Origin of the sequence: Mycobacterium riyadhense, from assembly GCF_963853645.1 — a bacterium.
Classification (GTDB): Bacteria; Actinomycetota; Actinomycetes; order Mycobacteriales; family Mycobacteriaceae; genus Mycobacterium; species Mycobacterium riyadhense.
Map to the genome: position 1 here is coordinate 344,586 of NZ_OY970456.1, position 230,686 is coordinate 575,271.

Below are 230,686 nucleotides of genomic sequence, written 5' to 3' on the forward strand. Positions count from 1 at the left end.
ACCCCCGCCGATTTCCATGGCACGCCGTGTGCGCCCCGTTCTACGGCGCCAAAACTCGGCCAACACACCGAAGAAGTTCTCGCCGAACTCGAGGTGCAGCGCAAGCCCTGAGCCGCCCGGACCTTTACAAATTCCCATGAAAATGTCACGCTGTCCAAATGGTCGGTGTTCAGACATGCCTGGTAAGCGCTGCGCGAGCGGCCCGCGTAGACGGGGAGTGTCTGCGCTATCGACTTGACGTTGTTGCAGGCAGCGCCGCCGACGTCGTGCGTACCGCCGGGGGGTGGCTCTGCGACCGGGCGATGGCGGGCTGGGAAGTGACGGTGTTGCTCCCGCACGGCTGCGATGCGCGCCCACTGCGCATCCTCGGAGCGGGTACCGAGGATCTGGAGTCGAGGATGAACGCGACGAGCCATGCGCTGGCCGTCAGCGCCGAGGCGTTCACCGCGGACGATCGTGTGCGCGACAGGGTGCTCAAGGCCCTGGGCGACCCGTTGACCGAAGTAGCCCTGTGGGGCGACGGTTGGCCCCTGGGGGTGAACCGCGGCATGGCCAAAGCGCAGCACGTGCTCAGCGACGCGGCGCGGGCATTCAAGGGCCAGGCGCTAGCTGCTGCTGGAATCCCTTGCTGCTCAATCAATCCCACCGAAATGATGATGACCGACTCGGCCTGGCTGCACTAGCCGGTGCTAGATGATCGTGTTGGCGTGAGGGCGCGGAGCTGATGTGGGGCCATTACCTGGCGGGACAAGATGGAACACCCGAAGGTATTCCCAGTAGACGCGGCCAATTGCACGGTCTGCCACCGGCTTTGATCACTTGCAACGAGGTCGATCCCTTTGCGACGAAGCGGTGGACTACGCGCAACGCTTACTTCGCGCCGGGGTATCCACCGAGTTGCACGTATCTCCGCGTGTCTGTCCTGGCTTCGGTTCGCTGCTGGTGGACTGGACGGTGAGCCAACGGCTTTCACGCTGCAGGGTGATGCTCTGTTGCGGGCTTTCAGAAGGTGATTAGCTGACGCACCGCGGTGCCGTCCGCCAGGTGATCCATCGCCGCGTTGATGTCGTCCAACCGAATTGTCGACGACACCAACGATTCCACCGGCAGCCTGCCCGACTGCCACAATCTCACGAACCGAGGTATGTCGCGGCTGGGCACCGCGGAGCCAAGGTAGCTGCCGATCAGCGAACGGCCTTCGGCGACAAAATCCAACGGCGACAAGGTGATCCGGGCATCCGGAGGTGGCAACCCGACGGTGATGGTTCGACCTCCCGGGGCGGTCAGTGCGATCGCGGTCTGTAACGCCGCGGGATGGCCGACGGCCTCGATGACCGCGGCGGCCTTGATGCCAGCGTCGACCGCCTGCTGTGGCGTACAGGTTTCGTGGGCGCCCAGGCGACGGGCAGCGGACAGCTTTTCGGGCAACTGGTCGACGCCGACAACGCGGACATCGTCATAGGTCAGGGCGGTGATCACCGCGGCCATGCCGACACCGCCAAGGCCGACGACGGCAACCGACTGCCCCGGTCTGGGATCGCCCACGTTGAGCACCGCGCCGCCACCGGTCAGCACTGCGCACCCGAGCAGCGCGGCGACGGGGGCGGGTACGTCATGCGGCACCGGAACCACGCTGGCCCGGTTGACTACGGCGTGCGTCGCAAAGCCGGATACGCCGAGGTGGTGGTGCACGGGGTGACCGTTGCGGCCGAGCCGGATTCCGCCGCCTAGCAATGTCCCGGCACTGTTGGCCGCGCTACCCGGTTCACACGGTGTCAAACCCTCGGTTGCGCATGCCGCGCAGTGACCGCAACGCGGCAAGAACACCAGCACGACCCGTTGGCCGACGGCTAAGTCAGTGACCCCGTTGCCGAGCTGTTCGACGATTCCCGCGGCTTCATGACCCAGCAACATTGGAATTGGGCGCACCCTGCTACCGTCCACGACCGACAGATCGGAGTGGCAGACGCCGGCCGCCTCGGTGCGGATCAGGACCTCATCGCTGCCGGGTGGAGCAAGGTCGACGTCGACGACGCTGATCGGCTTCGTCGACGCAAACGGCCGGGGCAGACCGATGTGCTCGAGCACCGCGCCCCGGATGTGAATCATGTTGGAATACAACCATGACGTCAGCACTAGAACCGGAGCAGCTCACCAGCAGTGACTTTCCGGTGCTGTGGCCGGTGCTCACCCGTTGGGCCGACAACGATATGTTCGGCCACCTCAACAACGCCGTCTATTACCAGCTTTTCGACACCGCCATCAACGCCTGGATCAACACAAGTGCTGGTGTCGACCCGCTCGACACGCCCGCGCTGGGCATCGTCGCCGAATCGGGCTGTCGCTACTTCTCGGAACTGCACTTCCCGCAAAGCCTCGTGGTGGGCCTGGCGGTGACGCGACTGGGACGCAGCAGTGTCACCTATCGGCTCGGCGTATTCAGGGTCGACCAAGAAAGCGACGTGCAACCGATCACCGCGTTAGGGCACTGGGTCCATGTCTATGTCGATCGGGTCACCCGCAAGCCGGTCCCCATTCCCGATGCCATCCGATCACTGCTGGCAACCGCCTGTGTGAACGACTGAGTTTGGCACCAGTATGCTTCGCCAATGCCAGTTTTGAGCAAGACCGTCGAGGTGGGCGCGGATGCCGCTTCGATCATGGCCATCGTCGCCGACATCGAGCGGTACCCGGAATGGAACGAAGGGGTAAAGGGCGCTTGGGTGCTCGCTCGCTACGACGACGGGCGTCCCAGCCAGGTGCGGCTCGACACCGCCGTCCAAGGCATTGAAGGCGTCTATATCCACGCCGTGTACTACCCGGGTGAGAACCAAATTCAAACCGTGATGCAGCAAGGTGATCTATTCGCCAAGCAGGAGCAGCTGTTCAGTGTGGTGGAAAGTGGCGCCAACAGTTTGCTGACCGTAGATATCGATGTCGAGCCCAGCATGCCGGTTCCCGCGCCAATGGTGAAGATGCTCCTCAACAATGTGCTCGAGCAACTCGCGGAAAACGTCAAGCAGCGCGCGGAGCAACTAACTGGCTAGCTAGCTTCGTGGCGATCGCAAGCGCGGCGTAGCCGGGTGCAGCGGGTCGCCACCATTCAGCTCAGCTAAAGATTCCCGTCGTATCCAGGGTCTTGGTCAGCCGCTGGGCGGCGTCGGTGAACTGCCAGACGGTGTGCTCAACCACCGCTGCTACGTCGCGCCGGCGTAGTGCGGCGATCAACAATCGGTGATTGTCAACCGCGGCCACACCCCACTGTGGATCGGCGGCGTATATCTGAGCCGGCATGTAGCGCGCGGCGTTGAGCAAGAACCAGGCCAACTTGATCCGCCCGCTCGCCTGATTGAAGACGCGATGAAACGAGAACTCGCACGCCGCGATCGTCTCGGCGTCACCGGATTCGACGGCCCGAGCCAGCGCATCCGTGATGCGGTCCAGTTCCGCGATCTCGATGTCGGTGATTCGATCCGCGGCCGTTACGGCAAGTTCTTTGGCGATTGTGGCCTGCAACCAGAAGATGTCGGCGATGTCCTGCTGGGTCAATGGCAGCACAACGTGGCCGCGGTGCGGCTCCAGCTGCACCATGCCTTCACCGCGCAGCTTTAGCAGGGCTTCCCGAACCGGCGTGACGCTAACCCCGAGCTCTGCCGCGGTCTCGTCGAGGCGGATGAACGTTCCCGGACGCAACTTCCCCGACATGATCGACGCCCGCAGGTGTCCCGCTACTTCGTCGGACAGCTGTGCCCGGCGCAGCGGTCTTCGGCTACGCGGCTGCGCGGAGAGGGGAGCGTTCACGTGGCCTGCCAGGGCTTTCCGGGGCTTGGCGGGTGTTTAGCGGTCTAGTTTGGGGCTCTTGTCTTTGGGCCGTCGAGGCCATAATGTGACCCAGACAACACCATGTTTTATCAAATATCAACCTGGCGCAAGCGGTGCGCAAGTGAAGGGAAGGCATAGTTGACCGCGCAACTGGCCAGTCACCTGACACGGGTAGCCGAGCAGCCTTACCTTGCTCGGCGGCAGAACTGGGTGAACCAGCTCGAGCGGCACGCGATGATGCAGCCAGACGCGCCGGCGTTGAGGTTTGTGGGCCACACCGTGACATGGGCTGCGCTGCGGCGCCGGGTTGCCGCACTGGCCGGCGCACTGAGCCGCCGCGGGGTCGGCTTCGGCGATCGGGTCATGATCCTGATGCTCAATCGCACCGAGTTCGTCGAATCGGTCCTGGCCGCCAACATGTTGGGGGCTATCGCAGTCCCGTTGAACTTCCGGCTCACTCCAACTGAGATCGCATTCCTGGTCGAGGACTGCGGGGCGCGGGTGATGATCACCGAGGCGGTGCTGGCCCCGGTGGCCACCAATGTCCGCGACATTCAGCCAACGGTGAACGTGATCGCCGTAGCCGGTGGCTCAACCGACGACAGTGTGCTCGGCTATGACGACCTAACAACTGAGCCTGGTGATGCGCCCGAACCGGCGGACATCCCCAACGACTCGCCGGCCCTGATCATGTACACCTCGGGCACCACCGGCCATCCCAAGGGCGCCGTGCTCACCCACGCGAATCTGACCGGCCAAACGATGACCATGCTTTATACCAGCGGGGTCGACCTGAATAACGACGTCGGCTTCGTCGGCGTCCCGTTGTTCCACATCGCCGGAATCGGCAACATGCTCACCGGGATGCTGCTCGGCATCCCGACGGTGATCTATCCGCTTGGGGCATTTGATCCCGGCAAGCTGCTCGATGTGCTGGAGGCCGAGAAGGTCACCGGCATCTTCTTGGTTCCCGCTCAGTGGCAGGCCGTTTGCGCCGAGCAGCAAGCCAGACCACGTGACTTGAAGCTGCGCGTGATGTCGTGGGGGGCGGCGCCGGCGCCGGATACCTTGCTACGGCAGATGTCGGAAGTCTTTCCCGGAACCCAGATTCTGGCCGCGTTCGGCCAGACCGAGATGTCGCCGGTCACCTGCATGCTGCTCGGCGAGGACGCGATCGCCAAGCGCGGATCGGTCGGCAAAGTCATCCCGACCGTGGCCGCACGGGTGGTCGACGACAATATGCGTGACGTACCCGTCGGCGAGGTGGGTGAAATCGTCTACCGCGCACCGACATTGATGAGCGGCTACTGGAATAACCCGGAGAGCACGGCTGAAGCGTTCGCGGGCGGGTGGTTTCATTCCGGGGACCTCGTGCGGATGGACTCCGATGGCTACGTCTGGGTGGTCGACCGCAAAAAGGACATGATCATCTCCGGCGGCGAGAACATCTACTGCGCCGAGGTGGAAAACGTCCTTGCCGGTCATCCCCGCATCGTCGAGGTCGCGGTCATTGGACGGTCCGACGAGAAGTGGGGTGAGGTGCCGATCGCGGTCGCGGCTGTAACAGGCGGGCACCTTCGAATCGAAGAGCTAGATGAGTACCTGACCGAGCGGCTCGCGCGGTACAAGCACCCCAAGGCGCTCGAGATCGTGGATGCGCTGCCGCGCAACCCCGCCGGGAAAGTGCTCAAGACTGAACTGCGGATGCGCTATGGAAGCTCAAATGATTCTCGAAAACGTGCTGTTTCAACCGATTTACCGGAGGAAGAGGGGAGCTGACGAACTCGTAACGTTTGCTAGCTGTTGACGAAGGGTTAATTGTGAGGATGCGGTTCACACCTGACGGGCCATCAGGTACATTCCTGTGGTCTCCGTTACTACCTGCGGGTAGGGAGCCGACGGTCACACATATTGGATTGCGGCAAGGTGGGGGTACCCCCAGCCGCGGAGCGGCGAGGGGGCGAGGCGTGCGACATGCTCGGCCGCGACGCCGCACCGCGCGCGACACCCGTAATGACGGCGTGAGGGGGCAACGGTGACCACGTCGACGCGTCCGCACCTGATGGGTTACCTTCGCGACCAACTGGAGACACCGCTGACGATGGTCGGCGGGTTTTTCCGAATGTGCGTGCTGACCGGAAAGGCGCTATTCCGCCGACCGTTCCAATGGCGCGAACTCATCCTGCAGTGCTGGTTCATCATGAGGGTCGCATTGCTGCCGACCATCATGGTCTCGATCCCGCTGACAGTTCTCCTTATCTTCACGCTCAACGTTTTGCTGGCGCAGTTCGGCGCCGCCGACCTCTCGGGCGCGGGCGCGGCGATCGGTGCCGTCACCCAACTCGGTCCGTTGACCACCGTGCTGGTGGTAGCCGGTGCCGGTTCGACCGCCATATGTGCCGACTTGGGCGCCCGCACCATCCGCGAAGAGATCGACGCGATGGAAGTGCTCGGCATTGACCCCATCCACCGACTCGTGGTGCCTCGGGTCATCGCCGCGACCGTCGTCGCCACCCTGCTCAACGCCTTGGTGATCACCGTCGGCCTGGTCGGCGGATATCTCTTCGGTGTCTACCTGCAGAACGTGTCGGGCGGTGCCTACCTCGCGACGCTGACCACGATCACCGGCCTGCCCGAGGTGATCATCGCAATGGTCAAAGCTGCGACATTCGGCCTCATCGCCGGACTGGTCGGCTGCTACCGCGGTCTGACCGTCCGCGGCGGTTCCAAAGGTCTGGGCACCGCCGTCAACGAGACGGTGGTGCTGTGCGTGGTCGCCTTGTACGCGGTCAACGTCATCTTGACCACGATCGGTGTGCGATTCGGGACGGGGCACTGAAATGTCGACAGGCACAGTCGTTCGCGCCCGCTTTCCACGGGCAGTTGCCAATATCAACCGCTACGCCGGCAGTGTCACCCGAGGACTGGACGAGACGGGGCAGCTGGCCTGGTTCGTGCTGACGAGCATCGGGCAGATTCCGCACGCGCTGCATTACTACCGCAAGGAAACGTTGCGACTGATCGCCCAGATCGGCATGGGCACCGGTGCGATGGCCGTCGTCGGCGGCACCGCCGCAATCGTGGGTTTTGTGACGCTGTCCGGCAGCTCGCTGGTCGCCATCCAGGGTTTTGCGTCGCTGGGCAATATCGGTGTCGAGGCGTTCACGGGGTTCTTCTCGGCGCTGATCAACGTGCGTATTGCCGGCCCTGTCGTCACCGGCATCGCACTGGCGGCCACGGTCGGTGCCGGCGCCACCGCCGAGCTCGGAGCGATGCGGATCAGCGAGGAGATCGACGCCCTGGAGGTGATGGGCATCAAGTCGGTCTCCTACCTGACGTCCACCCGGGTCATCGCCGGGCTGGTGGTGATCATCCCGCTCTACGCCCTGGCGATGATCATGTCCTTCCTTTCCCCGCAGGTCGTCACGACAGTGCTGTACGGACAGTCGACCGGCACCTACGAGCACTACTTCCGTACGTTCCTGCGTCCCGACGACGTGTTCTGGTCGTTTCTGGAGGCCGTCATCATCGCGGCGATCGTGATGGTCACCCACTGTTACTACGGATACAACGCCGGCGGCGGGCCCGTCGGCGTAGGCGAGGCCGTCGGGCGATCGATGCGCTTCTCGCTGGTCTCGGTGCAGGTTGTCGTGTTGTGTGCCGCGTTGGCGCTGTACGGCGTCAACCCCAACTTCGCTCTAACGGTGTAGCGCCATGACGAGTCCAGGCAAGATCAACAAGGTTAGAAACCCGCCGTACAAGACGATGGGTGTGGTTTCGGGCGTTGCCTTCCTTCTGGTGCTTGCCCTGGTGTACATCCAGTTCCGCGGAGATTTCACGGAAAAGGTCAAGTTGACCATGCTGTCCGACCGGGCGGGCTTGGTGATGGATCCAGGGTCGAAGGTCACCTATAACGGCGTGCAGATCGGCCGGGTCGACAAGATTACCGAAATCACGCGTCCCGACGGTAAGCCCGCCGCCAAGTTCACACTGGACGTGTATCCGCAGTATCTGTCGATCATTCCGGAAAATGTGGACGCCCAGATCAAGGCGACGACGGTGTTCGGCGGCAAGTATGTGTCGCTGGTAACGCCGAGAGACGCCGAGGGGAACATCATCTCCAAGGGGCACCTCACACCCAGCAGCACCATCAACGCCGTCGGTGTGACGACGGAAATCAACACGCTGTTCCAGACCATCACCTCGATTTCGGAGAAGGTCGATCCGGTCAAGCTGAACCTCACCCTGAGCGCGGCCGCACAAGCGCTGGCCGGGTTGGGCGATAAATTCGGACAGTCGGTGGTCAATGGCAACGCGATCCTGGACGACCTCAACCCGCAGATGCCCCAGGCCCGTCGGGACATCCAACAGCTAGCCGCGCTAGGCGACGTATACGCCAATGCGGCGCCGGATTTGTTCGACTTCCTCAACAATTCGGTACCCACCGCCCGCACGATCAACCAGCAGCAACACCAATTGGACCAAGCGTTGTTGGCGGCGGTCGGGTTCGGCAACACCGGCGAGGACATCTTCGCCCGAGGCGGGCCGTATCTGGCGCGTGGAGCCGCCGACCTGGTGCCCACCGCTCAGCTACTGGACACCTATAGCCCAGAGCTGTACTGCACGCTGCGCAACTACCACGACATCGAGCCCAAGGCCTACCAGTTCCTCGGCGGCAACGGCTACTCGCTTAACAGCCATTCACAGGTGCTATCGGGCTTGGGACTGATGCTGAACCCGGTATCGCTGGTACCGCTGTTGCTCTCACAGGTCGGCGGGTTGGCCGCCGGTGTGGTCGGCGGTGGGCCGAATCCCTACATCTATCCGGAAAACCTGCCGCGGGTGAACGCCCACGGTGGGCCAGGGGGTGCACCGGGCTGCTGGCAGCAAATCACCCATGATTTCTGGCCGGCGCCCGAATTGGTCATGGACACCGGCAACAGCATTGCGCCGTACAACCACTTGGAAGTCGGCTCTCCGTATGTAATCGAGTACGTCTGGGGCCGTCAAGTAGGGGATAACACGATCAACCCATGAAAATCACCGGCACTCTAGTCAAACTCAGCATCTTCTCGGTGGTGCTGCTGCTCTTCAGCGTGATGATCATCATCGTGTTCGGTCAGCTCCGTTTCGACCGCACCAATGGCTATTCCGCCGAGTTCAGCAACATCAGCGGGCTGCGCAACGGCCAATTCGTCCGCGCCTCGGGTGTGGAGATCGGCAAGGTCAAAAAAGTAGAGCTGATCGACGGCGGCAAACGGGTGCGGGTGGATTTCGACGTCGACCGCTCGGTGCCCCTTTATCAGTCGACGACCGCCCAGATCCGCTATCTCGACCTGATCGGCAATCGCTACCTGGAGCTCAAGCGCGGCACCGGCGAAGGCGCTGACAAGATCTTGCCGCCCGGAGGATTCATCCCGCTGTCGCGTACGTCGCCGGCGCTGGACCTCGATGCGCTGATTGGTGGTTTCAAGCCGCTGTTCCGGGCCCTGGACCCGGACAAAGTCAACACCATTACCTCGGCATTGATCACTGTGTTCCAGGGTCAGGGCGGCACTATCAACAACATTCTCGACAACACCGCGCAGCTGACCTCGCAGATCGCCGAGCGTGACCAGGCGATCGGCGAGGTGGTCAAGAACCTGAACACCGTCCTGGACACCACGGTTCGGCACCGCAAGGACTTTGATCAGACGGTCAACAACCTCGAGATTCTGATCACCGGGCTGCGAAACCACGACGACTCGCTCGCCGGCGGGACCGCGCACGTCAGCAATGCCGCAGGAACGGTCGCCGATCTGCTGGCCGAGAACCGCTCTCTGCTACACCGGACCGTTAACTACCTGGACGCCGTTCAGCAGCCGCTGATCGATCAGCGGCAGGAGCTCAACGATTACTTCCACAAGCTGCCAACTGCGCTGAACATGATCGGCCGCGCCATCGGCTCCTACGGAGACTTCGTGAATTTCTACTCCTGCGACATCAGCCTCAAGATCAACGGGCTGCAGCCTGGTGGCCCGGTCCGCACGGTCCGGCTTTTCTCGCAGCCGACGGGTAGGTGCGCGCCGCAATGAGAACACTGGAACCCCCCAATCGGCTTCGAATCGGGCTCATGGGCATCGTGGTGACGCTGCTCGTCATCGGAGTGGGCCAAAGCTTTACCAGTGTGCCGATGCTGATGGCCAGGCCCAGTTACTACGGGCAGTTCACCGACTCCGGTCAGCTCAACAAAGGCGACAAGGTTCGAATCGCCGGTATGGATGTGGGCAAGGTCGAGGGGCTCACCATCGACGGTGACCACATCTTGATTAAGTTCTCGATCGGAACCCACACCATCGGCACCGAGAGCCGGCTGGCGATCCGCACCGACACCATCCTCGGTAAAAAGGTCCTTGAGATCGAGGCGCGCGGCAACCAGCCGCTGCGGCCGGGGGGCACCCTGCCGCTGGGTCAAAGCACCACTCCCTACCAGATCTACGACGCATTCTTCGACGTCACCAAAGCCGCTACCGGCTGGGACATCGACACCGTCAAGCGGTCGCTGCACGTGCTGTCGGAGACCATTGATCAGACCTATCCGCACCTAAGCGCGACGCTCGATGGCGTCGCCAAGTTCTCCGACACGATCGGTAAGCGTGACGAGGAGATCAAGCATCTGCTTGCCCAGGCCAACCAGGTCGCCAGCGTCCTAGGTGACCGCAGCGCACAGGTGGATCGGCTCCTGGTCAATGCCAAGACACTGCTGGCCGCCTTCGAAGAACGCGGGCGCGCCATCGACGCGTTGCTGGCGAACGTCGCTTCGTTCTCGGCCCAAGTACAGAATCTGATCAACGACAACCCGAACCTGAATCACGTGCTGGAACAGTTGCGCATAGTCAGCGACCTCCTGGTTGAGCGCAAGGACGACCTGGCTAAGGGTCTCGTCCAGGTGGGGGCATTCCTCCCGTCGCTGAATGAGTCCATCGCGTCCGGACCATTCTTCAAAGTGGTCATTCATAACCTGGTCCCGGGTCAGATTCTGCAGCCGTTCATCGATGCCGCGTTCAAGAAGCGTGGCATCGATCCCGAAGAGTTCTGGCGCAGCGCGGGGCTGCCGGCGTACCGGTTCCCCGACCCCAACGGCACCCGATTCCCCAACGGCGCACCGCCTCCGCCGCCGCTGGTGCTAGAGGGCACGCCGGAACACCCCGGCCCGGCTGTGCCGCCCGGATCGCCATGCTCCTACACACCGGCGGCGGGCGCGCTGCCCCGGCCGGAGGATCCGCTGCCCTGTGCGGGTGTGCTCCAAGGCCCGTTTGGTGGCCCCAATTTCCCGGCGCCGCTGGATGTCCAGGTGTCGCCACCGAATCCGAACGGCCTGCAGCCGGGCCCGGGTATTCCGATCGCCGGGCGGCCGGGCGACCCACCGCCGGACGTCGTCGGGACACCGGTGCCGCTGCCGCCGAACGCACCGCCGGGTGCCCGCACCGAGCCTCTGGGACCTGCTGGTCCGACGCCGCCGCCGTCGACGTTCGCCCCGGGGCTACCGCCGGCTCCGCCCGCACCGCCCGGGCCTGGGCCGCAGCTGCCCGCCCCGTACATCACGCCAGGCGGGACGGGCGGAAGCGGAGAGACGGGAGGTAGCCAGAATTGAGCACCATCTTTGACATCCGCAACATCCGCCTGCCCAAGATGTCGCGGGCAGCGGTCATCATCGGATCACTGGTGGTGGTACTGGGTCTGGTGGCCGTGTTCGTGGGCTGGCAGCTTTACCAGAAGCTGACGAACAACACCGTGGTTGCCTACTTCCCGGCTGCCAACGCCCTGTACCCGGGTGACAAGGTCCAGATCATGGGCTTGCAGGTGGGCAAGATCGATAGCATCGAGCCGGCCGGCGACAAGATGAAGGTGACCTTCCACTACCAGAACAAATACAAGGTGCCGGCAAATGCGCAGGCGGTGATCCTCAACCCCACCCTGGTGGCGTCGCGCACGCTCCAGCTGGAGCCGCCGTACCGAGGCGGCCCGGTGCTGGCCAATAACACGGTGATTCCGATCGAGCGCACCCGGGTGCCGGTGGAGTGGGACGAGCTCCGCAACAGCATCACCAACATCATCTCCAAACTCGGCCCGAGCGACCAACAGCCAAAGGGGCCGTTCGGCGAGGTCATTGAATCGTTCGCCAACGGGCTAGCCGGCAAAGGCAAACAGATCAACACCACCCTGGACAGCCTGTCGGCGGCGTTGACCGCGTTGAACGAGGGTCGCGGCGACTTCTTTGCGGTGGTGCGCAGCCTAGCGCTGTTCGTCAACGCGCTGCATCAGGATGACAAGCAGTTCGTTGCGCTGAACGAGAACCTGGCGGACTTCACCACTCGACTCACCCGTTCCGACCGCGACCTCGCCAATGCGCTACAGCAGTTCGACAGCCTGCTTACCACCATCCGCCCGTTCCTCGACAAGAACCGCGAAGTGCTGGCCCACGACGTCAACAACCTGGCTGACGTGACCAACACGCTACTTCAACCGGAGCCTCTCAACGGGGTGGAGACCGCCCTGCACGTCCTCCCGACTGCGGCGTCGAACGTCAACCAGATTTACCATCCGGCGCACGGTTCCGTCGTCGCCGTTCCGGAGATCACGAGCTTCGCGAACCCGATGCAGTTCATCTGCAGCTCGATTCAGGCCGGCAGCCGGCTTGGCTATCAAGAGTCCGCCGAACTGTGTGCGCAATACCTGGCGCCGGTCCTCGACGCGATCAAGTTCAACTACTTCCCGTTCGGCTTGAATGCGTTCAACACCGCCGAGGTGCTTCCCAAGCACGTCGCGTACTCCGAGCCGCGCCTGCAGCCGCCGAACGGGTATAAGGACACGACGGTGCCGGGCATCTGGGTGCCGGATACACCGTTGTCGCACCGCAACACCCAACAGGGCTGGATTGTCGCCCCGGGGATGCAAGGACAACAGGTAGGCCCAATCACCGCCGGCCTCATGACGCCCGAATCGTTGGCCGAACTGATGGGTGGCCCCGACATCGAGCCCGTTCAATCGACCTTGCAGACTCCGCCCGGACCGCCGAACGCGTACGACGAGTACCCGGTGCTGCCGCCGATCGGCTTGCAGGCTCAGGTGCCGATACCGCCGCCGCCGCCGGCCCCGGGCGTGGTCCCGGGTCCGGTCGCTCCCACGCCCGCCCCAGGGCCGGCGCCCGCGCCAGTCGGCGCACCGCTGCCCGCTGAGGCAGGAGGCCAGTGATGCGCGTACTGAGAACAATGCGGCACCGTGGCTGGCAGGGCCTGGTGTTGCTCGTGGTCGCGATGGTGCTGAGTTCGTGTGGGTGGCGCGGAATCTCCAACGTGTCTATTCCGGGTGGTCCGGGCAGCGGTGAAGGGGCCTACACCCTTTACGTGCAGGTGCCAGACACCCTGGCGATCAACGGCAACAGCAAGGTGATGGTTGCCGATGTGACGGTGGGCTCGATACACAAGATCGAGCTGAAGAACTGGGTGGCAACCCTGACGCTGGGAATCGACAAGGGCGTCCAGCTGAGGAAGGGCACCCTCGCCAAGATTGGACAGACCAGTCTGCTGGGTTCGCAGCATGTGGAGCTGCACTCGCCAGATAAAGGGGCACTGCTCAAGAACGGCGACACGATACCCCTGAAGAATTCGTCCGCGTTTCCCAATACCGAGCAGACGCTGGCCAGCCTGGCCCTGATCATTCGCGGCGGCGGCATCCCAAATCTCGAAGTGCTGCAGAACGAGGTGTACAACATCTTCCACGGGCGGGCCGACCAGATCAGGGCCTTCCTCACAAAGCTGGACACCTTTACCAGACAGCTCAATGAGCAACGCGACGACATCACCCACGCCATCGACTCCACCAACCGATTGCTGGTCTATGTCGGCCAACGGGCGGACGTCCTGGATCGGGTGCTGACTGACTTCCCGCCGCTGATCAAGCATTTCGCCGAGACCCAGAACCTGCTGATCAACGCCGTTGACGCGATTGGGGGACTCAGTCAGCAAGCCGGCCAGTACCTCGAGGAAGCGCGCAGCAACCTCCATACTGACCTGCAATCGCTGCAATGCCCGTTGCGAGAACTCGGCCGTGGGTCGCCGTATTTGCTCGGGGCGCTGAAGCTGATTCTCACCCAGCCGTTCGACATAGACGCCGTTCCGAAGATATTCCGCGGTGACTACCAAAACGTGTCGGCCGTTATCGACGTCACCTACAGTGCCATGGACAACGCACTCCTCACCGGTACCGGATTTTCCGGAGCCCTGCGCGCGCTCGAGCAGTCGTTTGGGCGCGACCCCGAGACGATGATCCCCGACGTCCGGTACACGCCTAACCCGAACGACGCTCCGGGCGGACCGCTGGTTGAGAGGGCGGAGCGAGGCCAATGCTGACTCCATTCATCAGACGCCAGCTGTACCTGTTCGGGACCTTGACCGTGGTCGCGCTGCTGGTGCTTGGCGTGTACTACCTGCAGATTCCCAGTCTTGTGGGGGTCGGTCGGTACACGCTTACGGCAGAGTTACCCGCGTCGGGCGGTCTGTATCCGACGGCCAACGTGACCTATCGCGGCATCACCATCGGCAAGGTCACCGACGTCGAGCCGACCCCAAAGGGTGCGCGGGCGACGATGAGCATTGACAGCCGGTACAAGGTCCCTCTCGATGCGACGGCCAACGTGCACTCGGTCTCGGCGGTTGGTGAGCAGTACCTGGACCTGGTATCGACCGGGAATCCGGGCAAGTATTACTCATCCGGACAGACCATCACCTGCGGCCCGGGGCCCGCGTGCAAGAACACGGTGCCAAGTGAAATCGGGCCGGCGCTGGACACCGCCAACCGCGGGCTTGAGGTGTTGCCCAAGGAAAAGATCGGGCAGTTGCTTGACGAGACAGCGCAAGCCGTCGGCGGTTTGGGACCCGGGCTGCAAAGGCTGACCGACGCCACTCAGGCGATCGTTGGCGATTTCCGCAATCAAATCACGGACATCAACGACATCATCCAGCACTCCGGACCGATCCTGGACAGTCAGGTCAACTCGGGCAGCGCCATCGAGCGCTGGGCGCACAACCTCAACGTGTTGGCAGCGCAGACGGCGGAACGGGACCAGAACCTGAAAAGCATTCTGACTCAGGCTGCGCCCACCGCTGACCAGGTGAACGAGGTCTTCACCGATGTGCGCGATTCGCTGCCACAGACGCTGGCGAATCTCGAGGTCGTGATCGAGATGCTCAAGCGATATCACACCGGACTTGAACAGGTGTTGGTGTTTCTGCCGCAGGGTGCTTCGATCGCGCAGACGGTCGCCGCGCCGTTCCCGAATATGGCTGCGCTCGACCTCGCGTTGGCAATCAACCAGCCACCGCCGTGTCTGACCGGCTTCATTCCGGCGTCGCAGTGGCGCTCTTTTGCGGACACCAGCCTGGTGCCGCTACCGACCGGCACTTACTGCAAGATTCCGATGGACACGCCGGCCAACAGCGTCCGCGGATCGCGAAACATTCCGTGTGTGGATGTCCCCGGTAAGCGTGCGGCCACGCCGCGGGAGTGCCGCGACCCCAAGCCGTACGAGCCGGCGGGGACCAATCCCTGGTATGGGGACCCGAACCAGCTCCTGACCTGCCCCGCGCCCGCGGCGCGCTGTGATCAGTCGGTGCGGCCAGGCATGGTGATCCCGGCGCCGTCGGTGAACAACGGATTGAACCCGGCACCGGCCGACAGGCTACCGCCGGGTGGGACGCCGCCTCCGATCAGCGATCCACTGCAGCGCCCCGGTTCCGGCACGGTGCAATGCAACGGACAGCAGCCCAATCCGTGTGTCTACACTCCGAACGGGCCTCCCACGGCGGTATACAGTCCCCAGAGCGGTGAACTGGTAGGGCCCGATGGAGTCAAGTACTCCGTCGAAAACTCGACCAAAACAGGAGACGACGGATGGAAGGAGATGCTGGCGCCAGCCGGCTGAACCCCATCGACGCGAATGATTCGTTGGGCCCCGAGGTGACGGCCGAGGATTCGAAAGAATCCGAGGCCGGAGCCGACCAGACGAGCACCGAGGTGACGGCCGAGGATTCGAAAGAATCCGACGAAGACGAGGCTGCCGACAGCGCGGAGACCAGTGTTGAGCGGGGGCCCTCGCGGTTGGGCCGTGGTTGGTTGGCCGGTATCAGCGTGGTGCTTCTCCTCATTGCCGGCGCCATCGGGGCGGGCGGCTACTTCGCGTGGCGTTCCCATCAAGAAAGCCAAGACATCGCGCGCTACGACGCTCAGGCGCTTCAGGCGGCCAAGGATTGCGTGGCCGCGACGCAGGCGCCGGACACCAACAGCATGGCGGCCAGCGAACAGAAGATCATCGACTGCGGCACGGATGCCTACCGCACTCAAGCCCTGTTGTATAGCAGCATGCTGGTACAGGCCTATCAAGCCTCAAACGTGCACGTTCAGGTGTCCGATATGCGAGCGGCCGTTGAACGCAACAACACCGACGGCTCGGTCGACGTGCTCGTGGCACTGCGCGTCAAGGTGAATAGCGATCAGGTGCAGGGGCAGGAGACCGGCTACCGGCTACGCGTGCGAATGACCCTTGCGGATGGCCAGTACAAGATCTCTAAACTCGACCAGGTGACGAAGTGACGGTGGTGGTCGAAAAGACCCAGACCACCACTGCGGCCATTCAAGACCTAGCCCAAAACGACTTGGCGCCATGGAATTTGCGCGCCTGCGCATTTGTCGTTGACGTGGCGCCCGGCATGGCCGTGGCGGCGACGATGGCAGTGGTCTCATTGACCCTCCCGCCGCGCAGCGCGTGGTGGTGGGTAGCCATGTCCGTCCTCGGGGCCGTCATCCTGCTGGTGTTAGTCAATCGGTTGCTGTTACCGACCATCACCGGATGGAGCTTGGGACGCGCCCTGTATGGGATCGCGGTGACAGGCGGCGATGGGGCAGCGCCCGGAGCATGGGCGTTGCTGCTGCGAGATCTAGCCCACCTGCTCGACACCGCACCGGTATTGGTGGGTTGGCTATGGCCGCTGTGGGATTCCCGGCACCGCACCTTCGCCGACATGCTGTTGCGCACCGAGGTGCGACGCGTCGAAGGTCACGAGCAGCCACTCAAGGTACGGCGGTGGACCGCGGCGGCCCTGCTGACAGCGGCGGTGCTATGTCTGGACGGTGCCAGCGTGAGCTACGCCTTGGTGTATGCGTCGGAACGGGCGACCGACCAAACTCGCGCAGAGATTTCCACACAAGGGCCGAAAATGGTCGCCGAGATGCTGACGTACGACCCAAAGACGTTGCGCGAGGACTTCGCCCGCGCTCAGTCGCTGACCACCAACAAATATCGCAGACAGCTGGTCGCGCAGCAGGAGTCCGTGGAGAAAGGCCACCCGGTCATCAACGAATATTGGGTGACCGGCAGTTCGGTACAGTCGGCGACTCCGGATCGCGCCACCATGCTGTTGTTCATGCAGGGCCGGCGGGGTGTACCGCCGGACCAGCGGTACATCAGCGCAACCGTCCGCGTGAGCTTTGCGAAAGACCGGCACGACCAGTGGCGCGTTGACGACCTCACCGTGCTGACCAAACCGAAACCGCCCGGGGATGGAAAATGAGTCCTCGACGCAAGTTTCGGCCCGGCGAGGGGCAACTGCTCATCGCGCACCCGCCACCGCCGCGGTATTCCGGGTTAGCGCTCGCGGCCACCATCGCCGCGCTGGTCATGGCCGCGGCGCTGACGGTATCCACCTTGATGTTGATCGGCCATGAATCGGATAGGCGAGCCGCGGCGAAAGACCGCGAGGTGGTCGACTACGTGGAATGGTTCATGGCGGGCTTTACGAGTATCGATCCATATCATGCCAACGACTATGTGGCCCGGGTATTGGCGCAGGCGACCGGCGACTTCGCTAAGCAGTACCAGGAGAAGGAGAACGAAATCCTGCTCCAGGTGGCTCGAGCCGAGCCGGCCACTGGCATGGTCCTCGACGCGGGCGTGGAACGGTGGAACGACGACGGCAGCGCCAATGTATTAGTGGCTACCCAAGTGACCTCCAAGTCGCCGGACGGAAAGCAGGTGTTCGAAAGCACGAATCGTTGGACGGCGACGGCTCGGCAGGAAGGGAATCAGTGGAAGATCAGCAACCTGCTACAGGTGATTTGACCGATGAGGCGCGGGGGGAGGAATCCTCCGAAGACGCCGCCACGGGGACCGACGACACCACGAAAGCGGATGTCGCAGAAGAAGAAACAGACGCCGAACCGGCTGACGCCGAAGCTGACCCGGCGGCCGAGGGCGGCGCTCCGAAGAAGAAATCGACCGGTAGGCGGCTCGCTTTGGTGATTGCGGTGATCGCCGCATTGTTCGTCGGTTCCGCGGCATTTGCGGGCGCAACCGTGCAGCCATACCTGGCCGATCGCGCCACCGTCGCAATCAAGCTCAACGTGGCACGGACCGCAGCCAACGCGATCACCACCTTGTGGACCTACACGCCAGAGAACATGGATAGCCTCGCCGACCGCGCGGCGACCTACCTCAGTGGCGACTTCGGCGCCCAGTACCGCAAGTTCGTCGACGCGATTGTGGCTCCCAACAAACAGGCCAAAATAACCAACAGTACCGAGGTCACCGGCGTCGCGGTCGAATCGCTGGACGGCCCTAATGCGGTCGCCATCGTCTACACGAATACCACCACCACTAGCCCGCTGACCAAGAACATTCCGGCAATGAAGTACCTGTCCTACCGGCTGATCATGAAGCGTGATCATGCTCGCTGGATGGTAACCAGGATGACGACCATCACCTCGCTGGATGTGACTCCCCGCCTATAGCGGCCCGGGCCCAGACCAAGCCATGGCCATCAGCTCGCCGGTATTCCACCGCCTGACGATTGCTGCGCTATTGCTGCTGACCTTCGCGACCGGATTGGCCGACGCGATCAGCGTCTTGGTGCTGGGGCATGTCTTCGTCGCCAACATGACGGGAAACGTGATCTTTCTCGGATTCTGGTTCGTGAAATCCAATATCGATCTGACCGCCGGGATCGTGGCCTTTGCCGGATTTGTCATCGGCGCGGTCATTGGTGGCCGCCTGTTGCGAATGCTCAGCCATAACCCGCGGCGGTGGATCACCACCGTGCTTGGCATCGAGGTTTGCAACCTATTGGTGCTGTCGATTCTGGCCGGCGCGGGGGTTCTGCACTACTACGACAACACCAAGCTTTTTCTGCTGGGTGGGCTCGCGGTGACCTTCGGTATGCAGAACGCCAGCGCGCGCGAATTCGGCATTCAGGAACTCAGCACCACGGTGTTGACGTCAACGATCGTCTCCCTCGGGGCGGACAGCCGACTTGCTGGCGGCGGTGGCCATCGAGAAGGCTTGCGCTACAGCGTCGTTGCGTCGATGTGCGGCGGCGCCATACTGGGCGCGACGCTTTCGAGGGTGACCGTGGCACCGGTTCTTACGCTGGCAGCCGCGGTGATCGCGGTGAGCATGGTGATCTTCCGGTTCGGACCGGCCGATCGCAAAACGCCTGAGGCATTTACTAGTTGAGGCTGCAACGCACCATAGGACAAAATGATCTTCTACACCGAAATATCGACCGGCGATACCGAATCTGGGGGAGGCAGACATGTCGTTTGTAGTGACAGTGCCGCAGGTGATGGAGGCGGCCGCAACGGATTTGGCTGGCATCGGCTCGGCGCTTGGCGCGGCGCACACGGCAGCGGCAACCCGGACTCGCACCCTGCTGCCCGCGGCTGCCGACGAGGTGTCGGCGGGCATCGCTCAGCTGTTCTCCCAGCACGCGGACGACTATCAGAAGCTGGCCGGGCAAGCGGCGGCGTTTCATGGGCAGTTCATGCAACAGTTGACGGCGAGTGCGAGCTCCTACGCCAGCGCGGATGCCGCCAACGCGTCGTTACTTCAGCCAAAGACCGCCACCGCGGCCGCGGCCGCCGGCGCCGGTATCACCTGGTTGGACCAGATGAGCACCGCAATAAATAGCTATATCGATTCTCTGCTCAACCGAATAGCTCTCTTGTTCCTTTGGCCCTTCTGGATTCCCATAGCCCTGTCATATTTGCCGCTTTACATATTATTGTCGGCGTTCTTCCCTGAGGCTTTCCCGTTGACGGATTTTTGGAAGATATTCTTCTTGCCTTTTTTCTAGGCCGTTGAAACTTAGTTGAATGCCAACCAGCTGGGCAGCGCTCGCTCATGCGAGTCGCACAAGACCTGTCGGGTGTCGCACGAACCCTTTGGCGAGCCCGCGCCGGCCCACATGCCGCCGGTGTCGCGGCGCAACACGATCGCCGACGACCCACCGCCGTCCAGCAGGACCGCGGTGTCGCTGCCCAGGCCGCGGAACAGGTCCTGAATGTTGTCCGGCGTGTAATTGCCGCCCTCGAAGATGTACATCTCGTCGCGCTGCTTCACGTAGGCCAGCGCGGTACGCGCCGCACTGGGACCACCGTCATGCAGCTGCCCGGTGTTGCCGGGCGACAGCAGCCCGATCCCGGCCACCGCGACGAACTTCGCGTTCTTGTTGAGCAGGTCCTGGATGACCGGAGTGGCGGCGTCGTAATCCTCTCTGCCCTTGGGCCGCAACACATATGGTGCACCACCGACGGGAATGATCATCGTGGTAAGCGAACTCCAGCTCTCGCCCCCGCCCGAAAGACCTTGCTTGCCGGGATAGGCGACGGTGCCGGTGACCGCCTGGTTGGCTCGGCCCTGGCCATGGGTGTTGTCCACGAACGCGCCGAGCGGTGAACTGCAGCCGGTCGTGCGCCAGCTGCCGCCTTTCTGCGGGCGCACGTCGAAGAAGTTCGCGTTGATCGCGATCGTCGGTTGTCCCATCCGCAGCCACGCCTGCAGCGGCGGGTAGATCTCCTGAGTTTGGACATTTGGCTTAGTACCCGGGTTTGAAGCCGAGGTCGGTGAGGATTTTGCGCTCGGCCTCGGGGATCGCTGGTGGGAAGGTCTGAGTGGCGCCGTTGATGGTGATGGTGGCGCTGCGTAGCGGGCGTAGTTGTTTGACGACTTTGGCGATGGATACCCCGGTGCGCGATTGGATGACGTGAGAGACGGCAAGGGCGGCAAAGACGAGGGTCAGGTGAGCTTCGATGGCATCGCGCATCCGGTTGAACATGGGCCGCGCTTCGAGGTCGCTCTTTGACATCCGAAAGGACTTCTCCACGTGCCACAGCTCGTGGTACTTCGCGATGACTTCGGTGGCTGGCATCACTGTGACCGGCACATTTGTCACATACCCTTTCAGACCTACGAGGGATTGAGCCCGGGCGAGGCTGGCCTCGTCGATGGTGCGGTCATCGCCGCGGACCGTCACAAATCGGGCGGCCTTGGCCTGCCTCGTGCCGTCGACGATGGCCCGGGCGCGGGCTTCCTGGGCGGCCAGGGTTTTCTGGTCGCGGCGGGCTCGCTTGGCCGAATACGCCCAGACTGCCCGCCAGGCGCCCGGATGAGCTTCGGGGTCCCAGACTGGTTCAGCGCGCTTGTTGCAGTCGTTGACAGTGTTGTTGCCGTGCCGTGGTGTGACGGTGTCGATGATCTGCCCGTCGGTGAAAACATCGCCGTTCCAATGGAAATAGGACTCCAGATCTCCAGGGGCTTTGGTCATCCGGGACCCGACGATGAACGACAACTCCAAATCGTCGAGGGCCTTGAGGTTTGTCGCAGAGAGCATCCCGGCGTCAGCAGCCACCACCATCGGAATGCCGGCCAGGCGGTGGCGTTCGACGAAGCTGCCGATGATCGGAACGATGGTGGTCGTCTCAGCGGTGTTGCCCTCGAAACAGCCGATCTCCAAAGGCATCCCCATGCGGTCCACCAGCAGTCCGACGACAATTTGCGGGTCGACGCGGCGGTCCTTGCTATATCCGACCCGTCGCAGCTCATCTTCGTGCTCGGCCTGAAAATGAAGCGTGGTCGTGTCATAGAGCAACAGCGACAGGCCACCGCAATCACGGGAGTGCTCAAAGCATTTCGCGGCGACCACATCCCGAGCGGGACCGGCATGGATGCTGCGGACGTGGCGGTCGATCGTCTTATATGACACCAGCGCTGCCCCGAGATCGGCCAGCACCCGCAACGCGTCGATCTTGCTGGTCGGCTCCACGATCCGGGCGATCACCAGATCCCGGAACACCACATCGCCGACTGCGTCGAAACCCAGCCAGTCATACACATGGGCGAGCACGTCATAAAGCAGCCGCGAGTTCGTGCCCAGCGTGCGACCTGGCGGCACCACGGGTGCGGGGGCTGTGGGCTTGGGCTGTTCTGCGATCAGCGACTGCGCCCGGAAGTCGGCCACATCGGCCACCGATTGGGCGCGGGCGGAGACTTCGAAATCCAGGGCGGCCTGGCCATCGAGGACCATCTGCTGGGCCGCATCGAGCAGAATGCCCAGCTCAGCATCGGTATGCGCTGAACCCAGATGCGCCAGGATCACTACCCGGCCAAGGTCCTTGTGCGCCACCTGCACCGCCACCGCACCCGAGGCAGTGCGCACCTTCCGCACGTACGCCACCGCACGAACCTACCCGGTTAGTACCCCGAAACACCCACCCTCGCGGCCAAAATGCCAGGTCAGGGAACTACGCAGCGTCAAAATCATCGGAGGTGTCCAAACTCAGGCCTGAGGCATTTACTAGTTGAGGCTGCAACGCACCATAGGACAAAATGATCTTCTACACCGAAATATCGACCGGCGATACCGAATCTGGGGGAGGCAGACATGTCGTTTGTAGTGACAGTGCCGCAGGTGATGGAGGCGGCCGCAACGGATTTGGCTGGCATCGGCTCGGCGCTTGGCGCGGCGCACACGGCAGCGGCAACCCGGACTCGCACCCTGCTGCCCGCGGCTGCCGACGAGGTGTCGGCGGGCATCGCTCAGCTGTTCTCCCAGCACGCGGACGACTATCAGAAGCTGGCCGGGCAAGCGGCGGCGTTTCATGGGCAGTTCATGCAACAGTTGACGGCGAGTGCGAGCTCCTACGCCAGCGCGGATGCCGCCAACGCGTCGTTACTTCAGCCAAAGACCGCCACCGCGGCCGCGGCCGCCGGCGCCGGTATCACCTGGTTGGACCAGATGAGCACCGCAATAAATAGCTATATCGATTCTCTGCTCAACCGAATAGCTCTCTTGTTCCTTTGGCCCTTCTGGATTCCCATAGCCCTGTCATATTTGCCGCTTTACATATTATTGTCGGCGTTCTTCCCTGAGGCTTTCCCGTTGACGGATTTTTGGAAGATATTCTTCTTGCCTTTTTTCTAGGCCGTTGAAACTTAGTTGAATGCCAACCAGCTGGGCAGCGCTCGCTCATGCGAGTCGCACAAGACCTGTCGGGTGTCGCACGAACCCTTTGGCGAGCCCGCGCCGGCCCACATGCCGCCGGTGTCGCGGCGCAACACGATCGCCGACGACCCACCGCCGTCCAGCAGGACCGCGGTGTCGCTGCCCAGGCCGCGGAACAGGTCCTGAATGTTGTCCGGCGTGTAATTGCCGCCCTCGAAGATGTACATCTCGTCGCGCTGCTTCACGTAGGCCAGCGCGGTACGCGCCGCACTGGGACCACCGTCATGCAGCTGCCCGGTGTTGCCGGGCGACAGCAGCCCGATCCCGGCCACCGCGACGAACTTCGCGTTCTTGTTGAGCAGGTCCTGGATGACCGGAGTGGCGGCGTCGTAATCCTCTCTGCCCTTGGGCCGCAACACATATGGTGCACCACCGACGGGAATGATCATCGTGGTAAGCGAACTCCAGCTCTCGCCCCCGCCCGAAAGACCTTGCTTGCCGGGATAGGCGACGGTGCCGGTGACCGCCTGGTTGGCTCGGCCCTGGCCATGGGTGTTGTCCACGAACGCGCCGAGCGGTGAACTGCAGCCGGTCGTGCGCCAGCTGCCGCCTTTCTGCGGGCGCACGTCGAAGAAGTTCGCGTTGATCGCGATCGTCGGTTGTCCCATCCGCAGCCACGCCTGCAGCGGCGGGTAGATCTCCGATGCCTGCCACAGCCCTTCGCCGGTGCGGGCCCCCGGGTTGTGTTCGCAGCGTGCTTGGTCACCTTGGTGGGTGTCGACCAGCAGGTGCGGTTGAAGTCGCTGCGAAGCATTCTTGATGACCATCAGGTGGCCGCCGTTGTTCATCTCATACCAGTGTCCGGCACCGTTGAGCAGCGGCGTGGGATGGCCGGGACCGAAGTTGTAGACGAGGTAGGAGCCCTTGGTGGTGGCGATTGCCTGCTCGAGCATCTCGCGGCCGTCGGCGGCACGTGCGACCGGTCGTCCCGTGGCGGTGGCCAGCGTGGCACAGACAGCCAGTGCTGCGCAGCCGGCCGTCAGCCGACCCGCCAGTTTGAGGACGCGTGACAGCACGGTTGCCCTTTCGGCCCGAATCCTGATGCAACCATCAAACCATTAGTCACACCAGTAGCACTGTCAACTTTAGTAACAGCCCCGTGACGGTTCGGCCGCGCTGGAATTACGTTTGCTCGCTTGAGGTTTCGGCCGCACTTTCGCGTGCTTTCTCGCGCGCTTGGTGCTGCGCTTGGTGTTCCATGGCGATCGCCATCTCGACCGCGCCCGGAATGCGGTGGAAGCCCTTGCGGTCGTACAGGTGTGTGATGACACCGCCCAGCAATAGCCCGATGACCAGGCCGATAGCGGTCATGGTCAACGCCTGCGATAGGCCGGCGTCAGCGTGGCCGTTGAGGTAGAGCAGTGACCGCGCGCCCACGAATACCTGGTGCATCGGCTCGAATTCGGCCAGCCAGCGGAAGAATGGCGGCACGGCCTCCAGCGGTACCGTCGCACCCGCGGACGGCAACCCGAGGATCACGAAGATCAACATGCTGGCCAACAGTCCCATCGATCCCAGCACCGCTATCAGCGAACTGGACGTGATACCGACGGCACTGATGGCGAACACCCCGTAGGCCCACAGTTCCCAGCCGAGTGGAATGGGCATGCCGAGCCCGTGCGCTATTGCCATGTAGACACCCGAGGTGAGCAGGGCGAGCACCACCATCACTCCCCACTTGACCAACAACGTGCGGAATCGCGAGATGTTGACCTGTTCGGCGAAGCGGTAGACGGGGCCGAATTCGGCTGGTACATAACCCAACAACGAATCCACTAAGGTGCTGACCACGATGCTGCCGGTAAAGCCGGCCAGTAGCAGCAAGAGCGCGTAGTAGAACGCGGACAGACCGTTGCCGGTGCCGTTGGGCAGCGGGTTGTACACGGTTGACTTGATATCGATGGGGTTGGCAAGCCCTACCGCCGACGCTCCGGCCAGTGGCGCGCCACCGGTCTGCGCCGCAACTTCTGCCGAAAGTCTTTCGCCCACTTTGGTATTGGCCACCGCTAACGCCTGGGTCAGGGTCTGGCCGGCGATGCTTGATCCCAGCGTTCCCGCGCGCGGGTTGGTGGAGACGGTGATCGTCGGCCGATCCGCGCGGGTCGCCGTCAACGCGCTCGCCCCGAACTCCCGCAGTGACGACGAAAAGGTCGGCGGTATCACCGCCTCGGCGTACACCTGGGCCCGGTCGAGCAGCCGCTTGGCCTCGTCACGCGACACGACTCGGACGTCGTACTTGTTCTTGTCCAACCCGGCGACCAGACCGTCAGCGATCTGCCTGCCCGCTGGTCCGGCGTCTTGATTCACCAGGGCGATGGGGAAGTGCCGCAGGTTGGTGGTGGGATTCAAGATGCCGCCCAGGTACAGCGCCGCCAGCGCCGACATCAGGGCCAATGTGATGCCGATCGGCGCCACCCAGAACCGTACGGTACGAAGCGCTTTTATGTTCCGCTTGGGGTTCGGAGCCGAGTGGCGCGGCCGCGATTGAGACATGCTGGCTCCTGTCTGTCGTGGCCACTCTATGTTGCCGAACCACCCAGCTTGCTGTGCATCTCCCAGATCAGCACTTCCGACGGCTCGTCTGCCGTCAGCAGCCGGGCGTCGGCGTCGGTGAACCGCACCGCATCTCCCTCATTGAGGGTGTCGGCGCCCTCTAAGGTGAGCCGGCCACGTGCGACGAAGATGTGCAGATATGGCGCTGAAGGCACGCTGACGGCGTCGCTCGGTTCTAGCCGGGCGCCGTGCAGGGCCGCGCTGTGGTTATGCAGGGTGATCGCTGCGTCGAGTCCGGGGATGCCCGACGCGATGGTCACCAGGCCCCCGCTCAGCAGCTTGTCGCCGATTTCATGTTGCTGGTAGCTCGGGGAGATGCCGGTGGTGTCGGGGATTACCCACATCTGTACGAAATGCACTGGCTCCGTGGCCGAGTTGTTGATCTCCGAATGCAGAATTCCGCTGCCGGCCGACATACGTTGGGCCAGCCCAGGATAGATCACTCCGTGATTGCCCGTGGAATCCTGGTGTGCCAGTGCACCACTGAGCACCCAGGTCACGATCTCCATGTCACGATGCGGGTGGGTATCAAAACCTGCCGCCGGTGCCACGACGTCGTCGTTGTTGACCAGAAGCAGCCCGTGGTGGGTGTTGGCCGGATCGTAGTGGTCGCCGAACGAGAACGAGTGTCGGGAGTTAAGCCAGGAAGTGGTTGTGACGGCGCGGTCGGCGGCGCGCCTGATCTCTACCGTAGCCGGCATGAGTTCAGGCTAGTCGTTGCCGAGTGTGGGGTTGAGGCACGTTTATCCACAGAAGGCGTGGCAGAAGCCCACATTCGGCAGCTGCTGTCGGTCGACGCTGAAAACCTGTGCGCCATGGCGCAGGATTGGCCGTTCGTCGGCACGGAGGCGCTGTCAGCGGGGCTGGTGACCAGACGGACGCTGCGCAGCCGCCATGAGATGGTCTATCGCAATGTCTACCTGCCCAAAGGTCAATCCCCCACGCCCGTGACCCGGGCAGTCGCCGCGTGGCTGTGGTCGGGCCGGAATGCCACCGTTGCCGGGTTGTCTGCTGCCGCCCTCCACGGTTCACGTTGGATCGACCCACGGCTGCCTGCGGAGCTGAATCGAGCTGAGGCGTGCAGCGGTTCAATCGTCATCCACCGCGAGCAGCTCTGCGACGACGAGATCGGCGTTGTCCGGGGCATTCCGGTGACGACCCCGGCGCGGACGGCCTTCGACCTGGGCCGGCGCAAGGGGCTCAACACCGCTGTCATTCGGCTCGACGCACTGGCGCATGCGACCCGTCTGAACCCGGTAGATATCGAAGCGGTCGCGGACCGGCATCGCGGATCGCGGGCCATTGTCCAGTTGCGGCAGGTGCTGGATCTGATGGACGGGGGTGCTGAATCGCCGCAGGAAACCCGGACCCGGCTGCTCCTGGTGCGCGCTGGCCTCCCTAAACCGCAGACGCAGATCGTGATCGGCGACAGGTTCGGTATTCCGTTCGCCCGGCTGGATATGGGCTACGAAGAATGCAAGGTAGGTGTGGAGTTCGACGGTGCCCAACACTGGACCGACCCCGCCCAACGCACGGCTGACATCGACCGCTCCGCGGAGCTGAGCACACTCGGTTGGCGGATCGTCCGGGTCAGCAGCGACCTGTTGCGATACCGGCCCGCTGTCGTAGTCGCGCGCACCTGTGCCGCGCTGCGTGCCGCGGGTTGTTCGTGGCTTGGCGAGTGTGGGATTGATGCACGCTTTCTGCGCGGAAACGTGGCATGAGCCCACGTTCGGCGGTCAAAGGCGTTCGGGCAGACCGAATTTCGGGAACAACGTGTCGTCAAGAAAGGCCACCACATGCGACACTCGGTCGGCGGTCATGTCCAACACGTGGAGCTGAAAGGGTAAGTGCGCATCTCCGGTGCGCATATACATCGCGGCGGCGGGCTGGCCGTTGGCGACCAACGGGATCATGCACATATCGCCGGAAGATTCGGCAGGGCACTGCTGGCGAATAAGGGTGACGATGTTCTGCGCGCCTTGATACCAGCCTGTGTACGGCGGCATTTCCCAGATCGCTTCGGCGGTGAATAGCTCTACCAGCCGGTCGATGTCATAGGTCTCGAACGCCGCTATGTAGCGGGCCAGCAGATCCTGCGCCTCGGGTGACTCCGGGGCCATCAGCCGATCCTCGGTGCTGGGCCGGACGGATTCCAGTTGGGATCGGGCCCGCTGTAGCAGGCTGTTGACGGCGACCGGGGTCGCACCGATCGCGTCGGCCACCTCGGCGGCCTTCCACTGCAGCACGTCGCGCAGCAACAGCACCGCCCGCTGCCGAGGTGACAGGTGCTGCAGCGCGGCCACGAATGCCAACCGCACCGATTCCCTGGAGCCGACGATCGTTGAGGGATCGGCGGCGTCGTCCGCTACGTCCGGCAGCGGCTCCAGCCATGGCACCTCGGTGCGTTCCATCAGCTCCCCGGTCGGGTCCGAGCTGGGCGCTCCCAGACCCGTCGGCAACGGGCGGCGCTGCCGACCCTCCAATGCACTCAAGCAGGTATTGGTGGCGATCCGGTGCAGCCACGTCCGTACCGAAGACTTTCCCTCGAACCGGTCGTAGGCCTTCCAGGCCCTCAGCAGGGTCTCCTGCACCAGGTCCTCTGCATCGTGCAGCGACCCGGTCATTCGGTAGCAGTGCGCGAGCAGTTCGCGCCGGTACGGCTCAGCATGGGCGGAGAAGTCGCCACCGAGCTCGTCTTGAGAATTCTGTGCGAGCACACTCACTCAAACGAGCCTACGCAGAGTCTCTGACAACACCGCGCGAGGAGCCATTACGCTGCCCATGATGACTACCACCCACACTGAACGAAATTTCGACGGTGTCGGCGGTGTCGACATCGTTTATGACGTCTGGACCCCGGACACCCCGTCGCGCGCGGTGGTCGTGCTGGCGCACGGTCTGGGCGAGCATGCCCGCCGCTACGACCATGTCGTGCAACGGTTCGGCGAGGCTGGGTTGGTCACGTACGCGCTCGACCACCGTGGCCACGGCCGGTCGGGCGGCAAGCGGGTCGTGGTGCGAGACATCACCGAGTTCACCGCCGACTTCGACACCCTCGTCGGCATCGCCACCCGGGAGCACCCCGGGTGCAAGCGCATTGTGCTTGGGCACAGCATGGGCGGGGGGATCGTGTTCGCCTACGGTGTCGAACGCCCGGATAACTACGACCTGATGGTGCTCTCGGCGCCGGCAGTGGCCGCACAGGACCTGGTGCATCCCGTCGTAGCGCTCGCAGCCAAAGTCCTCGGCGTGGTGGCGCCCGGCCTGCCGGTGCAGGAACTCGACATCGACGCGATATCCCGCGACCCCGAGGTGGTGGAGGCCTACATCACCGACCCGATGGTCTATCACGGGCGGGTGCCCGCCGGTCTTGGCCGGGCGCTGCTGCAGGTCGGTGAGACCATGCCGCGGCGGGCCGCGGCCTTGACGGCCCCACTGCTCGTGGTGCATGGCACCGCCGACCGGTTGATCCCCATCGACGGCAGCCGCCGGTTGGTCGAGTGTGTGGGATCCGCCGATGTCGAGCTGAAGGAATATCCCGGGCTGTACCACGAGGTCTTCAACGAGCCGGAGCGCAACCAGGTGCTCGACGATGTGGTCGCCTGGATCACCAAACGGCTGTAGCCCGGATGTCTTACCATTTGGGTACTTTGGCGCCATGACTGACGACAAGATGCTGTCCCGTATCGCCGCGCTACTGCGTCAGGCCGAAGGCACCGACAATCCGCACGAGGCTGACGCGTTCATGAGCGCCGCGCAGCGGTTGGCCACGGCGGCATCCATAGACTTGGCGGTGGCGCGGTCGCATGCGTCCAACCGGTCGCCGGCGCAGGCCCCGACGCAGCGCACCATTACCATCGGCACCGCGGGCACCCGCGGATTGCGCACGTACGTGCAACTTTTCGTGCTCATCGCGGCGGCCAACGACGTGCGCTGTGACATTGCGTCGAATTCGACGTTCGTCTACGCGTACGGGTTCAGCGAGGACATCGACGCCAGCCACGCGTTGTACGCCAGCCTGGTTGTGCAGATGGTGCGGGCATCGGACGCCTACCTCGCCTCGGGTGCGCACCGGCCGACGCCGACGATCACCGCCCGGCTCAACTTCCAGCTGGCGTTCGGGGTCCGGGTCGGGCAACGGCTCGCCGAGGCTCGAGAACAGGCCCGGCGCGAGGTCACCGAGGACCGTGGTCGTGCACCGGGAACCGCCCTCGCGTTGCGGGACAAGGAGATTGAGTTGCGCGACTACTACCGCAGCGCCTCGAAGGCGCGCGGTACTTGGCGGGCCAGCAGGGCCACGGCCGGGTATTCGTCGGCGGCGCGGCGAGCCGGTGACCGGGCGGGCAGGCGAGCGCGGCTGGGGAACAGTCCCGAGCTACCCCGGGCGCGGACAGCGCTGGACCGGTGACTGTGGCCGATGTGTCCCGACGAGACTCCCAGCGAGCCAGGGTATATGCGGCTGAGGTATTCGTCCGGACGTTGTTTGACCGTGCGGCCCAACACGGCTCACCCGCGGTGGAGTTCTTCGGTACCCAGTTGACGCTGCCGCCGGAAGGACGGTTCGGATCGGTGGCGACCGTTCAGCGCTATGTTGACGACGTGCTCGCGTTGCCGTCGGTGCGGCAGCACTGGCCGCAGGTGGCGCCGCTGGCGGTACGGGCACGGCGGGCGGCCACCGCCGCACATTACGAAAACCGTGACGGCGCAGGCGTTATCGCCGTTCCCGACCGCGATACCGCCGACTGGGCGATGCGTGAGCTGGTAGTGCTGCACGAAATCGCGCACCATTTGTGCCAGGTCCCGCCCCCGCATGGGCCGCAGTTCGTGGCAACGATCTGCACGTTGACCGAGTTGGTGATGGGACCCGAACTCGGCCACGTGCTGCGGGTCGTGTATGCGAAAGAGGGCGTGCGGTGGACTCCCTAGACCCTGACGGCCGGGCTCGCGAGGTCGAGATGCAGATGACCGACGACGAGCGATTCGCACTGCTGGTCGGGGTCATGGGGAAGAGTGAACTGTGGCCGCTGCGCGACGGGCGAATTCCGGAGGGCACCCCGATGAGTGCCGGCTATGTGCCGGGGGTGCTACGGCTCGGCGTGCCTGCCCTGTTGATGAGCGACGCCAGCCTGGGCGTCACCAACCCCGGATACCGCCCAGGTGACACCGCGACCGCGCTGCCGGCCAGCCTGGCGCTGGCCGCCAGCTTCAACCCGGCGCTGGCCCGCACCTCGGGCCAGGCGATCGCCCGGGAGGCACGCGGCCGCGGGTTTAACGTGCTGCTGGCGGGTGGGATCAACTTGACCCGCGATCCGCGCAATGGCCGCAACTTCGAATACCTTTCCGAGGACCCGCTTTTGAGTGGCATCATGGCCGCGGAGTCGATCATCGGCATACAGCAAGAACATGTCATCTCGACGACCAAGCACTTCTCGCTGAACTGCAACGAAACCAACCGGCACTGGCTGGACGCGGTCATCGATCCCGATGCACACCGCGAATCCGACCTGCTGGCCTTCGAGATCGCCATCGAGCGCGGGCACCCCGGTGCCGTGATGACCGCCTACAACAAGGTCAATGGCGTCTATGCCGCCGCTAACCAGGGCTTGATCACCGATGTGCTGAAAGGTGCCTGGGGATACCGCGGTTGGGTGATGTCCGATTGGGGTGGGACACCGAGCTGGGAGTGTGCGATTGCCGGCCTGGACCAAGAATGCGGGGCGCAGATCGATGCCCTGCTGTGGCAGTCGGAGGCTTTCAGCGACCGACTGCGGGCCGCCTACCGCGACGGAGAGTTGTCCGAGGAGCGGCTCTCGGACATGGTTCGGCGCATCCTACGCTCGATGTTCGCGGTCGGAATCGACCGGTGGGAACCCGCGTCGGCACCGGATATGGCCGCGCACAACGAGATTGCCTTGCAGATCGCCCGGCAGGGAATCGTGCTGCTGCAAAACCAGGGCGCGCTGCCGCTGAAACCCGGTGCGCGGATTGCTGTCATCGGCGGATATGCCCAGCGCGGCGTGCCGACCGGCTGCGGGTCCAGTGCCGTCGTCCCGCCCGGGGGCTACGCCGAGGTGATCCCCATCGGCGGGCCCGGCCTGGCGGGCGGCTTGCGCAACCTCTACCTGCTGCCGTCAAGCCCGCTTGACGAGCTGCGAAAGCGGTTTCCCAACGCGCAGATCGAGTTTGACCCAGGCATCAGCCCGGCCGAAGCGGCGCTGGCGGCGCGACGGGCAGACGTTGCGATTGTGTTCGCGATCCGCGTCGAGGGGGAGGGCGTCGACATCCCCGACCTGTCGCTGCCGTGGGGCCAGGATGCGGTGATCGCTGCGGTCGCCGCGGTCAACCCGAATACCGTCGTCGTCCTCGAGACCGGGAACCCAGTCGTCATGCCGTGGCGAGACTCGGTGAATGCCATAGTGCAGGCGTGGTATCCGGGTCAGGCCGGTGGTCAGGCCATCGCGGAAGTCCTGGCCGGACAGGTGAATCCGTCGGGCCGGCTGCCGATCACTTTCCCGGCCGATCTCGCGCAGACACCGCGTCCGGAGCTGCCACACCTCGGCGCCCCGTGGGGCACCCAGAGCACCATCCGCTATTCCGAAGGCGCCGAGGTGGGCTACCGCTGGTTCGCACGAACGAGCCAGAGCCCGCTGTTCGTGTTCGGTCACGGTTTGTCGTACACCCGATTCGACTACAGCGAGCTGGCGGTCACGGGCGGGGACACCGTGACCGCCAGTTTCACCATCATTAACACCGGCGACCGCGCCGGGGCGGACATCCCGCAGCTGTACCTGACCGCCGCTCCCATTGGACCGCGGTTGCGGCTGCTGGGATTCCAGCGGGTCGACCTTGCACCGGGTCAGGCCCATCGGGTAACCATCGCAGCCGATCCGCGATTGCTCGCACGCTATGACGCCGGGTGCTGGCGCATCGATCCAGGTGGTTACCGCGTGGCAGTGGGCGCTTCGGCGATCGACCTGAAACTGGCCGCCGAAGTCGAGTTGGCCGGTCGTGCATTCGGTCGGTGACGCACGACCGGCGTGCCCGAACTACTTGACTGGGACCAACTCGTCGCCGCAGGTGCAGCGGTAGGGCTCACCGGAGCCAGAGCAATGGCACTCGTTTTCAATTCGAACGCGACAGCCGCAGCCTTCATGGCCACAGGTCAGCACGGTTCCGGCCTCGTAATTCGCCATGTTTCTCACCCTCATCTCTCACGGGGGACCGAAGTCCCGCTGGTTGACTCGAGGCTCACTATACCCTATACGGGTATCTGGTAAACACCTGCGGCTAGCGTTTCGTTGGAATCGCGCAACGCGGGCTCAGGGGTTGCGGCAGAAAGCCCAGAGCCGGTGCGGTGCTCCCGGCGTCGCGCAGGTGCCTGACGAGCCGCTCAGACCCGCCAAACTTGCGTAGGGCAGCAACAGGTTTAGCGCAACGGCACGACCCGGCGCCTCGGCGCGAATCCGATCGATCGAGGCGGGTAGCTGGCGGGTTGTGGCCGGGCCGAGGAGGCCGAGGTCGCAGCCTTGGCGACTGCGACCGCCAGCGCTGCACCCGCAAGGCCGCCGCCCATTCCGGCCTGGCCGACCGGAACGTCGAGCCGGAGCCGGTCAAGGAGATCCATTCGAGGACGAGGCTAGAGGGTTTGGCCGTCAAGGCCGTCCGCGCCGAGGTCACCGGGGCCGCCGGTGACGCCGCCCGGTGGGGTGCCCTGGCCGCCGCCCCCTGGCTGACCGCCGTCGCCGCCTTTGCCGCCGGACGCGCCGTCGCCATCGCCGCCGTCGCCGCCGACGCCGCCGTCACCGCCTTGACCGCCGTCGCCACCGCTGCCGCTGCCGGACCCGCTGCCCCCGACGCCGCCGGTGCCGCCGTCGCCGGCCTTCCCACCGGCACCGCCGGCCTGGCCGCTGACGAGGCCGGAGGCGCCGGCACCACCGGCGCCGCCGGTACCGCCCTGACCGCCGGTGCCGCCGTCGCCGTCATCATCCCCGGTGCCGCCGACGCCGCCGGTGCCGCCTTGACCGCCGGTGCCGCCGTTGCCGACGCTGCCCGCAGCGCCCGCGCCGGAGCCGGCTTGTCCGCCCGCGCCGCCGGCGCCTCCGGTGCCGCCCTGGCCACCGGCCTCACCGGCGAAGGTGCTGCCGTTGACGCCGCCTTGACCGCCGGTGCCGCCCATGCCGCCTTGGCCGCCGGTGCCACCGCTGCCGTTGCTGGCACCGGCACCGGCCGCACCGCCGGCCCCACCGTCGCCGCCCGCGCCGCCCTTTCCGCCCTGGAAGCCCGTTTGGTCGGTGCCGCCGGTGCCACCGTCGCCGCCGTTGCCGCCCAGTCCGCCCGGGCCGCCATCGCCGGCGGCAGCACCGCCGGGGCCGGCGACGCCGCCGGTGCCACCTACGCCGCCGGCTCCGCCGGCGTAGCCAGCCGAGTTGTCTCCGGTGTCGCCGTCGCCGCCGGTGCCGCCGTAGCCGCCGCCACCGCCGTTGCCGCCGATGCCGCCCGGTGCGGCGGTACCGCCGGTGCCGCCGGTGCCACCAATTCCGCCTGCGTAGCCTGCCGAGCCGTCGCCATCGTCGCCGTAGCCGCCCGGGCCGCCGTAACCGCCCGTGCCGCCGTTGCCGCCGATGCCGCCGGCGCCAGGGGCGCCGCCGTGGCCGCCCGTGCCGCCGATTCCGCCGGCATAGCCTGCCCCGCCGTCGCCCGTGTCGCCCTGGCCGCCGCCGCCACCCTCGCCGCCGGTGCCGCCGTTGCCGCCGACGCCGTTGGTCGCGCCTGACCCTGGGGCTCCGCCGGTGCCGCCGGTGCCGCCCATTCCTCCGGGGAGGCCCGCCGATTGGCTGCCCGGGCCGCCATAACCGCCGCCGCCGCCGGTGCCGCCGGTGCCGCCGTTGCCGGCGACTCCATTGACCGAATCCCCGCCGGCGCCGCCGGTGCCGCCGACACCGCCGACGTAGCCGGGCTGACCGATGCCGCCGGCACCGCCGTAGCCGCCTCCGCCGCCGTCGCCGCCGTCGCCGCCGGCGCCAGAATCGGCCTGGACGCCGGAATCATTAAGGCCGCCTTCGCCGGCGGTGCCGCCCGCGCCGCCGTCGCCGCCGTTGGCGCCGGGGCTGTTCCAGCCGTTGCCGCCGTAGCCGCCGTAGCCGCCATCGCCGCCGTCGCCGCCGAAGCCGCCGGAATTGCCGGACCCAGCCTCGGCGTCGGCGCCGCTGCCACCGGCCCCGCCGGCGCCGCCCGCGCCACCGATGCCCGCGATGCCACTGGCCGGTTCGTCGCGTTGTCCCGGCCAGCCGCCGGTGCCACCGCCACCGCCGTCGCCGCCCATGCCGCCATTACCGCCACCGGAACCGACGTCGGGGGTGCCAGAGCCGCCCGCGCCGCCGGCGCCGCCGGCGCCGCCCGCGCCGCCATTGCCGTTGGTGCCACCGGGGACACCGGGTCCCCCGTCGCCGCCGTCGCCACCCAGGCCGCCGTCGCCACCCGGGTTGCCGGTGTGGGCATCGCCAGCGGCGCCGGCGCCGCCAGCGCCACCGGCGCCGCCAGTGCCGCCGGTGCCGTTGGTGCCGCCGCTCCCGCCGGTCCCGGCGACACCGCTGAAGCCGCCGAGGCCGCCCTTGCCGCCGTTGCCGCCGGCGCCGCCGCCGCTGCCGCTGTCCGGGGCGCCGGAACCGCCGTTGCCACCCGCACCGCCGGTACCGCCGTTGCCGCCGTCGCCGTTGGTGCCGCCGGCGCCGCTGTTACCTCCGGTGCCGCCCTCACCCCCGGAACCCGCGACGGTGCCATTGGCCCCGGTGCCGTCCGCGCCGCTGAGCCCGGCCCCGCCCGCGCCGCCGTCGCCGCCGCGTCCGCCGTTGCCGTAGCCGCCGGCCGATCCGCCCAACCCGCCGGTGCCCGCGGCCGCGCCGGCGCCGGCGGCGCCGCCGGCGCCGCCGTGGCCACCCATGCCGGCGCCCTTTCCGGGGCCGATTTCCAGCTGGGCGGCGCCGGTGCCGCCGGTCCCGCCCGCGCCACCGTCCCCGCCGCTACCACCACTGCCATTGACGCCGAAGGTGCCCGCGTTGCCGCCGGCGCCGGCGTCGCCACCGACGCCACCAGCGCCGCCGCGGCCGGCCGGACTGTTGAAGCCGCCGGTCAGGCCGTCACCGCCGGCCCCTCCAACGCCACCCGTGCCGCCGTCACCCCCCGCGCCGGCGCGGCCGAACATGCCGGCGGCCCCGCCGACTCCACCGTGTCCGCCGGCGCCACCGGCACCGCCCTCCTGGCCGGCCAAGCCCTGACCGCCGGCGCCGCCGGCACCGCCGAAGCCACCGGCTCCGGCGGTGCCGAACAGGCTGCCGCCGCCCCCGGCGCCGCCCGTGCCGCCCACGCCTCCGGCGCCTCCGGTCGCACCGGCGGCACCGGTTCCGCCGACGCCACCCGCTCCGCCGGTGCCGAACAGGAATCCGGCGTTGCCGCCGGCGCCGCCGGTCCCACCGGCTCCGCCTTGTCCGCCGATGCCGCCATTGCCGATGAGGCCAGCGGAGCCGCCGGCGCCGCCGGGTGCTCCCGGGTTGGTGCTGGCCCCACCGTTGCCGCCGTTGCCATACAAGATGCCGCCCGCCCCGCCAGCGGTCCCGACACCGTTGACGGTTGTTCCATTGGCGCCGTTACCGATCAGTGGGCGCCCCAGTAGCGTCTGGGTGGGCGCGTTGATTACCGCCATCAGCCCGTCCGCTGCGTTGGTGGCCTCGGCGGCGATATACGAATTTGCGCCCGCCAGCAGGTTGCTCGTGAACTGGTCATGAAAGGCCGCCGCCTGCCGGGCCAGCATCTGATAATCCGTCGCGTGGTGGGAAAACAGTGCCGCGATTGCTGTCGATACCTCGTCGGCCGCCGCGCTGGCCACGTTCGACGTCGTGCTGGCCGCCACCGCGTTGCCCTCGGCCAAAAGCGTGCCGATGCTCTTTATATCGGCGGCCATCGAGGCCATCATGTCCGGTGAGACCAGCACATACGTCATTAGGCACCTCGGTGTGTACTAACGGGCGGTTGCACGATGGTATCGCCGCCATGACGCCAGCACGTACCGTTTTGGAAATCGCTTGGCCCCAAGTCATCTGGCAAGCCGGATCGTTGCTGGCGTCGAGAAATCGAGCGTAATCTTGGAGCAGATGGATGGGTTGCAGAAGGCTTAAACCGCTTGCTGCATAACAGAAAGGTTGCAAAATGAGTACGGTCCATTCATCAATTGATCACCACCCCGACTTGTTGGCTCTGCGCGAGAGCTTCGAGCGCGCCGCCGAGTCGATGAGCGCGCAGATCACCTTCGGCCTGACGATGCTTGCAGGGCTGTATGTGGCTGCGTCCCCGTGGATCGTTGGTTTCAACGACACGAGACGGCTCGCCGGGTGCGACCTCATCGTCGGGATCGCGGTCGCATACCTGGCCTACGGGTTCGCTTCGGCGCTGGACCGCACGCACGGCATGACCTGGACGATGCCGGTGCTCGGTGTATGGCTCATCTTCTCGCCGTGGATTCTGCAAGGAATCACGCGGACGGCGGGCATGATGTGGTCGCACATCCTCGCCGGTGCGTTGGTGGCCTTCTTGGGCTTGACCGCCACCTACTTCGGCATGCGCACGCGCTCGACGGCTACCCACGCGTAGCCACGAAGTCGGCTCAACGAGAAGACAATTCGTTAACCCTGGCCGACCGATCCCGGCCAGGGTGGGGTTAGCCGCACACCGCCCCTGCCGCGGCCGAGCCGACGAGTTTGACGTACTTGGCCAGTACGCCCGATTTGTAGCGCGGCGGTGGCGGGGTGAAATCTTTTTGCCGGGCGGCAAACTCAGCCGGATCGGCCAGTACCTCGAGCGTGCGCCCGGCCACGTCGAGGCGAATCCGATCGCCGTTGCGCAGAAACGCGATTGGTCCACCGTCGACCGCCTCGGGTGCGATGTGACCCACGCACAGGCCGGTCGTCCCACCGGAGAACCGGCCGTCGGTCAGCAGCAGCACATCCTTACCGAGGCCCGCACCTTTGATCGCGCCGGTAATGGCAAGCATCTCCCGCATCCCAGGCCCACCTTTGGGGCCCTCGTAGCGGATCACCACGGCGTCCCCCTCGGTGATGGTGCCGTCTTCGAGTGCGTCCAGTGCGGCCCGCTCGCCGTCGAAAACCCTTGCGGTGCCTTCGAACACCTCGGAGTCGAAACCGGCGGACTTGACCACCGCGCCTTCCGGCGCCAGCGATCCGCGCAGGATGGTGATCCCCCCGGTCGGATGGATCGGATTGTCCAGCGCACGCAACACCTTGCCGTCCGGGTCCGGCGGGGCAATGGAGGCGAGATTCTCGGCCACCGTCTGACCGGTGACCGTCAGGCAGTCACCGTGCAGCAGACCGGCATCCAGCAACACCTTCATCACCACCGGGACACCGCCGATATGGTCGACGTCGATCATCACGTAGTTGCCAAACGGCTTGACGTTGGCCAAATGCGGCACTTTGGAACCGATTCGGCTGAAGTCGTCGAGGGACAGCGCGACGTCTGCTTCTTGGGCGATTGCCAGCAGGTGCAGCACCGCGTTGGTTGATCCGCCGAATGCCATCACTACCGCGATTGCGTTTTCGAACGCCTCCTTGGTCAGGATGTCGCGGGCGGTGATGCCGCGGCGCAGCAGTTCGATGACGGCCTGACCGCTGCGACGTGCGAACCCATCGCGACGGCGGTCGGTCGCCGGCGGTGCCGCACTGCCCGGCAACGACATGCCAAGTGCCTCTGCGGCGCTGGCCATGGTGTTGGCGGTGTACATGCCGCCGCAAGCCCCCTCGCCGGGACAGAAGACCCGCTCGATGGCGTCGACATCCGCTCGGCTCATCAATCCTCGAGAGCATGCTCCCACCGCCTCGAAGGCGTCGATGATCGTGACCTCGCGTTCGCTGCCGTCGGAAAGCTTGGCCCGCCCGGGCAATGTCGAGCCCGCGTAGAGGAACACCGCCGCCAAATCGAGACGCGCTGCGGCCATGAGCATTCCGGGCAGCGATTTGTCGCATCCGGCCAGCAGCACCGAGCCGTCGAGTCGCTCGGCCTGCATGACGGTTTCGACGCTGTCGGCGATCACCTCACGCGACACCAGGGAGAAGTGCATGCCCTCGTGTCCCATCGAGATGCCGTCGGACACCGAGATCGTCCCAAACTCAAGCGGATAGCCGCCCGCCGCGAACACCCCTTCCTTGACTGCCTTGGCCAGCCGGTCCAGTGAGAGATTGCACGGCGTGATCTCGTTCCACGACGACGCGACCCCGATCTGCGGCTTGGCGAAGTCTTCGTCGCCCATGCCTACCGCCCGCAACATGCCACGGGCGGCGGCCTTCTCCAGGCCGTCGGTGACGTCACGACTGCGGGGTTTGATATCGGCTTCGGGCATGGCCCAATTATGCGGTGCAGCGTCCTCCCAGAAAAACCCGCACAATCCAAGGTTAATACCCCATTGGGGTATTAGGGTAAGATGCGAGTATCACGCGCGCCCGGCCGGCATTTGGAGAGTGATGACAGCACCACACGGATACACGCAGCAGAAGGACAACTACGCCAAGCGGCTGCGTCGCATCGAAGGTCAAGTGCGCGGCATCGCGCGCATGATCGACGAGGACAAGTACTGTATTGACGTCCTCACCCAGATCAGCGCCGTCAACAGCGCCTTGCGGTCGGTGGCGCTGAACCTGCTGGACGAGCACCTGAGTCATTGCGTCACGCGTGCCGTGGCCGAGGAGGGGCTTGAGGCCCCGGAAAAGGGCCGAGCCAAGCTCGCCGAAGCCTCCGCGGCTATCGCGCGTCTGGTCCGTTCCTGACCGCCTCGGGCGTGTTGCGTAGCGGCCGTCGCCGGGGTGCGTACGGTTGACAACAGTCCCACGCTATGACCGCCGAACCCGCTGCCGCCGCAACTGCCACACGTCCGTGGACGCCACGGACCGCTGCGCAGCTGGCCGTGCTGGCCGCGGCGGCTTTCATCTATGTCACCGCCGAAATACTCCCGGTGGGCGCGCTGTCGGCGATCTCGCGCAACCTAAATGTCAGCCTGGTTTTGGTGGGGACGCTGTTGTCCTGGTATGCGCTGGTCGCGGCGCTGACGACGGTGCCGCTGGTGCGCTGGACCGCGCACTGGCCGCGGCGGCGGGCGTTGGTCATGAGCTTGGTGTGTCTGACCGTTTCTCAGCTCGTCTCGGCGCTGGCGCCTAATTTCGCGGTGCTGGCCGCCGGTCGGGTGCTCTGCGCGGTCACGCACGGCCTGCTGTGGTCGGTTATCGCCCCGATCGCCACCCGGCTGGTGCCGCCCAGTCACGCTGGGCGTGCGACGACGTCGATCTACATCGGAACCAGCCTGGCGCTGGTGGTGGGCAGCCCGCTCACCGCGGCCCTGAGCCTGATGTGGGGCTGGCGGCTGGCCGCGGTGTGTGTGACCGCCGCCGCGGCCGTCGTCACGGGCGCGGCGCGGCTGGTGCTACCGGAAATGGTGCTGAGCGCCGAGCAGCTGCAGCATGTGGGTCCGCGGGCCCGTCATCACCGCAATCGACAGCTGGTTGTTGTCAGCTTGATCACCATGGTCGCCGTCATCGGCCATTTCGTCTCCTACACCTACATCGTGGTGATCATCCGACAGGTCGTCGGCGTGCGCGGACCGAACCTGGCGTGGGTGCTCGCCGCCTATGGTTTCGCCGGCGTCATCGCGGTGGCCTTGGTGGCACGGCCGCTGGACCGCCGGCCCAAGGGCTCGATCGTCTTTTGTATGGCGGGTCTGACGGCCGCGTTGGCTCTGTTGGCCGCGCTGGCGTTCGGCGCGCCGGGGACCTCGGCAGCGGCGCTGGTCATCGGGACCGGTGCGATCGTGCTGTGGGGCGGCATGGCCACCGCCGTGTCGCCGATGCTGCAATCGGCGGCGATGCGCAGCGGCGCCGACGACCCCGACGGTGCCTCGGGCCTTTACGTGACGGCCTTCCAGGTGGGCATCATGGGCGGCTCACTGGTCGGCGGACTGTTGTATGAGCGCAGCGTGGCGATGATGCTGACCGCATCGGCGGTCTTGATGGGGGTTGCGTTGTTGGGAATGGCGGCCGTCCAGCAGCTGATCGAGGTTGGGGCCAAGACTGCCGGGGCAATTTCACAAGACAAGTAAAAGCCGCAGGTCAGCGAGGCGCGGTGGTGCGCCGTCACGAGGTTGCGCGGTCGCTGAACGGGTAACAAGACGCCGTGCTATGCCAGACTGGGTCCAAATGTGACTGGAGGGATGTCATATGTCACGTTGGACAAAAGGGCGCCTCGTTGCCGCTCTGAACGCGGCCGGTGTGGTTGCCGTGCTGGTGCTGGGCACCGGCCCCGCCCTGGCGGACCCGCAGGACGCGCCCGCCGACCCCGGGGCGCTCGCCCCGGCCGATCCACCCGCGCCGCCCGACCCGTTGGCGCTGCCGCCGCTGCCTGACCCGCTCGCGCCGCCGCCCTACCCGCTCGCGCCGCCGCCGGTCGATCCGCTGGCGGTACCGCCTGACCCGTTCACGCCGCCGCCGGCCGATCCGCTGTCGGTGCCCGTGGGCCCCGTTGCCGGGCAAGACCCGACGCCGTTCGTCGGTGACCCGCCGTTCCGGCCGCCGACGTTCAATCCACTCAACGGTTCGATGGTGGGTGTGGCCAAGCCGATCATCATCAACTTCCAGGTGCCGATCGCTGACCAGGCACTGGCGGAACGGGCCATCCACATCTCGTCGATCCCGCCGGTGCCGGGCAAGTTCTATTGGATGAGCCCGACGCAGGTGCGCTGGCGCCCGCTGCAATTCTGGCCCGCCAACACCGCGGTGAACATCGATGCGGCCGGCACCAAGTCGAGCTTCCGGACCGGTGATGCCCTGGTGGCCACGGCCGACGACGCGACACATCAGATGACGATCACCCGCAACGGCACCGTGGTGCAGACCTTCCCGATGTCGATGGGCATGTCGGCCGGCAACCACCAAACCCCGAACGGCACCTACTACGTGTTGGAGAAGATGCCCACGGTGGTGATGGATTCCTCGACGTACGGTGTCCCGGTCAACTCTGCCAACGGCTACAAGGTCACCGTTTCCGACGCCGTGCGGATCGACAACAGCGGCAACTTCGTGCATAGCGCGCCGTGGTCGGTGGCCGACCAGGGCAAGCGTGACGTCAGCCACGGCTGCATCAATCTCAGCCCCACCAACGCGAAGTGGTTCTTCGACAATTTCGGTAGCGGTGATCCCGTCGTGGTGAAGAACTCCGTGGGCACCTACAACAAGAACGACGGCGCCCAGGACTGGCAGGTGTAGTAGCGCGACCAGACGCAAAAGCGCCCTTTTTGTGGCCAAATAGGGCGCTTTTGCGTCTGCTCGGCGGGTGGGCGTGTTGTGTCAAACTATTGCGAGAACGCGTCGAAGGGATGCATATGTCGGGCTGGGCGAGGGTAAGGCTCTTCGGCGCTCTGAAGGCAGCCGGTGTGGCTTCGGTGTTGGGCTTGGCGATGGTGCTCGGTGCGGGCTCTGCGCTGGCAGATCCTGATCCCGCTCCCGGTGATCCAGGGGTTATCCCGCCGCCGGCCGACCCGCCGCCGGTGGGACAGCCGTTCGTGGGTCCCGCAGCCGGAGAGGACCCGACACCGTTCATCGGCACGGCGCCATTCGGGCCGCCGAGGTTCAACCCCGCCAATGGCTCGACGGTGGGTGTGGCCCAGCCGATCATCCTCGACTTCCCGGCGCGGGTCGATGACGCGGGTGTTGCAGAAAGCGCGGTTCACATTTCGTCGATTCCGCCGGTTGCGGGCAAGTTCTACTGGCAGACCCCAACCCAGCTGCGCTGGCGCCCGTTGAGCTTCTGGCCCGCCCACACCGAGGTGACCGTCGACGCGGGCGGCACCGTGTCGAGCTTCCGAACGGGAGATGAGCTGCTGGCGACCGCCGATGACGCCACGCACCAATTGACGGTTACCCGAAACGGCGTCGTCGAGAAGACGTTCCCGATGTCGATGGGTATGGCAGCCGGCGGCCATCAAACCGCAAACGGCACCTACTACGTTCAGGAGAAGATGGCGTCGGTGGTGATGGATTCCTCGACGTACGGGGTTCCCGTCAACTCGGCGAATGGCTACAAGATAACGGTGACGGACGGTGTCCGGTTCGACAACAGCGGCAACTTCGTGCATAGCGCGCCGTGGTCGGTCGACGACCAGGGCAGGCGCGACGTCAGCCACGGCTGTATCAACCTCAGTCCCACCAACGCCAAGTGGTTCTTCACCAACTTTGGTCCCGGGGATCCCATCGTGGTGAAGAACTCCGTCGGCACCTACACCCGGAACGACGGCTCCAACGACTGGCAGATTTAGCGGCTTAGTCCGCGAGCAGCTGCAAAATCACCCTTTTTGGCACCAAAAAGGGTGATTTTGCGTCTGCTCGCGGGAGCACTTACAGCGAGGTCAGCGACAGCATCAGGTAGTGCCGTAGCAGCCGACGTGCGCAGTCGTAGACCACAAGGTTGCGCCTGCCGTCGAGGCTGTAGGCGGTGTCCACCGACCAAAAGGCGAACAAGCTGGTCGACAGGTAGGCGGGCATGTCCTCGCAGCGCAGCAATGCCTCGGCCACGTCCTCTAGCAGGTGCTTCACCGAGCGCGCGGCGGCTGCCGGGCTCATACCAAGCATGTCGTCGTGCCAGTCGGCGGGCGGGGTCTGATTTCCGTCCAGCGGCAGCGTCTCGAGCACCTCGGAGATCAGGGCGTGGATCTGTAGTGGCCGTAGGCAGTCGGCGGGCCGGTGCTGGTCCATGTCGGCGCGCCAACCGAGCAGCCGCTCGTGCAGCCGATCTGCTGACATCTCACGAATCAGGTTGCGTGCCCACTTTCGTGGTTCCTCGCGGTTGTCGTGGTACAGGATCAGATCCAGCGGGCCGTGCTTGTCGAACCGCATCAGCCGCCAGATCAGATCGAAGAATTCCTCTCGCGACAGGACCTCACCGTAGCGGATTGGCTGTTCGCGGTTGCGGATCGCTTGTACGTCGGGGGCCTCGGTGGCCGCCGAAATCCATTCCTCGAACCGCGGCCCGTCGATCTGCTTCTCCTGCAGTGGCAGCGGTACCGGGCGCTGCGGGGTGTCCTTCCATTTAAGGAGCAGTTCGGCAATCTCGTCGGCGGCGGCGCACAGGGTGGTGATGAATCGCTGCTGGTAGGAGTCGTCGGGTACGCCGCTGGTCAGCAGTTCACTCAAGGAAGCATCCGGGGTGTCGGTGAGATCGCTCACCAGACGCCCGGGGTTGTCGGCGACCCGATGGAAGGCCATGATGACGCAGCTGCGCGCGTTGCCGGTGGCGGTGCGGAAGCGGTGATGCACCAGGGAGCCGGCGGCGAATACGGTGCTCAGCGGCCGTTCCGAATCGCTGACCTCGACCACGGTCGGGTTGTCCTGGCCGCGGAGTTGCATCTGCGCGTCGAATACCTTGCGGATCCTGTCGGTGGTGGTGAAGATCGACGCATTTTCACTGGACCACGGCACCCCCGCCTCGTTGACGAAGCAGGTGCGGGCGAGTTTGTGGGTGCCAGGCAGGAAGGTGAAGTTCTGTCCTGCCGGTCCCTGCGCGGTTCCGCGGCGCCAGGTGACGAGGATCTTGTACTCGTCGTTGAACGGGGTGTTGTCGATGTGCAGCATATTGTCCTGGGCCAGGACCGACAGCGGCTCGGCGTCCTTGGCGCGTGCGTCGACCATCCTGATCGGCCCACCGACGGCATAGGAGATCAATGCGATCATCAGCGGATGCAGAAGCGGTTTGTTAACCGCCGGATCGGTCAGCAGTCCGACGGTTCGCCGCAGGTCCACGAAGCGATGGATGAAACTGCCGCTGCCCTCGCGGGCCATGATTTCGTCATAGCGCGCAACCAATTCCAGAAAAGCTTCCGGGGCAACGATGTCGGCGAGGACGACTGCGCCCTGCTCGGCCATTTGACCCATCAGGTTGCGTAGCGCCGCGGAGGTGCCGGTGGCGGTCTCTGAATTCTGGGCTTCGAGCGCGTTGGTGAGCTCCTGCAGGAGCTTGGTCCGGTAGGACTCCTTTGCGTCCAGATCGTTGAATCGCTTGTAGGCCCAGGCGGCGGGCAGTTCGTCCTTGGATACCAATTCCGGACCGATGGGAGGCGCGAAATCCAGGGGCAGGATGTCGTCGGCGATGAACGGGGTCAGCTGGATTCCGTCGGAATTGCCCGAAAGGGACTGTGTGGTCGCAGTCCGAACTCGTGAGCTCATGCGATTCTCCTGGGAAAGGCGATTATCACCGCGGTCGTGCGTTACTCGAGAACTCGATACCTGACCTCGTCGAGCCCGGCTGCCAAACGTATATCCGGTGCGCGCGACATCGCCAGCGCGGGACGGGAGTATTGCCCGAAAGGGAAGATGTCATTCCCTTTCGGTTGTCGATGCCGCCGCGATATTCCGGGTGATTCGCGCCGTGACCGAGAATCGACGCAGCGGACTTTCGTTACCGACGCCACTGGCATATACCGTGTGATCCGCGCAGCAAACAAGAAGGGATACGCCGGATGCGGAGGACGTGGTGGTGCCGGTTGTCCGGATATGTCCTCCGGCATCGAGGTGATTTGCTGCTGGGACTCGGAGCGGCGCTGGCCGGCACAGTTATCGCCGTCCTGGTTCCGCTGGTAGTCAAGCGCGTCGTAGACGATGCGGTCGCGGCGGACCACCGGTCCCTGGCACCGTGGGCCGCGGTCCTGCTCACCGCCGCCGGTGCGGTCTACTTGCTGACATTCGTGCGCCGGTACTACGGCGGTCGCATCGCCCACCTGGTACAGCACGACCTACGCATGGATGCTTTTCGGTCCCTGATGAGGTGGGACGGCCGCCAGCTTGACCGGTGGAGCAGCGGTCAGCTCATCGTCCGCACCACCAATGACCTGCAGCTGGTGCAGGGGCTGCTGTTCGACCTGCCGAATGTGATCCGGCATGTGCTCACGCTGGTGCTCTGTGTCGCGGTCATGATCTGGTTGTCCCCGTTGCTGGCTTTGCCCGTGGTGCTGCTGGTACCGGTGATAGCCCTGATCGCGCACCGCAGCCGCCGCTTGCTGACGGTGGCCGCCGAACGTGCTCAGGAGCGCTATGCCACGGTCACCGGGGTTGTCGATGCGGCTGTCTCCGGCATCCAGGTCGTCAAGGCTTTCGGGCAGGAGGAGCAGGAGACGGGCAAGCTCGCAACGGCCGGCCGCGCGCTGTATGCGGCGCGGCTGCGGGTTTCCAGGCTCAACGCGCACTTCGGTCCGCTGCTGCAAAGCCTGCCCGCGCTGGGCCAGATGGCGGTCTTCGCGCTCGGGGGATGGATGGCGGCGCAGGGCAGCATCACGGTGGGTACCTTCGTCGCCTTCTGGTCCTGCCTGGCCCTAGTGGCACGGCCGGCATGCGATCTGGCAGGGATGCTGACCGTTGCGCAGCAGGCGCGAGCCGGGGCGGTACGGGTATTCGAAGTTATCGACAGCCGGCCAACACTGGTCGATGGTGCCAGGTGCTTGACCTCGGAGTCGCCGGCTTCGCTCGAGTTTGCGCACGCATCGTTCGGATATGTCGCCGACCGCCCGATCCTGCGTGACATAAGCCTGTCAGTCCGGCCCGGCGAAACCCTCGCCGTGGTCGGCGCACCGGGCAGCGGCAAATCGACGCTGGCGTTGCTGGCGATGCGTTGCTACGACGTCACCGCCGGCGCGGTGCGGATCGGTGGCCAGGATGTGCGCGACCTGACGCTCGGCTCGCTGCGGTCAGCGGTAGGTCTGGTACCCGAGGAGGCCGTCCTGTTCTCGGGCACGATCGGTGCGAACATCGCGTACGGCCGGCCGGATGCGACGGCGGACCAGATCGCCGAGGCGGCCCGGGCGGCACACGTCGATGAGTTCGTTGACACTTTGCCCGACGGCTATGCGACGGCCGTCGGCGCGCGCGGGCTGACGCTGTCCGGCGGGCAACGTCAGCGCATCGCACTGGCCCGGGCGCTGCTCGACCGGCCGCGGTTGCTGATTCTGGACGACCCGACGTCTGCTGTGGACGCCGTCATTGAATCTGGAATTCATGATGTGCTGCGCGAAGTCATCGCGGATCGTACCGCGATCATCCTCACCCGCCGGCGATCCATGCTCACATTGGCCGACCGGGTCGCGGTGCTGGATTCCGGGCGGCTTCTCGACATCGGCACCCCTGACGAGTTGTGGAAACGCTGTCCTCGATACCGCGAATTGCTGTCGCCCGCAACGGATCTCACCGGTGATCTGCTCGCCGAGGACCGCGCCCCGGCACCGGGAGCGACAACACCACCGGTGCCACCGGCCACCCACGACGCGAACAGACGCCCGGCCGAACCCCGCGACAACACTCCCGTGTTACGCCGCCTACTGCGCGACTTCCGGGGTCCGCTTGCGCTGAGCCTGCTCCTAGTAGCAGTCGAGAGCTGCGCAGGTTTGCTACCGCCCCTGCTCATCCGCCACGGTATCGACGTCGGGGTTCACCAGCACCTGCTTTCGGCGCTGTGGTGCGCGGCGCTCGTGGGCACGGGCGCCGTAGTCGTCCGGTTCGTGGCGCAGTGGGGGGGTGCCATGGTCGCCGGAGCCGCCGGTGAAAAGGTGCTGTTTCGATTGCGGTCCAGCGTGTTCTCCCATGCACAGCGACTTGGCCTGGACGCGTTTGAAGACGACGGGGATGCCCACATCGTGACCGCAGTTACCGCCGACGTCGAGGCCATCGTGGCGTTCTTGCGGACGGGCCTGGTCATCGCGGTGGTCAGTGCGGTGACTTTGGTGGGCATCCTGGTGACACTGTTGGCCATTCACGCCCGGCTGGTGCTGCTCATCATTGCCACCGTGCCGCTGCTGGCACTTGCGACTTGGCAATTCCAGCGCGCGTCGAACTGGATCTACCGGCAGGCACGCCAACGGCTGGGGACGATGACCGCTACCCTGCGCGAGTACGCGGCGGGGCTGCGGATCGCGCAGGCATTCCGCGCCGAATACGTAGGAGTGCAAAGCTATTTCGCGCACAGCGACGACTATCGCCGGACGCGGGTGCGCGGACAGCGGCTACTGGCTTTGTACTTTCCGTTCGTGGCGTTCCTGTGCAGCCTGGCGACGACCCTGGTGCTGCTCGACGGCGGACGCGAGGTCCAGGCGGGCGTGATATCGGTCGGTGCATTGGTGACCTACCTGCTGTACGTCGAACTGCTGTTCACGCCGATAGATCAGCTTTCGCAAATGTTCGACGGGTATCAGCAGGCGGCAGTGGCGGCCGCGCGGATCCGGTCCTTGCTGAGCACGCCGCCGCCGTCGTCACCGGTGTCGCGGCCGGTGGGCAGGCTGCACGGCGAGGTGGTGTTCGACGCCGTCGACTTCCGCTACCGCACCCGGGAAGCGCCGGCGTTGGCCGGTGTCGACCTGCGAATTCCTGCCGGTCAAACGGTTGTGTTCGTCGGCTCTACGGGGTCCGGCAAATCCACCCTGCTCAAGTTGGTGGCGCGGTTCTACGATCCGACCGCCGGGACAGTGCGGGTCGACGGACGCGACCTGAGGGAATTCGCTATCGACGGCTATCGCGGCCGCCTCGGGATCGTGCCACAGGAACTGTACCTATTCCCCGGGACGGTCCGCGATGCCATCGCATACGGACGGCCCGATGCCACCGATGCGCAGGTGGAGCGTGCGGCCCGAGAGGTCGGTGCTCATCCGATGATCACCGCACTCGACGGTGGGTACGCGCATTGGGTCGCTGCGGGCGGGCGCAATCTCTCTGCCGGCCAGCTGCAGTTGCTCGCATTGGCCAGGGCGCGTCTGGTCGATCCCGACATCCTGCTGCTGGACGAGGCCACCGTCGCCTTGGATCCCGCGACCGAGGCCGTGGTGCACAGGGCGATTCTCGGGCTGGCGGCCGGCAGGACGACATTGATTGTGGCCCACCAGCTCGCAATTGCCGAATACGCCGATCGCGTTGTGGTGCTCGAGCACGGCAGCGTTGTCGAGGACGGTACCCACAACGAACTTCTCGCTGGTGGGGGACACTATGCGCGGCTATGGGAAGCCCACACTCTAGTGGGCCGGCCACCACAATCCGAGGACAGGCGGTTGGCGAACAACTTGGTCACGGCCACCACGCCCTAAAGACGCAGTGCCGACGGGACCGTGCCGCCAATCGGGGGACGCAGCTGTCCGGCGTTCGGGGGACGTGTGATTCATCCCGGTGGCCCCCGGTCGGCCGACAGACATCGCCGGTTCGCCGCGGCAGGCTCGTGGTTTGGATCGGGCCGCAGCGCAAATCCAGTGATCAGCCGTGCGACGGAGGCAGTGGACGTGAACGCTTGGAACGACGGTCACACCGTCGGGAACCAGATGTTCTCGAACCATTCCATCGAGCTGCTGGTGCCCGGGCGCCGCACTACGGTGGAAACAGAGTTGGCGCAGCTGGCGCGGTGCCGGGGGGCGATGCCCGTCGCGGAGTTCGCGTTGCATCCGGACCGGATGCGAATGGCACCCAGGACGGTCACGTCGGTCGCACTATTGGCGAGCGACCCACTGACCGAAGAGGGCGCTTTGGCCCGATTCTCGAATTACCGAGAGCTCGACGTGCGCGGTTGGTCGGCCGGACGCGAGGTCGCCGTGCTACTGGTGCTGGCCACCACGATCACCGCAGCGCTGTTGTCCAAGATCGAAGACGTCCAGCGGGATGCTTCAGGCAATCCGCCGAAACTGGTCGTCGTCGCTGACGAATTCTCCGCCGAACAGGTCTTCCGGATGATCGACCTGGAGCTGACGGGGTTGTTGTATCGCGGGCAGAGCACGTTCGACAGCATCGTCGAGACAATCCTGTTGTCCGCGGAAGGCCGCCTCCGGCTTCCAGAACGTGTTCAGCGTCATCTGGTCGGCCGCGTCAGATCGATTGGGGTGGCCCAACCCGGCGCGGGGGATACCGCCTGCCTCGCCGAGCGTGCGGTCGAGGTCTTGCGGCTGCTTTCTGACGGCCTGAGCACGTGCGAAGTGGCGACGAGACTCAATTACTCCGAGCGCACGATCAAGAACATCGTTCACGACGTCGTGACGCGGCTGAAGCTGCGCAACCGCACGCACGCTATCGCCTATGCGGTGCGCGCCGGCATCATCTAAGTTCCAGTCCGCACCGCCACCCGCCACCCGCCGGCCGTTCGGTCGCATCTTCTCGCGCAGCGCCGAGATTATGTATAGCATCATACATATGCCGAGCCCACGTGAACGGATGGTGGTCTCTGCTGCGCTGTTGATCAGGGAGCGGGGTGCCCACGCCACCGCTATCTCGGACGTCCTGCAGCACAGCGGGGCGCCGCGTGGATCGGCCTACCACTATTTCCCGGGCGGGCGTACTCAGCTGCTCTGCGAGGCGGTCGACTACGCCGGCGAGCATGTCGCCGCGATCATCAACGACGCCCAGCGGGGGGTCGAGCTGTTGGACACGTTGGTCGACAAGTATCGCCGGCAATTGCTCGCCAGTGACTTCCGCGCGGGCTGCCCTATCGCCGCGGTCTCGGTGGAAGCGGGGGAGGCGGCCGATCGGGAGCGGATGGCTCCGGTGATCGAGCGCGCGGCGGCGGTGTTCGACCGTTGGTGCGATCTGATCGAGCAGCGCTTCATTGCCGACGGCATGGCGTCGGAGCGTGCCAAAGAACTGGCCGCGTTGGTCACCTCGGCGCTTGAGGGCGCGCTGCTGCTGGCCCGCGTGCGGCGCGACCTGACGCCGCTTGATCTCGTTCATCGCCAGCTGCACGACCTGCTGCTGGCCGAGCCGTCGGAAGGAACCCGCGATGACCACCACTGATTGGCAGCACACGGCCTGCATCCTGTGCGAATGCAATTGCGGCATCGTCGTGCAAGTCGAGGACCGGCGACTGGCGCGCATCCGTGGCGACAAGGAGCATCCGGGGTCGCGGGGTTACACCTGCAATAAGGCGTTGCGCCTGGACCACTACCAGAACAACCGTGCTCGCCTGACCTCGCCAATGCGCCGCCGTCCCGATGGAAGCTATGAGGAGATCGACTGGGACACCGCGATTGTCGAGATTGCCGAGGGATTCAAGCGCATTCGCGACGTCTACGGTGGCGACAAGATCTTCTACTACGGTGGCGGCGGGCAGGGCAACCATCTTGGCGGGGCTTACAGCGGCGCCTTCCTAAAGGCGCTTGGTTCACGCTACCGCTCAAATGCGTTGGCGCAGGAGAAAACTGGTGAAGCGTGGGTCGATGGTCAGCTGTACGGCGGTCACACCCGGGGCGAATTCGAGCACGCGGAAGTGTCGGTGTTCGTCGGAAAGAATCCGTGGATGTCGCAGAGCTTCCCGCGGGCTCGGGTGGTGCTCAATGACATCGCCAAAGACCCGGCCCGGTCGATGATCGTGATCGATCCCGTCGTCACCGACACCGCGAAGATGGCCGACTTCCACCTTCGGGTGCGACCCGGCACCGACGCCTGGTGCCTGGCGGCGCTAGCCGCCGTCCTGGTTCAGGAAAACCTATGCGACGAAGCATTTCTTGCCGACCACGTGCACGGGGCCGACACCGTGCGCGCTGTCTTGCGTGAGGTCCCGATAGCTGGATTCGCCGAACGTTGCGGGGTTGACGGGGAGCTGTTGCGGGCCGCCGCACGCCGCATCGGCACTGCCGCCAGCGTTGCGGTGTTCGAGGACCTCGGCATCCAGCAGGGACCCAACAGCACGCTGTGCTCGTATCTCAACAAGCTGTTGTGGATCCTCACCGGAAACTTTGCGAAAAGGGGTGGCCAGCACCTGCATTCGTCCTTCGCCCCGCTGTTCAGCAAGGTTTCGGGCCGCACCCCCGTCACCGGCGCGCCCATTATCGCCGGGCTGATTCCCGCCAATGCCGTTCCCGAAGAAATCCTGACCGACCATCCCGACAGGTTCCGCGCGATGATCGTCGAAAGCGGCAATCCGGCGCACTCGCTGGCGGATTCGACCGCGTGCCGCAAGGCGTTCCAGGCGCTGGAACTGATGGTGGTCATCGACGTCGCGATGACCGAGACCGCCAGGCTCGCGCACTATGTGCTACCTGCCGCCTCCCAGTTCGAGAAGCCGGAAGCCACGTTCTTCAATTTCGAGTTCCCGCACAACGGCTTTCAGCTGCGGCGGCCGCTGCTCGAACCATTGCCGGGCACGCTGCCCGAACCGGAAATCTGGGCTCGGTTGGTTCGGGCACTTGGCGTTGTGGACGACGCGGACCTGCGGCCGCTGCGCGAAGCGGCCCAGCGCGGACGTCAGGCCTACACCGAGGCGTTCCTGACCGCGGTGGCAACCAATCCGACTGTGGCGAAACTGCTTCCGTATGTGCTCTACGAAACACTGGGGCCGACGCTGCCGGACGGGCTGGCCGGAGCCGCCGCGCTGTGGGGGCTCGCCCAGAAGGTGGCGATGACCTATCCCGAGGCGGTCCGTCGCGCCGGTCACGCGGACGGTAACGCGCTGTTCGACGCGATTCTCGACAGCCCCTCGGGGGTCACTTTCACCGTGCACGACTACGCGGACGACTTCGCGCTGATCGGCCACGACGACCACCAGATCGCGCTGGAAATCCCCGAAATGCTGGACGAGATAAGGGCTTTGGCCCAGACGCCGGCGCAGCTGACCACGCCGGATATGCCGATGGTGCTTTCGGTGGGGGAACGCCGCGCCTACACCGCCAACGACATCTTCCGCGACCCAACCTGGCGCAAACGTGACGCTGACGGGGCGTTACGTGTCAGCGTCGACGACGCGCAAGCGCTTGGGCTTGTCGACGGAGGCCGGGTCCGGATCACCACCGCGGCCGGCAGTGCGGAGGCAACCGTCGAGATTAGCGAGGCGATGCAACCTGGACATGCCGCCCTGCCCAATGGCTTTGGGCTCGACTACGTCGACGGCGATGGACGCACCGTCGTTCCGGGCGTCGCACCCAACGCGCTCACCTCTACCGAGTGGCGCGACCCCTATGCCGGCACGCCCTGGCACAAGCACGTGCCGGCGCGCATCGAAGCATGCTGAGCAGACGCAAAAGCTCCCGTTTCAGGCCAAGATTGGGGGCTTTTGCGTCTGCTCGCGCTGCGGGAGGTGCCCCAGCTCGCGCTCAATTCCAGATGCGGACGCGGCGTTGGGGCTCGAGGAATAGCGCATCACCGTCGGCGACGTCGAAGGCATCGTAAAACGCGTCGACGTTGCGAATGACGCCGTTGCAGCGGAACTCCGGCGGGGAGTGCGGATCCACGGCGAGCCGCCGGATCGCCTCGGCGTCACGCGTTTTGGCCCGCCACACCTGTGCCCAGCCGAAGAACACGCGCTGCACGCCGGTGAGGCCGTCGATCACCGGGGCCGGCGCACCGCTGAGCGACAGTTGATAGGCCAGCAGCGCGATGGATAGCCCACCCAGGTCGCCGATGTTTTCGCCGACGGTGAACGCGCCGTTCACGTGGTGGCTCTTGTCGAGCGCCCGGGGCGTGTACGCCTCGTACTGTTCGATCAGCGCCTTGGTGCGGGCGGCGAACTCGGTGCGGTCGTCGTCGGTCCACCAGTCGACCAGGTTGCCGTCGCCGTCATACTTGGCGCCCTGGTCGTCGAAGCCGTGCCCGATCTCGTGTCCGATCACCGCACCGATCCCGCCGTAGTTGGCGGCGTCGTCGGCCTCGGCGTCGAAGAATGGAGGCTGCAAAATCGCCGCGGGAAAGACGATTTCGTTCATCCCCGGGTTGTAGTAGGCGTTGACGGTCTGTGGGGTCATGAACCACTCGTCCCGGTCCACCGGGCCGCCGAGCTTGCCGAGCTCGCGGTCGTGGTTCACCGCGTAGCCGCGCTGGTAGTTGCCGTAGAGGTCGTCGCGGTCGATCACGAGCTTCGAGTAGTCGCGCCACTTGGCTGGATAGCCAACCTTCGCGGTGAATTTGGCCAGCTTGGCCAGCGCACGTTCCCGGGTCTGCGGCGTCATCCAGTCCAGTTCGCTGATGCTGATCCGGTACGCCTCTTGCAGGTTGTCTACCAGGGCGTCGATGCGGGCCTTGGCCCCCGGCGGGAAATGCCGTTGCACATAAAGCTTTCCAACGGCGTCGCCCATCAGGCTCTCCACCAGCGCCACCGCCCGCTTCCAGCGGTCACGGATCTGCTCGGCGCCGGTCAACCTGCGGCCATAGAACTCGAAATCCGCCGCCACAAGTTCACGGGTCAGCCAGGGGGCGCGGACGCGGATCAACCGCCAACGCGCCCAGCGCTTCCAGTCGTCGAGGTCTTCACCGGCCCACAGCTGGGCGAAGGCGGTGAGGTAATCAGGCTGGCGCACAATCAGTTCGGAGACATCCTCCAAGGTGCTGCCCAATGCCGTCACCCAACCGGCCCAGTCGAAGCCCGCCCCTTCGGTTTGCAACTCCACAAAGGTGCGCAGGTTGTAGGTGAGTTCGGCGTCGCGGCGCTTGACCACATCCCAGTGCGCCGCAGCGAGTTTGGACTCCAGCGCAACGATGCGGGCGGCGGTGTCGGCGTGCTCGGCCGAATCGCCCCCGTACACGAGGCTGAACATCCGGGCGATGTGCCCAGGGTAGGCGGCCAGTATGTCGGCGTGCTGCTCGTCGCGGAAGTAGGACTCGTCGGGCAACCCGATCCCGGACTGCGAGAAGTGCACCAGGTAGCGCGTCGAGTCCTTGGCGTCGGTGTCGACGTATAGTGCGACGCCGCCGCCCATTCCGGTGCGTTGCAGGGCGCCGATGGCAACCGCCAGTGCATCGCGATCGGCGGCTTCATCGATCGTGGCCAGTTCGTCGAGCAGTGGTTGCACGCCGGCACGCTCGACGGCTTCCTCGTCGAGGAAGCTGGCGTAGAGATCGCCGATGCGCTGTTCGTCGGTGCCTAGCTCGGAGCCCGAGGCCTCGCTGGCCCGGCTGGCTTCAGCGATCAGCTCTCGCACCTGCTCCTCGGCGCGGTCGAACAGGGCGCGGAACGCGCCGTCGGTGGCGCGATCTGCGGGTATCTGGTATTCGCTGAGCCAGCGGCCGTTGACATGACCGTAGAGGTCGTCTTGGGGCCGGGCGCCGGCGTCGACATGGCTCAGGTCGATGCCCGAGTGAATGGCCGCATACGTCACCCCGCCATCCTTCCATCTCTTTTCGGGTGCAACGATCGGGCCATGTCAGACGACCCAGAGCCCGATGACCCAGCGCCCGATGCCGTGGACGCCGATGCCGTGGAGCCCGAGACGTCGAATGCCGCGATGTTCTCGCCCTACGGCATCGCCTCGACGGTCCTCGGTGTGGTGTCGGTGGCCGCGGTCGTGCTCGGCGTGCTGATCTGGCACGGGCATCGCGACGACGCGGGTGAGCGCGCCTATCTGACCCGGGTCATCCGGACCGCCGCCGAATGGACCGATGTGCTGATCAACATGAACGCCGGCAACGTGGACGCGAGCCTGCAGCGACTGCACGACGGAACAGTCGGTCAGCTCAACACCGACTTCGACGCCGCCGTACAGCCCTACCGCCAGGTGGTGGAGAAGCTGCAGACACACAGCACCGGCCGGATCGAGGCGGTGGCGGTCGAAACGGTGCACCACGACCTGGATACCCAGCCAGGTGCCGCCCGGCCCGTGGTGATTACGAAGCTGCCGCCGTTCGCCACCCGGACAGACTCGGTGCTGGTCGTCGCGACGTCGGTTGCCGAAAATGCCGGCGCCAAGCCACAGACGGTGCACTGGAGCCTGCGACTCGACGTCTCCAACGTGGACGGCAAGCTGATGATCTCCAAGCTGGAATCAATCCGATGAGAAACGCATGGCGGCTGGTGGCCTTCGACATCATGGCGCCGCTGGCCGCGATCGCGGCGCTGCTGGCAATCGGCGTTGTGCTCGGCTGGCCGCTGTGGTGGGTTTCGACGTGTTCGGTATTGGTGCTGCTGATCGTCGAAGGGGTGGCCGTCAATTTCTGGCTGTTTCGCCGCGATGCGGTGACCGTCGGCACCGACGACGACGAGCCCGGGCTGCGCTTGGCCGTTGCCGTGCTGTGCGCGGCCGCCCTGTCGGCCGCCGTGCTGACCGGCTACCTGCATTGGACGACGCCGGATCAGGACTTCAAGCGGGATTCCCGAACGGTGGTACAGATCGCCACCGGGATGGCGGAGGCGGTGGCGTCGTTCTCCCCGACCGCCCCGGCGGCCTCCGTCGACAAGGCCGCGGCGATGATGGTGCCGGAACGGGCCGGCGCGTTCAAGGAGCAATACGCCAAGTCCAGCGCGGATCTGGCGCAGCGCAAAGTCACGGCACAGGCGGCCACGCTGTCGGCCGGCGTCGAGGCCCTCGGACCGGCCGCGGCCAGCGTCGCGGTGATTCTCCGAGTCACCCAGAACGTGCCCGGCCAGCCGACCAGTCAGGCGGCGCCCGCGGTGCGGGTGACGCTGACCAAGCGGGGCGATGACTGGCTGGTGCTGGATGTGGCACCGATCAGCGCGCGCTAGCCGATCAGCTCACGTCAATTGGACTCGGCCGTGCCCGAGTTCTTGACCCGTACGAACCGGTCGGAGAGCCGGCGCATCCGGATCATCAGCGAAGCCGACGGGCTGACGCTGCCGTCGAGGTAGGCGGCCAGGTCCTGCAGGGTCACGCCGATGCGGGAGGCGAACTCCTGCTGCTCGAGGCCCGAACGATCCAGGAGCAGCTTCACGTGGCGGGCCACCTCGGCTCGCTCGTTGGCCTCCAGGTGCGTGCGGGCGCGGTCCAGCACCTCCCACAGCGCTTTGGAGATGCCGTATCGTGCGCCGTCGAGGACTTCCTCGACTTGGCGGGCCGTCCGCCCGTAGGGGTCGCGTTTCAGGGCGGCGGCAATGCTTTTCCAGGTGGCGATGTCGCCGCCCTCCAGCGCCGAACGAATGGCGGCAGTGGACCAGAACTCCACCGGTTGGTCCGGGTCGTGGGGGCTCGGGTTCGCCTGGGGTCTTTGCAAGGACCCCTGTGACGGCGATGCGGGCGCAGGTTTCCGCTGGTCGGCTGCCAACGTCACCTCGCCTCCTCCAACATCGCCACGGCCACCGACAGGCAGCGCTGTCTGACCTCCTCCCAGTTTGCCCTGGCATCCGGTTCGATCTCGTCATCATCGAGGTCAGACGGATGTGGATCCGCCAGTCGTCGAACCAATTGGGTGGCCATCCATTGCCGCCTTGCAGACTGGCCGAGCGGTTGACAACAGTAATACCTATCCATTCCGCCCAGCACCACTGCGGCGGTCTCGGGTTCCATCGTGTCGACCATGTCAGCAAATTCGGCAAAGTCGCGGCGGCTGTTACGGCACATGATCAAGTAGCCCTTGAGACGCAGCGTTTCCGCGCCGGTCGGAATCCGGAGTCTGTCGCCTGTGGGCAATTGCACGTTGGTGGTCTCGACCGGGCTGCGGCGCTCATAGGTGGTTCGAGCCGTCGCAGTGGTCTCGAGCGCATCGAGGGCGACCGATAGCCGACCCCGCCAGACGGTGACCGGGTGAACCGGGCGCTCTGCCCACGACATCGCTCGGGCGATGCCGTTACGGTAGGCCAGGCCGACCTTGCTGACCGCTGAAGCGAGTGCGGCACCTTCTTGCAGAACCTGCTCCGGCTCGTCCCCGTTACGTCCACAACCGGTCAAGGCGAGCGGATCCGGCACGCAAATGGCATCGGGCGCAAGGTGTTTGAGCTTCGCCGCCGATTTGATCACCATGCGCAAGTCCGCACTGGGCGCCATCGCCGCGGTGATGTCCTCGGGGATGACCACGACGTCGCCGAGGTCGACCTCGGGCAGCGGCCTGTCGAAGTCGACGGACGGCAAGACCCGGGCCAACCATCCTGGCAGCCACCAATTCCACTTGGCGAACATCGCCATCAGCGCCGGCACCAATATCAGGCGCACGATGGTGGCGTCGACGGCGATCGCGACCGCACACGCCACCCCGATTTCGGCGACCAGCGGCATGCCGGCGAACGCGAACCCACAGAACACCGCGATCATGATCAGCGCGGCGCTGGTGATCGTGCGCGCGCTGGTGCTCACGCCGTAGGCAACCGCATCGCGGGTGTGGCCGGTTTGTAGGAAGCGTTCCCGGATCCGGGTGAGCAGGAAGATCTCGTAGTCCATCGACAACCCGAACGTCATCGCCAGCACCAGTGGGGGCACCGTGCTATCGATCGAACTCAGGTGCGGGAAACCGAGTCGTTCCGCCCAGCCCCACTGGAAGACCATCACTAGGCTGCCGTAGGCGGCCGCAACCGACAGCAGGGTCATTAGAACGCCCTTGAGCGCCAACAAAACCGAGTGGACCGAGATCAACAGCATGAGAAACGCGATCAGTGCAACGAAGATCAGCACCAGCGGTTCGGTTGCCGACACTCGGTCGTCGAAGTCCTTGATCAGCGCTGTCGACCCGCCGACGTCGACGCGTGCGGAACCGCCGTCGGCGACCTTGGGCAGCTGGGTTCGCATCCAGTCCACCGTCTGCCGGGCACCCATGTCCTCGGGATCGACCGATAACACCGCGCTGAGCAGGGCGCTGCGGTTGTTGTCGGCGAATTCGGGCGGCGCCACCGACGCGACGTTGGGCGCCTGCGTCATGCGCTCGCGGATCGCGGCAATCGTCTGGGCATGTTCGGGTGCGGAGGCTTGGATATCAGGACTGTGCGGAAATCGGACCAGCACCTGAACCGGCCCCAGGGCGCCGGGGCCGAGCGCCTGGGATGCTGCTGCCACTCCGGCGCGGATCTCGTGTGACGAGTCGAACTGGCGCAGCAAGCTATTGCCCAGCACCATCGATGTCGCCGGGAGGGCCATGACGATCAAGACGGCCGATGCCGCCAACGCCGACATCCATGGCCGGCGCATAACCCATCCGACCCAGCGCGTCCAGAACCGAGACACCGTGGCTTCTGGACGGCGCGACCAGTGCAGCAACGCTGACCTTTTGGCCGCTGCCCTGCCGAACGTCGCCAGCACCGCCGGCGTCAGGGTGGCCGACGTCAGCATCGCGACAGCGACCGCCAGAATCGCTCCGGTGGCCATCGACTTCAGTGCCGGGGTGTTGATCAGGTAGATGCCGGTAAGGGAGGCGATGACGGTCAGGCCAGACAATACGACCGCGAGCCCCGACGTCGCCATCGCGGCGTCCACGGCATCGGCAGGCTGACGGCCGGAACGCAGCTCCTCACGAAAGCGCATCAAGATGAACAGCGAATAGTCGACGGCGAGCGCGATGCCGAACATGGACACCGTCGACGTCACGAACACCGACATGGTGGTGTGCATCGACAACAGGAAGACCAAGCCCATCGTGACGACGACCGTGCACACCCCGAGGGCAAGCGGGATCGCCGCGGCCGCCAGCGAACCGAACACCGCGAGCAAGACGATCAGGATGATCGGCAGGTTCCAGCGTTCGGCGGCGGCGATGTCGTGTTTGGTGTTTGCCGCCGCCGCGGCGGAGAGCGCGCCCTGCCCGATCACATAGAGCCGCACGTGGCCATTCGCGGTCTGTCCCGACTGATCGCCATGGACGCCGACTCGTTGGCGGAGCTTCTTGGCGACGTCGCTGGTGCCGGCATTGCGCGCATCCAGCCGCAGCGACACCACATAAGGCCGGTCGGGTCGCGGCGGCCGTTGGGTGGGGTTGGGCACCTCCGATACGCCGGGGAACTCGCTGGCGATCTGTCGCAGCTGGGCGACCGCGTCGTTGATGTCTTCGTAACTGGCGTCGGCGCGGGGCGCGGCCACCAGCGCCAACGAGGAGGCTCCCAGGTCGGGGTAGGCAGCGATGAGTTGGTCGTGGACAAAAATTGACTGCGACCCGGCTACCTCGAAACCGCCGCCGGTGAGATTGCCAGACTGCGCCCACGCCAAGTAGACCGCCGGCGCCAGCGCGAGCAACCAGCCGGCGAAGACGAACCAGCGGAACCTGCGCAGGTTGCGGCTCAGGCGCATCATGAACTGCTGGATGTCGGTCTCCCGTATGTCTCGCGCAACGCGTGACCGCGAGCCTACCGCAGAGCACTGTGGATTATGTCGGCTTCTCGGTTGCTGAGCTGCAACGATTCTGCCGCGTCCAAGCCCCGGACAGCCCCTATGGCAGGATGACCGATGGCCGTGTGGGGCCTTGTCTTTGGGGTCGGGGGGCCGCTATCGATGATCGTCGCACCAAGGAGCTATTCATGAAGCCGACCACTACAACGGTGCGCCTCGGGCTGTTGGCAGCGCTGATCGCCGCCGCGTTGCCGGGCGCGGGGATCGCCGTGCCGTCGGCCCGAAGCGCGTCGGATCCATGTGCTGCCAGCGAAGTGGCCAGGACGATCGGTTCGGTCGCCAAGCAGACGGGTGACTATCTGGATGCACATCCCGAGACCAACCAGGCGATGACCGCGGCATTGCAGCAGCCGGCGGGGCACGGATCGCTGGGATCGCTGGGATCGCTGAAAGGCTATTTCGAGGCCAATCCCAAGGCCGCCGGCGATCTGCAGTCGCTTTCGCAACCGTTGATCCATTTGTCGACGCAGTGCAAGCTGCCGGTCACGCTTCCGCAGGCGCTCGGCCTCGCGCAGGCGGCCCAAGGTCCGGGTGGCCTGCCGGGTCTGCCCGGCGGGCTTCCGGCCGGGCCGCTGCCGGGGCCGACGACGACGCGGTCAAATCACGCCGACTAAGCGCGGTCGTCGGCGTCGCGATCTCGGTCCGGCGGTAGCGGACCTTGCAGAGCGGTTTCGGCCGGGTCTTCGAAGGGCTGGAAGGGGTTGCGGTGGCTTTGGATGGGCAGCCGCAGGTCCGGGTCGGTTGGCGGGTCGTCGCCGGTGTCTGAGTCGGCGGTTTTCTCGGTGCGGAACATGAAGAAAAACACGACCCAGCCGATCGCGGCGATAAATAGCCAGCTGATCAGCCGATAGATCAGCATCGCCGAGATAGCGTTCGGCAAGGCCATGCCGCTGGATACCAGGCCAGGCACCAGCACTGCCTCGACCACCAGTAGACCGCCCGGCATCAGCGGGATGGTGCCGACCGCGCGGGCCGCCGCGTAGGCCACCGTCAATCCGGCGAGTGAGGCGTGGTCGCCCGCGGCATAGGCGGCGCAGGCGAGGCAGGCTACGTCGGCGATCCAGTTGAACAGTGACCAACTGAACGCCACCCCCATGTCGCGCCGGCTCAGGCTGACCGACTCGAGTTGCATGAGTATCTGCCGCCACTTGTCCAACCCGGTGTCGATTGGCCTGCCGCGGATCGAGTTGACCCACGACAACACCCGGCTGCCGATTCCTTCGATCAGCTCCGGCCGCGAAGCCACCGCCTGGGCCAGCAGCAACAATGCGACGAAGCCACCGAGGGTGAACAGCAGCGAGAACGGGTTGTTCCTGGCGCCCAGGAAGAAAGCGCCGCCCAGCCCCAGCAGTGCCAACCCCACGGCCTGCAGCAGCCCCGACATCACCAGTTGCCACGACGCCACGACCGACGAGGCACCCCAGATGCGTTGCTGGCGGAGCAGGAACGTCGCCGACAGCACCGGCCCGCCGGGCAGCGTGGTGCTCAGCGAGTTGGCGGCATAGAAGGCGGCTTCCGACCGCAACTGTTTGACGTGCACACCGGCCGATCGCAACAGCGTGCGCTGGATCTGGGCGAAGCTGTGCATCGACGCCGCCGCCGCCAGCATCGCGGCAACCAGCCACCACCAGTTGGCCTGGTACACGCTCATCCAGGCCTTGGCAAGCTGATCCCACACCAGTGCCACCTCGACGCCGAGGACGATCGCGACGATGGACAGCACCACCCATCGCAACCACCAGTATTTGCCGCGCGTAGCCTCCGGGCGCTGGGCGAGGAGCTTGCGGGCGGGCGCGTCGTGCGACACCTGATTAGGGTAACGGTGCAGGTGGCGCCGCAATCGCCGCACGTCGCCGACTGTGTCGGGCTCGTAACCGGATCGTGCCAGCTATGACGTGACCTCCGATGGCGTCTGATCGACACGGTCCCCAGATACGCTTGCCGGATGTCGGCAAGCCTCGACGATGTGTCGGTAACACCCCTGGTTCGCAAGACGGCGGCCTGGTCGTGGCGTTTGTTGGTCATCCTGGCCGCCGCGGTCGCGCTTTTGTGGGTCGTCAAGAAGCTTGAAATCATTGTCGTTCCGGTGTTGCTGGCAATGATGGTGAGTGCGTTGCTGGTGCCGGTGGTGGACTGGCTGGACAAGCGTGGGCTGCCGCGCGGTGCCGCGGTGTCACTGGTCATCTTGGGTGGTTTCGCGGTCCTGGGTGGCCTGCTGACGTTCGTCGTCACCCAGTTCATCGGTGGCTTGCCCGACCTGGTGAAGCAGGTCGAGCACAGCATCGACTCCAGCCGCAGATGGCTGATCGAGGGACCGACGCATCTGCGCGGCGAGCAGCTCGACAATGCGCATCACGCCGCGATCGAGGCGTTGCGCAACAATCAGGCGAAGCTGACCAGTGGCGCGCTGTCCACCGCGGCCACCATCACCGAATTGGTCACCGCGGCGGTATTGACGCTGTTCACGCTGATCTTCTTTTTGTACGGCGGCCGCAACATCTGGCGGTACGTCGCCAAGCTCGTCCCGGTCCACGTCCGGGACCGGGTCCTAGAGGCCGGGCGCGCCGGATACGGGTCGCTGATTGGATACGTGCGGGCCACGTTCCTGGTGGCGTTGACCGATGCGATCGGCGTCGGCACCGGGCTCGCGATCATGGGCATACCGCTGGCGCTACCGCTGTCCTCGATCGTGTTCCTCGGCGCCTTCATCCCGCTGATCGGTGCCCTAGTGTCTGGCCTGCTGGCGGTGGTGGTTGCATTGCTGGCGAAGGGGCTGGTCTACGCGCTGCTCACCCTTGGTTTGCTCATCGCGGTGAACCAACTCGAAGCCCATTTGCTGCAGCCGCTGGTGATGGGTCGCGCGGTCTCGATTCACCCGCTGGCGGTGGTGCTGGCCATCTCGACCGGCGGCGTGCTTGCCGGCATCGTCGGTGCCTTGCTGGCGGTCCCGACGGTTGCGTTCTTGAACAACGCCATGCAGGTGTTGCTAGCCGAGGATGCGGAAGACGAGGCCGAGGAACAAAGTGACGAGGAAAAGGCCATCGTGACGGCGGAACGGGATAAGCCCGACGAGGGCTAAGTGCTTTGACTGTGAATCCTGGGTTCTGAGGGTGAAACGTGGGCGGCGAAATTGCGGAAACTCGACCGTGAGCTCACGCTCGAAGCCGCCAGTTCACACTCGCGGCTAGATACGGCCCTCGCGGCGCAGCAGATCCTGCGCGCTGACCCCGCCGCCGCCGGCGCGACGGCGCCGCGTCTGATCGGTGCCGTTGTCGGTGCCATTGTCGTTCTGCCCGCGGGCATTCAGCTTCTCAGTGGCCGCCTCGGAGTCAGTTCCTCCCGATCGCTGGATCGGGAGCGCGGCGGTCTTGTCGGCCGGGTCGCCCTGGGCTTTGTCGGACCGGTTTCCGGGAATCGGCATGGCCCGGGTCTGGCCGGCGGACGGGGGCGACGGCGCCGTCGGCGGCGCCGGCGGCGATGTCGGCGCCGCCGGTGGCCGTTCTCGGTTGGGCCCGGGCTGCGTGCCCTGCTTGCCGGGTGCGGTCAGGCGGGTCGTCGGGGGCTCCGTGGCGGCCGCTTGACTCGAACGGGTTTGTATCTGCGTGGTTTTCGCGCCCGACGGCCCGTTCGGGCTGGGCTTGCTTTCCGGCAGGGCTGCCGGGACCGAGCGTGTCAGCCGCGGCGCCTCGGTCGCGGCAGGGTGAGTGGGGTCGTGCGGTGCGCGCGGGCCCCCAGCGGCACTTGCGGCGACCAACCCGGCCGTGACCGGAGGCCGCGCGGTTCGCCCGTTGCCGGCGGGACGTTTGCGCTCGTCGGGCAGGTGAATCTCACCCAGCCCGATGCGGGTCTGCACCCGTCGCATCCAGCGCGGAGCCCACCAGCAGTCGTCGCCGAGCAGCTTCATCACCGACGGCACCAGGAACATCCGCACCACGGTCGCGTCGAGCAGCAGCGCCGCCATCAAACCGAAGGCAAGGTACTTCATCATCACCAGATCGGAGAACACGAACGAACCGGCGACCACGGCTAGGACCAGCGCCGCCGCGGTGATCAAGCGACCGGTGGTCGCGGTGCCGATACGGATCGCCTCCTGGGTCGACATGCCATGTTCTCGCGCCTCGACCATGCGCGAGACCAGGAAGACCTCGTAGTCTGTGGCCAACCCGTACCCGACGGCGACAACCAGCGCGATTACCGGCGCGGTCAACGGCGTGGCCGTGAAATTCAGCCACTTCGAGAAGTGTCCGTCGACAAATATCCACGTCAGAATGCCCATGGTGGATCCAAGGGTCAACGCGCTCATCACCGCTGCCTTGATCGGCAGCACCACCGAACCGAAGGCCAGGAACATCAACAGCGTGGTGGCGGTGAGCAGGATGACCAACATCGCCGGCATGTTGTCGAACAGGCTATGGATGGAATCCTGTTCCAGTGCGGGGGTGCCGCCGACGAACACCTCGAGCCCCTTGGGGGCTGAGATCGCGCGTAGCTCTTCGAGTTTCTTCGACGCTTCACCCGGATTCTTCAACCCGTTCTGCAGGACCCGCACCGACGGATCCTTCGATGCACCGGGCGCGTAGCTGCGCTCCTGCCACATGTTGTCTGGGTTGTTGTCCGGTTCGATGAACCCGCTAATCGCCATCGCTTTGCTGCGGATGTCGGCGATCTGTTGATCGGTGACAGGCTGGTGGTTGGTGGTTTGGATCACCAGCGTCAGCGGATTGGTGCGGTAGCCGGGGAAGAGCTGGTCGAAGTGCTCCTGCGACAGCCGAACCGCGTTGTCGGGTGGCAGATATTTCTCGCTCATGCCGCCGAGTGACAGGTTGAACAACGGGATGACCAGCAGGATCATGCCGAAGACGATCGGGATGGCGAACACTAGCGGCCGCCGCATCACCCAGTTGACGAGCTTGCCCCAGAAGCCGGCCTCGACCTCTTCGCGGGTCTTGGTCTTCTGCAGCCGGTCGGCGAGCCAGTTCAGGTAGGCCCGCGAGACCTTCCAGTTCCGCAGGAACGGCACCCGGAACAGGGTCCGCACTCCGAGCGCGTCGACGTGGCGGCCGAGGACGCCCAGGCAGGCCGGAAGCAGGGTGATGGACAGCAGGGCGGCCAACCCGACCGCTGCGAGCAGCGCGTAGGTCAGCGACTTGACGAAGCCCTGCGGCAACATGAGCAGACTCGCCCCGGAGGCCATGATCAGCACCGCGGAGAACGCGACCGTCCGCCCGGCGGTCATGACGGTACGTCGCACGGCGGCCTCGGTGTCGTAGCCTTCGGCGATCTCTTCCCGGAATCGGCTCACCACGAAAAGTCCGTAGTCCACCGCAATGCCCAAACCGATCAGCGAGACGACGGGCTGGGCGAAAAAGTGCACCGGCCCGAAGACCGCGACCAACCGCAGGATGCCCAGGGCGCCGAGGATGCTCAGGCCGCCCACCATTACCGGCAGGCAGGCCGCGATCACCCCACCGAACACCAGGAACAGCACCACGGCCACCAACGGCAGCGCCAGCACCTCCATGCGTCGTTGGTCGGTGGCGATGGTGCCGGTCAATGCCTCGGCCACCGGATCCAGGCCGGCAAGCTGGACGGTGCCGCCGTCAAGCTTCTGCAGAGCGGGCTGGATGGCCTTGTAGTTATTCAGGATGGTGTCGTCGTCGTCGCCTTTGAGCGGGATGGACACGAAGGTGTACTTCTTGTCGTCGGTGGCCATGCCTTTGACGACCGCGTTGGTGGTGTCGGGCGCTCGCAGATACCCGGCCCATCCGAGCACTTCGTTGGAATGGTCCCGCTGGAATTGGTTGAGCTCGTCGGTGATCTTCTTCGACCACGCCGGGTCATTGACGGTCTTGCCGTCCGGGGCTTTGAAAATCGCGACGATGTGACCGCTTCGGTCGCGGCCGTAGACCTTGTCGCCGAGCACCGACGCCTTTACCGATTGACTGCCTTCGTCATAAAAGCCGCTTTGTGTGACGTGCTTACCCAGGCTCAGCCCAAAAATGCCGCCACCAAGGCACAGAGCGACCATGACCCCGATTACGATGAACCGGTAGCGGTACACAGTTCGACCCCACCAGGCGAACACGTAAGCTCCTTACTGGATCGTTACCGACCCGCGCATTTGCTCTTCAGTTTTAAGACGCGCCGGTTGTCACACACGCGAGGTCAGCAGCGAGGACAGCGGCCGGAACGGCTGCAGCCAAGCCCCCTGCTCAGGTAGCGAATCAAGCCCAATTCGCGGCAGCGGCTCCCGGAAAACACCTGCAATGTCCTCCAGGTCGACAAACTCCAAGCTATCCGACGCTAGCGCCCAACTAGCGTGTTCACGAAATCCGAGGACTTGAACAGGGGTTCCGTCGCGGGCGATTTCCTCGAGCGGTTGGCGAAACGCCTGACCGTCGGCCGAAGCCACCACCAGGGCGGCCAGGCCCTCCTGGTACCGCTGGTCGATATGACCGAGCATGTCGCGGTCGACGTCGCTATCCTCGTCAACCTTGGGTTTGGCGAATACCGCAAACCCGACGTTGCGCAGTGCGTCCACCCAGGGCCGCACCACTTCGGCACTGCCGGGCGCGATGTTGGTAAAAACGGTGGCCTCGGGTTCGATCGTGACGCCCGGACGACCCGCCGCGACGGCGGCCGTTCGGGCCAGGAGCCAGCGACCCAGCGCGTCGAAGCGGGGTCTTTCCAGTGCCGTTGGCCGGCGGCCCAGGATCGAGCCCAGGCCCATGTCGAGGTTCGGAGCGTCCCATACCAGCAGGACCCGTGCCACCGGCGCTGCGTAGCCGGTCAGGCCGGTCCCGCACCGTATGGGCTCGGAGGTCTGGGTAGCCACTTCTTCGGTCAGGCTCATCTATTTATCGTCTTTTCCAGAGCAATTCGGTGACGGCACTGCCCGCATGCTGGGCTTTCGTTTCGTACTTGGTGGTGGGGCGAACGACGGAGATCGGCAGTGGTTCGGTGCTGGGATCGACGCGCACCAGCCGGGGTTCGGCGTCGCCGGCTTCGGCGATGTCCGCGGCGTAGCCGGGATGGTCGGTCGCGGCGTGCAGGACACCACCGGGGAGTAACCGGTCTGCGATGAGGGCAATCGTGCTCGGCTGCAGCAACCTGCGTTTGTGGTGGCGTGTTTTGGGCCACGGATCGGGGAAAAACACCCGAACACCGGTCAACGACTGTGGGGCGATCAGGTTTTGCAGCACGTCAAGCCCATTGCCGCGGATCAACCGGATATTGGGTACCTGGTCACGGTCGATCGCGCAAAGCAGCTGCGCTAGGCCGCGGCGGTAGACCTCGACCGCTATCACGTCGATATCCGGCTCGGCCTGTGCCATCGCCAGCGTCGACGAGCCGCTGCCGCAGCCGATCTCCAGCACAAGTGGTGCGTCGTGGCCAAACCAGCCACGCGTGTCCAGGGGTGACCCGGACCGGGGCAACGCTTGCCTGCCCAGCTCGGGCCAGAGCCGCTCCCAGGTCTGACGTTGGACAGTGGACAGAGCGGAGCGTCGTGACCGAAAACTGGTTGCGGGCAAATAACCCCAGGAGCCCCCCTGGTTCCCTGCGTCGAAGCTTGCCGGCGTGTCGGGAGGCACCTCCACCCCGGGTTGCGCATGCATTCGTCCATGGTGGCTCATGAACCGCGGATGTAGCCGCCCCTGGTCCAGATTGATACCCAACAGTTGCCTTTGGCTGGTAACAGCGAGCGGTGGCTCGCGTCTCGGCGGCGCAAGTGTCACCATGCGGTGGGGCCAACCGATCGTCGCCAGTGATACGGCCGAGCAGGGCGGGATATGAGGGGACACGGGCATCAGGTTTTCGTTGACGAGCTGACGCAATTCGTCGCCGGGGCCGCTGACCAGCGGGTCACGGCGATCGCCGAGCGAGTGGCCGGGCCGTTGCGGGTGGCGGTCAACGGCCGGCGTGGCGTGGGTTGTGCCACGGTGGCGCGTGTCCTGGATCGGGTGACACCGGGCATCACGGTGACACCGCCCGAGCGTGCCGACGTGGCGCTGTATGTGACAGTCGAGGTCCTCAAGCCCGAAGACCGGGAGGCCCTGGCCGCTGCGCGGCGTCCCGTGGTGGTGGTGCTGAACAAGGCCGACCTGGCTGGTTTCGGCTGCGCCGCGCAGGCTCGGTGTGCGCAGCTCGCCGCGCTGATCGGAGTGCCCGTGGAGCCAATGATCGGGTTGCTCGCCGCCGCAGCGCTCGACGACCTCGATGCCGGATCCTGGGCCGCGCTGCGGGCGCTGGCCGCGCATCCCGGCGGCTCCCAATGCCTGGATAGCGGCTCCGAGGATTTTCTGGCGGCGCAGCTCCCGGTGCCGACCGAGGACCGGGAGCGCTTGCTGCAAACCCTCGATCTATTCGGCACGGCGCTTGGCATTGCGGCGGCCCGGCGGGGCAAGAGCGCCGCACAAATCAGGACCCTGTGGCGGCGCGTCAGCGGCGTCGACGCCGTCATCGACAAGCTCATTGCCGCCGGCGCCGAGGCCTATTACCGCCGCGTGTTGCGGGCAGTCACGGAACTGGAAGCGCTGGCCGTCTCTGACCCGGACATCAGCGAGTTCCTGTCCCGCGACGACACCGTGATCGCCAGGATGGCGGCGGCCATCGATGTGGTCGAGGCGGCCGGGTTGGACCTCGGGCCAGCCGCACCGCTGCCGCGGGCGGTGCATTGGCACCGGTACAGCGGGGCCCCGGTGTGCGACGTGCAGCGGGCGTGCGGCGCCGATATCGCCCGGGGATCACTTCGGCTTTGGTCGCGGGCGGGGGAGGCGGTGTGACCGGTGACGATCCGGCCGCCCGGGTGGACGCGCTGGTGGCGGCGATCGGGCGGCGGCTGGATTCGCCGGCCATCAACCGTCGCGACGTGGTCTTGGTGACCGGTCCGTGGCTGGCCGGCGTCAGCGGTGTCGTCGCCGCGCTGCGTGACCGGCTGCCGCAACACACGTTTGTCGAGTCGCTGGAGCTGGCCGTCGGTACTGCGCCCCTGGCGGTGGTGTTTGTTGTTTCCGCCGCGGCCGGACTGACCGATTCGGACTGCACACTTCTGGACGCCGCGGCCGAGCACACCGATGTGGTGGTTGGTGTGGTGTCCAAGATCGACGTGCACCGCAGCTGGCGTGAGGTGCTGACCGGCAACCGCGACAAGCTGGCCGCGCACGTGCCTCGCTACGCGCAGGTGCCCTGGGTTGGGGCAGCCGCCGCACCCGAAGTGGGCGAGCCGCGTGTGGACGAGCTGGTCGCGATCGTGCGTGAGCAGCTCGTCGACCCGGATATGGTGCGACGAAACAGGCTGCGGGCGTGGGAATCTCGGCTCCAGACGGTCGCGCAGCGGTTCGATCGTGACGCCGCGGGCGCCGGGAGGCGGGCCCGGGTCGATGCGTTGCGCCGGGAGCGCAGCGTCGCGCTGCGGCACCAGCGCCAGTCGAAGTCGGAACGCTCTATTACGCTGCGCGGTCAGATCCAGCAGGCTCGGGTTCAGTTGTCCTACTTCGCCCGCAACCGTTGCTCGTCGGTTCGCAACGAGCTGCAGGAGGACATCGCGAGCTTGTCGCGTCGGCAACTGACCGGGTTCGAGGCTTACACCCGTAGCCGGGTCCAAGAGGTTGTCGCCGAGGTGGCCGATGGAACCGACGCACGGTTGTCCGACGTCGCCCAGACGATGGGCGTGCCGGTGTCGCCGCCGCCACTCGACGAGCCGCCGACCGTCGCGGTTTCGGCCCCGCCGCTGCAATCGCGACGGCTGGAAACCCGGCTGATGATGCTGTTGGGTGCCGGATTCGGGCTGGGCACAGCGCTGACGTTGAGCCGCCTGGTGGCCGGCGTGCTGCCTGGCCTGGCTCCCGGACTGGTGAGCTTCGGCGTCGTGGCATGTGCGGCGGTCGGACTCGGGGTCACCGTTTGGGTGGTTCGCACCCGCGGCCTGTTACATGATCGTGCTTTGCTCGACCGCTGGGCGGGCGAGGTCACGGCATCGCTGCGCTTGGTGGCGGAGCAGCTGGTCGCCGGTCGCGTGCTGATCGCCGAGTCATTGCTGAGCACTGCGCTAACTGCACGTGATGAGGCCGAGAACGCCCGGGTTGCCGACCAGGTCAGTGCCGTTGACAGCGAACTGCGCGAACACGGCATTGCCGCGGCGCGGGCCGCGGCAATGCGGGACCGGGAGATGCCGGCGATCCAGGCCGCGCTCGATGCGGTGCGTGCAGAACTCGGGGAACCGGGTATACCCAACCGAACCACTAGCGCCGGAAACTGAACCTTCTGAATCGGTCCTGTGAGGAGGCTTATACCCGTCCAGACCTTCCGCGACAAGTAATGCACGATAATCTGTAAGAAAGCGTTAAGGGTGTTAACAGCCGCGCCTGGCACATGCACCAGTGATTCACCCGATCCGACAAGCCGATAACCGACCGATAGCCAAGCAGCAGAATTCAGGAGAGTTCGATGACCTCAGCGACCATCCCCGGCCTGGACACCGCACCGACAAATCACCAGGGGCTGCTGTCTTGGGTAGAGGAGGTCGCCGAGCTCACTCAGCCTGACCGGGTGGTGTTTGCCGACGGCTCCGACGAGGAGTTCCAGCGCCTCTGCGACCAGTTGGTCGAGGCCGGCACGTTCCAGCGGCTCAACCCGACGAAGCACCAGAACTCATACCTCGCATTGTCCGACCCCTCCGATGTCGCACGGGTGGAATCTCGGACATTCATTTGCTCTGAGCGCGAGATCGATGCCGGCCCCACCAACAACTGGATGGACCCCTTCGAGATGCGGACGGTCCTGACGTCGCTGTACCGCGGCTGTATGCGCGGCCGCACCATGTACGTGGTGCCGTTCTGCATGGGCCCACTTGGCGCCGACGACCCCAAGCTCGGGGTGGAGATCACCGACTCGGAGTACGTCGTGGTCTCCATGCGCACCATGACCCGGATGGGCAAGGCCGCGCTGGAGAAGATGGGTGACGACGGCTTCTTCGTTAAGGCGCTGCACTCGGTGGGGGCCCCCCTGGAGGAGGGCCAGTCCGACGTGCCGTGGCCGTGCAACGAGACCAAGTACATCACCCACTTCCCGGAGACCCGCGAGATCTGGAGCTACGGCTCGGGCTACGGCGGTAACGCGCTGCTGGGTAAGAAGTGCTACTCATTGCGGATCGCCTCGGCGATGGCCCATGACGAGGGCTGGCTGGCCGAGCACATGCTGATCCTCAAGCTGATCTCGCCGGAGAACAAGGCCTACTACTTCGCTGCGGCGTTCCCGTCGGCGTGCGGTAAGACCAACCTGGCGATGCTGCAGCCCACCATCCCGGGCTGGCGCGCCGAAACCCTCGGCGACGACATCGCCTGGATGCGGTTCGGCAAGGACGGCCGCCTGTATGCGGTCAACCCGGAGTTCGGGTTCTTCGGGGTAGCGCCGGGCACCAACTGGAAATCCAACCCGAACGCCATGCGCACCATCGCCGCTGGCAACACCGTGTTCACCAACGTCGCGCTGACCGACGACGGTGACGTGTGGTGGGAAGGCCTGGAAGGCGAGCCTCAGCACCTGATCGACTGGAAGGGCCGCGACTGGACGCCCGAGTCCGATGAGAAGGCGGCCCACCCCAACTCGCGGTACTGCACCCCGATGTCGCAATGCCCGATCCTGGCGCCCGAGTGGGACGACCCGCAGGGTGTGCCGATTTCGGGGATTCTGTTCGGCGGCCGCCGCAAGACCACGGTTCCGCTGGTCACCGAGGCGCGCGACTGGCAGCACGGGGTGTTCATCGGCGCGACCCTGGGCAGCGAGCAGACCGCCGCGGCCGAGGGCAAGGTGGGCAATGTGCGCCGCGACCCGATGGCTATGCTGCCGTTTATCGGCTACAACGTCGGCGACTACATGCAGCACTGGCTTAGCCTGGGCAAGCACGCCGACGAGTCCAAGCTGCCAAAGGTGTTCTTCGTCAACTGGTTCCGCCGCGGCGACGACGGTCGCTTCCTGTGGCCAGGCTTCGGCGAGAACAGCCGGGTGTTGAAGTGGATCGTCGACCGCATCGAGCACAAGGCCGGCGGTCGGACCACCCCGATCGGTACTGTTCCGGCCGTCGAGGACATGGACCTGGAGGGCTTGGACGTTGACGCCGCCGACGTGGCCCAGGCGTTGGCGGTTGATGCCGAGGAATGGCGCCAGGAACTGCCGTTGATCGAGGAGTGGCTGCAGTTCGTCGGCGAGAAGCTGCCGACCGGTGTCCGTGACGAGTTCGACGCGCTCAAGGAGCGGCTGGGCTAACCAGCGCGAGCAGACGCATAAGTCCCCGAAAACGGTAGTTTTCGGGGACTTATGCGTCTGCTCGGCGCATTAGCGCCGCAACGATTTTGGTAGGTAAACCGCGCCCGGCCCGGCAGCTGCCGCCCAATCGTCGGGATTGGAAATGGCACACCGCTTCAGCGACAGGCAACCGCAGCCGATGCACGAGTCCAGGTTGTCACGCAACGCCATCAGCCCCGCGATCTGATCGTCGAGTCGCGCGCGCCAGCCTTTGGACAACCGAGCCCAGTCGGCGCGGGTTGGGTTGCGGCCGTTGGGCAGTTTCGCTAGCGCGGCCGCGACCTCGTCCAGGCTTAGCCCGACGTTGCGGGCGGCCCGGATGAAGGCCAAGCGGCGCAGCATCTGTCGTTCGAACCGGCGCTGCCCGCCAGCCGTCCGGGTGGCGGTGATGAGCCCCTGGCCCTCGTAGAATCTGATTGCCGATGGGGCGAAGCCGCTGCGTTTCGCTAACTCGCTGACGGTGAACAGATCAGCCATATCCACCGAGACCTCCTTTCCACGTCTTGACTTAAAGTTAACTTTAAGTACCAGTATGGCGTTATGCCACTACCTGATAACACCCAACCCGTCGCAATTGTCACCGGCGCATCGCGTGGGTTTGGCCGCGCGGTGACCGCCGCTCTGCTCGAGCGTGGCTGGGCCGTCGTCGGCGATGCCCGTCGTGTCGCCGAATTGGAATCGACTGCGCGAGAGCTCAACTTGACACGACTGATTGTCCTACCCGGAGATGTCACCGACGCCTCGCATCGTGCCGCACTGGTGGCGGCGGCCGTCGGCCTTGGACCGCTTTGCTTGCTGGTCAACAACGCCAGCCGGCTTGGGCCCAGTCCCCAGCCAGCACTGGCCGACTACCCGGCAAATGAGCTGTGGGACGTCTATGACACCAATGTGCTGGCCCCGGTTGCCCTGATCCAGGCTGCGCTGCCCGCGCTCACCGAAAACGCCGGGGTAATCGTCAACCTCACCTCGGACGCAGCCGTCGAGCCGTACCCGGGCTGGGGTGGATACGGGTCATCAAAGGCGGCGCTGGACCAGCTGTCTGCGGTGCTGGCCGCCGAGCTGACCGTGGTACCCGTATACGCCTTCGACCCGGGTGACATGCGCACCGAGATGCATCAGGCCGCATTCCCCGGTGAGGACATCTCCGACCGCGCCGAGCCGGAGGCTATCGTGCCGGCGTTGCTGCGACTGCTCGACACCCGACCGACTTCCGGTCGGTACCGGGCAAGTGATCTGGCGGGAGTGCCGTCGTGATCCACGCGCAGACCCGGTTCCAGCGACCGCCGAACTCCGACGCCGCCGAGCCGCCAGAAGCGCGCGGTGTCGCCCGGGATGATGTCAAATTGCTGGTCGCGCGCCGGTCGGGGGTTAGCCATGCCCGGTTCGGCGAGCTGGGCGACTATCTACACCCCGGTGACCTGTTGGTGGTGAACAACTCCGCGACGCTGCCGGCCGCGGTCGACGGCCGCCGCGACGGGCATCCGGTCGCCATCCACTTCTCCACCCCGCGCGCCGAAAAGGTATGGGTGGTCGAACTGCGTCCCGCGGTAAGGGCGACCGGATACCTGCCCGACATCCGGGTGGGCGAACGCATCGAGATGCCCGGCGGCGGCGCGATCGTCATCGAGTCGTCCTATCCGGCACCGGGCGTCGACGGCGGGCGGTTGTGGCGGGCACGAGTCGCGGTCGAGGGTGACGTCATGTCGTACCTGGCCCGGAATGGCCGGCCGATCCGCTACGCCTACGTGCCGCAGCACTGGCCAGTGGCGTACTACCAGACGGTATTCGCCCGGAGACCGGGCAGCGCCGAGATGCCAAGCGCTGCACGACCATTCAGCGCCGAGGTGGTTTCCGCGCTGGTGGCCGAGGGCGTTGCGATCGCGCCGATCACCCTGCACACCGGGGTGTCCTCGGCAGAGCCAGGTGAGCCACCAGCACCAGAGCTGTTCGACGTGCCGCCCGCGACCGCGCGGTTGGTGAACGTTACGCGCGGAGCGGGCCGACGGGTGGTAGCAGTGGGTACCACGGTGACCCGCGCGGTGGAGTCGGCCGCCGACGGCGACGGCGTCGTACACCCTGCCTTCGGCTGGACAGATCTGGTACTCGGTCCGGACCGCCCGTGCCGGGTGGTCGACGGGCTGATCACCGGATGGCACGAGGCCGGGGCGTCGCACCTGTTACTGCTGGAGGCGGTCGCTGGGCCGGAACTGGTCGCCATGGCGTATCGGGAAGCCGTCGAACACGGATATTTGTGGCATGAATTCGGCGACAGTGCCCTGTTGCTGCCGGAGCGGGCCGCAGACGTACAGTCGGCCCATGCAGATTCGCGAGCACCTGGGCGCGAATAGGGCCGCCGTCATCTTGCACCCGTCGGGGGTGGTGATCAGCTTCGACGAGCTGGAAGCCCGCGCCAACCGGTTGGCGCACCGGTTCCGGCGGGCGGGTCTGTGCGAAGGCGACACGGTTGCCATCCTGATGGAAAACAACGAGCACATGCATGCGGTCATGTGGGCGGCTCGCCGCAGCGGCTTGTACTACGTGCCGATCAATACCCACCTGACCGCGGCCGAGGCGGCCTACATCGTGGATAACAGCAGCGCCAAAGCGATCATCGGGTCGGCGGCGTTGCGCGAGACGTGCGCGGATCTGGCCGAACATTTACCGAGCGGGCTGCCGGGCCTGCTGATCATGGCTGACGCAGACCTACGGGGGTGGGAACGATACCCGGAATGCGTTGCAGATCAACCTAATACGCCGATCGACGACGAAATCGAAGGTGACCTGCTGCAGTACTCGTCGGGCACCACCGGGCGGCCCAAGGGCATCAAACGCGAATTGCCGCACATCGCACCGGAGGCGGCACCGGGCATGATGTCAGCGTTGCTCGACCTTTGGATGGACGCCGACTCGGTGTACCTGAGCCCGGCACCGCTCTACCACACCGCTCCATCGGTGTGGTCGCTGAGCGTGCAAGCCGGGGGCGTCACCACGGTCGTGATGGAGAAGTTCGACCCCGAGCAAGCCCTCGATGCCATCCAGCGCTATAGGGTGACGCACGCCCAGTTTGTGCCGGCCATGTTCGTGCGGATGCTGAAACTGCCTGAAGGCATCCGTAATTCGTACGACCTGTCCAGCCTGAAGCGGGTGATACACGCCGCGGCACCGTGCCCGGTGGAGATCAAGATGCAGATGATCGATTGGTGGGGTCCCATCATTGACGAGTATTACGCGTCCTCGGAAGCGAGTGGGTCGACGCTGATCACCGCCGAGGACTGGTTGGCGCATCCGGGCTCGGTCGGCAAGTCGATGCTAGGCGCGGTGCACGTCCTGGACGCCGACGGCAACGAACTCCCGCCGGGCCAGGCGGGCGAAATCTATTTCGAGGGCGGCTATCCGTTCGAGTACCTCAACGATCCGGTGAAAACCGCTGCGTCGCGGGACAAGCACGGCTGGGTGACCGTCGGTGACGTCGGCTACCTCGATGACGAGGGTTACCTGTACTTGACCGACCGGCGTCACCACATGATCATCTCCGGCGGCGTCAACATCTACCCGCAGGAAGCCGAAAACCTTCTCGTAACCCACCCAAAGGTGCTCGACGCGGCGGTGTTCGGGGTTCCCGACGACGAGATGGGTCAACGTGTGATGGCTGCCGTGCAGACCGTGGACCCGGCCGATGCCACCGATCGGTTCGCCGAGGAGCTTTTGGTTTGGCTGCGAGATCGCTTGTCGCACTTCAAGTGTCCGCGGTCGATCGTGTTCGAGGCGCAGCTGCCACGAACCGACACCGGCAAGCTCTACAAGAACGACCTGGTCGAGAAGTATTCGGTGTGACCCATGCTTCGGGTGGTGGACCTGTCGAGTGCGCCGCAGGCGGGTGTCGAGCCGACACCGGGCGTGATCGTCGCGTATGGTCCGTTGTCCGATGAATCCTGGTTGGACACTGCGACTTTCACGCTGACCGAGGAGCTGTGCACGGACCGGCGGGTAGTCACCGTGGATTCGGTGCCGCAGACTCTGGCCGAGCTCATCGAGCGTTGCCGACGCTGGCCGCACGCCAGTGCGGTGTGTGACGACGTACTGCGCTCGGTCGACCCGAACGGTGCCACGCTGGCCGCCGTGATGACCGAGTCGTTGGCTTACTCGACATTGCAGGCGGGCCCGGAATTCGCGCGCTGGCTTTCCGAGCGGGGTCCGGCCAGCATGCCTGATATCGCCGACCCGGTTCAGACGCAACGCGAAGACGACACGCTGCATGTCAGGTTCAACCGGCCGCAACGTCACAACGCGCTTTCTAACGATGCCCGCGCCGCACTGCTGGACACACTGACCGTCGCGCAACTGGATCCGTCGGTAACCGGAATCGTGTTGAGCGGCAATGGCCCATCGTTCTGCAGCGGTGGAGACCTCGCCGAGTTCGGCACCTTCGACGACCCGGCCAGTGCTCATCTTGCCCGCACCCGCCACAGTCCGGCGCTGGCGCTCGACGCGCTCACCGCCAGGCTCGGCCGAGCCTGCCGCGCCGAAGTGCACGGCCGGGTGTTAGGCAGCGGATTGGAGATGGCGGCGTTTTGCGGATGGGTTGAGGCGGAGCAGGATTCGGTGTTCGGCTTGCCGGAGTTGAGCCTGGGCCTGATTCCCGGCGCCGGCGGTACGCTCAGCGTCACACGCCGGATCGGGCGCTGGCGCACCGGTTATCTGGTGCTCTCCGGTCGGACCATCGACGCCGCTACCGCGCTGGCTTGGGGGCTGGTGGACGCCGTCAAGCCCAGCGCGCGTGCTCAGTACCCCGAATAGGTCGTGATGGTGGACGGGGTGTTGTGATCGACGGAAACCGCCACCGCGATCAGGACGATATAGATGATGCCGATGATCACCGCGACGATCGCGCCGGTGATCGCGCCGATAATGGCCCACTTCTTGGCGCTAGCGGATGCGGCCTGGGCCTCGGCATACCGCCCCTGAGCCCACAACCCGGAGACCTTGGTGGAGTACACGATTGACACGATCCCGAACGGGAGACAGCACAGCACCGTGACCAGAATCGCCCAGACGAGGTAGTTGTCCGGCTCGGGCTGGCCGTAGCCCGGCAGCTGGGCCGGCCAACCCGGCGGCTGGCTTTGCCAGCCCGGCTGCTGGCCCGGCTGCTGGGCCTGCCATTCTGGGGAACCTCCGTACGGGCCTGACGGATAACTCATGGCCGCTGCCTTCCCTTGGGTTCCCGCTCGGCTTTGCTGAAGTCAGGCAAATATACAGCACGGGAACGCTATGGGCCGGCGTTCTGCGCTTAACCGTGGGTCGGAACTGACGCCGTCGACAAATCTCGGAAATGCGGGCGCTTCTAGGGTGGGGATATTGCCACCAGGAGCTCCTGCTCGGGTGCTGCGTCCGCCTTCGGAGGTCATTTATTGTGCCGTGCTATCGCGTTTAGCGACCGAGTTTCTACAAGAATTGTTGAATTAATTCAGGTGACGGGTTTCTTTACCCAGCAGTGCGGCTCCGATATGCGCTCGAAAGGCGTTGTGGCGGCCGTATATTTGGTGGGTCCGCAACATGTGAACCGATGCAGTTTGCCGGCGGTGCCCGCCCGCGCGTTCGGGTCGGGTGCAGCAATTTCCGAAAATGTTGACGCATGTCAAGTCGGCGAATAGGCTCTGCGCAATTGTGCGTTCTTTGCTTGGAGGCCGTTGTGTCGTCACATTTATTGGTGACCCCTGAAGCGCTTGCGGCGACGGCCCAGGACGCGGCGGGGATCGAGTCGGTGCTGCGGGCTGCGAATGCGGCCGTGGCAACGCCGACGGAGCGGTCGCTAGCCGACGGTGACGAGGTGTCGGTGGATATTAGAGCGTTGTCCGATGTCCGCGCGCCCGAGTATCAGTGGGCGAGTGCGCGGAAACCCGTCCGCCAGTTGAGGCCGGTTTCCGGATCGGGCGAGTGGAGCTCGGCGGAATCGGCCGAACTTTACGGCATCCGCAACTGGGGCTCGGGCTATGTCGACATCAACGAGGCGGGCGAGGTAATTCTGCGCGTGCCGGCCAACGGCAGGGTCGCCACCGTCAGCCTGATGGAGATCATCGCGGGGATGCGGCAGCGCGGCATGCAGATGCCGGTGCTACTGCGCCTGAATAACGTGCTGGAAGCGCAGATCGCGCTGCTCAACGACAGCTTCGCTAAGGCGATCCAGGCGAATCGCTACCAATCCCGGTACCGCGGCGTCTTCCCTATCAAGGTCAACCAGCAGTGCTCGGTGATCGAGGAAATGACGCGCGTGGGCGCCAAGTACGGCTACGGTCTCGAGGCGGGTTCGAAGGCTGAGCTACTGATCGCACTCACGCAGCTGGAACCCGACAACGGCTATATCGTCTGCAACGGCTACAAGGACGAGGAGTTCGTCGACCTGGCGCTGCAGTCGATGCGCATGGGCTTCAACTGCCTGATCGTGCTCGAGACGCCGACCGAGCTGCCGATCATCCTCGAGTCCTCGAAGCGCCTCGGCGTGCGGCCGCTGCTCGGCGTGCGCGTCAAGCTCGCCGCCAAGGTGGCAGGCCACTGGAACGATTCCAGCGGCGACCGCAGCATCTTCGGCCTCACCTCGGCTCAGGTCGTCGAACTGATCGACGACCTGCGCAAGCACGAGATGCTGGACTGCCTGCAGCTGCTGCATTACCACCTCGGCTCGCAGATCCCGAGCATCCGCGACATCCGCCGCGGCGTTCAGGAAGCCTGCCGCTATTACGTGGCGCTGCGCCAGGAGGGCGCGCGGCTCGGCTACCTCGACCTGGGCGGCGGCTTGGGCGTCGACTACGACGGCTCGCGGACCAACTCGAACTGCTCGACGAATTACTCGCTCGACGAGTACTGCACCGGCGTGATCGAGACCATCATTAGCACGCTCGGCCCCGCCGGCGTGCCGCATCCGACCGTCATCACCGAGTCCGGGCGCGCGACCGTGGCGCACTCGTCAATCCTGCTGTTCAACATCCTCGACGTGACGACCTTCGAGCCCGCCGATGCGCCGCCGACCGTGCCCGAGGACGAGCACGAGCTGGTGAAGAACCTACGCGAGGTGCTGAACGGCATCACCGCGAAGACAGCGAAGGACGCCTTCAGCGCCGCGAGCCGCTTCCGCGAGGAGATCCGCGAGCTGTTCCGGCGGGGGCAGATCCGGCTGCGCTCGCTCTCGCTGGCCGAGAACATCTTCCTGCACGTTGCGCGGGTGATCGTCGGCGTGTTGCAGGGGCTGCGCTGCGTGCCGGCCGGCTTCGAGGGCCTGGAGGAGTCGCTCGCCGACATCTACTACGGCAACTTTTCCGTGTTCCAGTCGCTGCCCGACGTCTGGGCGATCGAGCACGTCTTCCCGATCATCCCGGTGCATCGTCACAACGAGGCGCCGACGCGGCGCGCGATCCTCGCCGACATTACCTGCGACTCCGACGGCAAGATCGACAAGTTCATCGAGTCGAGCGGCCTGATGCGCACGCTTCCCGTGCATGCCTGGAACGAGAAGAAGGAGTACTACCTGGGCGTGTTTTTGGTGGGCGCCTACCAGGAGACGCTCGGCGATCTGCACAACCTGATGGGCGACACCAATCTGGCGAGCGTGCGCGTGCACGGCGACGGCACCTTCGAATTTGTGCGCGAAATGTCCGGTGACTCAATCTCGGACGTGCTGTCTTATGTCGGATACGACGAACAGCGCCTGCTCGAGCAGCTGCGCCGCACGGCGGAGCAGGCGGTGTGCAAACAGCGCATTACACTCGCGCACCGCCAGGAGCTGGTCGAGTCCTTCACCGCGAGCCTGCGCGGCTACACCTATCACGAGGGAGCGGGAACCTGTCGTAGGCGCTAGGCCGGTGCTTGAGAAGGGTTGCAGCAGTGTGGGTTTGCTGTCGGTTTGTGTCGGCAGCGCCGGGCCGTCTTCGACGAGTTGATTCGAGCCGTCGCAAAACCGAGACACGTGTCAAGTTAGGGAAATAGACTGCCCGCAATTGTCTGCTATTGCCCGGAGGCTGTGATGTCGTCGTATGTGTTGGTGTCCCCTGAAGCGCTTGCGGCGGTGGCCCAGGATGTGGCTGGGCTCGAGTCGGCGCTGCGTGATGCCAACGCGGTCGCGGCGAGGTCGACGACCGGGTTGGTGGCGGCCGCTGCCGATGAGGTGTCGGTGGGTATTGCGGCGTTGGTCGGCGCTCATGGGCAGCAGTATCAGCTGGTCAGCGCGCAGGTGGCGGTGTTTCACGCCCGGTTTGTGCAGGCGTTGAGTGGCGGCGCGGCGGCCTATGTTGGCGCCGAGGCGGCCAATGTCAATCCGTTGCAGGCATTGCTGGACTTGATCAATGCGCCCACTCAGGTGTTGTTGGGGCGTCCGTTGATTGGTGATGGCGCCGATGGCAGTGCGCCGGGGCAGGCCGGGGGTGACGGTGGGTTGTTGATTGGTAATGGCGGCAACGGCGCGGCGGGCACCAATGCCGGGGTGGCTGGTGGTGCCGGGGGTGCGGCGGGGTTGATCGGTAACGGCGGCCGCGGTGGTGTGGGTGGGGCCAATGCGGCGGGCGGGGCCGGGGGTAGCGGGGGGTGGTGGTACGGCAATGGTGGGGCCGGCGGGGCCGGGGGTGGCTCGGTGGGCTCCGTCGGTGGTGCCGGTGGTCGTGGTGGTCAGGCGTGGTTGGTTGGGTCTGGGGGTGCCGGGGGTGCTGGGGGTGTCGGCGGTGCCGGGGCTGTCGGGACGGGCGGTGCGGCGGGGGTGGACGCGAGCATTGCGGGTGGCGCGGGCGGGGTGGGTGGTAGCGGGGGCGCCGGGGGCGCCGGCTGGATCGGCGGTGCCGGTGGCGCAGGCGGCAATGGTGGGTTGTTGTTCGGTGACGGTGGGGCCGGGGGCGTGGGCGGGACCGGCGGGGTCGGCGGTGCCGGCGGTGCCGGTGGCGTGGGTGGGGCTGGCGCGGCGGGTCTGATCGGCGCGGTGGGCAGTGCCGATGGTGGTGCTGGGGGTCATGGTGGTGCCGGCGGCGATGGTGGTGCCGGCGGCGGGGGAGGGGTCGGTGGTGCCGGCGGCAGTAGTGGGTTGGTGAGCCGGTTGCCGGTGCTGGGTGGGTTGTTCGGTCACGATGGGATTGCCGGTGATGGCGGTGGCGGCGGCAACGGTGGCGTCAGTGGTGTCGGCGGGGACGGCGGCGTTGGTGCTGCCGGTGGTGCGGGCACGGGGCCGGTCGCCGGTGCCGGGGGCGCCGGGGGTGGCGGGGCGGACCCGGGTGTGGGTGGTGTGGCTGGCGCCGGCGGTGCTGCTGGCGGGCTCGGCGGGCACGCCGGTGTGGCTGGGGCGGCCGGTGGGCAGCCGACCAGCGGTGGTGACGGCGGTGCTGGTGGTCGCGGTGGTGTGGCGATCAATGCCGGTCAGTCCGGGGGCGCCGGTGGCGCCGGTGGTGCCGGGGGCGCTTACGGTGACGGCGGGCGCGGCGGTAACGGCGGCAACGGGGCGGCGGGTGCGGCGGGTGCGGCGGCCACCACGGCGGGCGGCGCCGGCGGCGCTGGTCAGGCCGGTGGTGCTGGTGGTGCCGGTGGTTCCGGGGGTGCCGGAGGGTCACAGGCCAGTGATGGGGGTGCCGGTGGCGCCGGGGGTGTGGGTGCCACCGGCGGGGCCGGCGGGGCCGGCACGGATGGTGCCGATGGCGCGGCGGGGTTGACTCCGGGGGCGCGCGGGCAGGACGGTGGTGCCGGCGGTGGGGGTGGTCGCGGTGGTGATGGCGGCGCCGGGGGTGGCGGCGGTGTGGGTGGCAACGCGGCCCACGGTGCTGCGGGCAGCCACGGGGTCGGTGGTGCCGGGGGTGCGGGTGGTCAGGGCGGTAACGCCGGTGACGGCGGGGCCGGTGGTGACGGACGGGCTGGCGGCTCCAACCCCGCCGCCGGCGCTGGTGGTGACGGTGGTCACGGCGGTGATCGTGGCCTCGGCGGTGCCGGCGGGGTCGGTGGCGATAACGGCGACGGCACCTTCGCCCCCAACGGCGCCGACGGTGCCACGGGCGGCTTTGGTGGCGACGGCGGCGACGGCGGTAACGGCGGCAACGGCGTGCAGACCGGCGCCAACGGTCAGGCTGGCGGCGCCGGTGGGGCTGGGGGTAACGCGGGCACGATCGGCGACGGCGGTAACGGGGGTAACGGCGGTCGCGGCGCCCTCGGTGCCAACGGGGTCAACCCCACCCCGGACGCCCCGACCGGCACCGCCGCCACAGGAACGGCGGGACAAACCGGTGGTGCCGTCGGTGGCGCCGGCGGCGACGGCACCGCTGGCACCGCAGCCACAAATGTTGGCGGCACCGGCGGGACAGGCGGAAACACAACAGCACCCACCTCAGTCGGCGGTGTCGGCGGCAAAGGCGGGAACGGCGGCAACGGCTTCAACCAGAACGGGGGCGTCGGCGGTACTGGCGGTGAGGGTATTGCTCTTGTTCCCACCGAACACCAGAACTACCAGGGTGGTAGCGGCGGTACTGGTGGTACCGGTTCGAGTGGCGCTGACGGCGGCAGGGGTGGCGACGGCGGTCGTGCCCTATCCGTGCAAGCCAGCACCAATGCAACTGGAAAGGGTGGAGTGGGCGGCACCGGCGGGATCGGCGGATTCGGTGGTGGTACCGGCGGTGCCGGTGGCGACGGCGGCAACGTCGACAATATGACTGGTGTCGGCGGCAAAGGTGGCGACGGTGGCACCGGCGGCGCGTCCGCGGGCGGTTTCTCCGGCGGCGAGGGTGGGGCCGGTGGAGCCGGAGGCGCCGGCGGATCGGTAATGGGCGACGGCGGCAACGGCGGCATCGGCGGTGACGGCGGTGCCGGCGGTGCCGGCCTCAAGGGTGGCACCGGCGGGGCCGGCGGAACCGGGGGCAACAGCCTGTTCAACGCCCAAAGTAAGGGCGGCGCCGGTGGCAACGGCGGAACGGGCGGCATCGGTGGCAACGGCGGCGCGGGTGGCAACGGCGGTAGCGGCGGCGCGGGCGGCACCGCGACTCACGGCATCTCCGGGGAACAAGGCAGCGGCGGCGCCGGCGGCAACGGCGGTGTAGGCGGCGCCGGCGGCGACGGCGGAGCCGCCGGCAGGGGCGGAGTAGGCGGGGACGGCCACGTGGGAGCGAGCGGCAAGATCGGAGCGACCGGTGCCCATGGAGGTTCAGGGATCGACGGCCAGCCCGGCGCGGGATAACCGTCGTCAGATCCCGCCGCGGGCCACCAGCTGCTGTGCGATCACATTGCGCTGGATCTCATTGGTGCCCTCACCGACGATCATCAACGGCGCATCGCGGAAGTAGCGCTCGACGTCGTATTCGGTCGAGTAGCCATAGCCGCCGTGGATGCGCACCGCGTTCAAAGCGATCTCCATCGCGACCTCGGAGGCGAACAGCTTTGCCATCCCGGCTTCCATGTCGCAGCGCTGGCCGCTGTCGTAGCGCTCGGCGGCATAAAAGGTGAGCTGGCGAGCGGCGGTGAGCTTGGTGGCCATGTCGGCCAGGTAGTTGCCGACGGACTGGTGCCGCCAAATCGGCTGACCGAAGCTCTCACGCTGCTGGGCATATTCCAGCGAGTCCTGCAGCGCCGCCGTCGCCACACCCAATGCCCTCGCGGCCACCTGAATCCGGCCCGTCTCAAGGCCTTTCATCATCTGCGCAAATCCTTGGCCCGCTTGGCCACCCAGTATCGCCGACGCCGGCACCCGGTAATCGTCGAACGACAGCTCGCAGGACTCCACGCCCTTGTAGCCCAACTTGGGCAGGTCCCGCGACACCGTCAGGCCCGGCCCGGGTTCGGCTAGGACGATAGAGATGCCCTTGTGTCGGGGCGTGGCGTTCGGGTCGGTCTTGCACAGCAACGCGATCAGTCCGGACCGCCGCGCATTGCTGATCCACGTCTTGGAACCATTGATCCGCAGGCCGTCAATGGCACGACCGGTGCCAAAGGGCACAGCGGTGGTCGACATGTTCTGCAGGTCGGACCCGCCGCCCGGTTCGGTCAGCGCCATGGTGGCCCGCAGTTCGCCGGTGGCCATCGACGGCAGGTAGGCCCGCTTCTGCTCCTCGGTGCCGAACAGCGTCAGCAGCTTGGCGACCACGGTGTGCCCGCCCATCGCACCGGCCAGGCTCATCCAGCCGCGGGCCAGCTCCTGGGTGACCTGCACGTAACACGGCATCGACACCGGCGATCCGCCGTACTCGTCGGGAATGGCCAGACCGTAGATGCCGATCCGCTTCATCTGCTCGAGCCACGCCTCAGGGTAGGTGTTGGCGTGTTCGACCTCGCGGACAGTGGGTTTGACGTCGCGGTCGATGAACCTCCGCACGGTGGCGACCAGCATCTCTTCGTCGTCGTTCAGTTCACTGCTCACCTGTGCCATATTGACCCCGTGACATACGCGGATATTCGCGAGGGTGGGCCATACTTCGACGACCTGTCGGTAGGTCAGGTATTCGACTGGGCGCCGTCGATGACGCTGTCGCCGGGGCTGGCGGCCGCTCATCAGGCGATCGTGGGCGACCGGTTGCGACTGGCCCTCGACGCCGATCTGTGCGCAGCGGTCACCGGCGCGTCGGCGGCCCTGGCGCATCCGGGCTTGGTGTGCGATGTGGCGATCGGCCAATCGACGTTGGTGACCCAACGAGTTAAGGCCAACCTGTTTTACCGTGGGCTGACATTCCACCGGTTTCCGGTGATCGGCGACACCATCTACACCCGCACCGAAGTGGTTGGGCTGCGAGCGAATTCGGCTAAGCCGGGCCGGGCGCCAACGGGAATGGCGGCGTTGCGGATGACCACCATCGATCAGGCCGACCGGTTGGTCCTCGACTTCTACCGCTGCGCCATGCTGCCCGCCAGCCCGGATTGGCGCGCCGACGAACCTGGCGACGATCTGTCGACGATCGGGGCCGACGCGCCGCCGCCTGCCGTCGATCCCACCGCTGACTGGAATGGCGAGGTCTTCCGGAAACGGGTGCCGGGGCCGCATTTCGACGCCGGCATTGCCGGCACGGTAAGGCACAGCACCGGCGACCTGGTCAGCAGCGCGCCCGAATTGGCGCGACTCACTCTGAACATCGCTGCCACACACCATGATTCGCGGCTAGCGGGACAACGGCTGGTCTACGGCGGGCACACCATCGGCTTGGCGTTCGCGCAGGCCTGTCGGCTGATGCCCAACCTGGTGACGGTCCTGGGCTGGACGCACTGCGACCACACCGGGCCGGTCCGCGAGGGCGACACCCTTTACAGCGAGCTGCACGTCGAATCGGCCGAATCGACCCCGAACGGGGGCGTGCTCGGGTTGCGCTCGTTGGTCTACGCGGCCAGCGCGTCAGAAGAGCCAGACCGGCCGGTGCTGGACTGGCGATTTAGCGCGCTGCAATTCTGAGGCCTGCGCGGGCCGCGAGCACAATGGTGAGCGTGAGCCGCGCGTCGTACAGGTGGGGGAGCAGCGGGCTGGCCTACCTGACCGGTCTGCCGGATGGACCACCCGACTTCTCCCGCGCCAACGTGCTGGCTCATGCCGAGCGGATTGCCGCCGATGCGGCCACCCTGCTGACGGGCCGTGCGGGGTTGCTCGGGTTGAGCCGCGGTGGCCGGGTGTCCGCGGGTGGCGCCACCCGGTTGTTCCAAGCACATGACGGCTGGTGTGCGATCACGCTGTCTCGCCCCGACGACATTGCCGCAGTCCCCGCGTTGCTGCACACCGATGAAACACCCAAAGACCCCTGGCCCATGTTGCAGCGGTGGGCCGCAACACGTCTGGTGGCCGGGATCACCGAGCGCGCCGAACTGCTCGACATCCCCGCCACCGCCCTCGGTGAGGCCACGGCCGTACCACCGCGGATACGCCGCGTCGGGCCGCGGACGCCCGCCCGCGGTCCGGCCGGCCTGCTGGTGGCGGAACTGTCCTCGATGTGGGCCGGTCCGCTGTGCGCGCACCTGTTGGCCCGGGCCGGCGCAACGGTGGTCAAGGTGGAAAGCCCGCGCCGCCCCGACGGCACCCGAGCCGGCAATCGGGCCTTCTTCGACTGGATCAACGGCGAAAAGCTGTCCTACTGCCTCGATTTCGATCGCGACGGCCACGAGCTGCGCCAGCTGCTGTCGGTCGCCGACGTCGTGATCGAAGGGTCGCGGCCCGCCGCACTGGTGCGGCGAGGGCTCGGCCCGCGGGACGTCGCGCCGCGGGCCGGCCGAACCTGGGTGCGCATTACCGGACATGGCGAGCGGTCCCGACGACCCGCGTTCGGTGACGACGCCGCAGTGGCCGGTGGCCTGATCGGCGCGGGGACGGTGTTCTGCGGGGACGCTATCGCCGACCCGCTGGCCGGGTTGGAGGCCAGCCTGGCCGTGACCGAATCGCTGGACCGTGGCGGCGGCGAACTGATCGACGTTTCCATGGCCGCCGTCGCCGCGACCTATGCGGCGCTGCCGATCCAGGCAGCGGTCTCGGCGGACCCAGCCCTACCGCCGTCCAAACCCCGAGTGTCCAAACCCGCCGCCGCCCTCGGCGCCGATAACGACGCCGTGCGTCGCTTGGTCTGCGAAAGGCAGTGCCTCTCGTGCTGATTCGGCAGGCCACGCTGCTGGACGGGGCGATGGTCGACATCCGGGTGGGTGCCCGGATCGAGGACGTCGGCCAGGATCTGGCTGCCAGGCACGGGGAGGGCGTGCTCGACGCGCGTGGCGGAACCGTGCTGCCCGGGCTCCACGACCACCATGTGCACCTGCGCTCGGCGGCCTCCGCGATGGATTCGCTTTCCGTAGGACCTCCCGCAGTAAGGACCAAAGAACAACTGGCGCGGGTACTTTCGAGTGCTGTGCCGGGCCCGGACGGGTGGATTCGCGCTGTCGGCTATCACGAGTCGGTTGCCGGCGAGCTGGACAAGACCTCCCTCGACGCCGTCGTGACCACCCATCCGGTGCGGATCCAGCACCGCAGCGGCGCGCTATGGATCCTCAACTCCGCGGCCTTGGGTCGAGTCGGCCTCCCCGACCATCCCGACGGGCGTCTGCGCAGCTCTGACCGCGGCTGGTCGGACGCGCTGCGGCGCCGCGAAACCGACCTAGCGGAACTCAGCCGCCGCATCACCGCGACCGGCGTCACCGGCGTCACCGACGCCACACCCGATCTCGACGCCGGCGACCTGGTTTCGCTGATGCTTGCGCACCGTCGCGGCGAGTTCCGGCCACGGGTGCGCTTGCTTTCACCGGGCAAGAAGATCCTGGAGGACGACGATCTCGACTTGGATGCCCTGACGACGTGGATCACCGACCACCACGGCGCCGGCCAACCGGTCGCCATGCACTGCGTGACCGCCGCCCAATTGGTGGTGACGATCGCGGCTCTGCGCGTGGCGGGGAGTCATCCATTCGACCGCATCGAGCACGCGGCGGTCGTCCCCGACGATAACCTGACCGACTTGGCCGAACTGGGCCTCACCGTGGTGACACAGCCCAACTTCGTTGCCGAGCGCGGCGATCAGTACCTCGCCGAGGTCCCGGTCCACGAGCATGGTCAGCTGTGGCGGGTCGCTTCACTGCTGAATGCGCGTGTGCCCGTCGCATTTTCGACCGATATGCCGTTCGGCAACGGTGATCCATGGGCGGCGATGCGGGCTGCGGTGCGCCGCACGACGCCTAGTGGAAAGATCCTCAATGGCGGTGAATGTGTCCCGGCGCGAACGGCTTTGACAATGTTTCTGGGCTGGTCGGATCGGCCGGGTCGCGCGCGGACCGTCGAAATCGGGGAGCCGGGCGACCTTTGCGTGCTCTCCGAGCCCCCGACGGCTGTGCTGGCCGAGCTGGATGCCGGCATGGTTGCCGCCACGATCATTGGCGGCGAGCTTGTCTACTTCGCGATGTGACCCGTCAGACCCAGTGCCGCACGCAAACTTTCACACTGCATGTCGAAAAACTGTCGTGATACCGGAGCGTTCGTAGCCACCAGGTCGAAACCATGGAACGCACCGGGCACCACCTCGAGTTGGCAGGGCACCGCGGCCTCGACCAGCCGCGCGGCATAGGCAAGATCCTCGTCATGGAACAGGTCGTGCGTGCCCACGCCGATCCACGCCGGGGGCAGTCCGCTCAGGTCGTCGTGCCTGGCCGGGACGGCGACCGTCGGGTCCGCATCGCCGAGGTACGCCGTCCAGCCGAAGCGATTGGCGCGTGGGTCCCACAATCGGTAGCGCGGGTTGGCCGGGGCCGCCGAACTGCGGTCATCAAGCATCGGGTATGCCAGCAACTGAAATGCCGGTGCAATCTCGCCGCGGTCGCGGGCCAGCAGGGCTAGCGCCGCCGCGAGCCCGGCGCCGGCGCTGGCGCCCCCGATCGCTACCCGTGACCGATCGACCGCGGGCAGTCCCGCCAACCAGGTGAACGCGGAGTAGCAATCTTCCAGCGGTGCGGGATAGGGATGTTCGGGTGCCAGTCGGTAATCCACCGATGCCACGGTGATGCCCAGCCGTGCGCTGAACCGGCGACAGCGCACGTCGTCCTGTTGCGCGGTGCCGAGCACGTATCCGCCGCCATGGATCCACAGCAAGGCGGGCGCTGGCTCGGTAATGCCGGTGGGCCGGTAGAGCCGAACGCCGACGCCCGACGGCAGGGTGATTACCTCAACATCGGCGCGTATTCGACGTTGCGCCAGGCCCAACAGGGTACGCATCAGCGGCAACGTTCGGGGACCGACAAGTCGACGCGGCGCGAGGCGGGCAATTCGGCGCAGATCTGGGTGGACATCATCGGCGGGCATCAGGCCAGTATCCATCTGGGCTTGATCCATCTGGGCGTGCATCGGCTCCGAATAGTGCCTGTGAACCATTTCCGCCACACCGGTGCGTCGGCTAGGCGGGTGTGCTTTGTCGGACAATGATCGGGGTATCGATGGGAATGCTGTCGCCGGAATACCGCAGGGGGCCGAGGCTTCGATGGCCATTGGTGCGGGTGGACATCGCGACGCTGGCCCTATGAGCGGCTACGGATTCCCCGCCGGACTGTGGCACATGCTGGAGCAACATCGACCGCCCGGCATCCAGCGGCTAAGACAATTTCGCAGCCCGCTGCGCGGTCCGTGGCTGACATCGGTGTTCGGGCTGGTGCTGCTGGTGACGCTGCCGATCGTGATCCTCACCGGGCTGCTGTCCTACATTGCCTACGCACCGCAGTTCGGCCAGGCCATCCCGGCCGACGTCGGCTGGCTACGACTGCCCATCTTCACGTGGCCCACTCGCCCGTCGTGGCTGTACCGGCTGACGCAGGGGCTGCACGTGGGGCTGGGGCTGGTGCTCATCCCGGTGGTGCTGGCCAAGCTGTGGTCGGTGATCCCGAAGCTGTTCGTCTGGCCGCCGGCGCGTTCGATCGCCCAGCTTCTGGAGCGGTTGTCGTTGCTGATGCTGGTTGGCGGGCTACTCTTCGAGATCGTCACCGGCGTGCTCAACATCCAGTACGACTACATATTCGGGTTCAGCTTCTACGACGCGCACTACTTCGGGGCCTGGGTGTTCATCGTCGGTTTCGTCATGCACATCGCGCTCAAGATTCCGCGCATGGTCACCGGGTTGCGGTCGCTGTCGTTGCGAGAAGTGCTGCGCGCGGGCGTCGCTGACACCCGCCCGGAACCGCCCGATGAGACCGGGTTGGTGGCCGAGAACCCGGTCGAGCCGACGATGAGCAGGCGCGGCGCCCTGGCATTGGTCGGCTCCGGAGTGCTGCTGATCGCGGTGCTGACGGTCGGTCAGACCCTCGGCGGCCCCGCTCGCGGCGCCGCACTCCTGCTGCCGCGAGGCCGCGGCAGGGATTTCCCGGTCAACAAAACGGCCGCCGTCGCCGGGATCACGCCCGAAGCCGTCGGCGAGAACTGGCGGCTGATTCTGCGCGGCGGTCCCTCGGACGTCGTACTGGACCGCGCCGCGCTGGCCGCCATACCGCAACACAGCGCGCGGCTGCCGATCGCCTGCGTCGAGGGATGGTCGACGGTTCAGACCTGGAGTGGGGTGCGGCTGGCCGACCTGGCTCGGATGGCTGGCGTGCCGGTAGCGCGCTCGGCACGAGTGGCATCGCTGCAACGGGGTGGCGCCTTCGGTTCGGCGATCCTGGCGGCCAACCAGATCAGCGACCCCGATGCGCTGTTGGCGCTGCGGGTCAACGGCGCCGATCTGCCCCTGGATCACGGCTATCCGGCCCGGATCATCGTCCCCGCACTGCCCGGTGTGCACAACACCAAATGGGTCACGTCCATCGACTTCGAGCAGAGCTGAGATGTCAAGGCTTTCAAAATGTTTCGCCGCGCACTACGGCTCCAATCCACTACACCTGCTAACCATGGTGTCCGGCTTCGCGCTGCTGGGCTACATCCTGGCTACCTTCAAACCCGCCACGCTGTGGAACCCGAATACCTGGTGGCAGTCGATTGCCGTCTGGTTGGCCGCCGCCATCATCGGCCACGACCTGGTCCTCTTCCCGATCTACGCGCTCGCCGATCGGCTGGTGTCTGGGAAGGACCGGCGACGGCACCACCTATACGTGGTCGCCCGCAACCACATTCGGATCCCGGCCATGGGAGCCGCGCTCACCTTGCTGATCTTTCTGCCGGGCATCATCCAACAGGGCGCCGCCACCTATCAGGCGGCGACTGGAGAGACCCAGCAGCCCTTTCTGGGCAGGTGGCTGCTGCTCACCGCGGCCATGTTCGCCATCAGCGCTCTTGGCTACGCCGCGCGACTCGCAATAGCGCGCTTCAGCGTCGAAAAAGGCGCACCTGACCAGGGAAAATAGCGGATTTTGTGGATACTCGGGCGGCAATCTTCGAATACTGTTAACAGAGAGGGGTACGCTCCACCACATGACCGCGACCGGTCCCACCGCAAAGCCCTGCGTCAAGTGGTTGCTGCGCGCCCGTCCCGCCGACTACTTGCTGGCCTTGAGTGTCGCGGGAGCGTCGCTCCCGGTGGTGGGTAAGCACCTCGAGCCGCTGGGCAGTCTCACCGCGATGGGTGTCTGGGGCGCCCGCCAGGCGCCGGAGATAATGTCCGCGCGGGCGCGCGAATGGCTGACCCCCGGTACTGACGAAATTCGCCGCCGGGATCGTGCCAGCACCCACGAGGTGTCGGTCACGGCCCTGCGGGGCATCGTGTCGGCAGCCGACCTGGACGCGCGCTGGCCGGCCCCGGAGCGCACCGCGCCCGTGTGGCAAGCGCGGCGACACCGTCGCTACCTTTATCGCCGCGGCGTCCACTATGGCGATAGCCCCGTCCAGTTACTCGACGTCTGGCGCCGCAAAGACTTGCCCACCCAACCCGCACCGGTGCTGATTTTCGTCCCGGGCGGAGCCTGGATTCACGGCAATCGCACCATCCAGGGATATGCGCTGATGTCACGCCTGGCCGAGCTGGGGTGGGTGTGTCTGTCGATCGACTACCGCGTCGCCCCGCACCACCGATGGCCGCGCCACATCCTTGATGTCAAGACCGCCATCGCGTGGGCTCGGGCCAATGTCGACAAGTTCGGTGGGGACCGCAATTTCGTTGCGGTGGCGGGTTGCTCGGCCGGCGGACACCTGTCGGCGCTGGCCGGGCTGACCGCCAACTACCCCGCCTTCCAGGGCGAGCTGCCGGAAGGCTCGGACACCTCGGTCGACGCCGTGGTAGGGATTTACGGTCGCTACGACTGGGAAGACCGCTCCACCCCGGAACGGGTCCGGTTCGTCGATTTCCTGGAGCGGGTGGTGGTCAAGCGGAGCATCGACCGGCATCCAGAGGTGTTCCGCGATGCCTCGCCGATCGCCCGGGTGCATACGAATGCGCCACCGTTCCTGGTGGTTCACGGCACCCGCGACAGCGTCATCCCGGTTGAGCAGGCGCGCAGCTTCGTCGAGCGGTTACGGGCGGTTTCGCGCTCGCTGGTCGGCTACGTGGAACTGCCCGGGGCGGGCCACGGCTTCGACCTTCTCGACGGCGCTCGCACTGGCCCGACGGCGCACGCGATTTCCTTGTTTCTCAACCATGTTCACCGCACTCGGGCGCAGTTCGCGAAAGAGGTCATCTGACCGGTTGGCACGTCGCGCTATGAGTAGGGGTCTGCGGTGAAACGACTCAGCGGCTGGGATGCGGTGCTGCTGTACAGCGAGACGCCGAACGTGCACATGCACACCCTCAAGGTCGCCGTGATCGAACTGGACCCGGACCATCGCGGATTCGGCGTCGAAGCGTTTCGCCAGGTCATCGGCGGGCGGATGCACAAGCTGGAGCCGCTCGGCTATCAACTGGTTGACATCCCGTTCAAGTTTCATCACCCGATGTGGCGTGAGCACTGCGAGGTCGATCTCGAATATCACATCCGGCCCTGGAAGCTGGCCGCACCCGGAGGCCGACGTGAATTGGACGATGCGATCGGACGTATCGGCAGCACCCCGCTGGATCGGAGCCGTCCGCTGTGGGAGATGTATTTCGTTGAGGGCCTTGCTAATAACCGGGTCGTGGTGGTCGCCAAGATTCACCACGCGCTCGCCGACGGGGTCGCCTCAGCGAACCTGATGGCGCGCGGGATGGACCTGCTGCCGGCACCCGAAGGCGGCGAGTATGTGTCCGACCCGGCGCCCGGCAAGCGGGAGTTGATGAGTTCGGCGTTCGTGGACCACCTGCGCCACCTGGGTCGGATCCCGGCCACCATCCGCTACACCGCACAGGGTTTGGGACGGGTGCGACGCAGTTCGCGCAAGCTCTCACCGCGGCTGACTATGCCGTTCACCCCGCCGCCGACCTTCATGAATCACATGATCACGCCGCAGCGGATGTTTGCCACCGCCACGCTGGCATTGGCCGACGTCAAGGCGACCGGCAAGCAGCTCGGGGTGACGATCAACGACATGGTGTTGGCCATGTCCACTGGAGCGCTGCGCAACCTGCTGTTGCGCTACGACGGCAAGACCGAACCGCTGCTGGCCTCGGTCCCGGTGAGTTACGACTTCTCGCCGGAGCGGATCTCCGGCAACCATTTCAGCGGAATGATGGTCGCGCTGCCCGCCGACATAGATGACCCGCTGGAGAGGGTGCAGGCCTGTCACGAGAACGCGGTACTGGCCAAGGAGAGTCACCAGCTCATGGGGCCGGAGCTGATCAGCCGCTGGGCGGCCTACTGGCCACCGGCGCCGACGGAGGCGATGTTCCGGTGGATGTCCGGTCGCGACGGGCAGAACAAGATCCTCAATCTGAATGTCTCGAACGTTCCCGGTCCGCGCGAGCGCGGCAGGGTGGGTGGCGCGGTGGTCACCGAGATCTATTCGGTGGGGCCGTTGACCGCCGGCAGCGGTCTGAACATCACCGTGTGGAGTTATGTCGACCAGCTCAACATCTCGGTGCTGACCGACGGTGCCACCGTCAAGGACCCACACGAGGTGACCGAGGCCTTGGTCGCCGACTTCATCGAAATACGCAGGGCTGCAGGGCTTTCCGAGAAGCTGACGGTTATCGAAGACGCAATGGCTCCGGCCTGATTTGCGGCCGTTACGATCGGCTCTGTGAGCGAAGAAGCTACCGAACCCGCCGTCCTCGTTGAACAACGCGACCGGATCCTGATCATCACGATCAACCGTCCACAAGCCAAGAACGCGGTCAACGCGGAGGTCAGCCGCGGGCTTGCCGACGCAATGGATCGGCTGGACGGCGACGCCGGCCTGTCGGTGGCTATCCTGACCGGCGCGGGCGGTTCGTTCTGTGCGGGCATGGACCTCAAGGCGTTCGCTCGCGGCGAGAACGTCGTCGTGGAGGGCCGCGGCTTGGGCTTCACGGAGCGGCCACCCGCAAAGCCGCTGATCGCGGCCGTGGAGGGTTACGCGCTGGCCGGCGGCACGGAGCTGGCGCTGGCCACTGATCTGATCGTGGCGGCCCGCGATTCGGCGTTCGGCATACCCGAGGTCAAGCGCGGGCTGGTTGCTGGCGGCGGCGGACTGCTGCGGTTGCCGGAGCGCATCCCGTATGCGATCGCCATGGAGCTGGCTTTGACTGGTGACAACCTGTCGGCCGAGCGCGCCCACGAGCTGGGGCTGGTCAACATCTTGGCCGAGCCCGGCGGCGCGCTGGACGCCGCCATCTTCCTGGCGGAGAAGATCACGGCCAACGGGCCGCTCGCGGTCGCCGCCACCAAACGGATCATCACCGAATCCCGCGGCTGGAGCCTGGACAACAGGTTCGCCGAGCAGATCAAGATCCTGGGCCCGATCTTCATGTCCAACGACGCCAAGGAGGGCGCGATCGCGTTCGCCGAGAAGCGCCCGCCCCGCTGGACCGGGACTTAACCCGCGAGCAGACGCAAAAGCCCCCATTTTCGTGCCGAAATGGGGGCTTTTGCGTCTGCTCGCGCCACCTAACCTAACCAGCCAGGTAGCGCTGCACCGTCGGCCCCACCCGAGTAACCAAGTCCTCGATGCTTGCTGATGCCAGTGGCTCGATCTTTAGCTGGTAGCGCGCAAATGCCAGCCCGGCCAGATGGCTGGCCACCAGCTCGACGCGCAGCTCGGCGTCGGCCACCCTGAAGTCGGCCGCGACCCGCTCGGCTATCGGGCCAGCAAGGCTGTCGTGCAACACCTTTCGCGCCTGAGGGTGGATGGTCGCCGAACGCCACAGCGTGAGAAAGGGCTCGTAGCCGGCGTCCTCGTCCCAGTGCTCGAGAAAGCGGCGTACCAACCGCGGACCGATGTCCGCGGTTCCCTCGTCCAGCAGCGTGGCCAGCTGGTGTAGCGGGTGCTCGGGACCGGTCAGCGCCGACGCGGTGAACAGCCCTTCCTTGCTGTCGAAGAAGTAATAGACCATCGCGACGTCGACGCCGGCGTCGGCGGCAATGGCGCGGACGGTTGCCCGCTCGTATCCCTCGCGCATGAAACGTTCGCGCGCCGCGTCGATGATGCGCTGCTTGTTCTGCTGACCGGTGCGCCACCGGCCGCTGCGCCGGGCTTCTGACATGCCAGCGAGCATACTTCAACATCCGTTGATCATTGCTCAGCACGGGCGTACGCTGATTCTTGAACGGAGGTTGAAGTATCATGACAAACGCTCGGGAACGGCAACTTTGGTGGCGACACCTGATCTCGTTTCTCATCGCCCCGGTGACGGTGACGCTGGTGATACCGGCGTTGATCGTGGCGTCCACGGGGATTTCGGCCCGGAACCTGCAGTCGCCTGCGACGATCGCGCTGGTCACGGTCGGTGGCCTGCTGATCGCGGTCGGGCTGGGCCTGCTGGTCTGGACGGTGGCGCTGTTTGACCGTGTGGGTGACGGCACCCTCGGGGTGGGCAAGGTGCTCGGCGAGCCGGTCAGGCTGGTGGTGCGCGGCCCGTACCGGCACGTGCGCAACCCGATGATCAGCGGTGTGCTGTGCATTCTGCTCGGCGAGGCCGCTATCACCGCGTCCGGTTGGCTGCTGTTGTGGTTTGCCGTCTTTTTTGCAGTGCTTGCGACCTTCATCCGGTTCTGGGAAGAGCCGCACCTCGAGGGGCGCTACGGCCGCGAGTACGTCGAGTACCGGCGCAACGTGCCAGCCTGGATCCCGCGCCTCTCGGCCTGGAAGTAAAGACCTACGCTGGGATGGGTTACAATATCGCCTAGATTTGTAAAGGCCCGAGATTCAGAAAGATCGAGGATGAGCGTTTCGTTGCTGCTCGAGATGACCGCGTGCAGCAATCCCGATCGCACGGCCATCGTGTCGGGTGACATCCGATGGACGACTCAGCAGCTAAGCGATCTCGCCGACGGCGGCGCGGGCGTTATCACTGCATCGAATGCTCGGCACGTCGCCTACGTCGGCTCCGGCGGCGCCATGCTGCCCCTGCTGATTTTCGCCTCGGCGCGCGCCGGCCTGGCCTTTACCCCGATCAACTACCGGCTATCCCGTGACGGGATCCAGTCTCTGATCGAACGGCTGCCGCAACCCCTCGTGGTCGTCGACAGCCGCTACCGGAAGATGGTCGGCGACGGGCCGTTGGTGGTTTCCGACGACTTCCTGGCGTCGGCTCACAGCGCCAAGCCCGCCGCGGAGTTCGCAGACCCGGACTCGGTGGCCGTCGTGCTGTTCACCTCGGGCACCACGGCACAGCCCAAGGCCGTCGAACTCACCCACAACAACCTCACCAGCTATGTCACCGGCACCGTCGAATTCGATTCGGCCGCGCCCACCGACGCCGCGCTGATCTGTGTGCCGCCCTATCACATCGCCGGGGTGGGGGCCGCGCTGTCGAACCTGTATGCCGGTCGAAAGATGGTGTATTTGCCCAACTTTGACGCCGAGGAGTGGGTGCGGCTGGCCAATGCCGAGCGGGTCACCACTGCGACGGTGGTACCCACCATGCTGGACCGAATTGTCACCGTCCTCGAGACCGGCTACTACCAGCTTCCCCATCTGCGCAACCTGGCCTACGGCGGTTCCAAGGTGGGTCTGCCGCTGCTCCGACGGGCGCTGGAATTGTTGCCGGATGTTGGCTTTGTCAACGCCTATGGCTTGACCGAAACGAGCTCAACGATCGCGGTGCTGACACCCGAGGATCACCGCGCGGCGCTATCGGCCCCGGATGCCGCGATCGCTAAGCGATTGGGATCGGTGGGACGGGCGGTGCCCGGCATCGAACTGGAGATCCGTGACGACACGGGCGCGGTGCTGGGACCGGGCCGCACTGGAGAGCTGTTTGTGCGGGGCGAACAGGTCTCCGGTCGCTACACCGGGATCGGTTCGGTGCTCGACGAAAACGGTTGGTTCCCAACCCAAGACATCGCCACCCTCGACGAAGACGGCTACCTATTCATCGGCGGACGCAGCGACGACACCATCATTCGCGGCGGTGAGAACATCGCGCCCGCCGAGCTGGAACAGGTGCTGATCGAACACCCACACGTGCGCGACGTTGCCGTGGTTGGCGTCGACGATGCACAGTGGGGTCAGGCGATCGTCGCCGTGGTGGTGCCGGCCGCCGGCGTGGACCCCGACCCGGAGGAACTGCGCGAGCATGTCCGCAAGAGTTTGCGCGGGTCACGTACCCCGGACCGGGTGGTGTTTCGCGACGAGCTGCCGACCACCGCCACCGGCAAGGTACTTCGCCGCGAGATCATTGAGACGTTGGAAGGACTGCGCGCATGATCAAGAACGGAACCCGTCTCGCCAGCCAGGTGTGTGACACCCAGGTGATCGTCGTCAGAAGCGCCGACAGCCTCGACGACCTGCGGTGCGGCGGGGCGCCGATGGTGGCGATGGGTGCCGAGCGTTCCGGCGAACTCGACCCGGCGTTTGCCGAGGGCACCGTGATGGGCAAGCGCTACGTCGACGAAAACGGTGCCGAGGTGCTGGTGACCAAGTCGGGTGCGGGCAGCCTGAGCATCGGCGATGCCAAGCTGCGGCTCAAAGAGGTTAAGCCGCTGCCGGCCAGCGACTGATCTATTTGTCGGGCAATCCATTGCGGCGAACGAATTCCCTTGCTTTGATGAGGAATTCGAGCTGATCGCCAACTTGACGTAGCGGGACGGCGCTGCGCGTCGAGCGGCACAGCACGATTGCGCCTTCCAGCGCGGAAATCGACATCACTGCTAGTGATGCGGCGTCGGATTCGTCGAAGCCGTCGGCGATGAATGCACGGGTCAGGGAAGTGCACCAGCGGTCCAAGATGACACCGGCTTCCGCCGAGAGCTCGACTTCGTCGTCGGCCGAGCCAATTGCGGCCGCTACGACGGGGCAGCCCGCGCTGAAATCGCACTCGGTCAGCAGCCGTTCCCAGAACTCGACATATTCGCGCAGCAGGACTCGCGCGCCACGGTCGACGGCGGCATCAATGGTGGCGGTTATGGAATCGCCCGCGTACCGCAGCGCCTCGGTCAGGATCTGACTGCGTCCGTCGGGAAAGTGGTAGTACACCGAGCCGCGCGGGGTGCCGCTGCGTGCGAGCACCGCGTCGATGGTCACACCTGCGGCTCCGCGCTCACGCATCACCTCGGCGGCGCTGATCAGCATCTTGTTCCGAGTGCCGCGGCGCTTCGTGGTAGCAGGACTAGCTGGTGTCATGCCGCGTGCGGGTGGCCATGTGAGTGACGAAGCGCCGGCCAGTGGATGTCGCGTGGGCGGAACCGGAACCGCCGTCGTGGCAAGTCGGGCATCTGGCGAGTGAATCGAAGGCCGGCGACGTTGAGCTCGATGATCCACATGGTTCCTCCCGGCATGTGTGTCGCACTCATGCACCGGGCGCCACCGGCCCATGAATATGCTAGGTAGCATATTAAACGCCCGTCGGGTAAGCAAGTACTCTCTACAAATCCGACACAAACGCTTCGCTCGCTGTTAACGAACCCTGCTTTTTTATGTTTGTTTGCATAATTTTCCTCCATGCGGTTCACTGTGCCGATGACTAGCACCTCCACCGTGTCGCTCGAGCGTGACGGGCATGTCCTGCTGATCGGCCTGAACCGGCCCCAGAAGCGCAACGCGTTCGACCGCGCGATGCTTGCCGATCTGTCTCGCGCCTATGCATTGCTGGAATCCGATACCGCGTTGCGCGCGGGAGTGCTGTTCGCCCACGGCGACCATTTCACCGCCGGTCTCGATCTTGTCGATGTCGGTCCGGGGATTGCCAGCGGCGAAAACCCGCTTCCGGACGACGGACGCGACCCCTGGCGTCTCGACGGTCCCTGGACCACACCTATGATCGCCGTCGCTCACGGCCGGTGCATGACACTGGGCATCGAGCTGCTGCTTGCTGCCGACATTCGTATCGCAGCGACCGGAACCCGGTTCACCCAGCTGGAAGTGCAGCGCGGGATCTACCCCTTTGGCGGTGCCACGATCCGGCTGCCGCGCGAGGCGGGGTGGGGCAACGCTATGCGCTGGCTGCTCACCGGCGACGAGTTCGACGCCGCCGAGGCGCACCGCATCGGGCTGGTTCAGGAGGTTGCCGACGACGCCGCGACGGCTTTGGCGCGTGCGCGCGAGATCGCAAACACCATTGCCGAGCGTGCGGCGCCGTTGGGTGTGCGGGCCACCCTGGAATCGGCCCACTTGGCCCAGACCCGGGGCGAGGCGGCCGCCATCGAGCGGCTGCGCCCAGCCGTGACTGAATTGTTTACCACCGAAGACGCTGCCGAGGGCGTGCAGTCGTTTATCGAGCGCCGGCAGGCGCAGTTCACGGGTCGCTAATTGTGCCGAGCAGACGTAAAAGCCCCCAAAACTGGCCAGTTTTGGGGGCTTTTACGTCTGCTCGCCCTAGCTACTCGACGGTGTAGCCCATCGGCATCAGCACGCTCTTCTGCTGGGTGAAGTGCTCGACGCCTTCGGGCCCGTTCTCCCGGCCGATGCCCGAGTTCTTGTAACCACCGAACGGACAGCAGGGATCAAAGGCATACCAGTTGATCGCGTACGTTCCGGTGCGGATCTTCTCCGAGATCTCGATACCTTTAGGGATATCGCTGGTCCACACGCTGCCGGCCAGGCCGTACACCGAGTCGTTGGCGAGCTTGATCGCGTCCTCCTCGGTGTCGTAGGGGATGATGGCCAGCACCGGCCCGAAGATCTCCTCCTGGGCGATCGTCATCTTGTTGTCCACGTCGGCAAAGACGGTGGGTTGCACGAAGAATCCGTTGTCCAGCCCCTCGGGACGCCCGCCGCCACACACCAGCCGGGCGCCTTCCTCGATGCCCTTGGCGATGTAGCCCTCGACCCGCGCGCGCTGTTTCTCCGAAATCAGCGACCCGACCTGGGCGGCCGGGTCGGACGGCAGCCCGACCGGTAGGGCCTGCACGAAAGCGCTAACCGCGTCCACGATTTCGTCGTAGCGCGAGCGCGGTGCCAGGATACGGGTCTGGCCTACACAGGCTTGCCCGGTGTTCATGATCCCGGAAAACACCATCATCGGGATCGCGGAGGCCAAGTCGACGTCCTCGAGGACGATGGCCGCCGATTTCCCGCCGAGCTCAAGCGTGCAAGGCTTGAGCATCTCCGCGGCGCGCCGGCCGATCTCCTTGCCCACGGCCGAGCTGCCGGTGAAGGTGAACAGGTCAACGTCCCGGTTGGATGTCAGCGCCTGCCCCGTCTCGACCCCGCCGGGCACTACCGACAGCACGCCTTCGGGCAGCCCGGCCTCGGCGAATACTTCCGCCAAAGCGTTTGCGGTCAAAGGCGTTTCGGCGGCGGGCTTCAGCACCACCGTGCAGCCGGCCAGCAGCGCGGGGCCCAGCTTGTTGATCGCCAGGAACAGCGGCACATTCCATGCCACGATCGCGCCCACCACGCCGATCGGCTCACGATGGACGATGGTCTGCCCATACGAGCCGTTGCGTACCTCCCGCCACTTGACCTGGTCGACGGCGGGGCCGGCGAAGAAGTTCATCGCCCCCATCGAACCCATCCAATGCATCGTTTCGATGGTGGTCGGTGGCTGGCCGGTCTCCGCGGCGAGCAGCTTGGCGAACTGTTCCTTGCGCTCCTCTAGCAATTTGAGCGCCCCGGCGATGACGGCCGCGCGCTCCTTCGGTGGCGTCGAGGGCCAGGGGCCGTTGTCGAATGCTTCGCGGGCCGCGGCGACCGCGGCGTCAACGTCGGCCGTCGCCGCCAGTGGCACCTTGCCGACGTAGTCGCCGGTGGCCGGGCAGTGCACCTCGATGACTTGGTCGGTCGACGGCTCGGTCCACTTGCCGCCGATGAAAAGCTTGTCGTACTCCGTTGTAGCGTCGGTCATGTGCGCCACTCCTCCTCATCGCTCCGCTCTGCATCGTCGCCGGCGGTCATGGCGCCACCCTACCCAAGCTGAAGCAAAACGAGAACATGTTCCATTACCGGGGCTGGAGCACCAGCACCAGATTGCTCACCAGGAACTCGCGCAGCACCGGCAGGGAGGTCAGCCCCCACGCCCATCGTGGGTGGTAGCGGGGAAATGCGGCTATCGCCGCGCCGGTGCTGGCGGCCCAGCTCAGACCGTCGGCCGCCGAAACTGCAAACAACGACGATCCGTAGTTGTTTTTTGCCGGATGACCGTGTTTGCGGGCGTACCGGGCGGCGGCACGGGCGCCACCGAGGTAATGGCTCAGGCCCATCTCGTGCCCACCGAATGGGCCCAGCCAGACTGTGTAGGACAGCACTGCCAGGCCTCCCGGCTTGGTAACTCGCAGCATCTCGTTGCCGAGTTGCCAGGGCCGCGGCACGTGCTCGGCAACGTTGGATGACAGGCAGATGTCCACGGAGTCGTCGGCGAAGGGCAGCGCCAAGCCCGAAGCCCGGACGAACGTGGCCGGCTCATGAACGAAACCTCCAGCGGCCGAGTGCATTTCATTAGGGTCCGGTTCGACGCCGATGTAGCGGACTCTCGCGTCGGCGAATGCCGAGGCAAAGTATCCGGGTCCGCCACCGACGTCGAGCAGGGTGCGGTCCACTGGCGGCTCGCCGTGGCTGGCCAGCCACAGGTCGCCAATCATCGCCGCCGTGTCGGCCGCCAGCGCGCGGTAGAAGCGGGCCGGGTCCGGCTGCTCGTATCGGAACTCTGACAACAGCCACAGCGAGCGTCGCAGTGTTGCGTGGCGCGCGAAAATGTCGGCTACCGTCACGTGTGGCCCCCTAAGGACACGTGCCATCACTCCGATCGACTGGTCGCATTGGCCACATTTGCCACATCAGTCCCTGCGTCGGGAGGCACCCGAATTGCCCACCTCATAGCGACACTGCGCCCTTAACGTATCTGTGTCGCTACGAGGTGGGCACAACGAATGTCCTAACCGTCAGAGATCAGTGTGGCGCATGTGACTAAATCCCGTGCGCAGGTCGGCGATCCGGCGGCCCAGCTCGCCCCGCACCGGCCCAGGATATGCTGGCGACCGATGTCTGCCCTGCGCTCCGTCCTCTTGCTGTGCTGGCGCGACACGGGCCACCCTCAGGGCGGTGGCAGCGAAACCTACTTGCAGCGCATCGGCGCCCAGCTTGCGGCATCAGGCATTGACGTCACGCTGCGCACCGCCCGTTACCCTGGCGCTCCGCGCCGCGAAGTGGTCGACGGTATTCGGATCAGCCGTGCCGGCGGGCGCTACTCGGTATACATCTGGGCAATGCTGGCGATGGCCCTGGCGAAATTACGTCTTGGACCGCTGCGCCGAGTCCGCCCTGACATTGTCGTCGATACCCAGAACGGCCTGCCGTTTCTTGCCCGGCTTCTGTACCGCCGGCGCGCGGTTGTGCTGGTGCACCACTGCCACCGCGAGCAGTGGCCGGTGGCCGGTCCGGTGATTTCCAAGCTGGGCTGGTACGTCGAGTCAACGCTGTCGCCGTGGCTGCACCGGCGCAACCAGTACGTAACGGTGTCGCTGCCGTCGGCAAGGGATCTGATCGCTCTCGGTGTGGACCACGAGCGGATCGCGCTGGTACGCAACGGCCTCGACGAGGCGCCGGTAGCATCCTTGTCTGCACCCCGCGCGGACGTACCGCGCGTCGTGGTGCTGTCCCGACTGGTGCCGCACAAGCAGATTGAGGACGCGCTCGATGCCGTCGCGCAGCTGCGGCCGCAAATCCCGGGTTTGCATCTCGACATCGTGGGCGGCGGGTGGTGGCGGCAGCGGCTCGTTGACCACGTGCACCGGCTTGGTATTTCGGACGCCGTGACCTTCCATGGCCATGTCGACGATGTGACGAAACACCATGTGCTGCAATGCTCGTGGGTACACGTGCTGCCGTCCCGCAAGGAGGGGTGGGGTCTCGCGGTGGTCGAGGCGGCCCAGCATCAAGTGCCTACCATCGGCTACCGTACCTCGGGCGGCCTGTCCGACTCGATCATCGACGGGGTGACCGGCGTGTTGGTTGACAGCCGCACCGAGCTGGTGGATCGACTCGAACAGCTGCTATCCGACCCGGTGCTGCGTGATCAGCTTGGCGCCAAGGCTCGAGCACGCAGCATCGAATTCTCGTGGCGACAAAGCGCCGACGCGATGCGCACAGTGCTGGAGGCGGCGCAAGCCGGCGAGTTCGTCAGCGGCGTGATCTGAACACCGCGCACCGCGAGATCGAACCGCCGAACGCTCCGACGACCAGCAACGCCAGCCAGGCCAGGTGCGCGAGCACCACCGCGCGCAAGTGGGCGGCAGGTGCACCGGCGGTCTGGCCCCCAATCCGGTAGAGAGCGATTTCGTCGTCACGATAGGTCGGGGTCAGCTCGGCAACGGTGCGCGTGGCGGCACCCATGTCGCCGGCGCTATCGGATTCGACAACCAGCCAGCTCACGCCGGCCGAGGCCAGTGCCGACGGATCGGGCCCGGTCAGCAGCAACTTCTGTACCGATCGGGCATGTGCGCCCTCGCCGGGAACGGTGACACCGGAAATGACTAGGTCACCGGTGGCCAGCACGTCGGCGCGCACCCAACGGGGCAGCGGATCGAGTACGGGAGCCGGGCCGGACCAGGAAAAGCGGCGCATGGTGCCGGCGGGCAGCACCGCGACGGTCTCGGGTGCGGCGTTGATCGCCGACGCCACCGCAGCCCACCCGGACGGGTACCGCACCGGCGCGACCTTGCCCGCAACGCCCCACGCCAAATCGGGTAACGCCAGGATCAGCGCCAGGCAGCAGACCAACGCCGTCACCGCCGTAGCCAGCCATCGTTGCAGCGTCACCACCACGCCCGCGGCGGCCAGCGCGTATCCGGGCATCGCCAGTGCGACCCACTTCTGGGCATCGCGCAGCACCCCCAAGCCCGGCGCGGCCTCAACCGCCGCACGCAGCGCATGCAGGCCCGGGTCGGTCGCCAATACCGTGGGCACCAGCACCGACATCGCCGCCAGCACCAATAACGGCACCACGGACGGCCGGCGCACCACTGCCGGTAACCCGGCCGCCACCACACCGAGCAACACCACGGCCGACGACAACGCGAAAAGCGTTGTCCGCGAACCGGGTACGGCTTCACCGTTCCAGATGCCGCCAAGGCTGGCCAAACTGACGAATGTGCCCAAGCCTGGCTCGGCGCGAGGTGCGAACGCGGTAACTCCCAGCAGGTTCGCCGGCGTATGGCTGGTCAACGACGAGCCCAGCACCGACGCCGTCAGCCAAGGCAGCGCGCCGACCGTCGCAAAGCCCAATCCCGTTGCGGCGCATAGCCAACGCGGCCGGCCCGCACCGGGTGCGAAAACGCATACCAGCGCAACGGTTGCGGCCAGCATCAACCCGGTGGGGGTCAGCCCGGCCAGCGCGATCCAGAAGGCTAGTTCAAATAACCGTCCGGCTCCACCGGACGAACGCAGCCCGAGCATCGCCGTCGCAACCCACGGCAGACAGCCATACCCGACCAACAGACTCCAATGGCCCTGCAGCAGCCGTTCAGCGACATAGGGATTCCAGACGGTCAGCGTGCTCGCGACAAACTGTCCACCGACCCCCGCCTCCGGCAGCGCCGTGGCGACCAGCACGGCCGCGCCCCACCCTGCCAACCACAGACCCAGGATCAGCAGCGCCTTCACCACGATTCCGCCGTCGACCAGCCGCGAGGCCAGCGCTATCGCAAAATCCTGCGGCGTGGCACGCGGCGCTGCCGACAACCCAAGGGCACTTTCGGACAGGTACGACCGGGGGGTGGACACCGCATCGCGTAGCAGCAAGTACCCAGGCTTTAGCAGCGGGGCAACAACCAACAGCGCCAACCCCAACGCGTACCCCGGCCGGGCCACGCTGGCCCGCATCGAGCTAGGCCCGTTCGGGCGGAGGTTCTGGGGGTCCCGACTCCGCCTGCGGCTTCGACTCCGGCGGCGGATCGGCGCTGGGCGAACCCGGCTCCTTCGGCGCATCCGGGCGCTGTGTAGGCAGCTTCTCGGTCTCGGCTTCGGCCCCAGGTACCGGTGGCTCCAGCCCCGCTCGTCGGAGGAAATCGGTGTCGTCGCGGTCCAGGCCGGGGTCGGTCAATGCGCTCTCGGTTCGCAGGCTGAACGAGGCGAGCACTGCGCCGCCGACCAGCGCGATCAAGCCGGTCGCGGTGAACGTGATCGGCAGTACCCGCGACCACAGCGCCAGCCGGTCGCGTTCGTCGCGAGCCGCGTTGACTTGGGATTCGATCGTCTCTTCGGTGGAGGTGACCTTGTAGTCGGCCAGCGTCACCTCGGGCTTGAGTGCATCGCGGGCGAAATAGTGATTGGCGTGTTCGGTTTCCTTGACGATCGTGCCGGACACCGGATCCACCCAGAAGGTCCGCTGCGCGGCGTAATAGCGGGTCATGGTGATCTGCTCGTTCGGCTCACCGGGAACTCCCCACATCGCCGCCGAGGTGGTGACCTTGCCGTCCTCATCCCCGGCGTACAGCGACGGGTACCGGATGGGAGCCACCAACTTGCCCTCGGAGTTGTAGCCGACGGTCTGGGAGAACCGGTACGTGGTTAGGCCGTTGACGTCCTCTTCACCTTCATAGTTGGCGTCAAACGCCTTCTGGGCGATCGGGTCGAAATACGGATACGACTTCTTCTCGGTGTGGAACGGGAAGCGGTAGGCCAGCCCGTCGTGTCGCAACGGGATTGCGGTCGGTGGGCTCTCGTCGTTGAGGCCGCGGGGTTTCTGCACAGCGCCGCCGGTGTGCGTATCGTCCGAAACGGCCATCGCCGTCTTCCGGTTAAGGGTGACGGTGTCGACGATTGCCAGCAGCAGGCCGGTGTCCTTCTGCTTATCGGTGCGCCGGACCGAGGTTCCCACCTGCAGCGTTACCACGTCGGCGTTGGCGGGGGACTCGACACTGAACTGCTGCTGCGACACCAGCGGCACGTTCTGGTTGGTGACGACGTGATCACCGGACAGCGACGCCGAGTCAAGTGCCGATCCGGTGCCCTCGCTGATCAGCGTGGCGTCGATATCAAGCGGGATTTTGGTGATCCTGCTGCTGGTATAGGTCGATAGCAGCAGCGCGGCGATCAGCAGGGCGGCTCCGAGCCCGATCGTTCCGCATGCGGCGAATCGCAACATGACTGCTCGGTTCACCTGCGCCGCTCCTCCTCATCGCTTCGCTCTGCATCGTCGCCGGCGGGGGTCACGTGCGCCGCTCCTCTTCATCGCTTCGCTCTGCATCGTCGCCGGCGGGGGTCACGTTGCTCCGACCTGACCAAGCAGTGTGGCAGAACCCGTTTGACCCTAACAGCAGAACGTAGCGGCCTGACGGATGAACCTTTCGGGTGTACCCAATTCGGCTGACCACGCATGCCAGGCAAACTGTGATCGTGACCGACGCCCAGCAGGTTGGTGGTACTCGCAGCTTCTTGCCCGCAGTAGAGGGCATGCGCGCCTGCGCGGCTATGGGTGTGGTGGTCACACACGTCGCGTTCCAGACCGGGCACTCCAGCGGTGTGACGGGCCGGCTGTTCGGCCGCTTCGATCTAGCCGTGGCAGTGTTCTTTGCGTTGTCGGGTTTCCTGTTGTGGCGCGGACACGCCGCGGCGGCACGAGGGTTGGGGACACGTCCGCGGACCGGCCACTATTTGCGCTCGCGGGTGGTTCGGATCATGCCCGCCTATCTCGCGGCGGTCGTCGTGATCCTCAGCTTGTTGCCCGATGCCGACCACGCCAGCTTGACCGTGTGGTTGGCGAACCTGACGCTCACTCAGATCTACGTGCCGCTGACGCTGACCGCCGGCCTGACCCAGATGTGGAGCCTGTCCGTTGAGGTCAGCTTCTACCTGGCGCTGCCGGTTTTCGCGTTGCTGGCCCGACGGCTCCCGGTGCCCGCCCGCGTACCGGCGATCGCCGCCGTGGGCGCCCTCAGCTGGGCTTGGGCCTGGATCCCGCTGCACGGCGGCTCGGGAGCCAACCCGATGACCTGGCCACCGGCATTCTTCTCCTGGTTCGCCGCGGGAATGTTGTTGGCGGAGTGGGCTTATCACCCGATTGGACGGCCGCACCGGTGGGCGCGCCGCCGGGCGCCGATGGCAATCATCGCGGTATTGGCCTATCTAGTGGCGGCCTCGCCGGTGGCCGGTCCGGCGGGCCTGGTCCAGGGCACGTCTGCGCAGTTCGCGGTGAAGACCGCGATGGGTGCGCTGCTGGCGTTGGCGCTGGTGGCGCCGCTGGTGCTGGATCGGCCCGATACACCGCACCGCCTGCTGGGCGGCACCGGCATGGTGACGCTGGGGCGCTGGTCCTATGGCCTGTTCATCTGGCACTTGGCCGCGCTTGACATGGTGTTCCCGGTGGTCGGCATCTTCCCGTTTACCGGGCACATGCCGGCGGTGTTGGTGTTTACGCTGATCTTCGGCTGGGCGATTGCCGCGGTGAGCTATGCGCTTGTCGAGTCGCCCTGCCGGGAAGCGTTGCGCGACTGGGAACGTCGCAAGAAGCCGGCCGAGCTGCGAAGCGCGGATCGGGAAGCCGACGCGATCGCGCCGTGACAGTTAATAGCCGCCCTGGCGCTCGAAGATCCGCCGCGGGTTGTCCACGAGCATCGTCTGCACCTGCTCGTCGGTCACACCGCGCTGCTTCAACGCGGGGATCACATCGTTGTGGATGTGCAGGTAATGCCAATTTGGGGTGACCACCGGCACCAGCGCCTCGGGCAGCGCATCGAAGTAGCAGTTGGCGTCGTGTGAGAGCACCATTTTGTCGGCGTGCCCGCGTTCGCACATCTGGGCCACGATGTTCACCCGGTCCTCGAACGGTGAGATCACGTCGACGCCGAACCGATCCATCCCGAGGTAGGAGCCGGCGGCGATGAGTTCTTCCAGGTAGCCGACGTCGGTGCTGTCGCCGGAATGGCCGATAATCACCCGGCTCAGGTCGACGCCCTCCTCTTCGAAGATGCGCTGCTGTTCGAGCCCGCGCCGCAACCCCGCGTGGGTGTGCGTGGAGATCGGCACCCCGGTGCGTTTGTGCGCCTGGGCAACGGCGCGCAGCACCCGCTCGACGCCGGGCGTGACGCCGGGCTCGTCGGTGGCGCACTTCAGGATGGCAGCCTTAATGCCGGTGTCCGCGATGCCCTGCTCGATGTCGCGGACGAACATGTCGGTCATGATCTCCGGGCCGTCGAGCATCCCGCCCGGGCCCATGAAGTGGAAGCAGAACGGCACGTCGTTGTAGGTGTACAAGCCGGTCGCAACGACGATGTTGAGCTCGGTTTGCGCCGCGACCTGGGCGATGCGCGGAATATAGCGGCCGAGCCCGATCACGGTGAGGTCGACGATGGTGTCCACGCCCCGGGCCTTCAATTCGTTGAGCCGGGTGATCGCGTCAGCCACCCGCTTTTCCTCATCACCCCAGCCTTCGGGATAGTTCTGTGCGATCTCGGTGGTCATGATGAACACGTGCTCGTGCATGAGCGTGACACCGAGATCGGCGGTATCGATGGTTCCGCGAGCGGTATTTAGTTCTGACACAAAACCGATGCTAGGACCCAGCGGCGGTCGGCCAACAGTGCATTTTCAACAGCTGGTGCCACGAGTGCCGTGCTATGCAGTACCGTCTACCCGTCCTTATCGCGTCCTTGTATAGACCCCGCGGAGCCCCTCATGCTGCTCAATCCCAACAACCTGCAACGCATGTACCCCGACAAGCGGTCAGCGGAGATCATGCAGGCGACCGTGGACTTCTTCGAGTCTCGTGGCAAGGCAAAGCTCAAGCACGACGACCACGAGCGGACCTGGTACTCCGACTTTCTCGACCATGTTGGCCGGGAGCGCATCTTTGCCTCGCTGCTGACGCCCGCAAAGTATGGCGCCGACGATTGCCGCTGGGACACCTATCGGATCAGCGAGTTCGCCGAGATCGTCGGCTTCTACGGGTTGAGCTACTGGTACCCGTTTCAGGTGACAGCTCTTGGTTTGGGACCGATCTGGATGAGCGACAACGAGGACGCCAAGCGCAAGGCCGCCGCACAGCTGGAACACGGCGAGGTGTTCGCGTTCGGCCTTTCGGAGCAGGCCCACGGCGCCGACGTCTACAAGACCGATCTGATCCTGACCCCGTCGGAGCACGGCTGGGTCGCCAATGGCGAGAAGTACTACATCGGCAACGCAAACGCTGCCCGGACGGTGTCGACCTTCGGCAAGATCGAGGGCACTTCAAAAGACCCGGAGTACGTGTTCTTCGCCGCTGACTCGCAGCACGACCGCTATGAGCTGAAGAAGAACGTGGTGAATTCGCAGAACTACGTCGCGAACTACGCCCTGCACGACTACCCGGTCACCGAGGCGGACATCCTGCACCGTGGCCCCGGGGCCTTCCACGCCGCCCTCAACACGGTCAACGTTTGCAAGTACAACCTGGGCTGGGGCGCTATCGGCATGTGCACCCACGCCTTCTATGAGTCGATCACCCACGCGGCCAACCGTCACCTATACGGAACCGTGGTGACCGATTTCAGCCACGTGCGGCGCCTGCTTACCGACGCCTATGTCCGGCTGATCGCCATGAAGTTGGTCGCCACGCGGGCCAGCGACTACATGCGCAGCGCGTCGGCGAACGACCGCCGCTATCTGCTTTACAGCCCGCTCACCAAGGCCAAGGTCACCAGCGAAGGTGAGCGAGTCATCACCGCCCTGTGGGATGTCATTGCGGCCAAGGGCGTGGAGAAGGACACCTTCTTCGAGACGGTGGCCCGCGAGATTGGCCTGCTGCCGCGGCTGGAAGGCACCGTGCACATCAACATCGGGCTGCTGGGCAAGTTCATGCCCAACTACCTGTTCGCGCCTGACGCCGAGCTGCCCCTGATCCCTCGCCGCGATGACGCTGCCGACGACGAATTCCTGTTCGCCCAGGGACCCACCGGGGGTCTGGGCAAGGTACGTTTCCACGACTGGCGCGTCTCGTTCGACAGCTACGGACACCTGCCTAATGTCGCGCTGCTGCGCGAGCAGGCCGACGTGCTCACCGAGATGCTAGCGAGCGCAACCCCGGACGCGGTGCAGCAGAAGGACATCGACTTTGCGTTTGGCGTCGGGCAACTGTTCGCGACGGTGCCCTACGCGCAGCTGATCCTGGAGGAGGCCGCGCTGTCGGGTGTGGACGAGGCGTTGATCGACGAGATCTTTGGCCTGCTCGTCCGGGACTTCAACAGCTACGCGGTTGAGCTGAACGACAAGTCCGCCACGACCGATGAACAGGCCCGGTTTGCGCTGCGGATGATCCGCCGTCCGGCTCACGACCGGGCGCGCTACGACCAGATCTGGAAGGACCACGTCCTGCCCCTCAACGGCGCCTACGAGATGCGTCCGTAGGCACGTTAAGCCAACGTTAAGCCTCCCCGACGAATATTCCGAAACTCCCGGCGTGACAGCAGCAACGGCGCGGCCGGCGACAGCGACAATTCCGGCTAAACCGCGCCTTGACTGTGAGCTACCTCACAGTAGAATGACCAGTGGTCATTAACGTGGGGAGGGCAAATGCCGACGGTGACTTGGGCGCGTGTCGATCCGGCTCGTCGGGCGGCCATTGTGGAAGCCGCCGAGGCCGAATTCGGTGCTCACGGATTCTCCAACGGCAGTCTGAATGTCATCGCCCGGCGCGCGCGCGTGGCCAAAGGCAGCCTGTTCCAGTACTTCGCGGACAAGCGTGACCTGTACGCCTATATCACCGACATAGCTAGCCAGCGGGTGCGCTCCTATATGGAAGACCTCATCTTCGAGCTCGACCCGAGCCGGCCCTTCTTCGAGTTTCTCACCGAGCTCCTCGACGGCTGGGTCGCCTACTACGCCGAGCATCCCCGAGAACGCGCGCTGCACGCCGCGGCGTCGCTGGAGGTTGACACCGAGGCTCGCATCAGCGTACGCAGCGTCATCCACCGTCATTACCTGGAAGTACTGCGGCCGCTGGTGCGCGATGCCCAGACGCGCGGCGACCTGCGGGCCGACTCCGACACCGACGCGTTGCTGTCGCTGCTGTTGATGATCTTTCCGCACCTGGCACTGGCGCCCTACATGCGCGGCTTGGATCCGATTCTCGGGCTCGACGAGCCCACACCGGAGCAGCCGGCGCTGGCCGTGCGCAGGCTCGTCGCGGTGCTGGCGGCGGCTTTCTCCCCACTACCAGCCCCAATACGATCCGAGGAGGTCACATGACACGGACACATTCCGGCTCGCTCGCCGCGGGCGGGCTCAATTGGAACAGCTTGCCGCTGAAGCTATTTGCCGGCGGCAACGCGAAATTCTGGAACCCCGCCGATATCGACTTCTCGCGCGACCGCGCGGACTGGGAGAAGCTGACGGACGTCGAACGCAACTACGTCACGCGGCTATGCGCCCAGTTCATCGCCGGCGAGGAAGCGGTGACCGAGGACATCCAGCCCTTCATGTCGGCGATGCGGGCCGAGGGCCGGTTGGGTGACGAGATGTATCTGACGCAGTTCGCGTTCGAGGAGGCCAAGCACACGCAGGTATTCCGGATGTGGCTCGACGCCGTCGGTATGACCGAGGATCTGCACGGCTACCTCGACGGCCTGCCCTCTTATCGCCGGATTTTCTACGACGAGTTGCCGGACTGCCTCAACGCTTTGACGGACGACCCGTCACCGGCCGCCCAGGTAAGGGCATCGGTCACCTACAACCACATCGTCGAAGGCATGTTGGCGCTGACCGGCTACTACGCGTGGCACAAGGTCTGCGTGGAACGCAGCATTTTGCCCGGCATGCAGGAGCTGATCCGGCATATCGGCGACGACGAGCGGCGTCACATGGCGTGGGGCACCTTTACCTGCCGGCGCCACGTGGCCGCCGACGACGCCAATTGGACGGTCTTCGAAGCCCGCATGAACGAGCTCATCCCGTTGGCACTGAGCCTCACTCAGGAAGGCTTCGCTCTCTATGAGGACCCGAAGCCTTTCGACCTGCAACTGGACGAGTTCATGCAGTACTCCACCGATAAAGGCATGCGGCGGTTCGGAACGATCAGCAGTGCCCGCGGCCGTCCGCTCGGCGAAATCGACGTCGACTACTCGCCTTTGCAGCTGGAGGACACCTTCGCCGACGAAGACCAGCGCACCCTGGCCGGCGTTTAGTGGCGAGCAGACGCAAAGGCCCCCAAAACCAACGGTTTTGGGGGCTTTTTGCGTCTGCTCGCGCGGGATCGTTACCCGATCCACACCGTCTTGACGTTGCAGAACTCGCGGATCCCGTGTGCTGCGAGCTCCCGGCCGTAACCAGACCGCTTGGCGCCGCCGAACGGCAGCTCCGGATAGGAGATCGTCATCCCGTTGATGAAGACCTGCCCGGCCACGATGTCGTCGATGAAGCGCTGTTGCTCGGCCTCGTCCTGCGTCCAGGCGTTGGATCCCAAACCAAAGGTCGTGGCGTTGGCGATCTCGATGGCCTCGTCGATGTTTTCGGCACGGAACACCGAAGCGACCGGGCCGAACACCTCCTCGGTGTAGAGAGCCATGTCCTTCGTGATGTCGGTGATCACCGTCGGCGGGTAGAACCACCCCGGTCCGTCGGGGCGTTTGCCGCCGCAGCGGATGACCGCGCCCGCGGCGACAGCGTCCTCGACCTGCTTGGCCACCTCGTCGCGGCCCTGCTCGGTGGCAAGCGGGCCGACATCGGTCTGCGGGTCGGTCGGATCTCCAACCTGTAGACCTCGCATCCGCTCAACGAACTTGTCGACGAACTCGTCGTAGATGTCGGAATGTGCGATGAACCGCTTTGCGGCGATGCAGGATTGGCCGTTGTTCTGCACCCTGCCGGTAACCGCAGTTTGGACCGCAGCGTCGAGATCCGCGGATGGCATCACGATGAACGGATCGCTGCCGCCGAGCTCGAGCACGGTGGGTTTGATCTCGTCGCCGGCGATGGCGCCTACGGACTGGCCGGCCGGTTCGCTGCCGGTGAGGGTGGCCGCGGCGACGCGGGGATCGCGCAGGATTCGTTCGACGGCACCGGAGGGGACCAGCAGAGTCTGGAAGCAGCCGTCCGGGAAGCCGCCGCGGGAAATGACGTCGGCGAGATACAACGCGCACTGCGGCACGTTCGATGCGTGCTTGAGGATACCGACGTTGCCCGCCATCAGCGCCGGCGCGGCGAACCGGACGGCCTGCCAGAGTGGAAAATTCCATGGCATCACGGCCAGTACGACGCCGAGCGGCTGATACCGCGCGTACGCCTTGGATGCGTTAACTTTTGCGGCGTCGGCGGGCTCGTCGGCCAGCAGCGCTTCGGCGTTCTCGGCATAGTAGCGAAAACCCTTGGCGCACTTGAGTGCCTCCGCCTTGGCCGAGGCCAGGGTCTTGCCCATCTCGAGGGTCATCATGGCGGCGGTCTCTTCGGCCTCGGCCTCCAGCAGGTCGGCGACGGCATTGGCCCACTGGGCGCGCTCTGCGAAGCTGGTGTGGCGGTAGTCGGCGAACCGCTGGTGGGCGCGGGCTATTGCCGCCTCGACTTGGTCGTCGGTTGCCGGGGTGAAGGTCTTGACTGTCTCGCCGGTGGCCGGGTTGATAGTGGCGATTGGCACGCTGACCATCCTTCGTCTGGGTTGGCTTGTGAGATGTCTGCGTATCCAGCCTGCCACTATCGTGGCCAGAGGGAGGTGCCCGGATGAGTACAGCCGCTCAGCTGATGGTCAAGTGCCTGGAAAACGAGGGGGTGACGGTCGTCTTCGGGATACCCGGCGAGGAAAACATTCGTTTCATCCAGGCATTGGCGGCATCCGACATTCGGTACGTGCTCACCCGGCACGAACAGGCCGCGGCGTTCATGGCCGAGATGTATGGGCGGGTCACCGGCCGCGCGGCCGTGGTCTCGGCCACCTTGGGCCCGGGCGCGATCAACATGCAGCTCGGGGTCGCCGATGCCACCACCAACAGCACCCCGATGGTCGCGATCTCGGCGCAGGTCGGCCAGGACCGTCAGTACAAGGAGTCTCATCAGTACGTCGATCTGGTGTCGATGTTCGCTCCAATCACCCGCTGGGCCGCTGGCATCCCCACCGCGCGCGCCATACCGGAGATGTTCCGTAAGGCGTTCAAGGTCGCCGAAACCGAACGCCCGGCTGCGGTCTATCTCGCCGTCCCCGAGCACATAGACGCAGACGCTGCCGACTACGACCTGACACCGTTGCCGCGCAACGTCGTTCGGGCCGATGCGCCGGCACCACGTCAGGTGACACGCGCCGTCGACATCCTGCGCCGCGCGAAGCGGCCGGTAATCCTAGCCGGGCATGGCGCCGCCCGCGGTAACGCCACCGCGGCGTTGATCAGGTTCTCCGAGGAGCTCGGTGTCCAGGTCGCCAACAGCTTCCACGGCAAGGGCGTCATGCCCGACGATCATCCCAACAGCATTGGGACGCTGGGATTTATGCGGCATGACTATGTGAACTTCGGATTCGACAACGCCGACGTCGTCATCGCGGTCGGCTATGAGCTGCAGGAATTCGATCCGGTGCGGATCAACCCGAGTGGTGACAAGGAGATCATTCACATCCACCGCTTCCCCGCCGAGGTCGACGCGCACTATTCGGTGAGCGTCGGCATAATCGGCGAGATCAGCGACTCGCTGAATGCGGTTGCTGACGCGCTGGCCGGCCACCGCTTCCACGACACCTGCGAGGCTCCCGGATCTGGCTTGCTGGCTGAGGAATTCGCCCGAGGGCAACAGGATTCGCGGTTCCCGTTGGCGCCGCAACGAGTGGTCGCCGACATCCGGGCCGCGCTGGGACGCTGCGACGTCGTACTGGTCGACACCGGCGCCACCAAGATGTGGATGGCCAGGCTTTATCCGACGTACGAGCCCAACACCTGTTTGGTCTCAAACGGTCTGTCTGCCATGGGGTTTGCGTTGCCTGGTGCACTTGGGGTCAAGTTGGCCCGCCCGGAGGTTAAGGTGCTGGCTGTGGTGGGCGACGGCGCGTTCATGATGAACTCCCAAGAGATCGAAACCGCTGTCCGGGAACGTATCCCATTGGTGGTCCTGATTTGGGACGACGGCGGGTATGGCCTCATCGAATGGAAAATGGACCTCGAACTCGGCGAGCACCACTACGTTTCGTTCGACAATCCGGACGTGGTGAGTTACGCGGAAAGCTTCGGCGCCAAGGGTTATCGGATCACTAGCGCCGACGAATTGTTGCCGACGCTCAAGGCGGCCCTTGACGACGACGGCGTGACGCTGATTTCCTGCCCGGTCGACTATTCGGAGAACCTGCGGCTGACCGACCGGTTGGGCGAGCTGGATGAGACGCTGTAAGCACTTCTGTCACTTGGGTATCGCCAGAGAGCGTATCGACTTTTTGCCCACCTCAAAGCGACAGTCCGCTTGTTTGTCGCTCAACTGCACCACAGCGATTAACCTGCCGGTCACGTTACGACACCCGGCACGGACTGCTCGATCGGCTGGCCATGTGTCCCTGAACTTTGTGCCGGTATGTATCAACGTCGCCAAACTCCGGCATGTATGGCCGTCGCCAGTAGAGGGCAAGCGGATTGGCGTTGGAGATCGGGTTCTGACTTGCTGATGCCGTGGTGATGCTCGAAGGCTTCGAGCCGACCGTCGCCCCTCCTCCGCCCCGGGTTAGACGTTAGGGAAGCGCCGTCGTACGCGCTGGTTCTAGACCAGGACATTTTCGACAGTATCCGTGCGTATGCGGCCATAGCGGTGAGCTTCTCCTCAAGGCCGTCCTGCGGTCCCACCACGCCAATGTGACCCGAAAACGACGTAAGGCCTGATGAGAGGCCTACTTTCCCAGGTTCGGCACAGTTGTCGCTGCGAGGTGGGCAAAACGCGTGTCCGCTGGGACAGAGGCCAATGAGGCAGATGTGATTGCCGCGATTGGGTGTAGCGCTCACTTCCCCAGCGACATCGGAGAGACATATCGCCCGATCAACGTGCGATGCCACCAAGCATGATCGCGTCGCAGCTCAGCCAACGTCGTGAACCGGTACACGTAGAGCTGCGCGCGCACATACCGAGGCGGGGAATCCGGGAACGGATTGCGGCGCAGCAGACGCAGCGTCGGCGGATCGTTGCGCAGCAACCGCGTCAGAAACGGCGTCATCCACGGCAGCGCGTAGCCCGGAGAAATGGCGGCAAACCACATCAGCCAGTCCAACCGCAAATGATACGGGGCGAATTGCCTCGGCAATCGGCGCAAATCGGTAGGCTTGCCCTTGAATTCGTACTCCTTCCAGACCGTCTGCTCGGTGATCTTGGAATCGGAAGTGCCTTCGATCACCACTTCCCGACGGATGCGGCAGATGCTGCCGAAGGCGCCATAGGTATTGGCCAAGTGAAATGGATTGAACGACATGTTCATTCGCTGCTCGGCGGACAACAGGTTACGTGCCGGCCAGTAGCTCAGCAGTAGCATCACAGCAGTGAATGCGATCACCAGGCCGGCGAACCACGGCGGCGCTTCCGGCGGCACAGGCTGGACCGGGACCGGTACCGGCAACAGTCGCGTCGCCGACGATTGGTCGATTGCGCTGCACGCCAATAGGATCGTCACCCAATTGAGCCAGGCGAAGTTGCCGGACGTCACCAGCCACAACTGCGTGACGATGATGATGGCGGCGGCAATGCTGGCCACGGGCTGAGGTGCGAACAACCCGAACGGTACCACGAGCTGAGCAAAATGGTTGCCCGCCACCTCGATTCGGTGTAGTGGCTTGGGCAGATGATGGAAGAACCAGCTCATCGGGCCCGGCATCGGTTGTGTCTCATGGTGATAGTACAGGCACGTCAGATCCCGCCAGCACCGATCACCGCGCATTTTGATCAGTCCGGCACCGAATTCGACCCGGAATAGCAACCAGCGCGCCAACAGCAACGTCAGCAACGGCGGGGCCACCCGCTCGTTGCCGAGGAAGATCATCAGGAATCCGGTCTCCAAGAGCAGTGACTCCCAACCGAACGAGTACCACGCCTGTCCGACGTTGACGATTGACAGGTAAAGCACCCACAGCGTCAGCCACATCAGCATCCCGGCCCACAACGGCGCCAGGCCGGCCGCGCCGGCGACGATAGCCGCCGAAAGCGCGGCGCCGAACCAGCAGACGCTCGCGAACAGCCGGTCGGAATAGCGGAAGTGAAAAAGGCTGGGCGCCCGGCGAAACGACTGTCCGGCTACATACCGCGAGACCGGCAGCATCCCATGTTCTCCGATGAGCGCACGGAACTGCCGCGCGGCGGCGACGAAGGCAATCAGATAGATGACCGCGGTGCCACGCTCGAGCACCAGAGCCCCGAGCCAGTATTCGGGCGCCGAAAACCAACCCACTTGTCCAGTCAACCAGTCGGTAAACCGGTAGCCAACTACCCGTCGCGGCCGTGGCGCATGCTCACGGCCGAAGCCGCCACAGCGGCAAGCGAAATCATTGCCAGCAGTTGGACGCTCGCGGAATGCCCGGCGTACCCGTCGACGGATCGCCATGGGTACCGGGACAGTACCGCCCCTGCCAGGATCAAGCCGCCGGCGCTGAGTCCGACGGTGAGCCTGTCGCGCAGCCGCTCTCGGTGCCGCAACACATACCGTAGGCCCAAGGCGGCCCCAACCACGACGCCGCCGCCCGGACCGGCAATGAGCACCCCGGCCCCTAGCACACCGACAGCGGCCCAGCACCCAGGACGCCACGGCCGCGCGCATGGATGAGCGCCGGAACCCTTGCGCCGCCAGAACGCCAGCAGGGCCAGCAGCGGCAACAACGCCAGCCCCACCGCCAGGCCCACCCGATACAGCGTGTTGGAGGCAAACGTCAGGGTGATGCTGCCGGGGTCCCCGGCCGGCACCACCCAGCCCTGCTGCCACCCGTTGACCGCGACCGGCGTGAGTCGCATCCCGGCGCTGGTGCGCGCCTCCCAGCCGGGGTTGATGCTCTCGGGTATCACCAACACCCGAGCCTTGTCCGATGCGGGCGCACGCACCTCGCGCCGATCCGGGCCCCACGCGCCGATAGCGGCGGGAAGAACTGTGGCGCTGGGCAATTCGGCTTCCGGCAAGACAGACAACCGTGCGCCGTCGACAACGAACGGGGCGCGGGGACTGATCAATAACTCCTGCTGTCCGGCCGGAAGCGCGATCGGGTCGCGGTCGCACATAACGGCTGCAACCGGCTCGCCGTCCAGCAGCGCGCCGACGGTGGTGCGGATCGTGGTGTGCACAAACCGGCCCGCGACGGCGATCACCGGACCGTGCTCGCAGTCGACGGTAACCTCCCGGGTGCGGTTGCGGGCCGCGTCGGCGGGCGCCACCGCACCGCCGTCGGCGCCGAGCACCACGACTTCGGCCAGCCCGGGTGGTTTGAGCTGGTCGAATCCCAACGCATTGCGGTCGATGATGTCTTCCCAGTCGAGCAGGCTGATGGTCACGATGTCGGTGACCCGAGATCGCAGCGACACAGCTTGCGGCCCACCGTCGTTCTTCAGCTTCCGAACCTGAGGGCCATCGCCCAGATTCACGGCCACCATCGTCGGATGGGCGGGCACCGTCGATCTGCTGGACGCCAGGCGCAGACCGGTGACTTCGGTGGGGCGCGGCAGCGTGAGGGTGAGCGTCGGCGGGATCCGGTGTTGCACCACGTGCTGCGGCGCGGTCCACGCGGTCCCCGGATCGCCGTCGGTAGCCGCATATGCCGAGCCGAGGATGTCGACCAGATCGGAATCGCCCCGGGCCCGCGTGGTGTCCGGCTCGGCGACCAGGTCAGCCAGCTTGGGACCCTGCCGCGGTCGCACCCACACCGTCGGCGTCACCGTCATCGGACTCGGAACCGTCAGCGTCCGACTGAAATTGACCGGCTCTTCGGGTGCCAGCGCCATCGGGGCGGCGCAGCGCACGCCGTCGGGCCCCGCCGCGCAGCCCGGTCGGCCCAGCAGTTCTGATCCCAGGTCCCAGCGCGCGATCGCCGAACCCGGCGGTGGCCCGGGCACCAGCACGGTGTGCCGCAATTGCACGGGGTGAGCGAATCCGGATGCGTCGTACTGGGTGATCGACAGGTCGGTGATACCGAACTGCACACCTGCCGAACCGTCGTCGGTGGCGGCCGCGGTGATCCGCACCCACGGCGTTTCGCCAACTGGTAGCGCCGCGGTGAGCGGCTTGCCGGCTTCGTCGTAGCGCAACGTGGTGCTGCCGTTGACGGTCTCGACCACGATGCGGCGGATCTGGGCGCCGACGGCCGTGGCGCTGGGCGTCAGGGTGATGACGGCGTTGGTCACCGGGTGATCGAAATCCACTTGTAGCCACTGCCCGACGGCGGATTGCAGGGCGTTGGACACCCATGAGGTCGCCGGGTCGCCGTCGATTGCGGCGGCTGGTGAGGTCGCCGGGGCGACATCGGGAAGGGCGGTGGAATCCGATGACGAACTGGATGCCGTGATACGTCCACCGGTCCACCCGCCGTAAACCGTCTCCGCCCCTGGGACCGGGTAATCGGGCACTCTGTTGTAGGTATGCCGTGCGTCGTCAGCTGCCCGAATCGCCGATGAGTGCTGGTCGACGCGGCCGTAGTCGGTCTCGCGGGCAACCGGGGTGTCGGTGACGGTCACCAGCGGCGCCGGCAGCCCAGCGGCGCGCGCATCGGCGGTCATCAGCATCGGACCCAGCGCCGGCTGGCCCTGCAGCCGGCGCCGTTCATCGAGACGCAACAGCACCTCGGGTCCACCGTCGATACGCGCCAGCTGATCGACGTCGGCGAAATAGGGCGCGCCGGGGTCGCGGCCGACGCCCACCCGGAAAACCTCCACAGCCGGATACCGTGGTCGCAGCCCGCTGTCGCTGACGAAGCCCGTCAGCGAACCCGGACCCACCGGGGCGCCGAACTCGGCGACCTTGGTCAGCCCCGGCGAACCCGAGATCGCGCGATGCACCAGGATCGGGCGTGCCGAGCGCGACGTCTCGGGATCCAGATCGTTGCGCAGCACCACATACGAAATGCCTTGGCGGGCAAGGGTGTCAGCGAGTCCAGGCGATGGCCGCCCAGCCGCGAACAAGCGTTGCACCGAATCGAGCGCCCGGATGGTCTGCGGTGGGGTCAGCGGAATGGAGTCGCGTACCCCCCACGGGCTACTGCCGAGCACCTGCAGCGGCTCGTCGTGGCTGTTCCCCCACACCTGCGTGGCAAACGGCGCGCCCGGGACCACCAGAACGCGCCCGCTCTTGTGTTCGCTGAGCCAGTCGGCGGCCTGGTGCCAGTACCCCGGTATCGCGCTGAACGTGCCGGGCGGCGTGAGCCGGCCGGTCCACGCCAGTGAGGTGCTGACCATCAGCGCGATCAGGGCGACGATTCCGGCCGCAACGCGTTTGTCGCGCTCAGGGTGGGCGAATGCGTTCAGCCGCAGGGGCACCCGCCCCAGCAGCTCCGTGAAGCCCAGCACCAGCGGCAGCCGCACCACCGGCCCGACCTTGTGCACATTGCGCAGCGGGGTGCCCGCGGCGTCGAGGAACGCCTGCACCTGGTGGGCCACCGGCGAGCCCAGCCCGCCGCTGTAACCGACGGCCAGCAACACCACGCCTACCAGCAACATCGTCACCAGCCGTCCGCGCGCCGGCATGCCACGAAGCGTCAACCCGGCCAGGCCGGCCGCCGCGACCAGACAGGTGCCCAGGACGGCCACCGATCCGGTGACCAGTGGCGTCCCCGCGGTCGCGTTGGGCGCCACGAACGGTGTCCAACTATCGGTGCCGCGCAGCAGCTCCACCAGTGAGGACCATTGCGTCGTCACGCCGGAGGATTCGATGAAGTCCAAGAACGGCGGACTGACCCCGCGCAGCAGGGCCAGCGCCACCACCCACCACAGCACCGCCAACACGACTGACAGCAGCCACCACGCGGTGTAGCGCCACCACAACCGATTCGGTCGGTGACACGCCCACCAAATCAGCGCGGGCAGGCAACCCGCCAGCGTCGCGATGGCATTGACCGCGCCCATCAATGCCACCGCCAGCCCGGCCCGGGCGGCCAATACGCGTACCGGCCGATCCGTCGCCCCCCGCAACGCCAGAATCGTCGGGAGCAGCACCCACGGCGCCAGCATCACGGGCAGGGTTTCCGACGAGATCGACCCCAGCGTGGTCAAGACCCGCGGCGACAGCGCGAACGCCGCCGCTCCGAGCACCCGCGACGTCGGGCTGCCGATGCCCAGCGCCTCGGCGACCCGCAGCAGCCCCCAAAAACCGACGGTGAGCAGCGCCGCCCACCACAATCGCTGGGTGATCCATCCAGGCAGGCCCAGCAGGTGGCCGATCAGGAAGAAGGTTCCGTGCGGAAACAGATAGCCGTAGGCCTGATTCTGCGACTGTCCAAATGGCAGCTCGCTGCTCCACAGGTTGGTCGCGCGGGCTAGGAAGCGCAGCGGGTTGGCGGCGAGGTCGAGCTTGGTGTCGGGGGAGACCTGCCCGGGGGCTTGGGCGAACGTCAGCGCCAGCGCGACCGCGGAGACCAACAGCAGCCAGCGACGAGAAAGCGGCGCCACCACAGAGCCCAATGCCATCGCAGCGGGGGCGCTCCGCGCCGCCGGGCTAACTACGGTTGCCGTACTCGACCCGGTTGAGCACCGAGGACGACGGATCGCCCCCGGGGAGTGGCGGTTTCGTGTCCTGTTGCACCATCAAGGTGACACCGAAGATTGCCGCCGCACCCAACAAGAGGCCAACCACCACACTGGCGGCGGCGGGCGCGACGATCCGGTTCACAGCGATCAACCTAGCAGAAGCGCTCCCATGGCTTGCGCGACCTAAGTCGAGCCCCAAGCCAGCATCGAAACGCCGCCATGACAGCATGTCCGGATGTCAGTTCGGCACATCCTGGCTGTGCTCGCAGCGGTATCGGCCCTGGTGGCAGGCTGCCACGGCGGCACCAAGACCGGATCATCGTCGACGACGACCAGTCCGCCGCCCGCCGCCCCAATGCCCATCGCCGCTCCCGCGCCTCGCATCTGCGCGGAGCCGACGGCCGTCCCGGCGATGCTGTCGCCCCGCGACAAGCTCGCGCAGCTCCTGATGGTGGGGGTGCGGGATGCGGCCGATGCCAAGGCGGTGGTCGGTAACTACCGGGTCGGCGGCATTCTCATCGGCAGCGATACCGACTTGTCGATTTTGAACGGCCCGCTGTCCGAGATCACGTCTGGGGCGGGTCCGCTGCCACTCGCGGTGGGGGTCGACGAAGAAGGCGGCCGGGTCTCGCGGCTGAGGTCGCTACTCGGGGGCCGAGGGCCGACAGCCCGCGAGCTGGGACAGACGCAAACCCCCCAGCAGGTCCACGACCTGGCGTCAGAGCGTGGCCGCCAGATGAAGAAAATGGGCATCACGGTCGACTTCGCCCCGGTGGTCGACGTCACCGACGCCCCCGACGACACCGTCATCGGGGACCGGTCGTTCGGTTCGGATCCGGCAAAGGTCACCGTCTACGCGGGGGCATACGCGCAGGGTTTGCGCGACGCCGGGTTGCTGCCGGTGCTCAAGCATTTTCCCGGCCACGGCCATGGCTCGGGTGATTCGCACACCGGGGGGGTCACGACGCCGCCGCTCAACGACCTGGTGGCCGATGACCTGGTGCCGTATCGGACGCTGATTACGGCGACTCCGGTCGCAGTGATGGTAGGTCATATGCAGGTTCCCGGCTTGACGGGCAGCGACCCGGCGAGCCTGAGCAAGGCGGCGGTGGACTTGCTGCGCACCGGCGTGGGATATGGTGGCCCGCCCTTTGACGGCCCGGTCTTCAGCGATGACCTTTCCGCCATGGCCGCGATCTCAGACCGGTTCGGCGTGAGCGAGGCGGTGTTGCGCACCTTGCAAGCCGGCACCGACATTGCGCTGTGGGTCACCACCAAGGAGGTGCCCGCGGTCTTGGATCGGCTGGAGCAAGCGCTGAACGCGGGCGAATTGCAGGCGAGGGCGATCGACCAATCGGTGGTGCGGGTCGCCGCCATGAAGGGCTCTAACCAGGGGTGTGGCCGCTGAACGTGTGCGCTACCAGCGCATATGTTTACTCTAGAGTCAGATAGACAAGCTAGAGAGGTGCCCAAAAGGGGAAAGCGATGGCAGGTGGTACCAAGCGGCTGCCTCGCGCTGTCCGCGAGCAACAGATGCTGGACGCCGCCGTTCAGATGTTCTCGGTCAACGGCTACCACGAGACCTCAATGGACGCGATTGCGGCCGAGGCGCAGATATCCAAGCCCATGCTCTACCTGTATTACGGCTCCAAGGAAGACCTATTCGGTGCCTGTCTCAACCGTGAGATGAGCCGGTTCATCGATGTGTTGCGCGCCGGCATCGACTTGAACCAAAGTCCAAAAGACTTGCTGCGCAACACCATTGTGTCGTTCTTGCGCTACATTGACGAAAACCGGGCGTCGTGGATCGTGATGTACACCCAGGCGGTCAGCTCTCAAGCGTTCGCCCAGGCGGTTCGCCAGGGACGTGAGCAGATCATCGAACTCGTGGCCGGACTGGTGCGCGCCGGTACCCGCAGCCCGCGATCGGACGCCGAAATCGAGATGATGGCCGTGGCTCTGGTCGGTGCGGGCGAGGCGGTCGCCACTCGGCTCAGCGCGGGGGACACCGACGTCGACGAGGCCGCCGAGTTGCTGATCAACCTTTTCTGGCTCGGTCTCAAGGGAGCGCCGCCGGATCGGGATGTCGGCGCCAACCTGGCCACGGGCTAGATTCGCTGAGTGCGGTCGCACCGGAACCTCGACTTCTTTTGTGCAGTAGTGATAGTCGGGCTGCTGGCCGGGGTCGCCGGATTGTCGACGACGGTGGTGTTGCGTTTCGTCGAGCACCTCACCTACCACTACACCTTCGGTTCGTTGCTCGGCGGAATCACCGGGAGCAGCCCGGTGCGTCGCGCGGTCGGCCCGATGGTTGGTGGTGCGCTGGCAGCCTTGGGCTGGTGGGTCCTGCGGCGCAGTACCGACGTGCCGCCGCTGGCCGGGACCATCGCTCGTCACGAGCGGATACCGCGGCTGCCGTGGAGCATCGACGCCATGCTGCAGGTGGTGTTGGTCGGTTCTGGCGCATCACTGGGACGGGAAGGCGCTCCCCGCCAATTCGCTGCGGCGCTAAGCGATTTGGGCACCGAATGGCTGAAGCGGTTGTCACCGAGCGACCGCGAGATCCTGCTGGCTTGTGCAGCCGGGGCCGGGCTTGGTGCGGTGTATGCGGTTCCGATGGCGGGTGCGCTCTTCGCCGTCCGGATCATGCTGAACACCTGGCGGCCGCGGGCGTTGGGTGCCGCGTTGATTACTTCCAGCCTGGCCGTGGCGATCGGATCGTTGATTACCCATGATCGCCCGGAGCTGGAATGGCCCAGCATCGAATCGACCTATCTGCTGACCGCCCACGGATTGTTATTGGCGCCGCTCGCCCTCGCGGTGGGCTTGGCTTTCAACCGGATCATGGCCGCGGCGCGCCCGGCTCACCTGATGCGGTCCTGGGTGCTGATCCCTGCGATCTCGGCCGCGGGGTTGCTGACCGGCATCTGTTCGCATTGGTGGCCCGAACTGCCCGGAAACGGCAAAAGCATCCTGACCGTCAGCCTGGCTTCCGGTATGACATTGTCGGCGGCGGCCGTAATTCTGGTGTTGAAGCCGCTGCTGACCGCACTGTTCCTGCGCGCCGGCGGCGCCGGCGGGATGCTGACGCCGTCGCTGGCAACCGGCGCGGCGGCGGGATCGTTGCTGGTGCTGGCAATCAACTCGGCGGCCGGAACACAGCTGCACGTTCCCGCGGTCTCGCTGGCCGGCGCGGCCGGCGTGCTGGCGGTCACTCAGGGCTCACCGATCTGGGCCGCGATCTTCGTCTGGGAACTCGCCAGACCCCCGATTTGGCTGCTGTTGCTTTTCCTGGTAACCGCGGTCGCGGCGCATGGGCTCAAGGCAATCGCCCTCGGTCACCGTGGCCGATCGACAGAGCCTTAAAGGCACTCGGGAGTGCCGCGCGGCAATGACGATCCGCCGCCACCCGAGCGGTGCCACCTTTGGCGAATGGGAGGGCCGCGGTATCGAATTGATCGACTCTGAGTGCTCACCAACTTGTTGAGCTTGTACAGGGCATAAATGCGACACGCTAAGGGGCCGGGGGAGGGCGTCGCGGCCATGGCTACCGAGCCTGAAAGGACCGATTATGTACATAACTATTGCGCACCAGCTATATGTTGTGTACTTAGAGCTGGCTACCCGTGAGACTGCGCAGCGTCTGAAAGTACACCCGTCTCGTGTGCGCGCGCTGATCGGGTCAGGGGGGCTGCGTGCCCGCCGGGTCGGCAGTCAGTGGCTCGTCGACGCCGACAGCGTGGACCGCCATGCGGCCCTTATCGCCGGGCGTGCGACGGGGCGGTCGATGTCGCCGCGCATCGCGTGGGCGGCTGCGGCCCACGTGGACGGAATTGCCGATGGACTTGCGGCCTCCGAAAGGTACCGGATACGGCGGCGCCTCGCCGGCTCGCGTCCAACCGTCGAGACGGTGCAGAGGTGGCTATCACGGCGATCCGACGACATTGGCCGCTACCGAGTAGGCGAACGCGATATTCCAGATCTGTTGGCAAGCGCCGACGTGGTGGCTTCCGGAGTGAGCGCCGCATCGCACTACGGCTTGGGTCTGGGCGTCGGCGGCGCTGGGGACGCTTATGTGAGCAGCCAGGTGCGCGACCGCTTGGTGCGGGACTACGCATTGATCCCTAGGACGCTGCTGATTTAGTGGCCCGGGTTTCGGCGTGCCTGACCGGGTTTGGCGCGGGTGTGCCATGAGGATCGGTGGGTGGCGTTGGGATGTGAGAATCGGCAGGGCCGGTTCGATGACGCGATGCTTCTGGTGGGTGATCAGTTGCCCGAGGGCAGCATCTATCGGCTGTTGGCCGAGCACGGCGGCGCGCTGTTCGGCGATGACTATTTCGCCGACTTGTTCAAGGCCTCGACGCGGGGCCGCCCGACTGTGCCGGCGCGCGTGGTGGCCACGGTGATGCTGTTGCAGGCCTACGAGGGCTTGTCGGATCGGGAAGCGTGTGACCGGCTGGCTTTCGACTTGCGTTGGAAGGCCGCTGCCGGGTTGACAGTGGGGGCGGAGGCTTTTCACCCCACGGTGCTCGTTGGGATGCGCAACCGGCTGCGGAAGTCCGATCGGCCGCGGCGGTTGTTCGATGACGTCAATACCACCGCCCAAGCGGCCGGGTTGTTACGGGGACGGCGGCGGGTGTTGGATTCCACCCCGTTGTTTGATGCGGTGGCCACTCAGGACACGGTGATCCAGTTGCGGGCCGCGATCCGCAAAGTACTGTCCGTGGCTGACCGGGCCGATCCTGCGTTGGCGGGTGCGGTGCGGCAGGTGCTGACCCGCGACGATGACTACGCCAGCCTGGGTAAGCCGCCGTGCGACTGGGACGACCCGAAAGCCCGAGAGTCGCTGGTGGATGCGCTGGCCCGCGATGCCCAGGCGGCGTTGGAGGTGCTGGATGGCCGCGAGTTGGACGGGCCGCTCGCCGAAGCCGCCCAGCTGCTGGGGTTGGTGGCCGGCCAAGACGTCGAGGCCGGCGAGGATGGGGTGTTTCGTATCGCCCGGCGGGTGGCCCGGGATCGGCTGATCTCCACCGTCGATGTCGAGGCCCGCCACGGGCACAAGTCACGGGCCCGTACCTTCGACGGTTACAAAAGTCACCTCAGTGTGGATCCGGATGAGGAGCTGATCACCAATGTGGCCATCACCGCGGCCAACACCGCCGATCGCGAGGTCATCGACGAGCTGCTGAACGAACCCGTCGCGGGCGCACCTGCCGATGCCGAATCGGACGATGACGATGACGACGGTAGCGACTCACAGAATGGTTCGGGGTCCAAAGGGTTTGAGGTGTATGGGGATTCGGCCTACGCCGGCGGGGCTACGCTGGATGAGCAGACCCAGCGGGGTCATGACATGCGCGCCAAAGTGCCTCCGGTGCGCAACGCCAACGGCTATTCCAAAGACCAGTTCAGGATTGATCTGGCCGGCCGCACCGTCACCTGCCCGGCTGATCACACCGTGAGCATCCGCGCTGGTGTGCGTCACCCCGTGGCGCGCTTCGGTGTGCTGTGTCAGTCGTGTCCGTTGCGGGCGGAGTGCACGAAGTCCCGTCGGGGGCGCGTGATCAGCATTCACCCGCGGGAAGCCGCGCTGCAGCACGCCAAAGCGCGCCAACGAGATCCGGCCTGGCAGCAGGACTACCGGACCTATCGGCCGGTGGTGGAACGCAAGATCAGCCACTTCACCCACCGCCCCTGGGGTGGCCGAAGAGCCCGCTGCCGCGGACACAAACGCATCCTGACCGACATCCTGGCCCGAGCCGGCGCCATCAACCTCGCCCGACTGGCCGCCCTGGGCCTACACCACGGAGCCGCGGGCTGGGCGATTGCCTGACCCCACCACCGACCGACCATCCAAGGGGTCAATTTTCAGATGCCGTCACGGGTCAGAATTCGGACGCCGTCGACGCCAACCCACCAGGGGCCATTACATCAGCGGCGTCCTAGCGATCGCGGCAATCTGACGCTGCGCGTGGTTGACCAGGGCTGGCACCTGGCGACCGCGACGGCGGCTGAAAATTGCCGCGTCGCTCCGCGGTTGATCACGGGTGTCGATCTCGTTGACGACGCAGATGCACGAACCCGCAGATCAGGGCGGGCATTTGATCAGCGCGGCACTCGACTCCTGGGCCAGGTGAAGTGATGGGGCGTGCGGGTCGGCGTGGCAACGCCGGGGTGTTGGCGGCGATCGCAGCGATCACCGGGCAGACACCGGACAGCCTCGAGGAGGCCTTTCGTGCTGCCACACAAGCTGATTCGGATACGAGTCTCGCGACAACGGAGGAAGTCGCGCGGGTAATCAACCTTGTTCGCACCCGCCTGGGGATGGCGCCAGCTGTTGACCGAGAGGCGCTACAAGGGCATTGATCTGCACTGGACGCGTTGAGCGAAGAGTCGGGCCCCGCAGTTGAGAGCCGTGACGTGCGTGCGTGAGATGTTTTGCTGCGCAACACTCCTGAGGCGATTCCTATCATCGATAGGCTGGACTGCGAGTGGTCGTCCTAGTTTGTGGACCCCCGGCGAAGGCACTGCTGCCCAGCGGCCACCAGACTGAGCGGTTTTGCGGTCAAGTCGTTGCAATTCCTTGAGTCGGTCCGGCCACTAGGGAATCGTCATAGCCTCCGCACCGACCCGGTCAGGTGCGGGTATCCCTTAGCTACGTTGCGCAACTCGAGATTCCAGCCGTCGCCATTCTCTTCGACATAGAGTCCCGCGGTTGCCGGCAGCACCACGGGCTTGGCGAACCGCACCGAATAACGCACGGCGTCTGGAAGCCGGCCTTCTATGTTGGCCAATACCGCCGCGGCACTGAACATCCCATGCGCGATGACGGTTGGAAACCCGAACAGCTTCGCGGCAATCGGGTTGGTGTGGATCGGATTGTGGTCGCCTCCGACGACCGCGTAGCGGCGGATCCGGCCGGGGGTGATGCGCAGGACGGTAGGCGCCGGAGGCAATTTGGGTTGCTTTTGCGGCGGCGGTTTGGGTTCGTCGGACAAGCTAGTGCGTTGCTGATGCAGGAACGTCGTCACCTGGTGCCAGGCAACCTCATTGCCCACGCTGACGTCGGTCACGATGTCGACCAACAGGCCCTTTCGGTGTTCGCGGAGATTCTCGGCATGCGCCTGCACACCAACCGTGTCGGTGACCGCGATTGGGCGGTACTGGGTGATCTGGTTCTCGGTGTGCACCGCTCCCATTGCGGCAAAAGGGAAGTCGAAGCCGGTCACCAGTGACATCACCGAGGGAAAGGTCAACGCGAACGGGTAGGTCAGCGGCACATTGTTGCCATAGCGCAGACCGGTGACCGCCGCATACGCCGCCACGTTGGCGTGGTCAATGGGGAGTTCCTCGACGGTCACCGTGCGGCTGGGCAGCTGATCTCCCCGCGGCACCACGGGTAACGCCCCGGCCGCCGCGCGCAGCATGTTTCGAAGGCCACTTGGTTGGTTCATTGCGACCTCCTAAGCACCAATCATGGCCTGACCGCAGACCCGAATGACGTTGCCGGTCACCGCGTTTGACGCGGGACTGGCGAAATAAGCGATGGTCTCGGCGACATCGATCGGCTGACCGCCCTGCAACAGCGAGTTCAGCCGGCGACCCACCTCGCGGGTGGCCAACGGGATGGCGGCCGTCATCTGGGTTTCGATGAAACCGGGTGCGACGGCATTGATTGTGATGCCCTTCTCGGCGAGCACCGGTGCCAGCGCCTGGGTGATGCCGATCATCCCGGCCTTGGTGGTGCCGTAGTTGGTCTGCCCGCGGTTGCCCGCAATCCCGGCGATCGACGACAGCCCGATCACCCGACCACCCTCGCCGATGGTGCCGTTGCCCACCAAGCCTTCGGTGAGCCGAAGGGGCGCAAGCAGATTGACGGCCAGCACGGCATCCCAGCGGGCGTCGTCCATGTTGGCCAACAGCTTGTCGCGGGTAATGCCGGCGTTGTTGACCAGGATGTCCGCCCGCCCGCCGTGATGGTCGCGGAGGTGCTCGGCGATCTTGTCGACGGCGTCCTCAGCGGTGACGTCAAGCCACAGCGGGGTGCCACCGACATTGTTGGCGGTTTCGGCCAGCGACTCTTCAGCCGACTCCACATCGATCGCGACGACGCGGGCGCCGTCGCGGGCGAACACCTCCGCTATCGTCGCACCGATGCCGCGGGCGGCGCCGGTCACGATCGCGACCTTGCCGTCTAGCGGCTTATCCCAATCAGCCGGTGGGGTGGAGTCTTGCGCGCCGACATAGAACACCTGGCCGTCGACGTAGGCCGACTTGGCCGACAGGATGAACCGCATGGTCGATTCCAGGCCGGTGGCGGCCGGTTTGGCGTCCGGCGCCAGATACACCAGCGCCACGGTCGACCCGTTGCGGACTTCCTTGCCCAGCGAGCGTGTGAAGCCCTCCAGCGCGCGCTGCGCGATCCGCTCGTCGGTGCTGCTGACCGCTTCCGGCGTGGTGCCCACCACCACGACACGTGCGCAGTGGGTGAGGTTGCGCAGCAGCGGCGTGAAAAACTCGTACAAGGCCTTCAATCCGGCCGGCGTCGTGATGCCAGTGGCGTCGAATACCAGCCCGCCGAACTTGTCGGCCCAGCGGCCGCCCAGGTTGTTGACCACCTGGTCGTAATCGCTGTCCAGTGCCGCCCGCAGCGGCTCGACGACCCGGCCCGCACCGCCGATCAACAAGGATCCGGCCAGCGGGGGGTCACCCGGACGGTAGCGGCGAAGCGTCTCGGGTTGCGGAACTCCGAGTTGCTTGGCCACGAACGATCCGGGTCCAGAGTTGACGACCTGCGAGAACAGATCCGACGAACGCTTGGGGGCCACTGAGCTGCCTTCCGTGTAGGGACGAACTTACTTCAGAGTAAGAACAGTGGGTAGTATTGCCTGCAGAGGCGGATACCCCAAAACTAACCCCCGGCGAGCAGCGACACACGGAGAATAAATTGGCCCCTGCAAGTTCTCAGCCGAGCCCGTCCAGACGACGAGTTGCCGTTCTTGGCGGCAACCGCATCCCCTTCGGTCGATCGGACCGTGCCTATGCCGAGGCGTCCAACCAGGACATGTTCACCGCCGCACTCGGAGGGCTGATCGACCGCTTCGGGCTGGCCGGTGAGCGGCTGGGCGCGGTGGTGGGCGGCGCGGTGCTGAAGCACAGCCGCGACTTCAACCTGATGCGCGAATGCGTGTTGGGGTCCGAGCTCTCGTCGTACACCCCTGCAGTCGACTTGCAGCAGGCGTGCGGCACCGGTCTGCAAGCGGCGATCGTCGCCGCCGACGGCATCGCCGCCGGCCGCTACGAAGTGGCCGCCGCCGGCGGGGTAGACACCACATCGGACGCGCCGATTGCGCTGGGCGACGATCTACGCCGCACCCTGCTGAAGCTGCGCCGCTCCAAGTCCAACGTGCAACGGCTGAAGCTGGTGGGCACCTTGCCCGCCAACCTCGGCATCGCGGTACCGGCCAACAGCGAGCCGCGGACCGGGCTGTCGATGGGCGAGCATGCAGCCATTACCGCCAAGCAAATGGGCATCAAGCGCGTCGACCAGGACGAGCTGGCCGTCGCCAGCCACCGCAACATGGCCAACGCCTACGATCGAGGTTTCTTCGACGACCTAGTCACGCCGTTCCTGGGCCTGTATCGCGACGACAACCTGCGCCCCGACGCCAGCATCGAGAAGCTGGCCGCGTTGCGCCCGGTCTTCGGGGTAAAGGCTGGCGACGCGACGATGACGGCGGGCAATTCGACTCCGCTGACCGACGGCGCTTCGGTCGCACTGTTGGCCAGCGAGGAGTGGGCGGCCGAGCGTTCACTGACCCCGCTGGCCTACTTCGTGGATGCCGAGACCGCGGCAGTGGACTACGTCAATGGAAACGACGGCCTGCTGATGGCCCCCACCTACGCGGTGCCCCGGCTTTTGGCGCGGAACGGCCTGACCTTGCAGGATTTCGATTTCTACGAAATCCACGAAGCGTTCGCTTCGGTGGTGCTGGCCCATCTTCAGGCATGGGAGTCCGAGGAATACTGCAAGCAGCGACTGGGCCTGGACGCTGCACTCGGGTCGATCGATCGGTCCAAGCTCAACGTCAACGGTTCGTCGCTGGCTGCCGGGCACCCCTTCGCGGCCACTGGCGGACGCATTCTCGCGCAGACGGCCAAGCAGATCGCCGAGAAGAAGGCGGAGCAAAAAGGCAAGTCCGGCAAGCCGGTTCGGGGACTGATTTCGATCTGCGCTGCGGGTGGCCAAGGTGTGGCCGCGATTCTCGAAGCGTGATGCCGGGGAGGCCGGCCCGCATGAAATTTCCGAATCGGTGGGTTAGTAAGGCGGCGATTTGGGTATCCCGACGCTCGGATAGCCCCGTGTTGTGGTCTGACCCCCCGACCCCGACGGCAACGCGGGGCAATCCCTAAGGTCGACCGCCGGTCAGCGGAGACGGGCGTACGAAAAAGACCGCCGCTGGAATGAGGGGATCCAGCGGCGGTCTTTTTTGGAACATCCGGTTTCGCCGAGACTCCACCCACGCAGACCCGTCGGCGGGCCCAAACGCAACGATCCCCCGCCTCTAAGGAGACGGGGGATCACCGCGTTTGCGGCCTAGAAGGCGGCCTCGTCGAGCTCCATGATCTCGTTGTCGAGCGTCTCGATCACCTCGCGGGTGCTGGTCAACAGGGGCAAGAAGTTCTTCGCGAAGAACGACGCCACCGCGACCTTGCCCTCGTAGAACGACCTTTCGGCACCGGTGGCACCGGCATCGAGCGCCTCGACGGCCACCGCCGCCTGACGCTGCAGCAACCAGCCGATAACCAGGTCGCCGACGCTCATCAGGAAGCGCACCGAACCCAGCCCGACCTTGTAGAGGCTGGTGACATCCTGCTGGGCAGCCATCAGGTAGCCGGTCAACGCGGCGGCCATCGCCTGCACATCGGTGAGCGCCTTGGCCAGCAGCGCACGTTCGGTCTTCAGCCGGCCGTTACCGGACTCGCTGTCGACGAACGCCTGGATCTGGCCCGACACGTGGGCCAACGCCACACCCTTGTCGCGGACGATCTTGCGGAAGAAGAAGTCCTGCGCCTGGATCGCGGTGGTGCCTTCGTACAGGGAGTCGATCTTGGCGTCACGGATGTACTGCTCGATCGGGTAGTCCTGCAGGAAGCCGGACCCACCGAGCGTCTGCAGGCTCTCGGTGAGCTTCGCATAGGCTTGCTCGGAACCGACACCCTTGACCACCGGCAGCATCAGGTCGTTGATCTTGACGGCCAGGTTGGCGTCCACGCCGTGCACCGCCTCGGCAACCGCCGCGTCCTGGTAGGTCGCGGTGTAGAGGTAGAGCGCACGCAGACCCTCGGCGTAGGCCTTCTGGGTCATCAGTGACCGGCGCACGTCGGGGTGGTGAGTGATTGTCACCCGCGGCGCGGTTTTGTCGGTCATCTGGGTCAGGTCGGCGCCCTGCACGCGGGACTTGGCGTATTCCAGCGCGTTCAGGTAGCCGGTCGACAACGTGGCGATGGCCTTGGTGCCGACCATCATGCGCGCCTGCTCGATGACTTCGAACATCTGCGCTATGCCCTCGTGCACCTCGCCGACCAGCCAGCCCTTGGCCGGCACGCCGTGCTGGCCCAGCGACAGCTCACAGGTCGCCGAGACCTTCAGGCCCATCTTGTGCTCGACGTTGGTGACGAACACGCCGTTACGCTCGCCCAATTCGCCGGTCTCGAAGTCGAACAGGAACTTGGGAACAAAGAACAGCGACAGTCCCTTGGTGCCGGGACCAGCCCCCTCGGGGCGGGCCAGCACGAGGTGGAAGATGTTCTCGAACAGGTCATCGGAATCACCCGAGGTGATGAACCGCTTAACCCCGTCGATATGCCAGGAACCGTCCTGCTGCTGTACGGCCTTGGTGCGGCCGGCACCTACGTCCGAGCCGGCGTCCGGCTCGGTCAGCACCATCGTCGAACCCCAGTTGCGCTCGGCGGCCAGCACGGCCCATTTCTTCTGTTGCTCGGTGCCGAGGTGGTAGAGGATCTGGGCGAAACCTGCGCCGCCGGCGTACATCCACACCGCCGGGTTGGCGCCCAGAATGTGCTCGTGCAGCGCCCACATCAATGACTTAGGCATCGGCATGCCGCCGAGCGCCTCGTCGAGGCCGGCTTTGTCCCAACCGGCTTCCAGCACCGCGTTGACGGACTTCTTGAACGACTCCGGGAGCGTCACCGAGTGGGTGTTCGGGTCGAAGACCGGCGGGTTGCGGTCGCCCTCGATGAATGATTCGGCGACGGGGCCCTCGGCCAGCCGGCTGACCTCGGCAAGCATTTCGCGGGCGGTGTCGGCGTCGAGGTCGGCGTACTCGCCCTTACCCAAAGCCTTGTCAACGCCCAAGACTTCGAACAGGTTGAATTCCTGGTCGCGGACGTTGCTCTTGTAGTGGCTCACTATGGTCCTCCTCATTGAGAGTGCCACCTTATGGTTGGGTACTCGCACAAAGTTACCCACCAGTAACACCGCTAAAATATCTCCGTTGCATAGTCGAACGCAAGTCAGTGTGAGCAAGATTGCACCGTCTAACTAACCATCCGGTTGGGATGGTGGTGATCCCATCCCCGGCAGGCCCGTCCACCTGCGACGATGATGGTCAGATGACTCACGCGGGAGGCGTCACGACGCTACCGGTGCTGGACCTGCGTGCGGACCCTGACCAACTGCGCAACGGCCTCCTCAAGGCGGCCCATGAGGTGGGTTTTTCTATCTGATCGGCCACCAGATGCCGCAGGTGCTTGCCGACAGGGTGCTCGCGGCCGCACGTCGGGTACTCGGCGGGTAGGGTCACTTCCGAGAATTCCGTTCTCGGCTCAAGGGACGAATGAAGACCGGTGAACTCGAATAGCAAGCTGACACCGTCGTCACTGCGTGAGGCCTTCGGTCACTTCCCCACTGGGGTAGTGGCCATCGCAGCCCAGGTTGATGGGGTGCGGGAAGGACTGGCGGCCAGCACCTTTGTACCTGTCTCGCTGGAACCGCCGTTGGTGTCGTTCTGCGTGCAGAACACCTCTACGACCTGGCCGAAGCTCAAAGGCGTGCCGATGCTGGGCATCAGCGTGCTGGGTGAGGCCCATGACGCCGCTGTGCGCACTCTGGCCGCCAAGACTGGCGATAGGTTCGCCGGCTTGGAGACGGTGTCCACCGGCAGCGGCGCGGTCTTCATCAAAGGCACCGCGTTATGGCTGGAGAGTGCCATCGAACAACTGATCCCTGCCGGGGATCACACGATCGTGGTGCTGCGGGTCAGCGAGGTGACGGTGGATTCGGCCGTGGCGCCGATTGTGTTCCATCGCAGCGAATTCCGTCGGCTCGGCGTCTGAACACGCAAATACTTTCGGTACATTCCGCCCTACCGGTCTGGCCAATCCGCCTATTGCTCGATGCGCTGAAACGGGGCCATCGCTCGAACTGGGCAACACGTGTTGGGCACAAAGCCTGGCGCAAGCAGGACTTCTAGGGGGATCCGCCTGTGGAACCGCACCCGGTAGCGCGGTCATCAGCGCCGCCGCGGCTGTGGTAGCCATTGTGTTCCAGTTGGCCGGTTCGTGGCCCAACATTGTCGCGATCAGCCTTGTGATTGCGCTTGCATCGATCGCCAATCACAGCGTCTTCACGGCGGGTCAACTGTGGATTGCTCATCACGCCGATCCGGCGTTGCGAATTTCGCTGATTTCCTGCGGACAGCTCGTCATCAGTGCCGGATTGATCGGTTTGAGTCCGGTGCTGTGCCTCATCGCCCAAGTCCACGACGTGGTGTGGCAAGTAGCGATAATTCTTCTGCTAAATCTGGCGGCCGCCTACTCGGCGATGCGGCTCGCTCCCGCGAATTGAGGGAAGGCTAGCGGCGGAACAACTTGTTGCCCAGCCACACCACCGGGTCGTACTTGCGGTCGGCGACCCGCTCCTTCATCGGGATCAGCGCGTTGTCGGTGATCTTGATGTTTTCCGGGCACACCTCGGTGCAGCACTTGGTGATGTTGCAGTAGCCCAGGCCGTGCTCGTCCTGCGCCAGTTTGCGCCGGTCGCGGGTGTCCAGCGGGTGCATCTCGAGCTCGGCGATCCGCATCAGGAACCGGGGCCCAGCGAACGCTTCCTTGTTTTCCTCGTGATCACGCACCACATGGCAGACGTTTTGGCATAGGAAGCATTCGATGCACTTGCGGAACTCCTGCGAGCGCGCAACATCAACCTGTGCCATCCGGTATTCACCGGGCTGCAGCTCCTTGGGTGGAGCGAAGGACGGGATCTCGCGCGCCTTCTGGTAGTTGAACGAGACGTCGGTGACCAGATCGCGAATTACCGGGAAGGTTCGCATCGGGGTAACGGTGACGATCTCGTCCTCGGCAAAAGTCGACATCCGGGTCATGCACATCAGCCGCGGTTTGCCGTTGATCTCGGCTGAGCAGGATCCGCACTTGCCCGCTTTGCAGTTCCAGCGCACCGCCAGGTCCGGCGATTGCGTTTGTTGCAGACGCAGGATGACGTCGAGCACCACCTCGCCCTCGTTGACCTCGACGGTGAAATCGCGGAGTTCGCCACCGGTTTCGTCGCCGCGCCAGACCCGCATGCTCGCGTTGTAGGTCATTTAGCCTCTCCGTCCTGGATGCGCGGCCAGCTCTTCGTCGGTGTAGTACTTCTCCAGCTCTGCGATCTCGAAGAGCTCCAGCAAGTCCGGCCGCATTGGTACCTGTGGCTGCCGCGTGATGCTGACGTGGGAACCGTCGGCGTTGCCTTCGGCGACCCGGCAGACCAGCAATGTGTTGCGCCAGTTGGGGTCCATGCCGGGATGGTCGTCGCGGGTGTGGCCGCCCCGGCTCTCGGTGCGTTCCAACGCGGCCTTAGCCACACACTCACTGACCAGAAGCATGCTGCGCAGGTCGATGGCAAGGTTCCAGCCGGGGTTGTATTGCCGGTGCCCTTCGACTTGCACGCGCTGGTACCGTTGCCGCAGCTCGCCCAGCAGGGTCAGCGCGCGGGATATCTCCTCCTCGGTGCGGATGATTCCGACCAGGTCGTTCATCAAGTACTGCAAGTCCATGTGCAGCGCATACGGGTTCTCCGGCGCTGAGCCATCTTTCGGGCCTTCAAAGGGCAGCAGCGCCTGCTGGGCCGCGGTATCGATGGCCGCCTGGGAGACGGCCGGACGGCTGCTCAGCGCGCGCACATAGTCGGCGGCGCCCAGGCCCGCCCGTCGGCCGAACACCAACAGATCGGACAGCGAATTGCCGCCGAGCCTGTTTGAGCCGTGCATGCCGCCGGAGCATTCGCCGGCGGCGAATAGACCGGGAACCGTCGCCGCACCGGTGTCCGCGTCGACCTCAACACCGCCCATCACGTAGTGACAAGTTGGCCCGACTTCCATTGGCTGCTTGGTGATGTCGACTTCGGCGAGCTCCATGAACTGGTGATACATCGACGGCAGCCGACGCTTGATGTCGGCGGGCGTCAGCCGCGATGCGATATCGAGGTAAACCCCCCCATGGGGAGTTCCGCGGCCGGCTTTGACCTCCGAGTTGATCGCACGCGCGACCTCGTCACGCGGCAGCAAGTCCGGAGTGCGACGGGCCGAATCATTGTCCTTGAGCCATTGGTCAGCTTCTTGTTCGGTTTCGGCGTACTGACCTTTGAACACCGGGGGGATGTAGTCGAACATGAATCGTTTGCCGTCGGAGTTCTTCAGCACTCCGCCGTCACCGCGAACACCTTCGGTGACCAATATCCCCTTCACGCTAGGCGGCCATACCATGCCCGTCGGGTGAAATTGGACGAACTCCATATTGATCAGCGTTGCGCCCGCGCGCAGCGCCAAGGCGTGCCCGTCACCGGTGTACTCCCAGGAGTTGGACGTCACCTTGAACGACTTGCCGATGCCGCCGGTGGCGAGCACCACCGCTGGGGCCTCGAACAGGATGAAACGGCCGCTTTCCCGCCAGTAGCCGAACGCTCCGGCGATCCGCTGCTCATTTTGGGGACCGTCCTTGATCAGTTCGGTGATCGTGCATTCGGCGAACACCTTGATCCGGGCCTCGTAATCGCCGAGTTCGGCGTGATCCTCCTGCTGCAGCGAGACGATCTTCTGCTGCATGGTCCGGATCAATTCCAGGCCGGTGCGGTCGCCGACGTGTGCCAGCCGTGGGTAGGTGTGCCCGCCGAAGTTGCGCTGGCTGATCCGGCCGTCGTTGGTGCGGTCGAACAGCGCGCCGTAGGTCTCCAGCTCCCAAACTCGGTCGGGTGCCTCCTTGGCGTGCAGTTCGGCCATCCGCCAGTTGTTTAGGAACTTCCCGCCGCGCATGGTGTCACCGAAGTGGGTCTTCCAGTTATCTTTCGGGTTGGTATTACCCATCGCGGCCGCACAGCCGCCCTCGGCCATAACCGTATGGGCTTTGCCGAATAGGGATTTGCACACCACCGCAACCTTCAGGCCGCGCTCGCGCGCCTCGATGACCGCGCGCAACCCAGCGCCGCCGGCACCGATCACCACCACGTCGTAGGAGTGCCGTTCGACCTCAACCATGAAACCTCGCTAGCCTAATTCTGGTAATCCCGAAATGGCTTATCAGCCAATAAATCTGAAGTCTTGAATGGTTCCGCTGGCGACCAGCATGATGTAAAAGTCGGTCAGCGACAACGTCCCCAACGTGATCCATGCAAACATCATGTGCCGGGTATTCAACTTGCTGACTTGTGTCCAGATCCAATACCGGACAGGGTGTTTGGAGAAATGCTTCAACCGGCCACCGGTAACATGCCGGCACGAATGGCAAGAGATCGTGTAGGCCCACAGAAGAATCACGTTGACCACCAAAACCACGTTGCCCAAACCGAACCCGAAACCGGTGGGCGAGTGGAACGCCGCTATCGCGTCGTAGGTGTTAATCAGTGACACCACCATCGCGAAGTAGAAGAAGTAGCGGTGACTGTTCTGAATGATTAGCGGAAAGCGGGTTTCGCCGGTGTAGTGCGCACGCGGTTCTGGTACAGCGCAGCCGGTCGGTGACTGCCACACCGACCGGTAGTAGGCCTTGCGGTAGTAGTAACAAGTGATCCGGAAACCGAGTAGGAACGGTAATACCATCGCGCCCAACGGAATCCACCATGGGAAATGTCCGAACCAGACGCCCAGGTGGCTGGCGCCGGGTGCGCAGGATGCACTGACGCACGGCGAGTAGAACGGTGTCAGATAATGGTATTTCTCCACCCAGTACCCGCTGCCCCAAAACGCCCGCGTGGTCGCGTAGAGGATGAACGTCAACAACCCGACGTTGGTTACCAGCGGTGCCCACCACCAAAGGTCGGTACGCAATGTCCGGTCGGGTATTTGGGCCCGGGTGGCTGAGAAAACGCCGGACGCAGGACGGTTCGCCGTGGGTGCGCTCATCAAGTGTGTCCTCTTCGAGTGTTATCTCGTCGAAGGGTACACAGAGTGAGAGCCCCCTATTTAGGGGGGCTTCCTTGTCAGTACCTGCTTGTCAATACCTGCTGTGACCCCCGACACCCTCGTCGTCGACATCACGCCAGAAATCCCGGTCGTAGTCGGTGTCGGGGATGGCGATCTTCTCGCCGGATTGCTGCACAGTGGCGCGATCCAAATCCAATTCAGACACGTCGGTGTCGAGTAATTGGATGTCGCTGAGGATTCGATCGGCGTCGATGACGATGCGACGCATCGCCGGGTTGTCGCCGTAGCGGGTCTTCAGCGAGGTCACGCACCGCCGCAAACCACCGATAAGGTCGTGCAGTTCGGCAAGTTCAGTAGTCGCGGACAACGGATGCTCCCTGGGCTAACGGGTGTTATGGATCACAGTACGCCAACCCGATACTATCCACAGTCCAAGCCCGACGTCGGATTACCCGACGTCGCCTGGCCCGGAAGCAATGCTCATGCCAGGTCAAACCACGCCGGCCGAGCGCGCCAGGACGTTGCTGGAGCTACATCAACCTGGCGACCCGGTAGTGCCGCCGACGGTGTGGGACGCCTGGTCGGCGCGGTTGGCCACCGATGCCGGCTTCGGCGATAAATGCCCAGCAGACGCAAAAGCTCCCGCCGCGCCGCGCGGGCGGGAGCTTTTGCGTCTGTTCGCGCCGGTTACTTCGTGATTGCGATGCGCTGCGCCTGAGACCCGGCATAGGCGCCGGTTACCCGGACGGTCAGAACGCCGGCGTCATACGAAGCCGCGATGGCCTCGCTGGTGACGTGCCCGGGCAGCTGGAAGGAACGCCGGAACGAGCCGTAACGGATCTCACGCAATGTGCGACCGTCTTTGTCTTCCGCGTGCTCGTCACGGTGTTCGCCATGAATTACCAGGCGGCCACGGTCCAGCTCTACGGTGACGTCTTTCTCGACGTCAACACCCGGCAGTTCCAGCCGAACCACTGCGTCATCGCCGTCCTTGACGATCTCGGCGGCTGGGTTGAATCCGCTGGTCGCTGGCCTGTACCAATCTAAGGATGCGGGACCGAAGAAGTCGCGCAGCCAGCGATCAGTGTCCCAGGCCGGACGCGACCACAGTGCGAGATTGCTCATGGATGTCTCCTTATACTTCCTTGTGGGTTTGCTGTGTCCGGCGCCTTGTCGGCCGGCTACTACCAATAACTTGAGTCCACCGCGCTTAAGTTCCACCTGGGCGTTCGCGCTGGGCGAACGGAGTCACACAGCTTCTCGTCAGGTGTGATCACAGCGTCATCCGCACGTCACATTCGGCGATTTTTCGGTAATTTCCTGCCCTTACCCTCAGATCCATGTCATCGGCCGGAAGTCTGCGCGCGTGCGATGCCGACTCAGCCTGCCCGAGCCACGTGCTTGTGGTGGGGCACGGCATGGTGGGCCACCGGTTTGTGGAGGCGCTTCGGGCCCGTGACACAACCGGTTCCTGGCGGATTACGGTGCTGGCCGAGGAGGCCGATCCGGCCTACGACCGCGTCGGCCTCACGTCCTACACCGAAAGCTGGGACCGCAACCTGCTGGCTTTGCCGGGCAACGACTACGCCGGTGACGAGCGGGTGCGGTTGCTGTTGAACACGCGGGTCAGCGAGATCGACCGTGCGACAAAGTCGGTGGTTACCACGGATGGTCAGCGGCACAGTTACGACACCCTGGTGCTGGCCACTGGGTCCTACGCCTTCGTGCCGCCGGTGCCCGGCCACGACCTGCCCCTCTGCCACGTCTACCGCACGCTGGACGACCTCGACGCCATTCGTGCCGGCGCCCAGCGCACCCTGGACTCTGGTCGCGCGGGCGCAGGGGTGGTCATCGGCGGCGGCCTGTTGGGGCTGGAGGCCGCGAATGCGTTGCGCCAGTTCGGTTTGCGGACACACGTCGTCGAGATGATGCCGCGATTAATGGCCCAGCAAATCGACGAGGCCGGCGGTGCACTGCTGGCCCGGATGATCACCGATCTGGGAATCGCGATCCACGTCGGTACGGGCACCGAATCAATTGAGTCCGTTACGCATTCGGACGGTTCGGAGTCGATGCGGGTACGCCTGAGCGACGGTGAGGTCATCGATGCCGGTGTGCTGATTTTCGCCGCTGGGATCCGACCGCGCGACGAACTAGCGCGGGCGGCCGGGTTGACGATCGCCGAGCGGGGCGGGGTGCTCACCGACTTGTCCTGCCAGACAAGCGATCCCGATATTTACGCGGTTGGCGAGGTCGCCGCGATCGAGGGGCGGTGCTACGGCCTGGTCGGACCCGGCTACACCAGCGCGGAGGTGGTGGCCGACCGGCTGCTGGACGGCACCGCGGAGTTCCCGGAAGCCGACTTGTCGACCAAGCTCAAGCTGTTGGGTGTTGACGTCGCTAGTTTCGGCGACGCGATGGGTGCGACCGAGAACTGTCTCGAGGTCGTCATCAACGATGCGGTCAACCGCACCTACGCCAAACTTGTGCTCTCCGATGACGCCAAGACGCTGCTCGGCGGCGTGCTGGTGGGCGATGCCTCGTCGTACGGGGTATTGCGGCCCATGGTCGGTAGTGAACTGCCCGGGGACCCGCTGGCTTTGATCGCGCCGGCCGGCTCCGGGGACGGCGCGGGCGCTTTGGGTGTTGGGGCGCTACCGGATTCGGCGCAGATCTGCTCGTGCAACAACGTCACCAAGGGTGATCTGAGGTGCGCGATCGCCGACGGCTGCGGTGACGTTCCCGCGCTCAAGTCGTGCACCTCGGCCGGCACTTCGTGCGGATCGTGCGTGCCCCTGCTCAAGCAGCTGTTGGAGGCCGAGGGCGTGGAACAGTCCAAGGCGCTGTGCGAGCACTTCAGCCAGTCGCGAGCCGAGCTCTTCCAAATCATCACCGCCACCGAAACCCGGACCTTCTCCGGGCTGCTGGAGCGCTTCGGCCGCGGAAAGGGTTGCGACATCTGTAAACCCGCGGTCGCCTCCATCCTGGCGTCCACCGGCTCCGACCACATTCTCGACGGCGAGCAGGCGTCATTGCAGGATTCCAACGACCACTTCCTGGCCAACATCCAGAAGAACGGCAGCTACTCGGTGGTTCCCCGGGTGCCCGGCGGTGACATCAAGCCCGAGCACCTGATCCTGATCGGCCAGATCGCGCAGGACTTCGGGTTGTACACCAAGATCACCGGCGGCCAGCGGATCGACTTGTTCGGCGCCCGAGTGGACCAGCTGCCGCTGATCTGGAAGCGGCTGGTGGACGGCGGCATGGAATCGGGCCACGCCTACGGCAAAGCGCTGCGCACCGTCAAGAGTTGCGTGGGCAGCGACTGGTGCCGCTACGGGCAGCAGGATTCGGTGCAGCTGGCCATCGATCTCGAACTGCGCTACCGCGGTCTGCGGGCACCGCACAAGATCAAGCTGGGCGTCTCGGGCTGCGCGCGGGAGTGCGCCGAGGCGCGCGGTAAGGACGTTGGCGTCATCGCCACCGAAAAGGGCTGGAACCTCTACGTCGGCGGCAACGGTGGTATGACCCCCAAGCATGCCCAGCTGCTGGCTAGCGACCTCGACACCGAGACGCTGACTCGCTACGTCGACCGGTTCCTTATGTACTACATCCGCACCGCAGACCGGCTGCAGCGCACTGCGCCATGGGTGGAATCGCTTGGCCTCGATCACGTGCGCGAGGTCGTCTGTGACGACTCGCTGGGCCTGGCCGAGGAATTCGAGGCCGCGATGGAGCGGCATGTTGCCAACTACAAATGCGAATGGAAGGGCGTGCTGGAGGACCCGGACAAGCTGTCGCGGTTCGTTTCATTCGTCAACGCCCCCGACGCTGTCGACGCCACAGTGGCATTTACCGAACGCGCCGGCCGCAAAGTGCCTGTGCCCATTGGCATGCCGCGGGTCAGATCGTAATCAGGGAGGAATCATGACGCTTCTCAACGACATTCAGGTATGGATCACCGCCTGCGACTATGACCGCCTTATCCCGGGGCGCGGTGTGGGCGTCCTGCTCGACGACGGCAGCCAGGCGGCGTTGTTCCGGCTGGACGACGGCTCGGTGCGCGCGGTGGGCAATGTCGACCCGTTCTCCGGCGCGGCAGTGTTGTCCCGCGGGATAGTTGGCGACCGCGGAGGTCGTGCCACTGTCCAATCGCCGATCCTGAAGCAGGCTTTCGCGCTCGACGACGGGTCGTGCCTTGACGACCCGCGCGTGTCGGTGCCGGTGTACCCGGCGCGGGTGACGCCCGAAGGCCACATACAAGTCGCCCGGATCGCCGCCTGAGCGAATTGGCGGCGACCCGCTGCGCCCGGCTCCGCCGCGCTTGCGATCGCCGCGGGCCGGGGTCGGCTAGTCGATCTTGCCGACGAGATAGCGCTGCATCGTCGGGCCAATGGCATCGACGAGGGCTTCGACCGACATTGAGTGCAGGGGTTCGGAGCGCACGCCGTAGCGCATGATGCCCAAACCAACAAGCTGAGAGGCGCACAACGATGCCCGGATGGCGATCTTGTCCGCCCCCAGCATCTTGAGTAGCGGGTTGAAGATTGGCCCGATGAACATGGACTGCACGACTTCGGCGGTCTTGGCCAGCCCGGTCGATGCGATGGCGCTCGCGGCAAACGGACCGCCGTCGGCCGCATCCCACGTGGTGATCAGCACGTACAGCGTCCGCCTGCCAACCTGATTGACGCTCCCGGTGACGATCTTGTCGATGAACTCTGGTGTGCCGAACGGTAACCGCAGCATCTTCGCTACCGGGTCGAGGAGCCCACGCGACGGCTCTTCGTTACGGGCCATGGTGTCAGGATCGCCCGGAAGGCAGCAAAGATCAAGCGTCGCCGCCGCCGGCGCGCCTTGCCGGCAAAGCTGTGTGCACCGCGCAATTCGGTAGGTGGTGTGGGCGTTGAGTGCCTTTTCGGCGCGGCATCGCCCTGCGGAATCGGTTGACAATCAGCCGCGCCACATCGGGATGGGTGCCCACCGGTGTGGTTACCAGATCTGCGCCGCAGTCACGTAACCGCTCTTGGAACAGGCCTTCGGCAAGAAGGTAGGAGGCAACCACGACACGACCCGCGCCATGGCGGCGAGCATTAGCGACCGCGATTGCTACATCAGGATCACCGGTGGCCGCAAAGCCCAAATTTACCCGCGATCCGATCAGCGCGGACAGCAGCGCCGCCGTGTGACACAGGTCGGCGTACGCCCTTCGGTTCGATGTGCCCGCGGCCCCGAGGATCACCGAATCGCCGGCACGCCAACCTGATTCCACCAACTGCTGGGCGACTATCCGGGCAATGTCGGAACTTGGCCCCAAAGCGGGGGTAACGGTGACATTCGGGTGGCCGCTTGCTATGACATGGGCGGGTAGGTCGGCGCGAACATGATATCCGCGGGACAAGAAGGCCGGCACCACAATTGCGGGCCGCCGGCAAGCCTCGGCATGACAAAGTGCCGAAAGCACTTCGCTCGGTGTGGGTCCCAGCACGTCGACGAAAGCAACCTGCACGGTCGCCTCTACCAGCGTGCTCACCCGCGCGGCAAGGTCGCCGATCATGGCGACGCCCGAGGGTCGACGGGTTCCGTGTGCCGCGAGGATCAGACTCACCGGGCTCCCCGCTCGGGATCCACGGCCAGCCGGTAACCCCGTTTGACCACCGTTGCCACGATGTTCTTGTCGCCCAACGCCGTTCGCAGCCGCAGCACCGCGGTGTCCACGGCGTGGGTGTCGTCGCCGTTACCGGGCAGCACGCGTAGCAGGTCACCGCGTGCGACGACGTCGCCGGGACGCTGCGCCAGCGCTCGCAGGATCGCCATTCCCGACCCTGAGAGTGTCTTGACCGAACCGTCGACCAGAACGCAGGTCCCGCGAATGTCGATCAGGTGGCCGGCGACCTTCAGACTGCACGACCCCAGCAGCGGCAGCTCCTCGGCAATGTGGCGAGCCAAGGCTCCCAATCGCATTCGCTCGGGCGCCGACGTCGGTATGCCCCTTCGGATCAACGGCCGCGACGTTACCGGTCCGACGCACATCGCGTGTACCGCAGTGCGCATCGCTTCCACCAATTGGTCCTCGATGCCCAACTCGCGGCCGCGTTCTAACACCGCCGCCGCTGCAGGTGCGGATGTGAAACTGACCGCGTCGAACTGTCGCCGGGCAATCCCGGTGACCAACTGGTCGAATTCACCGCCGAGTGGTGTTGGTTTCCAGCGGTACACCCGGAGGGGTACCACTTCGGCACCGGCGGAACGCAACCCGCTGAGAAAATCGGGGAACGGATCCCACGCATCGGCCGCCCCGTGCAGCTGGATAGCGATGCGCATTCCGGATACGCCTGACTCGAGCAGATATTCCAGCACTTCTTGCGACGACTCCGATTCCGGAGACCACTCCTCGCGCAGGCCGGCGGCGCGCAACGCCCCGGTAGCCTTTGGTCCGCGCGACACGATCCGGGCCGCCGACAACGATTCGACGAGTTGGCTGGCCAACCCCCACCCCTCGGCCGCCGCCACCCAGCCGCGAAAGCCAATGCCGGTGTGCGCTACCAAGATGTCGGGCGGGTTAACGATCAATGCCTCGGTGTTGCTGTGCAGTTCATCGTCGTCAGGCAGCGCGATCATGCTGATCGCCGGAGCACTGTAGACCTCGGCCCCCTGGCGCCGCAGCATTGCGCACAGCTCGTCGGCGCGGCGAGCTGACGTCACCGCAACCCGGTAGCCGGTTAGTGGCGCAGAGTCTGGCTGGGCCATATGAAGTTTGTATGCCTACGAAATTTCAGTCGCGTTACCAAGCAATTGCTGACGCATTGCCCGCTGCAGCGGCGCCAATCACACCCGGGCTGGCACGCATTCAGTCTTCGTCTGGGGGATGTTTGCTGCCGAAAACGGCCTCCGCACATACATCACCCAGGTTAGGAGCGCAGCAACGACGTAGGAGGCCATGAACAACCAGTACGCCGACGTCTCCGTGCCGCTGCGGAGGTAGGACTCTCGTAGCGCCAAGTTGATGCCCACTCCGCCGAGTGCTCCCACCGCCGCACAGAATCCGATCAGCGATCCTGACATGGCGCGCGACCAGTGGCGGCGTTCCGCCTCGCTGAGGCTCAACCCGCGACTCCGTGCTTCAAAGATCGACGGGATCAGCTTGAACACCGATCCATTGCCCATGCCGGCAAGAATGAACAAAGCAATGAATCCAACGACGTAGCCGATCATGGTGACGGCACTCGTGCTGGCGCCGTTGTCGTCCAGGGTGCTGATGCCGACCAGCAGCCCAGCGGCCAGGATCATGCCGCCTAGTACTCCCAGGGTGACGCGGCTGCCACCGATGCGATCGGCCAGCCGGCCACCGTATATCCGGGCCAGCGAACCCAGTAGCGGCCCAACGAAGGCGATCTGCGCGGCGTGGAGCGACGCGTGCTTCACACTTTCGCCGCCGGCCTCAAAGTTGACTTGCAGCACCTGGCCGAACGCGAATGCAAACCCGATCCAGGAGCCAAAGGTGCATATGTAGAGCAGCGAGATTACCCACGTGTGACGCACGAAAAGAATGGAACGCATGGTGTTTGCCTCGATGCCATGGTCGAGGTTGTCCATGAACAGTGCCGCGGCGATGCCAACGATTGCCAATAGCACCAGGTAGACCGCGCAGACCCAGTACGGCGCTTCGTGGCCGGCGGTGGCCAGCACCAGCAGGCCGACCAGTTGAATCACCGCGACGCCCAGATTGCCGCCGCCGGCGTTGACCGCCAGCGCCCACCCCTTGAGCCGCTGTGGGTAGAACGCGTTGACGTTGGCCAGCGATGCCGCGTAGTTGCCGCCGCCAAGGCCGGTCAGCGCCGCGCACACCACATACGGCCACAGCGGTAGCCCGGGGTTCGCGAGCAGCACGATGGTTCCCACGGTCGGGATCAGTAGCACGAACGCCGAGAACGTCGTCCAGTTGCGGCCGCCGAATTTGGCGATGCCCAAGGTGTAGGGGATGCGCACGCAGCCGCCGACCAGAGTGGCTACTGCGCCGAGCAACAGCTTGTCGCCGGCGGCGAAGCCGTACACGGATGCCGGCATAAACAGCGTCATCACCGACCACAGGGACCAGATCGAAAAAGCCACATGGTCGCCGGCGACCGTGCACAGCAGATTGCGCCGGGCGATCTTGTTGTTGCCGGCATTCCAGGCCGCGGTGTCTTCAGGATTCCAGTCCGCGATGTGATGGTTTCGCCCCATACGGTCTTTCGCCTTTCGTGGCCGATGCATAGAACGGGTTGTGTCCGAATCGATGTGATGCTGGCCAAGGTGCTGGCCGCGTGGGCGCCTCAAGATGAACAGCCGTACAGCCCCGCGTGTTTCGATGCTCACATCGATGATGGAAGACAGTCAAATCAAGCGCGGCAATATCGGCTGAAAGTTGAATCCCAGTTCTCTGGTAGGTCGCTGAAAAGTCGATCCGTTACCAGACATCTCCTGCGCGCCAATCGCACATCAGCTCCGCGGAGGTGTCTAGCTCGATGTCGACCGGCAACACGAAGATCGTTCCGTCGTCGTCGGGTGTGCGCATCGGACCGGCGGGGGCCAGCACCGACGTCGGGCCCAGCCAGGGCAACCACCCGCGCGATGCGTACAGCCGGCGAGCCCGCGCCGAGGAGCTGAGCGCTCCGAGTTGGTAGGCGCCGCGCATTACCTGTTCGACCCCGTCCAGCAGCGCCCGCACCAGCCCCTGTCCACGCCAATCCTCCCGTACCGCAACACCTTCGACGTAGCCGCAGCGCAGCGCTCGATCGCGGTATATCAGCCGGCGCTGCACCACGGCGGCATGCGCGATGATCGCGCCGTGATGCCAGATCAGGGCATGCATCCCGCCCAGCGTGTGCTCCCAGTCCGTCTCGGTGAAGTCGCCAGCGAAGGCGCCGGTGACCATCTCACGGATACCCTGACGAGTCTCGCTGTCGAGATCGGAGGTGTGGACCAGGCGAGCCGTGTGTACCTGCGGGTGCAATTAGGACCAGGTTCTGGCCGGGGAGCGCGGCCGCGCCCAGTGCATCCGCACATACTGGCCGGGCCGCACCTGGGCGACCTTGTCGATGTCCTCGTCGACCACGACGCCGACGACCGGGTAGCCGCCGGTGATCGGGTGATCGGGGCCCAGGATCACTGGTAATCCATTGGGCGGCACCTGAATGGCGCCACGGGTAGCGCCCTCACTGGGCAATTGCCGGTTTGGGTCGCGATATTGCATTGGGCGGCCTTCCATTCGCATTCCCACCCGGTCGCTGCGGTTGGATGCCATCCAGATCGTGTGCACCAAGGCATCGGGATCTACGAACCAGTCGTCGCGCGGCCCCGGCACCACCATCAGTTCCACTAGATGCGCGGCGATCGCGGGCACCGGGGCCTGGTCGAGTTCGGGGTAGTCATCGGTGTGTTCGCCGACCGGTATTACATCACCGGCTTGCAGTGGCAACGGTCCGATCGCCGACATCACGTCGTAGCTGCGCGATCCCAGGACCGGCGTGACGCCGATCCCGCCGCGCACCGCCAGGTACGTCCGCAGGCCGGCGCGCGGGGTGCCCAGTGAGATCACCTGGCCATCCCGGACATGGTGAATGCTGTTGGTGCCGAACAATTTTCCGTTGACAGTGGGGTCGGTATCGGCACCCGTCACCGCGATATCGACGTCACCGCCGCGTACCCGGGCCGAGAAGCCGCCGAACGTCACTTCGATGGTGGCGCGGTCGCGGGGATTGGCGACCAGTCGGTTGGCCAGCGTGTGCGAGCGCCGGTCGGCGGCACCGGACCGGCCGACGCCGAGGTGAGCCAGGCCCGCGCGGCCGAGGTCCTGGACGACGGCTAGTGGTCCACTACGCAGGATTTCCAGAGTTGTTGTCACGCCATCCTCCTCTTCGGGATCGCCAACTGGCGATTACGCGGCCCGGAACCGCACCCATGTGCCCTGTGTGAGCAGGGCCGGGTTGGGTCGGTCGATATCCCACAGATCGGCGTCGGTGTGGCCGATGATCTGCCACCCGCCGGGCCATTGGCGTGGATATACAGCGCTGAATTCGCCTGCGAGGGCGACCGAACCGGCCGGCACCGACGTCCGCAGCTCGGCCCGGCGCGGCACCCGCAGACGCGGGTCGCCGCCTACGAGGTACGCGAAACCCGGAGTGGACCCGCTGAAGCCCACGCGCCAGGGGGTGTTGGTGTGGGCGTTGATGACCTGTGCGGTGGTCAGACCGGTATGGCTGGCGACCTCGGTGAGGTCTGGGCCGTCGTAGATGACGTCGATCACCACGGTGTCCTGGTGATCCACAGAAGCCATCGCGTCAGGGGTAACCCGCAACTTGCGCATGCGCTGCCGGGTGACCCCCTGGTAGCGGGGTGCGTTGAGCTTCACCAGCACGGTACGCGAGGCCGGGACGATATCGACCACGCCGGGCAGCGCCGCCCCACGCAACGCGGCTGTCCATGCCAATACGTCGGCGGTGCTGTCGCATTCCAGCATCAGCGCTTGGTCGCCGTAGTCGAGAACCGGGCACGTCAGCGGGTCCGTGGTCGGTTCCATTGAGAGATCCGTCACACTCATTCTTCGACGGTAACGCTGGGATTCGAGGGTCGGCCAGGATTTTCGAGGTCTGCCAGAGGTGCCTTAGCAAATGCTCATGCGGCTCATGGGGAAAGGATCTTGGCGATCAACGGGGGTAGTTGATCGGCCACCACGGGATAACTCAGCACCGACGAGAAGGCGATCGCCCCGGCCTGGTCCTTGGTGGTGAAGATGTGGCGGTTCTGCCCGGTCGCCTGCGACGCCGCGACGTCCGGATCGGCCAGCAATGCCTGTTGCTCCGCCGGACTCTCGGTGGTCCAGATCAGTACGTCGGCCGAATCAAGGACCGCTTTGATGTGGTCCCGCGGGATGACCGCGCGGTGATCGCTGCCAAAGGGCTTGATGCTGTCGGCGATGACGAGGCCCATCTGGTTCAAGAAATCGGTACGCCAGCCCGCCATGGTTGCGACCACCGTGCCTTGCCAGAGCTTGCCCTGCATCAGCAGCGCCTTCTTGCCCTTCCATTGCGGATTCCGCTGGCCGATATCGGCGAACTTCCGGTCGACGGCGTCGATCATCGACGTCATTTGGTCGGCCTGGAATACCGCCTGGCCGATCGCGGTGGCCTGGTCCTTCCACGGCTCAAAGAACGCGTCGCCGCCCGACTGCGCAATGGTCGGGGCGATCGCCGAAAGCTTTTGATACGTATCGGCGTCGAGGCCGGCGTTGATGGCCACGATCAGGTCGGGTTTCAGGCCCGCGATCTGGTCGATTTGAATTCCGTCGTCCAGATTCAGGACTACCGGCCGCGCCGCACCGAGCTTGGGCTGGGCCCACGGCCACACCGCGAACGGCTGGTCGCCGAACCAGTTGGTCACTGCGATCGGCACCACCCCCACCGCAAGCAAGTCGTCCTGTTCGGTGTATCCGGCGCTGACCACGCGCTTGGGGGGTTCCTTGATGACGGTCTGGCCGAACAGGTGGGTGACTGTCACCGCACCGCCGCCAGCAGTGCCCGGCGCCGGCTTCGGCCTGGAGCACGCCGCGAGCAACCCTGCAGCCCCGGCGACCTGCAAGAAGCCCCGCCGATTCCATCGCTGTTGCACCGCGTGAGAGTATCGCGTTTCCAGACCCGCACCTGCACCAACGGGCAGCTGGACCGCTCAGCCCAACGGCATGCCGCCGTCGACCGCGGTGTGTTCCCAGATGGTGTTAGGTGGGCGTGCCATATCCGCCGCCGCCTGGGGTTTCGATCACGAGCGTGTCGCCGGCCCCGACCTCCATAGAGTCACACCCGGCCAGGTCGACCGTGCTGCCGTCGGCGCGTTCTATCCGATTGCGGCCCGGGGCTCCCGCCGAGCCGCCGGCCATCCCGTAGGGCGGAACCCGCCGATGACCCGACAACGTGCTCACCGTCATGGGCGCGGTGAACTCGATCCGACGGACCGCTCCGTCACCGCCACGCCACCGCCCGGCGCCACCGCTGCCAGGCCGAATGGCGAACTCCTGCAGCAGCACCGGGAAGCGCGATTCGAGCACTTCGGGATCGGTGAGCCGAGAGTTCGTCATGTGTGTCTGCACGACCGACACCCCGTCGAACCCGTCGCCGGCGCCAGAGCCGGACCCAATGGTCTCGTAGTACTGATGCTGATCGTTCCCGAAGGTGACGTTGTTCATCGTCCCGGACCCCTCGGCTTGCACACGCAAGGCGGCGAACAGTGCGCCGGTGATTGCTTGCGAGGTTTCCACGTTCCCAGCGACAACCGCGGCCGGGTAGGTCGGCGCGAGCATCGAGCCTTCCGGGACGACGATGCGCAGCGGTCGCAGGCAACCGTCGTTGAGCGGGATATCGTCGGCGACCAGTGTTCGGAACACGTAGAGTACTGCGGCGTTCACGACCGACGACGGCGCGTTGAAGTTCGTGCTGAGTTGGGGCGAAGTCCCGGTGAAGTCGATGATCGCGCTGCGGGCGGCGCGGTCGACGGTGACGCGGATGGCGATCGTGGCGCTGGAATCCATGCGGTAGCGGTATTCGCCATCATCGAGCCGGTCGATGACGCGGCGGACCGCCTCCTCGGCGTTGTCCTGGACGTGGCGCATGTACGCCTGCACGACATCGAGTCCGAAATGATCGATCATCTTGTCGACCTCGTCGACTCCCTTTTTGTTTGCGGCGATCTGCGCGCGGAGATCGGCGAGGTTGGTGTCGGGATTGCGGGATGGGAACGGCGCCTCGGTGAGTAGCCGCCGGGTTTCGGCTTCGCGGAACTGCCCTTTTTCGGCGAGGAGCCAGTTGTCGAACAGCACGCCTTCTTCGTGGATCTGATGACTGTCGGCGGGCATGGAACCGGGGGTGATCCCGCCGATTTCGGCATGGTGTCCTCGGGACGCGACGAAAAATAGGATCCGCTGACCCGGATCGTCGAACACCGGGGTCACGACGGTGACATCCGGCAGGTGGGTACCGCCGTGGTAGGGGTCGTTGACTGCGTAGACGTCGCCGGGATTCATCGTGCCGAGGCGACGGCGGATCACCTCCTTGACGGTGGTGCCCATCGAACCGAGATGCACCGGGATGTGCGGTGCGTTGGCGACGAGGTTGCCGTCCGGATCAAACAGCGCGCACGAAAAGTCCAGCCGCTCACGGATATTCACCGACTGGGCGGTGGCCTCCAACCGGAAGCCCATCTGTTCGGCGATCGACATGAACATGTTGTTGAAGATCTCCAGCAGCACCGGGTCTGCCTTGGTGCTGGCATCGGGCTGCGTGGGGGCGACCACCCGCTCGACGAGCAGATGCCCGTAGGAGGTCATCTCGGCCCGCCAGCCGTCGTCGACGACGGTGGTCGCGTTGGCTTCAGCGATGATGGCCGGGCCGGTCGCGGTATGCCCAGTCTTCATTCGATCTCGTTGGCGCAGCGGGGCTTCGCGCCACGATCCGCCCGCATAGACCCGCACCGTTTCGGGTGCGTCGGGGTCGTCGGCATCGCGGTCACCGAGATGGGACAGGTCGGGCTGCTCGGTGAGCCCGGTTGCCTCGACCGAGACGGCTCCGGCGATCAGCGGGCGGTCCATCAGGAAGGAGTACGTCGCATGGTGACTCGCCTCGAACGCCGCCGTCATTGCGTCGAGCTCTGCAAGTTGGATAGGGACCGCGGTGTCGGTCCCGTCGTAGCGTAGGTGGACGCGCCGAACGACTCGGATCCGCTCGGCCGGGATGCCCTCGTCGACCAGTTCGGTGCGAGCCGTCTGCTCGAGGGAATCCGCGACGGCGGCCAACCTCTCCAAGGCGGCGGATTCGAGCCGGATTTCGACGGACTGCTCCCGCATCGCGGTCGTGTCGGCCAAACCGATCCCCAATGCGGAAAGCACACCAGCCATGGGCGGGACGAGTACCGTGCGGATACCCAGCGCATCCGCAACCGCGCACGCGTGTTGCCCGCCGGCGCCGCCGAATGTGGTCAGCACGTACTGCGTCACGTCGTGTCCCTTTTGGACCGAGATTTTCTTGACCGCGTTGGCCATGTTTGCCACCGCGATCCGCAGAAACCCCTCGGCGACCTGCTCGGGCGACCGGTCGTCACCCGTGCGCGCCCGGATGTCGGCACCCAGTTCGGCGAAGCGACGCCGCACGATCTCCGCATCCAGCGGCTGGTCGCCGCCGGGACCGAACACGGCCGGGAAGTGCGCGGGCTGGATGCGGCCGAGTATCACGTTGGCATCGGTGACGGTGAGTGGACCGCCGCCGCGGTAGCAGGCCGGGCCGGGGTCGGCCCCCGCCGAGTCCGGGCCGACCCGGTAGCGGCTGCCGTCGAAATGCAGGATCGACCCGCCGCCCGCGGCCACGGTGTGGATGTCCAGCATGGGAGCGCGCAACCGGACACCAGCCACTTGCGTGGTGAACACACGCTCGTACTCGCCGGCATAATGCGACACGTCGGTGGAGGTGCCGCCCATGTCGAAGCCGATGACGTGATCGAATCCGGCCAGGGCCGACATCCGCACCATGCCGACGATGCCGCCGGCCGGGCCGGACAAAATCGCGTCCTTGCCGCGAAAATGCCCGGCCTCGGCGAGGCCTCCGTTGGACTGCATGAACATCAGTCGCACACCAAGCATCTGGTCTGCCACCTGGTTGACGTAGCGGCGCAGCACCGGGGACAAGTAGGCGTCGACCACGGTGGTGTCCCCGCGCGGGACCAGCTTCATCAACGGGCTGACCTCAGACGACAGCGAGATGTGGTCAAAGCCGACCTGCCCGGCCAGCTTGCCGATCTCTCGTTCGTGTGTTGGGTACAGGTAACCGTGCATGCACACCACCGCGACCGATCTGATCCCATCGTCATGGGCCTGCCGCAGTTGCGCGCCCAGTGCTTCGAGATCGGGTTCCCGCAGCACGGTGCCGTCGGCCGCGATCCGCTCGTCGACCTCGACGACCCGCTCGTACAGCATCTCCGGCAGTACGATGTGTCGGTCGAAGATGCTCGGCCGATTTTGGTAGGCGATCCGTAGCGCGTCGTGAAAACCGCGGGTGATCACCAGCAGCGTGCGCTCACCCTTACGCTCCAGCAGGGCGTTGGTCGCGACGGTGGTGCCCATCCGGACGGCGTCGACTTGCGTGACGGGTATGGGTGCGTTCTCGGTGATCCCGAGTAGTGCACGGATTCCGGCCACCGCTGCGTCGCGGTAGCGTGCCGGGTTCTGCGAAAGCAACTTGTGCGTCAGCAGCCGTCCATCCGGCCGGCGCGCCACGATGTCGGTGAACGTGCCGCCCCGGTCGACCCAGAATTGCCACTGTGCACCAGTCACCCGTGCTCCCTCTCCGGCTCTTCACGCTACGTTAGGAGGCTTTGTAGGTGTCTCCAGAGCGACGATGGTCTGAGTGCTCAGGCGCCGGGCTTCCGGTGGCCTTCGGCGTAGGAGAGGGGCATGTGAGCGGTGGACGCTGCCGCTGAGCATGACTGGGTCAAGGAGGGCCTGCTGTTCGAGGGCCTGCAGGACTGGAGTTCCCTCAGCGATGTGCAGGCGTCGTTCGTTCCGGAGGCTGGCCCGCCGCGGCCGGTGTACGAGGTCCAGCAGCTCACGTTGAACATGATCCGGGAACTGGTCAACTGGACCTGACCGACAAAGGCAAGAAGCTCGCCCTCGAGCTGTATCACGCGGATGACCCGTAAGCATGAGTCTCATCCACCTCGGCACTTGAACTCTCCCCACATCCACGACCGCGCCGCGGCGTCGCGCGGTACGAGATGATGGGCGTCAATGGTGAAGCGTCGGGGCTTCCCGTGGCCTTCAGCGCAGGAGAGGGGAAAGTGAGCGGTGGACGCTGCGACTGAGCATGACTGGGTCAAAGATAACCTGCTCATCGAGGGTCTGCAGGACTCGATTTACTTTGGTGAGGTGCACTCGTCGTTCATGCGGAAGACCGGCCAGCCACGACCGCCGCACGAGGTGCAGCAGCTGACGTTGAGCATGGTTCGGGAGCTGGTCAGCGAGGGGCTGTTTGTGTTGGGCACGATCGTGGGGCCTAAACGCAATCCACGTTTTGAACCCTGGGATCTGCCGCTGGACGCCGCGATGGCTGAGATCGAAGACGCCTACGTTACCCACTTCGACGACCGGTGGAGCTGGATCACGAGGTGTTGGCTGCATCTGACCGACAAGGGCGAGAAGCTGGCCCTGGAGCGATATCACGCGGATGAACCGGAGCCGTAAGCACGGTCATGTCGCGTTTGCGCGGCTTTATGCCGTCAGCGGGAGTCGAGCAGCGCGCCGAATGAGTTCGCGACGGTGTCGCTGAGGTAGGTGATATCCCTCCGGAGGTGTGTTCGCCGTTGACTAACGACGAAAAGGTTGTGTTGGAGCAGTCGGCCCATCCCAGGACATTCGGATCCGGCGATATATGTCGTGAATTGTCCCCACATCCGTAACCGGGCCGCGGTGAAATATCCCGTACTGCGCACGCCACACGCGTCTGGCGTTACCGGGGTGTCGAGGATCCGGGTCGTGACGCCGGCTGCACCCAGATCGCGCAGGGTGCACGCGCCATGATCGATAGCGACGTCAGTCGCCGCTATGCCGGTGAAGCTGAACGCGGCCAGGGTGTCGCAGCCTTCCCAGCCGCCACGCGACCGGTGTCCCGTGACGGCGACCCGCACCGGTTGCTCGGCGTTGTCCCCCGGCGCGGCCAGGTACCATCCCGGTGGGACAGCGACACTGCCGTCATCGCCGGTAAGTGTGCCCGCAACCGGAAGGGGCGCGAACTCGCCGACGGTGCAGGCAACGATGTCGGCCAGCGAGGCCGCCGACAGGAGGCGCTGCCGCTCGTCTGACGGCTCCAAAGTATTCACCGCGCGATCTGTCCGCTAGAGGTAACCCCGCCGGAGATGAGGCCGCCGATAATGGCGATTCCGGCGAGCACTCCGGCTCCTGCCGCCTTTCCGGCCTCGGCCAGATCGTGGGCCAGGTCGGGCAACAGAGGTGATCCGCCCGGGGCCGGGGGTGGGCCGGGCGTTGCTGGCGGTGTGGGAACCGCCGGAGCGTCTGGGAGGTCGAACGGGGCGATCGGGAGTGGCGCGCTGGGCGTGACCTGAAAGCCCGGCGGCGATGGGTTCTGCAACCAGGGCGGCAGCGTCGCCGGGTCAACGACCTGCGTCGGCGGAAGAATTATGGGCGGATGACCCACCTGCGGTGGCGGCAGTGGCAACGGGGCGGGGTGTGCGGCCGGTGGTAACTGCGGCGGCGCGCTGATCAGCGGCGGCGCGTATGGGGTGTGGATTTTTGTTCTGTCACGGTCGGGGTACCAGACGTCGATGGTGTCGCCCCAACCGTCGGTGCTCTGGCGTAAGCCGATCTTGGTGCCGTCGGGTAGTACTCGTACTGACCCCTTGTAACGGGGAGGGCCAGGACAGTCGCTCGCGTTGCGCGTGAGGTAATCCCACATCCGTTTAACATTCGCCGCATCCCACAGCTCCTTGACCTCTGGGTTCGATCCCACGCCGTTAGGCCCCCGTTTCCCCCCGTTCTGCAAGGGGTCCAGCACTTTCCTGACGTCTTCGGCGTTGTTGATGGGCGGCAGCGGGCCCGGGTGCGGGTCGGGCGGGATGGGTTGGCGTGGATCCTGTTTCCAGGTGTGATTGTCGACGAGTTGGATCGCGTCGTGCTTGTCAGTGGGTGGCGTGCCAGGGGCGGGGGCTTCCTCGAAGGTGAGGGTGTCGATGCCCTTGGTGGCGGCGGCAACCTGTGTGGCGATCTCGTGATCCTTGGCGACCAACGCGGCTACGCGATGGCGGATGAATGCGGAGTGCCCTTGCGCCTGGGCAAGCCGTGCCGCCCTGAACTCGGCCGAACCGCCCGATGAGCGGTCGGCGACCGAATAGTCCTCACCGACCGCGAAGCCGTCCGCCTGCGCCTCGTGGACGGCGTTGAGCACCTCCTCGCGGCACGCTTGCAACGCCGCTTCCCCCCGACGGGCGATTGCGGCGGCCTGGTGCAACTGGTAACACGCCCCTCGGACCTGCACCAGGTCAAGCGCGGAGCGCTGTTCCGTCGCGGCCGCGGCCTGGCCTTCCCACGGCGTGCCACCGGGCGTTGACGCCCGCCTGTGGATTTCACTGAAGACCTCTTCCCACAGGTTGGCGGTGCGCGTCCAATACGCCGACCCCTCGCGCAGATACGCGGTATCCATGACCTGAACTTGCGACAGCGTAGGAAGTGCAGTGCTGAGGGCCATCTAGCACACTGTCGGCCGGGCCAGCCCCTGGAGCTGGGCTGCCGAGCTGGCTTCGTTCGCCGTGTAGCCAGTAGCGGCTGCCGCGAGGTTGGTGGCCGTCGCCTGCATTCGGAAGGTGCACCTGGCGCCCGCCGCGGTGATCCCCGCGTTGGAAACAGTGACTGCGGACGCGCTTGCTAGCCATGTCGAAACCGCAGGAGTCGGCGCGCTATTGCCTGCCAGCTTGCCCGCCAAGGTCTCGCACTCGCCAGCTTCCGCGCGAAGGCCGTCGTCGCTGACCCGCAGCTCGGACACGCCCCGTGACGATTCCATGCGGCGAGAGTTTAGTGCTCAATGCCCTGCGCCTCAGCTCACCGTTACCCCGGCCACGGGCTGTAGTCGGCGATCAACTCCTCCTGCGGCGGCCGCTGGTCGGCCGGCACGTGTCGCAGGTTGATGCGGATCCGATACCAGATCGAACTAGGTCCCCGCATGCCGTCGACCAGCACGTCGGCCGGCTGCAGCAAAGCGGCGGCGTCGGGGTAGCGTCCGCGCCAGGCGTCGAGCGCGGCCATCGCCTCGTCCTTCGTCTTGGTGCGGGCGATCTCGATGAGCGGCATCACGGACTGACGACGTCCCGCCGTCCCGCTTTGTGCCGACCCTTTCGGCGCCTTCTCCGGCGGACCCATTTCCTCGGCAAGCGTCAGCAGCCGGTCAAGTTCACCGACGGCATCATCCATCCCCGCCCAGGGGTCACCCATTTCGGCGAACCGGGCGGGCACGGTGGCAATGGTGAACGCCTCCGGACGGCAGTCGGCGACCTCATCCCAATGCAGCGGTGTGGATACCCGCGCATCCGGGGTGGCACGCACCGAGTAGGCCGACGCGACCGTGCGATCTTTGGCGTTCTGATTGAAGTCGACAAACACCCCCTCGCGTTCTTCTTTCCACCAGCGGCTGGTTGCCGCGTCGGGCACGCGCCGCTCGACTTCCCGTGCAACGGTTTGGGCGGCCAGCCGCACCTGGCGGAACGACCAGTGCGGAGCGATCCGGGCGTAGACATGGAAGCCTCGTGAGCCGGACGTCTTGGGCCACGCGACCAGCCCGTAGTCTTCGAGCACCTCGCGGGCTACCAGCGCGACCTCGATGATCCGCTGCCAGGTGACCCCGGGCATCGGGTCCAGGTCGATCCGCAGTTCGTCGGGGTGGTCGAGGTCGCTGGCGAGCACAGGATGTGGATTGAGGTCAATGCATCCCAGGTTGATCACCCATGCCAGTCCGGCGGCGTCATGGATGACGGCCTCTTTGGCCGATGTGCCGGATGCGTACCGCAGCTCGGCGACGTCCACCCAATCGGGCCGTTTCTCCGGGGCGCGCTTCTGAAACACCGCCTCTTCCGAGATGCCCTTGACGAAGCGCTTCAGAATCATTGGCCGGCCGGATACCCCGCGTAGCGCCCCGTCGGCGACGGACAGGTAGTACCGGACCAGGTCCAGCTTGGTTCGACCGGCCCGGCCGGGGCCACCACCTGAATTAGGAGCGGCGGGGAAAATCACCTTGTCCGGATGGGTAATGGTGACCTCGCATCCGGCCACCTCTAGTGACACCGGATCGGTCATAGGAGTCCATCGTAATTCCGGGCATACTTCCTGACCGCATTGCGACGGCCGTCACATATTGTGTGGCTATGCCTAACCTCAGTGACCTGCCCGGGCAAACTGTCGCCAAGATTGCGCAGTATGTCGAACGTGGCACCGCCGAATTGCACTACCTGCGCAAGATCATCGAATCGGGCGCGGTCGGGCTGGAACCGCCGCTGAACTACGCGGCGATGGCAGCCGATATCCGCAAGTGGGGCGAGATCGGCATGCTGGCGGCACACAACGCCAGGCGCAACCCCGATGGCTTGGCGCTCATCGACGAAGAGGGCACGCTCACCTACAAGGAGCTTGACGACGCCGCCCACGCGGTGGCCAATGGCCTTCTCGCCAAGGGCGTTCGCGGTGGCGACGGGGTCGCCATCCTGGCACGTAACCACCGCTGGTTCATCATCGCCAACTATGGCGCCGCCCGTGTCGGCGCTCGCATCGTCTTGCTCAACAGCGAATTCTCCGGCCCGCAAATCAAAGAGGTCTCCGAGCGCGAGGGCGCCAAGGTGATCATTTATGACGACGAGTACAGCAAGGCCGTCAGCAAAGCCGAGCCGGAGCTGGGTAAGCTGCGGGCGCTTGGCGTCAACCCCGACGCCGACCAGCCGTCCGGCAGTACCGATGAAACGCTGGCCGAGCTGATCGCGCGCAGCAGTACCGCACCCGCCCCGAAAGCCAGCAAGCACGCGTCGATCATCATCCTGACCAGCGGCACGACCGGCACGCCGAAGGGCGCCAACCGCAGCCTCCCGCCGACGCTGGCACCGGTCGGCGGTGTCTTGTCGCACGTTCCGTTCAAGGCCGGCGAGGTGACGTCGTTGCCGTCGCCGATGTTCCACGCCCTGGGCTATCTGCATGCCACGCTCGCGATGTTCCTGGGTTCGACGCTGGTGCTGCGGCGCAAGTTCAAGCCGCCGCTGGTGATTGAAGACATCGAGAAGCACAAGGCCACCGCCATAGTGGTGGTGCCGGTAATGCTGTCGCGCCTTCTCGACGCGGTCGAGAAGATGGACAAGAAGCCCGATCTGTCCAGCCTGAAGATCGTATTCGTATCCGGATCGCAATTGGGCGCCGAGCTGGCCACCCGCGCTCTCCGAGACCTGGGTCCGGTCATCTACAACATGTATGGCTCGACCGAGATCGCCTTCGCCAGCATCGCCGGACCCCAAGACCTGGAACGCAACGCCGCCACGGTCGGTCAGATCGTCAAGGGCGTCAAGTGCAAGATCCTCGACGACAACGGCAAGGAGCTGCCGCAGGGGGAGGTCGGCCGGATCTTTGTCGGCACCGCCTTCCCGTTCGAGGGCTATACCGGCGGTGGTCACAAGCAGATCATCGACGGCCTGATGTCGTCGGGTGATGTCGGCTACTTCGATGAGCATGGCCTGCTGTACGTCAGCGGCCGCGACGACGAGATGATCGTTTCCGGCGGCGAGAATGTGTTCCCGGCCGAAGTCGAGGATCTGATCAGCGGGCATCCCGACGTGGTCGAGGCCACCGCGATCGGTGTCGACGACAAGGAGTGGGGCGCCCGGCTGCGGGCATTCGTGGTCAAGAAGAAGGGCGCCAGCATTGATGAGGACACGGTTAAGCAGTATGTGCGCGATCACCTGGCCCGCTACAAGGTGCCGCGGGAAGTGATTTTCCTCGATGAGCTGCCGCGGAACCCCACCGGCAAGATCCTGAAGCGCGAGCTTCGCGAGATCGACGTGGACTAGCGCGAGCAGACACAAAAGCCCCCATTTCGGCACGAAAATGGGGGCTTTTGCGTCTGCTCGCCACAATTTGCTGTACATACGCAATCAGCACCCGTCTGTCCATAACGAATCCCCACCTTAATCAGCGTTTACTGACATGTGCTTATTTGTATATCAGTACCTCAGTATATACGCGCTGCCCTCGTAATACTGAGGTTTATAGATACTGAATACAGCATATACTGAATTTCGATCTGTCTAGCATCGGTGTGTCTACAAGGCAGCACTTGAACAGCCGATTAGGGCGACTATGCTGGTAACTAAAAATGCTATCCTTGGATAAAGAATTATTGGAATTAGCACCATTGCATTCGAGTCGGTTTCAACATCGTGGAAGGAGCTAGCACATGTTGATTTCACTGTCTTCGGTTCGTAGCGCGGTGGCTGGTGCGGTGAGCGCTGGCGTGCTGACGGGAGCGGCCCTGTTCGGCGCCGTCCCGGTGGCGCACGCCGCCCAGCCGCCTACGTCGGCGCCGCAGTTCGCAGCGACCAACACGCCCACCGGCGCGCCGGTCGTCCCCGGCGTGCTCCCGACCGATCCGCAGCATCCCGCCGACCTTGGCCGCGTCACCGCAATGGACGACTGGCGGGGTCCCTGGGGACCCTGGTGGCCGAAGTTGCCCAACTGGCCCAAGTGGCCCGGGTGGCACGGCGGACCCGGGTGGCACGGTGGACCCGGGTGGCACGGCGGGCCTGGGTGGCATGGTGGCCCTGGGTGGCATGGGGGCCACGGCGGCCACGGACGCTGAGCTGATGCGCGGGCCCTTAGGGATCGCGCGGCAGGCCCAGCAGCCGTTCGGCGATGATGTTCAGCTGCACCTCTGACGTGCCGCCGTAGATGGTGGTGGCGCGGCTGGCCAGCAGGTATTCGCCCCACTTACCCGGCAACTGGTCGGTGTCGCCGATCACGGCGTCGGTGCCAAATGACGACACGGCGAATTCGGCGTAACCCTGTCCGGTGCGCATCGACAACAGCTTTGAGATCGCAGCCGACGGCATCGCGTCACCACCGGCCAGCGTCAGCAGCGTGGAGCGCAGGTTGAGCAATTTCGCGGCGTGACCCTCGGCAATCAATTGGCCGGCACGATGAACCGCGACCTGGTCGAACTGGCCGTCTCGAACGAACTCGACGAACTCGGGCAGGGTGGCCAGGAAGTTCGAGTCGCTGCTACCGATCGTTACGCGTTCGGCAGTCAGGGTGTTGCGGCTGACCTCCCAGCCGCGGTTTACCTCTCCGAGCACGTACTCGTCGGGGACGAACACGTCGTCAATGTAGACGGTGTTGAACATCTCGTGACCGGTGAGTTCACGCAGCGGCTTTACCTGTATGCCTTCGCTTTTCATGTCGAGCAGGAAGTACGTGATGCCGTTGTGTTTTGGAGCGTTCGGGTCGGTTCGCGCCAGGAGGGCACCCCATTGGGAGTATTGCGCTGCCGTCGTCCAGATCTTCTGGCCGGTGATGCGCCAGCCCCCGTCGACCCTGGTCGCCTTCGTGGTCAGCCCCGCCAGGTCGGAGCCGGCGCCCGGCTCGGAGAACAGCTGGCACCAGAAGATGTCGCCGCGAAAGGTCGGCGGCAGGAAGCGCTGTTTCTGCTCCTCGGTTCCGAACGCCACTATCGACGGCACGATCCATGCCGCGATCGCGATCTGCGGCCGCTTGACCCGTCCGGTGGTGAACTCCTGGGCGATGATGATCTGCTCGACCGGGCCGGCCGCGCGCCCCCATGGCCTGGGTAGATACGGCAGCACCCAACCCCCTTCGGCAATGGCTACCTTGCGCGGTCCGCGATCCATCGCCTTCAGAGCCGCCACCTCGGCCCGAATCTCGGCCCGCAGCTTCTCGGTCTCCGGGTCCAGGTCGATGTCGACCGCGCGCATGCCGGTGCTCGTGGCGGTGTCCACCACCCGCTGCGGGTGCTCGGAGGCGCGGCCGAAGCATGCGGCCAGCAGCAGCGCCCGGCGGTAATAGACGCCTGCGTCGTGCTCCCAGGTGAAGCCGATGCCGCCGTGCACCTGAATGCAGTCCTGCGCGCACCGCTGGGCGGCGGCCGGTGCCAGCGTGGCCGCCACCGCGGCGGCGAACTCGACGTCGGGGCTGGCCTCGTCGATCGCACGCGCGGCATCCCATACCGCAGCGGTGGCGCGCTCGGTGTCGGCCATCATCTCCGCGCACTTGTGCTTGATCGCCTGGAACTGGCCGATCGGCCTGCCGAACTGTTCGCGGATCTTCGCGTATGCCGACGCGGTGTCGGTCGCCCAACGCGCCACGCCGACGGCCTCGGCCGACAGCAGGGTGAACATCAAGGCGTGAGCGGTTGTCATGCTCAGGTTGGTCAACACGGCGTCGTCGCCGACCTCGACGGCATTGGCCCGAACGTGAGCGATCGGCCGCAGCGGATCCAGGCTGGTAATCGGCTCTATCTCGAGCTGGTCGGCGCGCAGCACAACCCACTCCTCGCCGCTGTCGATGGCCACCGGCAGCACCAGCACGGATGCCTGGGCCGCGGCGGGAACGGCGCGGACCTCGCCGCGGATCACCAGTGTTTCTTCCTTGGGGCCATGCCTGGTCGCCGTCAGCCCGGAATCCAGCGCGTAGGCGGCGATTGCCGCTCCGGAAGCCAGTTCGGCGAGCACTTTGGCGTCCGGGTCATGCGCGGAGATCAGCGCGCTGGCGATCGCCGACGGCACGAACGGCCCGGGCGCCGCGCCGTAGCCGAATTCGGCCAGCACCACGGCCAGTTCAAGAATGCCGAATCCTTGTCCGCCGACGGACTCGGCCAGATGCACGCCCTGCAGGCCCTGCTCGGCCGCCGCCTGCCAGTATGGCGGGGGATTTTCGATAGCGGTCTCCATCGCCGCGTGCAATACCTCGGACGGCGCTACCCGCGCCACCAGGGATCGCACCGAATCGGCGAGGTCTTGGTGTTCAGGGGTGATTGCGATCGGCATTGGTCGCCTTCCCTTGCTATTGCTCGGTTCACACCCAAGCTAACAACCGGCCGGTTGGTTAACCACTGGGTCAGGGCCACCGCTCGGCCATCCAGCTGACGATCATGTCGGCCTGCTCGTCGCGCGCGCCGGGCGTGGTGAAGTAGTGGTCGGTGTTGATCGAGGCCTGCCGCTTGTCGGTGCTCGCCAACGCGTCGTAGATCCGTTGGGCGTCAGAGGGGAACACTCCGGTATCGGCCTCGGCGTTGATCACCAGTGCCGGGCAGCGGATGCGGGCCAGGTGCGGCTCGGCCCGGGTTGGAGCGACCCGCAAGCTCCACATGCCCAGCCAGTTGCGCAGCGTGCAGGCCGCGGCGATGCCGTGCGCGGATCGGTTCGCCTTGGCAGGGGTTCCGGCGTAACACTGGTTGGGCGCACGCTTGGTCGGTTCGATGCTGGGGTCGATCATGCGTGGATCGGCCCAGGTGCGCATCACGCTGAATGGGCGGTCCGAAAAGCCAGCAGCGCGAATGCGTTTGAGCTCACCTACGGCCCAGCCCGTGATGGCGTGGTTGCGCGCGACCTGTGCGGCACGGTAGCGCCCGACGAACTCGGATGAGTACGGCGGGCCGTTCGTCTCGTTGAACAGGTCAAGGTCGGGATCGGTTGCCAGCGGGTCGTTTTCGTCGACAACGGCGGCGTCCATCCAGGAAGTGAGCACGTCCGGCCGCCCGGGATGAGCGGCGGTAGCGACGTATCCGTCGGCGGCGAGCAACTCCGTCACACCGGCGGCCGGTCGCATGCCTTCCAGCGGTGTCACGTTCGGGTCGACGGCCTGCGACTGATAGGCGGCCATCAACGAACCGCCTCCCGAATTGCCCAGCAGCACAATCGTTTCTACACCTTGAACCTCACGCAGCCAGCGGACCCCAACACCGATGTCGACCAGTGCGTGGTCGAGCAGGAAGCTGCTTTCGAATCCGCGGAATCTGGTATTCCAGCCAAGAAAACCGACGCCGCGGATGGCCATATAGTCGGCGAGATAGTGCTCAGCAAAATCGATCTGGTAGTGCGTGGCGATCATCGCTACCTTCGGTTTTCGTCCGGCGCCACGGTGGTACAGCCCCTGGCACGGGTGCCCGCCGGCGCCCGCGCGCCCGGCCGTGGGCGAAGGTAGCCCGACGAACTCTCGAATAACCCCGGGCGCTGCGCCATGACCAGTCAATGTGAGCGGTCCTCCTCGTTGTAGATGGCCCGGTAGTAGATGTTGGCCAGCGTCTGGATGCAGGCCTGGTCGTCAGGTTCACGTCCCCCGCTGAGCTGGATGTAACAGAACTGGTTGAACATCGCCACGATCGCCTCGGCGATCAACTGCGGGTCGTCGCCTGGGCAGTAGCCCTGAGCTTGGGCACGCCGGACCGTTTCAGCGATGAAAGAAATTGGACCCGAGCACATTTCGGCCCAGTATCGGGCAAAGTCGTCGTTGACCATGGCCAACTGTGACACGCTGATCACCTCGGCGAGGCGGTGGCGGTAGGTGTGCCAGTGCGCCGCCGCCGCCTCGTACGCGCGTTCGCGATTGGACAGGCCGTGCCGGGTAACCGAAAGCGCGCGCTGGTTGGCTTCATCGCGGAAGCGCAACGCCCACTGGCGGACCATCGCCTCTTTGGAGTCGTAGTAGTTGTAAAAGGACGCCGCCGAGCGGCCCGCTTCGGCGGCGATGTCGGCGATGGTCGTCGCCAGGATGCCCTTGCGCGCGATGACGGTTCGCGCCGCGGTATCGATCGCGGCCTGGGTCCGCCGGCCGCGATGGGTCGGGCACTCGGATGCGGTCGACACATGCACCTCCTGGAACAAAACTGAATCTGATGTTAGATTCAGATCCAGATCCTGGCCAGTACCTGGGGATCGATGGGAGGCAACGAATGATCAAGCCGTACAACACCAACAACGAGTTCGAGCTCAGTGGGATCAACCACGTCGCCCTGGTGTGTTCGGATATGGAGCGCACCGTGGACTTCTACAGCAACATCCTCGGCATGCCCCTGATCAAATCGCTGGACCTTCCCGGCGGGCAGGGGCAGCACTTCTTCTTCGACGCCGGCAACGGCGACTGCGTCGCGTTCTTCTGGTTCGCCGACGCACCCGACCGGGTGCCGGGCATCTCGTCGCCGGATGCCATTCCTGGCATCGGGGACATCACCAGCGCGGTGAGCACCATGAACCACTTGGCGTTTCACGTGCCGGTCGAGAAGTTCGACGCCTACCGGAAGCGGCTGAAAGAAAAAGGAGTTCGGGTCGGCCCGGTGCTCAACCATGACGAGAGCGAAATGCAGGTGTCCGCGACCGTGCACCCCGGGGTATATGTGCGTTCGTTCTACTTCCAGGACCCCGATGGCGTCACCTTGGAATTCGCGTGCTGGGTAAAGGAATTCACTGATGACGACACGCGGGCCGTACCCAAGACAGCGGCCGATCGACGCCCTCCAGTGGCTGCGGGTCGCTAGCTCCCCAAGCGAATCGTGACCGAAGGCATTCTGACCGACGAGCAGATCGCGGCGCTTACTCCAGCGCAGCGGCGAGAACTGATTACCCGGCTGGAAAAGCCATTGCACGACTTGGTTGACCCAGTGTCGCTGGCCCGGATGCGCCGCCTCCGTCTAGGCCTCATAATCACTGGCTCGATTGGGCTGATCCCTTGGATCGGATACCTCGCGTTGACGTTGCCGCAAAACTACGTTGCCCACAACTGGACGGCCACCTGGGTCGGCTTCGACCTGCTCTTGGTCGGATTCATGGCGGCAACGGCCGTGCTGGGATACCTGCGCCGGCAGCTGCTGCTACTCACCGCATTCACCAGCGGCGTGTTGCTGATCTGCGACGCCTGGTTTGACCTGATGACCGCCGGGCCCAATGACTTTTGGTTGTCGGTGAGCTCAGCGCTGCTGGTCGAGGTGCCGTTGGCGTTGCTGATGATCACGGGCGCGCAGCGCATCTTGCGAATCACCCTGATGCGCCTGTGGCTGCTGCATCCGGGTATGCGGCTGTGGCAGATCCCGCTGCTGCCGTGACGGGGGAGCCGTACAGGCTTGGGTCGGTGAGTTCGTCGAGCAGCGACGCCAGTAGATGGACGAGCTGCTCGGGTTCCATGCGCACATCCCCGGCCAGCCAGGCGCTGATAGTCTGCCCTACGCCGCCGACCGCGAAGTGGGCGGCCGCCTTGATGCGGTCGTTTGCCGGTGCCCGCAATACGTCGACGGCATATTGGCCGGACAACATGGCGAACAGTCCGCTGGATTCCGCGCGCTTGCGCACGATAACCGGGTTTGCCAGCTGTGTGCTGAATAGCAGGCGTCCGATGCGGACGTCGCCGGCGATGGTACGCACGACGTTGGCCATTCCGGCGCGGCTTTGCTCGTGCGCCGGGACCGCCGCCACGGCCGCCTGCGTGGTAGCGGCCAGCTCGGCCACTACCCAATCGAAGACGCCGCTGACGAATTCGTCCTTGTCGGTGAAGCTTTCGTAGAAGTAGCGGGAAGCCAGGCCGGCGTGGCGGCAAATCCCGCGGACGGTTAGCTCGGAGAGGTCGGGCCGGTCAGACCCCAACAGGTCCAGGCCGGTGGCTAGCAGCCGGCCGCGACGCTCGGCCAGCCGCTCGGCGGCCTCGACGCCGCGGTACCGACGCACGCTGCGGGTTTCGCTAGGACTCATGCCACCACCTTGACACCAGATCAGAATACCGTCAAAATCAGGAAACAAGTGTTCTCACAATTAGCCGGCGAGCGTTGATCCGGTGCTGGGGGAGTCCAACGATGGCAATTGACGAGACGATCCGCTCGCGCCTTCCTCATGTCGAGCGCCCGATCTCCGACCCGCCTCGTCCGCAGCGGGTCAGGCGCCGGCTACCGGTTGGCAGTGACGGCGAGCTGATGGGCGTGGCGCTGCTTGCCGGACCGGCCAACGTGATCATGGAGTTGGCGCGTCCCGGCGTTGGCCATGGTGTGATGGAAAGTCGCGTGGAGAGCGGCCGCATCGACCGTCATCCCATTAAGCGGGCGCGCACCACCTTTACCTACATCGCGGTGGCGGCTGCCGGTACCGATGCCCAGAAGGCGGCCTTCCGCCGTGCCGTGGACCGAGTGCACGCGCAGGTGTACTCGACGCCCGATAGCCCGGTGGCGTACAACGCGTTTGATCCCGAGCTGCAGCTGTGGGTGGCGGCCTGCATCTATAAGGGCGGCGTCGATGTCTACCGCACCTTCGTCGGCGAGATACCCGAGGAGGACGCCGAGCGTCTTTACCGCGAGGGCATGTCGATAGGCACCACGCTACAGGTGCCGCCGGAGATGTGGCCGCCGGATCGGGTGGCGTTCGATCGGTACTGGCGGGAGTCGCTGGAGAAGGTGCACATCGACGACGCCGTCCGCGAATACCTGTATCCCATCGCGGTGTCCCGAATCCGGGGCGTCCGTATGCCGCAGTGGTTGCGCAACCGGTCGGAGAGTTTTAATCTCCTGATCACCACGGGCTTTCTGCCGCAACGGTTTCGCGACGAGATGCGGTTGCCGTGGGACGCCGCAAAGCAACTGCGCTTCGACCGGCTGATGGCGGTGTTTCGCGCGGTGAACCGTATGCTGCCGCGGATCGTCCGGGAGTTCCCGTTCAACTTCATGCTTTGGGATCTGGACCGACGGATCAGGGCGGGTCGCCCGCTCGTCTAGAAGCAACGGCCGGGGCATATTGAAAATGGTTTTCACATTCAGTACGCTCCGAAGCTGACAATTCGCCAGCGGAGGAGTTGCGTTGTATGACGTCGGTGTGGATGGCGTCGCCGCCTGAGGTGCATTCGGCGTTGCTCAGCAGTGGCCCGGGGCCCGGGCCGATGCTGTCGGCCGGGGCCGCGTGGTCGTCGCTAAGCACCGAGTACGCCGCGGTGGCAGACGAACTCATTGCGCTGCTGGGTGCGGTGCAGGGAGGCGCCTGGGAGGGGCCCAGCGCCGAACAATACGTGGCCGCCCATGTGCCGTATCTGGCGTGGTTGATGCACGCCAGCTCGGCCAGCGCGGAAGCGGCGGCGCAGCACGAGACCGCGGCCGCGGCCTACACCGCGGCGCTGGCTGCCATGCCGACATTGCCTGAGCTGGCGGCGAACCACGTCATCCACGGCGTATTGGTGGCGACGAATTTCTTTGGAATTAACACGATTCCGATCGCGCTTAACGAGGCTGACTACGTGCGGATGTGGATTCAGGCCGCTACCACGATGGCGACCTACGAAGCGCTCTCCGGCGCGGCGGTGGCGTCGACACCACAGACCACCCCAGCGCCTCAGATCGTGACAGCCGAAGCGGCCGAGGACGGCGACGACCACGACCACGACCATGAGCATGGGGGCGACCCCACCCCGATCGACTACATCGTTGCGGAGATCTTGCGAATCATCAGCGGTGGCCGCCTGATCTGGGATCCCGCGGAAGGCACGCTCAACGGAATCCCCTTCGAGGATTATACGAACGCCGCCGAGCCGATCTGGTGGGTCGCTCGTGCCATCGAATTCAGTAAGGATTTTGAATCGTTTGTCCAGGAACTGTTTACAAACCCGGTGGAGGCTTTCCAGGCCTATTTTGAACTTCTGTTGTTCGACTACCCGACACACCTACTGCAGATCGTTCAAGCGCTAAGCCAGTCCCCGCAATTGCTTGCGGTCGCACTCGGCTCGGCCATCTCCAACTTAGGAGCGGTGACCGGCTTCGCGGGGCTGGCGGGTCTGGCGGGCATTCACCCCGCGGCAATCCCCGCGGTGGCGCCGCCGGCGGCGCCACCCGCTATGTTGCCGGCGGTCGCGGTGGCACCGACTGTCACCGCACCGGCCGCCGCACCTGCGTCGGCCGCGGCTCCCGCGTCCGCGCCCGCGGCCAGCACCGTCGCCAGTGCACCCACACCGCCCACGGCCGCCGGCGGCGTCGCGGGCTTCGGTTACCCCTACGCCGTCGGACCTCCCGGCATTGGATTCGGCTCCGGAATGAGCGCCAGCGCAAGTGCCAGCGCCAAGAAGAAAGCGCCGGAGCCCGACAGCGCGGCGTTGGCGGCCGCCGCGGCCGCACGTGACCGGGCACGGGCGCGGCGGCGACGCCGCACCACGCGGCGAGGATACGGCGACGAGTTTATGGACATGAATGTCGACGTCGACCCCGACTGGGGCGCGCCGCCGGGTGAGGAGCCGGTCGCGGCGACGGTGGCCTCGAATCAAGGTGCCGGCGAACTGGGCTTCGCGGGCACGGCACGCAAGGAAACGACCGGCGCAGCGGCGGGTTTGACCACACTGGCCAGTGATGAGTTCGGTAGTGGCCCAACGCTGCCGATGGTCCCGGGCACGTGGAACCCGGATGAGACCGGCGAGCACCCGGCGTAGTGTCGTTTAGGTGCGTAGTGAAGGTGACACCTGGGACATCACGACGAGCGTCGGATCGACAGCGCTCTTCGTGGCGACCGCGCGGGCGTTGGAAGCCCAAAAACCCGACCCGCTGGCCGTCGACCCGTATGCGGAGCTGTTCTGCCGAGCCGTCGGCGGTTCCTGGGCCGACGTGCTGGATGGTAATGCTCCCGACCACCAGTTGCTGAGCGACGATTTCGGCAAGCATTTCGTCAACTTCCAGGGCGCGCGCACCAGGTACTTCGACTCGTATTTCCGGCGGGCCGCCGATGCCGGGGCCCGTCAGGTAGTCATCCTGGCGGCGGGACTGGACTCCCGCGCCTATCGGCTGCCGTGGCCGGACGAGACCACCGTCTTCGAGTTGGACCGGCCGCATGTTCTCGATTTCAAGCGCGAGGTGTTGAGCGGTCTTGGCGCCCAACCGCGCGCCGAGCGTCGCGAGATCGCCGTCGATCTTCGCGACGATTGGTCACAAGCATTGCGGGACAAGGGGTTTGATGCCGACCAGCCCTCGGCTTGGATCGCCGAGGGGCTGTTGATCTATCTGCCGGCGAGTGCCCAGGAGCAACTGTTCACGGGCATCGACGCCCTGGCCGGCCCCGGCAGCCACGTCGCGGTCGAGGACGGCGCTCCGCTTCCTGCTGACGAATTTGCGGCCAAGGTCGAAGAGGAACGTGTTGCCGTCGCCGAAGGCACCCGGGGCCTGTTTTTCCAATTGGTCTACAACGAACAATGTGCGCCCGCCACCGAATGGTTCGGGAAGCGCGGCTGGACGGCGGTCGGCACGCCGTTGAATCACTACCTGCGCGAGGTGGCGCGGCCGGCGCCGGGCCCGGAATCTGAAGCCGCATCGATGTTCGCGCGGAATACCCTCGTCAGTGCCACCAAAAATGGTGAGGCACCACGCGAATGACCGCCATCCGCGACGACATCGCCGAACGCGTTCGCATAATTGGCGCCGAACTCCTGCTTGACACGACATATCCCTGAGACGGCATCGCCATCGGACGGAAGCGGCCAGTCACTTCTGGCGCCGCCGGGTACCGCAGACGATGCGGCACTAGCGACGTAGCGTGCGCCGTTACGAGGGAGCGGTGAACTGGCTCAGGTCGTAGATGCCGAGACTTTTTTCTATATCGGCGACTTTGTCGACCACCACTTGGAAGCCGGTCGGGCCGAACCGCCGGTGTTCCTCGTCTTCGAAGATCTCAGCCATGTCGCGAAACTCCTTGGAAGGCACGACGTCGCGCAGCGCCGGGAAAACGACGGTGTCTTCGCGTGCCTCATGGGGCTCATACATCCGGATGAACGCCGACATGTCCTGCGTCAGGGCTTCTCGTGCAGGCTGGTCGGGCATGCCTGCACCGCTGGTGGCCGCGAGCACCCGGTCGGTCAGGGTGCGACCGCGCTGATGCTGTGTGCGCAATACGGTGGTGATGTCGGTGAGTTTGCCGGCCTGTTCCAGCTTGGGGAAGACGTACTGCTCTTCCAGGTGTTCGTGATAGTCCTCGATGAAGCTTCGAATAGTCTGCGCGCTCGCGTTGAGCTCTTGAGCGGGAGCCTGATCACCGACCTGCAGGCGCCGGATCCCTTCGCGATAGATCAGCAAAATGCGCTTAAGCACCCCATGCTCACGCATCAAGTCTTCAGGCGGAGTAACCGTAACTTCCTGTTCTGAGGGTGCGCCGGGCTGGCCTTCCTTGGGCTGCGGGCTGTCGCACGCCGATAAGGCGATGCCACCGACTGCCGATATCGAGATCCCGAGAAGGTGACGCCGGCCCACGGCGGGCGGTTGCTGTGTCACGGTCATGCCTTTCTTCGCTGTGCCTTTCAGTGGGTCGGTAGATCATCAGCTAATGGTATCGTCGGCCGATATCATTAATCGATACTTAACGGGGTGGGTATGCGGGCGGTACCAGACGAACAGCTGGTAGCTGGGGTTCGGGTGGCGATGCCGCTGGGCCAATCACCCGGATGTTTTGCGGTCACCCGGTGGCGTGACCCGGACAACGCCTGTCGCGGGGCGGTGTTCGCTAGCCGTGGGGCCGCGGTCGTGGGAACGTGGCTACCGAGCCGTATCGGGCCAATCCGCCCTGGGATTCAACACCGTTGCGGCCTCGCCCCTGACAGGCGCCGGCAGTAGCGAAAACTGCGAATTCACCCTCGATTTTGGTAAGGAGGCAAGCCGGTGAACTGGGTCCTGCCGGCTAAGGTGGCTGCACCTCCTGCACCACGCGAATCTGGAGCCAGTCCGCGGCGAGTGGATCGCTTAGGAGCTGGCTGGTCACGGCTACAAGATCTCCCCAGGCACGCTCTATTCAATGTTGCACCGCATGCAGCAACCGGGCGTCTCGACATCCGGCCAGGCTGGCAGTCAGCGGGCGGCATCCACCGACACAGTCCGCCGGCGCGGCCGCAGGCGCGCATCGAGTGAGTAGGCTCCCGCGCCGACCATCAGCAGGAACAGGCTGCCGCACAATTGCGCGAGGTCGGTGCGTGACTCGTGCATAAAGTCACCCCAGCCGGACTTGTGGGCAAATAGCGGGGCATCGCCCCACAGGATAGGCAGTTTGGTGATCAGCAATGCACCAACCATGTCGACGATCATCGGTATTGCGGCCAGGCGGGTGAGCAGCCCCGCCAGAATCAATAAGCCGCAACCGATTTCGAATACGCCGTCCAGCGGTGCGAAGAAGCCGGGGATCGGGATTCCGGCTTTGTCGAACCGTCCGGTACCCAGTGATTCGGGTCTCGTGAACTTCAGGATGCCCTCAGCGAGAAACACCGCGCCCACGTACAGGCGGATGAGGATCACCGAGCCGGGCACGTCGGTGTCGGTGAGCCAGGCCAACGTGCGGTTGCCGGAGATCATAGTGCCTCCCTCGTTCGATGCGGATGAGTCCATGTCGCGCTGCCTTGACGATGAAAGCCGGGCCACCGCCGCTGCCCAGACACCCCACCAGCCAAAATTCCCGTTAGCGAATTCCGTTACCCGTCAGCGTAATCGCACAAATTGTGACCGCTACACCGCTGCGACGCGATCAGGTGAACAGTGCGTGAAGGAGCCCGACGCCGGCGTCCGCGGCGATGCACCAGACGTTGTTGAGCCTGCCCCGCCACAGCAGCGCAAGCGTGCCGACGGTGAGCGAATCGACGATGGCGGTGCGGCCCAGTTGCCATCTCATGCCGGCCATCAGGGCCAACGCCGCGGAGTTGACTCCGTCGAGCAATGCCGGGCTCCAGGCTGCAGACCGGAGCTTGTCGGTGAACTCGGTGAGCAAACCGATGAATAGGAATGAGGGCAGAAAGATCGCCACGGTAGCCAGGAACGCGCCCAGCGGGCCGGCGATGAGGTAGCCGATGAGGGTGGCGGTGGTGAACACGGGCCCCGGGGGTGAGCTGCCCGCTGGACACCGCATCGACGAGCTGCTGTTGGCTGATCCAACCCGGACGCTGCATGAAGTCACCGCGCAGCAACGCCAACAATACGTAAACCGCTGCCGTAGAGTACGGCGCCGATCTTGAGCATGGTCGCGAACAACTGGGCTGATTCACCGCCGGTGGGATCGGGAAACGCCGGCTGTCCCAGCGCGATCAGCGGCGGTTCGTTGACCCCGAACAGGTAGGCCACCAGCGCCGGACCAAAACACGCCCCAGCGACGAAACCTAATAGTGGCGTTACCGGTCCACCAGCCCAGCACATATCGTGTGTCGATATCGGATGTCGTAGTCTGCAGGGCGGAGATCAGGACGCCGGTGACATCAGGAGTGGAAGGCCGCGATAGCACGTGCCAGAGCCGAGCCCGCGCAGCTCGCCACGCAACGCAGCAGCGACGACCGCAGCGCACGGACGCGTCCGCCGCGTGGCGCGCAAAGTGTTTCGTTGGCGTCACCTATTCATCGCTATGGGCGCGACTTTGGGCCTGATCGGCGCCGTTGTCGGCGCATCGTTCGTGTATCCGCATGCGCACGGCGTCACGTTTGTAAACGAGGACGTCGCTCTCGACCGGCCACTGGCTATTCCGCCGCTTCTTGAACCGAAGCTCGTGAACGGCGAGAAGGTCTTCTCTTTGACCGCGCAACGTGGTCGCACCGAACTGATGCCTGGAGCATCCTCGGACACCGCCGGCTTTAACGGCACCTATCTGGGCCCGACGATACGCGCCCGTACCGGAGACCGAATCCGCATCGATGTCCAGAACGAAACCGGCGAAGCCACCACTGTGCACTGGCACGGCATGCATGTGCCCGCCGCTATGGATGGTGGGCCGCATCAGCCGATCCCGCCGGGCAAGACGTGGTCACCGCATTGGACCATCGACAACAGGGCGGCGACCCTCTGGTATCACCCCCACACGTTGGGCAAGACAGCGCAGCAGGTCTATTCGGGTCTTGCCGGAGTCTTCCTCATCGACGACGAGAACACCGACAGCCTCGGCTTGCCGAATACCTACGGCGTCGACGATGTCCCGCTGGTCGTGCAAGACCGTAGTTTCGACGCGGACGGACACCTCACCTATGTCCGCAACCGATCCCAGCACAACTTCGGCGCGATGGGTGACAACATCCTCGTCAATGGCACGCGAGGGCCGTACCTCGATGTGGCCAACCAGCTCATCCGATTGCGAATCCTCAACGCTTCCAACGCTCGACGCTACAACTTCGGGTTCTCCGACGAGCGCCCGTTCTGGCAGATCGCAACCGACGGCGGCCTACTCGAAGCACCGGTCCAACGCAGCCGGATGCTGCTCGCCCCTGGGGAGCGCGCCGAAATCGTCGTCGATATGCGCCAAACAGATCAGCCGGTGACGCTGATGAGCTATGCATTCCGTGGCGCGGCACCGATGTACCACCTCATGCGGGCCCTGTCCGTCGGAGCCAATGACGAATACCAGAGTTTCAAGATTGTCCAACTGCGCCCACACCGTGGGGCGGCACCGCGCGGCGAGCTTCCCGCTCACCTCAACACCAGCGCACTACTGCGTCGGCAGGATGCCGTGCGCACTCGAGTCTTTCGCATGACCGACCGGATGAGCATCAACGGCAAGCCCATGGACCATGCGCGGATCGACGAGGTGGTCAGGCGAGACGACATTGAGATCTGGGAGCTCGACAACCGCGAAGCGCTCTTCTATCACCCGTTTCACGTTCACAACGCGCAGTTTCAACTTCTAGACCGCGACGGAAAGCCGCCCACCGAATACGAGCGCGGCTGGAAAGACACCGTCGTTGTAAATCCCCTCGAGACGGTCCGCGTAATCATCCGGTTCGCCGACTATGCCGACCCACACTTGCCGTACATGTACCACTGCCACATCCTCGAGCACGAAGACATGGGCATGATGGGCCAGTTCGTCGTTGTCGCCAACACCTCCGACGAGACCCGCATCATCTCGCCACTCGTTGGTAGGAACGGATCGGATCATGGCCATGGCCACTAGATCTCGAAGTCGGTCGTGACGCGACGTAGTCGAGCCGGATATCCGGTAGCCGAAGCATGACTGATCCGCGCCAACCCGCGTGGTGTTGCCGATGAGTTGCAGCGGCTGGGGCTGCTGTTCGGGTTGGCGGCGGCACCGGGGACCCGATGTCGATAATGAAAATCATATTCAGTAAGCTGTCTTGCTTAGTGCGCCGGGTCGTAGAGTCGGCGACCGTAACACCCAGGTCAGTGGCATCAAAAGGGGAGTGCAGCGATGGATCGGTCGGGTTCGGCCGTCTCGACAGTTAGCTTAGGGAATGCTAACTTCGGGAGGCAAACCTCAGGCGAAATTGGCCAATGGCAACCTTAAGTGCAGGAGACGGCGGGGGCGTGGAACGCGTTGAAACTGGCATGCTTGCGGCTCAACCCGTCTCGGTCGGGGTAAACGGCAAGGTAGACGCGGACGTCGTCAGCCGGTTTGCCACCTGCTGCCGGGCCCTCGGCATCGCCGTCTATCAGCGTCAACGCCCGGCCGACCTGGCGGCCGCCCGGTCGGGATTCACCGCACTCACCCGCATCGCCCATGGCGAATGTGACGCGTGGACCGGGTTGGCCGCCGCCGGCGATCAGTCCATCGGGGTGCTCGAAGCGGTTTCGCGCACCGCGGGCACGGCCGGCGTCTTGCAGCGTCAAGTGGAACTTGCGCCGCAAGCTCTGGGGTTCCACTACGACACCGGACTGTACCTGCGGTTTCGCGCCGCCGACGCGGACGACTTCCACCTCGCGTATGCAGCGGCGCTGGCTTGCACCGGGGATTCCGGGGCCGTTGCCAAGGCCAACCACATCGTCACGGATATCGCGGGCCGCCGACCGAGCTGGCGCGAAGCCAGATGGCTCGCTGTCGTCATCAATTACCGCGCGGAGCGCTGGTCTGACGTCGTCAAGCTGCTCACGCCGATCGTCAACGATCCCCAGCTCGACGAGGCCTTCTCGCACGCCGCCAAGATCACCCTGGGAACGGCGCTAGCTCGGTTGGGCATGTTCGCGCCGGCACTGTCCTATCTCGAAGAGCCCGAGGGCCCCGTCCCCGTCGCGGCCGTCGACGGTGCTCTGGCCAAGGCTTTGGTGCTGCGGGTGCATGTCGACGAGGAGTCGGCAAGCGAAGTGCTGCAGGACCTGTATGCGGCCAACCCCGAGAACGAGCAGATCGAGCATGCGCTGTCCGACACCAGCTTCGGGATTGTGACCACGACCGCGGCTCGCATCGACGCCCGCGCCGATCCGTGGGATCCGGCCACCGAGCCCAGCGCGGACGACTTCATTGACCCCGCCGCCCACGAACGCAAGGCCGCGCTGCTCCACGAGGCGGAGCGCCAGCTCGCCGAGTTCATCGGACTGGATGAGGTCAAGAACCAGGTGTCGCGGCTAAAGAGTTCGGTGGCTATGGAATTGGTGCGTAAGCAGCGTGGGCTCACGGTGGCCCAGCGCACCCATCATCTGATCTTCGCCGGACCGCCCGGGACCGGCAAGACCACCATCGCCCGGGTCGTCGCCAAAATCTATTGCGGCCTAGGCCTTTTGAAGCGGGAAAACATCAGAGAGGTACACCGCGCCGACCTCATCGGCCAGCACATCGGCGAGACCGAGGCCAAAACCAACGCCATCATCGACAGCGCACTGGACGGCGTGCTGTTCCTCGACGAGGCCTACGCCCTGGTGGCCACCGGCGCCAAGAACGACTTCGGGTTGGTGGCCATTGACACGTTGTTGGCCCGCATGGAGAACGACCGTGACCGGCTGGTGGTGATCATCGCCGGTTACCGCGCTGATCTGGACAAGTTCCTGGACACCAACGAGGGTTTGCGGTCGCGTTTCACTCGCAGCATCGACTTCCCGTCGTACACGTCACACGAGCTAGTGGAGATCGCCCACAAGATGGCCGAACAGCGCGACAGCCTCTTTGAACAGTCCGCCCTTGACGATTTGGAGGCATTGTTCGCGAAGTTGGCCGCGGCTTCGACGCCCGATTCCAACGGAATCTCGCGACGCAGCCTCGACATTGCGGGCAACGGCCGGTTCGTCCGTAACATCGTCGAACGCTCCGAAGAAGAACGCGAATTCCGGCTGGACCATTCGGAGCATGCGGGAACCGGTGAGTTTAGTGACGAGGAGCTGATGACCATCACGGCCGAGGACGTTGGCAGATCAGTAGACCCGCTACTGCGTGGCCTCGGGCTCTCGGTGCCGGCATGACCGCGAACGAACCCGACGGCGAATGGGGTGGCGCACGGCGCTCGTTCGCCTCGCGCACCCCCGCCAACGACAACCCCGACAGGGTCGTGTACCGCCGCGGATTCGTCACCCGACACCAGGTGACCGGTTGGCGGTTCGTGATGCGCCGGATCGCCGCTGGCATCGCCTTACACGACACCCGGATGCTCGTGGACCCGTTGCGCACTCAATCACGCGCGGTCGTGATGGGTGTGCTGCTGCTGATCACCGGATTGGTTGGCTGCTTCGTGTTCTCACTCATCCGCCCCAACGGGCAGGCGGGTAACAATGCGGTGCTGGCCGATCGGTCCACCGCCGCGCTCTATGTGCGGGTGGGCGACGAGCTGCACCCCGTGCTCAACCTGACGTCCGCCCGGCTGATCGCCGGTCGGCCGGTTAACCCGGTGACAGTGAAAAGTGCTGAGCTGGACCGATTTCCGCGCGGAAATCTGATCGGCATCCCGGGTGCACCGGAGCGCATGGTGCAGAGCGGCACCCACGACGCGAACTGGACGGTCTGCGACGCCGTCGGTGGGACCGGGCGCGGCGCCCACAGCATGGGTGTCACGGTCATCGCGGGTTGGCCGGACAGCGCCGGCGCCCGGGCGGCCACGCTTGGCCCCGGGCAGGCGGTCCTGGTCGATAATGGCACTAGCACTTGGCTGCTGTGGGACGGCAAGCGTAGCCGGATCGATCTGACAGACCACGCGGTCACCAGCGCCCTCGGCTTGGGGGCTGAGATACCCGCACCGCGACCCATCGCGTCGGGACTGTTCAACGCGATACCCGAAGCGCCGGCACTGACGGCACCGGTCATCCCACGCGCCGGCAGCCCGGCGGATTTCGCCGTACCGGCACCGATTGGGGCAGTCGTGACGGCGTACTCCCTGGGCAAAACCCCATCCGACACCGTGTATTACGCGGTGCTGCCAGACGGCCTGCAGCCGATCTCACCGGTGCTGGCAGCGGTGCTGCGCAACACCAATTCCTATGGGCTGCAACAGCCTCCGCGGCTGGGGGCTGACGAGGTGGCCAAGCTGCCGGTGTCGCGGCTGCTGGACACCACGGGTTTTCCCGCCCAGCCGGTCAATCTCGTTGACGCATCGGGCGACCCCGTCACCTGCGCGCATTGGAGTAAGCCGGCCGGAGCGGCCACCAGTTCACTGAGCTTGCTGTCCGGCTCCGCGCTTCCGGTGCCCGACGCGGTGCGCACGGTCGAATTGGTCGGCGGTGGCTCACCGGGGGTAGCGACCCGGGTGGCGCTGGCACCGGGCACGGGCTACTTCGCCCAGACCGTCGGTGGTGGCGCGGCGGCACCTGCGACCGGGTCGTTGTTCTGGGTCTCCGACACCGGCGTGCGCTACGGCATTGACACCGAGGCTGAAGGGGGTTCGGGTGCTACCGGCCATGGCAAAACGATTGAGGCCCTTGGCCTGACCTGGCCGCCGCTCTCGGTTCCGTGGTCGATGTTGTCACTGTTTGCGCCGGGGCCGACGCTGTCGCGCGCCGACGCGCTGCTGGCACACGACGGGCTGCCGCCGGACAGCAAGCCCGGTCGTCAGGTAGCGAGCGGGGGAGAGCCGCGATGAGCAGACTGATCTTCGAGGCTCGGCGGCGGCTGGCGCCGCCGAGCACCCGCAAGGGCACCATCACCATCGAGGCACCTCCCGAGCTGCCGCGGGTGATTCCACCATCGCTGCTGCGGCGCGCGCTGCCGTATCTGATCGGGATCCTTATCGTTGGCATGATCGTCGCGCTGGTCGCCACCGGGATGCGGCTGATCTCCCCGCAGACCCTGTTTTTCCCGTTCGTGCTGTTGTTGGCGGCCACCGCGCTCTACCGCGGCAACGACAACAAGATGCGCACCGAGGAGGTCGACGCCGAGCGGGCCGACTATCTGCGTTACCTGTCGGTGATCCGGGACAACATCCGGGCAGCCGCCGGCGAGCAGCGCGCGGCCGCGCAATGGTCCCATCCCGACCCGGCGGCGCTGGCGGCCGTGCCGGGGTCGCGTCGCCAGTGGGAGCGTGACCCGCACGACCCCGACTTCCTGGTGGTGCGGGCCGGCCGGCACACGGCCCCCCTGGCCATTGCGATACGGGTCAACGACACCGCTGACGAGATTGACCTGGAGCCGGTGTGTCACAGCGCATTACGCAGCTTGCTGGACACCCAGCGCACCGTCCGCGACGTGCCGACCGGAATCGACCTGACCAAGGTTTCGCGGATCACTGTCGGGGGGGACCCGGCCGTGGTGCGTGCCGCGTTGCGCGCCTGGATCGCTCAGGCAGTGACCTGGCACGACCCGACGGTGCTCGGGGTGGCACTGGCCGCCCGTGATCTGGAGGGCCGCGACTGGTCTTGGCTGAAGTGGTTGCCGCATGTGGACATTCCCGGACAGGTCGACGGTGTCGGCCCGGCGCGTTACCTGTCCGCCGACCCAGATGAGCTGGTCGAGCGGCTTGGTCCGGCTCTCGTCGACCGACCGGCGTTCACTGGTGCGCCGGCAGATGCGTTGCGGCACTTGCTGATTGTTGTCGATGACCCCAACTTCGACGTGCAGGCCTCGAGGCTGGCTGCGGCTCGGGCGGGCGTCACCGTGGTGCATCATTGCGCCGCACCGCCGCATCGCGAACAGTATTCGGATCCGGAACAGCCGATCCTGCGTGTCGCCGATGGTGCCATCGAACGCTGGCAGACCGGCGGCTGGCAGCCCTACATCGACGATGCTGACCAACTCGGCGCAGACGAGGCCGCGCACCTGGCTCGGCGGCTGTCGCGGTGGGACTCCAACCCGACGCACGCCGGACTACGCTCGGCGGCTACCCGCGGCGCGAGTTTCACGACGTTGCTGGGCATCCCGGACGCGTCCCGACTGGATGTGCCCGCGCTGTGGGCGCCGCGACGTCGTGACGAGGAGTTGCGCGTCCCGATCGGTGTCACTGCTACCGGTGAGCCCCTGTTCTTCGACCTCAAGGACGAAGCCGAGGGCGGGATGGGCCCGCACGGCCTGATGATCGGTATGACCGGTTCTGGCAAGTCGCAGACCCTGATGGCGATCCTGTTGTCGCTATTGACTACTCACTCCGCGGACCGGCTGATCGTCATCTATGCCGACTTCAAGGGTGAGGCCGGCGCCGACAGCTTCCGGAACTTCCCGCAGGTTGTCGCGGTGATCTCGAATATGGCCGAAAAGAAGTCGCTTGCCGATCGCTTCGCCGACACGCTGCGCGGCGAGGTGGCCCGGCGTGAGATGCTGCTGCGCGAGGCCGGACGCCGGATCCAGGGCAGTGCGTTCAACTCGGTGACGGAGTACGAGAACGCTCAAGCGGCCGGACACGACTTGCCGCCGATCCCAACGCTGTTCGTGGTGGCTGACGAGTTCACCTTGATGTTGGCGGATCATCCGGAATACGCGGAGCTGTTCGACTACGTGGCGCGCAAGGGGCGCTCGTTCCGCATCCACATCCTGTTTGCCTCCCAGACGCTGGACGTCGGCAAGATCAAAGACATCGACAAGAACACCTCCTACCGGATCGGTTTGAAGGTGGCCAGCCCCAGCGTTTCTCGCCAGATCATCGGCGTGGAGGACGCATACCACATTGAGTCGGGCAAAGAACACAAGGGCGTGGGCTTCCTGGTGCCCGCGCCCGGGGCGTCCCCGATCAAATTCCGCAGCACTTACGTCGACGGCATCTACGAACCTCCACAGACGGCTAAATCCGTTGTGGTGCAGTCTGTTCCAGAGCCCAAGCTGTTCACGTCCGCTGCGGTGGAACCGGATCCGGCCACCGTGATCGCCAGCGCTGACGAGGAAGAACCGGTCGGCCCGCCGCGAAAGCTGATCGCGACCATCGGCGAACAGTTGGCAGGCTACGGGCCGCGCGCGCCGCAGCTGTGGTTGCCGCCGTTGGATGAGCCGATCCCGCTGGGCGCCGTGTTGGCGCGTGCCGGACTGCCGGCACGGCAGTGTCGCTGGCCGCTTGGTGAGATCGACAAGCCCTTCGAGATGCGCCGCGACCCGCTGGTGTTCGACGCTACGTCGTCGGCCGGGAATATGGTGATCCACGGCGGCCCCAAGTCCGGCAAATCCACAGCGCTGCAGACATTTATCCTGTCGGCCGCCAGCCTGCACTCGCCGCGCGATGTCACGTTCTACTGCCTTGACTACGGCGGCGGGCAGCTACGGGCGCTGGAGAATCTCGCACACGTTGGCAGCGTCGCCTCGGCCGTGGAACCCGAACGTATCCGTCGCACCTTCGGTGAGCTGGAGCAGCTGCTGCTGTCCCGGCAGCAACGAGAAGCATTCCGCGACCGGCCGACAAACGGTTCAGGCAATGGTGCTGCTGCGGGCTCGTCGCCCGCAGATGACGGCTTCGGTGAGGTGTTCCTGGTCATCGACAACCTGTATGCCTTCGGCCGCGACAACACCGATCAGTTCAACACCCGCAATCCGTTGCTGGCCAAGGTAACCGAACTCGTCAACGTGGGCTTGGCGTACGGCATCCACGTAGTCATCACCACGCCCAGCTGGCTGGAGGTGCCGCTGGCGATGCGTGACGGGCTCGGTCTGCGCCTCGAGCTCAAGCTGCACGACCCGCGCGACAGCAACGTGCGGGTGGTTGGTGCGCTGCACCGCCCCGCCGAAGCCGTCCCGCACGACCAGCCGGGGCGCGGATTGACCATGGCCGCACAGCATTTCCTGTTCGCGGCTCCCGCGTTGGACCAAGTGCCCGCCATCAACGCGCGCTACCCCGATGTGACCGCGCCGCCGGTGCGGCTGCTGCCCACCAACCTCGCGCCCGAGGCCGTCGGCGTGTTCTACCGCGGTCCCGGACAAGCCGACCAAGTGGTTATAGGCCAGCGTGAAGAAGACCTGGCGCCGGTGGTGCTCGACTTCGCCGAGAACCCGCTACTGATGGTGTTCGGAGACAGCAAGTCCGGAAAGACCACGCTGCTGCGCCACATCATCCGGACTATCCGCGAGCACTCCACGCCCGACCAGGTGGCGTTCACCGTTCTCGACCGGCGGCTGCACCTCGTCGACGAACCGTTGTTTTCCGACAACGAGTACACGACCAATATCGACCGGATCATCCCCGCGATGCTCGGGTTGGCCAACCTGATCGAGTCGCGGCAGCCGCCGGCGGGCATGTCGGCGGCCGAGCTGTCTCGCTGGACCTATGACGGCCACACCCATTACCTGATCATTGATGACGTCGATCAGATACCCGATGCGCCGGCAATCGGTGGCCCGTACATCGGTCAGCGCCCCTGGACTCCACTGATCGGTTTGCTGGCGCAGGCCGGCGACCTGGGACTGCGGGTAATCGTCACGGCCCGCGCCTCTGGGTCCGCGCACGGGTTGATGACCAGCCCGTTGCTGCGACGCTTCAACGACTTGCAGGCGACAACGTTGATGTTGGCGGGTAATCCGGCCGACAGCGGAAAGATTCGGGGTCAGCGATTCGCCCGGTTGCCTGCAGGGCGGGCGATGCTTTTGGGCGACAGTGACAGCCCGACATACGTGCAGCTGGTCAACCCGCTGGTCGGCGAGGCCGCGATATCCGGTGAAACGCAACAGGAGGGAAGTTAGTCATGACGTTGCGAGTGGTTCCCGAGGGACTGGCCGCGACCAGCGCGGCGGTGGAGGCGCTGACGGCGCGGTTGGCGGCCGCGCAGGCGAGCGCGGCTCCGTTGATCACCGCGGTGGTGCCGCCGGCGGCCGATCCGGTGTCGCTACAGACCGCGGCCGGGTTCAGCGCCCAGGGGCAAGAACACGCCGTCGTCGCCGCCCAAGGTGTTGAAGAATTGGGGCGCGCCGGTGTGGGAGTGGGTGATTCCGGCGCCGGCTATCTCGCCGGTGACGCGGCGGCCGCGGCGACCTATGGGATCGCGGGCGCCTAACGATGAACGTGCCCATCTGGATTGCTTCGCCGCCGGAGGTGCATTCGGCGCTGCTGAGCAGTGGTCCAGGTCCGGGGTCGCTGCTGGCGGCCGCCGGAGCCTGGAACGCGCTCAGTGCCGAATATGCTTCCACGGCAGCCGAACTCAGTGGGCTATTGGGGGCAGTTCAAGCGGGGGCGTGGCAGGGCGCGAGTGCGGAGCAATACGTGGCCGCGCATCTGCCTTACCTGGCATGGCTGCTGCAGGCCAGCGCCGATGCTGCGGGTGTGGCGGCCCAGCACGAGGCCGCGGCGGCGGCATACACCGCCGCCTTGGCGGCGATGCCCACGCTGGCCGAGTTGGCCACCAACCACGTCATTCATGGCGTCTTGGTGGCGACGAATTTCTTTGGAATCAATACGATTCCGATCGCGCTCAATGAGGCCGACTATATGCGGATGTGGATGCAAGCCGCCGCCACTATGGGTGCGTATCAGGTGGCCTCGGGTACGGCGTTGGCGTCGGCGCCGCGCACCACCCCGGCGCCGATGGTGATCAATCCCGGTGGTGAGCAGGCCAGTTCCGTCGCGGCCAACGCGGCTCAGGTGCCAGCCGGTGCAGCCGCGGCGGCCGCAGACCCCTGGCAATGGCTCTTGCAGCTGCTGCAGCAGCTGTGGAGCGCATACACGGGCTTCTATACATGGATGTTCGACGTGATCTGGCAGTTCCTGCAGGATCCCATTGGCAACTCGATAAAGATCATCATCGCCTTCCTGACGAACCCGTGGGCTGCGATCATCACTTACGGCCCGCTGCTGTTCGCGCTGGGCTATCAGATTTTCTTCAACCTGGTTGGCTGGCCGACCTGGGGCATGGTCTTCAGTTCTCCGTTCCTGTTGCCGCTGGGGCTCAGTCTGGGTCTCAGCGCAATAGCGTTGCTGCCGGCTCAACTTGGGCCGCTTGCGGTGCCCCTGGCTGGCGCGGCGCCAATCGTTGCCGTCGCCGCAGGCTCCGTGTGGCCGGTGGCCGGCGTAGCGCCAACGGTCGCCAGCCCCATCGGGGCGTCCGCAGCAGCGGGTGCGGGTGCGTCGGCGGGGGTCGCACCGGCGTCGGCGGCTCCGGCGACCGCGAGCATCGCCTACGCGGTAGGCGGTGGTGGTGATTGGGGTCCCGAGTTTGGGCCAACGCTGGGGCCGCGCAGTGGCGTCAAGGCGCCGGCGGCGACGATTCCAGCGGCTGGCGCGGCGTCGGTCAGTCGCGCCCAGGCACGGGCAAAGCGCCGACGGCGGGCCGAATTGCGCGACTACAGCGACGAATTCTTGGATATGGACTCCGATATCGGTGTCACACCCGATTACGGGGCACAGGCTTCGGATTCGGGGGCCGGCTTGTTGGGTTTTGCCGGGACGGCACCCAAAGAGACCCTGCTGCGGGCGGCGGGGTTGACGGCGCTGGCCGGTGATGGGTTTGGCGGCGGCCCGAAAATGCCGATGGTGCCGGGGACTTGGGACCACGGCCCAGAGGAAGGGGGGCACCAAAGTTAGCGAGACGGTTTACACCGTGAGAAGCCGAATTCTGAAACGAGTGAACCCAAAAATGTTGAAAGGAGCGGTGCTATGAGTCTTTTGGATGCGCATATTCGGCAGTTGGTGGCCTCGCAAGCGGCGTTTGGCGCCAAGGCCGGGCTGATGCTGCACACGATTGGTCAGGCCGAGCAGGCTGCGATGTCGGCGCAAGCGTTTCACCAGGGCGAGTCCGCGGCAGCGTTTCAGGCGGCGCATGCCCGTTTTGTGGAGGTAGCGGCCAGGGTCAACACCCTGCTGGATATCGCCCAGGCGAACTTGGGCGACGCGGCCGGCACCTATGTTGCCACCGACGCCGCGGCCGCGTCGACCTACACCGGCTTCTGAGCCGCTTTCGAATCCTCGGAAAGGACTTGTGATGTCGCAAATCATGTACAACTACCCGGCGATGCTGGCCCATGCCGGGGACATGGCGGGCTATGCCGGCACCATGCAAGGGCTGGGTGCGGATATCTCCGCTGAGCAGGCAGCGTTGTCGAACGCTTGGCAGGGCGATACCGGGATGACCTACCAGACGTGGCAGGCGCAGTGGAACCAGGCCATGGAGGATCTGGTGCGGGCCTACCAGTCAATGGCCAGCACGCACGAAGCCAACACCATGGCCATGATGGCTCGCGACCAGGCCGAAGCCGCCAAATGGGGCGGCTAGGCCGGTAGCTGGACCTAGGTTGAATTCCGAACCCAACGCCGTCGAGCTGACGGTCGATCAGGCTTGGTTCATCGCGGAAACCATTGGGGCGGGCAGCTTCCCGTGGGTGCTCGCGATAACCACGCCCTACAGCGATGCCGCCCAGCGAAACGCATTCTTCGACCGCCAGAAGGACGAACTAACCCGGATGGGTCTGTTGTCGGAAGCCGGCGTCATCAACCCGGCGGTCGCCGACTGGATCAAAGCGGTGTGCTTTCCCGACCGGTGGCTCGACCTGCGCTACGTGGGGCCCGCCTCCGCCGACGGCCCGGGCGAGCTGTTGCGGGGCATCGTCGCGCAACGTGCCGGCACCTCCACGCGATCCACCACCGAAAAGACAGTGGTGGCGTTGCGCAGCGCGCAGCTGATCACCTTCACCGCAATGGACATCGACGATCCCCGGGCGCTGGTTCCCGTCCTCGGCGTCGGGCTGGCGCAACGGGCGCCGGCCCGATTCGAGGAGTTCAGCATGCCTACGCGGGTCGGTGCCCGGGCCGACGAGCGCCTGCGCTCCGGCATACCGCTCGCGGAAGTCCTTGACTACCTGGGTATCTCGGCATCGGCACGACCGGTGGTGGAGTCTGTCTTTTCCGGACCGCGCAGCTACGTCGAGATCGTCGCCGGCTGCAATCGCGACGGCCAGCACGCCACCACCGAGGTCGGGGTGAGCATTGTCGACACGACAGCGGGTCGGGTTTTGGTCAGCCCGTCCCGGGCGTTCGACGGGGAATGGGTCTCGACGTTTTGCCCCGGAACGCCCTTTGCGATCGCCGTCGCGCTTGAACGGCTGACGGCCTACTTGCCGGACGGGCACTGGTTCCCCGACCACCGGCTGTCCCGAGATTTCTCGACCGCCCAGTAACAGAAATCAGAAAGAGAGCACGATGTACCAGCGCCAACACCTTTCGAGGTCGCAGTGACGTCCGGAACCGTCATGCCGATCGTCCGCGTCGCGATACTCGCGGACAGCAGGCTGACGGAGATGGCCCTGCCTGCAGAGTTGCCGTTGCGCGAAATCCTGCCCGCGGTACAGCGTTTGGTGGTTCCTGCGACCCAAAACGGTGATGCCGATGCCGCCGACTCCGGCGCGGCCGCGCAGCTGAGCTTGGCGCCCATTGGAGGCGCGCCGTTCAGCCTGGACGCCAGCCTGGACACGGTCGGCGTTGTCGATGGTGATCTGCTTGCGTTGCAGCCGATTCCCGCCGGACCGGCCGCGCCGGGGATCGTAGAAGACATCGCCGACGCCGCCATGATCTTCTCCAACTCGCGGCTAAAGCCGTGGGGGGCAACGCATATCCAGCGGGGAGCGCTGGCGGCGACGATCGGCGCGGCTATCGTGGCCACTGGGCTGGCGGTCAGCCACCGGGTGGCCACCGGTGCGCTGGCCGGCCTGCTGGCGGTAGCCGGGATTGCTGCTGTAGTCGCGTTGGCGGGTCTGCTGATCACCCCTCGTGCAGCCCGTACGGGTGTCGCGCTGTCGATCGCCGCGCTGGTGCCCATCGGCGCCGCCTTGGCACTAGCGGTGCCCGGGAGATTCGGACCGGCCCAGGTGTTGCTGGGCGCTGCCGGTGTAACCGCGTGGTCGCTGATCGCATTGATGATCCCCAGCGCGGAACGTGAGCGCGTGGTCGCCTTCTTCACTGCGGTGGCGGTGGTCGGCGCTGGGGTGTTGCTGGCAGCCGGTGCGCTGTTGCTGTGGCAACTGCCAATGCTGAGCATCGGCTGCGGGCTGATTGCGGCAGCGTTGTTGGTCACCGTCCAGGCGGCCCAGCTTTCCGCGCTGTGGGCGCACTTCCCGTTGCCGGTCATCCCGGCTCCGGGGGATCCCACCCCGTCGGCTCCTTCGCTCCGGGTGCTCGAGGACCTGCCGCGGCGGGTGCGTGTCAGCGACGCCCACCAAAGCGGTTTCATCGCCGCCGCAGTGCTGCTCAGCGTCCTGGGGTCGGTGGCAATCGCGGCGCGCCCTGAGGCGCTCAGTGGTGTTGGTTGGTATGTCGTGGCGGCGACCGCGGCCACGGCCATGCTGCGCGCTCGGGTGTGGGATTCCGCCGTGTGCAAAGCCTGGCTGCTCGCTCAGCCGTACCTGGTGGCCGGAATCCTGTTGGTGGTCTACACCTCGACCGGACATTACGGAGCCGCCTTCGGCGCGGTGCTGGTGCTCACCGGGCTCGCCCTGGCATGGGTTGGGGTCGCGATGAATCCGCGCATCGCCTCGCCGGAGAGCTATTCGCTGCCGCTGCGCCGGTTGCTGGGTTTTGTTGCCGCCGGTTTGGATGCGTCACTGATTCCCGTGATGGCCTACCTGGTCGGTCTGTTCAGCTTGGTGCTCAATCGATGATGCGTGCCGCATCGGCGTGCTGCACTGCGACTCTCGCTGTCGCAGTGTGGGCCGCTGCACCGGCATCGGCGATCGGCCCGCCGGTAATCGATGCCGCCGCGCAACCACCGAGCGGAACGCCCGGGCCGGTGCAGCCGATGGAGCAACGGGGCCAATGCAGCGTCTCCGGAGTCATGGCGGGCACCGATCCCGGTGTCCCGTCAGCTAGCCAGACGATGCTGAATCTGCCTGCGGCATGGGAGTTTTCTCGCGGCGAAGGCCAGCTGGTGGCGGTCATCGACACCGGAGTGCGGCCAGGCCCGCGGCTGCCCAACGTCGATCCCGGTGGAGATTTCGTGGAGTCCACTGATGGCCTGACCGACTGCGACGGCCATGGCACCTTGGTTGCGGGACTCATCGCGGGTCAACCGGGTGACGACAGCTTCGCCGGAGTTGCGCCGGCGGCGCGGGTGTTGTCCATCAGGGTGACGTCCGCTAAATTTTCGCCGCGGTCGCAGGGTGGGGATCCTGCGCTGGCCCGAGCAGCTCTTGACGTCGCCACGTTGGCTCGGGCCATCGTGCATGCGGCCGACCTTGGCGCCCGGGTGATCAACATCTCCGCAATAACTTGCCTGCCGGCTGACCGAACGGTCGACCAGGCTGCGCTCGGGGCGGCGATCCGGTATGCAGCGGTGGACAAGGATGCGGTGATCGTGGCCGCCGCCGGCAATAGCGGACCGACCGGATCGGTGGCCGGCGGAACGTCCTGTGATTCCAATCCGCTCACCGATCTGAGCCGTCCGGACGATCCGCGTAACTGGGCGGGTGTCACGTCGGTCTCCGTCCCGTCGTGGTGGCAGCCGTATGTGTTGTCGGTGGGCTCACTGACTGCCGACGGGCGGCCATCGAAATTCACCATGGCCGGGCCGTGGGTTGGCATTGCCGCGCCCGGCGAAAACATCGCGTCGGTCAGCAATGCGGACGGCGGTGGGCTGGCCAACGGTCTGCCCGACGAGCATCAGCAACTGGTCGCTCTCAGCGGCACCAGCTACGCGGCCGGCTACGTTTCCGGCGTCGCCGCACTGGTGCGCAGCAGGTATCCCGGGCTGGCCGCGACCGAGGTGGTGCGCCGCATCACCGCGACCGCACACAACGGCGCGCGGGATCCCTCCAACGTCGTCGGCGCCGGGGTCCTGGACCCGGTGGCGGCCCTGACCTGGCAACTGTCATCCGGTAACCAACCCGCACCGGCGCAGGCAAAGCCGGTTGCCATCCCCCCGGCACCGCCACCCAAAGACACCACACCGCGCGACGTCGCATTCGCCGGTGCGGCCGCACTGACCGTGCTGGTCGCGGCCACCGCGGCGGCAGCGGCGATAGTGCGCCGACGAAAGGAGCCCACCCTGTGAGCATCCCGCGTCCCGGAACCGGCCGGCTCACCTTGGCGCTATTGGCCGTGGCGCCCGCCGTGCTGGCCTACCCGTGGCAATCGCCACGTGACTACTGGTTGCTCGGCATCGCCGCCGCCGTGGTGGTCCTGCTGTTCGGCTGGTGGCGCGGGCTGTACTTCACAACGATCCTGTGCCGCGGGCTCGCGATCCTGGGCCGTCGGCGGCGTCGCGTCCCCGAGCCAGGAACCGACACGCGCACAACGGCGCTGTTGCGGGTCGGGCCGCCGACGTCCGACCGCGGTGGGCTCCCGCTGCCGCTGATCGCCCGCTACCTCGACTGCTACGGCGTTCGCCTCGACAAGATCCGAATCACCAGCCGCGCTACCGGCGCCGACGAACCGCAAACCTGGATTGGGCTGACGGTGGCGGCCACCGACAACCTAGCGGCGCTACAGGCGCGCTCGTCACGGATCCCGCTGCACGAGACCGCCCAAGTCGCCGCCCGCCGGCTCACCGATCACCTCCGTGAAATCGGCTGGGATGCGAGCACCGTTGCGCCCGAAGACATCCCAGAGCTGATCGGGGAGGAATCTCGCGAGACGTGGAACGGGGTGCGGCAAGGCGACTCGGATTACGTTGCGGCATACCGGATCGGCGCCGGCGCGTCGTTGCTCGAAACCTTGAACGCAATCCGATCGCATCCGACACGTGAGACGTGGACGGTACTGGAGATCGCCGGAGCCCCACCCCATTACACCGTTGCTGCGGCGTGCGCCTTCCGAACCGATACGCGACCCAGGGGTGGCGCTCCGCTTGACGGCCTGACTTCGCAACGCGGAAACCAACTTCCGGCGCTATTGGCATTGGATCCGGTGGCCACGCAGCGGCTTGACGGGCATACCGATGCACCCGCCGACCTGTTGACCGGACTGAACTGGCCCGCGCCCGCAGCGCTTAGTCGAACATAAAGCCGTGCAGGAACGGCGTCATCCGCCTCAGATAATCCAACTGGCTCACGTGTAGGACGTGGTTGCCGGGGAACCAGTGCAGTGCGCACTTATCCCAATGCTCCCAAAGAGTTACGGCGTGGTCCGGTGGAGCCATTCGATCGCCGAGTCCGGTGATGATCATCCGGCGCTCTTTGGGCAATAGCGGCCGATAGTTCAACGGGCTGTGGTAGGACAGCCCGGCGTCCAACTCATCGCGGCTGATGTTGGACAACCGCAGTCCCAGCGGGACGAGCTTGTTGGCCGGGAACCATTCGTCGAACAGCTTCGCGGGGCTGACGACCGGGCAGTTGGGGATGACGGCCTCGAGCCGGTTTTCGACCGAGGCAATCAACGCCGCCGTGTAGCCTCCCAACGATATTCCGGTCAGCGCGATCCGTTCGACACCAATGCGGCGCAGATAGTCCACGAGAGACCGAAAGTCGTGTACCGCCTGTGCCATCGACTCGGCGAAACCGCTGAGTCCGCTGGCGAAGAAGCCGAAACCGCTGTACGGCGAATGCCTTTCGGCCCGCTTGCCGTGAAATGGCAATGTGTACAACAGGACGTCGTAGCCGGATTCGTAATACCACGGCAGTGAGAAGAACAGCCCATTTAGCCAGTAGGACGAACCCATGAAGCCATGGATGACACACAGCGTGGGTCGCGGCCCGTCGTCGTGGCGCCAGTGCTGCGCGCGCACGATGTTGTTGGCGCTCAGCGCACTCCACTGTTTGCGCATAGTGGGGTTGATCGCCCGGAAGCTGCTCGCGAACGAGATGTTGTCGACGGTGCCGTGCGCGATCCACTCCGCGAGCGGACTTGCTGGTCGCGACGAAATCTTGGGAGGCTTGGTCGGTGCCGGAAACGACTTCGCCGGATCACGTTCGGCCGCAAGTCCGGCGTAAAAGTTCAGGTTGCCGCGCTCGCCACCGGAATCCGCGCGGCGCAGCGCGTTGACGATAACGGCCGGGGCCACCGTCGCGGAGAGCACCGACGCGGCGGCAGTACGCATCGCGATATCGCCGATCGCCGAGGATTCGACGACCAAGCGCTGCCGGACCGACAGCGCCGAGAGCGAGGGTAACCCCTCGGCGCCGGCGTCGGCGCCGGCGACATTGGGAATGGGCACGGGCGGATCGATTGGATCAGCTGGCCAAGTCCCCCCCATATCAGCGGCCCCCGATAGCCTCGAGATCTGCGACATTGCGTCGATCGTATCGCCCAACGTGCTGACCGATGCCAAATTTCGACAGTATCGTCAATTTTCCGGCGGTTCAGGGCGGGCGTACCTGAGTTTCCGGTAATACGTTTGTCTGTATAGCCCGACTAGCGACGGCGTTGATCAGGAGGACCGATATGTGGGATCCCGATGTCTACCTGGCCTTTGCGGATCATCGGAGCCGTCCGTTCTACGAATTGCTGTCGCGGGTGGGCGCCGAGCGGGCGCGTCGGGTGGTTGACCTCGGTTGCGGCCCCGGCCACCTGACGAAGTACTTGGCGCGCCGGTGGCCCAGTGCGGTGATCGAGGCATTGGACAGCTCACCGGAGATGGTCGCCGCCGCCCGGGAACGCGGCATCGACGCCACGACCGGCGACCTGCGGACCTGGAAGCCGCGGCCGGACACTGACGTGGTGGTGAGCAACGCGGCCTTGCACTGGGTGCCCGAGCACTCCGACCTACTGCTGCGGTGGGTCGGCGAACTTGCGCCGAGCTCGTGGATCGCTGTGCAGATCCCGGCCAATTTCGAGACGCCGTCGCACGCCGCGGTGCGGGCGTTGGCCCGTCGAGAGCCCTACGCGAAACTCATGCGCGATATACCGTTTCGCGTGGGCGCGGTGGTCCACCCGCCCGCGTACTACGCCGAGTTGCTGATGGACGCCGGATGCAAGGTGGATGTCTGGGAGACCACGTACCTGCACCAGCTCACCGGTGAGCACCCGGTGTTGGACTGGATTACCGGCACCGCGCTGGTCCCGGTGCGCGAGCGGCTCGACGACGCGGGCTGGGAACAGTTCCGCCAGGAACTCATCCCACTGCTGGATGACGCCTACCCGCGCCGGACCGACGGCACGACCATCTTCCCGTTCCGGCGGGTGTTCTTCGTGGCTGAGGTAGCTGGGGCGCGCCGCTCAGGTGGGTAGTTCGATACCGCGGTCGGATGCGATCGCCGACCTAGCGGTCGGCGTCATGTGATGGATTCGTAGATACGTTTCGGTATAGCGCTGCGCGATGCGGGTACCGGCGAACTCCGACGGTATGACGTCGTTGGTGCGCTGGCGCCAATCGTGTAGCCGGACAGCGAGATCGGCCGCGATCGCGTCGAAGTCTCGAGCGTCGTCACCGGCTAGCAGGTTGTTGCTCTCGGTAGGGTCTGCGCGCAAATCGTAGAGCTCGCGTTGCGGGCGGGGCGCGGTGACCAGTGGCGCGACGGCCTGACCGGAGGGGCTTTCTCCGATATCCCACGGCAAGTCCAGCAGTGGCCGTGGTACGTAGTTTTCGATGTAGCTGTATTCCTTTGTGCGGATTGCCCGAATGGGATCGAACGAGTCGTGATAGGTCTTGGTGGTGTACACGTGGTCGCGCACCGGCTCGTTTCGTGCGTCCGACGCAAGTATCACCTGCGCGTGCGAAACCCCCTCGATGTCCGCCGGGATGTCGAGACCCAGCAGGCCCAGCAGCGTCGGGACTAGATCCACCCCGCTGAACAGTTCGTCATAGATACCCGGGGCCACCGCCCGGCGGGTGGGTGGACGGATGATCATCGCAATGCCGGTCCCGGCGTCGTACAACGTGGATTTCGCGCGCGGGAAGGCCGCGCCGTGATCGGTGACAAACACCACCCACGTGCTGGCATCCAGGCCGGCCTCGGCCAGCGTGTCCAGTAGCTTGCCCACCGCGGAGTCGGCCTTGGCGATGGAGCCATAGAAATCTGCTAGGTCCTGGCGCACCTCGGCGGTATCGGGCAGGTGGCCGGGCACGTCGACCGCCGCGCTGTCGGCCGGTTCGTAACGGTCACGCGGATAGGGCCGGTGGGTTTCGAAGAACCCCGCCGTCAACAGGAACGGTTGCCCGGCAAGGGCCGGGGCGCTGTCCCGCAGCCATTCCTGGGCCTTGTCGACCACGTACTCGCAGTAGGAGATCGACACGTCGAATTCGTCGAACCCCAGCCGCTTCGGGTAGGACGTCTCGTGTTGCATACCGAAAAGTGCTGAGTACCAACCAGATTCGGACAGCAACTGGGGCAGGGTCCGGACACCGGTGCGATACTCCCAGCCATGATGGGCCAGGCCGACCAACCCGTTGCTCTGCGGGTAACGACCGGTGAACAGCGATCCTCGCGACGGCGAGCACAACGGTGCGGTGGCATGGGCCCTGGTGAGCAGAATCCCGTCGGCGGCAAGCTGGTCCAGCCGTGGGCTGGAAACGTCCGGGTGGCCGTAGACGCCCAGGTACCGCCCCAGGTCGTGCCAATGCACGATCAACACGTTGTCTGCGTGCTCACCCGCCATCGTGTGTCACCTCTCCAACATGCCTTGCGCGACCGGCGACGCCGAGACAGCGCCATGAAGCCACCGCGGCGACGATACCGGGCCGCCGACCGACCCGTCAGCGTACGCCCTAGGCGCCGGAACGCTACTTGTCTGAATTGCCGACAGGCAACGATTGCGGCGCTCGACCCCATCGGTTTTCGGAAACAAATTCAGCAAGCGGACGCGCGAAGGCCCAGCCGTCCAGCTCGAGCGCGGGCCGGTCGGGAAACTCTGGTACCGGGCCGAGACACAGGATTGCCACCGGTTCGGCGTCCGCGGGTATCTGCAGCAGGGCCGCCAATCGGTTCGGATCGAACAGGGACACCCAGCCCATTCCTAGGCCTTCGGAGCGAGCCGCCAGCCACAGGTTTTGGATTGCGCATGACACCGACGCCAGATCCATCTGCGGCAGCGTGCGCCGGCCGAAGATGTGTGCCGCACGGTTGTCGCACAGCGCCACTACCAGCAGCTCGGCGCACTCGAGGATTCCCTCGACCTTCAGAGCCAGAAATTCGGTGGCTCGTCGCCCCAGGGCCCGGGCGGTCAGCGCGCGCTCCTCGTCGACGAGCGCGTGGATACGTTCCCGCAGCTGGCCGTCCGTGATCCGAATGAAGCGCCATGGCTGCATCAGGCCGACGCTGGGCGCGGCATGCGCGGCTTGTAGCAGACGTGCCAGCACATTCTCGGGCACCACGCTGCCGGGCACGAAGCGGCGCATGTCTCGGCGTTCGGAGATCACGCGATACAAGGCCTGCCGCTCTTGCGGGGTGAACGCATGATCCACGATCACGGACTATAGGTGACGCCCACCGCGCGGAATACGTATTCGGGTGGCACATCGAAGGCGAGCGATCGTCGCGGCAGTCGGCTGAGCACGTCGTCGCCGATGTCGGCCTTGAAATGCAGCGAGAGTTCGCCGTGGAACTTTGCATCGACGTGGCCGATATCGAGGTCGAGTTGCAGACCCGTGTCCGAAATCTCGGCCGTCGCGGCTCCGGTCTGCTGCGCATCCCAGCGCACATCGATGACGCGGCCGGCTAGCTTCGGTACCACCGACAGCGTTCCCAGCACCCGCTGCGAGGTGAAGGCCAGCGAACCCACGTAGCTGGCGATGCTGCCCGCTGATCGCACACCCGGGATTGTGCCGCTGAACCGCCGGGTGACCGCGACGTACTCGGCAAGATAGAGGATCCCTTCGGATTCGATCTGCGCCCGCAGATCGGCGGGCAGCTTGCCGACGCCGAACAGCCTCCGAACGATCACTGCCATGACGCCAGTATGGGGCCGTTTCGTTGCCGGTGCACCGATGCTGGTATCGCTTTAGCCATGAGCCGCCCCAGAAACACGGCCGATTTGGTACCTGTGTCGCTCGCTGTTCTTCTCGGTATTGCCGGGGTGGTGGTCTACGCCGTGCTATGGGTGGGGCATAGCCACCACTGGGGCTGGCTGTACGACGCCGATTGGTCGTTGTTGACTCCGGCACACGACGTTGGGATCAAGCACCCGGGGTGGGTGCGATTCTGGGATGTCGTGTCCGTTGTCCTGGGTCCGTTCGTGCTGCGGCCGTTGGGATTGTTGGCTGCGGTGATCGCCCTGGTGATGCGCAAGGTCCGGGTGGGGTTGTTGCTGTTGGCTTGTGCGCCGCTCGACGGATTGGTGACGACGGTGGCCAAGGATCTGGCCGGTCGTCCTCGACCGGCGACCGCGCTGGTATTCGCACCCTCAACCTCGTTCCCGTCGGGGCACGCGCTGGAAGCGATAGCCAGTTTGCTGGCGCTGTTGGTCTTCGTACTGCCGATGATGAAGGCCCAGGCGATGCGGGTCGCCGCGGTCGCGGTGGCCGCGGTGAGTGTGGTGACCGTCGGTGCCGCCAGAGTCGCGCTCAACGTGCACCATCCTTCGGATGTGATCGCCGGTTGGGCGCTGGGCTACGTCTATTTCCTGTTGTGCCTGTGGGTATTTCGGCCGATCCCGGTAAGAGGCACCGCGCGCTGGCCTTTGTCACGGCGCGGTGACCCAACCGGGTCTAAAGCTTTACTTGACCCTGAGGCTTAGCTCGGCTGACGATGAAGCGATGCGCCGACTGGTAGGTCTGCTGTGTGCTGCGGTGTGCATCGCCGGTGTAGCGGTGATGTTTGCCCCGGTGACCGTCGCGGCCGGCAATCCGTGGTTTGCGAACTCCGTCGGCAATGCCACGCAGGTGGTTTCGGTGGTGTCAACCGGCGGGTCGAACGCGAAGATGGATATCTACCAGCGCACCGCCGCCGGCTGGCAGGCCCTCAAAACCGGAATCCCCACCCACGTTGGCTCGGCGGGGATGGCGTCGCAGGCCAAGAGTGGGTACCCGGCCACTCCCATGGGGGTTTACAGCCTCGACTCCGCCTTCGGTACCGCGCCGAATCCCGGTGGCGGGCTGCCGTATACCCAAGTGGGACCCAATCACTGGTGGAGCGGGGACGACCACAGCCCGACCTTCAACAGCATGCAGGTGTGCCAGAAGTCCCAGTGCCCGTTCAATACGGCCGAAAGTGAGAACCTGCAGATCCCGCAGTACAAGCATTCGGTCGTCATGGGCGTCAACAAGAACAAAGTTCCCGGCGGCGGTTCCGCGTTCTTCTTTCACACCACCGATGGTGGTGCCACCGCCGGATGCGTGGCGATTGACGATGCCACCCTGGTACAGATCATCCGCTGGCTAAAGCCCGGTGCGGTGATCGCTATCGCCAAATAATCAATCCAGCGCGCGGCCGGGTTTGACCTTGAAATTAAGGCCCTTCAACGACATCGTCGCGTCGTAGGTTCTGTCGTAGCCGGTGGCGCTGATCTTCCAACCGTCGTCGGTACGCCGGTACTGGTCGCGGTAGAACGCCGCACCGATCAGCATGAAATCGAAATCGGCGGCGATCACCCGGTCCTGCAGATACCAGCTGCCTGTCGCGGTGTCGCCGGTAACGCTGATTTCCGGATGGGTCACCCGGTGCTCGGTGAGGATGGCCGGGCCCAGCGCCGAGCGCATGTAATCCACCAGGTCGGTGCGGTTCGTGAAGTGCAACTCCTCGCCGATCGATGGCCCATAATCGCCGCGAACGTCTTCGGTGAGGGTATTGGCGAAGTCGTCCCACTGCTTGGTGTCTAGCGCCCGCAGGTAGCGGTACTTGACCCGCTTGATCGCTTCGACATCATCGGCAAGGCTCATGACGTTCATTGCAGCACATCAAGTCTTGCGAAGTCTTGCGCGGCCATGACGGCTGGCTACCTTGGAGGCATGAGTCAATCCCGGTACGCGGGGTTGTCCCGCGACGAGCTGGCAATCCTGGTACCCGAACTGCTCCTGATCGGCCACATGATCGACCGCTCCGGCATGGCCTGGTGCATCCAGGCGTTCGGCCGCGAGGAAATGCTGCAGATCGCCATTGAGGAATGGGCGGGCGCCAGCCCGGTCTATGTCAAGCGCATGCAGCGGGCGCTGAACTTCGAGGGCAACGACGTGCCGACCATCTTCAAAGGCCTGCAACTCGACATTGGTGCTCCGCCGCAGTTTATGGATTTCCGGTATACGGTGCACGACCGTTGGCACGGCGAGTTCAAGCTCGACCATTGCGGCGCGCTGCTCGATGTGGAGCCGATGGGGGACGAGTACGTCTTCGGGATGTGCCACACCATCGAGGATCCGACGTTCGACGCCACGGCGGTGGCGACCAATCCCCGCGCGCAGATGCGTCCCATTCACCGGCCGCCCCGAGTGCCCTCGGACCGGCATCCACATTGCGCGTGGACCGTCATCATCGACGAGTCCTACCCGACGGCCCAGAGCATTCCGGCGGTAAATATCGTCCGTGAAACCAAAGCTGCCACTTGGGAATTGGCTGCTATCGATCGTTCGGACCAAGGCCAGGCCGATTATTCGGGTCCGTTGCTGTCCGATTTCGACTTCGGAGCATTCTCGCACTCGGCGCTGGTGCGGATGGCCGACGAAGTGTGCCTGCAGATGCACCTGCTGTACCTGTCATTCGCCATCGCGGTGACGCAAAGGTCCAGCGCCGACGCCGAACTGGCGCGCTCGGTGGCTACTCGCCAGTTGACCGGCGTGGCCGGGCTTGGCGGCGAACGCATTCACCGCGCACTGGGGTTGCCCAGCGGAATCGAAGGTGTGTTGCGCGTGCTCGAGTTGCACCCACTGCTCAACCCCGCCGGTTATGTTGAGGCCGAAACGGACGGGAGCCGGTTGGTGGTGCGCCGGTCGCCGGCTCACCACGACCGCGCCTGGATTTCGCTGTGCACACCGGAATCGGTGCAGCCGCTACAGGCGATCGCGACGGCCGTGGACCCACACGTCCAGGTTCAAGTCAGTGGGACAGACACCGACTGGACCGCTGAGCTGGTGCAAGCCGATGCCGCGGCTAGCGAGCTGCCGGAGGTGTCGGTGGCTAAGGTCAGTAGGGGGTCGGCATTTCAGTTCCAGCCGAGGCGTTCGCTGCCGCTCACCGCGGTGTGACACCACGCGGCCTGTCAAGGCTCCCGATATACCACTTCGATGACGACACGGCATCGACCGCATACCAATGACTTTGTGACCCAACTGCTTACGGGGCGTTCGCGGCTATGGTTAACGCTGGCCAAAGACCCCTATCGACGAAAGTATCCGCTCTATGTACGACCCACTTGGGTTGTCGATCGGGACCACTAACCTGGTTGCGGCGTCTAACGGAAAAACTCCGGTTACCCGTCGCGCTGTCCTGACGCTGTATCCGCATTGTGCACCGAAAATCGGTGCGCGCGCGGAAAACCCGAACCTAACCGAGTCCGGCACGCTGATGAGCGGCTTCGTGGAGCGCATCGGGGATTCGGTGGCGCTGGTGTCCCCCGATGGGTCCGCTCACGACCCGGATCTATTGATGGTGGAGGCACTGGACGCGATGGTGGTCACCGTCGGTGCCGACGTGAGTTCGTCGGAGATCTCCATTGCCGTTCCGGCGCACTGGAAACCCGGAACGGTGCAGGCGCTGCGCAACGGATTACGCACACACGTCGGCTTTATCCGCAGCGGCATGGCGCCGCGTCTGGTGCCGGATGCGATCGCCGCGTTGACGGCGGTGAAGGCCGAATTGGGGCTTCCCGCAGGCGGTGTGGTAGGGCTGTTAGATTTCGGTGGCTCCGGAAGCTATGTCACCATGGTGGACACCAAATCGGATTTCGAGCCCGTCAGCGCCACAATGCGTTACGACGACTTCTCCGGCAGCCAGATAGACCAAGCGCTGTTGCTGCACGTCATCGAAGAGCTCGGCCACGGTGACATCGATCCGGAAAGCACCACCGCGGTCGGCCAACTCGGCCAACTCAGGGAGCAATGCCGTGAGGCCAAGGAGCGGTTGTCCACCGACGCGGTCACCGAATTGGCCGCCGAGCTTCGCGGATCCAGCTTCGTCATTCAAGTGACTCGAGACGAGTTTGAAAACCTGATACAGGACCGGCTCACTGGTTTCATCTACGCGTTCGACGACATGCTGGCGCGTAACAATGCGACCTGGGCCGACCTCGCTGCGGTGGTCACCGTCGGCGGTGGTGCCAGCATTCCGCTTGTCACTCAACGCCTTACAATGCACACTCGCCGTCCGATCCTGACCGCGTCGCAACCGGCGTGCGCGGCCGCGATGGGCGCGCTGCTGCTGGCCGCGCGGGGGGAAGAAATTGATCTGCGGACGCGGACGTCCATAGGCCTGTTGGCGGCGGCTGGGGCGTCGAGGGCGTCGAGCACCAGCGTGATCGAACTGCCGGCCGGCGATGTCATGGTGATCGATCAGGACGCGCTGACGGATCGCGAGTTGGCTTGGTCGCAGACCGACTTCCCCGGTGAAGCGCCGGTGCGGTTCGACGGTGACTCCTACAACGAGGACGGTCCCAGCTGGTCGATGCGGCTGAACGTGATCGATCCGCCCAAGGAACCGCCGTGGCGCCGATTCCGGGTGTCACAGTTGCTCATCGGGATCAGCGCCGTAGTGGCTATGACCGCGATCGGCGGTGTGGCATTTACGTTGACGGCCACCGAGCGGCACCCGGCACCCGTGGTTCCCAGCGTCGCACCCCCACGGCCCAGCTCCATGCCGCCCAGAGTCGTGCCCAGCCCGCATTCGCCAAGTCCCGTCCCGCCGCTGCCCAGCGCCACGCCGATCCCCAGCGCCGCACCCGCCCCAACCAGCGTCGCGCCGCCGCCAGCGCCGCCGACGCCGTCGGCGGTGATGACAACCACCAAGGCGCCGTCGGTCACCACCACGACGACGACCACGCCGGCCACGACCCCGCCGACAACCACAACCAGAACCACCACGCCGACGACCACAACCGAGGCGGAGGCCGCGACGACCGAGCCGCCTACCACGACATCGACGGTGAAGATGACGACGGAATGGTTGCACGTCCCGCTGTTACCGATCCCGATACCGATACAGGTTCCGGCGAATCAGGGTCCGCAGGCCCCGGCCCCGCAGGACCAGGGCCCGCAGAATCCCTTCCTGAGCCCCGGCTCGCCGTGATGGCAGCGTGGTAGTGGGTCAGTTTGAAATGAAAGCAGACCGGCACACGCCGACCCGCTGGTTCGTCTATCCAGACTGCGTGGTTTGCCTGGCGGATGCCCGTTCCGCCGCTGCCTTGATTTTGTGAAAGACTTCGGGATTGCGGTCGCCAATCAGGTGCCCAGCAGCCTTCGGATACAGCGGGCGCTCATCTCTGAAGATTTCGGTATGGTCCAAGTCCGCAAGATCACGCTTCCAAACGTGAATTTTTGATTCACTAGTGAACCCCCCTCGCACGGCGTTCAGCTCCTTGCATGTCGCCACCCACTTGTACGGCGAGTCTTTGATGAGCTGGTACTCGATGGCTCGGGTTACGCACGCAGCAACCCAGTCGGCAAACTGGATATTGGAACTGAGTTGGCTGTCGACGTGCATCGGCGGCTCGATGATCCGCTTCATCTCAGGGTAGTCGGCCGCGCGCCCGAGAATGTGGCTGTACATCTTCGGGAGGCGTTCAGCACGAGTTTCTCGTTGATCTGATCGATCATCACCAAGACGTTCGCGTCCTGGGCGTCAGCGTGCCGCGCGATGCGATTGAGCGCTTCACGCATGGCAGACGTCTCCCGTTCATTGGTATCGAGCTGCGTCTGCTTCGGCGTTCCCAACGGCTTCTCGTTGGCGTAGTAGAACAGCCGTCCGCCGCACTCTCGGCGCAGGCGATGGACAAGCCCGTTGAACACCCGGACCTGGTTGTCGTATCCCTCCAAGGTGTTTGGTCTGAATATCTCTGAGCCCTTGCGTTCCCAACGTCCTGGATGTTCGGCTGCAGCGATCTCCTTGCTGAAGATCTCCCGCTTGCGTTCCGTGAAGATGCCTCCGAACGTGCGGGCCTTCGTGGCAGGCACAATGAACCCCGCATAGCCGAATGCCGGACTGGTGTTGTAGCGGTTGTGGCCCCGAGAAACAAACGCGCCCGTCTCGCCAACTTCATCGATGTAGGCAAGCAACACGAAAAAGGATTATGACCACAAACACAGAAGCCCACGTCAAGACGTGGGCTTCTCGGATTAGCGCTCGGGGAACTGTTTCATCCCTAGCTACTGATACCGAGGGTATCCAGCTATGCACCAAAGACGCAAGCCTGCGGCTTGACTCACGAAAACTGCCCGCGAAACACCCTCGGTGCCTCAGATAAGAATGCCCGCGAAATGGTGACCCTCGTCAGGCATGGGAAGTGGGTTGTCGATGGCGTCTCGGGGCGAGATCACCACGAAGTACGCCAAGGCGTATGTGAAGGCGTCGAAAAAGGACAAGGGGCTGATTTTGGATCAAGTGATGTCGGTGACGGACTGGTCACGCGATAACGCCCGCCGGCGGCTTACAGGAGCGGCGAAACGGCGGGCCGGGACGGGCCGCGGGGTCGCTGCACGGCCCCGTAAGCCGCGGACCCCGAAGTACTCCTATGACGCGTTGAAGGTGCTGCAGAGGGTGTGGGCCGCTTCGGGTGGGCAGTGCGGGAAGTACCTGGCCGCCTCGATGGCGTTGCAGCTCGACGGGTTGCAACGGCACGGCGAGTTGGTGTTCGGGCGTGACCGCTACAGTCCCAAAGTGCGCCAGGAACTGCTGGCGATGAGTGCGGCCAGCATCGATCGTTATCTGAAGACCGCGAAGGCCAAGGATCAGATATCGGGTGTGTCGACAACGAAACCCTCACCGCTGCTGCGGAATTCGATCAAGGTCCGCAGAGCTGGGGATGAGGTGGACACGGAGCCGGGGTTCTTCGAGGGTGATACCGTCGCCCATTGTGGGCCGACCCTCAAAGGGGAGTTCGCCCGCACCTTGAATCTGACCGATGTGCACACCGGGTGGGTGTTCACCCGCACGATGCGCAACAATGCCCACACCCATGTGCTGGCCGCGCTGCGTAAAGCTGTCATCGAGATTCCTTACGCGGTAACAGGTTTGGACTTTGACAACGGCACCGAGTTTCTCAACAAACCAGTGATTAACTGGGCCGGAGACAAAGGGATCTACTTCACCCGCTCGCGCCCGTACAAGAAGAACGACCAGGCCACTATCGAGTCGAAGAACAACCACCTGGTCCGCAAGTACGCGTTCTACTACCGCTACGACACGCCCGAAGAACGCGCTGTGCTCAACCGCCTATGGCGCCTGGTCAATGACCGGCTCAACTACCTGACTCCGACCATCAAACCCATCGGATACACCAGCACTGCCGACGGGCGCCGCCGACGCTGCTACGACGCCCCGCAAACGCCGCTGGACCGGCTGCTGGCCGCCCAGGTGCTCTCCCCGGCTCAGCGGGCCGAGTTGATCGCCTACCGTGACAGCCTCAACCCCGCGGAGATCGGCCGTGAGATCGCCGACCTGCAGAACCGGCTTGTCCTGCTAGCCAAGCAGAAAACCGAGCAGCTCTACCTGGCCAGCATCCGCACCGCCCTGCCCGACATCCGCAAAGGCGTCCGGATCAAGGCCAGCCGAACCGCCCCTCGGTTTCGCGGGCATTCTTATGTGAGGCATTGACTAATTTTCGCGGGCATCTTGATCTGAGGCATTACAGCCTGCGGCTTGACTCACGAAAACTGCCCGCGAAACACCCTCGGTGCCTCAGATAAGAATGCCCGCGAAATGGTGACCCTCGTCAGGCATGGGAAGTGGGTTGTCGATGGCGTCTCGGGGCGAGATCACCACGAAGTACGCCAAGGCGTATGTGAAGGCGTCGAAAAAGGACAAGGGGCTGATTTTGGATCAAGTGATGTCGGTGACGGACTGGTCACGCGATAACGCCCGCCGGCGGCTTACAGGAGCGGCGAAACGGCGGGCCGGGACGGGCCGCGGGGTCGCTGCACGGCCCCGTAAGCCGCGGACCCCGAAGTACTCCTATGACGCGTTGAAGGTGCTGCAGAGGGTGTGGGCCGCTTCGGGTGGGCAGTGCGGGAAGTACCTGGCCGCCTCGATGGCGTTGCAGCTCGACGGGTTGCAACGGCACGGCGAGTTGGTGTTCGGGCGTGACCGCTACAGTCCCAAAGTGCGCCAGGAACTGCTGGCGATGAGTGCGGCCAGCATCGATCGTTATCTGAAGACCGCGAAGGCCAAGGATCAGATATCGGGTGTGTCGACAACGAAACCCTCACCGCTGCTGCGGAATTCGATCAAGGTCCGCAGAGCTGGGGATGAGGTGGACACGGAGCCGGGGTTCTTCGAGGGTGATACCGTCGCCCATTGTGGGCCGACCCTCAAAGGGGAGTTCGCCCGCACCTTGAATCTGACCGATGTGCACACCGGGTGGGTGTTCACCCGCACGATGCGCAACAATGCCCACACCCATGTGCTGGCCGCGCTGCGTAAAGCTGTCATCGAGATTCCTTACGCGGTAACAGGTTTGGACTTTGACAACGGCACCGAGTTTCTCAACAAACCAGTGATTAACTGGGCCGGAGACAAAGGGATCTACTTCACCCGCTCGCGCCCGTACAAGAAGAACGACCAGGCCACTATCGAGTCGAAGAACAACCACCTGGTCCGCAAGTACGCGTTCTACTACCGCTACGACACGCCCGAAGAACGCGCTGTGCTCAACCGCCTATGGCGCCTGGTCAATGACCGGCTCAACTACCTGACTCCGACCATCAAACCCATCGGATACACCAGCACTGCCGACGGGCGCCGCCGACGCTGCTACGACGCCCCGCAAACGCCGCTGGACCGGCTGCTGGCCGCCCAGGTGCTCTCCCCGGCTCAGCGGGCCGAGTTGATCGCCTACCGTGACAGCCTCAACCCCGCGGAGATCGGCCGTGAGATCGCCGACCTGCAGAACCGGCTTGTCCTGCTAGCCAAGCAGAAAACCGAGCAGCTCTACCTGGCCAGCATCCGCACCGCCCTGCCCGACATCCGCAAAGGCGTCCGGATCAAGGCCAGCCGAACCGCCCCTCGGTTTCGCGGGCATTCTTATGTGAGGCATTGACTAATTTTCGCGGGCATCTTGATCTGAGGCATTACAGCCTGAATAGGCGGCTGTGCTGTGAGGTGATGGTATGCCTGTCCGGTCACGGAAACCCGCGGCGCATAGCCGTCCCATTTGAGCTTGCCCTGAATTGATCCGTGTCTAACGGTGCGCGAGTAGGGTTTGAGCTGGCAAGAACTTCGACGGCGGCCCGCGCGGTGCGCTCGTTCGCCAAGGCCCCTTTGGAGGGGTTATGGACATCGTGCTTGGGGTATCGATGGAGCCCACGGCGGTCCGGTTACTGCTGATCGAGGGCGAGAACGCGGACGGCGTCATCGTCGAAGAAGACAACTTCGAAGTCGGGACGGGCGACTGCGCGGCGACCTCGGACGCGGCCGCTCAGGTGATCGCCGCGATTACCGGCACCCGCGAAGGCGCGGCCGAGAGTGGCTACCAGCTGACATCCATTGGTGTGACGTGGACGGACCCAGCCGGGGTTGCGGCGCTGCGCGCCGAGCTGGCCGCGCGCGACATCGGCAGCGTCATGCTGGTGTCCCCCCTGCTGGCCGCGGCCGCCCTGGCGCACACGATCGGCGTTGCGCTCGACTACCGCCACATTGCGATGTTGTTCGTCGAAGCCGGCAGCGCGACGCTGGCCGTTGTCGATGTGGCGGACGGGTCGATCGTCGATCTGCATCGGCAGTCCTTCGAAGCGGTTCACGAGTTGGCGACGATGGTAGCCGGTCTCGACGCGCCGGGCTCGCGGTCGGATGGCGTCTTCGTCATTGGCTGTGGGGTCGACATCGTCGGAATCAAGTCCCTGCTGGAGGCGGCGACGTCGCTCGTGGTGACCGGTCCTGAGGAACCGCACATGGCTCTGGCACGCGGGGCGGCGCTGGCGTCCGCGAACGCGCCGCTGTTCGCGTCTTCGACGGCAGCGCTGGCCTACGCGCTGGATCCGGGCACCGGCGAGGTCCATCCCGGCGCGCTCAATCCGACCTACCTGGACCTTTGCGCCAATGCGGATCCGGGGCGGGAAGCGCTGGCCTACAGCGCCCTAGACGACGAACCCGACGAAGTCGGACTGCGCCCGCGAAGGCCCTTGGTGTTGTCCGGTGGCGCGATGGCGGGAATCTCCGCGATCGCGGCCGGCGTGCTGATCGTCTCGCTGACATCTGATGTCCGCGAGACGGCGGCCGTGCAGCTCAGCCCCCCGGCCAGTGAGGCCCCGTCGCAGGTGCAGTTGCCCGCTCCCAGCTCGTTGCCACCTGCGCCCGCAGCTCCGGTAGCTGAAACGGCGCCCCCGCCCGCACCGCCAGCACCGCCGCCCGTGGTGGCGGCCCCGCCCCCGGCAGTCTCGCCGCCGCCCGAGGTGCGGCAGCCGCCGCAGACGGCCACGAATATGGCGCCCGCCACCCAGCCCCGTCGGGCGCCCACCCGGCAGGCACCCCCGCCGGTGCGGACGCCGGTGCAACAGGCGCCACCGCCTGCACCGCCGCCGGCCGCGGTGCCCGCACCGCCGCCCGAGCCCCCCGTACAGCCCACCCCGATCATGACGATGTATCTGCACGTCCCGTTCCTCACCATCCCCATTCCGATTTACCCGCCGCCCCCGCCCCCGCCCCCGCCGCCGCCCGGCCCGCCGGAACCGGGGCCCTAGAGCCGTAGCGGATCGTGCCGAAAAGGGCGCACACTGTGCAGTAACGGTATGAACTGCGAGGAGGTCGCGTGGGCGACAGTGGACCGTTCGGGTTTGATCCCGAAGACTTTGATCGGGTGATCAGAGAGGGGACCGAGGGACTGCGCGACGCTTTCGAGCGCGTCGGCAGGTTCGTGACCGGTCCTGGCGGTCGCAGCGGCTGGTCGGTGATATTCGAGGACCTGGCGCGGCGTTCGCGTCCGGCACCTGAAACCGCCGGCGAGGCCGGTGACGGGGTGTGGGCCATCTACACCGTGGACCACGACGGCGGCGCCCGCGTCGAACAGGTCTATGCAACCGAACTCGACGCGCTACGGGCGAACAAGGACAACACCGACCCGAAGCGGAAAGTCCGCTTCCTGCCGTACGGCATCGCGGTGAGCGTTCTCGACGATCCGTCGGACGATCCGTCGGACGAGCCGACATAGATTGGCGGCCACGTCGTCCGTCTGTCACGTGTGTGGCTCCGAGCCGCGCCCGGGTGCGCGGTTCTGCGATGCCTGCGGTTCGCCGCTGACCGTGGTCGTTGATCCTGCCGAATACAAGCAGGTGACGGTGCTGTTCGCCGACGTGGTGCGGTCGATGGACATCGCCGCGGCTCTTGGCGCCGAGCGGCTGCGTGAGGTGATGACCGAGCTGGTCGATCGGTCCGCGGCCGTGGTGCAGCGGTATGGCGGTACCGTGGACAAGTTCACTGGCGACGGGATCATGGCCTTGTTTGGGGCACCAATCACGTTGGAGGATCACGCTTTTCGGGCGTGCCTTGCGGCTCTGGATATTCAGCAGGTTGCTCAGCGGTTGGCGGTTGAGGTGGCCCGCCGCGACGGGGTCGACCTGCGGCTGCGGGTCGGCTTGAATTCCGGCCGGGTGATCGCCGGCGAAGTCGGAGCTACACACCTGGGCTATACCGCGGTCGGTGCGCAGGTCGGCATGGCGCAGCGGATGGAAGCGGTGGCTCCGCCGGGCGGTGTCATGCTCAGCGAGTCGACCGCGCGACTCGTCGAGGATCGCGTTGTGCTGGGTGAACCCGAGACCGTGCACATTAAGGGCGTCGACAACCCGGTGCCGGCGCGCCGGCTGCTGGCCGCGGATGGCGAGCATACGAAAAGGGTGCGCAAGCCCCGTCATGAATCCCGGTTGGTCGGACGCCAGCGGGAGAAGGTCGCCGTCGCCGCATTACTCGACCAAGCCTATGGCGGCAACGGAACCGTCATCACGGTGACTGGTCGGCCAGGGGTCGGAAAGACTCGGTTGGCCCGTGAATCGTTAGCGACGGCGCGCGGGCGTGGTTTCGAGGTATTTGTCACCTATTGCGAGTCCCACACTCGCGAAATCGCTTTTCATGTCATCTCGCGGCTGTTGCGCGCGGTTTTCGACATCGGTGGCCTGGCCGCGGAGCAGGCGCAGACCCGAGTCCGTAGCGAGATGCCTCACGCCAGTGCGGAGGATCTCCTGCTGCTCGATGACCTGCTTGGCGTTCGCGACAGCGAGACGCCGTTGCCCGATATCAGTCCGGACGCCCGACACCGCCGACTTGTTGACCTGATCAACACCGTTGCGCTGGCGCGCCGGCGGCCCGCGGTCTATGTCATCGAGGACGCCCAGTGGATCGACAGTGTCAGCGAGTCGATGCTCGCCGAATTCGCGGCAACCGTGCCGAGAATGCGGGCGACGCTGCTCATCATGTACCGGCCCGAATATCAGGGACCACTGGCGGGCATCCCGGCCGCACGTCCCTTTACGCTCGCACCCCTTGATGATTCGCATATCACGGAGTTGGTTAGAGAGCTGCTGGGTGATCATCCTTCAGTACTGGGACTCTCGACGGTGATCGCCGAACGAGCGGGGGGCATACCGTTCTGTGCCGAGGAGATTGTGCGTGACTTGGTCGAGCGGGGCGAACTCGAGGGTGCTCCGGGCGCCTACGTGTGCGTGCGGGAGGTGCGCGATATCCATGTGCCGGCCAGTGTGCAAGGAGTCATCGGAGCTCGGATCGACCGACTCACGGCTACGGCCAAGCGCGCCTTGCACGCCGCGGCCGTCATCGGTGCGCAGTTCGATACCGAGCTGTTGGCGCTGCTGCTGGAATCAGACCCGGAGGCAATGGATCTGACGCCGTTGATCGCGGCGGAACTCGTAGAGCCCGTGACGCGCGCGCCGCAGGGCACCTACGCGTTTTGCCATCCGCTGATTCAGGCGGTGGCATACGAATCCCAATTGAAGGCCGGGCGGTCAGAACTGCACCGTCGGGTGGCCGCGGTGATGCAGCGAACCCGCGGCGGGTTCACCGGTGAGGAAGCCGCCATGGTCGCCACCCAGTATGCGGCCGCCGGCGACCTGCGTGACGCGTTCGACTGGCACATGGATGCAGCAACTTGGTATGGCGCACGCGACATCCGGGCGGCCCGACAGAGTTGGCAGCTGGCGCAGCGAGTCGCCGATCGGCTGCCCGCCGACGAACCCGATGTGCTGGCCATGCGGATCGCCCCGCGAGCTCTGCTGTGCGGCAGCGCTTTTCAGATGGGTGGCACGCCTGCCGACACCGGCTTTGCGGAGTTGCGGGAGCTGACCACCGCCGCAGGTGACAAGAAATCACTCGCCATCGGGATGGCTGGGCACCTCACCACCCTCACGTTCAACTCACATCATCGCGAAGCCGCCGACATGGCATCGGAATTTGCCACGCTTGTCGAGTCGATCGGCGATCCGGCGATGACGGTCGGGCTGTTCTATGCGGCCGCACAGGCCAAGTGGGAAGCCGGTGAAGCGACCGAGAGTTTGCGGTTGGCTCAGCGGGTCATCGATCTCGCCGACGGCGACCCCACCATGGGCAACCTTGTGATCGGATCTCCTCTGGCATGGGCGCTCACCGTCAAAGGAGCGGCTGGAATGTTCCTGGGGCGCCAAGGCTGGCGATCCGACCTGCGGGCAGGCATTGTTCTGGCTCGGTCGGTTGACGCCGCCGCCCGCTACTTCGTGCAGTTGTACAAGTACACGGCCGCCATCCAGAACGGCGCAGTGTTACCCAGCGCGCGCGACGTGGCGCTGGCAACCGAATCGTTGGAAGTCGCGCAGCAATCCGGAGACAACGCCGCGCTTGCCTACGCGCTGTTGAACCGCGCTATCGCGTTGCTCCACAACGACTCTGAAGCTGGAGGCCTGGAATTTCTGATAAAGGCAAAAGAGATGTTCGTGCACGAACAGCTCACCATGACGCTGCGCCGCATGTGCGATATCGAATTTGCGCGCGAGCGCGCACGATCCGGTGATCTCGACGGCGCGATCGAGCTCGCCGCGGAAGTCCTCGCCGAGCAGTTCGACACCGGGGAGATGATCTTCCGTGGGCCCGCCACGACCGTGCTGGTCGAGGCGCTGTTATCGCGTGGCTCTACTGCCGACATCGCCGCTGCGGCACATGCGGTTGAGCGGTTGGCCGCCGTGCCGGTAGAGCCCGGATTCGTCCTGCACGAGCTTCCGGTGCTGCGGTTGCGCGCCCTGCTGGCCCGGACACATGGCGATGAGGCGGGCTACGCGCAATTCCGGGACCGCTTCCGGGCCAAGGCGCAAGATGCCGGATTCGAGGGATATCTGGCGCAGGCCGAAGCGATGGGCTAAGCCCGTTGGTGGTCGTCAGCCCTGTTCTAGTCCAGCTCGCCGAACGTGGGCGATATGGACGAAAAGCGGCCCCAAAGTGTGCATATCCCCCACACTCGACGCACCTGTGACACTAGCCCTGCTCTACGACGTTCGCGTCGCCGGATTTGGTGATCTTCGGTGAGCCCGAGTGATACGTGATGCGATTGTTGAAGCCGGAGGCGTCGATGGTGTCGGCGGCGTCGACGGTGACGGTGTTCTGCAAGCCGGACACGGTAAGCCGCGCGCAGTGGCCGGTGATGACGACCTTGTTGGAAATTCCGCTGACGGTGACGACGCTGTCGTTACAGGCGACCGTCTTGTTCTCGTTGACACCAGTGACGATGAGGCTGCCGCCCGGCGGTGGTGGTGGTGATGTCGCGGGGCTTGGGCTGCGCGGGGTGGTCCGAGGCGAAGTGTTGATCGGGGAAGTGCTTTCGGGGGCCGGGCTTTCGGTGCTTTCAGAAGGAGACAGGACGACGAAGCCACCGCTGTGGAGTTGACGCGAGGCGTAGACGGCAATGCCTCCCACCAGAGCCAGCACGCCAATGATGAAGAGCGCGGCCAAGATCCAGAAGATCCGGATACCCGAGGACGACCGTGGGGTGGCTCCGGGATAGGGGGCGCTGTAGCCATACGAGGGCGGTGGCGATGGCGCCTGGAAAGGCGGTGGCACCGGGCCGGGCGGCGGTGGCGGGTACGGCTGGTATGCCGAGTCACCGAGCGGCGGCTGGGCACCCAGTTCCGACGCGCGTGCCGCCTCGGCCAGCGGGCGCTCCAGCTCGCGGATCCGGGCCTCCGGGTCATCCTCGGGGTTCATGACACAGATGCTCCCACACCGAGATCCCGGCGAATAGGCTCGGCGTCGTGCCCGAGTTGCCGAACCGTCAGATCCTGTTGCGCCGCCGTCCCACCGGGCTCGTCCAGCCTGGGGACACCGAGCTGATCACCTCGCTCGCCCCCGAGCCTGCCGACGGCGAGGCACTGCTGCGCACCACGTACGTGGGTATCGATGCCGCCGCCCGGACCTGGCTCGACGACCAGCCGGGCTATCTTCCGCCGGTACAGCTGGGCGAGGTCATCCGGGCGGCCGGCATCGGCCAGGTCGTCGCTTCGCGGTGCGACGCCTACGCCGTCGGCGACGTGGTCACCACTCTGACGGGCTTTCAGGAGTACGTGATCATCCGCGACGACGTGTTCAGCACACCGATCCGGGGCGAGGACGACCAACTGGCGATCATGTCGGTGTACGGCCCGACCGGTGCCACCGCGTACTTCGGGATGACCGACATCGGCCGGCCGCAGCCCGGCGAGACGGTGGTGGTCTCGGCGGCAGCGGGTGCCACCGGGTCGGTGGCGGGGCAGATCGCCAAGATCGCCGGAGCCCGGGTCGTGGGCATCGCGGGTGGGCCCCGGAAGTGCCGGGCGGTGGTCGAAGACTTCGGGTTCGACGCGTGCATCGACTACAAGGCGGGCGACCTGGCGGCGGCGCTCAAAGAGCACTGTCCCCGGCGAGTCGACGTCTACTTCGACAACGTTGGCGGCCCGATCCTTGACGCGGTGCTCGGCCGGTTGGCTCCCAGGGCGCGGGTTGTGCTGTGCGGCGTGATCTCTAGCTACCTGACCGGCGAGCACCCGGGACCGGCCAACTACGTGAACCTGCTCGCCAAAACCGCTCTCATGCAAGGATTCAACGCACTCGACCAGTGGGGCCGCTTCGACGAAGCCTTCGCCAACCTGCGCCGCTGGGAGGCCGAAGGCCGGCTCAAGCACCGCCAAACCATCTTCGAGGGAATCGAGTCGTGTGTTGACGCCCTCAATGGGCTGTTCACCGGGGCCAACATCGGCAAGACGCTGGTCAAAATCAGCGAACCCACACCCTGCTGCTAGGGTCCCCTGCTTATGCCCGAAATGGACCGTCGCCGGATGATCATGATGACAGGATTCGGCGCCCTGGCGGCCACAATCCCCGCCCCGAAAGCCCTGGCCAACCCGTCCCGACCGGCTGCGCCGGCGGGTCCGGCCCCCGCGCCTGCCGCGCCGGCCGCGGGGCCGACCGGTGGACTGCTGTGGCACGACGAGTTCGACGGCCCCGCTGGTTCGGCACCCGATCCGTCGAAGTGGGCAGTGTCCAATCACCGGACGCCGATCCGGAACCCGGTCGGGTTCGACCAGCCGCAGTTTTGGGGGCAATACCGCGACAGCCGGCAGAACGTGTTCCTCGACGGCAACTCTAATCTCGTGCTGCGCGCCACCCATGACGGCAACAGTTACTTCGGCGGCCTGGTCCACGGCCTGTGGCGGGGCGGCGTGGGGACCACCTGGGAAGCCCGAATCAAGTTCAACTGCCTAGGAGCCGGCATGTGGCCCGCTTGGTGGTTGTCCAATGACGATCCCGGCCGCAGTGGCGAAATCGACCTCATCGAGTGGTACGGCAACGGAACTTGGCCGTCGGGAACCACCGTCCACGCCAACCCGGACGGCACGGCGTTCGAGACCTGCCCGATCGGCGTGGACGGCGCCTGGCATAACTGGCGGGTGCGCTGGGATACGACCGGCATGTACTTCTGGCTCGACTACGCCGACGGCATGGAGCCGTACTTCTCGGTTCCAGCGACCGGCATCGAGGATTTGAACGAGCCGATCCGCGAATGGCCCTTCAACGATCCCGACTACACGGTGTTCCCGGTGCTGAATCTCGCGGTTGGCGGCTCCGGTGGCGGCGATCCCGCGGCGGGCTCGTATCCGCAAGAGATGCTCGTCGACTGGGTGCGCGTCTTTTAAGCGCGTGGCAAAGCATGTGCCGCGACGTTCACTGCTGGCCGCCGGTGTTTCACCCGTGGATGTGCCCCGCAGCAAACGGATCGACGCTACCCGGATCGACCGCAGACGCGGCGTTTCGTCGTGGCGCGGGATGCGCACCCCCCGACCGCGTGGTTTCATAACACCGTTTGCGAATAGTTGCTCGGGGGATCGCGTGACGTCCCGCGCCTACTGATTGGTGGTATCTGAGATGGATCGTCGCAGCATGTTGTTGAGCACGGGAATCGGCATGCTGGCAGCCGCAGCCTCGATCCCCGTGCCCGAGGCCCGGGCGTACCCGGCACCGCCGGCCGCGCCGGCGGCCGGGCCGGGCGGTCCCTACATTTTCTCCGACGAGTTTGATGGCCCGGCGGGCTCGGGTCCCGATCCGGCGAAGTGGTCGGTGCAGACCTGGCAGGACGACGTGTACCCGCCGGTCGAGGGGATATACCGCGACGATCGCCGAAACGTGTTCCTCGACGGCAATTCCAATCTGGTCCTCTGCGCCACCCAGGAAATGGGCCAGTACTACACCGGCAAACTGCGCGGCAACTTTCGGAGCATGATCAACCAAACTTGGGAAGCGCGGATAAAGCTGGACTGTTTGTTCCCCGGCCTGTGGGCCGCGTACTGGGGTGTCAACGAGGATCCTGAGCCCGACGGTGAGGTCGACATTTTCGAGTGGTACGGCAACGGCAACTGGCCCCCGGGTACCACGGTCCACGCGGCATCCAACGGCAAAACCTGGGAAGGAAAATCGATTCCCGGCTTGGTGGACGGCGGGTGGCACACCTGGCAAATGCATTGGGGTGAGGACGGTTTCGCCTTCTCCCGCGACGGAGTTCCGTACTTCAAAGTTCCGCCGAAGCCCATCCACGTCGCCGGCAACCCCCCCGAGGACATGCGATGGCCATTCAACAATCCCGGCTATTGGATGACTCCGATGTTTACCCTTGCGGTTGGTGGGGTTGGCGCCGGCGATCCTGCGCTTGGTACCTTCCCGGCGGCCATGCTCATCGACTACATACGTATCTGGTGAGTGTTATCGCTGCGCTTTGATGACCTGAACCAGGTTGAACTGCCAACGCTCGACAAGCCGGAAGCCTAGGCTGCGCGGAACCGTGTAGGCGGGGGTTGCTCCGAAGCGAGGGCCTGGCGGGAGCGCCGAGCCCTGCTCGTGCGTGGGCATCGACTCGTCGGCTTGGGTGATGATCCAGACGACACCGCAGTGGCTTAACGGCTGCACGACGACCTCCGGGATCAGGTTGGTGTCGAAGACGTCGTTGCGGTCGGTCGCGCGTTGCCAAAGGGTGAGGTCGAACAGCTTCCGATAAGCATCGGGGCGCGCCGCCATCAAGGGTCGCATCGGTGCGGGCATGAAAGTCACTGTGTCATTTACCAGCAAGCAATCGCCCGGTGCGGCCTCGGCCGTGATCAGATCGGCCACTTGGCTATAGTCCATCCCGTATTTGGCATACGGATTGCGTTGCGCCCAAACATAATTCGGTGCCGCGACGACGGCGAAAAGCGCAACGATCGCCACCGCTACCCACGGTTTGACCGCCAATGCGCCAATGCAGACGCCCAGGACCAGCGCCATCGCCGGTGCAGTGAAACACAAATAGCGTGGCGTGTAGATCGAGTGCACCAACGCCGACCAAACGACGATCAAGGCGGTCGGGATCACAAGCCAGGCGGCCGCCAATGCCAGCAGTTGCCGATCCGTCTCAGCCAGTTTTGTGGATGTATAGCGCCACAAAACAATAGCGGTCACGATGACCACTGCTGACAAAGCCGCGAACAAGGGGCATCTTTCGAAGTATTGCTGAACCGTCACATCCTCGATCGTTCGGTGGCCGATCGGCGCGATCCAGCTGATCTGATGCGCTTGACCGACCACCGCGACCACAAACGGCGTCACGGCGCAACCCGCCGCAACCGAGGCAATGGCGAACCGTATCAAGACCGTTCGACTACGCCGGAAGCAACAGACAAACGCGGCGTGCGCCAACAGCAACAGCGCGAGATAGATGTCGAGAACAATCGAAATCGCTTGGGCAACACCATAACACAACCAGACCCGTGCGTTGTCTCGGCGAGCGGCGTAAACCAGCAGTATCGTCAGCCACACGGCGGCCATCATCGAAACGGCGTACGGGCGAGCCTCGATGCCCGCCCACGTCGACCGCGGCAAGATCGCGCAGACAACCCCGGACGTCACTGCGATGGTGCGAGACGAGAATTGCTTGCCCAGCACCACAACGCCGGCCGCGGCCCCTCCCACGGCCAAACCGCTTGGCGCGCGGGACCAGAACTCCGTGGGCGGGACGAGCTGGAACCAGCCATGCATGAGCAAGTAGTACAGGCCATGAACGGCGTCGACGTTGCCCAACATCTGCCATAACTGCCCCAGCGAACGGCTGTATGAGGCCGAAATGGTCGCGGCCTCGTCGTACCAGAAGGACGGCCGGGCGGCGCCGCCCAGACTCACCGCGGCCGCAAACACGAAGGCGATCAACGGGTCCAGCCCAGTTGGCGGCGATGCCGACAGGTCGCCGCGAAGCGCGCCACGGTGACGCCGTGTCTCACCGTTGTACGAGGCGTTCACCGAGTCGCCAAGCACGTTGCCTCGCTGAACACACCGTTATGTTGCCAGAAGCGCACCTGGGTCTTCTCGCGGCTCGATTACGCTGACGGCATGCAGCCGTACTGCGCGTCTTTTGACCACGAAGTGACCGGTGATGGGCCTTCGGCCGAACAGATCGATGCCGTCCTGCGGGCATCCCGTGCGATGGTGGGCATTGCTGCGGCCTCCATCGCCCAGGTCGACGACAGTGTGACTGTCCCGCAGTTGCGGGTGCTGGTGATGGTGTACACCCGAGGTCCGCTCAATCTTGCGGCGGTGGCGGCCGGTCTGGGCGTCAACCCGTCAAACGCCAGCCGCATTTGCGAACGTCTCATCAGGGCGGGAATGCTCGACCGCCAAGCATCGCCGCACGATCGACGCAACATCGTGTTAAGCCTCACCGACGCGGGACGAGGGCTGATCAACAAGGCGACCCGACATCGCCGCACTGCGATTGCCCAGTTGCTGCGGAGCATGGATCCGTCGGATCGCGAACTGGTCGCGACGGCCCTCGACCGGTTTGCCGATGCCGCCGGTGAACCCGTGCCCGACGACATCGTGGCGACGATTTGGCCTGGTGGGAGCTGAATACCCCACTGCAGATCGCACGGTGTCCTATAATTGCGCCGACGCAAACATTGCTGCCAACAACTAATAGTAGAAAGCGGTTGGATTGCCCCTGTGACTTCGCAGAGCCCCGGGCAGATCACGATCCCCGATGTACGAGGACATGACGGCGACAAAGCTCGGAGGATTCTGGAAAAGCTTGGTCTCACCGACGTACGGATGTGCTCGACAAATCCCGCGTATGCCGTAGTCATGTTGGAGTCGTGCTGGATAGCAGTGAGCATTGATCCACCGCCGGGAACTGTGGTCGCCGCGAATGACCCCGTAGTGGTCAAGGTGTACAAGGACTAGGCGAGCGCCGGTTTGGGCTGACCGGGTGAGCTGGCGGCCCTGGCAACGCGCGATCACCCGGGGCCTGGGGGCCCTCGATCGGGAACTCCTCGAGGCGGTCGCCGAGACTCCCACGCCGCTGCTGGACACCCTGATGCCGCCGTTGAGCCGAGCGGCCGACCATTCCAAGCTGTGGTTTGCCATCGCCGCGGCGCTGATCGCGTCGGGAAAGAACTCGGCGCAGCGCGGCGCAATACGCGGCGTCGTGACGCTTGGAGTCACCAGCCTGTTCACCAATCAGGTGGCCAAGCGCATCAGTCAACGCCCGCGTCCGCTGTATGACTCGGTGCCCCTGATACGACGTGCCCGGCGGCTTCCCACGTCCAACTCGCTGCCGTCCGGACACTCTGCGAGCGCGGCCGCCTAGAGCAATGCCTTCAGCGTCGCACGTGCGCCGACGCGGTGCAGCGAGTCCAGCGCCCACAGGTACGGCTCGGCGAAGCGCGGCCGGTCGACGAGATCGCCGAAGACCGAACGATTCTCCAGAAATGCTGTCGGGTCGTGTAGCGGAGCGTAGCGCGGGACGGGAATCTTGAGGGCTTGCAGGTTCTGGGAGTTGAGCTTCATTGCGTTGCCACCTCGACCGGAAGAAGCTTACCCAGTGACCCGGTAGACGTCGATTTCTTCGGGCAGGCCCTTAAGTCGGTGTGGGCCAAGGCTTTCGAACGTCAGACCCGACCCTGCGGCGAGGTCGCGTACCGTGCGGCTGGCCAGCACCTCACCGGCGCCCGCCAATGCGCCGATCCGAGCGCCGGTATGCACCGCCATCCCGCTCCACTCGTCGCCACGACGCTCGCATTCACCGGTGTGGATGCCCGCACGTATGCGAATTCCGCGCAACGCGAGCGAGGGCATCAACGCCAGCGCGCAGCGGATTGCCCTTGTGGGGCCCTCGAAGAGGGCGAAAACACCATCGCCCGTGTGCTTCGCGCGGATTCCCCCATATTGCGCAAGCACGTGGTCGACGACGTTGTCGTGGATGTCGAGTTGGCGGCGCCAGCGCGCATCGCCGGCGCTGCAGAGTTGTTCCGTCGAGCTCACGATATCGGTGAACATGACCGTCTTGAGAACGCGCTCGTCTGTCGGCGGTCCGATCCTCTCGAAAACCAGATCCAGAACGATCGATACGGACTCGCTCACGATGTCGAACGAGCTGTGCGGTCCCGCCGGCAGCGCCTGGAACCGGGCGTTGGGAATACCAGCCGCCAGGGCGGCAGTGGCTTCGAACGGCACAAACTGATCCCCTGGCCGCGCGAAGACAAAGGTGGGCGCGTGAACTTGGGGAACTATGTCGCGGACATCGATCTCCATGAGGGCCTGCCACCACAGCCGCGCTAGGTGTGGGCTTGCGATCGACCGTTGCAGCTTGCCGAAAAGCTCTCGCACGCCCGGTAAATCCGCGGTGGGACCGTGGAAGAGCTCCACGAGCGCCCCGTCGCCCCAGTGATCGTCGATGTCGTCGAGCTGCGCGGCAATTTCTGCGGTCGCAAAGCCCCACGGGAATTCCGGCAGTTGTTGCGAGAACCGTGCGGCGGTTGCGTACAGTACCAACTTGTCCACTCGGTCAGGATTGTTCGCCGCGAACAGAACGCTGACCGATCCCCCTTCACCGGTGCCAAGAAGGATCGGGCGGTCCGCCTTGGCCGCATCGCATACCGCCCGCAGATCATCGACCCGCTCGGTCAACGAAGGCGCCTGCGATACCGGGTCGGAGAGTCCCGCGCCTCGCTTGTCATAAACGACAAACCGTGTTTCTCGTGCAAACTGTTCGATCAGAGGTCCGTATGGACTCGCTGGGTCGTCGTAGGTGTCCACGTTGCCCACCACCCAGCCGGGCACCCACACGACCACCGGACCCGACTCGCCGAACACTCGATACGCCAGGTGTATGTCGCCATTGCGCGCGTAGCGCACCCGCCCATCAGTCACGTCAACATCGTGGCATCACCGCGGTCAGCGGGTCGGCAGATTTAGCGCATCGCACTCCCGGAAGTCATAGGTACTACCTAGCTGCGACCTAAGCCAATACAGGCTTGCGGAACTAGTTTTCGTGTGGGCGGTGCGACGCTTTCCGCCGGACCGCGGCCAGATAGCAAGAACAATGGAGTAGCGGTGGACATCGTAGTCGGGCTGTCGATGACACCAGCGGCGATCCGCATGGTGCTGGTTGAGGGGGAAAACGCCGACGGCGTCACCGTCGAAGAAGACGAGATCGAGGTTGCGGCCTCCGCCCCAGTAACCGATCAGGTGCTCGCCGCCATCCTGGGTAGCCGGGAGGGCGCGGACGAGGCCGGTCACCAGGTCACCTCAATAGGGGTGATCTCGACGGACCAGCTCGAGGCTGCCGCGCTGTGCGACGCGTTGGCCGCTCGCAAGGTCGACAACGTGACGCTGATCTCGGCGTTCCTCGCCGCTGCGGCACTGGCCCAGGCGGTCGGGCGCGCGATCGGTTATGAGCGCATCGCGATGCTTTTCGTCGAGCCCGAGAGCGCGACCTTGGCTGTCGTCGAGGCGGCCGACGGAGCCATCGCCGGCATCCATAGAGAACCGCTGCACAGCGTCGACGCCATGACGGAGCTGACCGCGTTGGTTGCGGAGGCGGAGGAACTCGAAGCGCGCCCGGACGGCCTGTTCGTCATCGGCGCCGGAGTTGATATCGCCTCCATGAAGCCACAATTGGAGACTGCGACATCGCTTGCGGTGAGTGCGCCGGCGCACCCGGAGACTGCGCTGGCCCGGGGTGCGGCACTGGCGTCTGCCCATGCATCACTATTGGCTTCGTCCACCGATACCCTTGTCTACGAGCATGATTCGGACACCGATGTTCACACCGTTGCTGCCGATGCAGTGCGAGGCGAGGGGGACTTCGCCTACAGCGCTGCGCCGGATGAGGACGCCGACGCCCGCACCGCGGTGATGGGCGCGGCTGAAGAAGCCGATCTGAACGAGAGCCTGCGCCAGCGCAGACCGGTCTTGCTGTTGGGCAGTGTGGCCGCGGTGGCCCTTATCACCGGGGTTGTGGCGCTGGAGGTTTCGCTGGCTCTCGGTATCCGTCAAACGACCGTCGCAGTGCAACCGGTGCCTGGCCAAAATATGATCGGCAGCCTGCAGCAGCTTCTGCCGGCGCCGGCCCTGGCGTCCACTCCGCAACCGAGGTTGATTGACCAGCAGGTCCCAGTGGCAAAGTTGCCTGCATTGAATGCTTTCGCTCCCGGTCCACCGGTGGTGTCTCCGGTGCCGGCGGATGCACCCGGGACGGTGCCGGTTCTTCTCGCTCCGCCCGCGCCGAGGCCGGAGCCCGGCGTACGGCTCAGCATTCCAACTCCCAACTATCCGATACTCCTGCCGCTGCCAATTGCTCCACCGCGCGAGTCTTCTGCTCCTGTACCAAACGTTGTGGTGCCACCACTCCCAGTGCCCCTGCCGGCGTTGCCACTGCCGTCCTCGATGCCGGTGTCGCAGCCTCCGACGACGGTTCCGGTGTCGCAGCCGCCGACGACGGTGCCGGTGTCGCAGCCGCCGACGACGGTGCCGGTGTCGCAGCCGCCTACCACGGTGCCGGTGTCGCAGCCGCCTACCACGGTGCCGGTGTCACGCCCACCTTCGCATGTTCCGGTGGCACCGCCACCGGTGTACGTCCCGGAACCTCAAGCGCCGGTTAACGTTCCGGCTGTAGAGGCTCCAACTGGTCCAGGCCTGCCGGCTCTGGAGGTCCCCCCGGTTATTGGTCAGCCGGCCCCGGAGGGTCCGCCGGCGGTTAGCTCGCCGGTTCCGGACCTGCCGTCGGTCGTCCCGCAACTGCCGCACTCATTCACGCCGCCGGTGCAAGAGCAGTCACCCACTTTCGGCGGAGGCGGCGCTTCCGTCGGTGGCAGCGGAGGCGGCCCAGTCGTCGCCGGAGGCAGCCCTGCCGGAGGCGCGGCTGGCTCCGTCGGTGGTGGAGGAGGCGGCTCCCTCGGTGGCGGTGGGGGTGGCTCCCTCGGTGGCGGACACAGTTCCAGTGGCGGGAGTGGCTCCCTCGGTGGCGGACACAGTTCCAGTGGCGGCAGCTCCGGCGGTCACAGCTCCGGCGGCGGCGGGCACAAGTAGCCCGGTAATACGTTGGCGGGACTGCAGTAATCGTCCGTGCCAGGATGGCCACAATTCGGTGCGGACCAGCGCATTTCATAGATATCCACCTTTATTCAGGTCCGGCTCGAGACACTTGCCCTTATCGACAGGTGGCCATGTCCTTATCAGCAGGTGGCAGGAGCGGTCACCGGTTATGGGGCGGCACATGTTTGTCAGTGTGGTGCCACAAGCGGTGACGGCAGCAGCATCGGACTTGGCGAGAATCAGCTCGTCGATCAGCGCGGCAAATGCTGCCGCGGCAATTCCGACTGTCGGCATACAGGTCACCGCGGCTGACGAGGTATCGGCGGCCATCGCTACGCTTTTCGGCGGCTACGCCCAGGACTATGAGGTGCTCAGCTCCCTGGTCGCCGCGCGGCAAGACCAGTTCGTGGCGGTGTTAAGCGCAGCTGCGGATAGCTATCTGGGAACCGAAGTGGCCAACGCCGAGCAGACCGTGCTCAACGCCGTCAACGCCGGCAGCCGCGCGTTGACGGGACGCGTGCTGGTCGGCAACGGTGCCGATGCCACTACCCCGGGCGGCTCCGGCGGGGCCGGTGGGTGGTTGTCCGGCAACGGCGGAAACGGCGCCGCGGGTGCGGCTGGTCAGGCCGGCGGTGCCGGTGGGGCGGCGGGGCTATTCGGCAACGGGGGGACTGGCGGCGCAGGCGGATCGGGCGCCGCGGGCGGCATGGGCGGCAGCGGTGGCTGGCTCTACGGCAACGGCGGCGCCGGCGGAGCCGGTGGAGCAACCGCAGTTGCCGGTGGTGCCGGCGGAGATGGCGGCGCGGGTGGGAACGCGGGCCTAATCGGCGCCGGCGGGGCTGGTGGGATCGGCGGTACCGGCGGCGCCGGTGCCAACGGTAGCGCGGGCGTGAATCCAGGCGATTCCGGTAGCGCGGGCGCGACCGGCGGCACCGGCGGGGCTGGCGGAGCCGGTGGCCCAGGGGGCTCGGGCGGCGCTGGTTCGATTGATGGCGATAAGGGCGCCGTCGGGAACACAGGTGAGCACGGCACGGGCGGCGCCGACGGAACGCAGGGCACCGGCGGCACTACGATGCCGCTTCCGCCGGAGGGTCAAAACAACGGTCCGCAACCGGTCCCGAGCGAGTACCTAGACCCGGTTTTGAATGCTTCGCGCGACCTCGAACGGCTCGAGCAATACGTGGCAACTTTGCCGCCCGGGTAACCTAGCCGCTCGCTGTCTGAGCCGGCGCGGGATGGGCGGCGCCAGCAGCAAAGAAGCCGCGCAGCGCCCCGGCCATCCGGGCCCGGATGGGCGCCCCGGAGACGACCACGTCGACCATCGTCACCGACAGGTGCGTGTGGCCGCGGGCCCGCACGTGCTCGGTCGGAACCTCCGCTGCGGCAAGCGCTTCGGCGTATGCGACGCCCTCGTCGCGCAGCGGGTCGAAGTCTGCAGTGACGACGATCGCCGGTGGCAGGCCCGACAGGTCCGGTGCGCGCAGCGGCGCGATCCTCGGGTCGCCCCGCACGTCGGGATCGGCATAGTGGTCGAAGAACCATCGCATCAGCGGGGCGGTAAGACCGAAGCCGTCGGCGTTCTCAATGTAGGAGCCGCGCGTGTGATCGGAATCAGTCACAGGAGTGAGCAGCGCCTGGCCGACGATCCTCGGCCCGGCTGTGTCCCTGGCGATTTGGCAGATGACGGCGGCGATGCCGGCGCCGGCGCTCCACCCGCATACCACCAGCTGTCCGGGGATGCCACCGAGTTCGTCGGCGTGCTCGGCGATCCACTGCACTGCCGCCCAGCCGTCGTCGACCGCGGCGGGGAACCGGTGCTCGGGGGCGTGCCGGTAGTTCACCGACACAATCAGCGTGTCGCTGCGGACGCAGAAGTCGCGGCACAACGGATCATTCGAGATGTGGTCGCCCAGAACCCAACCGCCGCCGTGGAAGTAGACGACGAGAGGGTGCGGACCCTGGCTCGCCGGTCGATAGAGGCGGTAGGCCAGGATTCCCGCCGCGCCGGGCAGGGTTCCGTCGACGATTTCGCCGACGTCCGGGCCCGGCGGTCGCGCGAGGTTGAGCTCGTTCATGAAGGCACGCGCTTGATCGGGTGCCATCGATTCCAGCGGAGGCAGATTCAGCGCTGCGATCTGCTCGAGGACCATCTGGACGTCGGGTTGCAGGCGGCGCACCACGCCGTCTTCGCATTGTGAACCTTTAGGACCGGACAACCTGAACCCCAAGTAGTCGCGGGCCACCACCTCTTCACACGCCGCCCGGTAGAAGTCGACCCCGGCGGTGTAGGCCATGAATACGCGGGGTTTATCCGGTATGTTGGCGCCGACGTACCACGAGTTCGCTTGTGGGAAAAGTGTTATCGATGCGGCGTCGTCCACGTGCTGCATCCAGCCGGCCTCGGCAAGCTCGGTGGGTTCGATCTGGTCGAAGCCGTGCGTGCGCAGATACGTCAGGGCGCCGGCGACGAAGTCGACGTGCTGCTCGATCGACACCGTCATGTTCGACAGCACCGAGGGGCTGTTGGGACCCGCGATGAGAAACAGATTGGGAAAACCCTCGGTGGTCAGGCCGAGGTAGGTGGACGGACCGTGTGACCACTTGTCCTTCAGCGCAAGTCCATCGCGGCCGACGATGTCAACCGCCGCAACCGCACCCGTGATTGCGTCGAAGCCGGTGGCGAACACGATCGCGTCGAGCTCGAAAGATTCTCCGGCCGTGTCGATTCCGGTCTCGGTAACGCCTACCAAAGGCTGGTTCTGCAGGTTCACCAGCCGTACCTGGGGCAGATTGAAGGTGGCGTAGTAATCGGTGTCTAGGCACAGCCGTTTTGCGCCGATCGGATAGCTTGTGGGGCAAAGCGCTTCCGCTATCTGTGGATCGTCCACGACACCGCGAATCTTGCCGCGGACAAAATCGGCAAAGTCCTTGTTGGCCAACGGATTACTCATCACGTCGGCGTAAAGGTTGAGCACCTCCAGGAGTTCGCCACGCTGCCAGGCGCGTTCGTATCGCTGCTGACGTTCGTCGGCAGACACCGAGAACGCCGGGGTGATCGAGCGTTCCAGTGGCACCCCGCCGAAGGAGTATCTGGCCGCCTCACGGTAGGCCCTCTCGTCGGCGAGTTGGGCGAGCTTTTCCGGCGAGATCGGCCCGTTGTGGGCCGGGATCGAAAAGCACGGCGTGCGTTGGAAAACCACCAACCGGGCTGCCTGCGCGGCGATGAGTGGGATCGATTGGATCCCCGACGACCCAGTGCCGACCACACCGACGCGTTTACCGGTGAAGTCGACGGGTTCGTGGGGCCAGCGGCTGGTGAAATACACGTCGCCGGTGAAGTTTTCGATGCCAGCGATGTCGAGGTGCTTGGGTATCGAGAGACAGCCCGTCGCCATCACGAGGTAGCGGCAGGCGATTTCGTCGCCGCGATCGGTGCGCACGCGGTACCCAGACGATCCGTCGTCCCAATGCGCATGCGTGACCCGGGTGTCGAACTGGATGTCGCGACGAAGGTCGTGCTTGTCGGCGACGTGGTTCAGGTACCGGAGGATCTCGGGCTGGGTGGCGTACTTCTCCGACCACTGCCAGTCCCGCGACCAATCCGGGTCGAAGCTGAACATGTAGTCGACGCTGGGGATGTCGACGCGTGCGCCGGGGTAGCGGTTCCAGTACCAGGTGCCGCCGATGTCGTCGCCCGCCTCGAATATGCGCATCGAATGATCCGCGAGGCGAAGACGGTATACGGCGTACAGACCCGCGAAGCCGGCGCCCACGACCACAACGTCCACATCGAGGCGGGTTGCGTCAGCCATCTGTCCATCATGGCTGGTGCGGGACGCCGGGTGTAGGTCAAACGACCGCGAGGACTGCAGCCGTTCGTGCGGCACGATATGACCCCGGTGCAAATCCGTTGCGAAATGAACTTGGGATCGGTAGCGGCCGGGCGTCGATACGGTTTGCCATCGGGTGATCCGCGGGCGGTCGCCGCATGGTTCGGAGGTCGGAATGTCTTTTGTAATCGCGGTGCCGGAGTATGTGACGGCGGCGGCGTCGGATTTGGCAAATATCGCATCGACGATCAACGCGGCCAACGCAGCGGCGGCGACCCAAACCTCCGCGGTGCGGGCCGCGGGCGCCGATGAGGTGTCGGCAGCGGTCGCGACAATGTTCAGCGCGCACGGCCAGGCCTATCAGTCGCTCAGTGCCCAGGCCGCGGTATTTCACCAGCACTTTGTCCAGCTTCTCAATGCGAGTGCGGGTTCGTACGCGAGTGCCGAGGCCACCAATGCCGGTCCTCTGCAGCAACTGCTCGACGCGATCAACGGACCCGTCGAGACGATTCTGGGGCGCCCGCTGATCGGCGACGGCGCCAACGGCGTCGACGGAACCGGCTCCAACGGCCAGAACGGCGGGTTGTTGTGGGGCAACGGTGGCAACGGCGGTTCCGGCGGACCCGGCCAGAATGGCGGCAGTGGCGGTAACGGCGGGTTCTTGTACGGCAACGGTGGCCGCGGCGGAGCCGGTGGGGATGCTTTTAACGGCTTCGTCGGCTTTGGCGGCAACGGCGGCAACGCGCTTGGTCTTTTCGGTAACGGAGGCGCCGGCGGAGTCGGTGGTAACGCAGGGCCCGGCGGCGTCGCCGGCGACGGCGGCTGGGGCGGCAGCGGCGGGTTCATTTTCGGCAACGGCGGCATCGGCGGGGCCGGCGGAACCGGCGGCGTTGCCGGCTGGGGCGGCGACGGCGGCTTCGGCCTGGGCCTGATCTACGGTGCCGGGGGTCCCGGCGGCGCCGGCGGCGCCACCAACAACCCCGTTGGGATCGCGGGGGTCGGCGGGACCGGCGGCAGCGGCGGCATCCTGTGCAACCTGATCGGCATCGGGGCCGACGGCGGCGCCGGCGGCGCCGCTCCAGGCATTGGCAACATCGGCGGCCAGGGCGGCACTGGTGGTATCGGCGCTGGCCAGCTCTTCGGCTTCGGTGGCCATGGCGGGGCCGGCGGAGCTTCCCTCTCCGCCGGGCACGGCGGGCCCGGCGGATACGGCGGCGATAGCTTCGCGTTCTTCGGCGTCGGCGGCGCCGGGGGCGACGGCGGGGCCGCCCAGACCGGCGGCGTGGGCGGGGTAGGTGGGCTCGGCGGCCTCGGCGGCATCCTCTTCGGCCTCGGCGGCCATGGCGGCAACGGCTACGGGGCGCCCGACCTGGCCAGCGGGGGCAATGGCGCCCAAGGCGGCTACGGAGGCATCCTCTTCGGCATCGGGGGCGCCGGCGGTAACGGCGGCATCGGTGCCACCCCAGGCCAGGGCGGCCCCGGCGGCTTCGGCGCGTACATCTTCTTCGGCCCCAACGGAGCTCCCGGGGTGACACCTGCGTGAATTCGGTTGGCGCGCTACGACGTCAGGCCACTCGTTGGTGTCGTGACCCGTTAGACATCGACGTCGTCGAGCAGGCCTTGAGGTGTTGAGGGCCAAGACTTTCGAACGTGGTGGTGCCGTTCGGGCGCAAAAGCCTCGGCGTCCAGGTCGCCCGCCGAAACCCCGTCGTCAGAACGCCGCTGAATACGCCAGATCGAGAACCCGTCGACTCGGGTCGTAGCGCCAGTGCGCCGGCGTGCTGTGAGCCTCGTTGGGCGGCGCCGTCGACTGGCTGGCGGCAATATCGGCCTCACTAACCTGGCCCGGTTTTGCTGGATAGCGGCGCGGGAGCGCCGCAGGTGGCAGGATGAATCGGCAGTCATCCCGGTGAGGTGGTGGTCATGGGTCAGCAGCGGTTGCAGCCCGGGCAGGTCTTCGCCGGTTACCGCATCGAGCGGCTTCTTGGTGTCGGTGGAATGGGCGCGGTTTACCTGGCTGGCCATCCGAACTTGCCCAAACTGGTCGCGCTGAAGTTGCTCACCCGTGCCATGACCGACGACGACAACGTGCGCGCCCGCTTCCTGCGTGAGGCCGACCATGTCGCCCGCCTCGACCACCCCAATATCGTCGCCGTCTACGACCGGGGTGACCAGGACGGGCAGTTGTGGATTGCGATGCAGTACATCAACGGTTCCGACGCCGCGGCTGCGGTGCGCGAGGGGCCGCTCCCCGCAGCGCGCGCCTTGCGGATCGTCGCCGAGACCGCCAAGGCACTCGACTTCGCGCACGCCGCCGACATGCTGCACCGCGACGTCAAACCCGCCAACATTCTGCTCGCCCAACCCACCAAAGCAGAGCCCGAACGGGTTCTGCTGGCCGATTTCGGCATCGCCAAAACCCTCGACGAGGCTACCCGGATCACTGCGACCGGCATGTTCACCGGCAGCCTGCAATACGCCTCCCCCGAACAACTCGACCCCTCGATCACCCTCGATGCTCGCGCCGACCAGTACTCCCTCGGCTGCACCTTGTACCACCTGCTCACCGGATTACTGCCCTACCCCGGCCGCACCCCCGAACAGTGGATGCACGGACACCTGAATCTGCCCGTCCCATTGGTCAGCCAGACCCCTGCCGCGCAGCAGGCCGGCATACCGGCAGGCATGGATGCGGTCATCCAACGCGCCCTGGCCAAAAACCGCGACCACCGCTATCCCAACTGCGTGGCACTGGCCGCCGCCGCACAACACGCCCTGGACTCCACGGCGGCGGAGCCGACCCTCGCGGTACCTGCCGACACCGTCCGCGCCGGTTCGCCCCGAGAGGCAGCCACCCAGCCGGGCACGCAGGTCCCACCCGCACACCCGGACATGCCGCGGCAACGGGACGCCGGCACTGCGGTGCCAGTGACCCGGTCGAAGCGGAAGTGGCTGATCGCAACGCTGGTGGTGTTGCTGCTCGTCGCCGCCGCGGGTGCCGGCGGGGTGCTCCTCCGCAACGTCTTGTCATCCAGGCCGGCCGGCGCGGAGCTGGTGCTCACTGCGGCCACCGACCCCGGGCCGAACCCGTTCATGCCGCCCGCGGCCACGCCGCCGCCGACCAATACCCAGCCCCCGCCCACGCTGCAACCACACGGCGGCGGCCCCACCGTGGCCACCCAGCCACTGCCCGGCGACCGCGACGGCCTCTACGGCGGCACCCTCAACAATGCCGAATGCGACCGTGACAAGATGATCGCCTTCCTGAGCAGCCACCCCGCTCAGGCCCGTGCTTTCGCGGAAGCACTCAACACCGACCCCACCCTGTTCTGGAGCGCCGGACATCCCCTGACCGCCACCGACATCCCCACCTACCTGCGCGAGCTCACCCCGGTTGTGCTGCGGCTGGACACCCGGGTCACCGATCACGGATTCGACGGATCCCACCCCACGCCCATGCAATCGGTCTTCCAATCGGGCACGGCCGTGTTCATCGACGCCCGCGGGGTTCCGCGCGCCCGGTGCTATTCCGGCAACCCCCTGACCGCGCCGGTAGCGCTGGCAAGCGAGCCGAAACCCATCGGCGCGCCCTGGCCCGGCTACCAACCCGGAGCCCTGGCCGCCGTCCAACCCAGCCCCGCGACCATCACCATCTTCGTCCTCGTGGATATCGTCACCGGGCAACCCTTCACCCGGCCCGCCGGCACCACCGGCGCCAACGACGCAGTGCGCACCCAACCCGTCCCACCACCCCAACCCGCACCCGACGCGCCTCCAGGACAAGGGCCTCCAGCGGCGATCGAGGGCACCTGGGTGTGGCACTACGTCAGCAGCACGTGCGGTATGGCGGCGGACTTCACTTTCCCCGTGACCCGTCAGGACAACGCGCTGACCTTGGGTCCATTTGCAGGATCTGGGGTCAGCTTCACGGGCACCCTGAACGCCGACGGATCATTCTCGACCAGCGGCAGCCAGGGCGGAAACTCGATACGTGGTGTCATCGCCACCGAGGGCGGCCGACTCGTCATGCGCGGGACAAATGAGGCCGAACCCACGAGGGAGAACCCCCGGGGCTGCCGCGTTACGTTCGAGGCCACCAAACAGTGAGCGATGCCCAGGATCGCTTCGCCGCCTGCAGTCCCAAAGCGCCGCGCCTCATCCGACGTGGGTGGTGGTGTGAACAGCACTTCGGCACATCCAATTGGAGCCGATGACGGGAATCGAACCCGCGTATTCAGCTTGGGAAGCTGATGTTCTGCCATTGAACTACATCGGCGCGGTTGCCTCAGAAGGCTAGCACCCAGCGGCGGTCATTCGAGCACGCCTAGGCAGTACAACGTCAGGAATCCGGAGAAGAACATCACCGCCATCCAGGGCCGCTCCGGCGTTTCGTGAGCTTCGACGAGAAGCTCCTCAACGACCAGCCACAACAGGGCCGCCGCCGCGAATGCAAGCACAAGACTGAGGACGGAATTTCCGGCTCCGTGGAGCAGCAGTGCACCCAGCACACCCCCGACCGCGATCATCAGGCTCACACCGCTCGTGGTCAGCGCGGCCCGGACCTTTGGTACTCCGGAGCCCGCCAGACGTAGGGCAACTGATACGCCCAGGAACAGCACCTCAACCGTCAGGGCGATGGTGATGATCACCGCGGTCCGACGCGACGCCGCGGCGCCCGTAGCGACGAGCAACCCGTCAATGAAGAGGTCGACCGAGACTACCGCGAGGAAGCCGACGGGCGGTGCGTCCTCGGCGCTTTCCTTATCGCCAGCGAATTGGCGCATCAGAACAAGTAGCGCGACGCCCACGCTAAAGCCGAGGATTATCAGTCCGAGGGGAGCCTTGGCGCGCAGTTCTGGCAGCACCTCGCCGGCTACGGCAGCCATGACGACGCCCGCGGCGAAGTGTTGTATGCCGCTGACGACCGCGGCCGAAGGCGTCCGAACGACGGCGGCCACAGCGCCGATGATGCTGGCCAGAACGGGGAAGGTGACCAGTGTGGTTACGGTCGTCAAAATGCTGATGGCAAACTCCGCCGTGCGGTGGAATATTTCTGATCGTGCCTGATCATTGTCGGGGTGATCGGCATCCGCAACGTTTTTCTGGGTTAGCTGGATAAACCCATCGCGCATCTATAAATGCGAATATTTATCCTTTCGTTATCTTTCGTTATCTCGTAGAGTGCTCGGCGTGGGCCGGCATGAATTGGTCAGGGATCGACGTAAGAGAAAGTCGGCAAAAGCTCTGGCTGCGCTCATTGCGCCAGCCGCCGCCGTATCTTTCGCGGTGGCCGGAGACGTCCATCGAGCCTCCGCTCGCGACGACGCCGAGCGAGTTGTCGGCGCGGCGCCCTGCTGCTTAGAACTCGTGGTATCGGCGCCGGTTTCGACGAACCTTCCACACGACGCCGTCGGGATCCATTTCAAGGCGGTCGAGATTGCTGCGGCATCGCGATACCGGGTTGACAACCGCGTCTTGCCCGTTGGCGTCGCACCAGAACAGGGTCTACAAGTCAGAACCATCTTGGTGGCTCGCAGCGTCAGTGCGACATTTCCTGAGATCCACGAAATCGGCGGCGTTCGCCCGGATGCGCTGCGATGGCATCCCAACGGTTTGGCGCTCGACGTAATGGTTCCCAACCCAGGCAGCGCCGAGGGCATCGCGCTGGGCAACGAGATCGTTGCGTACGCGCTGCAGAACGCGGCCCGATTCGGGATCCAAGACGTCATCTGGCGCGGCGTCTACTACACGCCCGACGGTCGGCAGGCCGGCGGTTACGGCCACTACGACCACATCCACATCACCACTACCGGGGGCGGATACCCCACGGGCAACGAAATCTACGTCCGCTGAGCTGGACGGCCAGCGTCCAGCAGCAGATACGCTCGTCGGGTGCTGCTCTCCGATCGCGACCTCAGAGCCGAAATCGCCGCCGGACGGTTGGGCGTCGATCCGTACGACGACACTCTGGTTCAGCCGTCCAGCATCGATGTCCGGCTCGACTGCATGTTCCGGGTCTTCAACAACACCCGCTACACCCATATCGACCCCGCGCAACAACAGGACGAGCTGACCAGCCTGGTGCAACCCCTCGACGGGGAACCGTTCGTGCTGCACCCGGGTGAGTTCGTCCTCGGCTCGACGCTGGAACTGTGCACGCTGCCCGACGACCTCGCGGGACGGCTAGAAGGCAAGTCCTCACTGGGCCGGCTGGGGCTGCTGACGCACTCGACCGCGGGATTCATCGATCCCGGCTTCAGCGGCCACATCACGCTCGAGTTATCCAACGTCGCGAACCTACCGATCACGCTGTGGCCCGGCATGAAAATCGGCCAGCTATGCATCTTGCGACTGACCACTCCGTCCGAACATCCCTACGGCAGTGCGCGAGCGGGGTCGAAATACCAGGGTCAGCGTGGTCCTACGCCGTCCCGTTCGTACCAGAACTTCATAAAGTCGACGTAGCTCGGCGCGGTCGCCTAGGGCCCAAATAATTGCCC

At 65.5% G+C, this 230,686-nt stretch carries 189 protein-coding genes, 1 tRNA gene and 8 pseudogenes (1 of these 198 running past the window's edge); 121 read left to right on the forward strand and 77 right to left on the reverse strand.

The window, feature by feature from the left end:
• The 3 genes and pseudogenes from AADZ78_RS01520 to AADZ78_RS28870 form a co-directional block, all read left to right on the forward strand.
• Positions 1-111 carry the final stretch of a CaiB/BaiF CoA transferase family protein gene (locus tag AADZ78_RS01520; protein ID WP_085252117.1) on the forward strand. The gene continues 1,059 nt to the left of window position 1, outside the view, so the window shows 111 of its 1,170 coding nt (coding positions 1,060-1,170); the start codon falls outside the window, past its left edge; it ends in the stop codon at positions 109-111.
• A 47-nt stretch (positions 112-158) separates the two neighbouring features.
• Positions 159-683, forward strand: coding sequence for a hypothetical protein (locus tag AADZ78_RS01525; protein WP_085252116.1), 525 nt, complete (start codon positions 159-161; stop codon positions 681-683).
• A 26-nt stretch (positions 684-709) separates the two neighbouring features.
• Positions 710-1,013, forward strand: a pseudogene (locus tag AADZ78_RS28870) (alpha/beta hydrolase fold domain-containing protein); the annotation flags it as partial.
• Here AADZ78_RS28870 and AADZ78_RS01530 read toward each other — a convergent pair.
• Complete coding sequence (locus AADZ78_RS01530; RefSeq protein ID WP_085252125.1) at positions 1,003-2,109, reverse strand: alcohol dehydrogenase catalytic domain-containing protein; 1,107 nt, start codon at positions 2,107-2,109, stop codon at positions 1,003-1,005. The pseudogene AADZ78_RS28870 and the gene AADZ78_RS01530 overlap by 11 nt on opposite strands.
• 14 nt (positions 2,110-2,123) lie before the next feature.
• Here AADZ78_RS01530 and AADZ78_RS01535 point away from each other — a divergent pair, with 14 nt between their 5' ends.
• Both AADZ78_RS01535 and AADZ78_RS01540 read left to right on the forward strand, forming a co-directional pair.
• A complete protein-coding gene (locus AADZ78_RS01535) occupies positions 2,124-2,585 on the forward strand; it encodes an acyl-CoA thioesterase (RefSeq protein WP_085252115.1) in 462 nt (153 codons plus the stop codon).
• A gap of 24 nt (positions 2,586-2,609) precedes the next feature.
• Positions 2,610-3,047: an SRPBCC family protein gene (locus tag AADZ78_RS01540; protein WP_085252114.1), complete on the forward strand. Its 438-nt coding sequence runs from the start codon at positions 2,610-2,612 to the stop codon at positions 3,045-3,047.
• A gap of 61 nt (positions 3,048-3,108) precedes the next feature.
• Here AADZ78_RS01540 and AADZ78_RS01545 read toward each other — a convergent pair whose 3' ends face one another.
• On the reverse strand, positions 3,109-3,801 hold the full coding sequence (locus tag AADZ78_RS01545; protein WP_085252113.1) for a GntR family transcriptional regulator: 693 nt from the start codon (positions 3,799-3,801) through the stop codon (positions 3,109-3,111).
• A 159-nt stretch (positions 3,802-3,960) separates the two neighbouring features.
• On the opposite strand from AADZ78_RS01545, the gene fadD5 reads away from it, so the two are divergent.
• The 15 genes from fadD5 (at position 3,961) to AADZ78_RS01620 (ending at position 19,985) form a co-directional block, all read left to right on the forward strand.
• Positions 3,961-5,601 carry a fatty-acid--CoA ligase FadD5 gene (gene fadD5, locus AADZ78_RS01550; protein WP_085252112.1) on the forward strand — a complete coding sequence of 547 codons (1,641 nt, stop codon included), beginning with the start codon at positions 3,961-3,963 and terminating at the stop codon, positions 5,599-5,601.
• A 256-nt stretch (positions 5,602-5,857) separates the two neighbouring features.
• On the forward strand, positions 5,858-6,661 hold the full coding sequence (locus tag AADZ78_RS01555; protein ID WP_085252111.1) for an MlaE family ABC transporter permease: 804 nt from the start codon (positions 5,858-5,860) through the stop codon (positions 6,659-6,661).
• Between the two features lies 1 nt (position 6,662).
• Entirely contained in the window at positions 6,663-7,532 is an 870-nt protein-coding gene (locus tag AADZ78_RS01560; protein WP_085252110.1) for an MlaE family ABC transporter permease, read from the forward strand.
• Positions 7,533-7,536: 4 nt separating this feature from the next.
• On the forward strand, positions 7,537-8,859 hold the full coding sequence (locus AADZ78_RS01565; protein ID WP_085252109.1) for an MCE family protein: 1,323 nt from the start codon (positions 7,537-7,539) through the stop codon (positions 8,857-8,859).
• Positions 8,856-9,896, forward strand: coding sequence for a virulence factor Mce family protein (locus AADZ78_RS01570; RefSeq protein WP_085252108.1), 1,041 nt, complete (start codon positions 8,856-8,858; stop codon positions 9,894-9,896). Before AADZ78_RS01565 ends, AADZ78_RS01570 begins: the two co-directional genes overlap by 4 nt.
• The gene (locus AADZ78_RS01575) at positions 9,893-11,455 is read left to right on the forward strand and encodes a virulence factor Mce family protein (protein ID WP_085252107.1); all 1,563 of its coding nucleotides are present in this window, start codon (positions 9,893-9,895) and stop codon (positions 11,453-11,455) included. The genes AADZ78_RS01570 and AADZ78_RS01575 overlap by 4 nt, the downstream gene beginning before the upstream one ends.
• Positions 11,452-13,056 carry a virulence factor Mce family protein gene (locus AADZ78_RS01580; RefSeq protein ID WP_085252106.1) on the forward strand — a complete coding sequence of 535 codons (1,605 nt, stop codon included), beginning with the start codon at positions 11,452-11,454 and terminating at the stop codon, positions 13,054-13,056. Before AADZ78_RS01575 ends, AADZ78_RS01580 begins: the two co-directional genes overlap by 4 nt.
• Positions 13,056-14,213, forward strand: a complete 1,158-nt coding sequence (locus tag AADZ78_RS01585; RefSeq protein ID WP_085252105.1) for a virulence factor Mce family protein — start codon at positions 13,056-13,058, stop codon at positions 14,211-14,213. Before AADZ78_RS01580 ends, AADZ78_RS01585 begins: the two co-directional genes overlap by 1 nt.
• The gene (locus tag AADZ78_RS01590) at positions 14,207-15,784 is read left to right on the forward strand and encodes a virulence factor Mce family protein (RefSeq protein ID WP_085252104.1); all 1,578 of its coding nucleotides are present in this window, start codon (positions 14,207-14,209) and stop codon (positions 15,782-15,784) included. The genes AADZ78_RS01585 and AADZ78_RS01590 overlap by 7 nt, the downstream gene beginning before the upstream one ends.
• Positions 15,754-16,452 (forward strand): Mce protein, encoded by a 699-nt coding sequence (locus tag AADZ78_RS01595; protein WP_085252103.1) that lies wholly within the window; start codon positions 15,754-15,756, stop codon positions 16,450-16,452. The genes AADZ78_RS01590 and AADZ78_RS01595 overlap by 31 nt, the downstream gene beginning before the upstream one ends.
• Entirely contained in the window at positions 16,449-17,429 is a 981-nt protein-coding gene (locus AADZ78_RS01600) for an RDD family protein (RefSeq protein ID WP_085252102.1), read from the forward strand. Before AADZ78_RS01595 ends, AADZ78_RS01600 begins: the two co-directional genes overlap by 4 nt.
• Positions 17,426-17,977 carry a mammalian cell entry protein gene (locus AADZ78_RS01605; protein ID WP_085252101.1) on the forward strand — a complete coding sequence of 184 codons (552 nt, stop codon included), beginning with the start codon at positions 17,426-17,428 and terminating at the stop codon, positions 17,975-17,977. The genes AADZ78_RS01600 and AADZ78_RS01605 overlap by 4 nt, the downstream gene beginning before the upstream one ends.
• Positions 17,944-18,645, forward strand: a complete 702-nt coding sequence (locus AADZ78_RS01610; RefSeq protein ID WP_085252100.1) for a mammalian cell entry protein — start codon at positions 17,944-17,946, stop codon at positions 18,643-18,645. The genes AADZ78_RS01605 and AADZ78_RS01610 overlap by 34 nt, the downstream gene beginning before the upstream one ends.
• 22 nt (positions 18,646-18,667) lie before the next feature.
• The gene (locus AADZ78_RS01615) at positions 18,668-19,366 is read left to right on the forward strand and encodes a YoaK family protein (RefSeq protein WP_085252099.1); all 699 of its coding nucleotides are present in this window, start codon (positions 18,668-18,670) and stop codon (positions 19,364-19,366) included.
• A gap of 79 nt (positions 19,367-19,445) precedes the next feature.
• A complete protein-coding gene (locus AADZ78_RS01620; RefSeq protein WP_085253378.1) occupies positions 19,446-19,985 on the forward strand; it encodes a PE family protein in 540 nt (179 codons plus the stop codon).
• Between the two features lie 11 nt (positions 19,986-19,996).
• Here AADZ78_RS01620 and AADZ78_RS01625 read toward each other — a convergent pair.
• Positions 19,997-20,716: pseudogene (locus AADZ78_RS01625) on the reverse strand (phosphodiester glycosidase family protein); the annotation flags it as partial.
• Positions 20,717-20,726: 10 nt separating this feature from the next.
• A complete protein-coding gene (locus AADZ78_RS01630) occupies positions 20,727-22,364 on the reverse strand; it encodes an IS1634 family transposase (RefSeq protein WP_085248516.1) in 1,638 nt (545 codons plus the stop codon).
• A 207-nt stretch (positions 22,365-22,571) separates the two neighbouring features.
• Here AADZ78_RS01630 and AADZ78_RS01635 point away from each other — a divergent pair, with 207 nt between their 5' ends.
• On the forward strand, positions 22,572-23,111 hold the full coding sequence (locus AADZ78_RS01635; RefSeq protein WP_085253378.1) for a PE family protein: 540 nt from the start codon (positions 22,572-22,574) through the stop codon (positions 23,109-23,111).
• A gap of 11 nt (positions 23,112-23,122) precedes the next feature.
• Here the strand turns inward: AADZ78_RS01635 and AADZ78_RS01640 are convergent, their stop codons facing one another.
• The 3 genes from AADZ78_RS01640 to AADZ78_RS01650 all read right to left on the reverse strand — a co-directional run bounded on the left by AADZ78_RS01640 (position 23,123) and on the right by AADZ78_RS01650 (position 26,446).
• Positions 23,123-24,235 carry a phosphodiester glycosidase family protein gene (locus AADZ78_RS01640; RefSeq protein WP_204081652.1) on the reverse strand — a complete coding sequence of 371 codons (1,113 nt, stop codon included), beginning with the start codon at positions 24,233-24,235 and terminating at the stop codon, positions 23,123-23,125.
• A gap of 79 nt (positions 24,236-24,314) precedes the next feature.
• A complete protein-coding gene (locus AADZ78_RS01645; RefSeq protein ID WP_085248954.1) occupies positions 24,315-25,685 on the reverse strand; it encodes a YhgE/Pip domain-containing protein in 1,371 nt (456 codons plus the stop codon).
• Positions 25,686-25,711: 26 nt separating this feature from the next.
• Positions 25,712-26,446, reverse strand: a complete 735-nt coding sequence (locus tag AADZ78_RS01650; RefSeq protein ID WP_085248953.1) for a pirin family protein — start codon at positions 26,444-26,446, stop codon at positions 25,712-25,714.
• A 114-nt stretch (positions 26,447-26,560) separates the two neighbouring features.
• Here AADZ78_RS01650 and AADZ78_RS01655 point away from each other — a divergent pair, with 114 nt between their 5' ends.
• Positions 26,561-27,469: a DUF559 domain-containing protein gene (locus AADZ78_RS01655; protein ID WP_085248961.1), complete on the forward strand. Its 909-nt coding sequence runs from the start codon at positions 26,561-26,563 to the stop codon at positions 27,467-27,469.
• A gap of 15 nt (positions 27,470-27,484) precedes the next feature.
• On the opposite strand, the gene AADZ78_RS01660 is transcribed toward AADZ78_RS01655, so the two are convergent.
• Complete coding sequence (locus tag AADZ78_RS01660) at positions 27,485-28,471, reverse strand: sigma-70 family RNA polymerase sigma factor (protein WP_085248952.1); 987 nt, start codon at positions 28,469-28,471, stop codon at positions 27,485-27,487.
• Between the two features lie 61 nt (positions 28,472-28,532).
• On the opposite strand from AADZ78_RS01660, the gene AADZ78_RS01665 reads away from it, so the two are divergent.
• From AADZ78_RS01665 to AADZ78_RS01680, 4 genes are read left to right on the forward strand one after another with little or no spacing between them, the layout of a single operon-like run.
• Positions 28,533-29,372, forward strand: a complete 840-nt coding sequence (locus AADZ78_RS01665; RefSeq protein WP_085248960.1) for an alpha/beta hydrolase — start codon at positions 28,533-28,535, stop codon at positions 29,370-29,372.
• Positions 29,373-29,406: 34 nt separating this feature from the next.
• Positions 29,407-30,156, forward strand: a complete 750-nt coding sequence (locus AADZ78_RS01670; protein WP_085248951.1) for a DUF2786 domain-containing protein — start codon at positions 29,407-29,409, stop codon at positions 30,154-30,156.
• Positions 30,153-30,674 (forward strand): TIGR04338 family metallohydrolase, encoded by a 522-nt coding sequence (locus tag AADZ78_RS01675; RefSeq protein ID WP_085248950.1) that lies wholly within the window; start codon positions 30,153-30,155, stop codon positions 30,672-30,674. The genes AADZ78_RS01670 and AADZ78_RS01675 overlap by 4 nt, the downstream gene beginning before the upstream one ends.
• A 29-nt stretch (positions 30,675-30,703) precedes the next feature.
• Positions 30,704-32,773, forward strand: a complete 2,070-nt coding sequence (locus AADZ78_RS01680; protein ID WP_204903532.1) for a beta-glucosidase — start codon at positions 30,704-30,706, stop codon at positions 32,771-32,773.
• Between the two features lie 21 nt (positions 32,774-32,794).
• Here the strand turns inward: AADZ78_RS01680 and AADZ78_RS01685 are convergent, their stop codons facing one another.
• The 3 genes and pseudogenes from AADZ78_RS01685 to AADZ78_RS01695 form a co-directional block, all read right to left on the reverse strand.
• Positions 32,795-32,956, reverse strand: a complete 162-nt coding sequence (locus tag AADZ78_RS01685; RefSeq protein WP_139828501.1) for a metallothionein — start codon at positions 32,954-32,956, stop codon at positions 32,795-32,797.
• Positions 32,957-33,157: 201 nt separating this feature from the next.
• Positions 33,158-33,372: pseudogene (locus AADZ78_RS01690) on the reverse strand (nitronate monooxygenase); the annotation flags it as partial.
• Between the two features lie 12 nt (positions 33,373-33,384).
• Positions 33,385-36,744, reverse strand: coding sequence for a PE family protein (locus AADZ78_RS01695; protein WP_085248948.1), 3,360 nt, complete (start codon positions 36,742-36,744; stop codon positions 33,385-33,387).
• A gap of 206 nt (positions 36,745-36,950) precedes the next feature.
• Here AADZ78_RS01695 and AADZ78_RS01700 point away from each other — a divergent pair, with 206 nt between their 5' ends.
• On the forward strand, positions 36,951-37,391 hold the full coding sequence (locus AADZ78_RS01700; RefSeq protein ID WP_085248947.1) for an SPW repeat protein: 441 nt from the start codon (positions 36,951-36,953) through the stop codon (positions 37,389-37,391).
• 67 nt (positions 37,392-37,458) lie between these two features.
• On the opposite strand, the gene ilvD is transcribed toward AADZ78_RS01700, so the two are convergent.
• Positions 37,459-39,153: a dihydroxy-acid dehydratase gene (gene ilvD, locus AADZ78_RS01705; protein ID WP_085248946.1), complete on the reverse strand. Its 1,695-nt coding sequence runs from the start codon at positions 39,151-39,153 to the stop codon at positions 37,459-37,461.
• 121 nt (positions 39,154-39,274) lie between these two features.
• Between ilvD and AADZ78_RS01710 the strand changes: the two genes are divergently transcribed.
• The 4 genes from AADZ78_RS01710 to AADZ78_RS01725 all read left to right on the forward strand — a co-directional run bounded on the left by AADZ78_RS01710 (position 39,275) and on the right by AADZ78_RS01725 (position 43,110).
• Positions 39,275-39,577: a metal-sensitive transcriptional regulator gene (locus AADZ78_RS01710; RefSeq protein WP_085248945.1), complete on the forward strand. Its 303-nt coding sequence runs from the start codon at positions 39,275-39,277 to the stop codon at positions 39,575-39,577.
• Positions 39,578-39,642: 65 nt separating this feature from the next.
• Complete coding sequence (locus AADZ78_RS01715) at positions 39,643-40,899, forward strand: MFS transporter (RefSeq protein WP_085248944.1); 1,257 nt, start codon at positions 39,643-39,645, stop codon at positions 40,897-40,899.
• A gap of 118 nt (positions 40,900-41,017) precedes the next feature.
• A complete protein-coding gene (locus tag AADZ78_RS01720) occupies positions 41,018-42,061 on the forward strand; it encodes a L,D-transpeptidase (RefSeq protein WP_085248943.1) in 1,044 nt (347 codons plus the stop codon).
• A 116-nt stretch (positions 42,062-42,177) separates the two neighbouring features.
• Positions 42,178-43,110, forward strand: coding sequence for a L,D-transpeptidase (locus AADZ78_RS01725; protein WP_085248942.1), 933 nt, complete (start codon positions 42,178-42,180; stop codon positions 43,108-43,110).
• 79 nt (positions 43,111-43,189) lie between these two features.
• Here AADZ78_RS01725 and AADZ78_RS01730 read toward each other — a convergent pair whose 3' ends face one another.
• Positions 43,190-45,013: a hypothetical protein gene (locus AADZ78_RS01730; RefSeq protein WP_085248941.1), complete on the reverse strand. Its 1,824-nt coding sequence runs from the start codon at positions 45,011-45,013 to the stop codon at positions 43,190-43,192.
• Positions 45,014-45,306: 293 nt separating this feature from the next.
• Here AADZ78_RS01730 and AADZ78_RS01735 point away from each other — a divergent pair, with 293 nt between their 5' ends.
• From AADZ78_RS01735 to AADZ78_RS01750, 4 genes are all read left to right on the forward strand, one after another.
• The gene (locus tag AADZ78_RS01735) at positions 45,307-48,906 is read left to right on the forward strand and encodes an ABC transporter ATP-binding protein (RefSeq protein WP_085248940.1); all 3,600 of its coding nucleotides are present in this window, start codon (positions 45,307-45,309) and stop codon (positions 48,904-48,906) included.
• A 363-nt stretch (positions 48,907-49,269) separates the two neighbouring features.
• Entirely contained in the window at positions 49,270-49,905 is a 636-nt protein-coding gene (locus AADZ78_RS01740; protein ID WP_085248958.1) for a response regulator transcription factor, read from the forward strand.
• Positions 49,906-49,993: 88 nt separating this feature from the next.
• The gene (locus tag AADZ78_RS01745; RefSeq protein WP_085248957.1) at positions 49,994-50,590 is read left to right on the forward strand and encodes a TetR/AcrR family transcriptional regulator; all 597 of its coding nucleotides are present in this window, start codon (positions 49,994-49,996) and stop codon (positions 50,588-50,590) included.
• Positions 50,577-52,802 (forward strand): molybdopterin-dependent oxidoreductase, encoded by a 2,226-nt coding sequence (locus AADZ78_RS01750; protein ID WP_085248939.1) that lies wholly within the window; start codon positions 50,577-50,579, stop codon positions 52,800-52,802. The genes AADZ78_RS01745 and AADZ78_RS01750 overlap by 14 nt, the downstream gene beginning before the upstream one ends.
• An 82-nt stretch (positions 52,803-52,884) precedes the next feature.
• Here the strand turns inward: AADZ78_RS01750 and AADZ78_RS01755 are convergent, their stop codons facing one another.
• Positions 52,885-54,882, reverse strand: coding sequence for a M13 family metallopeptidase (locus AADZ78_RS01755; protein WP_085248938.1), 1,998 nt, complete (start codon positions 54,880-54,882; stop codon positions 52,885-52,887).
• A gap of 42 nt (positions 54,883-54,924) precedes the next feature.
• Between AADZ78_RS01755 and AADZ78_RS01760 the strand changes: the two genes are divergently transcribed.
• Both AADZ78_RS01760 and AADZ78_RS01765 read left to right on the forward strand, forming a co-directional pair.
• A complete protein-coding gene (locus AADZ78_RS01760; RefSeq protein ID WP_085248937.1) occupies positions 54,925-55,557 on the forward strand; it encodes a hypothetical protein in 633 nt (210 codons plus the stop codon).
• Positions 55,554-56,243, forward strand: coding sequence for a hypothetical protein (locus AADZ78_RS01765; protein WP_085248936.1), 690 nt, complete (start codon positions 55,554-55,556; stop codon positions 56,241-56,243). The genes AADZ78_RS01760 and AADZ78_RS01765 overlap by 4 nt, the downstream gene beginning before the upstream one ends.
• 14 nt (positions 56,244-56,257) lie before the next feature.
• Here AADZ78_RS01765 and AADZ78_RS01770 read toward each other — a convergent pair whose 3' ends face one another.
• Together AADZ78_RS01770 and AADZ78_RS01775 are read right to left on the reverse strand one after the other, a co-directional pair.
• Entirely contained in the window at positions 56,258-56,785 is a 528-nt protein-coding gene (locus AADZ78_RS01770) for a helix-turn-helix domain-containing protein (protein WP_085248935.1), read from the reverse strand.
• Positions 56,782-59,724, reverse strand: coding sequence for an MMPL family transporter (locus AADZ78_RS01775; protein ID WP_085248934.1), 2,943 nt, complete (start codon positions 59,722-59,724; stop codon positions 56,782-56,784). The genes AADZ78_RS01770 and AADZ78_RS01775 overlap by 4 nt, the downstream gene beginning before the upstream one ends.
• Before the next feature lie 224 nt (positions 59,725-59,948).
• On the opposite strand from AADZ78_RS01775, the gene AADZ78_RS01780 reads away from it, so the two are divergent.
• The gene (locus tag AADZ78_RS01780; protein WP_085248933.1) at positions 59,949-60,434 is read left to right on the forward strand and encodes a hemophore; all 486 of its coding nucleotides are present in this window, start codon (positions 59,949-59,951) and stop codon (positions 60,432-60,434) included.
• On the opposite strand, the gene AADZ78_RS01785 is transcribed toward AADZ78_RS01780, so the two are convergent.
• Positions 60,431-61,627: a lysylphosphatidylglycerol synthase transmembrane domain-containing protein gene (locus AADZ78_RS01785; protein WP_085248932.1), complete on the reverse strand. Its 1,197-nt coding sequence runs from the start codon at positions 61,625-61,627 to the stop codon at positions 60,431-60,433. The two genes, AADZ78_RS01780 and AADZ78_RS01785, sit on opposite strands and share 4 nt — an antisense overlap.
• Positions 61,628-61,765: 138 nt before the next feature.
• Between AADZ78_RS01785 and AADZ78_RS01790 the strand changes: the two genes are divergently transcribed.
• Complete coding sequence (locus tag AADZ78_RS01790) at positions 61,766-62,899, forward strand: AI-2E family transporter (protein ID WP_085248931.1); 1,134 nt, start codon at positions 61,766-61,768, stop codon at positions 62,897-62,899.
• Between the two features lie 105 nt (positions 62,900-63,004).
• Here the strand turns inward: AADZ78_RS01790 and AADZ78_RS01795 are convergent, their stop codons facing one another.
• The 3 genes from AADZ78_RS01795 to trmB form a co-directional block, all read right to left on the reverse strand.
• Positions 63,005-65,905 carry an MMPL family transporter gene (locus AADZ78_RS01795; protein ID WP_085248930.1) on the reverse strand — a complete coding sequence of 967 codons (2,901 nt, stop codon included), beginning with the start codon at positions 65,903-65,905 and terminating at the stop codon, positions 63,005-63,007.
• A 66-nt stretch (positions 65,906-65,971) separates the two neighbouring features.
• Positions 65,972-66,673, reverse strand: a complete 702-nt coding sequence (locus tag AADZ78_RS01800; protein WP_085248929.1) for an NYN domain-containing protein — start codon at positions 66,671-66,673, stop codon at positions 65,972-65,974.
• Between the two features lie 4 nt (positions 66,674-66,677).
• On the reverse strand, positions 66,678-67,454 hold the full coding sequence (gene trmB, locus AADZ78_RS01805; protein ID WP_085248956.1) for a tRNA (guanosine(46)-N7)-methyltransferase TrmB: 777 nt from the start codon (positions 67,452-67,454) through the stop codon (positions 66,678-66,680).
• Positions 67,455-67,610: 156 nt separating this feature from the next.
• On the opposite strand from trmB, the gene AADZ78_RS01810 reads away from it, so the two are divergent.
• From AADZ78_RS01810 to AADZ78_RS01820, 3 genes are all read left to right on the forward strand, one after another.
• Entirely contained in the window at positions 67,611-68,603 is a 993-nt protein-coding gene (locus AADZ78_RS01810) for a hypothetical protein (protein WP_085248928.1), read from the forward strand.
• Entirely contained in the window at positions 68,600-70,078 is a 1,479-nt protein-coding gene (locus tag AADZ78_RS01815) for a hypothetical protein (RefSeq protein WP_085248927.1), read from the forward strand. Before AADZ78_RS01810 ends, AADZ78_RS01815 begins: the two co-directional genes overlap by 4 nt.
• A 188-nt stretch (positions 70,079-70,266) precedes the next feature.
• Positions 70,267-72,084 carry a phosphoenolpyruvate carboxykinase (GTP) gene (locus AADZ78_RS01820; RefSeq protein ID WP_085248926.1) on the forward strand — a complete coding sequence of 606 codons (1,818 nt, stop codon included), beginning with the start codon at positions 70,267-70,269 and terminating at the stop codon, positions 72,082-72,084.
• 69 nt (positions 72,085-72,153) lie between these two features.
• Here the strand turns inward: AADZ78_RS01820 and soxR are convergent, their stop codons facing one another.
• Positions 72,154-72,600, reverse strand: coding sequence for a redox-sensitive transcriptional activator SoxR (soxR, locus tag AADZ78_RS01825; RefSeq protein WP_085248925.1), 447 nt, complete (start codon positions 72,598-72,600; stop codon positions 72,154-72,156).
• Between the two features lie 63 nt (positions 72,601-72,663).
• Between soxR and AADZ78_RS01830 the strand changes: the two genes are divergently transcribed.
• The 4 genes from AADZ78_RS01830 to AADZ78_RS01845 are packed head-to-tail and all read left to right on the forward strand — an operon-like array spanning position 72,664 to position 76,920.
• A complete protein-coding gene (locus tag AADZ78_RS01830) occupies positions 72,664-73,377 on the forward strand; it encodes an SDR family NAD(P)-dependent oxidoreductase (RefSeq protein WP_085248924.1) in 714 nt (237 codons plus the stop codon).
• A complete protein-coding gene (locus AADZ78_RS01835) occupies positions 73,374-74,471 on the forward strand; it encodes an S-adenosylmethionine:tRNA ribosyltransferase-isomerase (RefSeq protein WP_139828499.1) in 1,098 nt (365 codons plus the stop codon). The genes AADZ78_RS01830 and AADZ78_RS01835 overlap by 4 nt, the downstream gene beginning before the upstream one ends.
• Complete coding sequence (fadD4, locus tag AADZ78_RS01840; protein WP_085248923.1) at positions 74,440-75,957, forward strand: fatty-acid--CoA ligase FadD4; 1,518 nt, start codon at positions 74,440-74,442, stop codon at positions 75,955-75,957. Before AADZ78_RS01835 ends, fadD4 begins: the two co-directional genes overlap by 32 nt.
• A 3-nt stretch (positions 75,958-75,960) precedes the next feature.
• Entirely contained in the window at positions 75,961-76,920 is a 960-nt protein-coding gene (locus AADZ78_RS01845; protein ID WP_085248922.1) for an enoyl-CoA hydratase/isomerase family protein, read from the forward strand.
• Here AADZ78_RS01845 and AADZ78_RS01850 read toward each other — a convergent pair.
• Complete coding sequence (locus tag AADZ78_RS01850) at positions 76,905-77,321, reverse strand: CD225/dispanin family protein (protein WP_085248921.1); 417 nt, start codon at positions 77,319-77,321, stop codon at positions 76,905-76,907. The two genes, AADZ78_RS01845 and AADZ78_RS01850, sit on opposite strands and share 16 nt — an antisense overlap.
• Positions 77,322-77,830: 509 nt before the next feature.
• Here AADZ78_RS01850 and speA point away from each other — a divergent pair.
• Both speA and AADZ78_RS01860 read left to right on the forward strand, forming a co-directional pair.
• Positions 77,831-79,972 (forward strand): biosynthetic arginine decarboxylase, encoded by a 2,142-nt coding sequence (gene speA / locus AADZ78_RS01855; RefSeq protein WP_169726215.1) that lies wholly within the window; start codon positions 77,831-77,833, stop codon positions 79,970-79,972.
• A gap of 165 nt (positions 79,973-80,137) precedes the next feature.
• Positions 80,138-83,308 carry a PE family protein gene (locus tag AADZ78_RS01860; RefSeq protein WP_204903491.1) on the forward strand — a complete coding sequence of 1,057 codons (3,171 nt, stop codon included), beginning with the start codon at positions 80,138-80,140 and terminating at the stop codon, positions 83,306-83,308.
• A 6-nt stretch (positions 83,309-83,314) separates the two neighbouring features.
• On the opposite strand, the gene AADZ78_RS01865 is transcribed toward AADZ78_RS01860, so the two are convergent.
• Positions 83,315-84,472, reverse strand: a complete 1,158-nt coding sequence (locus AADZ78_RS01865; protein ID WP_423752184.1) for an acyl-CoA dehydrogenase family protein — start codon at positions 84,470-84,472, stop codon at positions 83,315-83,317.
• A gap of 30 nt (positions 84,473-84,502) precedes the next feature.
• Here AADZ78_RS01865 and AADZ78_RS01870 point away from each other — a divergent pair, with 30 nt between their 5' ends.
• Genes AADZ78_RS01870 through AADZ78_RS01880 form a run of 3 tightly spaced genes read left to right on the forward strand, consistent with a single transcriptional unit; the run spans position 84,503 to position 87,983 of the window.
• Entirely contained in the window at positions 84,503-85,504 is a 1,002-nt protein-coding gene (locus AADZ78_RS01870; RefSeq protein WP_085250096.1) for a MaoC family dehydratase, read from the forward strand.
• A 23-nt stretch (positions 85,505-85,527) separates the two neighbouring features.
• Positions 85,528-86,685: a CoA transferase gene (locus AADZ78_RS01875; protein ID WP_085250095.1), complete on the forward strand. Its 1,158-nt coding sequence runs from the start codon at positions 85,528-85,530 to the stop codon at positions 86,683-86,685.
• Entirely contained in the window at positions 86,679-87,983 is a 1,305-nt protein-coding gene (locus AADZ78_RS01880; protein WP_085250094.1) for an amidohydrolase family protein, read from the forward strand. The genes AADZ78_RS01875 and AADZ78_RS01880 overlap by 7 nt, the downstream gene beginning before the upstream one ends.
• Here the strand turns inward: AADZ78_RS01880 and AADZ78_RS01885 are convergent.
• On the reverse strand, positions 87,968-88,873 hold the full coding sequence (locus tag AADZ78_RS01885; protein ID WP_085250102.1) for an alpha/beta hydrolase: 906 nt from the start codon (positions 88,871-88,873) through the stop codon (positions 87,968-87,970). The two genes, AADZ78_RS01880 and AADZ78_RS01885, sit on opposite strands and share 16 nt — an antisense overlap.
• 214 nt (positions 88,874-89,087) lie before the next feature.
• Between AADZ78_RS01885 and AADZ78_RS01890 the strand changes: the two genes are divergently transcribed.
• From AADZ78_RS01890 to AADZ78_RS01910, 5 genes are all read left to right on the forward strand, one after another.
• Complete coding sequence (locus AADZ78_RS01890) at positions 89,088-90,377, forward strand: molybdopterin-dependent oxidoreductase (RefSeq protein ID WP_139828647.1); 1,290 nt, start codon at positions 89,088-89,090, stop codon at positions 90,375-90,377.
• Between the two features lies 1 nt (position 90,378).
• Entirely contained in the window at positions 90,379-90,894 is a 516-nt protein-coding gene (locus tag AADZ78_RS01895; protein WP_085250093.1) for a hypothetical protein, read from the forward strand.
• A gap of 67 nt (positions 90,895-90,961) precedes the next feature.
• Complete coding sequence (locus AADZ78_RS01900; protein WP_085250092.1) at positions 90,962-92,164, forward strand: alpha/beta hydrolase; 1,203 nt, start codon at positions 90,962-90,964, stop codon at positions 92,162-92,164.
• A 36-nt stretch (positions 92,165-92,200) separates the two neighbouring features.
• Entirely contained in the window at positions 92,201-93,610 is a 1,410-nt protein-coding gene (locus AADZ78_RS01905; RefSeq protein WP_085250091.1) for a WS/DGAT/MGAT family O-acyltransferase, read from the forward strand.
• A 24-nt stretch (positions 93,611-93,634) separates the two neighbouring features.
• A complete protein-coding gene (locus AADZ78_RS01910) occupies positions 93,635-94,411 on the forward strand; it encodes a crotonase/enoyl-CoA hydratase family protein (RefSeq protein WP_085250090.1) in 777 nt (258 codons plus the stop codon).
• Between the two features lie 73 nt (positions 94,412-94,484).
• Here the strand turns inward: AADZ78_RS01910 and AADZ78_RS01915 are convergent, their stop codons facing one another.
• A complete protein-coding gene (locus AADZ78_RS01915) occupies positions 94,485-95,075 on the reverse strand; it encodes a TetR/AcrR family transcriptional regulator (protein ID WP_085250100.1) in 591 nt (196 codons plus the stop codon).
• Positions 95,076-95,218: 143 nt separating this feature from the next.
• Here AADZ78_RS01915 and AADZ78_RS01920 point away from each other — a divergent pair, with 143 nt between their 5' ends.
• The 3 genes from AADZ78_RS01920 (at position 95,219) to AADZ78_RS01930 (ending at position 97,533) form a co-directional block, all read left to right on the forward strand.
• The gene (locus tag AADZ78_RS01920) at positions 95,219-95,683 is read left to right on the forward strand and encodes a methyltransferase family protein (RefSeq protein ID WP_239655284.1); all 465 of its coding nucleotides are present in this window, start codon (positions 95,219-95,221) and stop codon (positions 95,681-95,683) included.
• 69 nt (positions 95,684-95,752) lie between these two features.
• Positions 95,753-97,240 carry a class I adenylate-forming enzyme family protein gene (locus AADZ78_RS01925; RefSeq protein WP_085250088.1) on the forward strand — a complete coding sequence of 496 codons (1,488 nt, stop codon included), beginning with the start codon at positions 95,753-95,755 and terminating at the stop codon, positions 97,238-97,240.
• Positions 97,237-97,533, forward strand: a complete 297-nt coding sequence (locus AADZ78_RS01930) for a hypothetical protein (RefSeq protein WP_085250087.1) — start codon at positions 97,237-97,239, stop codon at positions 97,531-97,533. The genes AADZ78_RS01925 and AADZ78_RS01930 overlap by 4 nt, the downstream gene beginning before the upstream one ends.
• 1 nt (position 97,534) lies before the next feature.
• Here the strand turns inward: AADZ78_RS01930 and AADZ78_RS01935 are convergent, their stop codons facing one another.
• On the reverse strand, positions 97,535-98,155 hold the full coding sequence (locus tag AADZ78_RS01935; RefSeq protein ID WP_204903490.1) for a TetR/AcrR family transcriptional regulator: 621 nt from the start codon (positions 98,153-98,155) through the stop codon (positions 97,535-97,537).
• Positions 98,156-98,491: 336 nt separating this feature from the next.
• On the opposite strand from AADZ78_RS01935, the gene AADZ78_RS01940 reads away from it, so the two are divergent.
• On the forward strand, positions 98,492-99,280 hold the full coding sequence (locus tag AADZ78_RS01940; protein WP_169726276.1) for a crotonase/enoyl-CoA hydratase family protein: 789 nt from the start codon (positions 98,492-98,494) through the stop codon (positions 99,278-99,280).
• A 70-nt stretch (positions 99,281-99,350) separates the two neighbouring features.
• Here the strand turns inward: AADZ78_RS01940 and AADZ78_RS01945 are convergent, their stop codons facing one another.
• Entirely contained in the window at positions 99,351-100,817 is a 1,467-nt protein-coding gene (locus AADZ78_RS01945) for an aldehyde dehydrogenase (protein ID WP_085250084.1), read from the reverse strand.
• A 94-nt stretch (positions 100,818-100,911) separates the two neighbouring features.
• Positions 100,912-101,679: a class I SAM-dependent methyltransferase gene (locus AADZ78_RS01950; protein WP_085250083.1), complete on the reverse strand. Its 768-nt coding sequence runs from the start codon at positions 101,677-101,679 to the stop codon at positions 100,912-100,914.
• Positions 101,680-101,949: 270 nt separating this feature from the next.
• Here AADZ78_RS01950 and AADZ78_RS01955 point away from each other — a divergent pair, with 270 nt between their 5' ends.
• Complete coding sequence (locus AADZ78_RS01955) at positions 101,950-103,104, forward strand: glycosyltransferase family 4 protein (RefSeq protein ID WP_085250082.1); 1,155 nt, start codon at positions 101,950-101,952, stop codon at positions 103,102-103,104.
• Here the strand turns inward: AADZ78_RS01955 and AADZ78_RS01960 are convergent.
• Positions 103,088-104,788 carry a hypothetical protein gene (locus AADZ78_RS01960; RefSeq protein WP_085250081.1) on the reverse strand — a complete coding sequence of 567 codons (1,701 nt, stop codon included), beginning with the start codon at positions 104,786-104,788 and terminating at the stop codon, positions 103,088-103,090. The genes AADZ78_RS01955 and AADZ78_RS01960 overlap by 17 nt on opposite strands.
• Before the next feature lie 4 nt (positions 104,789-104,792).
• Positions 104,793-106,067 carry a DUF3068 domain-containing protein gene (locus AADZ78_RS01965; protein WP_169726275.1) on the reverse strand — a complete coding sequence of 425 codons (1,275 nt, stop codon included), beginning with the start codon at positions 106,065-106,067 and terminating at the stop codon, positions 104,793-104,795.
• A gap of 230 nt (positions 106,068-106,297) precedes the next feature.
• Between AADZ78_RS01965 and AADZ78_RS01970 the strand changes: the two genes are divergently transcribed.
• Positions 106,298-107,467 carry an acyltransferase family protein gene (locus tag AADZ78_RS01970; RefSeq protein ID WP_085250079.1) on the forward strand — a complete coding sequence of 390 codons (1,170 nt, stop codon included), beginning with the start codon at positions 106,298-106,300 and terminating at the stop codon, positions 107,465-107,467.
• 3 nt (positions 107,468-107,470) lie between these two features.
• Here the strand turns inward: AADZ78_RS01970 and AADZ78_RS01975 are convergent, their stop codons facing one another.
• Positions 107,471-108,448 (reverse strand): phosphotriesterase-related protein, encoded by a 978-nt coding sequence (locus AADZ78_RS01975; RefSeq protein WP_085250078.1) that lies wholly within the window; start codon positions 108,446-108,448, stop codon positions 107,471-107,473.
• Positions 108,449-108,580: 132 nt separating this feature from the next.
• On the opposite strand from AADZ78_RS01975, the gene AADZ78_RS01980 reads away from it, so the two are divergent.
• The 3 genes from AADZ78_RS01980 (at position 108,581) to AADZ78_RS01990 (ending at position 112,062) form a co-directional block, all read left to right on the forward strand.
• Complete coding sequence (locus tag AADZ78_RS01980) at positions 108,581-110,287, forward strand: acyl-CoA dehydrogenase family protein (protein ID WP_085250077.1); 1,707 nt, start codon at positions 108,581-108,583, stop codon at positions 110,285-110,287.
• 165 nt (positions 110,288-110,452) lie between these two features.
• Positions 110,453-111,127: a TetR/AcrR family transcriptional regulator gene (locus AADZ78_RS01985; protein WP_085250076.1), complete on the forward strand. Its 675-nt coding sequence runs from the start codon at positions 110,453-110,455 to the stop codon at positions 111,125-111,127.
• Entirely contained in the window at positions 111,124-112,062 is a 939-nt protein-coding gene (locus tag AADZ78_RS01990; RefSeq protein ID WP_085250075.1) for a R2-like ligand-binding oxidase, read from the forward strand. Before AADZ78_RS01985 ends, AADZ78_RS01990 begins: the two co-directional genes overlap by 4 nt.
• 71 nt (positions 112,063-112,133) lie before the next feature.
• Here the strand turns inward: AADZ78_RS01990 and AADZ78_RS01995 are convergent, their stop codons facing one another.
• Positions 112,134-113,507, reverse strand: a complete 1,374-nt coding sequence (locus tag AADZ78_RS01995) for an NADP-dependent succinic semialdehyde dehydrogenase (protein WP_085250099.1) — start codon at positions 113,505-113,507, stop codon at positions 112,134-112,136.
• 83 nt (positions 113,508-113,590) lie between these two features.
• On the opposite strand from AADZ78_RS01995, the gene AADZ78_RS02000 reads away from it, so the two are divergent.
• Complete coding sequence (locus AADZ78_RS02000; protein ID WP_085250074.1) at positions 113,591-115,237, forward strand: acetolactate synthase large subunit; 1,647 nt, start codon at positions 113,591-113,593, stop codon at positions 115,235-115,237.
• Positions 115,238-115,832: 595 nt separating this feature from the next.
• Here AADZ78_RS02000 and AADZ78_RS02005 read toward each other — a convergent pair.
• The 3 genes from AADZ78_RS02005 to AADZ78_RS02015 are packed head-to-tail and all read right to left on the reverse strand — an operon-like array spanning position 115,833 to position 121,676.
• The gene (locus AADZ78_RS02005; protein WP_085250073.1) at positions 115,833-117,266 is read right to left on the reverse strand and encodes a lipase maturation factor family protein; all 1,434 of its coding nucleotides are present in this window, start codon (positions 117,264-117,266) and stop codon (positions 115,833-115,835) included.
• Positions 117,267-117,301: 35 nt separating this feature from the next.
• Complete coding sequence (locus AADZ78_RS02010) at positions 117,302-121,456, reverse strand: alpha-(1->3)-arabinofuranosyltransferase (protein ID WP_085250098.1); 4,155 nt, start codon at positions 121,454-121,456, stop codon at positions 117,302-117,304.
• 46 nt (positions 121,457-121,502) lie between these two features.
• The gene (locus AADZ78_RS02015; RefSeq protein WP_064774890.1) at positions 121,503-121,676 is read right to left on the reverse strand and encodes a DUF2613 domain-containing protein; all 174 of its coding nucleotides are present in this window, start codon (positions 121,674-121,676) and stop codon (positions 121,503-121,505) included.
• A 93-nt stretch (positions 121,677-121,769) separates the two neighbouring features.
• On the opposite strand from AADZ78_RS02015, the gene AADZ78_RS02020 reads away from it, so the two are divergent.
• The 6 genes from AADZ78_RS02020 (at position 121,770) to AADZ78_RS02045 (ending at position 127,900) form a co-directional block, all read left to right on the forward strand.
• Positions 121,770-122,942, forward strand: coding sequence for a glycoside hydrolase family 3 N-terminal domain-containing protein (locus tag AADZ78_RS02020; protein WP_085250072.1), 1,173 nt, complete (start codon positions 121,770-121,772; stop codon positions 122,940-122,942).
• Between the two features lie 77 nt (positions 122,943-123,019).
• Positions 123,020-123,646: a TetR/AcrR family transcriptional regulator gene (locus AADZ78_RS02025; RefSeq protein ID WP_085250071.1), complete on the forward strand. Its 627-nt coding sequence runs from the start codon at positions 123,020-123,022 to the stop codon at positions 123,644-123,646.
• A gap of 9 nt (positions 123,647-123,655) precedes the next feature.
• Positions 123,656-124,900 (forward strand): chloride channel protein, encoded by a 1,245-nt coding sequence (locus tag AADZ78_RS02030; RefSeq protein ID WP_085250070.1) that lies wholly within the window; start codon positions 123,656-123,658, stop codon positions 124,898-124,900.
• 205 nt (positions 124,901-125,105) lie between these two features.
• Positions 125,106-125,678: an excisionase family DNA-binding protein gene (locus AADZ78_RS02035; RefSeq protein WP_139828645.1), complete on the forward strand. Its 573-nt coding sequence runs from the start codon at positions 125,106-125,108 to the stop codon at positions 125,676-125,678.
• 60 nt (positions 125,679-125,738) lie between these two features.
• Entirely contained in the window at positions 125,739-127,367 is a 1,629-nt protein-coding gene (locus AADZ78_RS02040) for a transposase (RefSeq protein ID WP_085250103.1), read from the forward strand.
• Positions 127,368-127,675: 308 nt separating this feature from the next.
• On the forward strand, positions 127,676-127,900 hold the full coding sequence (locus tag AADZ78_RS02045; protein ID WP_139828845.1) for a hypothetical protein: 225 nt from the start codon (positions 127,676-127,678) through the stop codon (positions 127,898-127,900).
• A gap of 245 nt (positions 127,901-128,145) precedes the next feature.
• Here AADZ78_RS02045 and AADZ78_RS02050 read toward each other — a convergent pair whose 3' ends face one another.
• Both AADZ78_RS02050 and AADZ78_RS02055 read right to left on the reverse strand, forming a co-directional pair.
• Positions 128,146-128,988, reverse strand: coding sequence for a MaoC/PaaZ C-terminal domain-containing protein (locus tag AADZ78_RS02050; RefSeq protein WP_085251620.1), 843 nt, complete (start codon positions 128,986-128,988; stop codon positions 128,146-128,148).
• Positions 128,989-128,997: 9 nt separating this feature from the next.
• Positions 128,998-130,362: a 3-oxoacyl-ACP reductase gene (locus tag AADZ78_RS02055; RefSeq protein WP_085251619.1), complete on the reverse strand. Its 1,365-nt coding sequence runs from the start codon at positions 130,360-130,362 to the stop codon at positions 128,998-129,000.
• 119 nt (positions 130,363-130,481) lie between these two features.
• On the opposite strand from AADZ78_RS02055, the gene AADZ78_RS02060 reads away from it, so the two are divergent.
• Positions 130,482-131,810, forward strand: coding sequence for an acetyl-CoA C-acetyltransferase (locus AADZ78_RS02060; protein WP_085251618.1), 1,329 nt, complete (start codon positions 130,482-130,484; stop codon positions 131,808-131,810).
• Between the two features lie 321 nt (positions 131,811-132,131).
• Here AADZ78_RS02060 and AADZ78_RS02065 read toward each other — a convergent pair whose 3' ends face one another.
• Complete coding sequence (locus tag AADZ78_RS02065; RefSeq protein WP_085251617.1) at positions 132,132-133,967, reverse strand: acyl-CoA dehydrogenase; 1,836 nt, start codon at positions 133,965-133,967, stop codon at positions 132,132-132,134.
• A 437-nt stretch (positions 133,968-134,404) separates the two neighbouring features.
• On the opposite strand from AADZ78_RS02065, the gene AADZ78_RS02070 reads away from it, so the two are divergent.
• Positions 134,405-134,893: a flavin reductase family protein gene (locus AADZ78_RS02070; RefSeq protein ID WP_085251616.1), complete on the forward strand. Its 489-nt coding sequence runs from the start codon at positions 134,405-134,407 to the stop codon at positions 134,891-134,893.
• Positions 134,894-135,020: 127 nt separating this feature from the next.
• Positions 135,021-135,404, forward strand: a pseudogene (locus tag AADZ78_RS02075) (hypothetical protein); the annotation flags it as partial.
• Positions 135,405-135,411: 7 nt separating this feature from the next.
• On the opposite strand, the gene AADZ78_RS02080 reads toward AADZ78_RS02075, so the two are convergent.
• The 4 genes from AADZ78_RS02080 to AADZ78_RS02095 all read right to left on the reverse strand — a co-directional run bounded on the left by AADZ78_RS02080 (position 135,412) and on the right by AADZ78_RS02095 (position 139,339).
• The gene (locus AADZ78_RS02080) at positions 135,412-136,158 is read right to left on the reverse strand and encodes a succinate dehydrogenase/fumarate reductase iron-sulfur subunit (protein WP_085251615.1); all 747 of its coding nucleotides are present in this window, start codon (positions 136,156-136,158) and stop codon (positions 135,412-135,414) included.
• Positions 136,159-138,087, reverse strand: a complete 1,929-nt coding sequence (locus AADZ78_RS02085; protein WP_085251614.1) for a fumarate reductase/succinate dehydrogenase flavoprotein subunit — start codon at positions 138,085-138,087, stop codon at positions 136,159-136,161.
• Positions 138,088-138,129: 42 nt separating this feature from the next.
• Positions 138,130-138,951: a hypothetical protein gene (locus tag AADZ78_RS02090; protein ID WP_085251613.1), complete on the reverse strand. Its 822-nt coding sequence runs from the start codon at positions 138,949-138,951 to the stop codon at positions 138,130-138,132.
• Positions 138,952-139,042: 91 nt separating this feature from the next.
• Positions 139,043-139,339: a hypothetical protein gene (locus AADZ78_RS02095; protein WP_085251612.1), complete on the reverse strand. Its 297-nt coding sequence runs from the start codon at positions 139,337-139,339 to the stop codon at positions 139,043-139,045.
• A gap of 115 nt (positions 139,340-139,454) precedes the next feature.
• On the opposite strand from AADZ78_RS02095, the pseudogene AADZ78_RS02100 reads away from it, so the two are divergent.
• Positions 139,455-139,583 (forward strand): annotated as a pseudogene (locus AADZ78_RS02100) (isocitrate lyase/phosphoenolpyruvate mutase family protein); the annotation flags it as partial.
• 76 nt (positions 139,584-139,659) lie between these two features.
• On the opposite strand, the gene AADZ78_RS02105 reads toward AADZ78_RS02100, so the two are convergent.
• Positions 139,660-140,097, reverse strand: coding sequence for an Hsp20/alpha crystallin family protein (locus tag AADZ78_RS02105; RefSeq protein ID WP_085251610.1), 438 nt, complete (start codon positions 140,095-140,097; stop codon positions 139,660-139,662).
• Between the two features lie 215 nt (positions 140,098-140,312).
• Here AADZ78_RS02105 and nirB point away from each other — a divergent pair, with 215 nt between their 5' ends.
• Both nirB and nirD read left to right on the forward strand, forming a co-directional pair.
• Positions 140,313-142,886 carry a nitrite reductase large subunit NirB gene (gene nirB, locus AADZ78_RS02110; RefSeq protein WP_085251609.1) on the forward strand — a complete coding sequence of 858 codons (2,574 nt, stop codon included), beginning with the start codon at positions 140,313-140,315 and terminating at the stop codon, positions 142,884-142,886.
• Positions 142,887-142,899: 13 nt separating this feature from the next.
• A complete protein-coding gene (gene nirD / locus AADZ78_RS02115; protein WP_085251608.1) occupies positions 142,900-143,256 on the forward strand; it encodes a nitrite reductase small subunit NirD in 357 nt (118 codons plus the stop codon).
• Between the two features lie 66 nt (positions 143,257-143,322).
• On the opposite strand, the gene AADZ78_RS02120 is transcribed toward nirD, so the two are convergent.
• The 9 genes from AADZ78_RS02120 to AADZ78_RS02160 form a co-directional block, all read right to left on the reverse strand.
• On the reverse strand, positions 143,323-143,772 hold the full coding sequence (locus tag AADZ78_RS02120; protein ID WP_085251607.1) for a hypothetical protein: 450 nt from the start codon (positions 143,770-143,772) through the stop codon (positions 143,323-143,325).
• Between the two features lie 31 nt (positions 143,773-143,803).
• Positions 143,804-144,580: a sirohydrochlorin chelatase gene (locus tag AADZ78_RS02125; protein WP_085251606.1), complete on the reverse strand. Its 777-nt coding sequence runs from the start codon at positions 144,578-144,580 to the stop codon at positions 143,804-143,806.
• A complete protein-coding gene (locus tag AADZ78_RS02130; RefSeq protein ID WP_085251605.1) occupies positions 144,577-145,722 on the reverse strand; it encodes a uroporphyrinogen-III synthase in 1,146 nt (381 codons plus the stop codon). The genes AADZ78_RS02125 and AADZ78_RS02130 overlap by 4 nt, the downstream gene beginning before the upstream one ends.
• A gap of 78 nt (positions 145,723-145,800) precedes the next feature.
• Positions 145,801-147,198, reverse strand: a complete 1,398-nt coding sequence (locus AADZ78_RS02135; RefSeq protein ID WP_085251604.1) for a nitrate/nitrite transporter — start codon at positions 147,196-147,198, stop codon at positions 145,801-145,803.
• A gap of 223 nt (positions 147,199-147,421) precedes the next feature.
• Positions 147,422-147,967: an aminoglycoside N-acetyltransferase AAC(2')-Ic gene (gene aac(2')-Ic, locus AADZ78_RS02140; RefSeq protein WP_085251603.1), complete on the reverse strand. Its 546-nt coding sequence runs from the start codon at positions 147,965-147,967 to the stop codon at positions 147,422-147,424.
• On the reverse strand, positions 147,968-148,858 hold the full coding sequence (locus tag AADZ78_RS02145; protein WP_085251602.1) for a 5-oxoprolinase/urea amidolyase family protein: 891 nt from the start codon (positions 148,856-148,858) through the stop codon (positions 147,968-147,970).
• 33 nt (positions 148,859-148,891) lie between these two features.
• The gene (locus tag AADZ78_RS02150) at positions 148,892-149,554 is read right to left on the reverse strand and encodes a 5-oxoprolinase subunit B family protein (RefSeq protein WP_085251601.1); all 663 of its coding nucleotides are present in this window, start codon (positions 149,552-149,554) and stop codon (positions 148,892-148,894) included.
• An 83-nt stretch (positions 149,555-149,637) separates the two neighbouring features.
• Positions 149,638-150,621: an ABC transporter substrate-binding protein gene (locus AADZ78_RS02155; protein WP_085251600.1), complete on the reverse strand. Its 984-nt coding sequence runs from the start codon at positions 150,619-150,621 to the stop codon at positions 149,638-149,640.
• Between the two features lie 106 nt (positions 150,622-150,727).
• A complete protein-coding gene (locus AADZ78_RS02160) occupies positions 150,728-154,324 on the reverse strand; it encodes a hydantoinase B/oxoprolinase family protein (RefSeq protein ID WP_085251599.1) in 3,597 nt (1,198 codons plus the stop codon).
• A 129-nt stretch (positions 154,325-154,453) separates the two neighbouring features.
• Here AADZ78_RS02160 and AADZ78_RS02165 point away from each other — a divergent pair, with 129 nt between their 5' ends.
• Entirely contained in the window at positions 154,454-154,636 is a 183-nt protein-coding gene (locus tag AADZ78_RS02165; protein ID WP_239655282.1) for a hypothetical protein, read from the forward strand.
• Between the two features lie 198 nt (positions 154,637-154,834).
• Positions 154,835-155,230 (forward strand): hypothetical protein, encoded by a 396-nt coding sequence (locus tag AADZ78_RS02170; protein ID WP_085251598.1) that lies wholly within the window; start codon positions 154,835-154,837, stop codon positions 155,228-155,230.
• Positions 155,231-155,265: 35 nt separating this feature from the next.
• Here AADZ78_RS02170 and AADZ78_RS02175 read toward each other — a convergent pair whose 3' ends face one another.
• From AADZ78_RS02175 to AADZ78_RS02190, 4 genes are read right to left on the reverse strand one after another with little or no spacing between them, the layout of a single operon-like run.
• Positions 155,266-155,865, reverse strand: a complete 600-nt coding sequence (locus tag AADZ78_RS02175) for a hypothetical protein (protein WP_085251597.1) — start codon at positions 155,863-155,865, stop codon at positions 155,266-155,268.
• Positions 155,862-157,247, reverse strand: coding sequence for a hypothetical protein (locus tag AADZ78_RS02180; protein ID WP_085251596.1), 1,386 nt, complete (start codon positions 157,245-157,247; stop codon positions 155,862-155,864). The genes AADZ78_RS02175 and AADZ78_RS02180 overlap by 4 nt, the downstream gene beginning before the upstream one ends.
• The gene (locus tag AADZ78_RS02185) at positions 157,248-157,559 is read right to left on the reverse strand and encodes a hypothetical protein (RefSeq protein WP_085251595.1); all 312 of its coding nucleotides are present in this window, start codon (positions 157,557-157,559) and stop codon (positions 157,248-157,250) included.
• Positions 157,560-157,603: 44 nt separating this feature from the next.
• The gene (locus AADZ78_RS02190; protein ID WP_085251594.1) at positions 157,604-158,845 is read right to left on the reverse strand and encodes a DNA polymerase domain-containing protein; all 1,242 of its coding nucleotides are present in this window, start codon (positions 158,843-158,845) and stop codon (positions 157,604-157,606) included.
• 68 nt (positions 158,846-158,913) lie between these two features.
• Here AADZ78_RS02190 and fadD2 point away from each other — a divergent pair, with 68 nt between their 5' ends.
• Both fadD2 and AADZ78_RS02200 read left to right on the forward strand, forming a co-directional pair.
• Positions 158,914-160,593: a long-chain-fatty-acid--CoA ligase FadD2 gene (fadD2, locus tag AADZ78_RS02195; RefSeq protein ID WP_085251593.1), complete on the forward strand. Its 1,680-nt coding sequence runs from the start codon at positions 158,914-158,916 to the stop codon at positions 160,591-160,593.
• Between the two features lie 386 nt (positions 160,594-160,979).
• The gene (locus tag AADZ78_RS02200; protein ID WP_085251592.1) at positions 160,980-161,381 is read left to right on the forward strand and encodes a hypothetical protein; all 402 of its coding nucleotides are present in this window, start codon (positions 160,980-160,982) and stop codon (positions 161,379-161,381) included.
• Between the two features lie 16 nt (positions 161,382-161,397).
• On the opposite strand, the gene AADZ78_RS02205 is transcribed toward AADZ78_RS02200, so the two are convergent.
• The 3 genes from AADZ78_RS02205 to AADZ78_RS02215 form a co-directional block, all read right to left on the reverse strand.
• A complete protein-coding gene (locus tag AADZ78_RS02205) occupies positions 161,398-163,581 on the reverse strand; it encodes an acyl-CoA dehydrogenase (RefSeq protein WP_085251591.1) in 2,184 nt (727 codons plus the stop codon).
• Between the two features lie 70 nt (positions 163,582-163,651).
• Positions 163,652-164,785: an alpha/beta hydrolase gene (locus tag AADZ78_RS02210; protein WP_085251590.1), complete on the reverse strand. Its 1,134-nt coding sequence runs from the start codon at positions 164,783-164,785 to the stop codon at positions 163,652-163,654.
• Entirely contained in the window at positions 164,782-165,399 is a 618-nt protein-coding gene (locus tag AADZ78_RS02215; protein ID WP_139828844.1) for a TetR/AcrR family transcriptional regulator, read from the reverse strand. Before AADZ78_RS02215 ends, AADZ78_RS02210 begins: the two co-directional genes overlap by 4 nt.
• An 86-nt stretch (positions 165,400-165,485) precedes the next feature.
• Here AADZ78_RS02215 and AADZ78_RS02220 point away from each other — a divergent pair, with 86 nt between their 5' ends.
• Together AADZ78_RS02220 and AADZ78_RS02225 are read left to right on the forward strand one after the other, a co-directional pair.
• Positions 165,486-166,067, forward strand: coding sequence for a VOC family protein (locus AADZ78_RS02220; RefSeq protein ID WP_085251588.1), 582 nt, complete (start codon positions 165,486-165,488; stop codon positions 166,065-166,067).
• A 15-nt stretch (positions 166,068-166,082) separates the two neighbouring features.
• Positions 166,083-166,631 carry a hypothetical protein gene (locus AADZ78_RS02225; RefSeq protein ID WP_085251587.1) on the forward strand — a complete coding sequence of 183 codons (549 nt, stop codon included), beginning with the start codon at positions 166,083-166,085 and terminating at the stop codon, positions 166,629-166,631.
• On the opposite strand, the gene AADZ78_RS02230 is transcribed toward AADZ78_RS02225, so the two are convergent.
• Positions 166,564-167,271, reverse strand: coding sequence for a TetR/AcrR family transcriptional regulator (locus tag AADZ78_RS02230; protein ID WP_085251586.1), 708 nt, complete (start codon positions 167,269-167,271; stop codon positions 166,564-166,566). The two genes, AADZ78_RS02225 and AADZ78_RS02230, sit on opposite strands and share 68 nt — an antisense overlap.
• 101 nt (positions 167,272-167,372) lie before the next feature.
• On the opposite strand from AADZ78_RS02230, the gene AADZ78_RS02235 reads away from it, so the two are divergent.
• From AADZ78_RS02235 to AADZ78_RS02245, 3 genes are all read left to right on the forward strand, one after another.
• On the forward strand, positions 167,373-168,281 hold the full coding sequence (locus AADZ78_RS02235; protein WP_085251585.1) for an oxygenase MpaB family protein: 909 nt from the start codon (positions 167,373-167,375) through the stop codon (positions 168,279-168,281).
• 86 nt (positions 168,282-168,367) lie between these two features.
• Positions 168,368-169,972, forward strand: coding sequence for a PPE family protein (locus AADZ78_RS02240; RefSeq protein ID WP_085251584.1), 1,605 nt, complete (start codon positions 168,368-168,370; stop codon positions 169,970-169,972).
• A gap of 10 nt (positions 169,973-169,982) precedes the next feature.
• Positions 169,983-170,906 carry a class I SAM-dependent methyltransferase gene (locus tag AADZ78_RS02245; protein WP_085251583.1) on the forward strand — a complete coding sequence of 308 codons (924 nt, stop codon included), beginning with the start codon at positions 169,983-169,985 and terminating at the stop codon, positions 170,904-170,906.
• A gap of 168 nt (positions 170,907-171,074) precedes the next feature.
• On the opposite strand, the gene AADZ78_RS02250 is transcribed toward AADZ78_RS02245, so the two are convergent.
• The 4 genes from AADZ78_RS02250 to AADZ78_RS02265 all read right to left on the reverse strand — a co-directional run bounded on the left by AADZ78_RS02250 (position 171,075) and on the right by AADZ78_RS02265 (position 173,624).
• Positions 171,075-171,803 carry a hemerythrin domain-containing protein gene (locus tag AADZ78_RS02250; RefSeq protein WP_085251582.1) on the reverse strand — a complete coding sequence of 243 codons (729 nt, stop codon included), beginning with the start codon at positions 171,801-171,803 and terminating at the stop codon, positions 171,075-171,077.
• Positions 171,804-172,367: 564 nt separating this feature from the next.
• Complete coding sequence (locus tag AADZ78_RS02255; protein ID WP_085251581.1) at positions 172,368-172,865, reverse strand: DoxX family protein; 498 nt, start codon at positions 172,863-172,865, stop codon at positions 172,368-172,370.
• 169 nt (positions 172,866-173,034) lie between these two features.
• A complete protein-coding gene (locus tag AADZ78_RS02260) occupies positions 173,035-173,412 on the reverse strand; it encodes a chromate transporter (RefSeq protein ID WP_204804567.1) in 378 nt (125 codons plus the stop codon).
• 44 nt (positions 173,413-173,456) lie between these two features.
• A complete protein-coding gene (locus AADZ78_RS02265; protein ID WP_204804560.1) occupies positions 173,457-173,624 on the reverse strand; it encodes a hypothetical protein in 168 nt (55 codons plus the stop codon).
• 274 nt (positions 173,625-173,898) lie between these two features.
• On the opposite strand from AADZ78_RS02265, the gene AADZ78_RS02270 reads away from it, so the two are divergent.
• The 12 genes from AADZ78_RS02270 to eccE all read left to right on the forward strand — a co-directional run bounded on the left by AADZ78_RS02270 (position 173,899) and on the right by eccE (position 190,519).
• Complete coding sequence (locus tag AADZ78_RS02270; RefSeq protein WP_085251580.1) at positions 173,899-175,434, forward strand: multicopper oxidase family protein; 1,536 nt, start codon at positions 173,899-173,901, stop codon at positions 175,432-175,434.
• A 371-nt stretch (positions 175,435-175,805) separates the two neighbouring features.
• Complete coding sequence (eccA, locus tag AADZ78_RS02275) at positions 175,806-177,668, forward strand: type VII secretion AAA-ATPase EccA (protein ID WP_085251626.1); 1,863 nt, start codon at positions 175,806-175,808, stop codon at positions 177,666-177,668.
• Complete coding sequence (gene eccB, locus AADZ78_RS02280; RefSeq protein ID WP_085251579.1) at positions 177,665-179,275, forward strand: type VII secretion protein EccB; 1,611 nt, start codon at positions 177,665-177,667, stop codon at positions 179,273-179,275. Before eccA ends, eccB begins: the two co-directional genes overlap by 4 nt.
• Positions 179,272-183,282, forward strand: coding sequence for a type VII secretion protein EccCa (eccCa, locus tag AADZ78_RS02285; protein WP_085251578.1), 4,011 nt, complete (start codon positions 179,272-179,274; stop codon positions 183,280-183,282). Before eccB ends, eccCa begins: the two co-directional genes overlap by 4 nt.
• A 2-nt stretch (positions 183,283-183,284) precedes the next feature.
• Positions 183,285-183,593, forward strand: coding sequence for a PE family protein (locus tag AADZ78_RS02290; RefSeq protein WP_085251577.1), 309 nt, complete (start codon positions 183,285-183,287; stop codon positions 183,591-183,593).
• A 2-nt stretch (positions 183,594-183,595) separates the two neighbouring features.
• Positions 183,596-185,116, forward strand: a complete 1,521-nt coding sequence (locus tag AADZ78_RS02295) for a PPE family protein (protein WP_085251576.1) — start codon at positions 183,596-183,598, stop codon at positions 185,114-185,116.
• A 72-nt stretch (positions 185,117-185,188) separates the two neighbouring features.
• Complete coding sequence (esxG, locus tag AADZ78_RS02300; protein WP_085251575.1) at positions 185,189-185,482, forward strand: type VII secretion system protein EsxG; 294 nt, start codon at positions 185,189-185,191, stop codon at positions 185,480-185,482.
• A gap of 31 nt (positions 185,483-185,513) precedes the next feature.
• A complete protein-coding gene (locus tag AADZ78_RS02305; RefSeq protein ID WP_085251574.1) occupies positions 185,514-185,804 on the forward strand; it encodes a WXG100 family type VII secretion target in 291 nt (96 codons plus the stop codon).
• Positions 185,805-185,823: 19 nt separating this feature from the next.
• Complete coding sequence (locus AADZ78_RS02310) at positions 185,824-186,705, forward strand: ESX secretion-associated protein EspG (RefSeq protein WP_085251573.1); 882 nt, start codon at positions 185,824-185,826, stop codon at positions 186,703-186,705.
• 72 nt (positions 186,706-186,777) lie between these two features.
• Complete coding sequence (gene eccD, locus AADZ78_RS02315) at positions 186,778-188,181, forward strand: type VII secretion integral membrane protein EccD (RefSeq protein WP_139828846.1); 1,404 nt, start codon at positions 186,778-186,780, stop codon at positions 188,179-188,181.
• Positions 188,178-189,569, forward strand: coding sequence for a type VII secretion-associated serine protease mycosin (gene mycP / locus AADZ78_RS02320; protein ID WP_085251571.1), 1,392 nt, complete (start codon positions 188,178-188,180; stop codon positions 189,567-189,569). The genes eccD and mycP overlap by 4 nt, the downstream gene beginning before the upstream one ends.
• Positions 189,566-190,519, forward strand: coding sequence for a type VII secretion protein EccE (gene eccE, locus AADZ78_RS02325; protein WP_085251570.1), 954 nt, complete (start codon positions 189,566-189,568; stop codon positions 190,517-190,519). Before mycP ends, eccE begins: the two co-directional genes overlap by 4 nt.
• Here eccE and AADZ78_RS02330 read toward each other — a convergent pair.
• The gene (locus AADZ78_RS02330) at positions 190,506-191,708 is read right to left on the reverse strand and encodes an alpha/beta hydrolase family protein (RefSeq protein WP_085251625.1); all 1,203 of its coding nucleotides are present in this window, start codon (positions 191,706-191,708) and stop codon (positions 190,506-190,508) included. The two genes, eccE and AADZ78_RS02330, sit on opposite strands and share 14 nt — an antisense overlap.
• Positions 191,709-191,896: 188 nt before the next feature.
• On the opposite strand from AADZ78_RS02330, the gene AADZ78_RS02335 reads away from it, so the two are divergent.
• Entirely contained in the window at positions 191,897-192,682 is a 786-nt protein-coding gene (locus tag AADZ78_RS02335) for a trans-aconitate 2-methyltransferase (RefSeq protein ID WP_085251569.1), read from the forward strand.
• On the opposite strand, the gene AADZ78_RS02340 is transcribed toward AADZ78_RS02335, so the two are convergent.
• The 3 genes from AADZ78_RS02340 to AADZ78_RS02350 all read right to left on the reverse strand — a co-directional run bounded on the left by AADZ78_RS02340 (position 192,671) and on the right by AADZ78_RS02350 (position 195,340).
• On the reverse strand, positions 192,671-194,050 hold the full coding sequence (locus AADZ78_RS02340; RefSeq protein ID WP_085251568.1) for a sulfatase family protein: 1,380 nt from the start codon (positions 194,048-194,050) through the stop codon (positions 192,671-192,673). The genes AADZ78_RS02335 and AADZ78_RS02340 overlap by 12 nt on opposite strands.
• Positions 194,051-194,174: 124 nt before the next feature.
• Positions 194,175-194,858, reverse strand: coding sequence for a 5,6-dimethylbenzimidazole synthase (gene bluB, locus AADZ78_RS02345; RefSeq protein WP_085251624.1), 684 nt, complete (start codon positions 194,856-194,858; stop codon positions 194,175-194,177).
• Positions 194,858-195,340, reverse strand: a complete 483-nt coding sequence (locus tag AADZ78_RS02350; RefSeq protein WP_085251567.1) for a hypothetical protein — start codon at positions 195,338-195,340, stop codon at positions 194,858-194,860. The genes bluB and AADZ78_RS02350 overlap by 1 nt, the downstream gene beginning before the upstream one ends.
• 57 nt (positions 195,341-195,397) lie before the next feature.
• On the opposite strand from AADZ78_RS02350, the gene AADZ78_RS02355 reads away from it, so the two are divergent.
• Together AADZ78_RS02355 and AADZ78_RS02360 are read left to right on the forward strand one after the other, a co-directional pair.
• Entirely contained in the window at positions 195,398-196,126 is a 729-nt protein-coding gene (locus AADZ78_RS02355) for a phosphatase PAP2 family protein (RefSeq protein WP_085251566.1), read from the forward strand.
• A gap of 19 nt (positions 196,127-196,145) precedes the next feature.
• Positions 196,146-196,802, forward strand: a complete 657-nt coding sequence (locus AADZ78_RS02360; protein WP_085251565.1) for a L,D-transpeptidase family protein — start codon at positions 196,146-196,148, stop codon at positions 196,800-196,802.
• Here AADZ78_RS02360 and AADZ78_RS02365 read toward each other — a convergent pair.
• Positions 196,803-197,286, reverse strand: a pseudogene (locus AADZ78_RS02365) (nuclear transport factor 2 family protein).
• Positions 197,287-197,336: 50 nt separating this feature from the next.
• Here AADZ78_RS02365 and AADZ78_RS02370 point away from each other — a divergent pair.
• Complete coding sequence (locus tag AADZ78_RS02370) at positions 197,337-198,566, forward strand: hypothetical protein (RefSeq protein ID WP_085251622.1); 1,230 nt, start codon at positions 197,337-197,339, stop codon at positions 198,564-198,566.
• A 154-nt stretch (positions 198,567-198,720) separates the two neighbouring features.
• Positions 198,721-200,601 (forward strand): Hsp70 family protein, encoded by a 1,881-nt coding sequence (locus AADZ78_RS02375; protein WP_085251564.1) that lies wholly within the window; start codon positions 198,721-198,723, stop codon positions 200,599-200,601.
• A 66-nt stretch (positions 200,602-200,667) separates the two neighbouring features.
• Here the strand turns inward: AADZ78_RS02375 and AADZ78_RS28875 are convergent.
• Positions 200,668-201,590, reverse strand: a pseudogene (locus AADZ78_RS28875) (DUF3800 domain-containing protein).
• 235 nt (positions 201,591-201,825) lie between these two features.
• Here AADZ78_RS28875 and AADZ78_RS02390 point away from each other — a divergent pair.
• The 5 genes from AADZ78_RS02390 (at position 201,826) to AADZ78_RS02410 (ending at position 209,858) form a co-directional block, all read left to right on the forward strand.
• Positions 201,826-203,124 carry an integrase catalytic domain-containing protein gene (locus tag AADZ78_RS02390; protein ID WP_204080106.1) on the forward strand — a complete coding sequence of 433 codons (1,299 nt, stop codon included), beginning with the start codon at positions 201,826-201,828 and terminating at the stop codon, positions 203,122-203,124.
• A 142-nt stretch (positions 203,125-203,266) separates the two neighbouring features.
• On the forward strand, positions 203,267-204,565 hold the full coding sequence (locus tag AADZ78_RS02395; protein WP_204080106.1) for an integrase catalytic domain-containing protein: 1,299 nt from the start codon (positions 203,267-203,269) through the stop codon (positions 204,563-204,565).
• A gap of 232 nt (positions 204,566-204,797) precedes the next feature.
• Complete coding sequence (locus tag AADZ78_RS02400) at positions 204,798-206,204, forward strand: DUF7159 family protein (RefSeq protein WP_085248492.1); 1,407 nt, start codon at positions 204,798-204,800, stop codon at positions 206,202-206,204.
• A gap of 68 nt (positions 206,205-206,272) precedes the next feature.
• Positions 206,273-206,671 (forward strand): hypothetical protein, encoded by a 399-nt coding sequence (locus AADZ78_RS02405; RefSeq protein WP_085248490.1) that lies wholly within the window; start codon positions 206,273-206,275, stop codon positions 206,669-206,671.
• Between the two features lie 91 nt (positions 206,672-206,762).
• On the forward strand, positions 206,763-209,858 hold the full coding sequence (locus AADZ78_RS02410; RefSeq protein WP_264033548.1) for an ATP-binding protein: 3,096 nt from the start codon (positions 206,763-206,765) through the stop codon (positions 209,856-209,858).
• Positions 209,859-209,970: 112 nt separating this feature from the next.
• Here the strand turns inward: AADZ78_RS02410 and AADZ78_RS02415 are convergent, their stop codons facing one another.
• Complete coding sequence (locus AADZ78_RS02415; protein ID WP_085248486.1) at positions 209,971-210,696, reverse strand: DUF3060 domain-containing protein; 726 nt, start codon at positions 210,694-210,696, stop codon at positions 209,971-209,973.
• A gap of 47 nt (positions 210,697-210,743) precedes the next feature.
• Between AADZ78_RS02415 and AADZ78_RS02420 the strand changes: the two genes are divergently transcribed.
• From AADZ78_RS02420 to AADZ78_RS02430, 3 genes are all read left to right on the forward strand, one after another.
• A complete protein-coding gene (locus AADZ78_RS02420) occupies positions 210,744-211,766 on the forward strand; it encodes an NADP-dependent oxidoreductase (RefSeq protein ID WP_085248485.1) in 1,023 nt (340 codons plus the stop codon).
• Between the two features lie 6 nt (positions 211,767-211,772).
• Positions 211,773-212,660, forward strand: coding sequence for a glycoside hydrolase family 16 protein (locus AADZ78_RS02425; RefSeq protein ID WP_085248484.1), 888 nt, complete (start codon positions 211,773-211,775; stop codon positions 212,658-212,660).
• 229 nt (positions 212,661-212,889) lie between these two features.
• Positions 212,890-213,717, forward strand: a complete 828-nt coding sequence (locus AADZ78_RS02430; RefSeq protein ID WP_085248482.1) for a glycoside hydrolase family 16 protein — start codon at positions 212,890-212,892, stop codon at positions 213,715-213,717.
• A 3-nt stretch (positions 213,718-213,720) separates the two neighbouring features.
• On the opposite strand, the gene AADZ78_RS02435 is transcribed toward AADZ78_RS02430, so the two are convergent.
• A complete protein-coding gene (locus AADZ78_RS02435; RefSeq protein ID WP_085248513.1) occupies positions 213,721-215,229 on the reverse strand; it encodes a glycosyltransferase family 39 protein in 1,509 nt (502 codons plus the stop codon).
• A gap of 147 nt (positions 215,230-215,376) precedes the next feature.
• On the opposite strand from AADZ78_RS02435, the gene AADZ78_RS02440 reads away from it, so the two are divergent.
• The 3 genes and pseudogenes from AADZ78_RS02440 to AADZ78_RS02450 form a co-directional block, all read left to right on the forward strand.
• Positions 215,377-215,892, forward strand: a complete 516-nt coding sequence (locus AADZ78_RS02440) for a MarR family winged helix-turn-helix transcriptional regulator (protein ID WP_085248480.1) — start codon at positions 215,377-215,379, stop codon at positions 215,890-215,892.
• A gap of 93 nt (positions 215,893-215,985) precedes the next feature.
• Positions 215,986-216,222, forward strand: coding sequence for a PASTA domain-containing protein (locus AADZ78_RS02445; RefSeq protein WP_169726200.1), 237 nt, complete (start codon positions 215,986-215,988; stop codon positions 216,220-216,222).
• A gap of 25 nt (positions 216,223-216,247) precedes the next feature.
• Positions 216,248-216,625 (forward strand): annotated as a pseudogene (locus tag AADZ78_RS02450) (phosphoesterase); the annotation flags it as partial.
• Here AADZ78_RS02450 and AADZ78_RS02455 read toward each other — a convergent pair.
• Together AADZ78_RS02455 and AADZ78_RS02460 are read right to left on the reverse strand one after the other, a co-directional pair.
• Positions 216,625-216,828 (reverse strand): hypothetical protein, encoded by a 204-nt coding sequence (locus AADZ78_RS02455; RefSeq protein WP_085248476.1) that lies wholly within the window; start codon positions 216,826-216,828, stop codon positions 216,625-216,627. The pseudogene AADZ78_RS02450 and the gene AADZ78_RS02455 sit on opposite strands and share 1 nt — an antisense overlap.
• A 27-nt stretch (positions 216,829-216,855) precedes the next feature.
• On the reverse strand, positions 216,856-218,190 hold the full coding sequence (locus AADZ78_RS02460; RefSeq protein WP_085248474.1) for an adenylate/guanylate cyclase domain-containing protein: 1,335 nt from the start codon (positions 218,188-218,190) through the stop codon (positions 216,856-216,858).
• Positions 218,191-218,373: 183 nt separating this feature from the next.
• Between AADZ78_RS02460 and AADZ78_RS02465 the strand changes: the two genes are divergently transcribed.
• Both AADZ78_RS02465 and AADZ78_RS02470 read left to right on the forward strand, forming a co-directional pair.
• Positions 218,374-220,350: a DUF7159 family protein gene (locus AADZ78_RS02465; RefSeq protein WP_139828471.1), complete on the forward strand. Its 1,977-nt coding sequence runs from the start codon at positions 218,374-218,376 to the stop codon at positions 220,348-220,350.
• Between the two features lie 187 nt (positions 220,351-220,537).
• Positions 220,538-221,560, forward strand: coding sequence for a PE family protein (locus tag AADZ78_RS02470; protein ID WP_085248470.1), 1,023 nt, complete (start codon positions 220,538-220,540; stop codon positions 221,558-221,560).
• 1 nt (position 221,561) lies between these two features.
• Here the strand turns inward: AADZ78_RS02470 and AADZ78_RS02475 are convergent, their stop codons facing one another.
• Complete coding sequence (locus tag AADZ78_RS02475; protein WP_085248511.1) at positions 221,562-224,168, reverse strand: flavin-containing monooxygenase; 2,607 nt, start codon at positions 224,166-224,168, stop codon at positions 221,562-221,564.
• A gap of 193 nt (positions 224,169-224,361) precedes the next feature.
• On the opposite strand from AADZ78_RS02475, the gene AADZ78_RS02480 reads away from it, so the two are divergent.
• On the forward strand, positions 224,362-225,729 hold the full coding sequence (locus AADZ78_RS02480; protein WP_085248509.1) for a PE family protein: 1,368 nt from the start codon (positions 224,362-224,364) through the stop codon (positions 225,727-225,729).
• A 380-nt stretch (positions 225,730-226,109) separates the two neighbouring features.
• Entirely contained in the window at positions 226,110-228,293 is a 2,184-nt protein-coding gene (locus AADZ78_RS02485; RefSeq protein ID WP_085248507.1) for a serine/threonine-protein kinase, read from the forward strand.
• Positions 228,294-228,388: 95 nt separating this feature from the next.
• Here AADZ78_RS02485 and AADZ78_RS02490 read toward each other — a convergent pair.
• A tRNA-Gly gene (locus AADZ78_RS02490) sits at positions 228,389-228,462 on the reverse strand.
• A 34-nt stretch (positions 228,463-228,496) separates the two neighbouring features.
• Entirely contained in the window at positions 228,497-229,210 is a 714-nt protein-coding gene (locus AADZ78_RS02495) for a ZIP family metal transporter (protein ID WP_085248505.1), read from the reverse strand.
• Between the two features lie 166 nt (positions 229,211-229,376).
• On the opposite strand from AADZ78_RS02495, the gene AADZ78_RS02500 reads away from it, so the two are divergent.
• Together AADZ78_RS02500 and dcd are read left to right on the forward strand one after the other, a co-directional pair.
• Positions 229,377-230,039, forward strand: a complete 663-nt coding sequence (locus AADZ78_RS02500; RefSeq protein ID WP_085248503.1) for a hypothetical protein — start codon at positions 229,377-229,379, stop codon at positions 230,037-230,039.
• A 39-nt stretch (positions 230,040-230,078) separates the two neighbouring features.
• Positions 230,079-230,651, forward strand: coding sequence for a dCTP deaminase (dcd, locus tag AADZ78_RS02505; protein WP_085248468.1), 573 nt, complete (start codon positions 230,079-230,081; stop codon positions 230,649-230,651).
• The last annotated feature ends 35 nt before the right edge of the window (positions 230,652-230,686 follow it).

Coding starts and splice junctions, on each gene's coding strand:
- AADZ78_RS01725 (WP_085248942.1), top strand. CDS start 42,178: ATGTCGGGCTGGGCGAGGGTAAGGCTCTTCGGCGCTCTGAAGGCAGCC.
- AADZ78_RS02105 (WP_085251610.1), bottom strand. CDS start 140,097: ATGAGCAATCTCGCACTGTGGTCGCGTCCGGCCTGGGACACTGATCGC.
- nirB (WP_085251609.1), top strand. CDS start 140,313: ATGTCATCGGCCGGAAGTCTGCGCGCGTGCGATGCCGACTCAGCCTGC.
- AADZ78_RS01860 (WP_204903491.1), top strand. CDS start 80,138: ATGTCGTCGTATGTGTTGGTGTCCCCTGAAGCGCTTGCGGCGGTGGCC.
- trmB (WP_085248956.1), bottom strand. CDS start 67,454: ATGAGCCACCATGGACGAATGCATGCGCAACCCGGGGTGGAGGTGCCT.
- esxG (WP_085251575.1), top strand. CDS start 185,189: ATGAGTCTTTTGGATGCGCATATTCGGCAGTTGGTGGCCTCGCAAGCG.
- eccCa (WP_085251578.1), top strand. CDS start 179,272: ATGAGCAGACTGATCTTCGAGGCTCGGCGGCGGCTGGCGCCGCCGAGC.
- AADZ78_RS02240 (WP_085251584.1), top strand. CDS start 168,368: ATGACGTCGGTGTGGATGGCGTCGCCGCCTGAGGTGCATTCGGCGTTG.
- nirD (WP_085251608.1), top strand. CDS start 142,900: ATGACGCTTCTCAACGACATTCAGGTATGGATCACCGCCTGCGACTAT.
- AADZ78_RS01715 (WP_085248944.1), top strand. CDS start 39,643: ATGACCGCCGAACCCGCTGCCGCCGCAACTGCCACACGTCCGTGGACG.
- AADZ78_RS01935 (WP_204903490.1), bottom strand. CDS start 98,155: ATGACACCAGCTAGTCCTGCTACCACGAAGCGCCGCGGCACTCGGAAC.
- AADZ78_RS01735 (WP_085248940.1), top strand. CDS start 45,307: ATGCGGAGGACGTGGTGGTGCCGGTTGTCCGGATATGTCCTCCGGCAT.
- AADZ78_RS02370 (WP_085251622.1), top strand. CDS start 197,337: ATGAGTCAATCCCGGTACGCGGGGTTGTCCCGCGACGAGCTGGCAATC.
- AADZ78_RS02190 (WP_085251594.1), bottom strand. CDS start 158,845: ATGACCGATCCGGTGTCACTAGAGGTGGCCGGATGCGAGGTCACCATT.
- AADZ78_RS01750 (WP_085248939.1), top strand. CDS start 50,577: ATGACCACCACTGATTGGCAGCACACGGCCTGCATCCTGTGCGAATGC.
- AADZ78_RS01885 (WP_085250102.1), bottom strand. CDS start 88,873: ATGCCCGCCGATGATGTCCACCCAGATCTGCGCCGAATTGCCCGCCTC.
- AADZ78_RS02415 (WP_085248486.1), bottom strand. CDS start 210,696: ATGAACCCCGAGGATGACCCGGAGGCCCGGATCCGCGAGCTGGAGCGC.
- AADZ78_RS02250 (WP_085251582.1), bottom strand. CDS start 171,803: ATGACCGTGACACAGCAACCGCCCGCCGTGGGCCGGCGTCACCTTCTC.
- mycP (WP_085251571.1), top strand. CDS start 188,178: ATGATGCGTGCCGCATCGGCGTGCTGCACTGCGACTCTCGCTGTCGCA.
- AADZ78_RS02430 (WP_085248482.1), top strand. CDS start 212,890: ATGGATCGTCGCAGCATGTTGTTGAGCACGGGAATCGGCATGCTGGCA.
- AADZ78_RS01900 (WP_085250092.1), top strand. CDS start 90,962: ATGACCGCGACCGGTCCCACCGCAAAGCCCTGCGTCAAGTGGTTGCTG.
- AADZ78_RS01720 (WP_085248943.1), top strand. CDS start 41,018: ATGTCACGTTGGACAAAAGGGCGCCTCGTTGCCGCTCTGAACGCGGCC.
- AADZ78_RS01765 (WP_085248936.1), top strand. CDS start 55,554: ATGAGAAACGCATGGCGGCTGGTGGCCTTCGACATCATGGCGCCGCTG.
- AADZ78_RS01615 (WP_085252099.1), top strand. CDS start 18,668: ATGGCCATCAGCTCGCCGGTATTCCACCGCCTGACGATTGCTGCGCTA.
- AADZ78_RS02475 (WP_085248511.1), bottom strand. CDS start 224,168: ATGGCTGACGCAACCCGCCTCGATGTGGACGTTGTGGTCGTGGGCGCC.
- AADZ78_RS02480 (WP_085248509.1), top strand. CDS start 224,362: ATGTCTTTTGTAATCGCGGTGCCGGAGTATGTGACGGCGGCGGCGTCG.
- AADZ78_RS01990 (WP_085250075.1), top strand. CDS start 111,124: ATGACACGGACACATTCCGGCTCGCTCGCCGCGGGCGGGCTCAATTGG.
- AADZ78_RS01830 (WP_085248924.1), top strand. CDS start 72,664: ATGCCACTACCTGATAACACCCAACCCGTCGCAATTGTCACCGGCGCA.
- AADZ78_RS01525 (WP_085252116.1), top strand. CDS start 159: ATGGTCGGTGTTCAGACATGCCTGGTAAGCGCTGCGCGAGCGGCCCGC.
- AADZ78_RS02485 (WP_085248507.1), top strand. CDS start 226,110: ATGGGTCAGCAGCGGTTGCAGCCCGGGCAGGTCTTCGCCGGTTACCGC.
- AADZ78_RS01605 (WP_085252101.1), top strand. CDS start 17,426: ATGAGTCCTCGACGCAAGTTTCGGCCCGGCGAGGGGCAACTGCTCATC.
- eccB (WP_085251579.1), top strand. CDS start 177,665: ATGACCGCGAACGAACCCGACGGCGAATGGGGTGGCGCACGGCGCTCG.
- AADZ78_RS01585 (WP_085252105.1), top strand. CDS start 13,056: ATGCGCGTACTGAGAACAATGCGGCACCGTGGCTGGCAGGGCCTGGTG.
- AADZ78_RS01590 (WP_085252104.1), top strand. CDS start 14,207: ATGCTGACTCCATTCATCAGACGCCAGCTGTACCTGTTCGGGACCTTG.
- AADZ78_RS01710 (WP_085248945.1), top strand. CDS start 39,275: ATGACAGCACCACACGGATACACGCAGCAGAAGGACAACTACGCCAAG.
- AADZ78_RS02440 (WP_085248480.1), top strand. CDS start 215,377: ATGCAGCCGTACTGCGCGTCTTTTGACCACGAAGTGACCGGTGATGGG.
- eccD (WP_139828846.1), top strand. CDS start 186,778: ATGCCGATCGTCCGCGTCGCGATACTCGCGGACAGCAGGCTGACGGAG.
- AADZ78_RS02260 (WP_204804567.1), bottom strand. CDS start 173,412: ATGCGGTGTCCAGCGGGCAGCTCACCCCCGGGGCCCGTGTTCACCACC.
- AADZ78_RS02395 (WP_204080106.1), top strand. CDS start 203,267: ATGGCGTCTCGGGGCGAGATCACCACGAAGTACGCCAAGGCGTATGTG.
- AADZ78_RS01535 (WP_085252115.1), top strand. CDS start 2,124: ATGACGTCAGCACTAGAACCGGAGCAGCTCACCAGCAGTGACTTTCCG.
- AADZ78_RS01800 (WP_085248929.1), bottom strand. CDS start 66,673: ATGAGCCTGACCGAAGAAGTGGCTACCCAGACCTCCGAGCCCATACGG.
- AADZ78_RS01700 (WP_085248947.1), top strand. CDS start 36,951: ATGAGTACGGTCCATTCATCAATTGATCACCACCCCGACTTGTTGGCT.
- AADZ78_RS02305 (WP_085251574.1), top strand. CDS start 185,514: ATGTCGCAAATCATGTACAACTACCCGGCGATGCTGGCCCATGCCGGG.
- AADZ78_RS02080 (WP_085251615.1), bottom strand. CDS start 136,158: ATGACCTACAACGCGAGCATGCGGGTCTGGCGCGGCGACGAAACCGGT.
- AADZ78_RS02335 (WP_085251569.1), top strand. CDS start 191,897: ATGTGGGATCCCGATGTCTACCTGGCCTTTGCGGATCATCGGAGCCGT.
- AADZ78_RS02085 (WP_085251614.1), bottom strand. CDS start 138,087: ATGGTTGAGGTCGAACGGCACTCCTACGACGTGGTGGTGATCGGTGCC.
- AADZ78_RS02185 (WP_085251595.1), bottom strand. CDS start 157,559: ATGGAATCGTCACGGGGCGTGTCCGAGCTGCGGGTCAGCGACGACGGC.
- AADZ78_RS02220 (WP_085251588.1), top strand. CDS start 165,486: ATGATCAAGCCGTACAACACCAACAACGAGTTCGAGCTCAGTGGGATC.
- AADZ78_RS02120 (WP_085251607.1), bottom strand. CDS start 143,772: ATGGCCCGTAACGAAGAGCCGTCGCGTGGGCTCCTCGACCCGGTAGCG.
- AADZ78_RS01670 (WP_085248951.1), top strand. CDS start 29,407: ATGACTGACGACAAGATGCTGTCCCGTATCGCCGCGCTACTGCGTCAG.
- AADZ78_RS02235 (WP_085251585.1), top strand. CDS start 167,373: ATGGCAATTGACGAGACGATCCGCTCGCGCCTTCCTCATGTCGAGCGC.
- AADZ78_RS01775 (WP_085248934.1), bottom strand. CDS start 59,724: ATGATGCGCCTGAGCCGCAACCTGCGCAGGTTCCGCTGGTTCGTCTTC.
- AADZ78_RS01940 (WP_169726276.1), top strand. CDS start 98,492: ATGACTAGCACCTCCACCGTGTCGCTCGAGCGTGACGGGCATGTCCTG.
- AADZ78_RS01540 (WP_085252114.1), top strand. CDS start 2,610: ATGCCAGTTTTGAGCAAGACCGTCGAGGTGGGCGCGGATGCCGCTTCG.
- AADZ78_RS01790 (WP_085248931.1), top strand. CDS start 61,766: ATGTCGGCAAGCCTCGACGATGTGTCGGTAACACCCCTGGTTCGCAAG.
- AADZ78_RS01820 (WP_085248926.1), top strand. CDS start 70,267: ATGACCTCAGCGACCATCCCCGGCCTGGACACCGCACCGACAAATCAC.
- AADZ78_RS02180 (WP_085251596.1), bottom strand. CDS start 157,247: ATGGCCCTCAGCACTGCACTTCCTACGCTGTCGCAAGTTCAGGTCATG.
- AADZ78_RS01845 (WP_085248922.1), top strand. CDS start 75,961: ATGCTTCGGGTGGTGGACCTGTCGAGTGCGCCGCAGGCGGGTGTCGAG.
- fadD2 (WP_085251593.1), top strand. CDS start 158,914: ATGCCTAACCTCAGTGACCTGCCCGGGCAAACTGTCGCCAAGATTGCG.
- AADZ78_RS01635 (WP_085253378.1), top strand. CDS start 22,572: ATGTCGTTTGTAGTGACAGTGCCGCAGGTGATGGAGGCGGCCGCAACG.
- soxR (WP_085248925.1), bottom strand. CDS start 72,600: ATGGCTGATCTGTTCACCGTCAGCGAGTTAGCGAAACGCAGCGGCTTC.
- AADZ78_RS01620 (WP_085253378.1), top strand. CDS start 19,446: ATGTCGTTTGTAGTGACAGTGCCGCAGGTGATGGAGGCGGCCGCAACG.
- AADZ78_RS01985 (WP_085250076.1), top strand. CDS start 110,453: ATGCCGACGGTGACTTGGGCGCGTGTCGATCCGGCTCGTCGGGCGGCC.
- AADZ78_RS01560 (WP_085252110.1), top strand. CDS start 6,663: ATGTCGACAGGCACAGTCGTTCGCGCCCGCTTTCCACGGGCAGTTGCC.
- AADZ78_RS01685 (WP_139828501.1), bottom strand. CDS start 32,956: ATGAGGGTGAGAAACATGGCGAATTACGAGGCCGGAACCGTGCTGACC.
- AADZ78_RS01980 (WP_085250077.1), top strand. CDS start 108,581: ATGCTGCTCAATCCCAACAACCTGCAACGCATGTACCCCGACAAGCGG.
- AADZ78_RS01890 (WP_139828647.1), top strand. CDS start 89,088: ATGAGCGGCTACGGATTCCCCGCCGGACTGTGGCACATGCTGGAGCAA.
- AADZ78_RS01570 (WP_085252108.1), top strand. CDS start 8,856: ATGAAAATCACCGGCACTCTAGTCAAACTCAGCATCTTCTCGGTGGTG.
- AADZ78_RS01595 (WP_085252103.1), top strand. CDS start 15,754: ATGGAAGGAGATGCTGGCGCCAGCCGGCTGAACCCCATCGACGCGAAT.
- AADZ78_RS02045 (WP_139828845.1), top strand. CDS start 127,676: ATGGGGCGTGCGGGTCGGCGTGGCAACGCCGGGGTGTTGGCGGCGATC.
- AADZ78_RS01895 (WP_085250093.1), top strand. CDS start 90,379: ATGTCAAGGCTTTCAAAATGTTTCGCCGCGCACTACGGCTCCAATCCA.
- AADZ78_RS01850 (WP_085248921.1), bottom strand. CDS start 77,321: ATGAGTTATCCGTCAGGCCCGTACGGAGGTTCCCCAGAATGGCAGGCC.
- AADZ78_RS01915 (WP_085250100.1), bottom strand. CDS start 95,075: ATGTCAGAAGCCCGGCGCAGCGGCCGGTGGCGCACCGGTCAGCAGAAC.
- ilvD (WP_085248946.1), bottom strand. CDS start 39,153: ATGCCCGAAGCCGATATCAAACCCCGCAGTCGTGACGTCACCGACGGC.
- AADZ78_RS02025 (WP_085250071.1), top strand. CDS start 123,020: ATGGCAGGTGGTACCAAGCGGCTGCCTCGCGCTGTCCGCGAGCAACAG.
- AADZ78_RS01960 (WP_085250081.1), bottom strand. CDS start 104,788: ATGCGGGCCAGCGTGGCCCGGCCGGGGTACGCGTTGGGGTTGGCGCTG.
- AADZ78_RS01925 (WP_085250088.1), top strand. CDS start 95,753: ATGAGCGTTTCGTTGCTGCTCGAGATGACCGCGTGCAGCAATCCCGAT.
- AADZ78_RS02295 (WP_085251576.1), top strand. CDS start 183,596: ATGAACGTGCCCATCTGGATTGCTTCGCCGCCGGAGGTGCATTCGGCG.
- AADZ78_RS01655 (WP_085248961.1), top strand. CDS start 26,561: ATGGCGCAGGATTGGCCGTTCGTCGGCACGGAGGCGCTGTCAGCGGGG.
- AADZ78_RS02130 (WP_085251605.1), bottom strand. CDS start 145,722: ATGGCCCAGCCAGACTCTGCGCCACTAACCGGCTACCGGGTTGCGGTG.
- AADZ78_RS01945 (WP_085250084.1), bottom strand. CDS start 100,817: ATGACCGACGCTACAACGGAGTACGACAAGCTTTTCATCGGCGGCAAG.
- AADZ78_RS01740 (WP_085248958.1), top strand. CDS start 49,270: ATGGCACCCAGGACGGTCACGTCGGTCGCACTATTGGCGAGCGACCCA.
- AADZ78_RS01530 (WP_085252125.1), bottom strand. CDS start 2,109: ATGATTCACATCCGGGGCGCGGTGCTCGAGCACATCGGTCTGCCCCGG.
- AADZ78_RS01930 (WP_085250087.1), top strand. CDS start 97,237: ATGATCAAGAACGGAACCCGTCTCGCCAGCCAGGTGTGTGACACCCAG.
- AADZ78_RS02090 (WP_085251613.1), bottom strand. CDS start 138,951: ATGAGCGCACCCACGGCGAACCGTCCTGCGTCCGGCGTTTTCTCAGCC.
- AADZ78_RS02340 (WP_085251568.1), bottom strand. CDS start 194,050: ATGGCGGGTGAGCACGCAGACAACGTGTTGATCGTGCATTGGCACGAC.
- AADZ78_RS02020 (WP_085250072.1), top strand. CDS start 121,770: ATGTCAGTTCGGCACATCCTGGCTGTGCTCGCAGCGGTATCGGCCCTG.
- AADZ78_RS02230 (WP_085251586.1), bottom strand. CDS start 167,271: ATGAGTCCTAGCGAAACCCGCAGCGTGCGTCGGTACCGCGGCGTCGAG.
- AADZ78_RS01875 (WP_085250095.1), top strand. CDS start 85,528: ATGGTGAGCGTGAGCCGCGCGTCGTACAGGTGGGGGAGCAGCGGGCTG.
- AADZ78_RS02350 (WP_085251567.1), bottom strand. CDS start 195,340: ATGGCAGTGATCGTTCGGAGGCTGTTCGGCGTCGGCAAGCTGCCCGCC.
- AADZ78_RS01650 (WP_085248953.1), bottom strand. CDS start 26,446: ATGCCGGCTACGGTAGAGATCAGGCGCGCCGCCGACCGCGCCGTCACA.
- AADZ78_RS01575 (WP_085252107.1), top strand. CDS start 9,893: ATGAGAACACTGGAACCCCCCAATCGGCTTCGAATCGGGCTCATGGGC.
- AADZ78_RS01810 (WP_085248928.1), top strand. CDS start 67,611: ATGAGGGGACACGGGCATCAGGTTTTCGTTGACGAGCTGACGCAATTC.
- AADZ78_RS01760 (WP_085248937.1), top strand. CDS start 54,925: ATGTCAGACGACCCAGAGCCCGATGACCCAGCGCCCGATGCCGTGGAC.
- AADZ78_RS02270 (WP_085251580.1), top strand. CDS start 173,899: ATGGGCGCGACTTTGGGCCTGATCGGCGCCGTTGTCGGCGCATCGTTC.
- fadD4 (WP_085248923.1), top strand. CDS start 74,440: ATGCAGATTCGCGAGCACCTGGGCGCGAATAGGGCCGCCGTCATCTTG.
- AADZ78_RS01565 (WP_085252109.1), top strand. CDS start 7,537: ATGACGAGTCCAGGCAAGATCAACAAGGTTAGAAACCCGCCGTACAAG.
- AADZ78_RS02355 (WP_085251566.1), top strand. CDS start 195,398: ATGAGCCGCCCCAGAAACACGGCCGATTTGGTACCTGTGTCGCTCGCT.
- AADZ78_RS02200 (WP_085251592.1), top strand. CDS start 160,980: ATGTTGATTTCACTGTCTTCGGTTCGTAGCGCGGTGGCTGGTGCGGTG.
- AADZ78_RS01955 (WP_085250082.1), top strand. CDS start 101,950: ATGTCTGCCCTGCGCTCCGTCCTCTTGCTGTGCTGGCGCGACACGGGC.
- AADZ78_RS02000 (WP_085250074.1), top strand. CDS start 113,591: ATGAGTACAGCCGCTCAGCTGATGGTCAAGTGCCTGGAAAACGAGGGG.
- AADZ78_RS01645 (WP_085248954.1), bottom strand. CDS start 25,685: ATGTCTCAATCGCGGCCGCGCCACTCGGCTCCGAACCCCAAGCGGAAC.
- AADZ78_RS02135 (WP_085251604.1), bottom strand. CDS start 147,198: ATGGGGCGAAACCATCACATCGCGGACTGGAATCCTGAAGACACCGCG.
- AADZ78_RS02035 (WP_139828645.1), top strand. CDS start 125,106: ATGTACATAACTATTGCGCACCAGCTATATGTTGTGTACTTAGAGCTG.
- AADZ78_RS02150 (WP_085251601.1), bottom strand. CDS start 149,554: ATGAGTGTGACGGATCTCTCAATGGAACCGACCACGGACCCGCTGACG.
- AADZ78_RS02455 (WP_085248476.1), bottom strand. CDS start 216,828: ATGAAGCTCAACTCCCAGAACCTGCAAGCCCTCAAGATTCCCGTCCCG.
- AADZ78_RS02470 (WP_085248470.1), top strand. CDS start 220,538: ATGTTTGTCAGTGTGGTGCCACAAGCGGTGACGGCAGCAGCATCGGAC.
- AADZ78_RS02390 (WP_204080106.1), top strand. CDS start 201,826: ATGGCGTCTCGGGGCGAGATCACCACGAAGTACGCCAAGGCGTATGTG.
- AADZ78_RS02400 (WP_085248492.1), top strand. CDS start 204,798: ATGGACATCGTGCTTGGGGTATCGATGGAGCCCACGGCGGTCCGGTTA.
- AADZ78_RS01780 (WP_085248933.1), top strand. CDS start 59,949: ATGAAGCCGACCACTACAACGGTGCGCCTCGGGCTGTTGGCAGCGCTG.
- AADZ78_RS01745 (WP_085248957.1), top strand. CDS start 49,994: ATGCCGAGCCCACGTGAACGGATGGTGGTCTCTGCTGCGCTGTTGATC.
- AADZ78_RS02360 (WP_085251565.1), top strand. CDS start 196,146: ATGCGCCGACTGGTAGGTCTGCTGTGTGCTGCGGTGTGCATCGCCGGT.
- AADZ78_RS01695 (WP_085248948.1), bottom strand. CDS start 36,744: ATGACGTATGTGCTGGTCTCACCGGACATGATGGCCTCGATGGCCGCC.
- AADZ78_RS02330 (WP_085251625.1), bottom strand. CDS start 191,708: ATGGGGGGGACTTGGCCAGCTGATCCAATCGATCCGCCCGTGCCCATT.
- AADZ78_RS02375 (WP_085251564.1), top strand. CDS start 198,721: ATGTACGACCCACTTGGGTTGTCGATCGGGACCACTAACCTGGTTGCG.
- AADZ78_RS02050 (WP_085251620.1), bottom strand. CDS start 128,988: ATGAACCAACCAAGTGGCCTTCGAAACATGCTGCGCGCGGCGGCCGGG.
- AADZ78_RS01680 (WP_204903532.1), top strand. CDS start 30,704: ATGCAGATGACCGACGACGAGCGATTCGCACTGCTGGTCGGGGTCATG.
- AADZ78_RS02255 (WP_085251581.1), bottom strand. CDS start 172,865: ATGATCTCCGGCAACCGCACGTTGGCCTGGCTCACCGACACCGACGTG.
- AADZ78_RS01730 (WP_085248941.1), bottom strand. CDS start 45,013: ATGAGCTCACGAGTTCGGACTGCGACCACACAGTCCCTTTCGGGCAAT.
- AADZ78_RS01665 (WP_085248960.1), top strand. CDS start 28,533: ATGACTACCACCCACACTGAACGAAATTTCGACGGTGTCGGCGGTGTC.
- AADZ78_RS02205 (WP_085251591.1), bottom strand. CDS start 163,581: ATGCCGATCGCAATCACCCCTGAACACCAAGACCTCGCCGATTCGGTG.
- AADZ78_RS02290 (WP_085251577.1), top strand. CDS start 183,285: ATGACGTTGCGAGTGGTTCCCGAGGGACTGGCCGCGACCAGCGCGGCG.